Here is a 224,421-nt window from a genome sequence, read left to right as displayed (position 1 = left end):
TCGCTAAAAGTTGAGGAATTAAAGGAAAAATGGGTAGAGGAAAACCGGATTGCCCACCCGGATGACCGCTTGAAGATTTACGGCACGCTTGTGGAAGTGGAAGTTTTGCAAAGAAGGGCCGGACGCGTTTCCTTCCTGGCGACCGTGACGGACCGTGAGAAAACAGCGTGGAGGCTTTCTGCCACCATGCCCGAATTGCCTGCGCTCGCGCAATCCTATATCATCATAGGAGTAAGACAGGATCATCCGGAGCTGGGGGAGATTGTGGAAGTGTTCAAGATGATTCCCCAGTCTGCAGATACGAAAGAGAGGGATCGCTAGGATGAAGCTTGAGTCCATCGGCAAACTGCTGGAAACAGTACGAAAGCGCAATCCGCTGGTGCACAACATCACAAACGTCGTCGTGACCAACTTCACGGCCAACGGCTTGCTCGCCCTCGGCGCGTCACCTGTCATGGCTTACGCCGAGCAGGAAGTCGCTGATATGGCGAAAATCGCAGGGGCACTCGTCCTGAACATGGGAACGTTGAACGAACGCGAAGTAGAAGCGATGCTGATCGCCGGAAGCTCGGCCAACCGCCACCAGGTCCCGTTGCTGTTTGACCCGGTAGGCGCAGGCGCAACCCCGTACCGCACGGAAACCGCGCAAAAAATCGTGCGCGAGCTGGACGTGGCCCTCATTCGCGGAAACGCGGCAGAGATTGCCAACGTCATCGGAGAGGCGTGGGAGATCAAAGGCGTGGACGCAGGCGAGGCGGGCGGAGACGTCGCAACGCTGGCAAAAGCGGCGGCGCAAAAGCTGAAAACGGTCGTGGCGATTACCGGAAAGGTCGACGTCATTGCCGACGGCAGCCGGGTGTACGCCATCCATAACGGCCATCCGATCTTGACCAAAGTGACAGGCACGGGCTGCTTGCTGACTTCCGTGATGGGCGCATTTGCCGCTGTGGAAAAAGACACGCTGTTAGCCGGAGCCGCCGCGCTCGTCACATACGGTGTCGCCGCCCAGCTCGCCGCGCAAAAGACGGCCGACGAAGGGCCGGGCAGCTTCCAGATTCAGTTTTTGAATGCCCTGTCCGCCGTGACCGCCGACGATGTGCACCGCCTGGGGGTTATCGAGCAGGTGGGGCTGTAGGCGAAAAGCGTGTAGGCGTGCAGGCATCTGTCCGTGCGATTTGCGGCAGCCTGTCGTTGTTGGGGGAGAGGGGATTCCTCCTGTTCCAGTTAAAATTTCTTCGTATTTTAAGAAGGAAGCGGATAAGGAGAGAGCTAAGAGAGTGGGTGCGTGACGAACAGGGGGATGCAGTGGGCTTCGTGCGGAGCGGCCGCGTGACGGACAGATGGATGTAAAGGGTTTTCATGCGGAGCGGCCACATGCCGGACAGGCGGAAGTAGCGGCATTCGTGCGGAAGCGGCCACATGCCGGACAGGCGGAAGTAGCGGCATTCGTGCGGAGCCGTCACGCGCGGGACAAGCGGAACTAGCAGGCTTTTGTACAGAGCGGCCCGCTACTCGCAAGCCGCCACTCCGTTGCTTCGCTTTGCCATGCGCGGTTTGCATGGCTTTTTTGTACCGTAAAAAATCCCCTGGTTGCCCAGGGGACGAAAATGATCGTGTCTAAATGGCTAGGATTAGGATAGGTAAGTTAGGGCGTAGCTGTAGTTTCGCAGCGTATAGGATAACAGCTTCTTCTGGTGCTCCGAGAGCGCGAGGAATACAAATTCTACTTGATCATTTTCAAACGGGCGGACATAAAAGCAGGAAATTCCATGACAAATAATTTCTTTCTTTAACGTCAGTGCTGCACTGGCATCGGTTCGTATATGCACTTCCACTTCCTTGTACCCTCCTTGGACATTCACTAGAGTACCAAAAAAAGCCAAAGGAAAAACACGGGAGTTATGGCAGATTCATGTCCAAGGTGTTACCATTTTTTGTATGAAGAATGACAATCGTGACAATTCGCAAAACAGCCTATTTCAAGTCGTCCGGAATGCATTTGGAGCGGGAAAAATAGGCGGAAATCATCGCGGCCACCCTGCCCTTTTCCGTGTTCATGTCGATTTTGTTTTGCAAGCAGCGCAAAAGCTCCTGGTCGCAGCTACAGGAAAAATAGCCGCGCTTTTGATAGCAGCGGTCGTGCTTTTTGCAGCAGCGGTCGATATCGTCAATCGGGGCGCCCGGCCCCGAACAGCCCGGGCCGCACCAGTTTCCGTACAAACAAGGAATCCGACCTGCCCGCCGTCTTCTTCTGCCCACCAGCCATCACTCCGCATCGTCAATGATTATTGGTAGCATATTGGAAAAGCGGGGAAGTTGCTTTAGGCAATTTCCACGAAAATTGACGCAAAAACTTGCGAGGCAGAGCGGAGAGAGGGTGGTGTCATGGCGGTCGCTGCCAGGACGAGAACGCCAGCGGGGAGCCGCTTCGTTTTCACAGATTTGCACGCAGAAAAACTTTTAAAATACTCCTTGAAATCGGCTGCTAGATATGATAGATTAGTTCTTGCCCGAGCGATATGCGAACAGGGCAAGCGGAAAATTTGGATGGATGTCCGAGCGGCCGAAGGAGCACGATTGGAAATCGTGTAGGCGGGGTCGACCCGTCTCGTGGGTTCAAATCCCACTCCATCCGCCATCATGGCCCGTTGGTGAAGCGGTTTAACACAGCAGCCTTTCACGCTGTCATACAGGGGTTCGAATCCCCTACGGGTCACCTAGTTCCCCCACAAAGCGAAGTGGATGCGTTGTAACAACGCCGAGTACTTTGCGGGGCCCCAACAACTGGTTGGAACCCGACTTTTGTCGGGGAAGAGTGGAGGCTTAGCTCAGCCGGGAGAGCATCTGCCTTACAAGCAGAGGGTCGGCGGTTCGATCCCGTCAGCCTCCACCATTTTCATATTTGCGGTCGTGGCGGAATTGGCAGACGCGCTAGATTCAGGTTCTAGTGGTGGCAACACCGTGGAGGTTCAAGTCCTCTCGACCGCACCATATCGTAAACGACAGGTTCCAGTCTGCTTTTGTGGCAGGCAGGGGCCTTTTTTTGTTAGGCGTTCGCGCTCTCTCTGCTGGCGCTGCCATATTCGGCGCGGCCGTTTCGGAATGGCCGAAGCGTACGGCAACACCAACGGCTTAGGCATGGACAAAGTGGCCCGCGAGACTTGTTGATTGTACAAGGCGTCTCGCGGGTTGTTCGTTTCTTCTCCTTGAAGCGGCTCCCCCTGCCGTGCCAGCACCTTGTCCCCAAAAACGTGGCCCCAACAGGTCGCTTGGGCAAGATATGGTATAACTAAACTAAAAAGAAAGAGAACGCAGGAAAGAGGTTGGCATGCATGGACTCGGTTCTTCACGTGTTAAAAGAGTGCAGTCTCCTGGCGTGGGAAAAAGGGAAGCCGTCCCTGGAAGTGGCGTTCTCGTCCCCGACGATGCTCGCCCCGCTGTCAGGGCGAATGCGCATGCAGGATGGCAAGCGGACGGTTTGGCTGGGCCCGGAACAAATCGTGCTTTTGCGTCCGGGCCACTCGGTGACGATCTGCGCCGACAAAAACGAGAGCCCGCCTGTTTGCCGCCTGTCCTTCGAGAGCTATCGGCTGGCGGAGCACGACGATGAACAGCTCGTCTACCGCAACGACCGCAGTTGTTTGCCTGCGAGCGGCTGGGTCAGGAATCGACTGCCGTATCGGGCAAATGTGCTGCTGAACGAGCTTTTGCACGCGTGCCAGCAAGCGTCCGCCCACGGCCAGACGGCAGAGCAAAAGCAGCACCAGCGCTTGTTCAAAGAGCTGATGGAGCTTGCCCTCCAGTACGAAATCACGCCTGAACTGGATTGGGAGCCGTCGATTCAGAAAGCGGTAACCTATATCGAGGAAAACTACCGAAGCCCGATTACCCGCTCCGAGCTGGCGCGGCTGGCCGGATTTCATACGAGCTATTTTTCGACCTTGTTTGCGAAAAAGCTGGGGTGGGGCTATTCCGAATATTTGAATCGCGTGCGGATCGACCGCGCCAAAGAGCATTTGCTGACGTCGGCCATGACGGTCAACGAAATTGCCGCGGAGGTCGGCTATGCAAACGGCGAGTATTTGAGCCGAAAATTCAAGCAACTGACCGGCATGTCCCCAGGCGAGTTCCGCAGTCGGCCGATTCCGAAGCGAATCGCCGCCTTTCAATTCGTGGGCGATTTGCTTGCGCTCGGTGTCACGCCTGTCGCCACTGACGATGAGCTTGTGCGCGGAGCGCTGCTGTTAAAAGAGGAACTGCAAAATGTTCCGACGGTCAACGGCGCATACGACGACGAGCAGCTCGCCAACCTGAAAGCGGATCTCGTCCTGGCTCCGACCTACTTTTATTACACGCCTGGCAGGATGAAGCGACTGCAAAACATCGCCCCGGTGCTGGCGCTGGAATGGGACAAGCTGGACCCGCTCGCGGAGCTTCGGCTGGTCGGCAAGCTGATTGGCAGAGAGCGGGAAGCGGAGCGATGGATCGAGCGCTATCAGGCACAGGTCGAAACCGCGAGAAAACAACTGCAAAAGCTGATCGACAGAGGGGACACGGCCGCCGTCTACGAGCTGCGCCACGATGGCGTCTTCATCTGGAACAAAACGGCGAGAGGGGCGTACAACCTGTACGACGCCCTTGGCTTCCGTCCGCCGGAGAGCGTGCACAGGGACGTGCTCGTGCCTGGACGGCATCTCTGGATTGCAGCAGACAGGCTGCCCGAATACGCCGCAGACCATATGTTTGTCATTGATGCCCGCGATGACCATGGTGCGGGTGTGCATGGCCTGAGCTTGCCAGCCTTCGAAAAGGCTCCCGGACAGGTGTATGCGCTGGAGCTGAACGAATTTTGGAGCAGTGACGGCTTGGCGCTAGAGCGCCAGTTGCACATCCAGACAAATTGCTTGCTCCGCGGCGGCGCAGAGTGAACATTTGTCCAGAAAAAACGGCAACTTTATGAAATAGACGGTGTATGGAAAAGCTTGCTATGATGGGTACGGATTTTATTGATAATGATTATCGTTGTTGGTAAGGTCGTTTCCCATTTTTAGCAAGAAGGAGCTGTACAGGATGAAAAGAAACAAGGTTGGAGCACACAGAGCGCCTGGCATGCTGAGCGCCTTACTATTGGCGATGGCGGTATTGCTTGCGGCTTGCGGTGGAGCCGGAGGGGGCAGCGGGGCCTCGCAGGAAAACGCGACGGCAGTAGAGGGGCAAACAGCGGCAACGGCTGCGACGAGCGGAGAGGCCAAGCCGTCTACCCGTAAAGTAAAGACGGTCAACGGAGAAATTGAAATTCCGGCCGAGCCAAAGCGCATTGTCGCCCAAGGATATTTGGCTACCTTCCTGGCACTCGGGATCAAGCCTGTCGGGGCACCGTTCTGGGATATCGACTCCCCGCATATCAAGGCACAGACAGCGGGCATCGAAGACATCGGCACGATTGACGCCAGCAGTGTGGAGAAAATTTTGGCCCTGAATCCCGACTTGATCGTCACGCTGAGCGACGACCCCACGCTCTATGAGCAGTTGAGCAAAATCGCGCCCACACTCGTTTTCGTCCATACGACATTCAAAGACTCGCGCGAGCAAATCCGCACGTTCGGGGAGATTCTCGGCAAGGAAAAAGAAGCGGAAGCCTGGATTGCCTCTTTCACGAAACGGTAGAGAAAGCAAAGCAGCGCATCAAGGGAGTCGTCGGCGAAAACGCGACGGCTGCGATCATGGGCGGCTTCGACAAGCAACTGGTGGTGTACGCCGACGGCCTTTGGCGGGGAGCCGAAGCCATGTACAAGCATCTTGGGCTGAAGCGACCGCCGCTGGTGCAAAAAAGCGTAGACGAGGGCAAAGAGCATGTGACCATCTCGTTAGAGCAGGTCAACGAATTTTCCGGCGACTACCTTTTTGTGGAGTCGGGCAAGCAGGCGGGACTTGATCCGAGCAATCCGATCTGGAACACGCTGGACGCAGTCAAAAACGGCCGCGTTTACCAGATGGATACCGACTATTTTTGGCCGTACGACCCGATTGCCGTAAAAGCACAAGTCGATCTGATTGCCGACATGCTGGTCGAGGGCAAGCATCAGTTTTGACAGCGGAATATTTCCTCCTGCCATCTGGATACATGCTGAAATCAGCCCTCGAGCCAGCTTACGTGTACGAAGGCGATGAACCTGCCCGGCTGGTTGCGCTCGTAGAGGCGGGAATCGGCATCGCCTTTATCCCTTGCACGGGAAGGAGCTTGCACGAGCAGGTTCACTATTTGCGGGTAGAGGGCTGCAATTTGGCGCGCGAGATCGCTTTGCTCTGGCACAAGAGCCGGTACATTTCCCGCGCTGCCCGGGAGTTTCGCGAGATCGTGGAGGAATACTTTGCGGACGTCACGAGCAATGCGCTGCTGTCCTTTTGCAAACCGGATGCTTTCCGCTTGGAGCGTGGAAAATGACAGGCAGACGGGCGGCCACGACAGCCAGGTCAGAGCCAGTCTGCTGCTGTTTGCCACACAAGAAAGAATACGAAACCCCACCTTTACGAGCGGGCCGCAACATCTGGCGCGGCGTGGTCGCTCCACTCGTAAAGGTGGGTTGTTCTGTCTCGCGTTACGGGGCGAGTTCCAGGTCAGGTGCGGACTGGGCGTTTTCTGCCGAAGACTCGCCGCTGCTCGATTCATCTGCATTGCGGGGAGGGGCAGCGGTGCTGAAAGATTCGGCTTCGGCAAAATTCGTCTGCTCGCTGAGCTGTGCTGTCAGCGCCTTAAACTTTTCTCCCATCTGCTCATCGAGCCTGCCCATCGTCTGTTCCAGTGCGGCCACTTGCTCGCGTTTGGCTGTTGCCGTTTGGCCTGACAAAGCCCGGCTTTCGTCCAGCTTGATCTCCTGATTCAACACCCGGATGCCGCGGTCGATTTTATGTTTCTGGGCAGAAAGCTGTTCGAACTGCTCCAAGTTACCGGACAACGCCATGAAATGCTGCAAGGCAGGTTCTTCGGCAGTCTGGTTGCCAGCGTCAGCGGGTTTTTCAGGAGTCGGCTGTTTGCTGTCTGCATCCTGGACGAACGTCTTCTGCATTTCATCCAGCTTGATTTGGCTGATTTGTTCATCCAGAGCGCGAATTTGCTCATCGAGCGCCTTGATCTGCTCCTGGATGCCCTGGGCTTGCCCGCCCGATTTCAATGCTGACTCATATAATTTGCTTTTGCTCTCTTGCAGCTTTTCCCGTTGGGGCTGCAACGATTGCATCAGGTCATTTGTTTTCGACTGGTTGTTTTTCGCAAAAAGGCTGCGAGCCTGGGAACTGACAGTGACGGAATCGGCTTGTTTTTTTTTGCTGCCTGTCCGCTACTGCCTGATTTTCAGCCCCGTTGCTTAAGCGAAGGGGGCTTTGGGGGTGCAGGGCGTGCGACATGGAAATTTTCACATGGGTTCCTCTTTTCCAATCAGCGGTAATGCTGCTTCTCCTGTTACCATCGGCTATATTTTTCCATTTGTGTATAGGAATTGCGGACAATGGTTAAAGTTTTTTTGAACGGAGAAGGCCGCAAAAAACAGCCTGCCTATCATGAACTAGGGCGAAATTCCGCGAACGGCTCGGAGGAAGCAGGATGTTTTTCTTCTATATAATATACAAAGGACAGCCCGCGCCGTCGCGGACGGACAAGTTTGTGCTTGTCGACCCGAGCCTATACACAACGGCTTTATATGGCGTCACTTTCCATATCCTTGACTTTTTTTTCACATATGTTACAATTACGCTTGTAAAAGAGGTCCGAAAACCACTTTTCAGCAATGCGAACCTGGCAAGCGACAGCTTGCGCAAAAGGGGACAGCATTTGTTTTGCGGGTGTAGTTCAATGGTAGAACTCCAGCCTTCCAAGCTGGTCGCGTGGGTTCGATTCCCATCACCCGCTCCATAGCGTTTGGCGGTGTAGCTCAGATGGTCAGAGCGTTCGGTTCATACCCGAAAGGTCGGGGGTTCGACTCCCTCCGCCGCTACCTGATTGATTCCACACATGGCGGTCGTGGCGAAGGGGTTAACGCACCGGATTGTGGCTCCGGCATTCGTGGGTTCGAGTCCCATCGATCGCCCCATAGTAGAAACAGCAAAAGCCCAGCGAGATTCCTGCACGGATCTGGCTGGGCTTTTTGTATGCGCATTTTCAGGACGAGTTTCTCGCTCGCTACATGTTGCGGTGCAGCATGGCAGTGGTCCGAGCATAGGCACACATGCGATCGACCGCCCCGCCTTCATGCGGCGAAACATGCAGGCGGTGCGAAAAAAGCATACAAGCGCGCGCACGAGAAAGGTTCGCGGCGGGGCGACACAGTTCCTTACGCGGCCAAGAAGCTGCCAGCGGGAGCTTGTTTTTGCCTGCTTACGGAAAAGGATGCGGCTGAAAAAAGTGAATCCGGTTGCCAAACGGGTCTGTCACGCACACCTCGCGCGTTCCCCATGGCGTTTTTTCCAGACCGGGCCGGGCGTATTTATACGACTTGCCGGTAAGCGTCTGGTGCAGCAGCTCGATGTCCTCGACCTGCACGCGGACAGCCGCGCCCGGACAGGCGTCTCCGTGATGTTCGGTTAAGTGCAGCACGCACTCGGGCGACGAGACTTACATGTACAGCGGAAAATGGTCCTCGTAGCGATGCTCCCAATCGACCTGAAATCCGAGAAAATCGACGTAAAACTCCTTCGCTTTTGCTTCGTCAAAAATGCGGAAGACAGGCGTGACGGCAAGAGTCATCTGTTCACAAACCTCCTTAATGCAGTAATCGTGGACAAATGCAGCCCTTCGTGAAAAATCGTCCGCACCAGCACCTGGGCGATGGTGTGCATGCCAGATTCGGTGGCAGGAAATGGTTCCTCCAGCCGCTCCCCATAGGCGGAGCGAATTTGCTGAGGCTGTTCTTCCAGCAAGGCGAGGATGGTTTGCAGGGGAGGGGGAGGAGATTGCCAGTCTGCCGGTTTGGTCCCGTAGCCGAACCATTCGCGGAAGCCGGGCGGAATCGGAGCCTCCTCTTTCGTCAAGTGCTGCAGCCATAAGTATTGATCCAGATAGATGTGTCCCAAGTTCCACAAAATATTGTTGGAAAAGCCCGCCGGGACGATGAGCGCTTCTTCCTCTGACAAGCCGTTTACCGCCTCCAGCACTTCCTTTCGATAATCTTCCAACTGCTGAAAGAGGACAATATGCCGTTTTTCCATACCTCTGTTCCCTCCTGATTTCGCTTCTTCTTACCATTCCATGCCACCGCCGCTTTCTCCTATCCGTGAGAAGGGAAAGGCACAGAAAAAAAGCGTGCCGGGTCCCCGGTGGACCGACACGCTTGATTCAATTACATGCCTTTTTTCTCCAAGACATGGGCGGGCGCGAAAAGCCTGCGCCATTTGATTTGCGGCACGCAGATGGCCGCGAGGATCATCAGAACGCCGCCCCATTGGGAAAGCGTCACGTTTTCTTGGAGGACAAAGCAGGACAAAAGCACGACGGTTGGCAACTCGACGGCACTCAAGATCGTGGCGAGGCCGTTGCCGATGCGGGGGACGCCTACCGCCAGGCAAAAAATCGGGATGACCGAGCCGAATACGGCAACGAGCAAGCCGAGCGGAAGCAGTCCGTCCATCAGCCGTCCATTGAGCAAAAAAGTAGGCGGGTAGACGATGGAGAGCATCACGGCTGCCATGCTGATCGTAATCGCGCTGCGCAAATAAGGATTCATGCCCGGAAGGACGCGCCCGCTGAAGAAAATGACCAGCGCGAACGTTGCCCCCGACAACAGGCCGCAGACCAGACCCGTGATGCTGACGTTTTGCAGCCCGCCTTCGCTAAGACCGCTGGCCAGCACCGTCCCGCCGCCGAGCATGAGCAGCGATACCCATTTTTCTGCTGTCGGCCATTTGCGGTCGACGAGCGATTCGAGCAGGACACCGATCCAGGTGAACTGGAACAACAGCACGATGGCGAGCGAAGCAGACACGCGACTGACAGCCTGATGGTAAAAAATACTGGTGGAAGCCATCATCAGGCTGACTGGCGCCAAAATCAGCAAATATTTCCAACGAAACCGTTCCCGCGAGAAGAACAAGGCCGCAATCGACATAATCAAGCCGCCGAAAATCAGTTGGCTCCCGCTCATTTCAAAAGGAGTGAAGCCAAGGGCGAACGCGTGCTTCATGAACAGGGACAGCACCCCGTAGCTGCATGCGCCGAGCAAGACTAACAAAACAGAACGCCAGTATGTCATAGGTAAAAATTCCTTTCTTATGACTAAACTCGGTTGAATAATGCCTATTGTACACCAGCGTTAAAAATGGTACAATGAAAAATTTGATATCACTTCATTGTGTTACTGAGGTAATCAGATGTCTTGTTACATCGCTGCCATGGTAGCGAATGAAAGTGTCTCGAGCGCTTATATTGGTGATGAATACATAGCCGATTGGCGACAATTCCGTTACACTACTCTATAGGATGGGCACATGGCAAAATCAGTGGAGGAAGAAAAATGAAACAGGGGATACTTTACGCGTTTGCCGCGTATTTTGCATGGGGGATGCTCCCGCTGTACTGGAAGCTGTTCCAGTCGATGGGCGCATGGGAGATTTTGGCGCATCGCATCGTCTGGTCTGTTCTTTTTGTCGCAATCATTATTCAGGTAACGAAACGCTGGCGCGCGATGTGGGGATCGGTATCCGGAGGCAAAATAGCCGCGGCGCTTGCCATCTGCTCCCTGCTCATCAGTGCGAACTGGCTGATCTACATTTGGGCGGTAAACAACAACCAGGTCATGCAAACGAGCCTTGGCTACTATATGAATCCGCTGTTTACGGTGCTGCTCGGCGTGATCTTTTTAAAAGAAAAAATGCATGCCGGACAGTGGGTAGCGCTGATTCTGGCTGCCTGCGGCGTCCTGTTCATCACCGTGCAATACGGCGAGTTTCCGTGGATTGCCCTCTCGCTGGCGCTCACGTTTGCGTTTTACGGCCTGGCGAAAAAGGTGGTGAAGATGGAGGCGATGATCGGGCTTGCGTGGGAGACGCTGTTCGTCGCGCCAATCGCGCTCGGCTATCTGATTATGCTCCAGGCAAACGGGACAGAGACCGTGACGACTTTGGCATGGTGGCAGATGTTGTTGCTGGCGCTGGCCGGAGTCGCGACGGCGATGCCGTTGTACTGGTTTGCGCAAGCCGCGAAGCGCTTGCCGCTCTCGATCGTCGGCTTCATCCAGTACGTCTCGCCGACGATTACGCTGCTTACCGCTGTGTTTTTGTTCGGAGAGCCGTTTACGACGACGCATCTCATCAGCTTTTCGTGCATCTGGTCGGCGCTCGTCATCTTTACCGTAAGCTCGATGCGCAAAAAGCCGGCGACGGTTCCGCTCAAGCCGGAAGTGGCGATCAAAAAGCAAGCGTGAGATTAGAGAAAAAAACTCCTGACCGATTCCGGGACGATGCTCTCGGCGGGTCAGGAGTTTTTGTTTGCGAACCGCTGGCCTTAGCCTTGGTGCTTGCGGCGGTATGCGCCGTGGTTGGTTGGGCCGACGTATTGGTTGAGGGCAAAGGAGTGGCGAATCGCTTCTGTAATAAATTCCTTCGCGACTTCGACGGCTCCGCGCACGGAATTGCCTTTTGCCAGCTCAGCGCAGATCGCAGCAGAGAAGGTGCAGCCTGCTCCGTGCGTGAATGTAGTGTCAAAGCGCTCGGATTCGAGCACTTCAATGTTTTGCCCGTCGTAGAAAACGTCGACAGCATTGCCGCTTTGCAGCTTGGTGCCGCCTTTTACCACGACGTAAGAAGTGCCGAAGTCATGAATGCGTTTTGCCGCTTCTTTCATGTCTTCTACGCTTGTCAGCGCGCCCATTTCGCTGAGGATGCCCGCTTCGAACAAGTTTGGCGTGGCAACCGTCGCACGCGGGAGCAGCACTTCACGCAGGCTGATGGCGATTTCCGGATGGAGCGCTTCAGCGCCTTTACAGATCATCACCGGGTCTACGACGACATTTTTCAATTGGTATTGCTCTATTTTGCGGGCAGCGAGGTCAACCAGCTCGGTGGTGCCAAGCATCCCGGTTTTGACTGCATCGACGCCGATTCCGGCGAGCACCGTTTCGATCTGCTTTTCCAGAATAGCCACATCGATCGGGAACACTTCATGGAACCAGTCATTGTGCGGGTCTTGGGCCACGATAACAGTAAGGGCTGTCATTCCGAAGACGCCAAGCTCCTGAAACGTTTTGAGGTCTGCCTGTTGTCCAGCACCGCCGCTGGTATCGGAGCCTGCAATGGTAAGCGCTTTTTTCATTGTCATTTTGATTATCTCCCTCTTGTGCAGCAGCGAAGTGAATGCAGAGCTTTACTGTCATGCACTGTAATGTCTCCCTCTATATTAAGAGGAAAAAAACAGCGGTGTCAATAATATCCCCAGAAATAAAAAACCGCTTCCCGGGGATGAGAAACGGTTTTCATTATGTAGACCATGTTAGCGGGAGGCAGCGTGGTGAAAAGAAAAGCTGATCGGCGTAGACAGGGAGCGGGAGCGTTTGGTCGCGAGCTGTTTGGCCTGTTTGGCTGCTTCGAACATGCTCGGCGCCTTGATGATTTCTACCCATCTGCGAGTTGCGGTTTCAAATAAAAAGCGATAGATTGTCATCGGTCATCGCCCTTTCGTGTTTTCTTCACACTCATATTGTAGTACGTATTTGGCAGCAGTTGGTTACGCGTTTGTTACATGATTTTGAAAAAGCTGTTGCATTTGTGTGAAGGCGAAATAGTTTTTGTCAAGTCCGTTACGTTTTTCGACTTTTTACGTCTTTAGTATGAGAAAAGAACGAATGAGGTGCTGTAAAGATGGCCAACACAACGGGAGAGCTGACAGTAACCGGAGTCAATCACAGCTACGGAACGGGGAAGATCAAGGTTCCGGTGCTGTTTGATATCAACCTGCACGTCAACCGGGGCGAGTTTGTCGCCTTGTGCGGTTCGTCCGGTTCAGGGAAGTCGACGCTGCTGAATTTGCTCGCTGGTCTGACCAAGCCGGAGGAAGGCAGCGTGATGGTGAGCGGCGAGGAAATCTCCAAGTTTAACGAAAATGAATTGTGCCTGTTTCGCCGCAAGCACATGGGCTTCATTTTCCAGTCGTACAACCTTTTGCCTAACTTGACGGCGCTGGAAAACGTGGAGCTGCCGTTGATCTTCGCGGGCGAAAGCGTCAAGAAGCGGAGGGCGAAAGCAAAAGAGATTTTGCATCGGGTCGGACTGGAAGGACGGATCGACCACCGGCCGAACGAGCTTAGCGGTGGGCAGCAGCAGCGCGTCAGTATTGCGCGGGCGCTCGTCAACCAGCCAGGCATCATTTTGGCTGACGAACCGACGGGGAACCTGGACTCGAAGACCGAACAGGAAATTCTCCATCTCATGAGAGAAATGAACAGGGAAAATGGGACTACGTTCATCATCGTTACCCATGAACAGGAAGTAGCAGAGCAGTCCGACCGCGTCATTTATTTGCAGGACGGCCGGGTTGTACAAAAAAGGACAAGGCCAGCGTAGGCGAGGGGTATGAGGTGAACATATTGTGAAGGTAATGGATTCGTTTCGCATCGTCTGGAGAAACTTGTGGCGGATGAAGCTGCGGACCGCCCTGACATCGGTCGGTGTCATGATCGGCACGGCTGCCATCGTCGCGATGATGGCGCTGAGCTTGGGGCTGAAGGAAAACGCAGTGAAAAGCCTGGAAAACTTCGGGAACTTGACAGAGATGGACGTCGAACCGATGTACTACGACCAGGAAAAGGGCGAGATGATCCCGGACGATCAACGCAAGCGGCTGAATATGGAAGCTGTTCAGGAGCTGAAAAAAATACCGGGCATCGCAGCCGTCATGCCTGTCAAGCGGCTGAATGAGCAGGCGAAGCTGAAGGTAGGCAGGCGCGAAGGCTACGTCGAGCTGGTTGGGGTTGACGTGAATGAGTCGGCCGCCTACCGCAAGAACGATGTAGAAAAAGGGACGTATTTGACAGGTTCTCCCCAGGAGGTCGTCGTCGCTTTTGACGTTCCGCGGGCAATGCGCGATGTGGAAAAAGAAAAGCGGGAGGCGCGCAGGCGCAACGCCGACAACGGCAGACAGTCGGGCATGTCCGCCATGCCTCCCGATATGGGCGGCGGCGGAGAGTCGGCAGCCTTCAACATCGTCGACAAAGCGGCAACACTCATTTTGACGCGGGAATACCGCATCGACGACGAACCGAAATTCGAGAAAAAAGAATTGCGGGTGCGCGTCGTCGGCCAGCTTCAAAAATCGGAAAACTTTCGCTACTCCACAGCGGTCTACGTCCCGCTTGGCGTCGTGAAAGAGCTGAACGATTGGGTGAACCGCGGACGCAGCGACGAAGGCAGCGAAGGCTCGTCGCGCCGCACGCGGGAGCAGGCGACAAAAGACACGTTTGAATTTGACCAGATGACCGTCAAGGTAGAATCGCGGGAGCAGGTAGAGAGCGTCGTCAAGGCGTTGAAGGAAAAAGGCTATGAAGTGTGGTCGCCAGCGCGCGAACTGGAGACGATCAACCAGTTTTTCTTCGTGATCCAGATGGTGCTGGGCGGCATTGCAGCGATCTCCTTGCTCGTTGCCACAATCGGAATCGTCAATACGATGATTATGTCCATTTTGGAGCGAACAAAAGAAATTGGCATTATGAAAGTAATCGGAGCAACCGTATTTAACATTCGCTGGCTGTTTTTGATGGAGTCAGGCTTCATTGGACTGATCGGCGGCCTGGCCGGGCTTGGCATGGCCTGGGGCGCGGTAGAGCTAGTGAACTACTTCGGCGCATCCGGCGGCATTATGGACAGTTTGAACATGGGGTATGGCGGCGGACCGGAAGGCGAACAGAGCAAATTGGCAGTGATTCCGGTCTGGCTGGCGCTGTTTGCCATCGGCTTCTCCTTTATCATCGGGCTGCTCGCGGGCATTTTCCCGGCGATTCGGGCTTCCCGTCTAAGTGCACTTCAAGCGATTCGATCAGAATAAGAAATGTGGGGAACGAAAGATGAACAAGAAAAAATGGATCATACTAGCAGCGATTGTGGTCGTTTTGGGAGGGGGCGGCTACGGTGGCTATGCGTACTACCAGTCGAAAAACACGGCTGCAGAGGAACCGCCTGCCGAACCGCCTTCCTTCCCGACGGCTACAGTAGATGTGGGGGAAGTAAAGAAGACGATTTTCTCTTCCGGTACCATCGAAGCAAAGGCGCGCGAGGAAGTCAGACCGGAGATCAGCGGCAAGGTGCAGAAGCTGTTTGTCAAGGAAGGACAAGCCGTGAAAAAAGGCGACGTGTTGTTTACGGTAGACAGCGTGGACGCCCAACTGGAATTGCAAAAGCAGGAGCTGGCGATCATCCGTGCGCAAAAAGAGCTGAACGAGCTGAAGAACAAAAAAGACAAGATTGTGGCCGACAAAACGGGGAAAGTCAAGGAAGTGCTCGTGAAGGAAGGCGAAACAGTTACCCCCGACACCGTCGTGGCGAAGCTGACCAATACCGACTATTTGAAAATTACAGGGAAGTTCACCGCATACGAAGCCGAGCATTTCCGCGTAGGGCAGCAGGTGAAAGTGTTTATCAGCTCGTCGCTTTACTACGTGGACGGAGTCGTGACGAAGGTAGACCATATCGGTCAAAAGGAAAAAGGAGTCGGCGGCGTGCACGATGTCGACGTCTTGGTCAAAAAACCGGGTGCCCTCTACGTGGGCGATCTGGGCGAGGTGCAGTACACCGATCCAAAAGGCTTGCTGTTCGCCAGCCAAAAAGCGACGCCGTTTGAATTGCCGGATGAGATGGAGATCGTGGCAGGGACGCACGGCAAGATTGGCAAAGTAGAAGTGGAGAAAGACGACGAGATCAAGGCAGGGCAGCTTTTGTTCAAAATGGACCTGACCGAATCCGAGCTGGAAATGAAGGACAAGGAGCTTTCCTTGAAAGAAGCGCTTTTGAATATGGAACAGAAAAAGCGGGAAATCGCCAAAAAGCAAGTGGAAGCGCCAATCAGCGGGGTCATTACGAAGCTGAACGTCAAGGAAGGGGAAGCGCCTGGCTCCGAGCCGGTTGCGGTCATCATGGACACGAGCTCTGTCTACTTCGTCGCGGCTGTGGACGAGATGGACATTCCAGCGATCAAGCTTGGGCAAAGCGTCGATGTGTACTTGACGGCATTCGGCAACAAGCCGTTCAAAGGCAAAGTCACCGAGCTGCCGAAAGAGGGGACAAAAGAGGACAAGTCGGTTCGCTTCGCAGTCAAGGTCGAACTGAGCGACACGGCTGATATGAAGCACGGCATGACAGGGGATTGCGATATTTACGTGGAGCAAAAGGAAAACGTGAAACGACTGCCTTTGAACGCAGTGGAAGTGTTGGAAGCAGGGCTTGGCACGGTGATGGTAAAAGACCCGGCCAGTGGCGAGCCGACGCCAAAAGAAATTGAGATTGGCGTGGAAGGAACCGACTTTATTGAAGTGGTAAAAGGATTGAATGAGGGAGACGAAGTTTTGCTGACGAATCCGGAAGGCATGTAAACTTTGCAGCGTAGACTCCCAGCCAGATAAAGCCAACAGCCCTGCGTATCCGTCCCGGGACGAAGCGTGAGGGCTGTTGGCTTTTTACGCGTGCTTTTCGGACAAGGCAAGCGTTTGGACGAGTTGCGATGTCAAGCTGTGCAACGGATGGGCGACAAACCTGCCTGTCTCGCGGGCAAACCGCTCGGCTGCCGGAGCCATGGAAAGTTGGGCTACGGACAGCGGAACGCCGTGCAGCGTCTGATCGAGGTCGTGCAACGCTGCTGTGAGTTTGGCCAAATAGGCTTCCTGTCTGTTTTCCATGAGCAGGGTAAAAGCGTCCTCGACTACGAGCAACTCGATTGCCGGAACGGCTCCTGCGGTCTGCGCCTGCTTCCGTATCCGGCTCATCGTCGGTTCGACGGTCGCGGGATTGCTGAATACGAGCAAGTGCCTTTCGGTCGTGCGGGACAACTCCTGGATGAAGGGGCCGTCGATCGTGAAGACAGGCGCGGCACATGCCGCTTCAGCTTCGGCTGTGAGATAGGAGGCGTACTGGGTGCAAGTGATGACGATGGCGTCAACGGAACCGTCGTCCATCCCTTTCAACTGTTGGCGAAGCCTGGCGTAAGCCTGTTCTGTAGCCGAGGCGGCAGGGCCGTCGCCTGGCAAAAGCAGATCGGCATCGACGAAGTGAACCAGCTCGACATCGTACATAGCGAAGGCAGCGGACAAGAGCGCGATATTGCTCGGATGGGCGTGCAGGCAAGCTATTTTCTTCACGGGCGCTCTCCGGCGTTTGGTGATGCGTTCGTAGCTTCCTTGTAGGCGATGATGCGGATGCGCTTGTACTCCACGACCCAGTTGCCGTCTTGGAACAGCGTCGGACGGACCAGCTCTGTCACTTCCTCGCAGACGGCTTCGATCTCCTGCGCGGACAGCCCGGTGAAAAAGGGGCTGCAAAAGGAATCGAGCCAATGTCGAAGCCCCCGATCCCCGTCAGGCAGCGTCGTCGGCCTGTCGAAATGCGAAGCGAGCGTCACGCGAAAGCCTTGCTCCTCAAGCAGCGTCGTGTACTCGCCGACAGCGGGAAAATACCACGGAGAGCGTTCGTCTGCCGAAAGATTCCGACGGCTCAAGGCGATGCGCAGCGCCTGGACGACGTGCTCACAATTGCCTTTTCCGCCGAACTCGGCAACGAACCGTCCGCCGGGCGCGAGCGCATGCCAGACAGTGCGAATCACCTCGCGCGGCTTTTTCATCCAGTGCAGCGCAGCGTTGGAAAAGACAGCGTCATACGTTTCCGCGGATTGGTAAGCGTGGGCGTCCGCGACGAAAAAGGCGACTTGCGGGTATTTTTGTCTGGCTGCTGCAATCATGCTGGCCGAAAAGTCAATGCCCGTTACGTTTGCGCCTGCTTGCGCCAACTGTGCGCTCAAATCCCCTGTTCCGCAGCCCAGATCGAGAATGCGCTCTCCCGGCAGCGGCGACAGCCACTCTACAACTCCTTTGCCATAAGCAGAAACAAAATTCATCTTGTCGTCGTACAGCTTCGCGTTCCATTGATTCGTAGTACTCACCTGGCTCACCCCTTTGTTCTTGTTTTACCAGCTTGCGTGGTATAAATCAATCCTATAAAAGTTATGAACTAAATAGGAATTGCCTATATCGAATCCCGATGAAATATTTTCAAGCTACACAGGAGATTGCGCTCTTTTTGTCGAAGAAAGACGAGTGGCAACACGAGCAATGAAAGAAAGGTAGAGGACATTTCGTGAAAAAATGGGTTGTAAAAGCACTTCTTGTGTGTCTGGCAACCGGCACTTTCTTGTCGGGCGTATCGGCTCCGCCAGCCATGGGAGCAGGGGCTACAGCATCGATGAAAAAAAACAGCCAAGTATCCAAGCCCGTTTCGCAGCCTGTTCACAATATGATTATCTTCAATGACTATCAGGTAGCAGGCCAGGACTCCGGCGGATGGAACTGGGTGAAAAACGACGAGTTTATCCTCCCGCCTGAAACCGCTCTTGATATCGATCTTGTGCAAACGACATATGGGAGCGGCACGAATCTCAATCGAAGCGAAGTGTTGCTCGATGGAGTGGAGCTGCCGGAATACCAGGTCGAGCAGCAGTCCTCGCAAAGCACGTTCCGCTGGCAGGTGCCCCGCTTCTCGATTCCTGCCGCCAAATTGTCTCCCGGACCGCACATCCTCACGTTTCTTGTAACCGATGCCAAGGGGCAAAAAAGCACCGTGCACGTGCGCTTTCAAGTAGAGGCGCAAAACTACCCGAGCATCTTCGAAGGGGAGAAGCCGACAGGTGCAGCGATTCCATCGGGTAGCCAGACCGCGATTTTTGGCATGATGGGCTCGACCAGCTTTGCCAGTACGGTTCCGGGAACGTGGAAGCTGATTAACAAAACGACAAATGCGGAGCTCCGATCCGTGCCGGCCAAAATCTTCGCGACAGGCACGCTGCCGACTGGCAATTACGATCTGGTGTTTACGCCCGATGACAGCAGCCTGAGCGCCTGGATGACGCACATTCGGATCGGAATGGCAGAGCTGTACATGGGAACGGATGCGAACGGCCAAAAGCTCGCCCAAGGACAGCAAGTGACTGCTCCGGCGGCCCCAGGCGTCGTGCAACTGTATTCGCCGGTTGCCGGTCGCTGGTCGGTGAACGGAACAGGCCAAACCTTGACCGACTCCCAGCACTTCGAGGTCGTGATTCCGGAAATGATGGCGGGAATGACCATGTCCGTCACCTTTGAGCCGAATCAGGCCGCCAACACCGACGATCTGTGGGGAGGCTCGACAACGGAAGTGAAAATTCAGGTGCCCGGTGCGCCGAACTCCTGCGATTCTGCCAGCGCTACAGCGACGATGGATGTGCTGATGCAGCAAAATGCGCAGTCTTCGTTGATGGTAGAGCGGGAAAACTTGTACTCGTCCGATGTCACCGTGAAGCTCTACCAAAATCCGGTGCACGTCATCTGGCTGGCGACGGCTGCCGAGCACGTGGAGCAGGGCAGTGAAGCTTCGGATGACGAGGGGCCGGGCTTTTGGGCAGTCGATAACGTCGTCGTGGATGAATCCAAGCTGAACTGGGACCATACCGCTTTGCTGCTGTCCAGCTTTAAGCCGGGCCGCTACAAGGTCAACTATTACAGCAAGCGCGAGCCGCGTCAGTCGTGGTGCGGCTACATTCAGGTCGTAGAGGACACCCGTCCGATCCCGTCCGCCCCTGTTTGCGCCAAAAATGAAGCAGGACTGGCACCCTCGCCAGGGCCGATTCTTTTGAAAAACAGTCGCGGCAACGAATATCGCGACGGGCAAACCGTCAGAGTCAGCTCGGCGGCGGAACTGGACAGCTTGAGCGAGCTTCGGCTGACGTCTACGTATGCGAAGCGGATCGGGAACAAAAAGCTGAAAGACGGAAGCGGCAAGGACACGATCACCTACTACATGCCGAATCTCGTCTGGACGTACGGCGAAACGCCAATCGGCACCCGCCAGGAGTACATCGGAGCAACCCTTTCCTCGGCAAACGCGATTCAGGTGTTCTATGAAGGAAAAGAGATTGCAAGCCTGAAGCCGAACACGGACGAGGAATACGTGGACGAGGGCGATGAATCGCTCGATTTGAAAGCGATCATCGCAGACAACGAGAACAAGCCTGGCGTCTACACAGTTAAAGTAACGAACACATTCCGCAATAAAACTTGCTCGGTCGTGCAAAAATACAAGAAATACGACAAAGAGCTGGGTGAATCGGAACGAAATCAAACGATGACCTTAACCGTAGAGGTCAAATAAACAGATGACCCCCTTGCATGTGGCAAGGGGGTTTTTGCAAAGGTGGGGAGCAAGCAAGATGACGGATGAACAGATTGCGATTCTGCAAGCGTTCGGCTTTTGCGTCGAAAACGGACAAGTGAAACATTTGAAGCTGGGAATCGTAACAGACAGTGAGGAATTTGCGCGTTTTTCCCAGGCAGAGGAGCTGCGGGCGCATATCAAATCGCTGCTTCGCAACCAATGCCAATGGAAGCGCGGCAAAGAAACATAGAAGCAATGATCCGGGAGGGATTGCGGCAGATGGAGTCGAGACAGGTTTTGCAGCAGGCATTGGAAGAGGTGGAGGCATGGGAGCGCGACCAGAACGATTTGTGGTTCTGGGAAAAGCTCGGCAGGCTTCCGTTCGTTTTTCTCGATAAAATGACGCCGAATTTCGTCCGGGAAAAGCTGGGGACAGCCGTGGACGAGATGGCCGCGTTTCTGGAAACAGGGGGAACGTATCTCGTTCAGGATACGGCGATTTACAGCAAGTTCGCTCCCCGCTTGAAAAGGGATGGCGCGGGCATTCCGCAGACCGCAGAAGTCGCAGGGGCACCGCTCGTCCTCATGGATGAGATTGCCCGCGAGCTGAAAGAATCGCGCGCGACCTTTGCCACGGTACAGGGCGCAACGACAGGCATCGGCGGCATTTTTACGCTAGCGATTGATATTCCGTTGCTGCTCGGCACGTCGCTGAAAGTGCTGCAAGAAATGGCGCTATGCTACGGCTATCGCCCGGAGGACAAGCGGGAGCGGCTATTCGTGGTCAAATGCCTGCAGTTCGCTTCTTCCGATATCGTCGGCAAAAAGGCGATACTGGCTGAGCTGTCGCGCTTTGACGAGCCTGCTGCGCAAAAAGACGTCATGGCACAATTGCAGGGCTGGCGGGAAGTCGTGGTGACGTACACGGAAAATTTTGGCTGGAAAAAGCTGTTTCAGATGGTGCCGATTGCAGGCATCCTGTTCGGGGCGTACTTGAATCGCTCAACCGTCCAGGATGTCGCCGAAGCGGGGCGAATGCTGTACCGCAAGCGGCGAATCCTGGAGCGATTGCGCGTGGAGCAAAACAAAGAGGAATGATTAGCTCCAGTCCTCTGCCGTGATCGCAAATAGGAGGTGATCTTCCCACACGCCGTTGATTTGCAAATAGCGCAAGGACAACCCTTCGTGGCGAAAGCCGTTTTTCTCCAACACGCGGATGGAGGGAGTATTGCGGGGCATGACAGCGGCCTGTACCCGGTGCAGCCCGGCTTCCTGGAAGGCGTACGCGAGCGCAAGCCGTACGGCCGCAGTGGTGTAGCCTTTGCCGTTGCAGGCTTCATCCATGAAGTAGCCGATGGTCGCGTTTTGCCAGGCGCCGCGCACGACGTTTGACAGAGCGACGCGGCCGATCATTTCGTCCGTGTCGCGCAAAAACACGCCAAAGGCGAAGGCGGTCCCTGCTGCAAAGTCTTGCTCCGCTTGCGCAATTTGCGCCTCCTGACCGCTCAGCGTCAGGAAGGCGGCGGAGCGGAGCGGCTCGAACGGTTGCAGGAAGGCATGATTACGCAGCCGAAGCTTCAGAAGCTCGGCTGCGTCATTTGCTTGCAGTGGTCGCAAGTAGACCGTATGCGTATGTAACGTCATGATATCAATCCTCCTTCTTGAGAAAAGATGGATCGACATTGTATCATGACAGCTCTTGCTTGAAAAGGATTTTTTTGGACAACTTCTTTTCCGGCGCTAGTCTTAGCCGAGCAGCTCGGAGAAGGAAACGCCAAACTGTTTGCAAATCTCTACTTCTTTTGCGTTAGGAGACAGCTCGATTTTCAGACCTTCGAGTGGAGTTTCCGCTCCGCGCTCGCTCGCTTTTTTCAGCAAAATATCTACAGCAGCGCCCACATGCTCGTAAGCGGAGTCGCAGGAACCGAAAGCCGCGACTTTTTTGCCGCTCAAATCAATATCGTCCATCTCTTCGTAAAAGTCCAGGCACTCGTCTGGCAGATCGCCGTCGCCCCATGTATAGGCACCGAGCAAAATGGCATCGTAGTCTTCCAGTTCCTTGGCAGTGGCATCCATGACTTCTTTTATCTCCAGGTCTTTTCCGGTGGAACGAATCCCTTCGGCAATTGCTTCAGCAACTTCCTGCGTGTTTCCTGTCATGCTTGCGTACACCATCAAAATGCGGCTCATAAGAAGTAAACCCTCCAAATAAGATAATGAAAATCATTCTCACACAAATAAAATAATGAAAATGATTCTCGTTGTCAACAGTTATTTTTCTTTCCATAAAGCTGTTGCCACAAGTGATTGATTTTGGTAGAGTAAAATGAAATTATAATATTGGAAGTCTAAATAGAGGTGCGCCGAAGATGAGTACATCTTTTCGTAATCTGCCAGGGGGCGGGAAGAGAGGGAAAGGCTAAAGCGCCGAAGCTGTTGCTGTTCCCCTCGGATAGCAGCGGCTGGGGTGATTCGTGAACAATGAGCATCCTGTCACAAAAGGCAATCGCCTGTTTGTGGAGCGCTATTTACGATTTGCTTGGGCAGTATGGAAAGCAATGAGATAGCGAATGCACTCATTGCTTTTTTTAGTCAGGGGAGCGGTTCGCTCTCGTTGACAGGCACGCTTTTTATTAAAAGGAGGATGTACCAGTGAACATGATGGATGCCAATGAAATTATCGCGTTTATTCAAAAAAGCGAGAAGAAAACACCAGTGAAACTATACGTGAAAGGCAATCTGGAGGGCATTGACTTCGGTGCCAGCTCCAAGACGTTCATTACAGGCACGACTGGCGTTGTGTTTGGCGAATGGAAAGAAATCGAGCCGGTTCTGGCTGCGAACGCGGACAAAATCGAAGACTACGTAGTAGAAAGCGACCGCCGCAATTCGGCGATTCCGTTGCTCGACACAAAAGGAATCCAGGCGCGCATCGAGCCAGGCGCGATTATCCGCGACCAGGTGACGATCGGCAACAACGCAGTCATCATGATGGGCGCTACGATCAACATCGGTGCTGTGATTGGCGAAGGCACGATGATCGACATGAACGTCGTCGTCGGCGGCCGCGGAACGATCGGGAAAAACTGCCATATCGGCGCTGGTTCTGTCATCGCAGGCGTCATCGAGCCGCCTTCCGCGCAGCCAGTCGTAGTGGAAGATGACGTCGTAATCGGTGCCAACGCCGTGGTTCTGGAAGGCGTGCGCGTAGGAAAAGGCGCGGTTGTGGCAGCGGGCGCGGTCGTCATTGAAGACGTGCCGCCATACGTTGTGGTGGCTGGTACACCAGCGCGCGTGATTAAACAGATCGACGACAAAACTCGCTCCAAGACGGAGATCAAGCAGGAGCTACGTCAACTGTAGGGGAGAGAGCTCACATGGACTGGCGTACGCTTGATGAACAATACATCGTCTCTTCCTACAAACGCTTGCCGATCGCGATCGAAAAAGGGGAAGGCAACTACCTGTACGACACAGCGGGCAAAAAGTATTTGGATTTGTTTACGGGGCTGGCCGTCAATGTGCTCGGCCACTCCCATCCGCGGATCGTCCAGGCGCTGCGCGAACAGGGCGAGCGCTTCCTGCACATTTCCAACGTATTTTTGAACCAGCCGGCAATCCGGTTGGCCCAGCGGCTGGTGGAGCAGACGATCCCGGGAAAAGTGTTTTTCACAAATTCCGGTGCGGAAGCGACCGAAGCCGCGATCAAAATGATCCACAAATGGACGAAGGCAGAAGGGGCCGGGCGCGAAGGGATTGTCGTGCTCCGCAACAGCTTTCACGGCAGAACATTGGGCGCGGTGCGGCTGACCAGACAGGCCCATGTGTATCAGGATTTTCCGCAGCCGGACTTTCCGGTGTACGAGCTAGACCCTGAAGATGCGGACGGCTTGCGGGCGATTTGCCGCGACGCGAAGCCGGCCGCTGTCCTGATGGAGCCTGTGCTCGGCTCTGGAGGGGTCGTGCCGCTGTCGGAGCCGTTTTTGCGCGAAGTGGCGGCGATTTGCCAGGAGGAAGGCATGCTGTTTGCCATGGACGAAATCCAGACAGGCATGGGACGCACTGGTAAGCTGTTTGCCTACCAGCACGCAGGCGTGACGCCGGATTTGATCTTGTTTGCCAAAGGCGTAGGCGGAGGGCTTCCGCTCGGTGGCGTGATTGCCGGAACGAAGCTGATGAACCAGTTCAAGCCGGGCGACCACGGGACGACCTTTGCGCCGTCGCCGCTTTCGGCGGCTCTCGGCAACGTGGTGCTGGATGAGCTGCTCGATCCTGCTTTTGCGGCAAGCGTGGACGAAGTGATCGCGTACTTGTGGGCGGGCCTCGAATCGCTGCGCGCGCGTCTCCCGGAACAGTTGCAGGCGCTCCGCGGCAAAGGCATGATGGTCGGCATCCCGCTCAGCGCCGCACCGGAAGAGGTCAGCCGTTTGCAGCAGGCATTGCTTGATCGCGGCATTCTCGTGGACGTGACGCAAAAGACAATCGTGCGTCTGCTGCCGCCGCTCACCTTGACCAAAGAAGACGTCGACCTTTTCCTGGACAGCTTTGCAGCGGAACTCGCTGTGCGGCACGGGGCCAAAGGGGAGGCGTAAACGATGGCGACATCGCTGTTTACCCAGATTCGGCGCGACCTGCACCAAATTCCGGAGCCGGGCTTTGCCGAGGTGAAGACGCAAAAGTATTTGCTCGATTACTTGGAGCGTCTCCCGCAGGAGCGCATGCAGATCAAGACGTGGCGCACCGGGATTTTGGTCCGGATCGCGGGGACGAATCCAAAGCGCACGATCGCCTGGCGCACGGACATGGACGGCTTGCCGATTGCAGAAGAGACGTCGTATCCGTTTCGCTCGCTGCACGAAGGCTACATGCACGCGTGCGGACACGACATGCACATGGCTATCGCGCTCGGGCTTGTGACGCATTTTGTGGAGCAGCCGATTGCAGATGACCTGCTGTTCCTGTTTCAGCCCGCAGAAGAGGGCCCAGGCGGCGCTCAGCCGATGATGGAGAGCGAGGAGTTTGCTTCCTGGCGGCCGGATTGCATTTTTGCGCTGCACATCGCGCCGGAGTATCCCGTCGGCTATATTGCCACCAAGCCGGGCATTTTGTTTGCCAACACGTCCGAGCTGTACATTGATTTGGTCGGAAAAGGCGGGCACGCAGCTTTTCCGCACAAAGCAAACGACATGGTGGTCGCAGGCAGCCATCTCATCACACAGCTCCAGACGATTGTGGCACGTAACGTCGACCCGCTCGATTCCGCTGTCGTGACCATCGGCAAGCTTGAGGGCGGCACCAAGCAAAACATCATTGCGGAAAAGGCGCGGCTGGAAGGGACGATTCGCACGTTCTCGACCGAGTCCATGGCGCTTGTCAAAGCGCGGATTGAAGCGCTCGTCAAAGGCATCGAGGCGGGCTTCGACTGTACGGCGTCCATCGACTACGGAGTAGGGTATTGCCAAGTGTACAACGAGGAAAAGCTGACGACGGCCTTTATGGACTGGGTGCGCGAGCAGGGCGAAGACGTGACGCTGATTGCCTGCAAGGAAGCGATGACCGGAGAAGATTTTGGCTACTTCCTGCAGGAGATTCCGGGCTTTTTGTTCTGGCTGGGCGTCCATACTCCGTACGGGCTGCACCATTCCAAAATCGAGCCGAGCGAGGACGCGATCGAAGTCGCGATCCGCTTGGTCTCCCGATATTTTACGTGGCTGTCGGAACAAAATTAGCGCGAGACAGGCAGCAAAAAAAGAGCGGCGAAGCTGGCCGCTCTTTTTTGTATGCGAAAAAAGGTTTGGTGAGAGATTGGGGATGTTTTTTGTCAAGAGTCCTGCGTATTTTCTTTTCGAGATTGTGTATAAGTCTTTCTTCCTGGATGTCCCGCGCCTGTGGATTCTGTGGATACTGTTGAAAAAACTTGTCTTCGGACCACAACTATTTGCTGTCTTCCACGTATAAAATAGGGAGAAGCAATTCCGGAAAATCAAGCGCTGCCGCGCACACATACAGGAGGATTATGACATGAAAAAAGCATGGTTATCGGCCTTGTTGGCGCTGACTGTAGCGGGAGTTGGGAGTACCGCCGCTTTGGGAGAAGGTGCGTTGCGCGTTTTTTTAGGCACGGAAACGATTTCAAGCGATATGCCTGCTTCCAAGGCCGATTCGGTTGAGGCCTTGGTCAACAAGCTTGGCGGGTTTGTTGATTACGATTCGCGCACGGGCAAGCTGCAGGTAGTCAAGCCTAACGTAAACATCATCGTCATTGAAGGAATTCAGCAGACGCGCAATAAAAATATCGTCTTCAGCAACCCGGTCAAAGGCTACAGCGACAAAAACGTACCGCGCACTTTCAACGTATTCGTCGAGGTAGACGAAGCGCCTGTCGCCAAAGACTTGCGGATGCAGCTCGTCCTGATTGGACCGGACGGCAAGGAAGTGAGCAAAGGCAAAGAGTGGAAGTACTCCACGCAAAATGCGAACAGCTTCTACTTCTCCGAGCCGTTTGTATCGACAAAGCTGGAGGCGTATGGAAATTACAAGGTCCAGGTGCAGATGAAGTCCGAGAAGTTTAATTCCTACGTAGTCGTAGGCGAAAACACGTTTACGGTAGGACGATAAATTAAATGCTCCTGATACGTTCCCACTTGGCTAGGTCACATGGTATAATAGACTGAAAAAACCAATATACATGTTGAAAGCAAGTACATGAAAGAAAGGAACGATGGGAGCAAATGGAGACAAATCCCCCGCGATCGTCCACGGATGTAGAAGGCCCGAGTATCCACATCGCCTGGAAAGATGAGCATTCGATTCAGGCGGAGTGGAGTATGACGAAGGAGTTCGAGCAGGAAGTGGAGAAGAAATTTGCGATACCTTTTGCCGAGCTGCCGTTTGTCCTGCGCCTTTTTGACGTGACTGACCGCAAAGAGATCCGCAATGATGGCACAGACCTTTACACTGATTTTGATATCAACCATCGTTCTTCCGAATGGATTTTGTACGGAGTGACGCAAGGATTGGAATATTGCGTAGACCTGGGCATTCGGATGGTGGACGGAAGGTTCTATTCGCTGTCAAGATCTCAAATGATTTGAATCATCGTGCTCATTTGATCTGGCTTCCGGGCGAAAGCTCGCGCGAAGCTCTCTATGATGCAGTACCTGTTTTTTTCATAAGGAAAGAGCCCCGCTTAGCCCAGGTTCGCCTGTGCTGGAACGGGGCTTTTGTTTTCGCATACGATAACGTTATGGTGCTTCGCGCTGTTTGTCGAGCAGGCGCAGGGCGACAGCGAGGACGGCCCATACAGGCATCGGTTCGTCCAGCTTGCTGAGCCACTCTGGCGAGGTGATAAGCCCCTCGCGAAGCGCGCGTTTGCCCAGATCAAGCTTCCAGGGCGGATACGGTGACGGCTCCTCTGGCGCGAACTGATCGTAGGCCGTCAGGTTGTACGTCTGGATCAGGCGGATCAGCTTGTCGGCGTATTGCGGGTCTGTGGCATAGCCGGCTTTTGACAGAGCCTGGGCAGCCTCCTGCGGTGTGGATGCCGTCAGCACTTTTTTGTAGGTAGGCTTGAGCAGAAACTGGGCGTGATCGTCAATCGACTGCTGATAGCTGTAGTACGCTTTGAACGTAGACTGGCGGGACACGGTCTGCCCATTCTCCACCTCCTTGCTTGTGATGGTGACGGAACCGGCCGGGCCTGTGCCTTTGATCCCGAACAAATTGTACGAGGAGCGGCCTGTAACTGGGTCTTGCGGGACTTTTTGCCCCCATCCCGATTCCAGGATGGCTTGCGCAATGGTGATCGAAGGGAAGATATGGTAATTGAGAAAAGTTTGCCTGGCGGAGCCTGCCACCAGCTCGATGAATGCTTTCGGTTCCATGCGGGCACCTCTCTTCATGGTGAGCATGCTGGTTTTTGCCGCTTTTTTGTGTCGCCCCCGATTCGGGACACAAAAAGGGCCATCCGTACCATTCTTATGCCGGAGCCAGCGAAAAAGCCCACTTGCGGAAGAAAGCCGAACGCGGAGGCAGCCAGTAAGCGACAGCGCGCTTTTTGCCAAGCGGCCACAAAAAAACAGCCGACAACATCGGCTGCTTGCGTTCTTATGGTTTGCGCGGCTGAAAGTACTGGATGCGCTTGTTGAACAGATGGAGCTCCGCCTTGTAATCGCGGGCCAAGTAACGACAGTATTCGTTTGCTTTGTTCTTGTCGCCGTGCGTCGCTGATTCGGGCAGGGCAATCTGGATGTAGTGCTTCTCGGTGCCGTTTTCCTCTTTGCTGCCGACCCCTACGACGATGGACTTGTACATGCTCGGGTCTTTTCCTTTCAGGAGGAACCACGAGTCCTTGCCTTCCGGACGTTCTTCTATGGTATATGGAAAAGCGGCCTCTGCGTAGGACCAGCCGAGCTGCTCCCCTGTTTTCGAGGTCATGTCCATATATCGCGTAAACTTGGCTTTTACGTCGTCAATACTTGCGGATTGGGCAGTTGAGCCATTAACGAAATAGATGTAGGCCGATTGAAGTTTCACGATTGCACCCTCCTAGTACCGGGAATATCTGCGTTTAGTGTAGCATTGCTTCCACACTTTGGCAATGAGACAGTTGGGAAAGGAAAACAATTGCGCGTCTTTTCTGAAAAGTGTAAAATATAAATACTATTTATATAGTCGATAAGTGAACGATAAAGGATCATGGAGGAGTAAACCCATGCAGGAGGCCTCGATTAGACACGTATTTGAAGCATTGAACACGATGCGCGCCATTGACGTAGTGAACAAGGAAGACTGGGAGCGAGCAGCGAAGGAAGCCGAACTGGATTCCTCCGTGCAATTAAACATTCTCTGGATCATTTACTGTTATGAGGGGGTGCGCGTCACGCAAATTGCCGACTGGACTTTCTGGCACCCGTCGTCGATCGTCATCCACATCAAAAAGTTGATGGAGAAAGGAATGGTGACGATTGAAAAGTCTGAGCTGGACGGACGCGTCGTACACGTGTACCCGACCCAGCGAGGCAAGGAAGTTCTGGAGGCAAGCCGAAGAAATGTGCCATCTATTTTCAGATTGACGTATGCGCTGGAGAAAATGGAGGAACGATACAGTACAGCAGTAGTCGAACTGTTCTTCGAATGCCTCTCCTTTGTGGCTCAATCGCTGCACGGAGCGGAGAAGGTAAGGTGGATTCAGGAGGGCGAGGAGCGGGTCATGAACCCCACTCATTTGATTAGTTAGGCGAAATGGGTGGCAAAAAAGCGGATTTTCGCGTATAATGTCAAATAATCCGAATATTTTTGAAAATGTTGCCGGAGTGAAAATCAAGACGAGGAGGGATTGCTGATGGAGCACTACGACCACTTATACGACGTTTCGGAAAACGCCAATGTCCGTTTTCTCGGGTTTATCTCCGAAGGAACGAGACACGACTTCGGCATTGTATTCACGCACAAGTTTTATGGAAAGCCGTTGGTGATCTGTATGCAGACGGGGCAATCTACCCTTCTCAGTTCAGATGATGCGGTAAATCCAGGGTACCTGCAAAGGATTTTCCGACTGGACTCGGAAAGTGAAGCCAAGGCACTCGCTGAATTTTTCCAAGAATACTTGCCTCCCATCCCATTTGAAGAAAATCAGTATTAGCGGGCGAGCAGAAGTTTATCTTCTGCTCGTTTTTTACTGGTTCCCGAAGCTGCCAGACAGCCGGCAGCACGGAGCGCCCTGTTTACGAAGCGGGCTGCGACAGCATAAAATCGGGATAGGGAAGAGGAGGGACGTAGATGAGCGTACATAAATGGTCGGCAAGCGAGCCAAAAGGAGCGGTCGTGCTCGTGCACGGCACCGGAGAGCACCATGGCAGATACGAGCATGTCGCGGCGTTTTTGAATCAACAAGGATGGGACGTCTACGCGGAAGACTTGCCTGGCTGGGGACGCTCCCCGGGGATCAGGGGGCATGTTGATTCGTTTGACGATTATGTGCAGCGGGTGCGGGAGTGGACCGTGGCCGCCCTGGAAGACAGCGCAGGCAAACGGCCCGTTTTTTTGCTGGGCCACAGTCTGGGCGGACTGATCGCTACGCGCTTCGTGCAGCGGGAAAAAGCGGCACACGAGCTGGCGGGGCTGGTTTTGACCTCCCCGTGCTTACAGCTAAAGCTGGAGGTGCCCGCCTGGAAGGCGCAGGCAGCGAGACTGCTGGACCGTTTTTGGCCGACGCTTGCGATTGCAAACGGGATTACGCCTGACATGGTTTCACGGGATGAGGCCGTGCAAGCCGCCTACAAAAACGATCCGCTCAATTATCCGAAAGTCAGCGTGCGCTGGTTTTTGGAACTGCACAAAGCGATGCAGGCGGCCTGGGAGGAGCGGGAACGGCTCACGGTGCCTGTGCTGGTGCTGCAGGCGGGCGACGACTCGCTGGTGGATGCAGACGCTGTGGGGCGCTTTACAGAGGGCATCCAGGGGCAGAAGACGTTTCGCCGCTTTCCGGGCTTGCGCCACGAGGTGCTGAACGAGCCGGAACGCGAGGACGTGCTCAGCCACATGGACAGATGGATGAAAGAGATCGCCCAAAACAAAATGTGACATACTAATAGACAAAAGTTGTGTGCAATTACCGTATTGACTCCAAATGGTGTGGCATATTAATATAAAAGCATGTTGAATTGAAGAATATGTGACATCACATTTCATTTGGAATCACAAATGCGGAGGGGACACAGATGGGAACTATCGTATGTCAGACTTGCGGGACCATCATCGAGCATTTTGAAAGCAACTCAGTGAAAACGCTTTATGGAGTATGCCATTGCGAGTGCAGACCGGAGCAAAGACAGGAAAAAGAATAGCGAAAAACCGTGCAGGCCTTTCTACAAAGGCCTGTTTTTTTTGACAACCTTTTCATCTTGGAGGATAATGGAGAAGTGTGAAAATCGTTGCAAAAGGAGGAATTGTTTCATGAAACGTAAGCCCATGCAGGGTTTGCTGGCCGCCGCATTGCTGGTCACCTCCCTGTGGACCGGGACTCCAGCGTTTGCGAACAGTATCGGACAGGAAATCAAAATAGACGTAAGTCAGCCGGAAGTTTCCAAAGACGGCTTTGACATTTCCAAGGAATATGCGATCTGGAAGATTGCGGGGGAACAAAAGCTCACCTTGTACAATTTGAGCAAGCAGGCCGAGACGAAGATCGGCGACAAAAACTCCGACAAGAAAAACCCGCGGGTCGACGGAAAATACGCGGTCTGGATCGACTCTCGCCACGGCGGAGCAGACGTGTATTTGTACGACATTGCCAAAGACGAGGAAATTCGCTTGACCAGCGGAAAAGCCGCTGCAGCCGATCTGGAGATCTCGGGGAAAAAGGTCGTTTGGTCCGATAAAAGCGATGCGGGAACAGACATTTACATGTACGATATCGCGACAGGCGACACAACGCGCGTTTCCACGAGCGGCAAAGCCAGCGATCCGACCGTCAGCGACAGCTACGTAGCGTGGGAAGACTCCCGCGATGGCAACCCGGACATCTACTACTACGACATCGACAAGCAAAAGGAAGAATTGGCAGCAGGGGGCAAGGCACACCAGATTGAGCCGAGCCTTTTCAGTGACAAAATCGCCTACGTAAACGGACAGCAGGTTTACGTGTACACCATCGGCACGGGAAGAAACAAGCAGTTGACGGATACTTCGACCTCCAAGTCGGGCGTACATATTTACAAAGACACGATCGTCTACCTGGACGATGACGATCTGGCATATCGGGACGCGAGCAAATCTTCCGGCAAAGAAATCGCGAGCAGCGTGTTCGAGTCGGTGCGTCCGCGCATTTTTGAAGATTACGTCATGTACGCAAAGAGAGACAACGACAAAAAGCTGCGCCTCCACATTTATGATCTGGACGAAAGAGCTGACATCGGGCTGGGCGCAACTTCCGGGGAGCCGAGCCAACCGGATGGCTCTGACCGTTACGTAGTGTACGTGACAGAGTCGAAAAAGGCAAACTCCGTCGTCCTGTTCGATACGGAAAAAAGGACGAGCAAGGTCATCAGCAAAAGCAGCGCAGACCCGATTCGTCCGGTTGTGAGCGGCAAGTACGTAGTCTGGTACGATCAGCGGGAAGATGCACTCGTCGCGTACGATATTCGCAAAGGCACGGAAAAGCAGATTACGAACGAAGATGACGACCAGCAGCCGAGTGAAAAACTGTATGAGGTCGACGGCAGCAAGCTGTTCTGGGTCAATGTGGATCGCCGCGCCGACCTTATCATCACCGACCTGGCAACGGGCAAGGAAGAAGAAATTGCCAGCCTGAGAACCGAGCCGTTAAGTGTAGATATTTACGGCAATTACGCTGCCTGGGTGGAAGAAACAGGCTCGAAAAAGGCAGACATTTACTTGTACGACATCGAGGAAAAAGACGAGACGGTAATCCGCAAAAACGTGGAAGTACAATCCGCGCAAATCGGAGACGATTTTGTGGTCTGGAGCGAAAATAGCGGAGGCGCGAAAAACGGTTGGGATTTGTACTACTACAGAATCGATCGTCAACGGACAGAACTGCTGATCCGCTACTCTGAACGCGACCAAAAAAATCCGCAAGCTTCCCGCAATGTGATTCTTTTTGAAGATAACCGCTTGTCTTCCAAAGAAAAAGATTTTTATTATGAGCTGTACGATGTAGAAGACCGCTCTTACAGCGATGTGGAGTGGGACGACAAGGCTGAGATTTCCAGCCCAAGAATCGGCGGCAATCGCATCGTCTGGATCGACGAGCGCGATGGCAAACCTGTCGTCTACACGATGGCATTTGCAAGCCCACGGGATGACGATGCCGTAGAGGAGCCAGGTACAGATCCAAAACCGGACCCTGAGCCGGGCGATTACAGAGAGTACAAATTGGTTGACTTGATGCTCGACGGCACGCTGGCGGAGAAAATGAACAGTACCGATTTTACCAAAATTGTGTTTGTCTTCTTCCAAGGGACAGAGGATGAAATAACAATGCCGCTGATAGAGGCTTTCAACGATAGCAAACGTATGGTTGATTTGTTTAACCAAGCTGGCCTCACCACGATCGACATTCGATTCTATAAGTAAACGAGAACAGGCGATTAGGCACAGTCCTAATCGCCTGTTTTTACTGTTCCCGTCAAATAAGGCTTCGCCAACACCAGCCCAGCCAAAAAGAACAAGACCGCTACGTAGGCAGGAAGCAAATGCACAAAATCGACGTACCCGACCGCGAAGTGAATCCCGATGCCAGCAGCGAAGCCGGGGATGCCCGCGAGAAACAGCGTCCACCATACCCACGCTTCTCCGCGGCGAAAGCCCCAGAGGCTGATGAGCAGCACGGCGAGGCCGTCGGAGACGAGAGCGCCGCCGAAGCCGGCCCGGTCGTGGGCGATCAGCGGAATCAGCCGTTCGTTAAACGCTTGCAGCATCTCGGCGGACACGCAGAGAAAGACCAGATCGGACGGGACGAAGACGCCAGTGATCCCGATCAAGGAAATAATCAGCCCAGCTCCGGTCAAAGCAAAGCCGATGACGACAAACAAAAGCTGTCCCCACAAAGCCATTTTCCACGTGCGGTCGTTGTGCCGCTCGGGAGGGAGCGCAGGCAAGTGTCTTTTCGCTGGTGTGCGCAAAGCGAGCAAAAACATGGGCAGCAGAAGGAGCGCGAGTACGGCATGCATGTAGTCAAAATAGCCGTAGCCAATAAACAGAAAAAAACTGGAAAATCCGACGGCTCCGGAGGCGAGCAGCACAGCGCGCGTCCAGTGAATGTCGTGGCGCAAACCGTGAAAGGAAAGCTGCGCGTAAATGATTCCGATCGAGATCATCGTTCCCGCCAGGCTGATCCGGTCATGCGACATAAAGGAAAGCAACTGGGGGCTGATCTGTGACAATTGCTCCGCAGACATTTGCAAAAAACGCTCGTCGTACGGGAGGATGACAGTGGATACAGCGACCAGCCAGGCCAATGCTCCGCCGACGATCATCCCGAGCCCGAGCAGAAGCCCCCACACCCAGGCGGGTAACCAGCGGATGGCACGTGCCTGCCTCGCTGCAGGAGCAGGAGGCAGTTGTGCCGCTGCGACTTCCGCTGCTGCTTCCGTGCGCTCGCTCTTATTCGCTGGCTCGACAGCCTGACGCGCAGCGCCGGACTGCAAAATCGCTTCATTGATTCGTTTGGGCAAGCCCGGACCGGCGTACACAAGGCCGCTGTGCAGTTGCACAAAGTCGGCGCCAGCTTCCAAAAAGGCCAAAGCGTCAGCAGGCTCGATGATGCCGCCGGAGCCGATCAGCAGGCAGTCTGGCCAAGTTTGCCTCGTCAGCGCAACCGATCGCAAGGCGGCTTCGCGGGATGGCTTGCCTGTCTGGTACAGGGGCACTGGCGAGTCGCTTGAATCGTGTGGAGCGCTTTTCACGCCACCCGCAACCATGATCCCATCCAGTCCTGCGTTACGGGCGATTTGCAGCAGCGAAAGCCACTCTTTTTCCGCTATTCCGGGCGGGAGCGCGAACAGGAGCGGGCGCTCGGTCGCCTGCCGCAGACAGGTCAAATGCTCCTGCCACTGGGCAGCGCTCCACTGCTCATGTCTTTGGCTGGCGCGGTAGTCCAGCGAAAAAAACGAACAGTACGGCTGCAGGCGCAAAATCAGTTGCTCTCTTTCAGCGGTCGCTTCCTTTAGTGCAGCGCCTGGGCGAAATCCCAATCTGGCGCCGAGCGGAATCGCTACAGAGGGGGAGCGGCGCAAGCAGTTTTCGAGAGCGGCGACCCCGGGATTTTCGAACGGGGCGCTGTATGTAACGGAGAGATTCGTCGTCTTGCGCAAAGTCATTCCTGGATCAGACAGCGGCGCAAGCGTAACCGGCCCCAGCTCGATGTAGCCAAAGCCAAAGCGGGATAGCGCTCCAAGCGCTTTTGCTGCGGGATCAAGCCCTGCTCCCAGGCCGACTGGAGTCGGAAAACGCAAACCCCTGACCGTTTTGGACAAAGCGGCAGGCGGCTGCATGTGCCCCATCAGCTCGATAACGGAAGTGCCGCCGGGCAGCTTCGCCAATGTGCCGATGGCAGCGAGCGTGAAGCTGCGTGCGCGCTTTGGCGGCATGAGAAAAAGCAGCGGTTTAAACAACGTCTGGTACGACCAGTCTGGCATTCGCATCATCACCTTCCTGATTTTTCCCATTTCTATCTTAGCTCAAAAGGTTCAGGCAATACATGCCCAAATCATGAAAGAAGCCGTTGCCTTCGAAAAAGAGGCAACGGCTTTGCGCGCAATGAGGGGCTTACCCCGAAATCGCGGTTTGTCTTTTGATGACTTTGATCGTTTTTAACGACTCATCCTCTGGACCTTGGACGGGCAGTCCGACGCGGATGTTTTCCTGGATGTACGCGATGTTCTCCTCAGTGATGACCTCGCCTGGCAGGAAAATCGGAATCCCTGGCGGATACACCATGATGAACTCCGTAGTGACGCGGCCTGCGGCTTCCACGAGCGGGATGGTTTCCGTCTCTGCATAAAAAGCATCGCGCGGCGTCGTGGACAGCACCGGAATGTTCGGCAAGGAAATGGTCGGCTTTTCTTCTGCCTGCACGTGGGCAAACTCCACGGACAGCTCGCGCAGCGCGTTGACGAGCGCGTGAATGGATTCTTCGGTGTCCCCTGCCGTGACAAAACAGAGAATGTTGTACAGGTCGCTCATTTCCACTTCGATGTTGTACTTGTCGCGCAGCCAGTTTTCCACTTCCCAGCCGGTAATGCCCAGATCGCGGACGTGGATCAAAAGCTTGGTCGGGTCCATGGCAAAAGTCGCCGGCTTTCCGAGTATTTCTTTGCCTACGCAGTAAATGCGCGGGATGTCGTTGATGAGGTCGCGGGCCTTGTTCGCCAGCTTCATCGCCTGGTCGGCCAGCATCTTGCCGTTGAGCGCCAGATGTTGGCGGGCCATATCGAGCGAAGCCAGGAAAATGTAAGAGGTCGACGTCGTCGTGAGCATGCTCAGCACCGTTTTGACGCGATCTACATCTACGAGGCCCTCGCGCACGTTCAGGATGGATGTCTGGGTCAGCGAGCCGCCCAGCTTGTGTACGCTCGTCGCTGCCATGTCAGCTCCGGCCTGCATGGCGGAAATCGGCAAGTCCTCATGGAAGTGAATGTGCACGCCATGCGCCTCGTCCACCAGGACCGGAATTTCGTAAGTGTGCGCGGTTCGCACGATCTCGCGCAAGTCTCCGGCAATGCCGAAGTAAGTAGGGTTGATGACGAGCAGAGCCGCAGCGTCAGGGTGGGCTTCCAATGCTTTTTGCACGGATTTCACTGTAATCCCGTGGGAGATGCCCAGACGCTCGTCCATCGCCGGATGAATGAAAATCGGTACCGCTCCGGCGAAAATAATCGCCGACATGACAGATTTATGCACGTTTCTCGGCACGATGATTTTGTCGCCAGGGCTGCACGTCGCCATAATCATCGCCATAATCGCGCCGCTTGTTCCTTGGACGGAGAAAAATGTATGGTCAGCGCCGAACGCTTCGGCTGCCAATTCCTGCGCTTCTTTAATCATCGCCTTCGGATGGTGCAAGTCATCCAGTGGCGCAATGTTAATGAGGTCTATCGAGAGAGCATTCTCCCCGATGAACTCGCGAAATGCCGGATGCATGCCCATACCTTTCTTATGGCCCGGAATGTGAAATTGAATCGGGTTCCGGTTGGCGTGCTCCAACAACCCGCTGAACAAAGGAGTTTTCATTTGTCTCACTACGATCGCCTCACTTTACGAATCAAGAATAAAGGGGAAAAACAAACAAATTGAGTATAGCAAAATAGGGGGGGAAAGCAAGCGAATTTTTATTCATATTCGCGTGTGGCAGCAGGAGTTTTCCCCGCTTGCCGAGAAGCTTAACAAAAACGGGGTGATGGAGATGAAAACAAAAGTAACCGAGCTGTTGCAAATCAAATATCCGGTGGTGCAGGGCGGATTGGCCTATCTAGCATACGCAGAACTGGCCGCCGCTGTGTCAAACGCAGGCGGACTCGGACAAGTCACGGCGATGTCGCTTTCGTCGGCAGAAGCGCTGCGCGAAGAAATTCGCAAGGTGCGCGAGCTGACAGACAAGCCGTTTGGCGTCAATTTCGCGATTGGGCAATACAATCGGCCGTATGAAGAAGCATTGGAGGTCGCCATCGAAGAGAAAGTAGCCGCCATCTCTGTGACCGGAGGCAATCCTGAGCCGCTCCTGCGCCGACTCGACGGCCATCCGATCAAAAAGCTGGTGCTGGTCGCGTCCGTGCGGCAAGCGCAAAAAGCGGAGGCGATCGGGGCAGACGCCGTCATGGCTGTCGGCCAGGAAGGCGGAGGCCATCTGGGCCGGGACGACATCGGGACGTTTGTGCTCATTCCGCGCGTTGTGGATTCCGTCCGCATTCCGGTGCTGGCCAGCGGCGGGATTGGCGATGGACGCGGAATCCTCGCTGCGCTCGCGCTCGGCGCGGAAGGCGTGGAGATGGGCACCCGGTTCATCGCGACCAAGGAGTGCGTCCACGCCCACGAAGCGTACAAGGAAGCTTTGCTGAAAGGAACCGAACAAGATACGGCTGTCATCAAAAGAACGCTGGGAGCGCCGGCGAGGGTTGTGCGCACGCCAGGCTCTGACCGCATTTTGCAAATGGAAAAAGAAGGCGCCGGCTATGAAGAGTTGAAAAGCTTCATCAGCGGCGAAAATAATCGCACCTTCATCTACGAAGGCGACCGCGAGCACGGCTTTGGCTGGGCAGGCCAGGTCATCGGCCTGATTTCGGACATCCCTTCCGTTCAGGAACTGTTCGAGCGGATGTTCCGGGAGGCGGAAAGCGGCGTTCAGCGGCTGAATGCCATTCGCGGCTAAAAGAGAGGCGCTTCCTTTTCCTCTAGGATGCCCCGCACGGTGACGGTATGCCAAAAAACAAAAGAACAGGCAAGCGCTTTTCAAAAGAAAGCGGACCTGTTCTTTTGCATATATCTTTAGCAAATGCCAGGGAGGCGATTAGGAAAGCTTAACGACCGATTGTGTACAGCTTGCTGAGAACGGCAAACGTGTTTTCGAGTTGTCCCAAAAGCGCCTGCGGATCAGCAAGCACCGGATCGTGACGATCAATGGTCAAGCCGCAGAGCAGCTCCGCTTTTTTCACTTGCGCCAGCCTGTCCACCAGCTTTTTCACACCGGCTTTGCCCAGCTCCGCCTGGGAAGTGCTGTCGGGCGCGGTGTGATCGGGCGACCAGTGGAAATAATCGGGCACCAGCGTCATGATTTCGTCGAGATGCTCGCTGAATGATTGACTGATCTGGGCCTTGGCCGGAGCTTCGTAAATGACGGCATACCAGACGAACAGATGCGTTTGCCACAGGCCGATTTGAAAATGCGGATGCTTTTTGTACCCGCGTTTGTCATTGGCCCAGGCGACCCACGTATCTGCTGGCGGGTTTACGGTGCGGCGGGCATGCTTGGCTACGTGGTAAAACATCTCATCGCCGGTTGCGGCCGACAAAATGGGCGCAAAATGGTGGCCAAGCGCTTCAAGCTTGGGGCGAATCACGGTCTTGATTGCGTCCATCCGCTGGTCGAGTCCATCAACGGCAAAAACGTCAAAATCTTCTTGGCGAAAGCCGGAAAACGCAGTCATGGAACAAACACCTCATTTATCATGATCGAACGCCACGTATAAAGAAAAGGGCGAACGTCCTTGTCAAGGGAGCTTGGAATCCTCCATATGATATCATACCACGCAGGAAAAAAATACTTGTCGGGATATGAATAGCAAAACCGAAGCGTGAATAATATGATATACCACTCACTCCCTTACAGCCGAAACGAAATCTGAGTATTCTGTCAACGGGAGGAGCCTGGATGAATCTCGGCATGGAGCTGGAGTATGACAATCTGGCGGTTTGGTTTGATCGCAAGACATTGCACGCGATGGTGCAGGCCCTGGTGGAAGCGGGGGTGAGCGTCACGTGGAAGGAATCTCCCGAGCAGTTTCACCTCCTCGTGAACACCACGGACGGCCTTTCCGACTGGACCATGCAGCGATTAAACGGGTCTTACAAGCTGCAAGTGGCAGGCGTTCCTGTACATGACTCGCGGGTGGCGCTGGTATTGTACCACTTCGTGGAACGAGCAAAGGGGCACGCCATCATCAAGGTCAGGTTGGATGACTGCATCTTGATGAAGCACGTCCAGTACGGAGAAGTCGTCAGAATAGTGGAAATAAAAGGAGCTGAGAAAAAAATGATCTACGAAAAATTCTGCAATGTGACGATGGACCAAGTGATTGCCGCTTTGAAACGGCGTGACTCAGAGGAGCGTATTCCGGTTTTGCGTCTGGAGCTCGATTATGAACTGGCGACGTTGTTTGACGCGATAAAGGCAGAAGATCAGGCCCAAATCAAAAAATCTATGGAAGTATTAAAACAGCTTCGTCGAGAAATGCTGCTTTTGGAAGCGTAGGTAGACTGGAGGATAACCATAGGACGATGAGCTTGACACATAGGCATACGGAATGAAAAAGCGACATCTCACAAAATGAGGGTGTCGCTTTTTTTGGTTGCGCAAATTTTCGCATTTCCCGGTTTGCCAAAGTCTTTATTTGAACGGGCGGCGAAGCGGAGGTACAATAGAGAAGGCTTTGACTGCTTATTGCAACGCATGTACCAGAAAGGAAGAAAATGTTTTGGAACCATTCCTATCCCAAATACCCAATGTCGCGATTTTGCTTCTGGCGATCATCGCGCTGACGCTGATTTTGCTCCTCGTCGTCATCCTGCAATCGGTTCGCATCAGCCGCATGCGCAAGTCGATCAACAGGCTGATGACAGGTACCGGAGGAGCCAATCTGGAGGAAGGCTTGCACAGGTTGCTGGATCAGGTAGATGAAGTCAAAAAACTGCAAGGCGATCAGCAGTTTACGCTCAATCGTCTATCACAGCGTATAGCAGCCCAGTGTGGCAGGGTAGCCATCATTCGCTACAACGCCTTCGGGGATGTCGGCAGCGATCTGAGCTTTTCCTTGGCGATTTTAGATGACGCCGAAAACGGTGTGGTGATTACCAGTATTTTCGGGCGGGAAGAGTCGCGCGTGTACGCCAAGCCGATTGAAGCGGGAGCATCCGCCTACCACTTGTCCGAAGAAGAACAGGCTGCCATCAAAAAGGCAATGACGGCAAATTCCGGCCTCTGACTCGCGGCGAATTCTTTTGAAACCGCAAGCATATGAATGAATCAGGGAGATCATTTCGTCTCTCTGCGTCATATTGCGCATATTCGGTATTTTTGCGTAAATTCATCTGCTTTTTCATCAAGACTTTTGAGGGCTTCTGTTGTATAATAAAGGTGTCAAGGATGGCTTTTTTTCGGAAAAACAAAAAGTAGGTGATCCGCCTTCATTACCCAAATCGACTTTCGATTCGCGGGGCAAGGCCAGGTTCTACAGCGTTCTTTCGTTGACACTTAGCGTATCTCCTCTACATTTGGACACAGTTTGGTCGTAACTGGCCCACGGAAACCAAAAGAATTGAGGAGATATTTATGGCACAGCGTTTAGCAACCAACTACGCCAAGGCCTATTTTACGGTGAATGAAGAGGAGTTGAACCAATTCGTCTCGCTCTTCACCAATGAACACATTTCAGTCGATGTCAAAGTATGCGACAACGGCGACCGCGACGTAATCTTGTCTGACCATAACGGCGAAATTCAACTGAGCTTTTGCCGTGTCGGCAATCGCTACTCTTGCGACAGCTCCTATCTCATTCGGGATCGGCAGTTGGCGAATGCGATGAGAAAAGCGATGAAAACGTTTCGGGGCTATGGAATCGTCCACAGAATTTACGAAGGCTTCACGATGGTGTACCACTACGATCAAGGATCGGTGGTCAGCATCCAGGAGCTGTCGGGGGACGAGGAGACGTCCATCTTTGAAGATACCTCTCTGAACATTGCCAACGAGTTGGAAGCGTTGTTCCAGCAAGAGGGCAGCGAAAGGGAGATTGAGTCCTTGCGTCAGGAAACGGACCGCTGGCTGGATTTGCGTAATTGGGCAAAGGGAGCTGCTCCGGAGAAACTTCCAGCAATCGATACGCGTTTAGTGATGTTGTCGCAGCGTCTGTTTGAACTAGAAGTATAAAAAACGTAAGACAAAACGGGTGCCGAGTGGTGCCCGTTTTTTTCATGGACTTTCTCGAAAAAGGGTATTGTCAAAGTAGGCAAATACATGGTATTGTTGTTTTCGTTGGAAACAGGATTAGGAACCAGGATTCACTTCAAAGGGTGGATAACAAGAGGGAAACCGCCCCCGTTAGTGAATGACGCAGGTCCTAGCGATGTTTAACATTACACTTGCTAGGAAGGGGGAACCGAAAGATGGAATACTCGACTTTCGGAAGACACGTTGCTGTTGACACATGGGGAGTTCAGTTTGACTTGTTGAACGACGCAGAATTTTTGAAAAAGGAAATGATTGAAGCTGCTGAGGCATGCGGAGCTACGGTGCTGAGCGTGCAAGCGAAGCAGTTCTCTCCTCAGGGTGCTACCGTGCTGGTTCTTCTCTCGGAAAGCCACCTGTCCATTCATACTTATCCTGAGCGCGGTTTTGCCGCTCTGGATTGCTACACTTGTGGCGAGACAGTCGATCCGCAAGTTGCCATCGACTACTTGGTATCCGTGCTGAAGCCGGAGAAAACCTACGCGAAGAAACTCGTTCGCGGAACAGGTGAACTGCAAGTGGTTGAGCCAGAAATCAAAGTGGCTGAAGTTGTGAGTAAGTAACAAAACGGAAGAGTATTCAAGAGGTGCGGGAGACATGTCCGCACCTCTTTTACGTGAGCATGCGCTGTCGATCCATCACCGCAACGGCTGCTGGATCGTCGTGCGCATGTCGTGCAGAAGTCTGGTAAATTCGGTCGAGGTGTTCGTTATTTTTTGTTCTACCGAGGTGCCCTCGTGCAAAACCTGGTTGCTGCGGTTTGTCGCTTCTTCGTAAATTTGCGCGTTGATCGCACGCACGCGGTCAAAGACGGCTTGGTCGGACGAGACTTGCATTTGCAAGGTAGGCGACACAGCCCGACAAGCAGAGTGGACTTGCTGCTCGATCACTTTTGCCTGCGGCTCGCCAAGGTTGTCGCGCACGCGAATGCCGATCATGGCGTCCTGGCCGCTTACGACGACAGTAGCGCGATCGACGCCCGGGACATCATCGGCCGCTTTTGTAAGCTGCTCTGCCAGGTCTTGATTGAAGCCGTTTGAGGTGTACCCTTTGAGGTAGTTCTGGGCGTTGATTCCTTGCGTATAGGCGTTAAAATCGTGTCCGATGCTTGAGCGAGTCATCGGTGTCGCTGGATGCGAACTGCTTTGCGTCTGTGCGCCCGTGTCAGGCCCTGCGTTGGAAGACGCGCACCCGACAAGCGTTGCTGCGATCAAGAACAAACCTGTGAAATAGCTTGGCTCGTTTTTCCTCATGGCAGACCACCTCCTGTCTTTAGTATGTCGATTGTGGCGCATGCTAATCAGGAAGTGTTTCCGAGTAAAAAAATGCCCATTGTGCCGTGTTTCGCGACCTGTTAATATGGAAGGTATGCATAACAGAGGAGGTTCACATGAAGCGTCTTGACATACGCAACATTGCCATTATTGCCCACGTTGACCATGGAAAAACAACGTTGGTCGACAAGCTTTTGATCCAATCGGGCACATTCCGCAGCAACCAGCAGGTAGAGGAGAGAATGATGGACTCCAACGACCTGGAGCGGGAACGCGGGATTACGATCCTGGCGAAAACAACGTCCGTGAAATACAAAGAGTTCACCATCAACATTTTGGATACGCCAGGCCACGCCGACTTCGGTGGCGAGGTAGAGCGGATCATGAGCATGGTGGACGGCGTCCTTTTGATTGTTGACGCATTTGAAGGCTGTATGCCACAAACCCGTTTCGTATTGAAAAAAGCGCTCGAAGCAAAAGTTACCCCGATCGTTGTCGTGAACAAGGTAGACCGCGACAATGCACGTCCTCAAGAAGTCATCAACGAAGTGTACGACCTGTTTATCGATCTCGATGCGACGGAAGATCAACTGGAATTCCCGATCGTCTATGCTTCCGGCCTGCAAGGTATCGCCGGAATGGAGCCGGATAAACTGGAAGGCGACCTTCGTCCACTTTTCGACACCATTGTTGAGCACATGCCCGCACCTGATGCCGATGAAAACGCACCACTCCAAATGCAAGTAACGATGCTGGATTATAACGACTTTTTGGGTCGTATCGGGATTGGCCGCATTTATCGCGGAACCATGAATGTAAATGAAATGGTATCGGTCACCACGCGCAACGGCGAAGTGAAAAAAGCGCGGATTCAAAAGCTGTTCGGCTTCTCCGGCTTGCAGCGCGTGGAACAAAAAACGGCGAGAGCAGGGGACATCGTCGCGATCGCAGGGATTGACGATATCAACGTAGGCGAAACCGTTTGCCACGTCGACCACCCGGATGCGTTGCCTCTGTTGAAAATCGACGAGCCGACATTGCAAATGACGTTTTTGGTGAACAACAGCCCGTTTGCAGGCCGCGAAGGGAAACACGTTACTTCCCGCAAGCTGCGCGATCGCCTGATGGCCGAGCTGGAGACAGATGTATCTCTTCGTGTGGAAGAAACAGATTCTCCAGATGCGTTCATTGTATCTGGACGCGGGGAATTGCATCTGTCCATCCTTGTGGAAAACATGCGCCGCGAAGGCTTCGAGCTGGGCGTGTCCAAGCCGGAAGTCATCGTGCGAATGATCGACGGACAAAAAATGGAGCCGGCTGAGTTTCTCGTGATCGACGTGCCGGAAGAATACACCGGGGCTGTCATGGAGACGCTGGGCCAACGCAAGGCCGAGATGGTCAACATGGTCAACAACGGCTTCGGCCAGGTCCGTCTGGAGTTCATCATTCCGTCCCGCGGACTGATCGGCTACCGCACGGAGTTTTTGACGATCACACGCGGCTACGGCATCCTCAACCACTCCTTTGACAGCTATCGTCCGCTTGTCCAGGGCGCTGTGGGTGGACGTCACGCAGGCGTGCTCATTTCCCACGAGACCGGAACCGCAACCACGTACGGCCTGATGTCTGTCGAGGATCGCGGCATCATGTTCATCACGCCGGGTACGGAAGTCTATGAAGGCATGATCGTGGGCGAACACAACCGCGACAACGACTTGACCGTCAACGTGTGCAAAGAGAAGCACGCGACCAACGTCCGCTCCGCAACGAAGGACGAGACGGTGAAAATGAAGACCCCTCGCCTGCTGACACTGGAAGAGGCTCTGGAGTATTTGAACGACGACGAGCTGTGCGAAGTTACGCCACAATCCGTCCGTTTGCGCAAAAAGTATTTGAACAAATCGGATCGCGAGCGCTACGAAAAGCAAAAGCGCTGGGAAGCACAACCGCAAGCGTAAGCTCGCGGCGCGATCGCGGTACAATAAAAGCCGCTTTGTCCCCGATGATGGGCAAAGCGGCTTTTGGTTTGGCAGGGAAGCCGTTTTTTACAGCAAGCGTTCGATGTCAGCGGCCACGTCTTCCGGCTGCACGCGGGCACCGATGCGCTTGACGATACGGCCTTCCTTGTCTACGAGAAACTTGGCGAAGTTCCATTCGATCTCTTCACCCTGGCCTTCGGGAGCGTTGGCTTTCAGGTGCTGGTACAAAGGATGGGCAGTCGGACCGTTCACATCGATTTTGGCAAACAGCGGGAACGTTACGCCGTAGTGGCGATCACAAAATGCCGCGATCTCTTCCTCGCTGCCAGGCTCTTGAGCGGCAAACTGGTTGCACGGAAAGCCGAGAACGGCGAATCCTTTGTCCGCATAGCGCGTGTACAGCTCCTGCAAGCCTTTGTACTGCGGGGTTAGTCCGCACTGGCTGGCGGTATTGACGATCAGCAAAACGCGTCCTTTGTACTCGGCCAGCGTCTGTTCTTCGCCGGAAATCGTCTTGACGGAAATATCGTACAGGCTCATGTTTTTCCCACCTTTTTCTAAGTTTGCGACCCTCTCATCATAGCATGTCCGCGAAAAGGCAGGCTAGCATTGTCGTGCGCCAAGTGCAGGAGCAGTCCGTTTTTGACAGGAAATCCATCACCTGATAAAGTAAAAAGGATACATACGAAAAAACGTTGGAAAAAGGAAAAGATTATGCAAAAGAGCGGGTCTTTCCCGTCGCGGTGAGAGGACACGGCCTTTTGCATTACAGGAGAGATTTGTGATGGACTGGATACACCTTGCTTCAACCTACGTACCGGCAAACCCGGATCAACTGAGCGCCTACGACAGCTTCCGCCTGTGGGCGGACCATAATCGGGCTTGGATTTTGTTTGTGCAATTAATTATCGTTTACTACCTGGGGTTTGCGACGGTAATTCGCATGCCGATCTTGAAAACGTTGCTTTTATACCTTCTCCTGTTCGTCGGGGCGCTGATCTTTGCGATTTTGGACGTCCAGCTTCCTGTGAAGAGCGCGATGCTGGTCGCGATTGTCATTCTGGTCGTCGTCAAGCTGAGAATCAAACCGGAGCGAAAGTGAGGTGGCCCTCGTGAAACGTGATGATGCACTCTTTAACTGGCTGCAGATTCAAGTGGTAGCAGACGCGCGGCCGGACGATCAGTCGGCGCAGGAGACGGCGGCGTTTTTCTTGCAGATGTTGCAGGAGGACCACGCGCTTAGCGAGCTTGCCTATCGGCAGGAAGGCGGCTGGTACGTGCTGACGGCAAAGGAGGAAGCGGCGACGTTCGAGCGCAAATATCCGGCTGAAACGGTCGAGTCCTTGCTGGTCGCGATTGAAAACGAGCCTAAATACAATAGTTAAAAAAAGGGAAAAGACTCTTTCCGGCTCCGACCTGTTCGGCGGCGGAAGAGTCTTTTTTGTCGTGCGCACGGGGGCATTATTAGGCGTTCAGAGTGTCCCGGCGCGCTTTTTTGCTGTCTGGAGCCGCTGTGGGTATTAAGACGTGTTTTCGGCTGCGGTGCAACTTTTGAAAAAAACGCTACGTCTGTATGGTTGCCCACAGAAGACAGGGGATGATTGGCAAAAATAGAGGGGGAGACACCAGTGAAAAAGATCATGACCAAGCCCGTATTGGCGGTCGTCACGGCGGCGGGACTCATCGGCTGCCTGACGCCGATTTTTGCAGATGCCAGCTCCAGCAGCACGCCGGCGACCAAGGTAGTGATGAGCGACGAAGGCAAGCAGGTTACCCGCTACAACCTGAAAGAGCTTGCGAAAAACGACCCGGCTACGCTGAATATGCTGCTGAAAAACCAGGCAGACCATTTGTACCTGATTGTAGATCCGATCCATCTGAATACGAAGCTGCAAACATACATGGAAACGAACAAGTCGGAGTGGGAGCGCATTTATCGCGACTATTACGGCGACATCTGGCTGGAAGTTCGCCGCACAGAGGCGGACGAGGAACTGGTCAGCGTGAGCGCGCAGACCGAAAACGGCAAGGTGTACATCAAAGGCATCGTGACGCCGGAAGTGACCAAAGTAGTCGTGACCAAGCCGAACGGCGACTTCATCGAGGCAGTGCCGACGAGCGAGCATTCGTTTACCGTGAGCTTTGCCGCGCCGGAAACAGATTCCGTCCAATACGTCACCGTACAGGCGTATGCCGGCAGTCTGTTGGCGGACAGTGAAAAAGTTAAGCTCATCCCGCAGGCTGACGAGGAAAAAAGCAGGCTGATCCACGCCTTTTCCGTGTACGACGCCAAAAAAGCCGAATGGCAGGTAAAAGGTGTCGTCAAGCACGGAGCGGACAAGGTCGTCGTCTCCTACAACGGCGTGAAACAGGAGACGAGCTTGAAGAAGCTGTGGGACGGGGTGGACAGCTTCAGCGTGACGGTCAAGGACGTGAAGGCGAAAGCCGCAAGCGGCGAAGCGCTGGTCGAAGTATATGAAGACGGGAAAAAAGTCGACTCCGACACGATCAAAGTCGATGTCGTCAACCCACCGGACAAAGACCCTGGCGCGGCCTATGCCATTGCCGGAACGGCAGTGCACGATTTGAAGAAAAAGTCCGTTCAACTGAAAGGCACCGTCAAGGGCTGGGACGAGAAGCAAAAAGCAAAACTTGTCGTCGTCACCCCGGACGGCAAGAAAAAGGAGATCAAGCCAAACGACAAGGGCGAATACACCGTGACCTTTACCTACAAAAACCGCTCGTTTGCTGCGAAAACCGTCCATCTGGAACTGTACGCGAAAGACAAGCTGGTAAAGCAGGCGGACATCGCGCTGAGCACGAAAATTACCGCCGTGCCGAAGAAGGATGACGATAAGGACGACAAGGATAAAGACAAGCACCACTATCCAAACGGAAAAGCATACGGCTATTGGAAAAACTACGACGGCAAATGGAAAGATGGCGACAAAGATGACCGCGACGATGACCGCGACGACGACGATGACGACGACCGCGGCAAAAGAAGCGGCAAGTAGTCTCGTTTACGGCTGCTTGTAAGTCTGAACATACTCGACCAGCTCGCGGATGTAATCGCCGAGGATAGGGATCGAGAGAAACTGCGTCAAAAGCGAGCCGAGCAGCGCCAGCACGATCGCTGTTCCAATCGTCAAGCCAAGACCCCGGGCAAGCCCTGCGAGGAAATTGATCCAGAGCAGCTTGCGCGGGGCTGTGTAGTTTTGGATCACGTCTGCGAGCCGGATATCCTCCAAAAACATGGCGATTTTGTCCATGCGCTCGTTCAATTTCCTCACTTCCTGCAGCTCGTGGAGGACCTGGTCGATTTTGTGCATAAGCCGGTCTGTAGGCGTAGGTGCCACTTTTTCCAACCTCCTTATCCGGTACGGCTTTGTTTTTTACCAGTGTAGGGAAAAAAACAGGCAGAATCAAGGCGGGGAGGAAACGTTTGCCTAATGGCAGATGCGAGGGGTACAATAGACGTACTACCGTTTACGAGGAGGCATCCGAATGGCTGAAACCGTATCCCAAACCTTGTCGGAAGAACTGTTCGCGCTCCTGCAAAAAGAGCGATTTGTGACGCTCGGCACCGTCGATCACGAGACAGGAGCGCCATCGCTCAGCTCCTTGTCCTGGACATTGGCGGTGAACAGCGGACTCATCCGCTTTGCCGTGGATAACCGCTCGCGCATACTCGCCAATATTGCCAAAGAGCCGCAGGTCGTCCTGCATCTGATCGGGGCAGGCTCCTCTTTTGCGATCAACGGACGCGCCGCAGTGAAAGCCGAGCGGCTGGAGGGCGTTCCGCTGAAGCTGGCGCTGGTGGAGATCGCGATTGACTCCGTCCGAGACGTCATGTTTTACGGCTCGCGCATTTCCGTAGAACCGCAATACGAAAAGACGTACGACAAAAACGCGGCTGCGAAGCTGGACAACCAGGTCATGACTGCGCTGAAAAACGCCTAGTCAAGACGGCCGCACAACAGTGGAAAATCCTGTTGACAAAAAACCGCCGTATCCTTTAGTATTAGGTCATTCAAATTGAATAGCAAAACTTCTTATCCAGAGAGGCGGAGGGACTGGCCCGATGATGCCCGGCAACCAATCACCTGCATGTTCGTTCATGCGGGGAGATAATGGTGCTAATTCCTGCAGAGTTTTTTAACTCTGAAAGATGAGAAGGTCTTGCTTACGGTGACGTAAACAAAGCCTTCTTTCAGAGGAAAGGGGGCTTTTTTCATGCCCCTCGTACATCATTGGAGGGAGAGAGTTACGTATGAGACTGGAAACAAAATTGATTCAAGCAGGCGTAGGCAGAGATGAAAAAACAGGGGCGGTCAGCTTTCCTGTCTACTATGCCACCGCATATCGCCACCCGGCATTGGGGCAGAGCACAGGCTTTGACTATACACGCACGGCCAATCCGACCCGCACGGTTTTGGAAGAAGCCATCGCCGAGGCAGAATCGGGCGATGCGGGCTTTGCCTGCGCATCGGGAATGGCGGCGGTTCATACGGTCATGGGGCTGTTTTCCCAGGGAGATCATCTCATTGTGTCGCTCGATTTGTACGGAGGGACGTATCGCTTGTTTGAGCAGGTGCTTTCCCGCTACGGCCTGTCTTTTACGTACGTAGACTTGCGCGACCTGGAAGCGGTGCAAAACGCGCTGCGAGCCGAGACAAAGGCGATCTTCGTCGAGACGCCGACGAATCCGCTCATGCAGATTACCGATCTTCGCCAAATCGCCGGGCTGGCAAAGCAGCATGGACTTTTGACGATAGTCGACAACACGTTCATGACCCCTTATTGTCAACGCCCGCTGGAGCTTGGCGCAGATATCGTGTTGCACAGTGCGACGAAGTACTTGGGTGGCCACAACGATGTACTGGCCGGACTGATCGTGACAAAAGGCGAGGAGTTGTCGGAAAAAATCCGGTTTTTGCATAATTCCATCGGAGCGGTATTGGGTCCACAAGATAGCTGGCTGTTGGTACGCGGAATGAAGACATTGGCGCTGCGCATGGAAAGACATCAGACAAACGCGCTCGCGGTTGCAAAAAAGCTGCAGGAGCATCCGGCTGTCGCCGAAGTGTTTTACCCAGGGCTGCAAGAACACCCCGGGCATGCCATCCAGGCGAGCCAGGCAAGCGGTTATAGCGGTATGGTTTCATTCCGGGTACGGTCTGCGGAGCAGGTGGGCTTGTTTTTGCAAAATCTGCGCATCGTTTCTTTTGCGGAAAGCCTTGGCGGCGTCGAGTCGTTGTGTACGTATCCGGCGACACAGACCCACGCTGACATTCCGCTGGAAGTACGGGAGTATGTCGGCGTTTGTGACCGATTGCTGAGGCTGTCGGTCGGGATTGAGCATCCGGAAGACTTGATCGCTGATCTGTTTCAGGCTTTGGACGCAAGTCTTGTCGTTGGGGGGGCTGCGCGATGAATTTCGCAACGAAGGTTTTGCATGGCTCTACTTGCATCGATCCGTTCACAGGGGCGTCGTCGGTTCCGATTTACCAGGCTTCCACGTTTCACCAGTTTGATCTCGACCAGCCAGGCACGTATGACTACGCCCGTTCCGGCAATCCGACCAGACACGCGCTGGAGGAAGCGATTGCCGCTCTCGAAGGCGGCGCGCGCGGCTTTGCTTTCTCGTCCGGCATGGCGGCGATCTCCAGCGTGTTCATGCTGTTTTCGGCTGGCGACCATATCGTAGTCGCGGAGGACGTGTACGGCGGCACCTTCCGCTTTTTGACCCGCGTGCTGTCGAGAATGGGCATTTCCGTTACGTTTGTCGATGCGACCCAGACAGAGGCCGTGCGGGAGGCGATTACTCCGGCGACCAAGGGAGTGTATCTGGAAACGCCGTCCAATCCGACGCTGAAAGTGACCGACATCGCGGCGGTGTCAGCCGTTGCGAAGGAGCACGGGCTGCTCGTCATTGTCGACAATACGTTTTTGACGCCGTACTATCAGCGGCCGCTGGAGCTGGGGGCGGACGTCGTCATCCACAGCGCGACCAAGTTTATCGGCGGCCACAGCGACGTGGTTGCCGGGCTGGCAGTGACGCGCGACGCCGCGCTCGGCGAGCAACTGTACCTGATCCAGAACGGCATGGGCGCGATTCTTGGGGTACAGGATTGCTGGCTCGTCATGCGCGGGCTGAAAACGCTCAAGGCACGTCTGGATGTCAGCACAAAGTCGGCAGGGATTCTCGCGGAGTGGCTGTCCACGCACCCTGGCGTGAGCCGCGTTTACTACACGGGCTTGGCTGACCATCCGGGGCATCTCGTCCAGCAACAGCAAGCAAGCGGCCACGGTGCGGTTCTGTCGTTCGATGTAGGGAGCCGTGAGCGAGCCAAGGCGTTGTTTGACCGGGTGAAGCTGCCGATTGTGGCAGTGAGCCTGGGGGCTGTCGAGACGATCTTGTCGTATCCGGTGATGATGTCGCATGCGGCGATGCCCGCAGCGGAGCGGGAAGCGCGCGGCATTACCGATGGCTTGATCCGGTTGTCCGCAGGGTTGGAGGACGTGGACGACTTGCTCGCGGACTTGAAGCAGGCACTGGACGCATTGCCGCCGCTGAGTTCGGTTCAGCCACAACAATCCGTCCAGCCGCAACAAAAAGAGGCATTCTCCCGGGCGTAATTTCCCGAGGCGAATGCCTCTTTTTCTTTACTGAATCGTAAATCTTTCACTAAAACGCGTTCGCTCATCCTTGAAATGGCTTCGAGAGAGTTTTTTTTATGGTGCGCCTGTGCGGTTTACGTTGATCTTGTCGTTTCCTTGCGGTGTCGCGCGGCCGTCTTTGTTGATGCGCTGTTCATTTTCCTGCGAGGGCGTTTCCTCCCGCTGCCTTACGTCGCGCGGCAACTGTGGAATGATGCGGCCGACGATGTCAGCCAACTCCTCGGCGAAGCCCGAGATCGGGTGGCCCCGGCGAATGTCCGCAGCCATTTCCTTCAGGCGCTGGACGATGTCCGGATCGGCTGTCACGATTGCGTTTGCGCCCTGCGGGTCTTCTTTCATCGCTTCGGCAACGGTGTACTTGATGACGCCGACCTCGGGCCGATCGAGATGGGCATCCACATCAATCCCGACGACAGCGATCTTGCCGATGACGACCGCCGTCGCACCGTTAACCTTTTTCACACGGGTAGCCAGTTGCACAAGCCGGTCGGCCGTCGCTTGCGAAGATTGGTTGTAAGCTGGTTCCGGGGCCGTTTGCTGGACGCGCTGGGTATGAGGCACTTGCTGGTTGGGCTGTGGGGCAGCCTGATTGGCTGGCGGCTTGTTGTTCGACATGCATCCAGACAAAAGCAGGCTGGCGCCCAGGCAGCCGATAATCATCCGTTTCATACGCATTCTCCCTTTCCCCGTAATGCCTCCTGAAAGCGGAGGGCAGGTTACCTGTATTTTGTCCTTGCAGCCCCATTTCATTCTGCCAAAGGGCCGTCTATCTCTGTCCGACCGAACATAGACTGTAGTACATCACGTCGCCACAATTGAGCATCCCTCCAAAAATTGCATACCGTATATAAGAAGGGTAATAGGAGGCGAGATTTTGAAGAAAATCTACGTACTGGACACCAACGTACTCCTGCAAGATCCACGGGCGATGTTCTCTTTCGCTGACAACGAAATTGTCATACCCGCTGTGGTGTTGGAAGAAATCGATTCCAAAAAGCGGTACATGGATGAAATTGGCCGCAACGCTCGGTACGTATCGCGGCTCTTTGACAGTTTTCGTGAGCTGGGTCATTTGCACAAAGGCATTACCCTGGAGACAGGCGGGCTATTTCGGGTGGAGCTGAACCATTCCTCGCTTCATCAACTGCAAAAGCAATTTACGGAAATGACCAATGACAACCGCATTTTGGCGGTTGCACTTAATCTGCAGGAGGAGGAGAACCAATCCCCACAGCCCAGACCCGTCATATTGGTGAGCAAGGATGCGCTCATGCGTGTGAAGGCAGATGCCTTGAATATTTCGGCAGAAGATTTTCTCTCCGATCGCGTAGTGGGGGAATTTTCCAGCATCTACACGGGTTATCAGAAAATGCTGGTCGCCTCGGAGATCATCAAGACGTACTACGCGACGAGAAAACTGCACTTGGCCTCCTGTTTCCCTCGCTACCGCTTTTATCCGCATCAGTTTCTCGTACTGAAGGACGAATGCAACCCGTCCATTTCTGCCATCGGAAAAGTGGACCCCGATGGAAAAACGCTGGAAATGCTTGTTTCAGACGACGATCCGATTTGGGGCATCCGGGCCCGAAACGTGCAGCAACGGATGGCAACCGATCTCTTGCTGCGAGATGATATCCCGCTGGTGACCATGACGGGCAAAGCGGGGACAGGAAAGACGTTGCTGGCGCTGGCAGCGGGGCTGCTGCAGATCGAAGACCAGCAAAAGTACAAAAAACTGTTAGTGGCACGACCTATCGTTCCTTTAGGAAAAGACATCGGTTATTTGCCCGGCGAGAAAGAAGAAAAACTGCGGCCGTGGATGCAACCGATTTATGATAATCTGGAATATTTGTTCAACACGAAGCGACCAGGCGATCTCGATAAAATTTTGGCGGGGATGGGCAGTCTGCAAGTCGAGGCGTTGACGTATATTCGCGGTCGTTCCATTCCCGGGCAGTTCATCATTATTGACGAGGCGCAAAACTTGACGAAGCACGAGGTGAAAACGATCCTGACGCGGGTAGGGGACGGCTCGAAAATCGTCCTGATGGGCGACCCGGAACAGATCGACCATCCGTACCTGGACGAAAGCAACAACGGACTGACGTACGTGGTCGAGGTGTTCAAGGATCAGAAGCTGGCCGGGCACATTCGCCTGGAAAAAGGCGAGCGCAGCGTGCTTGCCCAGTTGGCTGCCGATTTGTTGTAAAAAATCGTGTATGAAAACCGACTGGCTGACCATACTATAGTTGTCGAGCCCGACGATTCATGTAAGAAACGGCGAAATGCCTTGCAGGAGGCGAAGATCCGTGGATAACCATGAACAAGCAGTCGACGAAAGTCGTATGGAAATAAGCCGATTCCTTGGGTAACCTATCTCTTTCATGGAGGTTGAAGTGCCAAAGAGAATAACCGGTTAAACCCCATAAGCAATCGGGCTCGACAAAGGACCGCTCCCTATTTGGGAGCGGTTTCGCTTTTTGGCTCAAATCAACGTGCGTTCCACGTCCATAAAAAAACGCGGACAGCCGTGTGGACGGCTCCGCGTTTTGCAGGCAAATGATAAGGGCTAGGCTTTGGCTGCGGCAATCGCCTTGCGCAAGGAAGAGATCATGCCGATGTGCATGCCTTCGTGGAACAGGGTGAAGACCATAATTTCGCCATACGTGTGCATAACACCCTTGTCTCCCAGTTCAAACGGCTTCGGGAGCGGCTCGTTCAGCCGGGATTGGAATTGCTCCTTGATGCGAGCATGCTGCTCCTTCAACTGGGCAGCCAACGTTTCCAGGGAAGGGATGTTTCCCTGCCAGTCTGCCGGTTTTGTCCCTGGGCTAAACATAGCCGCGTAGGACGGAGGACAGTTCATTTTGGCTGGTCCAAGCAGCAAATAATCTTGCGTGAGCAAAATATGGCCGATATTCCAGCGGATGTTGTTTTTAAATCCTTCCGGAACGATGTCAGCCTCCTCCTCAGTCGTCTTGGTCACGCCCTCCAAAAACAGGCCGCGAATCAAATCGTATTGATTCCAAACGAATGAATAATCCTGCATGGCGAAAACCACCTTTCGTCAATTTCCATTCGTCTCCATGTTACCGTAAATCCGTAGCGAGGAAAACAAGCCCGGACAATTTTTTGCAAGTTGTCCTCCTCCCTTCATACATATGTATCAAGGAGGGAGCGCACATGGTCACGTTGGACTCATCCATTGCCTTTTTTGTTTATGTAACCGCTGTTTCCAGCGCAGCGGCAGGTGTGACAGAAGCGTTCAAATCGATCATTCCGTTTTTGTCCACTGACTACGAGCCGAAGGAAGACTGCTGGGAGGACCAAAATGAGGCGGCGCGTCTGATGCACTACAAACGCTTTTTCAACCTGCTCATCTCGGTGTTGGCCGCCGGCGCGATTTTTGGCATGCTCGGCCTGGACCCGGCGCTGATTTTGACCGGAGCGGATTCGGCTTACGTGGAAAATCCATGGCAGGTAGGAACATGGCTGTGGGGCATTATCGCCGTGTTCGGTTCCCCGTTTTTTGCTTCGGTCCTGAAAATTTTGGAGGGATTCAAGCAGTCGGTCAATAACAGCAACCCGCCGAATCGCCCGCGGCAGAAGGTGAGCGGCCCGCGGGAATGACCGGCCACAGCTTGAACAGTGCCTGCCGCGTGCGGTAAGATAGCAAAAGCACATACCGCTAAAGTAGGTGGGCACGATGGCAAAGCGAAATTCATTCGGAATATTGGCATGGTTGGCGCTATTCATCTTCATGCTGACAGCCTGTTCGGGGCAGTCGGAGCCGTCCGGCGTATTCGATCCGGAAAACCAGCGGGAATACGGCGTGGGCGGAATTTACTTGGGCCAAAACATCAAGGAAGCGATGGACATCATCAAGCCGAGCAAAGCCGATTTTATGGACATGGTGTCTCGGGAAAGCTACACGGTGGACAGAATGGCAAAAGGCGAAGGCGGGGCCGTCATGGGCATGCTTTTGCTCGATCGCACGCAACTGCTCGTCAAGGTCAGAAAAGGCGAATTGAGCTCGATCATGCTCGGCGGAGTGGCAAAAGAAGATGCTGCACGGTTCAAAACGTATCGAGGGCTTGCCATGTACGACAGCGGTGAGCAGTTGAAAAAGCTGTACGGCGAAGGCAGCGGGGAAAAGGAAGTCGTGTACGAAGGCAGCAAGTACACGGCCAACTTCGGCCTTGAAGACAACCAGGTGGTCTGGTTCCGGTTTGACAGCAAGTAGCGAGCAAGCAAGGAAGGAAGTCGCTTGGCTGGCGCAGGGAGCGCATGGCCCGCCAGCCCTGGCAAGCCGACAGAAAGAAAGTGAGTTCTCCCAAAGCGGAGAGCTCACTTTCTTTTTGGGCGAAGGCTGCAGTCAGCGCATCGGCTCGGCTACGTTTTGTGCAGCCACTGCACTTGCACCTGATAGGCTTTGGCGATCCCTTCAACAAGCTCGGTCAGGCTGCTGTCGAGCAGGTAGATCGTCTCTTCTTCCTCCGCTTGCGGGATCGTGCCGCTGACGTGCTCCTTCCACTGCTCAGCCGCAGCCCAGCGATCAGCAGGGGTGCCAGACGCTTTGTCTACCGTAAACAGCGCAACCTGGTCTGCATACACAAACATATGGTCATTCGGCGAGACGAAACCGATATCGTCCAAGTGCCCGACCATCGCTTCGGGAGGAAGCAATAGCAGCGAGAAGCCGTCGCCCAGCATCTGCGACTTTTGCAAAATCGCCTCCAGCTTGTCTTTTTCCGTCTCGTTTTCGACGATAAAAAGCAGTTTGTCCCGATCAAAGACATTGACATGGTCCCCGATTTTATGTATGACTTGAGCATAGAAGCCAGGCAATTTCCCGTCTGGGATCGCAAGCTCGATTCCGTACATATGGCGCATGCGCTTCATCCTTTTCTCTAGGCTTTTTTCTTATCGTACCAAAAAAACAGGGAGGTTCCTATGAGCGATCAACAGCTTGCCATCCAATCTTTTGCCTTGGGAGGCTTTCAAACAAACGCCTACGTCCTGACCAACACGGATACAGAAGAGACGATTGTCATTGACCCCGGCATGGAGCCAGCGCGGCTCTTGCAGGCGATTTCCGGCAAAAACGTCGTGGCGATCCTTTTGACACACGCCCACCTCGACCATATCGGCGGACTGAACCAGGTGCGCGCGCTGACAAAAGCGCCCGTGTACATCCATCCGCTGGAACAGGAGTGGCTGACCAATCCCGATCTCAACGGTTCCAGCCGCTGGGGGCTGCCTGAGCCGATCGTGTGCGATCGCGCCGAGCACGAACTGGCTGACGGGCAGACGCTGCAGCTCGCCGGATTTGACATCCAGGTGCTGCACACGCCGGGACATTCGCCAGGAAGCTGTTCGTTTGTGATCGGCAAGCATTGCTTTGGCGGTGATGTACTGTTTGCGCAGAGCATTGGCCGGACCGATTTGCCCGGGGGCGATTACGAGACGCTGATGATTAGCATCCAAGACAAGCTGTTTGAGCTGGATGACGACACGATCGTCTACCCGGGGCACGGCCCGAAGACGACGATTGACTACGAAAAAACGTACAATCCGTTTGTAACGGGCATGCTACGGTAAAGACTGCTCGACTCTTTCTGGAGATGCGAAGAGGATTTTGTCGGATGGCGGCGAAAAAGAAGGGGTTATCTTAACGCCAAAAGGAGCTATTGCGATGAAGCAAGCATGGAGCAAGTGGGTCATCATCACAGCGGTCGGCTGTATGAGCCTGGTCGGGTGCGTCCCGCCGGCAGCCCCGGATCACGAAGCTTCCAAGGCTCCTGTCCAGCATGTGACCCCATCTGAGCCCGCCACGCCGCAGCCGCCACAAGACGAGCCTGCCGCCGACACGGAAGCAAATCCGCCCGCCCCTCCCCCGGAACAGGCGCCTTCGCGTTTTCCGGAACAGCGAATCTCGCTGCTCGCTGTCGGGGACATCATGGTTCACCAGGAGCAAATGGATGCCGTCTGGAACCCTGCGACCAAAACCTATGACTTCAACAAGTTTTTCCCTTATGTCACGCCACTGTTTCAAGAGGCGGACTGGGTGATCGGCAACCTGGAAACGACGATGAGCGGCAGCCAGGCCCGCTATTCGGGATACCCGATGTTCAATTCCCCGGAATCTTTGGCGCAAACGTTGAAGGAAGTAGGTTTTACCGCAGTAACGACTGCGAACAATCACTCGATGGATCGCAAGGAGCAGGGGGTACTGCAGACGATCAAATACTTGGATCAGGCAGGAATTTTGCACACGGGGACGTTTGCCAGCGCCGAGGAACGCAACGAGCCGCTTCTCTTGACCAAGGACGGCTTTACGCTCGCCCTGCTGTCCTATACGTACGGGACGAACGGCATTCCCGTTCCGCCAAAGAAGCCGTACCTCGTGAACCTGATCGCGCCTGAGGTGATGAAGCAAGACATTGCCCGGGCGAAGGAAAAGGGAGCGGACCTGGTCGCCGTGGCGCTGCACTTCGGCGTCGAGTACCAGCGGCTGCCCAATGCGGAGCAAATTCGGACAGCCGAGCTGTGCCTGACGTACGGGGCCGATCTGATTTTGGGCGCTCACCCTCATGTCGTGCAGCCGTACGAGTGGAAGACGGTCACGCGGGAGGACGGTACAGAGCACACAGGACTGATTGCGTATTCGCTTGGCAACTTCGTCTCGGCCCAGCGCTGGGATTACAAGGACGTGGGCGCGATTCTCAAGCTCACCTTGCACAAGGACGAGTCCGGAAAAGCGAGTATTGAACAGGCGGAGCTGCTTCCGACCTACGTTCATTTTTTCCGCAAAAACAACAAGCGTAATTACGTGATTTATCCCGTGAATGAAACGCTGGCAGGGCTTATGCGCGGGGAAAAATATCCGACCCTCACCAAAGAAGCGATCCAGTACATGACCCGTTTGCAAAAGGAGATGTCGGTTCACGTGAATACGGCTGTCTCCGGAAAAAAAGCCAGCTAATGGATAGCTGGCCTTATTTCTTTCCGAAGCCGAACGGCAAGTTCAGCTTCAGTTGCAGCTTCAGTTCTTCGTTTTGCAGGCTGATGCCCTGCACCTGGATGTTGGGCGAGATCAGCTCGGGATAAAAGCCGAGATCGTACGCTTTTTCCATCTCGTCCACGGTCGCTTGCGGCAACGCGAAGCCGTCGAAGTAAAGCTCGCTGATGTGGAATTTCAACTGGGTGGGCGAGACGAGCTCGTAGCTGCCCACCAGACGAAGCTCCATATGGTCGTAGGTGCCTTCGACAATCAGTTTGTTGTCTTCAAAAGAGAAGCGCGACTGCTTGAACAACTCGTCCTTTTGCATCAAAAACTGGTTGAAATCGCTCTGCTTGATCGTCAGCGTATGGTTGAAAAAGCCGTCCGACTGGATGCGATCGGGCGTAGCCAGCTCAGGCACTTGCACCATCACCTTGGCCAGCATGCCGAAAAACGTCTGGAAGGCGGGCAAGCCGCGCTTTTCCCAATCATCAATCAAATGGTCCATCAACGCTTCTACGGCCGTCGGGTCGTCCAGCTTCTGCACGTTTTTCTCTTTTTCCGCCTGGATGGCGAGCATCTCGGCCAGTTGCTGCTCGTATTTTTTGCGCAGATCCTGGAGCAGAGCCAGCCGGTCTTGCTTGTCTGTCTGCATGACAGCAAGCTTTGTGCGCTCGGCATGGTACGCCTGGAGCCGATTCATGTCGTGCTCGTACAGTAGCTGATAAAATTCGAACATCAATAAAAATTGATTGAAATTTTCAGCATTGAGTAAAAGAGTGAGAAGATTGACTCGTTCACCCATGTAGTAAGCCCGTGCCACCTCGCCGGCATGGCGCTGCATCGCTTCGATCACGAGCTTTTGACGCTGCAGGTCGAGGTCGATTTGAGCGATATCCCGGTATGTCCGAGACTCTTCATCCTTGAGCAAGGTGAGGGTTCGCTCCAGCTCTTTCTGAGTGAAATGCTGCTGCAGGATGAGCTGTTCCAGAGGAAGCGCCGTTTCTTCCTGGGCGAACGACGTCAGCGGACATACAAGCAGGAACAAGACGAGCAGAAATTTGCGCATGTTTTCACCTTTTGCTTTCATGATGGAAGTCGCTTACCTTTCCACATTGTATGACTTCTTTTTCGTATTATAGCCTTATCAGGTTGAATTTGGATAGCAGGAGAAGAGACGAATGGATATCATCGCACAGATTCGCCACGAAATCGAAAGCCAGGAGGGACGCGCCATTTCGTTTTCGCGCTTTATGGAGCTGGCTCTCTATCACGACGCCTATGGCTATTATATGTCGGACTTGCCCAAGGTAGGCAAAGATGGCGATTTTTTTACCAGCGCGACGGTACACGCGGTGTTTGGAGAAACATTGGCGGATGCGGTGAGCGAGCTGTGGCGCGCAGCGGGGATAAAGCAGCCCGTGCTCGTCGAAATCGGCGGAGGTACCGGCTCCTTGTGCAGCAGCATGCTGGGACGAATACGCGAGAGTACGCCGGACGTGTACAAACGGTTGAAAGTCGTTCTCATCGAAGCAAGCCCTTATCACCGGAGAAGACAGGAGGAAGCGTTGCGCGAGCATGAGGTGGAAAAGGTGTGGCACGCTTCGCTTGCGGATGCCGCTTGCGGAGAAGCAGTAGAAGGCGTCGTCCTGTCCAACGAATGGCTCGATGCCTTTCCCGTTCACGTGGCCGAGCGGACGAAGACAGGCTGGCAGGAAGTAGCGGTGACTTGCAAAGAGGGGCAATTTTGCGAGGTGCTGCGGGAGCCGACCGCGCCATTGCTCGCTGCTCTGGCTGAAATAGACGCGGCTCTGCCGATTCCGGCAGGCATGCGGATCGAGGTGAACCTGGGGTTGAAACAGGCGGCGCAAGAAGTAGGGCGCCTCTTGGCAAAAGGCTTTGTCGTGACGATTGATTACGGCGATCGCCAGGAAGAGCTGTACCACCCGAGCCGAAAAAAAGGGACGCTGATGTGCTACTACCGCCACCAGGCCCACGACAATCCGTACATCCACGTCGGGGAGCAGGATATTACCGCGCACGTCAACTTTTCCGCCTGGAGCCGCTATGGAGAAGCAGCAGGCTTGCAGGAGGTTTGCTACATGCGCCAGGACAAGTTTTTGCTGCAATGCGGGCTGCTGCACAAAGCGGTTGCGCACCAGGATACGGACCCGTTTACAAGCAAGGCGATGAAGCGCAACCGGGCGATTTTGCAACTGATCGACCCAGCCGGATTGGGCGGCCGCTTCCGGGTCATGGTACAGCAAAAAGGCATGGAGCCGAATGCCGCTGCCTTGCCTGCGTTTTTCCGCCAATAAAAAAGATGCTCGCGATTGAGCATCTTTTTTTCTTACATCATCAGTTGCATGAAAGCGTGTTCTTGTCCGCCTACAGGCATCACGAAGAAGGTGTAGTACGTGAACCCTACAAAAGACAGGAACATGAAGCCGAAGAAAATGTTGATATACACTCGTTCAGTCAGGCTCATGTAGCTCAACGCTACAAAGAATGCAGTAAGACCGAAGAAGATGAGCGACATCGGGTACAGACCGCCCCAGAACGCCATCAGCGCGATTACAATGGTCCAAAAACCGAGAACGCGATACATACGATCCATTTGTTGTCCCCCCTTTTTGCCTAGATCGGTAAGATTTACAAGATTCCTTCCCCATTATATAGGACAGGCGAAGACGTGTAAACGATAAAGCTATGACGGTTTTTTGACGCGCCGAACAAAAAAAAGACGGGCGCGCCCAAGGGAGGACGTTTTCGCTTGCTCAGAACTGGATGACCGTATAGTTGCACGATTTGCAGCCCCGAATCATGGAGTCATCCTCACGTAATTCAATGTTCCCTAAGTACGTTTCGAATATTCCCATCAAAAGAGCGTTGTGCATCTGGCAGACAGCGCTCGGATATTTCTTGGCGGTGTCGGAAAACGTGCAGTTGTTTACGCGAAAACGAAGCTTGCCGTCTTCCAGCTTTTCAATGTCCGGTCTCAATCCCTGAGCCACGACGAGGCGATGGATCAGGTGCAATTTTTCTTCCAACGTAGCCGTTTGCAAATTCAATCCGCTTTGGACAATCGCCCGTTTCGCCATCTCTGTACCAATGCGATGCCCCATATGGATAAGAGCGGCTTCGCCCGCCTCACCGAGCGACAGCAGACTTTCGATCGCGATATCGGCCAGCAACTGATAGTCGCGCGGTGGGAACTGCAGGCTCACCACCTGTTCAGACAGTGAATACAATCGACTGGGACGTCCTCCTTTGCCGCTTTTGTCCGAGACGGCCGTGAGCAGATTCACGTCCTCCAGCTTGGTCAGGTGCAGGCGCGCTACATTCGGGTGAATGGCAAAGTGGTCTGCGACGTCCTGAACCGTGATGGGCTCTTTGCTGTACGCGACAAACTGGTAAATGGAAAAACGGGTGGGGTCTGCCAAAGCACTGGTTAACTTCTGCGCATCTTGGTCCATGCCGGATACCCCTTTCTCAACGTGACAAGCCTTGTTCAACATTTGTTTGAAAAAATTTCACATCCTCATAAGTGTATCCGATTTTGTGTGGCTTGTTAAGGTGGCAGTGTGCTACAACAGCACATCCCCCGATTTCCTGCCTAGTTTTTAGATTAACTACTATTGACATAGTGTTTATTGTAGATTTATAATCCAAACTAAAGAAAGAATTTTTATTAGCTTACTTTTTGCAAGTTAATAGCTCTAAGCAATTAACGAAAGCAGACAGCAGCACCAAGAACATACGCAAATGAATTTGTATAGATGAGACGGAGGGGTAACCGATGGCAGTTGCTGAGCGTACACGAACACAAAAATTGACGTTTTTCACGTATCCGAGCTGCACATCCTGTCGCAAAGCCAAAGCTTGGCTGGCAGAGAATGGCGTCAACTACGAAGAGCGTCACCTGTTCAAAAATCCACCGACAGCCGAAGAGCTGCTCGACATCATTAAAATGACGACAAACGGACTCGACGAAATTTTGTCGACCAGAAGCCAGCGCTTCAAAAACTTGGATGTGGACATCAACGACATGTCTGTAAAAGAGCTGCTGGAGATGCTGAGCGAAGAGCCGCAGCTCCTAAAGCGTCCGATTCTCACCGATGGCGAGAATCTGATCGTCGGCTTCAATTCATCCGCCATGAAAAACTTGTTGTCGTAACCGGAGAGGGAAGGCGTAGGCCTTCTCTTTTTTTTCGTCGTTAAAAAGTTCTAGCGGCACAAGAGCAGCCAAGGCTTCGCCAAAAGACCGGCAAAGCCAAGTTTTCTCGCGCTGATATGATTTTCGCGGGCGACACGGTACAATAAAGCAAATACATTCGAAGAAAAGGATGGAGACTGTTCATGGATACGTTACTGATCCGAAAAGAAGCAGGGATTGCCACGATTACGCTGAACCGTCCGCACGTACATAACGCCATCAGCATGGAGCTGGTCGACGAGCTGCACGAGGTGCTGGCCGATTGCCAGGCCGATCCGCAGGTGAAGGTGCTCGTCATCACGGGCACAGGCAAAAGCTTTGTATCCGGCGGCGACCTGAACCAGTTCATTGCGGCGCGAGGGCGTGCGCAAGCGCATCCGCTGCTCAGCAAAGTGGCGGATCTGCTGTCTTCTATCGACCGATGCACGAAACCGGTCATCGCGATGGTGAACGGTGCGGCGGTAGGCGGCGGTTGCGAATTTGCCGGGGCGTGCCATTTCCGCTTCGCCAGCGAGCAGGCGCTGTTTGGCTTCGTCCAGATCAGCATGCATATTACGACTGGCTGGGGCGGAGGCAGCCGGCTTTTGGACCTGCTCCCTGAGTCAAAGGCACTGGCTCTTTTGCTCGCCGGGGAAAGGCTTTCTGCACAGCAGGCCAAGGCTTACGGCTTCGTCGACGAAGTCTATCCGCACGAGCAGCTTGCGGACGCCGTTTACGCCTTTGCGCAAAAAATAGCGGCGCAGCCGCTTGTCGGGATCGAGGCGTACATGCAACTCGTCCGCTGGAAGCGGGAAGGGCTCGTGCGCGAGGAGCGCATCAGGCGGGAAGTCGATCAGTGCGCACAGCTCTGGGGCAGTCCCGAACACGTGTCCGTCGTGCAAAAGTTCCTCACCAAGCAGTAGTTCTCGCCTATTCGGGTTCTTCTCGTTTAAACATTTATTTGCTTGGACATACTTTTTCTAGTAGAAAGCGATTCTACAAGAGTAGGGAAAAGCATAGGATGAACTACATCATCCTTTTTAAAGGTAACGGGAGGGACTCATATGGTAGCTTCCAGACAAGACGCATGGACCGAAGATGACGATCTCGTGTTGGCGGAAGTCACCTTGCGCCACATACGCGAAGGCGGCACACAGCTTGCCGCATTTGAAGAAGTGGGTCAAAGGTTGGGTAGGACTGCGGCAGCGTGCGGTTTTCGCTGGAATAGTTGCGTGCGCAAACGTTACGATGCAGCAATCTCGATTGCCAAGAGCCAAAGACAGCAACTGAAAAAAATGGGTCGGATACAAGCGCCGGCCGCAGCGGCCGAGACGGATGCGGTTTTGTTGCCGCCAAGGCAGGCGGCGCCTGCTGCTTCGGAGACGCAGGCTGCCAAGCTGGAGGTAGTGGAGGAGGAGCAGATCGAATCCGTGATTCGCATGCTCGTCAACCAGAAAGAAATGGCCCGTCGCTTGCGACAATTGGAACAAGAGTTGGAAGGAAAAGATTTGGAGTTAAAAGAATTGAAAGAAGCGCATGAGCGCGCCAAAAAAGAACTGGAGCAGGTGCAGGGCGTAAACGACGACTACCGCGCCCTCGTCCAGATCATGGACCGGGCTCGCAAGCTTGCCTTTTTGCAGGAAGAAGAATCCGCCAAAGCTATTTTCAAAATGGACGAAAACGGCAATCTGGAGCGCGTGGAAAAATAAATGCAGGGTTTTCGACAGAAAAAAGAAGCGGTGTTCAGTCCGCTTCTTTTTTCTCGTCCGGACGAAGAGCTAGTCTTGCAGCTCCACGTTTTCCGGCAACCAGACGTAAGGGTTTTCGCCACGGTCGCGCATCGGATTGTACTTGACAGGGGTAAAGCCCATTTTCAGCCAAAATTCGTCCGCACGACAGCGGGAATTGGTTTTGATAGGAGCGCCAAAGCTTTTTGCGTGGTTAACCAGAGCTGTCCCGTAATCTTTGCCGCGGTAGTCAGGCAGAACTTCAAGCTTCCACAGCTCGTAGTAATCTTGGGCTGGCTGGAAATAACGATCGTATTTCCCGTCGATTTTATAGAGGCTCATGCGTGCTACCAGAAGATCGTTGTCGTAAATACCATAAAAAGGAGATTCCGAATCGTTCTCCACGATGTTCGCCTCCAGGTCTTCCTTCATCGAAAGCTCCTCCAGGCCAAATTCGCGAAACTTTTGGAATTCCTCCAGTGTCTTGTAGTTGATCTGTAAACGTCTTACTTCAAACATGGTTAGCCACTCCTCTCACAGCTCTTTGCCTTGGCCAGCTTCGGCCACTCTCCTCTATTATACACAAGGATTGGATTTTCCGAAGCGTTTTCTTTGATTCGTCTAGGAATTGACAGGAAGTGATTGCGCTTCCTTGGAAAAAATTAAAATTTCTTGCTAGAACTATGTTCATTCTCATGGCAAAATAGAAGTAAGCAGCACATGAAACAAACCGAGCAAACGATTTGGAAACGCTTTCGATTGAAGCCGGTTTGTCAAAGAGGGGAGCGTTGCCATGCGCAAGGTATTGATCGCAAACCGTGGTGAAATTGCCAGAAGGATCATTCGCACCTGCCGCGAACAAGGAGTCGCGACCGTAGCGGTCTATTCGGATGCCGACCGCGACCTGCCGTTTGTCCGCGAAGCAGATGAGGCCGTCCATATCGGCCCGCCACCAGTGCCGCACAGCTATTTGAACGTGGAGGCAATTATCGCGGCTGCCAAGAGCACGAATGCCGATGCCATTCACCCCGGTTACGGACTGCTTTCGGAAAACGAAGCGTTCGCGAGCCGCGTTTTAGCGGAAGGACTCATCTTCATCGGCCCTTCGCCAAAAGTCATCGGGCAAATGGGCGACAAGCTGACCGCCCGCAAAATCATGCAGGAGGCAGGCGTGCCTGTCGTACCAGGCTGCGAGGAATCGCTTGCGACCGTGGAAGAGGCAGCAGCCAAAGCGACCGAAATCGGATATCCGGTCATGCTGAAGGCCAGTGCAGGCGGCGGTGGGATCGGGATGCAAATATGCCGGGAGGAGTCGCAGTTGCTCCAGGCCTATCAGTCGGCCAAGGGCCGCGCAAAAGCTTATTTCGGCAACGATGCGATGTACGTGGAAAAGTACGTGGAGCGCCCGCGTCACATTGAGGTGCAGATTGCCGCGGACAACGACGGCAACGTCATTCATTTGCTGGAGCGCGAATGCTCGATCCAGCGGCGCCATCAAAAGGTGCTGGAGGAAAGCCCGTCGCCATTCCTCGACCCAGCCACGCGCGCGAAGCTGTGCGAAGCAGCCGTAAAGGCAGCGAAGGCCGTCGGCTACACGGGTCTGGGCACGGTCGAATTTATTGTAGATGAAAACAAAACCTTTTACTTTTTGGAAATGAACACGCGTTTGCAGGTGGAGCATGCCGTGACGGAAGAAATGACCGGCTACGATCTGGTAGCCATGCAGCTTGCCATCGCGGACGGACATCCGCTGCCGATCAGCCAGGACGAAGTGCAGGCAAAGCGCCACGCGATCGAACTGCGCGTCTACGCGGAGGACCCGGTGACGTTTTTGCCATCGCCAGGCACGATCAGCCTGTATCAGTCGCCTGTCATGGAACATGTGCGGATCGACGACGGAGTGGAGTCGGGCACACAGGTCACGCCTTTTTACGATCCGATGATCGCCAAGGTGATTATTTCCGGGCAGACCCGCGCAGAAGCGGTGCAAAGGGCGCAGGAAGCGCTGAACCATTTTCTGATTACTGGTATTAAAACGAACATTCCGTTTTTACAGGAAGTATTGGCAGACGAGCATTTCCAGGCCGGAGATTACACCACCTGGTTTATCACCGAGCGCCAAGAGCGCCAAGCCAAATCCAATCACTAAACAAGGAGAGGGTCATTCATGAAGCAAGTAACCGCAAACATGGCAGGAACAGTCATTTCCGTCCTGGTGCAGCCAGGCGACACAATTAGCGACGGCCAGGACGTCATCGTGCTGGAATCGATGAAAATGGAAGTGCCGGTGCAATCGCTGGAAGCAGGCAAAGTCGTGGAAGTCAAAGCGAACGTCGGGGACTTTGTCAACGATGGCGACGTTATCGTCGTTCTCGAGTAGTATTTTTTTTCTTCCAAACTGAGCGGTCGCTAGGAAAGGAGGCGGGATGAGCGTGAAGGTGCAAATTGTAGAGGTTGGCCCCCGAGACGGGCTGCAAAATGAGAGTGCCATCGTGCCCGCAGAGGCGAAAATCGCCTTGATCCACAAGCTGCTGGATGCGGGACTGGAGAGGATCGAGGCAAGCTCCTTTGTCAACCCGCGCTGGATTCCGCAGTTGGCTGACGCGGAAGAAGTGTTGCGAGGGATTTTGCCTGTCGAAAAAAAAGGTGTGCAGATCAGCGCCCTTGTGCCCAATGTGCGCGGTCTGGAGCGGGCGCGTCAGTGCGGTCTCGATGAAATCGCCCTGTTCATGTCCGCCTCGGAGAGCCACAACCGCAAAAACATTAACAAGAGCATCGCGGAAACTTTTCCCGTGCTGGCGGAAGTGGCGAAGGAGGCGCTCGCTCTCGGGATGCGCGTGCGCGGGTACGTCTCCACCGTTTTCGGTTGTCCGTACGAAGGCGACGTTCCTGTTGACAACAGCCGCAGAGTCACCGATGCGCTGCTGGAGATGGGCGTGTACGAGGTTTCGCTCGGGGACACGATCGGGGTGGCGACGCCGAAGCAGGTACACGAGATTTTTGCGGAACTTGTGAAAGATGTTACGACCGAGCGCTTGGCCGGGCATTTTCACGACACGCGCGGAACGGGTCTGGCGAATGTGGTGGCGGCGCTCGAAGAAGGCATCCGCACGTTTGACAGCTCGATTGGCGGCCTGGGCGGTTGTCCGTACGCTCCCGGCGCGGCAGGCAACATCTCGACGGAAGATCTGGTTTACATGCTGCACGGCATGGGCTATGAAACCGGAGTCGACCTGAACCGACTGACGGAAGCAGGCGCCTACATCCAGGAGCAGCTTGGCCGGGAGCTGTCGTCGAAAGTGCTGAAAGCAAACCTGGCAAAACGCCAGTTGGAGGAGTATACGTAGAGAGGAGGGACTACATGACGATTTCTTACCAAAAAGAGGGCATGGTCGGTGTCGTGACGATTGACAGGCCGGACGTTTTCAACTGCCTGAACCTCGCGACATTGACCGAGCTGAGACAGCTTGTCGCAGAGTTGGCGGGCGATCGCAGCACGCGCGTCGTGGTCGTGACAGGAGCGGGAGACAAGGCGTTTTGCTCGGGCGCGGATTTGAAGGAGCGGCGCGGCATGTCGCCTGAACAGGTCGAGCACTACATCCGGACGATTCGCGACACGTTCAGCGAGCTGGAAAAGCTGCCGAAGCCGGTCATTGCCGCCATCAACGGATTGGCGCTGGGCGGGGGCACAGAGTTGGCGCTCGCCTGCGATCTGCGGATCATGAGCGATCAGGCGCAAATAGGCTTGACGGAGACGTCGCTTGGGATTATTCCGGGAGCGGGCGGGACGCAACGCCTGCCGCGGCTGGTGGGCAAGGGCATTGCCAAAGAGCTGATTTTTACTGCGCGGCGCGTCCAGCCGGACGAGGCGCTGTCGATCGGGCTGGTCAACCGCGTCGTGCCTGCGGAGCAACTGATGGGCGCAGCGCTGGAGATGGCTGCCCAGATTGCGAACAACGCTCCGCTGGCGCTCGCACAGGCGAAGTTCGCGATTGACTGCGGGGGCGAGGTCGAGCTGGGAGCAGGGCTGTTGATTGAGAGCAACGCCTACCAGTTGCTCGTTCCGACCAAAGATCGCCTGGAGGGGCTGGCAGCCTTTGCCGAAAAACGAAAACCGAACTATCGCGGAGAGTGACGAGGGGGAGTAGCCGATGAGCAAACATTTGGAAGAGACGTTGCAGGAAAAGATCGCGCAAATCCAGCAAGGTGGCGATGCCAAGTACCACGAAAAGCTCAAGGAGCAAAACAAGCTGTTTGTCCGCGATCGGCTGAAGCTGTTGTTCGACGATGAATTTATGGTCGAGGACGGGCTGTTCGCCAATGTCATGGCGGGAGATTTGCCGGCAGACGGCGTCGTGACCGCCATCGGAAAAGTAAACGGCCAGACAGTGTGCGTCATGGCCAATGACTCTACGGTCAAGGCTGGCTCCTGGGGTTCGCGGACGGTGGAAAAGATCATCCGCATTCAGGAAACGGCCGAAAAAATGCGCGTGCCGCTGATTTATCTCGTCGACTCGGCCGGGGCGCGGATTACGGATCAACTGGAAATGTTCCCTGGCAGACGGGGAGCGGGCCGGATTTTTTACAACCAGGTGAAGCTGTCCGGAAAAATTCCGCAAGTGTGCATCCTGTTCGGCCCGTCCGCTGCAGGCGGAGCGTACATCCCGGCATTTTGCGACATTGTCATCATGGTCGACAAAAACGCGAGCATGTACCTTGGCTCCCCGCGCATGGCCGAAATGGTGATCGGGGAAAAGGTGAGCCTGGAAGAGCTGGGCGGCGCCCGGATGCACTGCTCGGTGAGCGGCTGCGGCGACGTGCTGGCTGCCAATGAAGAGGAAGCGATTCGGTCGGCGCGCACCTACTTGAGCTTCTTTCCGGCCAACTACACGCAACAGCCTCCGCTGGCAGCGGCTAAAGGCCCTATCGAAACGGCCAAGGACATCTCCAGCATTGTCCCGGAAAATCAAAACGCGCCCTTTAACATGCACGATCTCATTCAATCGTTGGTCGATGCGGATTCGTTTTTCGAGATTAAAAAGCTGTTTGCCCAGGAGCTGATTACAGGTCTTGCCCGTCTGGACGGCAAGCCGATCGGGATTATCGCCAACCAGCCGCGGGTGAAGGGCGGCGTACTGTTCGTCGATTCGGCCGACAAGGCGGCGCGGTTTATTACGCTGTGCGACGCGTTCGGCATCCCGCTCCTGTTCCTGGCCGATGTTCCGGGCTTTATGATCGGCACAGCGGTGGAGCGCGCGGGCATCATCCGCCACGGGGCGAAAATGATTTCGGCGATGGCCGAGGCGACCGTACCGAAAATTTCCGTCATCGTGCGCAAGGCGTACGGAGCAGGACTGTACGCGATGGCCAGCTCGGCGTTCGAGCCGGATGCGTGTATCGCCCTGCCCGGCGCGCAAATCGCGGTAATGGGCCCGGAAGCAGCGGTGAACGCCGTTTACAGCAACAAAATTCAGGCCATCGAAGACCCGGCCGAGCGCCAGGCGTTCATTCAGGAAAAGCGCAAGGAGTACCAGGAGGACATCGATCTGTACCTGTTGGCCTCGAACCTGATCGTCGACGCGATCGTTCCGCCGAGCAGCTTGCGCCAGGACCTGATTGCGCGCTACGAGATTTACAAGGACAAACGGCAAGTGTTCTCCGACCGGAAGCATCCGGTTTATCCAGTGTAGGAGGGAATGGCTGGAGACTGTCGCCTTTGGGCGGCAGTCTTTTTTGGCTGGCGAAAAGGTAAATTCCTCTGCGAGCTGTTTCTTTCGTTCGATGTTGATTTTTGTATTGTAAATCAGGAAGTCAGGCTGCCCAAGGCAAGGAAGCAGATTCAAAAAGCATTGCGAATGGTCGAGCAGGTAGAATGATAGCTCCCAGAAAGGTCCACACGAATGCCCGCACTTCTTCTTTAATTCTTGTCCAATCTTTTTACCTTGCCCTTTCTTTTTCCCCTCCGACATCCCCCTTGGCCCCTGACGAGGAAAGAGACGAAATCCGCGAAAGCTCTTTGGGCTCCCAACCGAGGCGGAGGGGAAAAAGCGAAACACGCTTTTAGCGTCCAACTCTGAGAAGCTCCCTGAATCAACCACTTTTGGACGCGGTTTCGCTTTTTCCCCGCAGCCAGGCAGTCCAGCCCCCCAGCAGGGAGCCCAAGAAGCTACAGCGATTTCGTCTCTTTCCTCGCCGCACCAAAAGTGCCGATGAAGGCCGCTTTTAAAACACAGCACGTACTAAACCCAAAGTTTTCACCTCATCCGGCCATGTAAACGAAAGAATCAACAGAGAATTTTTCGATAATTGCGATCTTTTTTGTTCCAATCAATTGAACAATCTCCTAAACTCTGCTATTCTTATAAAATAAGTATTGATTAATGTAGGTGAACAAATGCAGCCAGTAACTAGCGATTTGCAAGTGGTCGTAGTTGGCGGTGGTTCCGTTGGTTTGCTGTACGCAGCAAGGCTTGCGCTCGCTGGACTGTCCGTGACCGTCGTTACGCGCAGTTCACTTCAGGCGAATCAACTCATGGAACAAGGACTTTCGCTCCAGCGTCTGGACGGCACAAAAACAAAGGTGATGGTACCTGCCCGCCCCATTGAAGCTGGCTTGCCTGCAGGGAACCTGTACCTGCTCGCCGTCAAGCAGCCTGATTTGCCTCCGTTGCTTCCGGCGCTGACCGACTTGAATCCTGCCGCGCGCGTCGTCGCGCTGCAAAACGGGATGGGGCACCAGGAAATGCTCGCAGAAGTGCTTGCGGACGCGCAATGCTTTTTCGCCATTCACACAGAAGGAGCCAGAAGGCATTCCGCGACGGAAGTGGAGCATACCGGGACAGGCACTTTGCGTGTCGGACCATGGCAGGAGAGAAACAGCAGAGATCCCGTGATCGCTTCCTTTGTCGAATGGGCATCGGCTGCGGGGATTACGGCGATCTACGAAAAAGCGATTGAACCGCATGCGTGGAGAAAGCTGCTCGCCAATGCCTTGATAAATCCGCTTACGGCATTGTTTGAAATCCCGAACGGGGCACTCCTCGACAGTTCGCATACACAAGCGCTGATGCGCGATTTGTTTGATGAAGCCGCGCAGGTAGCTGCTTTCGCCGGACAAAAAATTGGGGAAAAAGACTGGCAGGAAATTGTCGTTATTTGCCGAAGTACTTCCCGTAATCTTTCCTCTATGCTGCAAGATGTGATGAAAAATAGGTCTACGGAAGTACAATCAATCAACGGTTATCTTGTCGAATTAGGAAAAAAGTCTGGGATTCCTACTCCGTTGCACGAGACCTTGCTTCGCGTCATTCTTCTAAAATCTGGCATGGGAATAGGGAAGGAGGGGAGGCGACAGTAGATGGCCATGTGGACAACTTTCTGGTCCTATTTTTGGGGGACGCTGACCGTAGTGCCATTCTTAGGATTTCCGCTTGTCTATTTGATTGTGTACATGGTGAAGCGGAACAAAAGATTGGCAGGTCGTTGGGCGGTGAATATCACGAATTTTTTGGTGATTCGTTCCGCTGTTTCCGCGTACGAGCTCATCTGGCCAGAAGCGATGTCAGCCTGGTGGTGGGTTAGCTGCTTTTTCCTGGTGACGATTGTGCTGCTAGGCTGGTTCCAGGTGAAGTTGAAAGGGAAGCTCTCCTTGAAAAAGGTAGGATTTTCCGCTTGGCGGTTGTCGTTTCTCTGGTTTGGACTTGTCTATATAGTGCTGTTTACGACGGGCATAATCAAGACGATGGATGTGGTGTAACGCACTGGCTATACATATCGTATTTATTCCGATAAGAAAGAAGGTTGGAACTATGCGACTTCCCATCGAGAGCATCGGACATAAGATTCGGATGATTCGAAAAGAACGTGGATTTACTTTGGAGATCATGGCAGGAAAAACGGGGCTGAGCAAAGGGCTGCTCAGTCAGGTGGAGCGGGGAATTTCCCAGCCATCGCTGGATTCGCTGTGGAAAATCACAAAGGCGCTGGAATCCCCGATCATTCATTTCTTCGAGGACATCGATCAAAAGCAAGTACACGTGACACGTCTGCAAAAGCGCAGACAACTGGTTTTTCCCGAATCGACAGGCACGTATTCGTTGCTCTCAATGGGAGGGAGCGCCAAGCTGGGCATGCTGGAGGTCCGGCTGATGCCAGGAGAAATGGTCGCGGACAAATTCGTCCAGACCGAAGGCGAGGAATGCTTCACGGTGATCGCCGGAAGCGTGACAGCGAGGTTCAACGATGAAGAGCACGTGCTGGAGACAGGCGACAGCATCTCGTTTGACAGCAGCAAATCGCACACGATTGAAAACAGCGGCGACGTGGAAGCCGTTCTGATCTGGTCTGTCACACCGCCTCAATTTTAAGAAAAAACAGCGCTACACTTTGACAACCCATTTTGGCGGGTTGTCTTGTTTTTTGTGGATGGCTAGCGTGGTATAATTTGCAGTGACCATCGCCCTAAGAAAGGTGAGCTAGCATGAATGTTGAACGCGTTGCGCTTCCATTGGCAAATCGGCTGGCACGAGAGTACCAGCAGCAGAACGAATCTGCTTTGTCCTTATTCGCGCACAATCCCTACCAAGATCAGTCATACCGGGAACGGTTGAAGTGGCTCTCCACGCAAACCTTCGAGCGGAAGCAACTGGCGGAAGGCTTACATAACTTTAATGAAGCAATAGGCACTCACCCCGAAGCGCTGAAAAACATCGAATTACTGAAGCAGCCGGATACATATGTCGTCATCGGCGGCCAGCAGGCAGGAGTCCTCACAGGCCCGCTGTACACGATCAACAAAGCGGTTCATTTGATTCAGGCAGCGCGAAAGCTGTCGGCCGAACTGCAAACAAACGTCGTCCCCGTCTTTTGGATCGCCGGAGAAGACCATGACATTGATGAAATCGATCATGTGTACTGGGCGGCGGATAGCGATACCCGTCTGCACAAGGAACGGCTGAAGCTGCGAAAAAAAGGGCGCATGTCGGCAAGCAAGCTGGCTTTGGAAGAAGAGGTGTGTATGCAGTTCCTGGATGCTTTTTTCCAGGAACAAACTGAGACAGCCGAAACGAAAAACGTGCGGGAATTGCTGACGCAAACAGCCAAAAGCTCGGCTACGGTGGCGGAGTGGTTTGCCCGGCTGATGGCCCAACTGTTCGGAAAGCATGGGCTGATCCTCGTCGAGTCATCGCTGCCGTTCGTACGGGAGCTGGAACGCCCCGTGTTTCAGCAGGTGATCGAACAAAACGAGCAGATGGCCCGCCTGCTCGTGAAGGCAAAAGACCGGATCGCAGCGGCCGGGTATCCGTTGCAGCTTGAAGTTGACGAGCAACAGGCCAACCTGTTCATCTACGAAGGGGAAGACCGGCTGCTATTGTCCCGGCATCTGGATCGCTTTGTCAACAGACGGCAGTCGTACAGTCGCGAGGAATTGCTGCGGCTGGTCCAGGAGCAGCCTGAGCGATTCAGCGCCAATGTCGTCACGCGCGGTCTGATGCAGGAGCATTTGTTTCCGACTGTGGCTTTCATCGGGGGGCCAGGCGAGATCGCCTATTGGGCGTACTATCGCGAAGTTTTCGAGCTGTTCGGGATGCAGATGCCGATTGTTTTGCCGCGCATGTCCATCACCCTCGTGGAAGGCGCTCACCTCCGTCTGCTGGAGAGTCTGGAGCTTACGGTCGAACAGGTGCTGACCGACTTTGCGGGCTGGAAAGCCGAGTGGGAGAAAAAGCAAGGGCCGCATCCGCTGCATGAGCAATTTGCCAGTGCGCGCGAATCAATCCAGGCCATGTACCGTCCGCTCGTGGAAGAGGTGCTGCGTCTGGACCCGGGAATGCGCGGCCTGGCGGAAAAGAACAGTGCGCTGTTGCTTGAGCAGGTGTCCTTTTTGGAGGAACGTTTGATTCGCTCCTTGCAGCAAAAAGAAGATGTCGCCTATAACCGGATCAAGCGGATCGAGACGACGCTTTTGCCCGAGGGCGGCTTGCAGGAACGCAAGCTCTGTTTTTTCCCCTTCGCGAACAAGTACGGGCTGGAACTGGTTGATCGTCTGGTCGAGGCTCCGTTTGCTCACGACGGCACTCATCAACTCTTTTTCGTGTAACAGGCAAAAAACAAAACGGATGAAAACAAAAAGTCGGCTGATCGTCCTAGACGGCCAGTCGGCTTTTTTTCGTGCAATGAAGGCGCTGCGAATCGCTTGATTTTTCTTGCGTGTTTGGAAAATGGAAACAATTTCTACGGCGTATGCCGAAACTTTTCCGACAAAGTTTGCGTCCTACGAATAACGGAATTCCTGTGAAGAAAGGTGGTACTCGGGATGGAGAACAAGTCGCGACTATTCGGGAAAAAAGCCACTGTATGGGCGCTTGTCCTGTCGATGGCCTGGGCAGGCACAGCACTTGGCGAGTCGAATCAGGCCCAGGCCAGGGAGGAAAAGGCCGTCACCGCTTCCGTCTCCTTCCTCGACACAAAAGGACATTGGGCGGCCAAGGAGATTGAGCAGGCAGCCAAAGCCGGGTTGATTCAAGGCTTCCCGGACGGGACGTTTCAACCGGAGAAAACAGTGACACAGGAGCAGTTTCTTTCGTTGATAGAGCGCGTGCTCCCGTCCTACAAAGGGCACGAGCCGGACGCTTTTGTCAAAGAGACGTATGTAGCGAAAGCTTCGGGCCGCTGGTCGGAGCAAACGTATCGCCACCTGGCGGCAGCAGGCATCATGACGACAGGCAAACCGACGGATGGAATGACGCGGCTGGAGGCGGCGCGCCTTCTGTTGGCAGCGCTCGGCCATCAGTCCGAGGGCGAAAAATACCGGGGAACGACGGCGCGGTTTTTCTCCGACCTGTCGCCCAAAAACGAGCATGAGGTCATGACCGTCTATCCGGCGTACAAAATGGGGCTTCTCTCCGGCTATCCGGACGGCACGTTCCGCCCGCAAGAAACGATCAGCAGAGCGCAGGCCGTCGCGATGCTGACCCGACTGGACAGCAAAATGGAAGAGCTGTTCCCGGGCCAGGTGAGCGAGAGCGAGAAAAAGGCGATGACCGATGCCGTAGCGGCGTTTGTCCGCGATGTGATGGACCAGAAAAAGATCAGGCGCTACGACGACCTCGTCGCGTATGTGAGGCAAAACAAGCTGAATGTCAGCGAGTCTTTTTTGCGCGAGCATTTCTCGTTCATGAAATACGAAATTTACGACTTCGTGCGTTTTCCGCAATTCAATGAACTTTTGTACTTCGCCAAAATCGGCACGAACAAGTACAGACTGACCGTCCAATACTACGCGGGCGAACTGGGCGGCAGCGTCGACAAAACTTTTTACCTCTCGTCTGCGGACGGCAAGACGTTCCGGCTGATTGGCAAAGACGAATAGCGGGCAACAAAAAAAGCTGGGTGCTTTGCATCCAGCTTTTTGCGATTTTGAGGAAAACGCGCTACGACTCCCCCTGGCCTTTAAGCAGGCGGATCAGCTTGCGGTTGAAGTCGACGGCAGCTTCTGTGGTCATCCCGTTTTGGAGCAAAAAGGTGGTCGTATAAGCGGTGTCATCGTAATTGAAGCTGTAAAAGGCGTACGTCCCTGAGTCGGTTTCCTTTTGCCCGTACTCGACCGCCATTCCTTCGATGAGCTGTGATTGCGCGTCGGCGAGGAAATTTTTCATCGTGTGGATTTCCATGATGATGACCGGCCTGCCAGCGTATTCACCGTAAAACAGTTCGCGTTGCTGCCTGTTTCGCATCACGGCGCGCTGCTCGTCAGTCAGTGGCAGAAGCTCGCCTTTTTCATCGGTGTACACAATGACGGCGACAGAGGGGCCGGCGATCTGCTGCTGGTTTACGATCGGCGGGTAGCGGATTTCGGCGTATTTGACCGCGAGCTTTTCCGCAGGCGGAACGACAATGTCGACGTGAAGCTGCTCCTCCATGCGCTTTTCCACCTCTTTCGGCAGCGTGACTTCCACTTCCGGTTCCCCGCATCCTGGCAAAAACAGCAGGAGCGTCAAGCTGAACAACCACAAGCGTCTCATGATTCGCCACCTTTCCTTGGCCTGTGTCGCTCTTTTTCCTATATTTTACCATATAACGAGCGCGGGAAGGCGCTTCTGCCTCCAAAAGAAAAAAGCGTGCGGGTACCAGTGACGGTCCGCACGCTTTTTGACGTGACGCTCAAACGGTTTGATTGCGCCCGGCCCCGATGCCGCTTGTGACGACCAACACGCTGACGAGGCAGAGCAGGCTGAGCGGCACGGTCCAGGAGTGCTGCAAATCGTAGAGAAAGCCGACAAAAATCGGGCCGACCGCAGCGAGCAAGTAGCCGACAGACTGGGCCATGCCGGATAGCCGGGCGGCCTGGCGCACGTCTTTGGCCCGAATGACGATAAAGGTGAGGGCGAGACTGATGCAGGCGCCTTGCGAGAGGCCGAGCAGCAACAGGCAGAGGCAGAGCAGAAGCTCGCTTGTGCCGAGCAAAAGCCCGCCGAAGCCGACGAGGGAGAAGAGGCCGACTACAGCCGCGAGCAAACGCTGATTCGTCAAGCGGGAAGCGAGCACAGGGGTGAAAAAGCTCGCAGGCAGGCTGACCGCCTGCACGAGCGACAGCATCCATCCGGCGCTGGTTTGGCTGATGCCGTGCTGCTGCAAGAGCGTAGGCAGCCAGGCGATCGTGCAGTAAAACAGAAACGACTGCAAGCCCATGAACAGCGTGACCTGCCAGGCCAGCAGCGAGCTCCACAGCCCTTGTTTGCTTTTTTCGCCCGTGCTTTTTCCTGGCTGGCTTCCGTCAGCGCGAAGCTGCGGCAGCCAGACGGCGATGGCGAACAGGACCGGGAGCGCCCAGGAGAAGAGCGAGCCTTGCCAACCCCAGCCGCCTGTGCTGGCGAGCGGGATGCTGATGCCGGAAGCGAGCGCGGCACACATCGACATCGTGGTCGTGTACACGCTCGTCATCAACCCGGCTTTTTGCGGGAAGCGCTGCTTGACCAGGCCGGGCAGCAGCACGTTGCAGATGGCGATGCCTGCTCCGATCAGGGCGGTTCCGGCGAACAGTGTGAAGACGAAGCCGGACGAGCGCAGAATCAGCCCGATGAGGACGACGAGCAGTCCGGCAAAGAGCGTGCGCTCCGTGCCAAAGCGGTGCCCGATGCCCGGTGCCAGCGGCGAGAGCAGCGCGAAGGCGAGCAAAGGAACGGTAGTCAGCAGTCCGGACATTCCATTGGACAGGCCGAGGTCGCCTTGGATGGAGCCGACCAGAGGGCCAACAGCCGTCAGCGGAGAGCGCATGGCAAATGTAATCAAAATAATTCCGGCGATGATGAGAAACGGTTTGGGAGTGACAGGCTGCGCTTTGCTTTTCGCTGCTGTCAGGGTGGCAGGGCTCATGCGTCCATCCCTCCTTTCTCGATCAGCTCCGTGAGAGCTGTTTTGCTGGCTTGAATCAGGTTGCTTGCCGCTTCTTCCGCCGCGTCAGGACTTTGTTCGGCAATCGCTTGGACGAGAGCCGTATGTGTGATTGCCTGCTGGTCCAACAGGTCGTGGAAATCCAGCGTGCCGCTGACAGACAGGCGCAAGGATTCGGTCATCTGCTCGTACAGGTCGATCATGACGCTGTTGTGTGTCGCGTGGGCGACCGCGATATGAAACGCCACGTCAGCGGTGATGTACGCTTGCGGATCGTGCCTGAGCGAGAGGGAAGCGTCGAGCTTTTGCCGGATTTGCAGCAAATCGGCATCCGTCCTGCGCATGGCAGCCAGCCGGGCGATTTCGCGCTCCAGTCCGTACCGCACCTCCAAAATTTCCAGCAAGGTCGAGCGCCGCAGCCGTCGCTGCATCGCTGCGCCGAACTCGCTGGACGAGCGGACGTAAGTGCCATCGCCTTGGCGCGCTTCCAGCATGCCTGTGTGGATCAGCGCCTGCACCGCCTCGCGCAGCGTGTTGCGGCTGATGCCGAGCTGCTCCACCAGCTCCGGCTCAGGCGGGATGCGTTCTCCGACCTTCCACGCGCCTGATTCGACCCGCTGCACCAGTTGTTCCGCAATCTGTTTCACGAGCGAAGAGCGGACAGGTTTTTGCAATGTCATAGGATAAACCTCCAAACATCCGACGATTGGGAATGTCGCCATTTTAGCATGGGGAAAGACGACGGGCAAGATTCATGAGCGAGGAAACTGTTTGCAAGCGCAAAAAAAGACAGGTGCGTTTCCCGGGAAGAAGAAACGACCTGTCTTGATGCTACGCGGTCATCCGTTTTTCCATGCGCTTTTGCCAGAGTAGCAGCAAGGCGGCGATCACGAGCGGGTAGAGCGCGGACCAGCCCAGAAATGGATAAAGCGCGACAGTGAAGACGAGCGACGTCCAGGAAGCCAGCCGTCCGAGACGATGGTTGCGCAGCAGCCGGATTCCGGCGAGACACCCGCCGATGTAGGTGGCAAAAAACGTGGCGTTGGGCAGCTCGATCAGCCGGGCCAGGTCAATCACTCCTGCATACAGGACCGTCAGCACCACGCCAAAGCAGAGCGAGAGGAACAACAGCCCGCCGATCGGCGTCCGGTATTTCGCGTGCAGCAGCCCAAACCAGCGGGGCGCGATCTTTTCCTGCGCCAGCGCATAGGCGATCCGCGCCGCCGCGCCGATGTAGGCGTTGGTGGTGGCGATGCAAATAAACAGGGCAGTCACAGCCACGATCCAGCCGCCGACAGGCCCGAGTGACAGTTGAACCATGACGGACAGCGCTGCCGCCGAGATGCCTGCGCCATAGCTGTGAGTGGCGACCGTCATGAACGCGACGGCAAAGTACAGGAGGGCGACGATGCCCGCGCTCCACAATACGCCGCGGATGGCATTTTTCGCCGGATCGACGAACTCCTCGGACAAGTGCGTGACCGCCTCCCAGCCGATAAAGCACCAAAATAACAGCCCTGCCGCTTGCACGACGCTAAGCCAGCCGTTGGGGGCAAACGGAGTGAAGTGAGCGGCGGAAGCGTGCGGCAGCGCAGCGACGACGGCCACGATCAAAATCGAGATAATGAGCGCGACGACGATCGTTTGCACGCGAGCGGCAACGTGCATCCCTAACACGTTCATGATGAGCACCGCGATCAAAATGAGCGCAGCCGCCGCGTAAATTTGCGTGTCGCCCCAGCCGAGCAGCACCGCGAGATAGTTGGCTCCGGTCACGCTGAGGATCGGGGCGCCGATGGGCACAGATAATAGAAAAAACCAGCCGACGATGTTGCCGAAGCGGTCGCCGTAGGCCGTGCGGACAAAGGTGGAGACGCCGCCGGAACTTGGGTAGCGGGCGGACAGCAGTCCCATCGTGAGTGCCATCGGCAAGACGAGAATCGACATGACCAGCCAGGCGAGGATCGAGGCGGGGCCTGCCTTTTCTGCCGCCAGCCCCGGGATGAGCAGCACGCCGGACCCGATGACGGCCCCGATGTACAAGGCGACGATTTGCGGCAGCCGCAGCGTTTTGGCGAGGCCCGCTGTTTGCACAGTTGCTTTTTCCATGAATGTTCCCTCTCTTTATCGTTCGGTTGTTTGTAGAGGTAGTGTAGCATAACATAATCATCGGAGTTATCTATAATATTAGATAATTAAAATCGGTTTTTTCGATGAAAAGGAGGGAGAGGAATTTGGATACGCGCTACTTGCTGACCTTTCGCGAGGTAGCCAAATGCCAGAGCTTTACCCGCGCGGCAGAGGTGCTGGGCTATGCGCAATCCAGCGTGACGACGCAGATTCAAAACCTGGAGGCGGATTTTGGCGTCACGCTGTTTGAGCGGTGGGGGCGAAAAATCAGACTGACCCACGCCGGAGAAGCCCTTCTCGCCTACAGCGAGCAACTGCTGGCGGTGCTGGACGAAGCGAGGGCCAACCTGTCCGAGCAGGCGCAGTTGGCTGGCACCTTGCGCATTGGCACGGTGGAATCGCTCGCCGCTTTTTTTCTCCCGCCTTTTTTGCAAGCATTTCGCACGGAGCACCCGCGCGTGCGCATTTTGTTGAAGCCGGGAATTTGTCACGAACTGCGCCAGGGCGTCAAGGAGGGCCACTACGACTTCGCCTTTGTGCTCGACTGGCTGCAGGATCACCCTGAACTGGTGAACATCAATCTCGGCGAAGAAAAGCTCGTCGTCATCGCCGCGCCCAACCATCCGCTGGCCCGGCTGGAACAGCTCGAAGCGCGCGATTTTGCCGGAGCAAACTGGATTTTTACCGAAGCCGGATGCAGCTACCGCTCGATCATGGAGTCTGTTCTGCGCGACGCCGGAGCGACGATCGAATCGTCGTCCGAGTTCGGCAGTCTGGAAGCGATCAAGCAATGCGTCGCATATGATTTAGGGATTGCGCTCGTTCCTTACATCGCCGTCGCCGAAGAAGCGAAAAACGGTACGCTCACCATCCTGCCTTTTTCCCATCCGGAAGTCCGCGTCTACCGCCAACTGGTCTATCATAAGAAAAAATGGATGCCACAGGCGCTGCTGCGGTTTTTGGAGCTGCTGACGACAAATGCAGGACAGCAGCAGGGCGCAGCAAAAAACGCCATTTCGGCAGCGAAGGCGGATGCGATCTGACAGCAGCGGCGAGGCTCGCTTTCAGCAGCGCAGCCGTTCGCGGGGCGACACCTGCAGCCGTGTGCCGAAAAATTGGCGGGAACAGGAAAAAGAGATGATGGTTGTACTTGCGTATGATATGATAGACAGGGTTGTGTTTATGAGATAAAAGGAGGTCTAACCATACATGAACACCGTTTCTGAAAGCATTGTAAAAGACATGTCGCTTGCACACAGCGGCCATTTGAAAATTGACTGGGTAAAAGAGCACATGCCCGTTCTCAACCGCATCCGCGAGCGCTTTGAAAAAGAGCAGCCATTTGCAGGACTGAAAGTGGCGATCTCCTTGCACCTGGAAGCAAAAACCGCGTACCTGGCAAAAGTCGTGCAAGCCGGTGGCGCTGAAGTAACGATTACAGGCTCCAACCCGCTCTCCACTCAGGACGACATTTGCGCGGCGCTGGTGGAAGACGGCATCCGCGTTTTTGCGAAGTACAATCCAGATCCAGCCGAGTACAAGGAGCACCTGATTAAAACGCTGGAGACGCGCCCTGACCTGATTATCGACGACGGTGGCGACCTGGTGACCATCCTGCACAGCGAGCGCCGCGATCTCTTGTCGCAAGTGCGCGGTGGCGCAGAGGAAACGACAACAGGGATTCTGCGCTTGAAAGCATTGGAAAAAGAAGGCAAGCTGGAGTTCCCGATGGTAGCGGTGAACGACGCTTTCTGCAAATATTTGTTTGACAACCGTTACGGTACAGGCCAATCCGTATGGGATGGCATCAACCGCACAACCAACCTGGTCGTAGCAGGGAAAACCGTTGTCGTAGCCGGCTATGGCTGGTGCGGAAAAGGTGTGGCGATGCGCGCGAAAGGTCTTGGCGCGAAAGTCATCGTGACCGAAATCGACGCGATCAAAGCGGTAGAAGCGTACATGGACGGCTTCGAAGTAATGCCGATGAGCGAAGCGGCGAAGCACGGCGACTACTTCGTGACCGTGACCGGAAACCGCGACGTGATCCGCAAAGAGCATTTTGAAGTGATGAAAGACGGCGCGATCCTGTCCAACGCAGGCCACTTCGATGTCGAAGTAAACAAAGTGGAGCTTGGCGCCCTGTCGACATCCAAGCGAATCGTGCGCAAAGATATTGAAGAATTTGTCATGGCAGACGGTCGAAAACTGTACCTTCTCGCAGAAGGACGCCTCGTAAACCTGGCAGCAGGCGACGGCCACCCGGCAGAGATCATGGACATGACCTTTGCCCTGCAAGCTGTTTCGCTGGCGTATGTCAACGAACAGTACCAAAACATCGGCAAAAAAGTGCTGAACGTACCTTACGAGCTGGATGCAATGGTTGCCCAATACAAATTGGAAGCATTGAACATCGGCATCGACAAATTGACCGACGAGCAAAAAGCATATCTCGATAGCTGGGTCGAATAGTTCGCGAAAACCGTCCTTTCCCGGCAAAAAATTCAACGAAAAAATCCTGCTTACAAATGCAGGATTTTTTTTTATAATAGCAAGTAGGCGACAAAGTGGGGAAAAGTGGGGGAAAGTGGAGCCGAAGGACAGGAAAGTGGGGGACTAGGGCGTGTTCATGGGGGAATACCAGCACAGCATCGATGAAAAAGGCCGCCTGACGATCCCTGCCAAATTCCGTGAAGGACTGGGAGCTTCCTTTGTCATTACCCGCGGACTCGATCAATGCTTGTTCGCCTATCCGATGGAAGAGTGGAAGCAGCTTGAGGAAAAACTGAAGACTCTTCCCTTTACAAAAGCGGATGCACGCGCGTTTACACGGTTTTTCTTTTCCGGCGCAACCGAATGTGAGTGGGACAAGCAGGGAAGGGTAAACATACCGCCCAATCTGCGCGAGCATGCCGGTATGCAAAAGGAATGTGTCATCATTGGCGTATCCAACCGCGTAGAGGTGTGGAGCAAAGAACGTTGGGAAGATTATTTCGCCCAGTCGGAAGGCTCTTTTGGAGAAATTGCTGAGAAACTGGTTGATTTTAATTTGTAGCAGCGAGAAGAACAGGAGTGACGACATTGTCGTTTCATCACGTAACCGTACTGAGGGACGAAGCTGTAGACGGCCTGAACATCCGGCCCGGGGGCACTTATGTGGACTGCACGCTCGGTGGAGCGGGACATAGCAGCCTGATCGCGTCCCGTTTGACCGAGGGCGGCCGCCTGATTGCGATCGATCAGGATGACTGGGCGCACGACAACGCCCGGGAAAGACTGGCCCCCTATATGGACAAGGTAACACTGGTCAAAAGCAATTTTCGCCATCTGAAAGAGATTGTCAAAGATTTGGGGCTTACAGGTGTAGATGGAGTTTTGTTTGATCTGGGGGTGTCTTCCCCGCAGCTCGACGAAGGCGAACGCGGTTTCAGCTACAATGCGGACGCGCCGCTCGACATGAGAATGGATCAGCAAGCGCCGCTTTCGGCCTACGACATCGTCAACGAGTGGGACGAAGAGGAGATTGCCAAGATCATCTGGCTGTACGGAGAAGAGAAATTTTCCCGGCGGATTGCCCGGCAAATTGTACAGCAGCGCAAAAAGCAGCCGATTCGTACAACAGGCGAGCTGGTCGAGCTGATTAAGGAAGGAATCCCGGCAGCAGCGCGGCGCACAGGAGGACATCCTGCGAAGCGGACGTTTCAGGCGATCCGCATTGCCGTCAACGATGAACTGGATGCATTCAAAGAAGCTGTCGCCGATGCCATTGATATTTTGAATCCGGGTGGCCGCGTGAGCGTCATCACGTTCCATTCGCTGGAAGACCGGATTTGCAAGCAGGTGTATCAAGATTATTCCAAGGGCTGCACATGCCCGCCGTCGTTTCCGATCTGCACGTGCGGGAACGAAGCGATTGTCAAAGTCATCACGCGCAAGCCGATTTTGCCGTCGGAAGAGGAGCTTGCGGCCAATCCACGCGCGCGTTCTGCGAAGCTGCGGGTAGCCGAGAAGGTGTAGAGGGAGACAGCAACGAGGAAAAAGGGGTGAGAAAGCGTTGAGCTACTACTACCAAGGGAATCTGGCAATGGAGCTGGAGAAGCAGTCCCGCTCCGTCACCAAGACAACAAAACGAACGATCCGAATCAAACCAACCATTCCGACAGGCGAAAAATTGCTCTATCTCTTGTTTATCTCGTTGACAGTGATCGGCCTGGGGATGGTCGGAGTCAGGTACTCGCAAATCTCCCAGATGAATTACGAAATCCAGAGCACGAAAAAAGAAAACCGTCTGGTAGCCGAGAAAAACGCCACTCTGAAGCTTCAGATCGAGCAGCTCAGCAATCGCGATCGCATCCAGAGAGAAGCAGAGCGACAAGGCATGGTGTACAACGCGAATGCCGTACATACGATTGGTCAGGGGAAAGTAAAGGCGAGTTCGCTTCAACAACAACAGCCAAACCAGCCTTAAAATCAATGTTACTGCGTCAATTGTGCGGTAACATTTTTTTCTTACGCTTGACTGTCCGTGCCGATTCAGGCAGGCGATCATTGACGTGATGGAGTGAGTGGAAATGGAAACGAAACGACTCGTGAATTGGCGCATCCTCATTTGTGCGTTATGCCTGATTTTGATCTTTTCAGGCTTGAGCATTCGGATCTACTGGATTCAAACGGTAGACGCAGCTCGAATCATGGGACAGGCACAGGAGCAATGGGACCGGAATCGGACCCTGCAGCCGACGCGCGGTGCCATCAAAGACCGAAACGGCGAAATTCTCGCCTTCCAAGGCAAGGCATACACCGTGAACGCCAGGCTGAAAGGGCGGGATGAAAAAGATCAGGACGTCGTCAAGGACCCTTACTACACAGCAAACAGTCTGGCCCCCATTCTCAACGCTCCGGTGCCTGAATTGGTGAAGATGCTGACCAAGCCGAACAAGGTGGTGGAGCTGGGCCGCTACGGAAGGAAAATCAGCGAAGAGCAGAAAAAGCGGATTTTGGAGTTGCAATATCCGAAGCTGCCAAGCGGTAAGCAGGTGGAAGAAAATCAGCTTCCGGGGATTTTTCTGAATGAGACGACAAGACGCGTCTACCCGAACAACAGCTTTGCCTCGCACGTGATCGGGTATCTCGATCTGTACGATGAGCCGAAGATGGGGATCGAACTGCAGCTCAACAAGGAGTTGGCCGGAGAAGAAGGGCAGATGCAGTATAAAAGAGACGGAGCTGGCTACCAGCTACCGGATGGAGAAGGCGAATACATCCCGGCAAAAGACGGCTACGATGTCTATCTGACCATCGACAGGCAAATTCAGGATTACGTCGAACAAGCGCTGGATGTGGTGGATCGGCAGTACAAGCCAAAAGGGATGACGGTCATCGTATCCGATCCGCAGACGGGCGAAGTTTTGGCGATGGGCAATCGTTCGCAATTTAATCCCAATACGTACTATAACGGGATTTCGAACTATACGAACCACGCGATCACCTCCATGTTCGAGCCTGGCTCCACGTTCAAGATCATTACGCTGGCCGCCGCGATTGAGGAAGGCTTGTTCAACCCGAATGAGACGTATGACTCCGGGAAGTACACGATCAAGGGACAAGTTCCGATTCGCGACCATAACAACGGGGTGGGCTGGGGCAGAATTTCGTTTCTGGAAGGGGTGCAACGCTCCAGTAACGTGATGTTCGCGAAGCTCGGCTACGAGCGTCTGAAGCTGGAGAAGCTCAGGGCGTACTTCAAAAAGTTCGGGATGGGCTCCCTGACTGAAATCGAGTTGCCCTACGAAAAAGAAGGAACCCTGATTAACTTGGAAAAACCGCAGTCTCCTCGCGACTGGGCAGCGACGACCTTCGGACAAGGGGTGACGGTTACGGCGATCCAGCAAGTGATGGCAGTAGGGGCCATCGCCAACGGCGGCGAGCTGTTGAAGCCGCATATCGTCAAGGAAATGCGCGATCCGCATACAGGAGCGGTCGTGAAGCGCAGCGAGCGCGAAGTCGTGAGAAGGGTCGTCTCGGAGGCGACGGCGAAGAAGACCCGCGACATTTTGGAAACGGTCGTGACCGGCGAGCACGGAACAGGGAAGCTGTACGCCATCGACGGCTACCACGTCGCCGGGAAAACCGGTACCGCGCAAAAGTACGATCCGAACACAGGCAAGATCATGGACGGGCACTACATCGCTTCGTTTATCGGCTTTGCGCCGAAAGACAATCCGCGCCTGCTCGTCTACGTCGTAATTGACGATCCCGATACGAAAGAATGGTACGCGTACTGGGGCAAAATGATGATCGCGCCGACGTTCAAGTCGATCATGGAGCGCAGCCTGCAATACTTGCAGCAGCAGCCAGAGGTGCCTCGTGCAGCAGCCGACAGCGGGAAAGGCAAATCGACCGCTACGGCCGCACAGGAACAGGTGCAAGCGGCTCAGTCTGCTGCAAGCCAGACGCTGCCGAAGTTCGTGGGCATGTCCACGACAGCGGCGCAACTGCGAGCGAAGCAGGACAATTTGACCGTGACAGTACTCGGAACCGGGACCAAGATCGTGGAGCAGTACCCTGCCGCCTACGAACAGGTAGTGCCTGGGAAGCAAATCATTTTGGTATCGGACCGCTTGACGGGCGCGAAAATGCCTGACTTCAAAGGGAAGTCGCTCAGGGAAGTCATGGAATTTGCCTCGCTGCTCGACATTGATGTCCACGCTACGGGCACGGGCTTTGTCGTACAGCAGAGCATTGCGCCGGGCACAGCGTTAAACGGCAAGGAAAAGCTGCAGATCACGCTGCAGTCCGAATCGCAGCCGCCAGCGCCGTCTCCAGCTCAGGACGGAGCGGCGGCATCCGGAACCGCTCCACCGTCAGGAACGGCGCCTCCGGCCGGAACAGGTGCAGCGACCGATCCGGCTGAACAAACGGAACAGCCTGCTGGACAATCGACAGGCCAGCAGGGCGGGGCAGAGTCGAACCAGGGAGCCCCTCCTGCCGGCACAGATGCCAGCCAAACAAGCGCAACCCCATAGTTCTATCCCGTCCCCCCAAGGAATAAGGTAAGGAAGAGACAACCTATTTCCGAGGGGGGACTCGCTTTGCGGGTATCCAATGCTACTGTACGCCGTCGCATTTTCATATCGCTGGTCATCGGCATTGTCCTGTACACGGCGCTCATCACCCGGCTCGGGTATGTGCAATTGATCGAAGGACCGAAGCTTGCCCAGATGGCTGACCAACTGTTGAACCGGGAAATCGACTTCAAGCCGAATCGCGGCCGGATTTTGGATCGGAACGGCAACGAGTTGGTGTCAAACATGACGGTGCCAACGGTAGTCGCCGTCCCCGCGCAAATCAAGGACCCGAAGGAGACGGCCCGGCAGCTCGCGATCATTTTGGAGCAAAAAGAAGAAGACGTTTATCAGGCCATCACCAAAAAACAGATGAGCAACGACAAGATTCCAGGCGGAAAAAAGCTGCCGATCGAAAAAGCGCGGAAAATTCAGGAGTTGAACCTGCCGGGGATTTATTTGGCCGGAGACTCCAAACGCTTTTATCCGAACGGAAGCATGGCTGCGCACATTCTCGGCTTTACCGGAATTGACAATCAGGGCTTGACCGGACTGGAAAAAATTTACGACCCGTTTCTGAAAGGAACCGAGGGGCACATTTCTTTTCCGTCCGATGCCAAAGGGCGCGTCATGCCCGGAGGCTCCGAAGATTACGTCCCTCCGGTGAGCGGGATGGACATGTATTTGACGATCGACAGCGCCATCCAGTCGTTTATCGAGCGGGAGCTGGACCAGGCCGTCGTCGCTTATCAGCCGGACGATGTTCTCGCCATCGCGATGAACCCGAAGACCGGAGAAATTTTGGGGATGGGCAGCCGTCCGACCTTCCAGCCGGACGAGTATCAAAACTATCCGACAGAAGTGTACAACCGCAATTTGCCGATCTGGAAAACGTATGAGCCAGGTTCGACCTTCAAAATCGTCACGCTCGCTGCCGCTTTGAACGAAGGCGTCGTCTCTTTGGAGGAAAGCTTCTACGATCCCGGCTTCATTACCGTGGCAGGCAAGCGGCTGCGCTGCTGGAAGCGGCAAGGGCACGGACAGGAGACGATGCTGGAAGTCGTGGAAAACTCGTGCAACCCCGGCTTTGTAACGATGGGGCAGCGCCTGCAAAAAGAGCGGCTGTTTGAATACATCAAAAAATTTGGCTTCGGACAAAAAACAGGCATCGACCTGATCGGGGAAGAGAACGGGCTGTTGTTCAATCTCAGTCGCGTCGGACCTGTCGAGCTTGGCACGACTTCGTTTGGCCAAGGGGTATCGGTCACGCCGATCCAGCAAATGGCCGCAGTCTCGGCTGCGATCAACGGCGGGAAGCTGATGAAGCCGTTTGTCGCCAAGGAATGGCGGGATAGCGTCACACACGATATTGTAGCGCGGACGCTTCCGACCGAGGTGCGCCAGGTGATTTCAGCGGAAACCTCTGCCAAGGTGCGGTATGCGCTGGAGAGCGTCGTGGCCCAAGGAACAGGAAACAAGGCCTATATTGAAGGCTACCGGGTCGGCGGAAAAACGGGAACCGCGCAAAAGGTCAGAAACGGCCGCTACGTGGACGGGGAGTACATCGTGTCGTTTATCGGCTTCGCCCCTGCGGACGATCCGCAAATCGTCGTCTACTTCGCGGTCGATAATCCGAAGGCGCTGGCTTTTGGCGGACTGATTGCCGCGCCGAGCGTCAAGAGCATTATCGAATCTTCCCTGCAGTATATGAATGTGCCCAAGCGCAAGGACGGCATCGCCAAGGAGATCAACAAGGCATTGGGCGAGCGCGAGCCGATCGAGGTTCCGAACATGGTCGGGCAGACGATGAAGGACGTCGTGCAGACGTATGAGACGCTTCCGCTGGTCGTTTCCGGAAAAGGGACCTACGTCATTCAGCAGTCGCCTGCGCCTGGCGTGAAAATTGACCAGGGCGGAAAAATTCGCATACATCTTGGTGACAAATTGACCAATTAGCTATAAAATGAGATTTCGAAGGCGGAGGGAAGTAGGCTTGTCTACAGTCGCTCTGCCTTTGTTCGTCACAGAAATGGATCGGTTTCCTTTCGTAAAAAAGGGCAAATTTCTGTCTATACTAGTTGGAGAATGGGGTGCCTGTTTCATGTTTCTACGGGATCTGCTCATGCCTTTGTTGCCAGTGAAGGTTTCGGGGGATGACAGTATGGAGATTACGGGTTTGACAGCAGACTCGCGCCAGGTGAAGCCCGGCTACTTGTTTGTGTGTCTGACAGGGTACACCGTGGACGGTCATGCGTTTGCGGCCCAGGCGGTGAAAAATGGCGCCGTCGCCGTGCTATCCGAACAAGATCTGGACGTGCCAGCGACTATTGTCAGGGTGCCGGACACCCGGCGGGCAATGGCTATGCTGGCTGATCGCATTTTCGGATCTCCCACAAGAGAGTTAAAGGTGATTGGGGTTACCGGAACAAACGGGAAGACGACCACCACTCATCTGATCGACAAGATCCTGCGCGACCAGCGCAAGCAAACAGGCTTGATCGGCACGATCCACATGCGGATCGGGGATGTCACGGAAGAAGTGAAAAACACGACGCCCGATGCCGTGGACCTGCAAAGAAGCTTCCGTCGCATGTGCGATGTCCATACAGACTACGCGATTATCGAGGTGTCCTCCCACGCGCTGGAGCAGGGACGCGTGCGCGGCTGCGACATACATACCGCAGTCTTCACCAATTTGACGCAGGACCATCTCGACTACCATAAAACGATGGAAAACTACCGCTATGCCAAGTCGCTGCTGTTTTCCCAGCTCGGGAACCACTACGACCCGAACCGCCTGAAGACAGCCGTGCTGAACGCAGACGACGAGGCGTGGAAGCTGTATGCGACGGTGACCCCTGCGCGCGTCCTTACGTACGGGATCGACCAGCCGGCGGACGTGCGCGCGAAGGACATCGAAATCACGAGCAAGGGAACGTCGTTTACAGCGGAAACCTTTGCAGGCACCATTCGCTTCAACCTGAAGCTGATGGGCAAATTCAATGTGTACAACGCATTGGCCGCTATCGCGGTTACACTGGCAGAAGGCGTGAGCCTCGAAGACATCAAGGCCAGCCTGGAGGCGGTCCTCGGTGTGAACGGGCGATTCGAGTCGGTCGATGCCGGACAGCCGTTCGCCGTTCTGGTCGACTACTCCCATACGCCGGACAGCCTGGAGAACGCCTTGGTGACGGTCAAAGAGTTTGCCAAAGGCAACGTATTTTGCATCGTCGGCTGCGGCGGAGATCGCGATCGCACGAAGCGCCCGATTATGGCGAAGATCGCAACGAAGTATGCGGATATGACCGTCTTAACATCAGATAACCCTCGCTCCGAGGAGCCGCAAGCGATTATCGACGACATGCTGGCTGGCGTGCGCGACGTGGACGCTTCCCGTTACACAGCGGTGACAGACCGCCGCGAAGCGATTCATCATGCCATCTCGCTGGCAAAGGCTGACGACGTCATTTTGATCGCCGGAAAAGGTCATGAGACGTACCAGATTATTAAAGATCAAGTACTGCCCTTCGACGACCGTGAAGTAGCACGGGAAGCGATTGCCCGGTACAACCAAGAATAGAGACAGATGCGACACATTGGCATCGAAAGAAAGGAGGCTCGGGCATGTTCGCTGACAACGTCCTAATCGTCACGATCGTCGCCGCGTTTCTCATTGCCGTACTGATTGGCCCACTGTTTATTCCCTTCCTTCGCCGCCTGAAATTCGGGCAGGCCATTCGCGAGGAAGGACCGCAATCGCACTACAAGAAGGCTGGGACCCCTACCATGGGGGGTACCATCATTCTTTTGGCACTTATCTTTACCGTGTTGAAGTTTGCCAATGCCAACATGGAAATTTACTTCTTGTTACTGGTGACACTCGGCTACGGTCTGATCGGGTTTTTGGACGACTTTATCAAAATCAGAAAAAAACGCAACCTCGGTTTGACCGCCAAAGAGAAGTTTGCCGGTCAGATTTTGCTGGCAATCGGCGCGTATGTTTTGCTGCTCATGATGGGGCACGACACGTCGCTGCATCTGCCCGGAACGCCGTGGAAGCTGGAGCTCGGCTATTTCTACTTCCCGTTCCTGCTTTTTTTGCTCGTCGGCACGACCAACGCCGTGAACATTACAGACGGCCTGGACGGACTTTTGGCAGGGACAGGAGCCATCGCCTTTGGCGCGTACGCGATCATTGCCTGGTTCGGGCAGGACTACGACACGGCGATTTTCAGCGCCGCCGTCGTCGGGGCCGTTCTTGGCTTCCTCGTCTTCAACGCGCATCCGGCCCGCGTGTTCATGGGAGACACAGGCTCGCTCGGTTTGGGGGGAGCGCTTGCGGGAATTGCGATCATGACGAAAACCGAGCTGCTTTTGGCGATTATCGGCGGCGTGTTCGTCGTGGAGACACTGTCCGTCATTTTGCAGGTCGTTTCTTTCAAAACGCGCGGCAAACGGATTTTCCGCATGAGTCCGCTCCATCATCATTTTGAATTGACAGGCTGGTCCGAGTGGCGCGTCGTCGTCACCTTCTGGCTGGTCGGGATGTTTTTTGCCGGATTGGGCGTATATCTTGAGGTGGTGACAATCAGATGATTCGTTATCAAAACCAGCACGTAGTCGTTTTAGGAATGGCGAAAAGCGGTGTGGCAGTGGCAAAACTGCTGCACCGCTTTGGCGCTCATGTCGTGGTCAACGATAAAAAGCCGCGCGAAGAAGCAGGTGGCATCGAGGAACTGGAGGCGCTCGGGATCACCGTCATTTGCGGCCACCATCCGGATGATTTGATTCATCCGGGCGTGGCGCTCGTCGTTAAAAATCCGGGGATTCCGTACGAAGCGCCGCCTGTGCAGCAGGCGCTCGCACTGGAAATTCCTGTCGTGACGGAGGTGGAGCTAGCCTCCCAGATTGCCAAGGCACCGATCATCGGCATTACAGGCTCCAACGGAAAGACAACCACGACGACGCTCGTCGGACAAATCCTCAAGGAAGCGGGCCTGGATGTGCTCGTTGGCGGCAACATCGGCACGGTTTTGTGCGGCCTCGCCGAAGAAGCGGGCCCGGACCAGTGGCTCGTGGCCGAACTGAGCAGCTTCCAGCTCATGGGGACGAGGGAGTTTCGTCCGCACATCGGTGTTTTGCTCAATCTGTATCCTGCTCATCTCGACTACCACCATACGATGGAGGCGTATCTGGACGCGAAGCTGAAAATGTTCGCCAACCAAACAGCAGATGATATCGCGATCCTGCCGTTTGACCAGCCGGAGATTCTCGCCAAATGCGGCGAACTGCCTGCCCGTGTCTACTACTTCAGCAAGACGCAGCAAGTTCCGAGAGGCGCTTTTGTCCAGGATGGCGTGATCCGGTTTACAGATGGACAGGGCCAGTCGGAGGACATCATCGCGGTAGCGGATATGACTGTTCCGCATTTGGACAACGCCCTGGCTGCGATTCTCGTCGCCAAGCTGGCTGGTGCCAATACAAGCGCGATCGTGCAGGTGCTGTCTACTTTTCCTGGCGTGGAGCATCGCATGGAATACGTCGATTCTATTGCCGGGGTCAAATATTACAACGACTCCAAAGCGACCAATCCGGAAGCGGCTTCCCGCGCGCTGCAGGCGTGCCAGGAGCCTGTTGTCTGGATTTGCGGCGGCCTTGACCGGGGCGTCGATTTTCGGGAGCTTTTGCCTGTCATGAAAGGACGGGTCAAAGCGGTCGTCGCGCTCGGGCAGACAGCGCCGATTTTGCTTGCGCGTGCGGAAGAAGCAGGGATTAACGAGCGAATCCATGTCGATACTGTGGAAAAAGCCGTTCTTGCTGCTTCCCGGTTGGCGCAATCAGGAGACGTAGTACTGCTCAGCCCGGCGTGTGCGAGCTGGGATATGTTCCCTTCGTTTGAGGTCAGGGGGAGCATGTTTAAGGACGGCGTGCATAGACTTAAAACAAGCCTAGCATAACGTCCCACGAAAGCCTCATGAATACAGCGCAATACGGGACGGCATGAGAAAGGATGACCTGGCACTATGAGCAAGGTACGCTCTGCCCCCGACTTCGTAATTATTTTTGCAACACTTTTTTTATTGGGAATTGGCATCGTGATGGTGTACAGCGCCAGTGCGATCGTCGCCCAGAAGCCGCCTTTTTCCGACCCGTACTTCTTTGCCAAGCGGCAGCTCATTTTTGCTTTGCTCGGCATTACCTCCATGTACATTACGATGAACATTGACTACTGGGTGTGGAAACAATGGGCCAAGCCGGGCTTTTACATGAGTATCGGCTTGTTGATACTGGTTCTCGTGATCGGGATCGAAGTGAACGGCTCCAAAAGCTGGCTTGGCTTCGGGGCTTTCGGGATTCAGCCTGGCGAATTTGCCAAGCTCGGCGTCGTCGCGTTTTTGGCGCGCTGGCTGTCGGACAACCAAAAACAGATCGTCCTGTTCCGAAAAGGGCTGATGCCTGCCCTGGCGATCCCGATGGTCTGCTTCGGGCTCATCATGCTCCAGCCGGACCTGGGAACCGGCACCGTCCTGATGGGAACGGCGGTTGTGATGATTTTTGCCTCGGGAGGGCGAATCAGCCACTTCGTCGGTCTGGGGATGATTGGCGTCGTCGGCTTTATCGGGCTGGTGTTGTCGGCCCCTTACCGCATCAAGCGGATTACGTCTTTTCTCGATCCATGGTCTGATCCGCTCAATACCGGGTACCAAATCATCCAGTCGCTGTATGCGATTGGCCCAGGCGGCTTGCTCGGCCTCGGTTTGGGACAAAGCAGGCAGAAGCATCTGTACTTGCCGGAGCCGTACAACGACTTCATTTTTTCCATCGTAGCGGAGGAGTTGGGGTTCATCGGCGGCACGCTCATCCTGCTTTTGTTCCTGCTGCTGTTGTGGAGAGGGATGCGCACCGCGATTACGGCGCCAGACCTGTTCGGAAGCCTCCTTGCGCTCGGGATCATCGGCATGATCGCTATTCAGGTCGTCATCAACATCGGCGTCGTCACGGGCATGTTCCCGGTTACCGGGATTACGCTGCCGTTTCTAAGCTACGGAGGATCATCCCTGACCTTGATGCTTACAGGGGTCGGCGTTCTCTTGAACATTTCCCGCTTTTCCCGATCATGAATTTTCAGCAGGAAGCCAGTTTTTTTCCCTGCATAAAAATAAGGGTGTGATTGTATGCGCGTCGTCCTAACAGGCGGTGGCACAGGTGGACATATTTATCCGGCGCTTGCGGTGGCGAGAGAAGTTTCTCGCCAAACACCGCAGGCTGCCTTTTTGTATATCGGCAGTAAAAAAGGGCTGGAGGCGCAGCTTGTACCGCGCACGGAAATTCCGTTCCAGTCTGTCGAGATCAGCGGCTTGAAGCGAAAGCTGTCGCTGGACAACATCAAGACTTTGTGGAAATTCGTTCGCGCGGTGTCCGAGGCGAAAAAAATGCTGCGCGACTTCCGGCCGGATGTCGTCGTCGGCACTGGCGGCTACGTGTGCGGCCCGGTCGTGTACGCGGCGTCCCGTCTGGGCATTCCGACGCTGATTCACGAGCAAAACGTCGTCCCGGGCTTGACCAACAAGTTTTTGTCGCAGTCGGCTACGCGGGTGGCGGTGTCGTTTGCGGAGTCGCTCGCCTATTTTCCCAAGGGCAAAACAGTCTTTACCGGCAACCCGCGCGCGACAGAAGTGATGCACGGCAACGCGCAGGCGGGAAGAAGCTTTCTCGGGGTAGGCTCCGGCAAGCGAATCGTCCTGATCTTTGGCGGCAGTCGCGGCGCACGAGCGATCAATGAAGCGGTGCTAGCTGTCGTCACACAACTGGGCCAATATGCCGATACTCATTTTGTATATGTAACGGGTGACGTTCATTTCGAGAACATCTCCAAACAACTTGCCGCAAAAGGGAAGCTTCCCGAAAACCTTTCCGTGCTTCCTTTCGTCCATAACATGCCGGACGTTTTGGCGGCGACGCATATTTTGGTTGGACGTGCCGGCGCGTCCACGCTGGCCGAAGTGACGGCGCTCGGCGTGCCGTCGATCCTCATCCCTTCTCCGTACGTGACCAACAACCATCAGGAGAAAAATGCGCGCGGCCTGGAACGGGCAGGGGCAGCGCGGGTCATTGTCGAAAAGGAACTGACCGGCGAGCGCCTGCTGGGCGAGGTAGAGAGCCTTTTGCAAAGCCGTGAGCGGTGGGCGCAGATGAAGGAAAGCGCCCTGTCGCTCGGCATGCCGCAGGCAGCGACCGAGATCGTGCGCACGCTGCAGGAAGTCTCCGGAAAAAAATGATCGGATGGGCGATTGTCACGCCGCTCTGGGCGATGGCATAGTATGGAGCAAACACGTGAGAAGACTTAAAGGTCCGACCTAGCAAACGTATCAGGAGGTTCACAAATGAAAAAAATCGCAGATGAGTTGAAGCAAGCAGGAATCGAAAAAGTGTGGACCAATGAACCTCTCGCCAATCATACGACTTGGCGGATCGGGGGTCCTGCTGATTTGTTGATCCAGCCCAAGGACAAAGAATCCTTGCTAAAAGCCTTGCAAATCATCCATCGTCATGAAATTCCTTGGAGTGTTATCGGGCGCGGCTCCAACCTTCTGGTGAGGGACGGAGGGATTCGCGGAGCCGTGCTCAAAGTGGCTGAGGGCTTGAGCCACTGCGAGTTCAGGGGTGAAGAGGTGTGTGTGGGTGCCGGATATTCCATGATCCGCCTGGCGGTGGAGACAGGCAAGATGGGATTGACAGGGATGGAATTCGCAGGAGGGATTCCTGGTACGGTAGGCGGAGCCGTCTATATGAATGCAGGGGCACACGGATCTGATCTTTCACGTATTCTTATTGAAGCCGAAATCCTTTTTGCAAACGGCGAATGTAAGGTGTTGAGTAACGAGGAACTGAGCTTTAGCTATCGGACTTCACTCTTGCAGAGAGAAAAAGGGATCGTGCTGGAGGCCCGTTTCAAGCTGCGCCCTGGTGATCGCAAGCAAATTTCCGCTACGCTTTCTGCCAACAAGGAGCGGCGACGCCAGACACAGCCGTTGCAGATGCCGTGCGCCGGCAGTGTGTTCCGCAATCCGCCGAACGACCACGCAGGACGTCTGATCGAGGCAGCAGGGCTGAAAGGCTATCGAATCGGCGGAGCTCAGGTTTCGGAAAAACACTCCAATTTCATCGTGAATTGCGGAGGAGCCACGGCTACCGACGTCCTCACCTTAATCGAGCATGTACGGAGCACAATTCTTGCGACATACGGAATTGATCTGCATCCGGAAGTTCTGGTGGTGGGCGAGGGGTAACACGGAGGTGAAAGTTTGGAGACTTTTGCGATCGAAGGCGGAAGACCTCTGTCCGGTTCGCTTCGGATCCAAGGAGCTAAGAACGCTGCTCTTCCTATCCTTGCCGCTGCTGTGCTTGCGGAAGGGCAATTCTATATCTACGATGTCCCCCACTTGAAAGATATCAAGGTCATGTTGGAAATATTGACGGCGCTGGGGGCCAACACGAAGCATGTGGACGGTTGCGTCGATCTGGATACAACGTCTGTCTCCGTCCCGCATGTACCAGATGATTTAATGAGCCAGATGCGATCTTCTATTTTTCTCGCCGGGCCGCTTCTGGCCAGGTTGGGTGAAGTCACCATATCGCGTCCCGGCGGCTGCGACATTGGTGAACGCCGAATTGACCTGCATTTGTCCGGTCTTACGGCACTCGGGGCTAAAATAGAAGAATCCGAAGGCTACATTACATTTCGGGCAAAGCAATTGCGCGGGACCAATATCTTTCTTTCCTTCCCCAGCGTGGGTGCGACGGAAAATATCATGATGGCGGCGGTCTTGGCAAAAGGGACGACACGCATCTGCAATGCGGCCCGGGAGCCGGAGATTATCGACCTGCAAAACTTTCTGAACGCCATGGGCGCGCGGATCAGGGGCGCAGGCACCGATACGATCGAGATCAGCGGCGTGCCGCGGCTTCGTTCCGTCAGCTACCGGATCATCCCCGACAGAATTGTCACGGGTACGTACGTGCTGGCGGTCGGAATTGCCCAGGGCCATGTCGAACTGACGAACACGCTGCCTGAGCAGCTCACAGCATTGATTGAGGTTGCCCGTAGCTGCGGTGTTGAAATCAAAACCCGCCATGATATAATGGAAATCAAAAGCAACTCCCGTCCGCGTGCCTACGACCGGATCATCACCTCGCCATACCCAGGGTTTCCGACAGACCTGCAGGCGCAGTTGATGGTGTTTCTGTCACAGGCGAGGGGAACCAGCGTCATCAAGGAAACGATTTTCGAAGGAAGATTCAAACATGTGAATGAATTGGCGCGAATGGGCGCCTCTATATACGTAGATCTCGGCTCTGCCATCATTCGCGGCGTAGGGAAGCTGACCGCCACGAGTGTGGAAGCGACGGATCTGCGAGCAGGAGCTGCTTTGGTCTTGGCAGGGCTTGCTGCAGAAGGCATTACCACGGTGAACCAGATCCATCATATCGATCGCGGGTACGATCGGCTGGAAGAGCAATTGCGCAGGCTGGGAGCCGATATTACGAGGGTGTCGATATGATCGAGGGAAGACAAGCGGCATAGTGCTATGCCGCTTTCCCTGTTTTGTAAAGTTGCAATTATTTGGAAAAAAACCTTTTATTTTCTTTTGTTTTGAGTAATCTTGCGGGCGATGAGCCTAGAATGCATGAGGAAGGATTCGGCCATGGCGGTATTTGAAGAACGCATTCCGCAAGTCAAGCAGCAACGCCCCAGAAGAAAAGGAAACCGCAAGCTAGTTTTTCTCTTGGTGCTGTTTTTTCTTACCGTACTTATCATCGTTTTTATTCGATCACCATACAGCAAAGTGCAGGAAATTCAAGTGATCGGCAATGACATTTACCCAGCGGAGCAAATTGTCCAGCAGTCTGGCCTCGCGCGCGACATGCAATTTCTCAACGTATGGGAGAGCAGCGTGCAGAGCAACCTGCAGCCGCTGGAAGGCATCAAAAGCGTAACGGTCAGCCGCTCGTTCCCGGGAGTCATCCGCCTGCACGTGACAGAGCTGAAGCGGGTCGCTTTCTGGAACGGCCAGGACGGCAGCCGCTATCCGCTGCTCGAAAACGGGAAAGTATTGAAGCAGGTGAATTTTGCCGATCGCGTGGTGGACAGGCCGTTAATCAGCTCCTGGACAGCGCCTGAGCTCCTCCCGAACCTCGCCAAAGCGTTATCCAGACTGACGCCGAACGTGCTCGCAGAGATTTCGGACATAACTCTGACGCCAACGGTGTACGATAAGCAGCGGGTGACCTTGTACATGCGCGACGGAAACGAAGTGCGCAGTGTGGTCTACAAGCTCGACAAAATGTTGAACTGGTATCCGGCAATCGTGGCTGAGCTGCCCGCAGGTACCAAAGGGGTGCTCTCCATGTTTGAGCAGCCGTGGTTTGTTCCATACGGCGCGGCGGGAAGCGATGGCGTGCCGCTTACGGACAACCAGCAGCAAACAGAAAAGCCGCAGTAAAGGAAAAAGGGGAAGCAGACAATGAGTCGTCGCCGCAAGTTTCATTTGTATTTAACTGTTGTGACCTTCTGTACCGGTTTTTTGGTAGCGACCTCGTTTGAGACTACCAAGCTCACGCGCAAAGAGCGGCTGAACGATCAGTTGTTCCAGCAGGAAACGCAATTGAACGATCGGATTTTGTCCGAAAAAGAACAAAACAGGCATCTGGAAAAACAACTGATCGATCTGCAGCGGCAGGTGGGCAAAGTCGAGGAAGCGATGGCGCAGCGAAAATCGGAAGCAGCCGAAACGCTCAGCCAACTGGAAGCCGCGCGGATGCTCTCTGGCGTAGTAGCCGTAGAAGGGCCGGGAATCGTCATCACGATGCAAGACAGCCAAACGGCCGCCAGCAGCTCGGACATCGCCAACTTCATCGTGCATGAGCAGGACGTCCGCCTGGTCGTCAACGAGCTGCGTGCAGCGGGAGCGGAGGCGATCAGCATCAACGGCCAGCGGCTGGTGAGCAACTCTTCCATCCGCTGTGTCGGGCCGACGATTATCGTCAACGGGATCAAGTCAGCGGCTCCCTTTGTGATTTCGGCAATCGGCAATCCGGAGACGATGGAGAGTGCTCTCAATTTGCCGGGGGGAGTACTGCACTCCCTGCAAGATTTTGTTCAAATCGACCTGGCGAAAAAGGACAAGTTGCAACTGCCGGCTTTCGTCGGCGACGCCAAAACGAAACACTCCTAAAAGGGAAAAGGATGCGTTTGCCCCATGTTACAAAAAAGCCGTAAAATCACGTTTATTCTTGCCATTATTAGTGCTATCATAGGTGTGATGTTGGCTGTACAGTTGCGCAGCAGCTTACATCCCGTACATAAGGAGTCTCGCAGCATCGCGGAACTTCGGACCACGCTGCAAAAAGAACTGGAGAAACACAAGAACCTGCTTGCAGATATTTCCAAGTACAATCAGTTGTACTACCAATACGAAACCTCGCTAAGTGAAGACGAGAGCATTTCTGTCATGAAAGAAGAGCTGGAACGAAACCGCCGGTTGGCCGGAATGGTGGAAGTGGAAGGAGAAGGCATTGTGCTGCAAGTCGTCGATGCCCCCATGCCCGAGGAGCCGATTCTGGACGATCACATGCAGGTGCCTGTTGTAGGGGAATACACGATTGACGATGAAGATTTGCGCTGGCTGGTCAATATCCTGTTTGCGAACGGAGCGCAGGCGGTATCCATCAATGAGCACAGGTTGGTTGCCACCTCTGCGATTCGCAATGTCGGGGATGTCATTCAGATCGATACGAGGACGATTAAACCTCCGTATGAAATAAAAGCATTGGGGGAGCCCGAAGTACTGCTGTCCGCCTTGAAGCTGGAAGGGGTCGAAGAGAACTTCCGGCTCGCGAATAAAAAGGTGCTGGCCGAAAAACGGGACAAGCTGATGATTTCTGCAAACAAAGAAACACGCGTCATTCAATTTATGAAACCTGTAAAAGAAAAAGGAGATTCGTAACCATGTGGCTCCCGCTTATCGGACTGATTGTCGGTCTCGCTGTCGGCTTCCTTCTGGATTGGCGCGTGCCCCAGGAGTATAGCAGCTATCTCTCCATCGCCCTCTTGGCTGGATTGGACACGATCTTTGGGGGAATCCGCTCGTTTCTGGAGCGCACCTTCAACGTTCGGATCTTCATGTCCGGATTCTTTTTCAATACGCTGTTTGCAGCCGGCCTTGCTTTCATCGGTGGCTTCCTGGGGATTGATCTTTACCTGGCGGCGATTGTCGCTTTCGGGGTGCGTCTTTTCAATAACCTGGCCGTAATTAGGAGAATTGTTCTATCCCGTTGGATCAATCAGCAGGAATAGCCGTAACAAATGGGAAGAAGGTCATTTTTTTACAAAAATTCTATATGAAAAAAAGGGAATGGTTGTCCTGTGTGGAATAATTTATGCAGGTGTTCTCATTTTATTAGCAAGACAAAAGACGTAGCAGGGGAGGTGTCACAGGTTTGGTAAGTAATGAACTCATCGTCAGCCTAGACATTGGAACATCCAAAGTACGCGTCATGATCGGCGAAATCAACAACGGTTCCATCAACATCATCGGCGTCGGACAATCACATTCTGAAGGCATCAAGAAAGGCGTGATTGTTGACATCGACCAAACCGTGCATGCCATCCGGGAAGCGGTTGACCATGCCGAGCGCATGGTTGGCGTTTCAATCGAAGAAGTGTATGTGGGGATCACTGGAAACCATATCGAGTTGCATGAAACCCAAGGGGTTGTCGCTGTATCCAGCGAAGACCGTGAGATACGAGAAGAAGATATCCAACGCGTCATTCAGGCAGCGAAGGTCGTAGCGATTCCACCGGACCGTGAAATCATTGAGGTAGTTCCAAAGGAGTACATCGTAGACGGGCAAGGTAGTATAAAAGACCCGCGGGGCATGATTGGCGTCCGACTGGAAATGGAAGGTACCATTGTGACCGGATTGAAAACGGTTGTACATAACATTGTTCGCTGTGCTCAACGGACCAATTTGCACGTGGCTGGAATTTTCTTGCAACCGCTTGCGGCTAGCACTGTCGCCCTTTCCAAAGATGACAAAAACATGGGTGTCGTTCTTGTCGACATCGGTGCGGGTTCTACCACGATCGGTGTATTCGAGCAAGGGAAGTTGGCAGCGACCACCGTGATCGGCATCGGTGGCGACCACATTACGAGCGACATTGCATTGGGATTGCGCACACATACGGATGTAGCAGACCGCGTGAAGATAAAAAACGGGTGTGCATTGATCGACGAAGCTTCTGAAGATGTGAAGTTCAAGGTGAACCGGATTGGCAGTGAAGTCGAAAAGCAGTTTACGCAAGTGGATTTGGCCAATATCATTGAGCCGCGCGCTGCAGAAATATTCCAACTGGTCGAGGAGGCCGTCTACAAGCTGGGCTTCCGCGACGAGATTGCAGGTGGCTACGTTCTCACAGGCGGTACCGTAGCGATGCCTGGCATGCTGGAATTGGCAAAAGAAGAATTGGACGCACCTGTTCGCATCGCAATTCCTGATTACATCGGAGTGCGGGATCCTGCCTACACCACAGGGGTAGGTTTGATTCAATATGCCTTGCAGTTGATGGAGCGCCGCAGCGTACGCGTCACCCCCTCATTCAAGGGCACTCAGAAGCAAACCGTTGTGAAGCAGCCGAAAGAAGGCGGCGGTTTAATGGAAAAAGTGAAAAACTGGTTTAGCGAGTTTATTTAGTCGCTTGCCGTAGTTAACACAATGGCGAAAATTGGAACGTTTCGTTCTTCGAAAAACATGGAAGAGAATAACGGGATGTCCCATTCGTTTTGTCAATCGGCTTCTTGGGCCACGAAGTTTTTATGTTGAATTGGGGAGGACTAGCAATATGCTGGAATTTGATATGGACATGGAATCCTTTGCACGAATTAAAGTAATTGGATGCGGCGGCGGCGGAAGCAACGCAGTCAACCGCATGATTGCAGGCGGTGTGAAAGGGGTAGAGTTCATCACCTTGAACACCGATGCCCAGGCGCTCCAATTGTCCAGTGCAGACATCAAACTGCAAATTGGCGAAAAACTGACGCGCGGTCTCGGAGCAGGCGCGAATCCTGAAATCGGAAAAAAAGCAGCGGAAGAAAGCCGCGATATGATTGAAAATGCCCTGCGCGGTGCGGACATGGTGTTCGTTACAGCGGGAATGGGCGGAGGAACGGGTACGGGGGCGGCTCCTGTAGTTGCAGAGATCGCCAAGGAACTGGGCGCTCTCACCGTTGGCGTTGTAACCCGTCCGTTTTCCTTCGAGGGCCGCAAGCGTTCCCAGCACGGTGAAGCCGGAATTGCTGCGCTCAAGGAAAAAGTAGACACGCTGATCGTCATTCCAAACGACCGTTTGCTGGAAATCGTCGATAAAAATACGCCGATGCTGGAAGCATTCCGTGAAGCGGACAACATCCTGCGCCAAGGGGTGCAAGGGATTTCCGACCTGATCGCGGTACCGGGGCTTATCAACCTCGACTTCGCTGACGTGAAAACGATCATGACCGAGCGCGGCTCCGCCCTGATGGGGATCGGCGTAGGCAGCGGGGAAAACCGTGCGGCAGAAGCGGCTCGCCGCGCTATTTCCAGCCCGCTTCTGGAGACGTCCATCGACGGCGCACGCGGTGTCCTGATGAACATCACAGGCGGTACGAATCTGAGCCTGTACGAAGTAAATGAAGCAGCCGACATCGTTTCTTCCGCAGCAGACCCGGATGTCAACATGATTTTCGGTGCGGTCATTAACGAAGACTTGAAAAACGAACTGGTGGTTACGGTGATTGCGACCGGCTTCGAGCAAACGCAGCGCGCGGCAGAAGCGCCTCGTCGCCAGCAACAGCCGATCAGCACGGCCGGCAACCGCCCGACGCCGATTTCCAACGTGAATACGGGTCGTGCGAAGGAAGAAGAGGATGACAAGTCCCTCTTCTCCATGAGCAACCTCGACAACCTCGATATTCCGGCATTTTTGCGCAATCGTCGTCGTAACAAAAAATAGTGTCGCCAAAACGAAAAGCCTTGTTCCCTTACTTGCGGGAACGAGGCTTTTTTGCGTGCGTAGACCAGAAAGTGTTAGACAAAAAATCCAAAAAAACACCGTCAAGAATTGACAGACTTTACATACACATTGATATATACTGCTTTTACTGATAGAAGCCAGTGTACGTAGGCAGCGCAGCACTGGCCGAAAACACACTTGGCAACTCTTGCAGCTCTCGGATTTTCGCCAAGGCGAAACCAGATCGGAGGTGAGAGCAAGTGGTTGTGTATCTTGATATCATTCTACTCCTCAACCTCGCCATTGATACCTTGTTGCTCTGGTTTACGGCGTATTTTCGCAAAGAGCGCGTGGTGTGGTGGAGAATGATCGCGGCCGCCTTGTTCGGGTGCTCGTATCTGGTCTTTTTCTTTTTCCCGGCGTTTTCATCCATGTATCAATGGTCAGTCAAACTGCTCTTTTCCATTCTCATGCTCTGGATTGCATTTGGTAACAGGAGGTTGTTGTCGTTTGCGCAAAACTTAATCATCTTTTACTTTGTCGCTTTTGTCTTTGGAGGCGGGGTATTCGGTCTGCAATATTTTTTGGCCCCGCAAAACGAAATCGTCAACGGATTGGTTGTGACGCACAATGACGGGTTTGGCGTCGGCTTCAAGCCTACGCTCGCGATTGTTGCCGTCGGCTTCACGCTCGTCTTTTTCCTCGGGAAAAAGAGCTACAAGGCGATCCAGGAGCCGCGCAGGATCGAAACGTTTCTCGTCGATGTCGTCGTGACCATAGCCAAGGAGAAAGTCATTTGCCGCGGTTTGGTGGACACAGGCAATCAGCTCCACGAGCCGATTACGCGTCTGCCGGTCATGATTATCGAAAGTCGCATGCTGGCTCATCTGCTTCCGCCGTCGCTTCTCCGACAAACCGATGAAAACGGTGGAGTGTGGGAGAAGCTGGACGGATCCTGGGATGACCTGCCGATCGAATGGCAGTCTCGCGTGCGCCTGATCCCGTATCGGAGCGTGTCGCGGGGAATGGATTTTTTGCTTGCGATCAAGCCGGATCATGTGTTGGTTGTACAGGAAGGGCTTCGTTATGAAACCGAAAAAGTGCTGATCGGGCTGAACCCGATTCCGCTCTCAGCCGACGGGAAGTACCAAGCGATCGTGCATCCTGCCATGATGGAAGCATATACGCAAGAACCTACCTTTATTCTCAAACAGGAGGGCTAATCATGTATGTAAAACTTCGCCTACAACTCCAGTTGACCTGGTACCGTTTCCTGCTGTGGATTGGTGTACGCGCTGAAGAAGTCTATTATATTGGCGGGAGTGAAGCATTGCCTCCACCGTTGACGCGAGAAGAAGAGGAAGTGCTCCTGGGACGCCTGCCATCGGGCGATCCTGCGGTGCGCGGTATGCTGATCGAGCGCAATCTGCGGCTGGTCGTCTACATTGCCCGCAAGTTCGAAAATACGGGGATCAACATTGAGGATTTGGTCAGCATCGGGACGATCGGCTTGATTAAAGCGGTCAACACGTTTGACCCGGAGAAAAACATCAAGCTGGCGACATACGCCTCCCGCTGTATCGAGAACGAGATTTTGATGTATTTGCGCCGCAACAACAAAATTCGCTCCGAGGTGTCTTTTGACGAGCCGCTCAACATCGACTGGGATGGCAACGAGCTGCTGTTGTCGGATGTGCTCGGCACGGAAAACGACACGATCTATAAAAATATCGAGGACCAGGTGGATCGCAAGCTGTTGAAAAAAGCACTGGATAAGCTGTCCGAGCGGGAACGCATCATCATGGAGCTGCGCTTCGGCCTGGCAGGCGAAGAGGAGAAGACACAAAAAGACGTGGCCGATCTGCTCGGAATCTCCCAGTCGTATATTTCCCGTTTGGAAAAGCGAATTATAAAACGGTTGCGAAAAGAATTCAACAAAATGGTCTAGCGCATATTTTCCCAGCCTCAGGGGATACTGTTCCTAAACCGTAACAGATGGTGGTTTTTGCCACCTTCTTGGCGGCTACGCGTCAGTACGCGGCCTTTCAAGACAACCGGGTTAGGGACTTTTTTCTTGCTTCGAGGAGGGAAAGACGTGACGCGCAATAAGGTAGAGATATGCGGGGTAGACACCTCCAAGCTTCCGGTGCTGACAAACAAAGAAATGCGTGATTTGTTTGAGCGCCTGCAAAGCGGTGAACTGGCTGCCCGTGAGAAACTGGTCAACGGCAACCTGCGTCTGGTGTTGAGTGTGATTCAGCGGTTCAACAATCGCGGAGAGTTCGTCGACGATCTGTTTCAAGTAGGCTGCATCGGATTGATGAAAGCGATCGACAACTTTGATCTGGGGCAAAACGTGAAGTTCTCTACGTACGCCGTCCCGATGATTATCGGGGAGATCAGGCGCTATCTGCGCGACAACAACCCGATTCGCGTTTCCCGTTCGCTGCGGGACATCGCCTACAAAGCCCTTCAGGTGCGAGACAACCTGACCAACAAGCATTCGCGAGAGCCCACCATTACCGAGATTTCTCAGGAATTGAACGTCGCCAAGGAGGACGTCGTGTTCGCGCTCGATGCGATTCAGGACCCCGTATCGCTTTTTGAGCCGATCTATCAGGATGGGGGAGATCCCATCTACGTCATGGATCAAATCAGCGATGAAAAGAACAAGGATGTCACATGGGTAGAAGAAATCGCCCTCCGCGAAGGGATGCAACGTCTGGGTGATCGGGAAAAAATGATTTTATCCATGCGCTTTTACGAGGGAAAAACTCAGATGGAAGTAGCAGAGGAAATCGGAATTTCGCAGGCACAAGTTTCCCGGCTGGAGAAGGCAGCCATCGCCCATATGCAAAAGCACGTCCAATCGTAATGAGAAACGACATAGGTCCCGACGGTCTTGTACCGTTGGGTTTTTTTATTCCCGCAGGCGCTCCGCCGCAAAGAGCCGCTCTTGTTTTTTCGGGCCGAGGAGGACATATTCTCCCGCTGGTTCATATACTGAAAGTAACGGAGAAAAGTGGGTGAGGAGAATGGTAAAAATCTCTGACTTCCAGACAAAAGAAGTGGTGAACATCCTGGATGGGAAGCGGCTGGGGACGATATCCGATTTGGAGATTGATCTGCGCCACGGACGCGTGGAAGCGATTGTCGTGCCGGGGCCAGGCAAATTCCTCGGGTTCTTTTCCTCCGGGAATGATTACGTCATTCCGTGGCGCAATATTGTGAAGATCGGGAAAGATGTGGTGCTGGTCCGGATGGAGGAGGCACTCAAGGTAGAAGCCAGAACCTCTGGCGGGGATGAATACAGGGAGTAAAGGGAGAAAGGCGGCAGTTAGCCTTTCTTTTCTTTTCGGCTATGGTATGATAAGCCATATGAGGAAGGTGACAGGATGAGAGAACCGTTTGTCTTGGAAGAGGAAAAATCCATTTTGGCGCTGGCGGACTGGCAAGCGCATTTCCCGGGGCTCGTGGCGGGCTTTACGGTTCGCCTTGGCGGGGAAAGCGAGGAACCGTACGGCTCGTTTAATATGGGACTGCACGTGGGAGACGACCCGGCGCATGTGATCGCGAACCGCAAAAAGCTGGCCGAGCAGGTCGGGATGCCGTTTGAGGCGTGGACATGCGCCGACCAGGTGCACGGCAACCGCGTCTGTCAGGTGACGGCGGGAGGTGCGGGAAAAGAGAGCCTCGGAGACGTCATTGCCGCAACAGACGGGCTGTTCACGCAGCAAAAGGGAGTCTTGCTGACGTCGTTTTACGCTGATTGCGTTCCGCTTTATTTTCTCGACCCGGCATCAGGAGCGATCGGGCTTGCCCACGCGGGCTGGAAAGGGACGGTCGGGCGTATTGCCGAGGAAATGGTGAAGGCGCTGCAAACGCACTATAAGGCGAAGCCGGGGGACATCCGCGTCGCGATTGGGCCATCCATCGGAGGTTGCTGCTACGAGGTGGATGAACGGATCATGACGCAGGTGCGGACGAGTGCGGAAAACTGGAAGACGGCAGTCTCTGCCTCCACAGAAGGGAAGTACATGCTCGATTTGCGGCAGTTAAATACGGAAATTTTGCGGGAAGCGGGGATTTCCCGGGCAAATATGTTGGTGACGGACTGGTGTACAAGCTGCCGGACAGACTTGTTTTTCTCGCATCGAAAAGAAGCCGGACCGGGCAAAATGACAGGACGAATGGCTTCGTATATCGGCTGGAAGGAAACAGAAGGGAGATAGGGCATCGTGAAAATCAAGGAGCAGGAAGTGTTGAAAGAAAGATTGGCGGCGATTGAGACGCGCATTCAGGCGGCTTGCGAGAGGGCGAACCGTCGGCGCGAGGAAGTGAAAATCATCGCTGTGACCAAATACGTCGACGAGCAGGCCATCGGTGATTTGCTGGATGTCGGGATCGAGCATATCGGGGAAAACCGGGTGCAGGATGCCTTGCCGAAATACGAGTTGCACAAAGACAGAGGCATCTGGCATTTTATCGGGCATCTGCAAACGAACAAGGCAAAAGAAGTCGTCGGGCGTTTCCCGTACATTCATTCGCTGGACCGCCTCTCGCTCGCCCAGGAGCTGAATCGCCGAGCCGAGGCGATCGACCAGGTCGTCAACTGCTTTTTGCAGGTCAATATTTCCGGGGAAGAGACAAAATTTGGGCTTAGTCCCAACGATGTATTGGCTTTTTTGCGTGAAACCAGTAATATGAAACATATAAAGATCGTCGGATTAATGACGATGGCGCCTGTTGTCGAAGATCAGGAGGAGGCGCGACCTGTATTTCGCGGACTGTGCGAGTGGAAAGCGCGGATCAATGAATGCGCGTTCCCGCATGCTCACATAGAAGAATTGTCCATGGGCATGTCCAGTGATTTTGAAGTGGCAATTGAAGAGGGAGCTACATATATTCGTCTTGGCTCTGTTTTGGTCAAGCCGGAATAGGGAAGAAACAGACGCGACAACGAGCAGGAGAGGAGGTAGCGTATGGGTGTCATGAACAAATTGATGGGGTTTCTGGGGCTGGATAACGAGGAATACATCGAGGAAACCACGGTAGAAGAGGAACGCGACGAATACGATTCTCACCACAAAAAGCAGCAGCCTGTCAGCCGGGCCAATAACGTAGTGCCGTTCCAAGCGCGGGAAAAGGAGGGAATCCGTTTGATTCTCTGTGAGCCCCGTCATTATAGCGATGCGCAAGACATTGCCGACAACCTTCGTCATCGCAGACCTGTGGTAGTCAATCTGCATCGGGTGGAAAAAGATCAGGCCAAAAGAATTATCGACTTTTTGAGCGGGACGGTTTACGCGCTGAATGGAGACATTCAAAAGGTGGGCGATACGATTTTTGTATGCACCCCGGACCATGTAGATATTCAAGGAACGATCTCCAGCGTTATGGAAGAGTAACGGACTAACACGATAAAAAGGGTGAGCTAATGGCGTACTTGTTTACCATTTTAAATTTTGCTTTTACAGTGTATCAGTACATGATTATTGCCTACATTTTGATGTCATGGGTGCCGCAAATGCGGGCAACTGGCATCGGCCAACTGCTGGAGAGACTGGTAGAGCCTTATCTGGCTCCGTTTCGCCGATTTATTCCCACACTCGGTTTCATTGATATTTCGCCCATCGTCGCTTTGATTGCCCTTCGCTTTGCCCAGTATGGCTTGTTCAGCATTCTGGAAAAACTGCTGTAGGACGAGTGCTATGAGCGTATTCGATCATTTTGCAAAAGAAGAACGTCCCTTTGTGGAACGGGCGCTGGAAATGCTGACGCTGGTAGAGCGTAAGCAGGCCATGCGCCTTACTGATTTTGTGGATCCACGGCAATGGCACATTATGAAAAGCCTTACGTCGCAAGTGCGCGATGTGAAAATTTCCGCGAGCGGCGGCTATGAAGGCGCCGAGCGGGTGCGCGTCCTCATTCATCCGGAGTACATCGAAGTGGAGCCCGAGGACTTCCGGCTTGCCCTGTTGGCAATCAAGGCAGACCAGCGCTTCCACACCCTGGAGCATCGCGATGTGATGGGAGCGCTGCTGCATGCGGGGATGAAGCGGGAAAAGTTCGGCGACATGCTGACGGACGTCGGGACATGCTATGCGATTGTGGCCGAGGAAGTCGCGGATTTTGTCTGCACGCAGGTGACGCAGATTCACCGGACCTCGGTGCAGTTTGAACGCGTGGCGTGGGAGTCGTTTACCCCGCCTGCGACCCGCTTTGCCGAAAAAACGATCACCGTGCCTTCGCCGCGAATTGATGCGGTAATCGGGGAAGTGCACAATATGTCCCGGGCCAAGGCACTGGTGCCGATTCGCGCGGGCAAAGTCAAGGTCAACTGGAAGGTTACGGAAGATCCTTCGACCCAATTGCAGCAAGGCGACATGGTGTCGCTCGCCGGATACGGGCGGTTTAAAATTTTGGAGATAGCCGGCCCGACGCGCAGCGGAAGACTGCGCATGATTGTCGGACTGGTTACATAAAATGAACGAGGGCGCAAAAAAATGTAAAATAAGGCAGGAAACAATGTCGATTCTGTCGAAAACATAAGTACGAATTATCGGGAAAAGTGGGGGGTTCATGTGCCATTAACGCCATTGGATATACACAATAAAGAATTCAGCACAGGCTTTCGCGGCTACAACATTGACGAAGTGAACGAATTTCTCGATCAGGTCATCAAAGACTTTGAACTCCTGATTAAAGAGAAAAAGGAAATGGAAGAACGGATCGCCATTCTCAATGAGCGTGTGGACCACTATAAGAGCCTGGAAGAAAACTTGAGCAAGTCGATTCTCGTCGCCCAGGAGACGGCGGAGGATGTCAAGTCCAATGCCCGCAAGGAAGCGCAACTGATCTTGAAGGAAGCCGAGAAAAACGCGGACCGGATTGTCAACGAAGCCTTGGCGAAGTCTCGCAAAATTGCGATTGAAATCGAAGAATTGAAAAAACGCGCGTCCGTTTACCGCATGCGCTTCCGCACGCTGCTGGAGGCCCAACTGGAAATGCTGGAGCACGGAGCATGGGACGACATCGAGCAGGCGGATTCTGCGGTAGTTGTTGAATAAAACATTGACGTTGTGCCGATGATGGTACTATAATGAAAAACAACTTTTTCGAAAACATTAATCCATATCACGACAAGACGATGAACGGGAAGAGTACGCGGAACAGCACTGTCAAAGAGAGTCGGGAACAGGTGAAAGCCCGACCAGTCGCCTCTGCTGAAAATCACCCGGGAGTTCAAAATCCGAAAGCTTGGCCGCACGTTGTTGAGGCAGGCAAGTAAGTGAGCGCGTCATTCCCGTTACGAATGAACGAGTGGAACGAATCCCGCTGCATGTTTGCCGACGGGTTTGTTCAATCAGGGTGGTACCACGGGAGCCTTCTCTCGTCCCTTTTTTGGGATGAAGGAAGGCTTTTATTTATTTTTAGGAGTGAAGCAGGCTATGGACTACAGCAAAACCTTATCGCTACCGAAAACCGATTTCCCGATGCGCGGCAACTTGCCGACACGCGAGCCGCAAATCCAGGAGAAGTGGGAAGAGCAAAACATTTATCAACAAGTGCTGGCCCGCACGGAAGGACGCCCTTCGTTCGTTTTGCATGATGGCCCTCCTTATGCGAACGGAGACATCCACATCGGGCACGCGCTGAATAAAATTCTCAAGGACTTCATCGTTCGCTACAAGTCCATGGCAGGTTTCTACGCGCCGTACATCCCGGGCTGGGATACGCACGGCTTGCCGATTGAGCAGGCGATTGTCAACGCTCAAGGACTGGATCGCCGCAACATCGAGGTCAACGACTTCCGCAAGCGCTGCGAAGAGTACGCCTGGTCCTACATCGACAAGCAGCGCGATCAGTTCAAGCGACTGGGTGTTCGCGGCGACTGGGAAAATCCGTATGTCACGCTTTTGCCTGAGTACGAAGCCAACCAAATTCGCGTGTTCGGCGAGATGGCGAAAAAAGGCTACATTTACAAAGGACTTCGCTGTGTCTACTGGTCTCCGTCTTCCGAGACGGCACTGGCTGATGCGGAAATCGAATACAAAGACAAGCGTTCTCCTTCCATCTACGTAAGCTTCCAGGTCGTAGATGGCAAAGGCAAGCTGGATACCGAAACAGGCGTTGTCATCTGGACGACCACACCGTGGACGATCCCGGCAAACCTGGCGATCTCGCTTCATCCTGAACTGGAGTACAGCGTCGTCAAAGCCGATGGCCGCAAATTCCTCGTGGCAAACGGTCTGATCGAAGCAGCCAGCAAGGAAATCGGCTGGGAAAACGTAGAAGTTCTCGCCAGCTTCAAAGGACAGGAGCTGGAGGGCGTAGTGACGAAGCATCCGATCTACGACCGTACATCGCCGCTGATTTTGGGCGAGCACGTGACACTGGATGCCGGTACAGGCTGCGTGCATACCGCTCCTGGACACGGGGAAGACGACTTTGCCGTCGGACAAAAATACAATCTCGGCGTGCTTTGCCCGGTTGACCATGAAGGAAAAATGACCAGTGAGGCTCCTGGTTTTGAAGGCCTTTTCTACGAAGATGCCAACAAGGCGGTCACCGAGAAGCTGAAAGAAAACGGAGCGCTCCTGAAGCTCAGCTTCTTTACGCACTCCTACCCGCACGACTGGCGGACGAAAAAGCCGGTGATCTACCGTGCGACAGAGCAATGGTTCGCTTCCATCGACGGCTTCCGCGAGCAAATGCTCGAAGCGATCAAAAACGTGAAATGGATTCCGCATTGGGGAGAAACCCGTCTGGCGAACATGATCGCCGACCGCGGCGACTGGTGCATTTCCCGCCAGCGCGTCTGGGGCGTTCCGATTCCGATTTTTTATTGCAAATCGTGCAATGAGCCGATCATCAACGACACGACGATCAACCACATTGCCGAGCTGTTCCGCAAAGAAGGCTCCGCTGTCTGGTTTGCCCGCGAAGCAAACGAGCTGATTCCGGAAGGGCTTGCTTGCAGCAAGTGCGACTGCAAAGATTTCCGCAAAGAAACAGACATCATGGACGTATGGTTCGACTCCGGTTCTTCCCACCAGGCGGTTCTGCGCGAGCGCGGCCTCGCCTGGCCGGCTGACATGTACCTGGAAGGCTCCGACCAATATCGCGGCTGGTTCAACTCTTCGCTGTCCACAGGCGTTGCCGTCTATGGCACGGCACCGTACAAGGCGGTACTGAGCCACGGCTTTGCTCTCGACGGAGAAGGACGCAAAATGTCCAAGTCGCTCGGCAACGTGGTTGTGCCGCAGCAAGTCATCGACAAGCTGGGCGCCGACATCTTGCGCTTGTGGGTAGCTTCGGTTGACTACCAGGCAGATGTGCGCATTTCCGATGCGATCCTGAACCAGATCGCCGAGGTGTACCGCAAAATCCGCAACACGTTCCGCTTCCTGCTGGGCAACCTCGATGGATTTGACCCGGCGAAAGACCGCGTAGCGTATGAGCAACTGGGCGAGCTGGACCGTTATGTCTTGGCAAAAGCAGCGAAGGTCGTCAAGCGCTCCCGCAAGGCGTATGACGAATACCAGTTCCATACGGTTTTCCATGCGGTGCACAACTTCTGCGTGATCGACCTGTCTGCTTTCTACCTGGACATCTGCAAAGACCGTCTGTACGTCGAAGCGCCTGACAGCGTAAAACGCCGCGCTGCCCAAACGGTCATGTACGATTGCCTGCTCAGCCTGGTGAAGCTGGTAGCGCCGATTTTGCCGCATACCGCCGATGAGGTATGGTCCTTCATCCCGGGCGTGACCGAGCCAAGCGTGCAGTTGACCGACATGCCGGAAGGCGACGAGCAGCACCTGAGCTTCTCTGCCGAAGCGGAAAGCAAATGGGACGCGTTCCTCGCTGTCCGCGACGAGGTGCTCAAAGCGATGGAAGAAGCGCGCCGCAACAAAGTATTCGGCAACTCCGTCGACGCCAAGCTGGCGCTCTATCCGCAAACAGAGGAAGCAGCAAAAGCATTGGCAGCCATGGACGATCTGGCCGACCTGTTCATCGTCGCTCATGTCGACCTGCACGCCCAAGGCGAAGCCGCTCCGGCAGAAGCTGCCCAACTCGAAGGCATCGCGGTTGTCGTCTCCGCGGCTGACGGCCAAAAATGCGAACGCTGCCGCGTCGTGAAGCAGGACGTAGGCGCCCGCGAAGCGCATCCATCTATCTGCGTGCGCTGCGCAGATATCGTGGAGCAGCATTATGCGCATGTAGCTGAATCGTAATTTCAGATGTTTTTTGGAGACCTGTCATTCCTAAAGGGATGGCAGGTTTTTTCGGTCCCATCTATGGTCGAACTATGGTCGAAGATTTTGGTGCAAATTATTAACAAAATTGCAAAATATTAATTTACGATAAAGTAAATGACTATGTCATAATAACCACAAATGGGTTTAGTTGGTAATTTTTTCTGTCAATGGACCGAGGCAGCTTTGTTTCGGTCCGTTTTTCCGTATGATTGGAGGGGGATCCGTATGAAAAAATACTTGGTGTTTCTTCTGGTAATCATCCTTTTGTCAACGGCTTGTCAGACGGTGAATGAAGTACCTGTAAAAAAGGAAACACCGCATTTGGCCGTTATCAAAGAGAGGGGGAAAGCCAATGTCGTCATCTTGAATAAAGACTACAAGGTCGTAGGGGAAAAGAAAATCGGCGAATTTCTGATTGATGGGCAGGTGGATGGGCAGACCTTGTACGCGATTGACTGTGGAATTGAGCCGGCGTTGAAAAACTTGTATGCCATAAACGTCCATGATCTCTCGTATCAAACGCTAACCTTGCCCTACATTCCCCAGAAAATATTTATTCATGATCGGGTGGCCTATATCGCTTCCTCTTCGGTCCAACAAGCTGGCTTTCCGTTTATGCTTGTCGATTTGCAATCTTTTTCGCTGATTGACACGTTTACGGTTCCCGGCGCTGTCAGTTCCTTCATCCCCGAAGCGAATGGAGTCACGATGCATGTCAATGCGGGAGGACCGAACAAATTTGGCCCGTATGCCAAAAAAGTTCGCGTGGGGAAAGGGACAGCCGGAAAATACGAAATACTGGAAACGACAGACATGCCGCAAGAGCTTCCGCCTACCAATGTCATTTCGTATCCGGAAAAAAATATCGCGGTCTATGCGGGATTCGCCAAAGGGCCAAAGCCGAGATGGGTAAAGCAGCCAGAAGCCTATACAAGTAAAATAAAAGTGTTGGACAAAAAGAATGATTCCGTTTTACAGGAAATCGATCTGGAAGAGTCGTTCCCGCAGCAGATTGTGCGCAAGGACGATCTGGCTTTTATCAATCATTATACGGATTTGGATATGAGCGGGGAGATGATTTCCGTCTACGACTTGAAAACAATGAAGCTGATAACCAAGATTCGCTCGGAAACCCCGTCTTCCATTGCCCTGGCTGGCTCCCATCTTCTTGTTGCGAATTTTGTGCCGGGAACGGTAAGCGTGATTGATACGCAGGAGCTAAGGCAAATACAGCAAGTGGCCGTTGGCGAGTGGCCGACAAAAGTGCTGGTTGTTCCAGACTCAAGCAGTCCCATACCGAAAGAATAATGAAACGGCCCTTCACTAACAGGGCTGTTTTTTGCTGCGCGGTTTTTCCGTTGCATAAGCAAACCCATTCGTTCCGACTGATCTTTTCATGATAATTTGCTTACCCAATTTCTCCATAAAAACCCCGCCAAACCAATCTTCAAGTTTTTTAAGCCTCGCCGAACAACTACAAGCCCCTGACGAGGAAAGAGGAGAAATCCGCGAAAGCTCTTTGGGGTCCCGACCGAGGCGGAGTGGAAAAAACGAAACACGCTTTTAAGCGTTCACTTTGAGAAGCTTCTTTGAATCAACCACTTTGGACGCGGTTTCGTTTTTTCCACGGAGCCGGGCAGCAAAGCTTCCTGCAGGGACCCCAAGAAGCTACAGCGATTTCTCCTCTTTCTTCGCCTCCAGGGAAGCAACGATTAAGAAGCTTTTAAAAAAAGAAAACCGAGCGAACACCAAAAGCTGCTATACCTGACAAAACAGCAACGAACAATCCGCAAGCCGAGGTTGACAAGTAAGCTTGACGGAGCCAGGGTCTTGCAGAGCACGAGAACCGAACGAACAAGCCACACCCATACCCTTCCCCAATCACTTCAAACGGTTATTTCCCGCCTGCAAAGCCATACTACCAGTTGAGGAAACCAAACAAAGGTGGTGGCCGACGTGGACCCAAAAATGCTGGCCAGCTTCAGGGAAAAGCTGCTTGCGCAGAAAAAAGAACTCGAAGACCGCGTACAGGATCATTACGGCATGCGAGAGCCGATGACGACCTCCTTGCAGGAATTTTCCATGTACGATAACCATCCGGCCGACATCGGCAGCGAGCTGTTTGAACGGGAAAAAGACCTCGCCCTCGACAGCCTCGACCGCGAGACATTAAAAGAAATCGAACAGGCGCTGACCCGCATGGAAGAAGGGACATACGGGCTGTGCACCGTCTGTGGCGAGCCGATTCCTGCCGAGCGACTCGAAGCCTTGCCCCAGGCGCAGACGTGCAAGGAACACGCGCCTGCGCCCCATGTGAACGAATCCCGGCCGATCGAGGAAGAGTTTTTGCAGCCCCCGTTTGGCCGCACATCGCTCGACGAAAAAGAAGGGCAAAACGGCTTCGACGGGGAAGACGCCTGGCAGATCGTCGAGTCGTGGGGCACATCCAGCACGCCGTTCTCCTTCCAGGACAGCGATAAAGCCGACTATGGCGAAATGTACATCGAAAGCGACGAGCCGGATGGGTACGTCGAAGCCGTAGAAGAAATCGGCTACACCGATATCGACGGCTACCATGGTCCCGACAGCGTGCACTTCATGCGCAGTGCAACATACGAAGACTACATGCACAAAGGCGAAGGAAAAGGCAACTTCCTCTCCTACGACGAGTATGAGTCGCAAAACGAACCGCGCGAGGGGCGCGATGGCGTGGAATGACCGCAGTCTGCTGATCGAACGCGTCGAGACTTATCCGCTGTTGCACCGCTTGACGCAAGCCTACGGGGACGCCAACGGGTACAAGCGCTACCGCAGCACGTACCTCATCCGCATCATCACGCAAGCCGGGATCGATGGCTGGGGCGAAATTGTCGATTGGCTGCCCACCCTGGACCGCGGGTTTCGCGAGCGGATCGTCCCTTTTTTGCTCGGCAAGCATGCGTCCAGCCGGACACAGATCGCAGCGATCGTCAACAAATGGCACCAGCGATCGGCAGCAGGGGTCAGCATGGCGTTGACAGAGATCGTCGCCAAGGCAGCGGGGATGTCGGTCTGCCAGCTATGGGGCGGGGCGCTCCACCGGACCATTCCCGTCTACGCATCCTTTCAGTCGTATGCGGAGCGCGAGGACTGGATGACGCACTCGCTCAACCAGGTGGCAGCCGCTCTCGCAGCAGGATTCACCAGGTTCAAGGTAAAAATCGGCGGCCGCTCCGTTCGAGAAGATCAGGCGCACATTGTTCAGTTGATGGACATGCTCTCGCCGGAGGTACAGGTGGCGCTTGACGCCAACCAAAGCTACGATCTGGCGACCACCAGACAGTGGACGCGCATAATCGAGCGCTATCCGAACTGGCTGTGGCTGGAAGAGCCGATGCCGATGGAGCGCACGGAAGAATACGCCAAGCTGCGTGCCGCATTGCCCATTCCGCTTGCGGGCGGGGAAAACCTGGTCCGCTGTGCGCAGTTTTTGCCGCTATTCAAAGCGGGGGCGCTCGATATCGCACAGCCGGATTTGCTGCACACAGAAGGGATCGAGAGCTACCGGACCCATCTGCAAATGGCGCGGGAATTTGGCTATCGCGTGTCGCCGCATTCGTTTGATGGCGGGCTGGCTCGGCTGTACACGCTGTTCGCGCAAGCATGCTTGCCTGCCTGGAGCAAAATGGACAGCGAACAGATCGAGCCAGTCGAGTGGGATGTCATGGAAAATCCGTTCACACACCTCTTTCCGCTGTACCCAGTCAACGGTGAAGTAGCCATCCCGAGCGGAGTGGGGATCGGCATGGAGCCGAATTGGGAGATTATCAACGCCACGCGCTGGGATGGCAGCGCATATGCGTGAGACGAGGAGTTTCGTATGGCGCAAAATGCGAAAAACCTGATTGGGCTGACAGGGATTCCGTTAGTCATGGTGCTTGGCAACTCGATGCTCATTCCCGTCCTGCCCACGATGAAAAACAAGATGGAGCTGACTTCGCTCCAGACCAGTCTGTTGATTACGGCTTTTTCCATTGCCGCCGGAATCGTGATTCCGCTGGCTGGATACTTGTCTGACCGTTTTGGCCGCAAAATCGTCATCCTGATCTCGCTCGCCCTGTACGGGACGGGCGGGCTGTTGGCGGGGCTTGCGGCACTCTGGCTCGATCAGCCGTACATGCTCATCATGGGCGGGCGCGTCCTGCAAGGGATCGGCGCAGCCGGGACAGCGCCGATTGCCATGGCGCTGGTCGGCGATCTGTTCGAGGGAGCGTCAGAGAGCAAAGCGCTCGGCCTGATGGAGACATCGAACGGGATGGGCAAAGTGCTCAGTCCCATTTTCGGGGCGCTGCTTGCGCTCATTTCCTGGTACATGGTCTTTCTCGCTTTCCCGATCATTTGCGGCGTCGTCCTTGTGCTGTTCCTGTTTTTGACCAAGGAAAAGAAGCAGGAGCGGCAGCCGCTTCCGGTCAAGCAGTATTTGCACAGAATCGCACAGGTGTTTAAGCAGCACGGCAAATGGCTCGTTCCCGCGTTTTTTATCGGCAGCATCTGCCTGTTCACGCTGTTTGGCGTTCTGTTCTACCTGTCTGATCTGCTGGAGGAAAAATACAAGATCGACGGCGTCATCAAAGGCGGATTTTTGGCGATTCCGCTGCTCGTCATGAGCATCGCTGCCTATGTGACAGGGCTGATTATCAAAAAGAAGCTGGGCCTGATGCGCCTGTTTGTGATCGTCGGGATGTTTCTGCTCGCGGCGTCGTACGTTCTCGCCAGCTTTGTAAAAGGCGCCTATGCGCTGATCGGCATTCTCATCATCGGCAGCATCGGTACAGGCATGATTTTGCCTTGCCTGAACTCGATGATTGTAGGAGCGGTGCAAAAAGCGGAGCGGGGCATGATTACGTCTTTGTACAGCGGCGTCCGCTTTATCGGCGTGGCTGTCGGGCCGCCGATTTTCACCTGGCTGCTCGGCATCTCCCGGACGGTCATGTTTTTCTCGATTGCCGGCTTGTCGCTTGTCTTTGCGATTTTGGCCATTTTTTTCTTGAAGCCGAAGCAGGCCGAACAAGGCGGGCAAAACCAGGAGCAGGATGCTGCCAAAGAGCGCGAAACGAAGGCGTGGCGGCAAGTGTCAGAGGTGCTCGGGATCGAGCCGGAGACGCAGCAGGAAAAGCGGCGGGCGCGGGCGATCGAGAAGTACGGCTTCGATGTGAACGACTTGTTTGCACGTATCTTGTCCGGGAAAAAAGAAAAGGAAAAAAACTAAAACAGGCAGCCCTGCGCAGCTCTCCCTCAGGAAAATGGGGATCGAAGCAGCAGCAGGGACGTGCCTGTTTGTTTGTGTGAACAGCTTATGCGCTTATGGTCAGGAGCGGACAGATGGGGCAGCAAACGGATGCAGCAACGCTCTTTCCAGCGTCAGAGGATAGACATCGTCGCGCAAAATGCGGCTGAACTGCCCGTCGCTTTTGATATCACGCGGAATGGTGTCGAAGAGGACGGTTTCCGTCACGTCAGAGCCAGAAGGCGTCGCAGCGTATGTAAGCACTTTTGCGATGTAGATGTCTTTTCGCTGTCCGCCGGCAAGCGTGTACTGGCCGATTCGCTCAATGCCTTCCAGCACAGCTCCCGTCTCTTCGTACACTTCCCGGACGGCAGCGGCGAGACTGCTTTCGCCAGGCTCGATTTTTCCTCCGGGCAGCTCTACGCCCCGGCTGCGGTGGCGGGTAAACAGCAGCTTTCCGTCATAAAAAGGGAGAATGAGCACGTGGCCTGCCGGATGAAGGCGATATTCGTCGGGGTCAAAGGTCAACTGCACAGGCAAACCGAAATCATCTGAAAAAGCGTACAAGAACAGCTCTCCTTTCTACGATCAGAACGGGGTAGATGAGCGATATTGCATGGAAATATGCTTGACTGCTTTCATCGCTTGCCCGACAGCGAGGGACAGGCTGGCATAGGCGGCTCCATTGGTGGCGTCACCCGTGCCGTAAATCCACGAATCGTCCGCGCGCTGAAATTCATCTGTTTTCAAATACCCTTCGCCAAACGTGGCAAGGCCACCCAGCCCTGCGCAGTTGCCATGGACGCCGATGCGCGGCAAAATCCAGTCGACGGCCAGCGTTGGCGGATTTTCAGGCCGTCGCGAGGCCAGCGTCAAGCACAGCCGCTCTCCTTCGTCCTGGTAGCCTGTTACTTCCGTCTCCCACAGCAAAGACAAATTGGGCAGCCCCGCGATTTTGCGCAGCCACTCGGGGCGGGCGCGCAGATGGTTGCTGCGGATCAGCAAGTAGACATGGCGCGCATGCCTGGCGAGATTGACGGCGCTTTCCAGCGCGCGATCCCCTCCGCCGATGACGGCAAGCGCCAGCCCTGCGACCGATGTAGCTTCCGCTGTAGTGGAAAAAGCGGGGGGCAGGACGCGCTTGCAGCCGTTGAGGGCCGGGATCTCATTGGGGGTAACGCCCGTAGCGATAAGCAGATAGTCGACGCGATAGGCAGTCTTGGAGGTCGTCACGATGTGCGCATCGCGGTCAATGGCTAACAGCTCTTCTCCCAGCCGGACATTCAGGTTTTGGATGGTAGGATGCTGGTACAACTCGTCGAGAAGCGAAGCGCCCCGAGGGTACACCCGCGGAGGAAAATCCCAGATTTCATTGTGAATCTGGTGCAATTGCCCTCCGAGCCGATCCGATTTTTCCACCAGCAAGCAAGACAACCCCAATCGTTGGCACCAAATAGCGGCAGACAAACCCGCGATGCCGCCGCCTGCGATCAGCACCTGTACGTGTTCCACTCTCCAGTCCCCCGATCTTTTCTGTTTCCGATTTCCCAATAGTTTTAGACTACCTGTTTCGTTTCCGGAGTGCAAGGACTCACCGCCAAAACGACAAAACAGGTGCGTGGCCTTGGCTGTTACCTACAATTTGACAGCAAAATGTGGTAAAATGGGACATGGTTTTCCAGAATAATAGAAAAATTGAACGGAAATGTTGGCACCATGGGAAAAGGAGTGAACCTGCGTGCAGGCCAAGAACGAAAAACAAGTGGCTCCTGTGAAGATGCCGCGGAAACGAAAAAAACGCGGACAGCGATCCAAGCGGATGTATCTGCTTCTGGCTGCGTGCCTGTTCCTCTGTTTGCTTGCGGTCGGGGCGGGGTATGCCTTGAACCAGGTGGACAAAACATTGGAGGACGTGACGAAAGACCCGTACAAGCTTCCCGATCAGCCAGTCGTGGAGCAGCCGTATGAGGAACAGAAATCCATTTCCTTTGTCATCGTCGGATTGGACACGCGCGCCAACATCGGGATGCTGAACACCGATGTGCTGGTCGTCGCTGTCGCTAACCCTGTCACGAAAAAGGTAACGATGGTGTCGCTGCCCCGTGACACGCGGGTCCAAATTCCTGGCGAGCCAGGCTATCACAAGATTAACGAAGTTTTTTCGATTGGCGAAGGGAAAAAGAAATTGGCGGAGAGCAAAGGACAGCCTGTCACGGAAAATGGCATGACGGTGCTGAAAAAGACGCTGGAGCACATGCTCGGTGTCTCGGTCAATCACTACGTCCAGCTCGACTTCGAAGGCTTTACCGCTGTGGTCGACAAGCTCGGCGGCGTCAAGGTAGACGTGGACCGCGACCTGGTGTACGAGCTGCCCAAGCAGGGCGTCTACCGCAGCTTGAAAAAAGGCACGCAAGTACTGAACGGCGAGCAGGCGCTTGGCTTCGTCAGACACCGGATCGACAGACGCGGCAGCGCCTACAACTCCAGCGACTTCGACCGCAACCGCCGCCAGCAGCAGGTCATTCGCGCTGTCGCGGACAAAATGGTTTCGATGGACGGAATTACCCACTTGACGGAGGTAATGGCGACCGTCGGCAAGCATATCAAAACCGATCTGTCCAAAGACCAGATCAAAGGGCTGGCCATGGACTTTGGCAGCATCTCTTCCGACAATATCGTCTCGTTGGAAAACGGCGCGATCTGGAGCTTTCCGTACTCTCTGTGGCCGAAGGCGAACATGCAGGCGGTCCGCAGCACGCTGCAGAAAGAGCTGGGAGTGGCAGAAGCCAGCGACAAGCTCAGCGATGCGGCGGTAGCGGAAATAGCCAAAGTCGAGATGAAAACAGAGACCAGACCGCAAACTACGAAGCCGTCGACCTCTTCGCAATCGGAAGTAGCGAAGCCGCAGCCGCAGAAGCCGGCGACTCCGGCGCCAAAACCGCAGCCGAAGCCAGAGACGCCAGCAGAGCCGACACCTGTGCCGGGTGGAGAAGCAGGCCAGGACAGCGAGTCGTATCCGAGCGACATGCCGCCTCCTGATATTCTCGCGCCGCCAGCTCCTGCGCCAGATGGCGGGGGCAGTGGGCAAACGTAACGATTTTTTTGCACCCTCCGCAAAGCCGGGCACATATACTGCCAGGGAGCGGAAGCGCTGCCCGCTTTCGGGAAGGGGGCGATGTTCTTTGAAAAATTGGCAGGAGACGATGAAGCAACTGCAAAAGGCATCGCAAAGCCTGGCAAAGCTGAACCTGGACAAAGACCATCCGTGGGGGGCCTTGCGCCAGATGAACCAGATCATGGATGCGAATTTTTGGGAAAACATTGCGGCGCTCAGCCAAAAATCGCCGAACCAGTCGCCGAGCACGGCCGCGAAAGTCGTGCCGACCATCCAAAAAAGCCGGAAAAAGCCAGCAACGGATAGGCCGCTGCGGGTGGTGCAGGTCGAAGAAACCGAGGGCTACCCGCCGACGGATGTGTTCCTGGCGGAGCAGTCCGTGATCGTATGCTGCGAGCTGCCGGGCTTTGCGCGCGACAGCCTGGAGCTTTCGCTTGTCGAACAAAAAGTGCTCGAAATCAAAGGGCTGGTCAAGGAGCCGGACTACAAAGGCTCATGCGTGCAGGCGGAGAGAAGCTACGGTTCGTTTCACCGCAAGATCGAACTGCCTGCTCCGGTGATCGCCAAAGGGATGAGAGCCCAGTACCAGGATGGCTTGCTGGAAATTTATTTGCAGCGCGATGCCGATTACCGCGAACGAAAAACAACATTCAAGGCGAAGCTGTAGAGGAGGGACTTTTCGGCCCTCCTCTTTTCCTTTTCCCGCAACTTGCAAGGGACGGGGGAGCATGTCCGCGCCCAAACAAAAACAGTGCTAATGTAAGCCATTAACACTGTCCGTTCATATATTGCCAACCAGCGGCTGATCGACGATGCTCGGATCGAGCGTATTGGTTGCGTTGGCGCCGTTGATCGTGTTCACGACGTTGCCCGTATTGCCGCCACCGGAACCGGAGAAAGTCTTGGATGCGGTTTTGGGCGAGATGTTCAAGGTGTCCCCGAAGTTGACAGTCCCGGAGTTGCTGTTGATGTTGACCGCTCCGACCACGGAAGGCACGGCTAGCTCCTCCTCTCGCGCTTGGGCTCGTCGCGAAGCAGGTGGCGGATGGTTTTCACGCGAGTCTCCAAGGTCAGGCAGTCGGTTGAGCCGATATGGATCAGCGACGATGCCGCAGTAAACGGTACGTCGACCTTTTTGACGTGAATGCGGGGACAGTCGTGAAACGTATCGAGGCAAATCGGCTCGGCAGGGCAAGGAGCGGGTAACGGCACGGAAAAAACAGCGTAATCGGCAAATTCAAATTCGTGCTGGTAAAAAATCGCTTTTTCCCGTTGGACCGCCAAAATGTTGGAGCGGGCGTTGACTTCCTTCGAGTCCCCGATCTGCAAGACAGAGGAGGAGTCGATGGAAATGCTGTTCAGCTTCTTGACATGGCTCGTTCTGCGGTGCATCAATAGGAACCTCCTCAAGGTGGAGTGAGCGCCGTATCAACCGGAATCGCTCCGAGAATCATCGACTCGGGTGGCGTTTCGTAGGACGAGAGCAGCGTGACCGTTGTCGTGTCGCCGATAAACAGGGAGGCGGACGACGACAGGGCATCGATCGAAACGCTGCGCACGCAAATGTCGCCGTTTATCACTTGGTAGATCATATCAGGGTTCGTTCACCTCGCGCGGGAGATTTTTGACAAAGCCTTCACACGTTTTTTCGATATCGCGCTTGACCTTCTGGACGATTTTTCCCGCCCAGACGTCGATCTGTTCAGGCTCCCATTCATCGGTCTGAAGCTGATTGACATAATAACGGATGCGTTGGTCGATCTGCTTCTTGATATCCTCCAAAATAAAATCGCGATAGTCGTCATTGAGCGGATAACCGCACTCTTCCTCGATTCGTTCCAGCACATGGTAGGCGTCCGCTTTCAGGTAACGGTAAATTTCTTTTTGCACTCGTTCGAACAAAGGTGTGTTCTTTTTCTCCCCGTTTGGCACATCCATGCTCTGGTTAATGGAAAAATCGCCGATGCCGGAATCGTTGCTCTTCGGATTAAGACCGATGTTGAGCGTTCCTTCCAACCGTTCGACTTTCAGCAGATCAAATTTGTATTCGTTTTTGATGACGGAAGGAACCTGCTTTTCCTTTAACTCTTTGACATCCTGTTGCAGCTCTTCTATCATTTGCTTCATTTTTTCCATTTTTTTGTTCTGCGTTTGTATATAGTCATGTAACTGTTGCAAATACTGCATCATTTCGGGACCCATGTACATGACGATCATCCTTCTTCATCAAAAGTAAAGCCGGTTAGAGGGAAGGCGAAACCAAAGGCACAAGCGGAATGAACTCCTCTGACGAAGTCTCGGGCAATGGCCCCGCAGGGGGAGCCGGCTCTGTGAATCCGCCTGTGTTGTACATTTGGGATAACGGTTTAATCATACCTGCACTGCCAATTTGGCAAACCGACGAGTTGGTGATGCCATCAATTTTCAAGTTGTGGATGACGATGTTTTGATGAACGAAAAAGTTCATGAAAAATCCCGTCCCTTTGCCGCCGGATCGCTTGTATCCTCTACAAAGATCGGCAGCTCGTTGCCCGCTGTCTCATTGACGTAGACGACGCTGCGGGGAATCTTGAACGAAAGATTCGTTCCGGAGTTGAACGATCCGCCGCCAGCAAAAGTTTTGGAGTAGCTGACAGGCGAGATTTTGCGGACGTCTCCGACATTGAAGACGCCGCTTATGCTGTTTACGTTGATGACTCCAACAATAGCTGGCAGCTTCGACACATCCCCTCGGAAGAGTCCTTTTTGTATTGTATGTGTGACGGCACTGGGTGTTCATACCTGTTTTTCGCGCTTTTGCGGTTCGCACCGGGCAGCGTGGGCATACGATACATGAGCGACAGGCAGAAGAGTTTTGCAGGGATGGAAAAAGGAGGGGAAACGCGATGAACATGAAGGTCAACAACAAAAAAATCGCCGTGGGAGAAATCAAGATGGGCGGCGTGCAGCAGTCATCGCTCGTGCTGATCGGGGACGCGGACGTCATCAGTTGCTCGTCGGTTTTTGACACGGCAGACGACTCGCTCATTTTCAGCAAAGACGTTCCGATCCGGCCGACCACACCAACGAGACGAGGCGACTGATCGCCTTGTCTAGCTTGCGGACGCGTATTTGCTCTGGTAGTGGCTAAGGGCGAGCAGCGGCCAAATCCAGCGATAGCTGTGATAGGCAAAATAAGTGCCGCCGGGGCGTCCGCCGCCCGTCGGATAAGCGGTGGTCCAGTCTGCCGCCTGGCTTTGCCTGGATAAATAGTCGATGCCGCGTTCAATAGCCGGAGTCGGCTGGGGATGTACGGCGATCAGGGCATCGAGCGCCCATGCCGTTTGCGATGGCGTGCTGGCGCCGAGGGGGACGTACGTTTTTTGCTCGTCGCTGTGGCACGATTCGCCCCAGCCGCCGTCGGCATTTTGCTGTCGCGTCAGCCAGTCGACCGCTTTCTGGACCGCCGGATGAGCGGGGGAGACGCCGACTGCCATCAGCCCGGTGAGCGCCGCCCACGTCCCGTACAAATAGGCGATGCCCCATCTGCCGTACCAGGAGCCGTCTATTTCCTGGCGGGCGAGCAGCCAGCGAACCGCCTTCTGGACAGGCGCGTCGTTCTCTTTGTACCCGGCGTAGCGGCCGAGAAACTCCAATGTTCTTCCGGTCAAATCGGCCGAGGACGGGTCGGTGCTGACCGTGTCTGCGCCTTCGATCGGCAGGCTGGAAATGAGCGGGGAGTCCGTGTTTTTTTCGAAGGCAGGCCAGCCGCCATCGTCGTTTTGCATGGACAACAGCCAATCCAGCCCGCGCTTCCAGGCGGCAGCGGTTGCTTTATCCAGGCGGGACTGGCTGCGCAGAGCGCGCAAGGCCGCTGTCGTGTCGTCGATATCCGGATTCATCGTATTGTAGTCCGAAAAGCCCCAGCCGCCAGGAACCCCTCCCGGATTGCGAATTTTCCAGTCTCCGTACGTATGTTGCTGTTTTTTGAGCAAATAGCGGTTCGCCCGCTGGATGGCAGGGTGGCTTGCGGGCAGGCCGCTTTGCTGCAAGGCGTGCGACAGCAGCGCCGTGTCCCAGACGGCAGAGGTCGCCAGTTGCAAGTGCGCGCCTTCCGCCGTTTGGCAGACCGAATCGCGCAAACCTGACATCGCTTTTGCGATCAGCGGATCACGCAAAGAGTAGCCGCGGGCGAGCAAGGCAAAAATCATGAAAAACGTCGAGGTCGAGTAGTTGTACAGCGTCCCGTCTGCCTCCACGCGCGCGAGGATAAACTGCTCCAATCTGCGCAAGGACAGCTCGTGCAGCAGGCCGGGTAAAAACGGCAAGCGCAACACGTACTCGTGGATAGAGGACAAAAAGCTTTGTCCGTCCCGCGTGAAGCGCTCCAGCAGCCGATGGGGATAGACGCCGGGAGCGATGGAAGGGTTCACATACAAATCGGACAGATCGGGGGTATCCGCCGTCACGTTGACGTATTTGCGGTCAGCGACAATCATCATCGGCGCCAGATGCACACGGGCGTACCCGACAAAATCGAAAAAGCTGATCGGAGAGCTAGGAGGCAAGAGCGCAATTTCTACAGGCACGAGAAAATGAGCGGGCCACTTGTACTGCCCCGCCAAGGCAGCGGCAAACTTCGTCAGCAGGTTCGCCTCGCTCAAGCCGCCTTTGCCGCGAATAAACGCGCGAGCGCGAGCCATCCGCGGCTCCTTTTTTTCATAGCGACGCGAGAGCAGTAGCGCATAGTAGCAATCTACAGTCGTCGAGAGATTTCCCTCGGCCTCGTCCGGGTACAGCTTCCATGCGCCATTTTCTTGCTGAAGGGCGGTGATCCGTGCAGTCAGCCCGTCAATGAGCCGCTCATCATCAATCCCGAGCGTCCGCAATAAGATAATCATGTGGGCGTCTGTCGTCGGAGAGCTTTCCAGACAGAAGCGCCAGGAGCCGTCCTGCTGTTGGCTGCGCAGGACAACAGACTGAATCCGGCTGATTTCTTCGCGTACTTCGCGCAACGAAAACCACCTCCATGTAGAAAACTTGGCTGCGCCAAGCCTTTGGCGCAGCCTTCGTTGCCCTTATACTGGATAAGAATTTTATCCATTCTTATCTGTACAAAAAATGCGTTCGCCAGGCAGGAGGGATCTGTATGGGATGGTCATGGCATGCGAATCCGGCTCTATGGCCGCTCGCACGCGAGCTAGCGAAAGCAAAAGAAGCGAGGCAGGCAGCCAACTCCCTCGCCACAACAGAACAGGACACGATCGCCGAAATCAGGCGCAAGACAGCAGCGAGCAACGCCGACAACCTGGACCGAACGAGCGCCTATTTGACTTTTTTTCACAAGCATCCGGAAGTTCACTGGTCCCTTTTGGCGCACCTCGTATCGCGCAACGCCGGCTGGAGCATGACCGATCTTCGCGGCGAGCTATTGCCGCAGTTGCTTCCCGCAAAAGTACAGCACGACTATTTTGCGTTTTTGGAGCGGGGCAACTGGCTGATTTTTCACGATGCGTACCCTCAATTATTACTGTATGAGGAGAGCCTGAAGCGACAGACCAACCTTTTTCACCTTCTTCCCGAGTTGGAAGTCTCTGTGTTCATGCAGGCTGTCTGGAACCATTTCTGGAAAACAGGCGACAGCAAGCTGCTTTCGATCGGCCTGATTGTGAACGAACAGCATTATTTGCAGACGCACATGATGGGCGACGAAGCCTATCAGACTACTGTGGTGAAGACACTGCCGTTTGCTTTGCAGGAGGTACTGCGGCTCAATCTGATCCTGTTTCCGTACCGGGCGGCGGGCCAGGAGGACGGAGCATTGCGGCTTGCAGGCGAACCTGTTTTTCATTTTGCTTCCTTGGCAGAGCGCATCGAGCTGGGGAAAAGACTGTACAGCCTGCTGTTTTGCGACAACGAGATCAAGGAAGGCGCAATAGCGTGGGCCAGCCACAAGCCGCATACCGGCTCCCGCAAAGACTTTTGGCCGCATCTGTTCCACGATTTGCGCGAGACGGCACCCGGCAAGCCGTACCAGAAAAAACTGGCGAGCTTCCAGCTTTTGCCGGGCGCCCGGCGGTTGTATTCCCCCGCCCTGCGGCAAGCCTGGAAGCCAGTCCGGCACGAGCCGCCGACGGCAGTGGATTGGTACCCGGCCACAAAAGGCGTCGTGCACAAGCTCGTTTTGTCACGGGACCAGCCGGCTTTTTCCCGGGCAGAGGACGCGTACTGCCAGGCGCTGGAAAAAATCGAGCGGGCGGTGCTGGCAAAAGCGAAGCTGCTTGGCTCGTAACAGCGGCGCCTGATAAGCTGTTGCCAATTTTTTCAGCTTCGCTTGCCGAATGTAGTAGAATAGGAAGAGAGATTACACACGTAGGAGAAGAGCAGGCATGAAAGTTGTCATAGCAGAAAAACCGGACCAGGCCATGAAGCTTGCCAGTCCGTTTCCCCATAGAAAACAACAAGGCTTCCTCGAAGTGCACCCCAATCGGTTTTTTCCCAAGGGGGCCTTTTTTACCTGGGCGGTCGGGCACATCTGTGAGCTGGTGCCGCCAGAGGCGTACAACCCGGCGTGGAAAAAATGGTCGATCGCCACGTTGCCGCTCATCCCCGAGTCGTTTCAGCATCAGGTGATGAAGTCAAAGGCAAAGCAGTTTGGCATCATCAAACAGTTGCTGAAACGCGCGGACGTCACGGAAATTATTCACGCGGGCGACGCGGGGCGGGAAGGGGAGCTGATTGTCCGCACCATCGTCGAAATGTGCAAAGTGAAGAAGCCGATGAAGCGGCTGTGGATTTCTTCGCTGACGGAGCGCGCCGTTACCGCAGGGTTTGCCGCTTTGCTCGACGAGACGCAGACGCGCAATCTGTACCACGAGGCGTACAGCCGCTCTTGCGCAGACTGGCTGGTCGGGATGAATGCTTCCCGCGTCTACACGCTGCTGTTGAAGCAGAAAGGGATCAACGACGTGTTTTCCGCAGGCCGGGTGCAGACGCCGACGCTCGCGCTGGTCGTCAAGCGGGAAAAGGAGATCGCCGCCTTCAAGCCCGAGCCGTTCTGGGAGGTCAAGGCGACGTTTGCGATCGGCAAGAAGCGCTACGAAGGCGTCTGGCACAAGGACGACGGGGAATCGCGCATTCTCGACCCGCAGCTCGCGGAGCGAATCGCCGCTTTTTGCCGGGACAAGCCGGCAGAGGTGAGCGAGGTGGAGACGGAGCGCAAAGAATTTTTGCCGCCGTACTTGTTCAACCTCTCCTCGCTGCAGGCCACCGCGAACAAAATGTTCAAGTTCTCGCCGCAAAAGACGCTGGAAATCGCACAAAAGCTGTACGTGAAAGGGATTTTGTCGTACCCGCGCTCCGATTCGTCGTTTGTCACGCAAGAAGAGGCGAAGACGTTTCCCGACATTTTGGCGAAGCTGTCCAAGCAGCCTGAGTACCAGTCGCACTTTCCGCTGTCCAAAGCGTCCATCGCCCAGGACAAGCGGTACGTGAACCAAAAAAAGGTGACCGATCACTATGCGATCATTCCCACCGAGCAGGTGCCGACCGTCTCCAGGCTGAGCGACGAGGAGCGGAAAATATACGACCTGGTCGCCAGACGCCTGATCGCCGCGCACCAGGAGAGCGCGCTGTTCGACTACACGACGGTGACGACGCTCGTCGATGGCCGCGCCGTGTTCATCAGCAAAGGAAAGGTGCAAATTCGCGCAGGCTGGCGCGATGTTTTGTTCGACGAGGAAAAGGACGACAAGGAAGCGGTGCTGCCGCCGCTCGCCAAAGGCGAGACGGGCAAAGTGCACAAGGTAGAGGCCAAGGAGAGCAAGACCCAGCCGCCCAAGCGCTACACGGAAGGCCAGTTGATTACATTGATGAAGACAGCGGGCAAGCATCTCGACAACCAGGAGCTGGAAAAGGTGCTGATGAAAACGGAAGGGCTGGGCACGGAAGCGACCCGCGCCGGGATCATCAACATGCTCAAAGAGCGCAAGTACATCGAGGTGCGCAAAAACCAGGTGTTTGCGACGCAAAAGGGCATGCTGCTCATTGACGTGATCGGCGACAAAATTCTCGCCTCCCCGGAAATGACGGCAAGATGGGAGCAGCGCCTCCAGGAGATCGGGCAGGGAGAAGCCTCCGCACAAGTTTTCATGGAACAAGTGCGCAAGCTCTCGCATAAAATCGTCGAAGATGCCGTCGAGCAGTCGCGCGAGTGGAAACTGGAAGGCTACGACGTCGAGGCGCTGCCCAAATCGAAGCAGGCGACGAAGTTTTCGCTCGGCTCCAAAGTGGCGACCTGCCGGGCATGCGGCGGGGATTTCGTGGACAAGGGCGATTTTTACGGGTGCGCCAACTACAAAAAGTCGCAGTGCACCGTGACCGTATCGAAGACGATCATGAGCAAAAAGATCACGCCCGCTGCCGTGAAAAAGCTGATGGAGACGGGCAAGACGAATCTCATCAAAGGCTTTGCCAAAGGAAAAGAGCGCTTCGACGCCTATTTGCAATGGGACGAAGCGGACAAAAAGGCGAAAATCAGCGTGCCGTCGTTGGCAGAAAAAAGCTCTTGAAAAAGAAATCCGCATCATTTTGAAACTTGCTTGCGTAAGTAACGTAGATACATGTATAAAGGGTGCGGCGAAACTGGGCCGAATTACCCGGCACGTACTGAAGGAGGAACGAACCATGTCCATTTTTAAACGGCTTCGCGATTTGACCATGTCCAACCTGTATGCCCTGATTGAAAAAGCAGAAGATCCGATCAAAATGACCGATCAATATTTGCGCGATATGCAAGACGACCTGAATGAAGCAGAAAAAGCGGTCGCTGCCCAGATCGCCCTGGAGAAAAAGTTCAAGGTGCTGTATGAAGAGCAGGAAGCGCTGGTGAAAAAGCGCGATGAGCAGGCACACGTAGCTGCGCAAGCGAAAAATATCGACTTGGCCCGCCGCGCACTGGAAGAGAAGAAAGCGGCTGAACAAAAAATGGCCGAATACAAGGAAGCTTACGAGAAAAACAAGCTGGCGGCAGACGGACTGCGCGACAAGCTGGCGGAAATGAAAAAACAGATTACCGAGCTGAAAAACAAGCGCGAGACGCTCGTCGCCCGCGTGAATGCGGCGAAAGCCCAGAAGACGATCAACCAGACGATGGCCGGATTCGACAGCAACTCGGCGATGGCGGGCTTAAAGCGCATGGAAGAAAAAGCGCTGCAAATGGAAGCGGAGGCAGAAGCAAGCGGGGAGCTGTACAAAAAGCAAAGCTCGCTCGACGACGAAATCGCGAAACTGTCCAAAGACCAGCAGGTGGAAGACGAGCTGGCCGCGCTGTTGAAAAAATACGAGGGGTAAACCGCTTGGGCGGTGCCCCTTTTTCCTTGAGGAAATCGAAATGACAACGAAAAGGCTTCGTCCAAAACAGGTGGCGAAGCCGAGCTTTCTCAACTCTTTTGGGCTACGGGGGGATCGACGTGGATTTGCAGCAAATACTGGGGATGCTGGTCTGGACGGGTGCTGGATGCATTCTGCTGTTTTTGTTGATGTGGATTGACACGCTGTTCACAAAATACAAGGACATCGCCGAAATCAAAAAAGGCAACGTGGCTGTCACAACCCGCTTTGTGATGAAGCTGTTTGCCCAAGGGTATATTTTGTCGCAGTCAATTCTCAATTCGAACGATCTGTGGATCGCGCTGTTGGTATCTGTGGTCTCATTTATCATCTTGCTGTTGTTGGAGAAAATCGCCGAGCTGTTGTTGAACACCTTTACCGGACTTGACCTGGAGCGCGGAACCCAGCAAGGCATGGTAGGACACGCCATGGTGGCGGGATCGCTGCACGTGGTAGGGGCGCTCATTCTCGGCGCATTGGTCTAGGGAAGGCTAAGGAAGGAGTAGGACCAGATGAGTTTGTTCAAACGCATTCAAAACTTATTTGCCAAGCATGAGCCGCCTGCGCCGGAAAAGAGCATCCTGACAGTAGGACCCGGTGACGTGGTGGAAGTCTCGCTTGTTACCTACCAGGTCACGGGTAAGTCGACCAATGCGAGCCGCAACGCGACGATGCTGACTTTGCAGGATGGAACGACCATCCGCTACTTATACATCGAAGAACGCGAAAAAACGATTTTTCAGCTTTACAGCGTCATCGACGGCCGCCTCGATTCGGTTGACGAGGTGCCGACCACGATTGAAATGGACGATGTGACGTACCATCTGGAGGAGCAGTACAACGGAAGAGTCCAGGTGGTTGGCAAAGCGCCGTTCCATACGTCCGGCGAGCAGTACATCTGGCAGTTTCAATCCGATGGCCGCGAGCTGCTGCGGATCGAATGGCAGGATGGAAGATTCATGCTGTACGAAGGAGAGGCGGTATTGCCAGCGGATGTGCAGGTACTTCGCGGAACGTAAGGAGGGGTGGGCATGCCGAACGATTGGATGAAATGGATCAAGCTTTTGCTGATTCCGGCGGTGCTTCTGCTGTCAATGGCCGGCTGTGGCAGCCCCGCGATTGGCGAGAGCTATCCGCTCGAATCCGTCTCCACAAAAGATAACGGGCAGACGTCGCGCATTTACCGCTCTGAAAACAAGACGGTGCCTGAGGTAGCGAAGGAGCTTGCTGAACAGAAGCAGCCGGACGAGATTTCCAAAGAAGATGCAGAGCACATGTTCCTCATCTATCCTGACGAGCTGTACCATTTGCAGCAAGATCAGGCGAAGCCGTCCGACACGCTGATTGAGGTCGATACGAAGGAGTACGTCCGGGAAAACTACGATTCGTCCTTTTTACAGGGCTACATCCTGGCCAGCGTCCTCGACGACCTGTTCGATGGACATAAAAAAAGCTCGAAAGGCAGCTATCGCGGTTATTCGAGCAAGGACATTTACAAGCCGACAGGCAGCTACCACGTGCCGTCCGAGGCGGAGAAAAAGACTGCGCCGCCGATAAAGAAGGAAGGCACGGGTAGCATTACAAAGCGCAGCGACAGCAAGAAGAAGAGCAGCGCTAAAGTCGGCCAGGACGGCAACCTGTTCAAAAAGCAGGATACGTCGTCTAGCGGGAGCACAGGCAAAATTATTCGCTCGTCCGACAGCAACTCGTCCGTTTCCTCGAAAAAATCCTCGGTTTTTACCAAGCCGAAAAGCAAGTCGCCTCCGCGCACGAAGGTAGGAAGCTCCGGCAGAATTACGAAACGCAGATAAGCGCAAGACCAACCCGCTGACAAGGCGGGTTTTTTTGCGTGCCTGAACAAGCGGCGGCCCTGCCTTAAAAAAATTTCGCTTGTTCCAACAATGTTTTGTAATCAATTTTTCATAAAGCAAAGCATGGAAGCTCTGTTGCGTTTGTAAGATGTAGAGTACACGAAAAACCGGGGAAAGAAAGCGAGGCAGCCTTCGACTTGTGAAAGCGATTTCCAAAGCTGCTTTCTCGACTTTTGTTTGGCAGTGACGAAAACATGATTGTTTATCGACAAAAGAAGAAGGGATGTGCGTCCAACATTCGACAGCCTTTGTTAACAGCTTTCGCTATGATGACATTGTGAATATATAAAGACGACATGCAAGTGGATAGCGGAAGGGAAACTTGGCGGAAAGGAGCGCATCACGATGCTGGAAAAAATTCTCGAATTGCGTGCACAATCCAAATCCATCGCACAAATTGCCAAAGAATGCGGGTTGACCATAGGCCAGGTAAAATATCGTCTGCAAAAAGACAGGGCGAAGGTGGAGCGTGTGTCGTCGGAGAATCGACAGACGCCTTCGCGGCCATCCCGACGAGACGGGGATTGGCAGCTTCCGGCCTTTTACGGGCGGGATATCGTCAAAGTAATGGCGCAAGGTCCGACCGTACTGTTCGTCTACTGGGAAATCACCTGGCCACGAATGAGAATGGTGGCATCGTACTTACGGGCAGATTTTCGCCATATTCAAAAGGGATTGCGCTTGTACGACGTGACGGAGCGCCTGTTCGATGGCCAAAATGCCCATTCTGTCAGAGACATCCTGGTGAACGAGGATGCGCACTCCTGGTACGTGTACGACGTGTTGCCAGGGCGGACGTATATCATGGACTTCGGTTTATTTGAGCATGGCCGCTTTTGTCCGATTTTGCGCTCGGATGTGGTCGTGACTCCGCGAAATACAAAAGCTGCCTGGGGAGAGCCGTTGGTGGAGCCTGCACCCGATCCTTCAACACCTGCCTGGTTTGAGAACTTTTCCTCGTATTCCCTCTATTCGAAAACATCCAAATAAGTGAGGTGTCCACTGTGCATAACGGTTATCTCTCCCTCGTGCTGCACGCCCACATGCCTTACGTACGGCACGGGGACCGGGACGATCGCCTGGAAGAGCGCTGGATGTACGAAGCCATGCTGGAATGCTACATCCCGCTGCTCATGGTATTCGACAAGCTTCTCTCGGACAAAATCGCTTTTCGCATGACGCTTGCCTTGTCTCCTACCTTGCTGTCGATGCTCGACGACGAGCTTATCGTGACGCGGTTTCGCGCGCATCTCGCCAAAACGGTGGAGCTGGCAGGCAAAGAAGTAAAGCGTGCGGCGAACAACCCGCAAGAACAGCGCATCGCCAAAATGTACCTGGAACGGTTTCGCGGGATCGCCTCGTTTTGCAGCAAGCTGGATTACCGGCTCGTCGAAGGCTTCAAGCGGGTCGCCGACAGCGGCTGCCTGGAGTTGATTACATGCGCGGCGACACACGCGTTTCTGCCTTTTGTAGAAACCGAAGAAGCGATTTTGGCGCAGCTTCGGGTAGGGATCGACACCCACGAACGAATCCTGGGCAGGCGCCCGCGCGGAATCTGGCTGCCGGAGTGCGGCTATACGCCAGGGCTGGATCGGCTGCTGAAAGAGGTAGGGCTGCACTACTTTTTCGTCGACTCCCACACGATTGAGCACGCAACGCCCCAACCGAGAAGAGGCGTGCTCGCCCCGCTCGGCACTGGCCATGACGTGGTGGCATTCGCCAGGGATGAAGTTGCTTCCAGCCAGGTGTGGAGCTCCTCCAACGGCTATCCCGGCGACTACGATTACCGGGAATATTACCGGGATATTGGCTTCGACAGGGACATGGACTACATCGAGCCGTACATCCACCCTGCCGGCATCCGCATACATACCGGGTTGAAATACCACCGGATCACGGGACCCCATGGGGAAAAGCAGTTGTATCAGCCGGACTGGGCGCGGGAAAAGGCCGCTTCGCATGCAGGCCACTTCCTGTACCACCGGGAGCGCCAGGTCGAAGCGGCGGCAGCGTGGATGGACCGCAAGCCGCTGGTCGTCGCCACGTACGACGCCGAGCTGTTCGGGCATTGGTGGTACGAGGGGCCGCAGTTTCTGGACTATTTGCTGCGCAAGACCGCGTGCGATTCGCAAACGGTGAAGCTGATTACCCCGTCGGAGTACCTCGCGGAGTACCCCGAGCAAGACCGCGGATTTTTGCCGATGTCGACCTGGGGACGCAACGGCTACGGGGAAGTGTGGCTGAATGAAAAAAACGGCTGGATTTATCGGCATCTGCATCAGGCGGAGCGCGACTTGATTGAGGCCGTGACCGCTTTTTACGAGAACGGCGGGCAGGAGCCAGAGCACGACGAGCTTGCCAGCCGCGCCTTGCGCCAGGCGGCCAGAGAGCTGATGCTGGCACAAAGCAGCGACTGGGCGTTCATCCTGGATGGGCAAACCGTCGTCGAATACGCGGTGCGCCGGACCCACGATCACCTGGCGGGCATGCGCGAGTTGCTCGCGATGCTTCGCGAAAACAGACTGGACATAGAGAAAATTGCCCAGATGGAGACTGCTTTCCCGATTTTTCCCCACATGGATGAGACGTACTATTTGCCTAAACAAACGCATAGAGTGAACGTATCGCGTCAGCTAGTAGCGGCAAGCAAAGGGCCGGAGCCGGCCGGAGTCGTCCTGATGCTGGCCTGGGAATTTCCGCCGCACGTGGTGGGCGGGCTCGGCCGCGCCGTCTACGATCTCGCCCGGCATCTGGTGCGCCAGGGCCTTGAGGTGCACGTGCTGACCCGGGCATCGGATTGGAGCGTGGCGGAGGAAGTCATGGATGGTGTCCACGTACACCGTTTGCCGACGTACATTCCCGCAGAGCAAGAAGACTTTCTGTCATGGGTGTTCCAGCTTAACCTGGCGATGGCAGATGCCACCGAACGCTTGTGGAATAGCGGCGTGCGGCCTGACATCATTCACGCCCATGACTGGCTGGTCGGCTGGGCCGCCATGGAAATCAGGGAGCGCTACTCGCTGCCGCTCATCAGCACGATCCACGCCCTGGAGCACGGGCGGCACCAAGGGATTCACACGCCGTTTCAGGAGCGGATTCACGAGAGCGAGCGAACACTTGCCCACGCTTCGGATCGGGTCATTGTTTGCAGCCACTACATGGCAGAGGAAGTGCGGCGGCTGTTCGGCATCCCCGAGTCGAAGCTGCGCGTCATATACAACGGTGTCGATCTGGCTCCGCCGCCAGCATTCGACAAAGGCAAGCTGCGCGAAGAGCTGTCAATTGGCGACGGGCCCGTCCTCTTTTTTGTCGGGCGTCTGGTGCAGGAAAAAGGAGTCCACCTTCTGCTCGAAGCGATGGCCAGACTGCGCTACGAGTTCGGCCACGCCACGCTGCTCATTGCGGGCAAAGGGCCGATGCAAGGGCAGTGGCAGCGGCGCGCAGAAGAGATGGGCATAGCGGACCGCGTGAAGTTTCTCGGCTTTGTCGACGACGCACGGCGTGACCAACTGTTTTTGCTGGCTGATCTCGCGGTTTTCCCCAGTCTGTATGAGCCATTTGGCATCGTGGCTCTGGAAGCGATGGCGCTGGGAGTGCCGGTTTTGGTGGCCGATACGGGCGGGCTTCGCGAAATCGTCCGGCACGGAGAAAACGGAGCGACGATGTACGCGGGAAATCCGGATTCGCTCACCGATCAGCTTCGCTGGCTTTTACAGGACCCGGAAAAACGGCGTCAGATGGCGCAAACAGCGCAAAACGACGTCTTGCACCATTACAACTGGACGGCTTTGGCGACCCAGACCATAGAGGAGTACCGATCGCTTGGCGTAAACCGTCTGGCGCTATCGGAGAAATAAGCACAAACAGCGCATGCTCGCAACGATGATGAAGGAGGAAGGAAAAAAGATGAAGGCAGTAATTATGGCTGGTGGTAAAGGTACACGTCTACGTCCGTTAACGTCCCATACTCCAAAACCAATGGTGCCACTCTTGAACCGGCCGTGCATGGAGTACACGATCGATCTGTTGAAAAAGCACGGAATTACAGAGATTGCAGTCACGCTCCAGTATCTGCCTGATGTCATCCGCGATACGTTTGGCGATGGTTCGCGCTACGGTGTTTCCCTCGTGTACTTTGAAGAGACGACGCCGCTCGGAACGGCGGGCAGCGTGAAAAACTGCGCCGATTTTCTCGATGAACGGTTTCTCGTCATCAGCGGGGATACGCTCACAGACATTGATCTGACGGCGGCGATTCGCTTTCATGAGCAGAATGACGCCCTGGCTACGCTGATTCTCACCCGTGTGGAGACGCCGCTGGAGTTCGGCGTCGTCATGACGGACGAACGCGGGCGAATCACCCGTTTCCTGGAAAAGCCAAGCTGGGCGGAAGTGTTCAGCGATACGGTCAACACCGGGATGTACGTCTGCGAGCCGGAAGTGCTGTCTTATATAGAAGAAAAAAAAGAAGTCGATTTCAGCAAAGAAATTTTTCCGTACTTTTTACAGGAGCAAAAACCGCTCTACGGCTACGAAGCGAGCGGGTACTGGTCGGATATCGGCTCTCTGGAAGTATATCGCCAGGCACAGTTTGACCTGCTGGACGGCCGTGTCAACCTGGAGATCAAAGCCCAGGAAATTGCCCCGCGCATTTTTCTGGAAAATCACGTCCGTGTCGACTCTTCCGTGCGGCTGGAGGGGCCGGTTTATATAAGTGAAAATGTACACCTGCAGGCGGGAGTGGAGGTCGGGCCTTATACCGTGCTCGGAGACAACACCGTCGTCTCCTCGGGAAGCAAGCTGTCGCGAGCGATCTTCTGGGAGAACAACGTCATCGGGAAAAAGACGGAAATCACCGGGACCACACTCTGCCGCAATGTCCGCATTGCCGATTGCGTGCAGACAGGAGACGGTGCGGTCATCGGCGACAATTGCCTGATCGGCGCGAAATCCGTCGTGAAGGCAGGCGTCAAGATTTGGCCGGACAAGGAAGTGGGAGAAAGCGCGATCGTGACGACTTCTCTCATCTACGGCATGAAGCAGACGAAAAATTTGTTCGGAAACAGCGGGATCAAAGGCATCGGCAATATAGACATCACGCCGGAGTTCGTGACGCGGCTCGCTGCCGCATATGCCTATTTGCAAAAGCCCGGCAGCAAAATCGCGCTGTCTGCGTGCTCGCATCCTTTTGCCCAGTTGCTCAAGCACAGCATCATGACGAGCTTGTGCTCCTCGGGCATTGACACGGTGGATCTCGGCGTTGGCAACTCCCCGCTCATCCGCTACGGCGTCCGCTCGCTCGCGTGCATCGGCGGCATCCATGTATTCATGAATGAAAACGGAGACGAAAAAGAGATCGTCCTCCAGTTCATCGACCAGAAAGGGTTGCCGATCTCGCGCGACATGGAGCGGAAAATCGAAAATGCCTACTGGCAGGAGACGTATGTGCGCAACCTGCACCATTTGGGCGAGCTGCACGTCGAGCATCAGGTCCAGGAAGCTTACTTGCGCGCCTTGGCCGAGCAGCTTGATGTGCCATCCATCCAGCGCCAGCGTTTTCACCTGTTGATCGACAGCGAAACGCGGTTTTTCCCGACTTTTCTCGCCCCGCTGCTTCACGATCTGGGCGTGACGGTCACGTATGGAGCGATCCAGGACGGCATCAGCAAAAAGAAAGCCGATCTCGGCATACGCCTGGACAAAAACGGAGAAGCGTTCGCCTTGTTCACCGAGGAAGGCGCGAAGCTGTCGACGGAGCAACTGCTGGCCTTGCAGCTTTTGGCTTGCAGCGGTCGCCACAAGCGGATCGGCTTGCCAGTCAGCGCGCCAGCCGAGCTGGAGCACCTCGCCCAACTGCTGCAAATCGAGGTCGTGCGGACGAAAGTAGCGCCGCGCGCGATGATGGAGGTAGCGTCCGACGAGCGTTTCCATCCGCTGTTTGACGCGGTGTACAGCCTGATGAGCATTCTGTCCTACCTAGCCCAGGAGGAAAAGCCGCTCAGCGTGCTGCTGGAGCTTCTGCCTGCGTGCCATATGGAGCGCAAAACGGTCTTTTGCCCATGGGGAGCGAAAGGCAAAGTGATGCGCAAAGTGCTGGAGGAAAACAAAGGCAAGCTGCTTGAACTCATGGACGGAATCAAGGTTTACGATACGAACGGCTGGGTGCTGATTTTGCCTGACTCGGAAGATTCGCACGTCAAGGTCATTTCGCAAGGAGCGACGGCAGAAACGGCGGCAACGCTCGCCTCCTCCTACGCCAGACGGATTGCGGAGTATCAATGAGGAAAAAGAGAATCGACAGCCTGAGTACGGGAAGGAAGGATGTGAAGGCATGCCGAGACCGCTCGTCGTCGGGAACGGGAAACTTTTGATTAATTTTGACGACAGGCTGCACATGCGCGATCTTTACTATCCGTATGTAGGCCAACTGAATCATGTCGGCGGACATTTCAGTAAGCTGGGAATCTGGGTACAGGGACGGTTCTCCTGGCTCGATGAGGATGGCTGGAAGCGGCAGCTTGGCTATGACCGGGAGTCGCTGGTGACAGATGTTCATGCCCATCATGAGCATCTGGCCGTCTCCTTGCAGATGGCAGATGGCGTGCACCAGCGCGATCCGATTTATTTGAAAAAAGTGTGCGTCCGCAATCATGCCAACGAGGCGCGGGAGATCCGGCTGTTTTTCAACCACGACTTCAGCCTGAACGAGACGGAGGTCGGGGACACCGCCGTGTACGACCCGATTCTCTCCACTGTCTATCACTACAAACGCAACGTGTACATGATGGCCAACGGCAAAACACCGGAAGGCGGAATCGACCAGTTCAGCGTCGGCATCAAGCGGTTCAACTATGCGGAAGGAACGTGGCGCGACGCGGAAGATGGGCTGCTCGCCGGCAATCCGATCGCGCAAGGCTCTGTGGACAGCACGATTTCGTTTCGCTTGCTGCTGCAGCCGCACGAGGAAAAAACGATGTACTACTGGCTGTGCGTCGGGGATTCGTACGACGCCGTGAGAACGCTGAACCAGTACGTGCTGGACAACGACCCGGATCGGCTGCTGGGCCGGGTAGCCGTGTACTGGCGGCGCTGGGTGAACAAGGAAGAGCGGGATTTCGCCGACCTTCCCCCGGAGGTCGTCCATCTGTACAAGACCAGCTTGCTTCTCGTGCGGACGCAGATCGACCAGAACGGAGCGATTCTCGCCGCGAACGACTCCGACATCCTCCAGTTTAACCGCGACCACTACAGCTACATGTGGCCGCGGGACGGGGCGCTGATCGCAAGCGCCATGGCGAAGGCCGGCTACACGGGAACGGTCGCTCCGTTTTTTACGTTTTGCGCGCAAGCCTTGAACGAAGACGGCTATTTGCAGCACAAATACAACCCGGACGGCTCTGTCGGCTCCAGTTGGCATCCGTACGTCGTAGACGGCGAAGTCCAGCTCCCGATTCAGGAGGATGAGACGGCTTTGGTGCTGTACGCCCTTTGGGAGCAGTACAAGAGCGGCAAGCAGATTGAAGACTGCCAGGCGCTGTATGCGACACTCGTTCGCCCGGCTGCCCGCTTTTTGCTGGAATACGTTCACCCGACCCTGGAGCTGCCGAAGCCGAGCTATGACTTGTGGGAGGAGCGGCGCGGCATCTTCACGTTCACGAGCGCCACGGTGTACGCGGGCTTGATGGCTGCGGCGCGGTTTGCGCAACTGTTCGGCGACGACAGCCGCTACAAGCGCTACGAGGACGGGGCGAAAAGCATTCGCGCCGCTATGGAAAAGCATTTGTACGACCCGGGGATCGGCCGGTTTTTGCGCGGCATTTACTTGCGCCCGGACGGAGGCGTGGAAAAAGACTTTACGGTGGAAAGCAGCCTGTACGCGCTGTTTGCCCTCGAAGTTTTCCCGGTGGACGATCCGCGCGTGCAGCGCACGATGGAGGCTGTGAAAAAGAGCCTGCGGGTCGACACGGAAGTAGGCGGCTTCGCCCGCTACCAGGGCGACTACTACTTCAAAAAGTCGCACGATATTGCCAGAGTGCCGGGAAACCCGTGGATCATCTGCACGCTATGGGTGGCGGATTGGGAGATCGCCAAGGCAAAATCGCTCGAAGAATTGCAAGAGCCGAAAAACAGGCTTCTGTGGGTCGTGCGCCATTCGCTGCAAAGCGGCGTGCTGTCCGAGCAGCTTGACCCGTATTCGGGTGCCCCCGTATCGGTTGCGCCTTTGACCTGGTCTCATGCTACGTTCGTAGCTACTGTTCTGCGTTATTTGGAAAAAGTGAATGAGTTGCGCTAACGAGGGGAGAGATGGAGATGACCGCAATCCGTTTCGGTACGGACGGCTGGCGCGACATCGTGGCGGACGGCTTTACGATGGAAAATGTCCGCATAGTCGCGCAAGCTATCGCCAGCTATACAAAAGAAATCGGCCAACAGGAGCAGCCGATTTTGGTTGGGCACGACACGCGTTTTCTCGGTCGGCGATTCGCCGAGGAAATCGTCAGCGTGCTGGCCGCGAACCAGATACGCTCTTACCTGGTCAACGAGGCGGCCCCTACGCCTGCTGTCGCTTTCGGGGTCAAGCATTTTGCCGCCAGCGGAGCGATCATGGTCACCGCCAGCCACAATCCGCCTGAGTACAACGGCATCAAATACATTCCCGAGTACGCAGGTCCGGCGACGCCGGAAATTACCGCCCGGCTGGAAGCTTGGATCAGCGAGATCGCATCCGCCAAAGAGGTGCCGACGGTTTCTTTGGCAGATGCGACCCGCGACAGGCTGCTGCAAGTGATCGTGCTGCGGCCCCATTACGAGGCGCATCTGCGGCGCATCGTCAACATGGACATTTTGCGCGGGTCGTCCCTGCACGTGGTGGTGGATGCGATGCACGGGGCAGGCAAGGGGTATGTCAGCTCGCTTTTGGTAGAAGCCGGGGTGAAGACGATCGGCATCCGGGAGACGCCGGACGCGGCTTTCGGCGGGGATTTGCCTGAGCCAAATGACAAGCATCTCGGCTTGCTGAAAAAAGAAGTGCTGGAACGCAAGGCGACACTCGGGCTTGCCAATGACGGCGACGCTGACCGCTTCGGCGTCGTGGATCGGTTTGGACAGTACATTCCGCCAAACGATGTGCTCGTCCTGTTGACCTATCACCTGGTGAAAAACCGCAAGCTGACCGGGCGCATCGTGCGCACGGTAGCGACCACGCATTTGCTCGACCATATGGCAGAGCGCTACGGGCTGGAACTGGTGGAGACGCCGGTCGGCTTCAAATACATCGGGGAACAAATGCGCAAGGGAGACGTCCTGATCGGCGGCGAGGAGAGCGGAGGCGCGAGCATTCTCGGCCATATCCCGGAAAAAGACGGGGTGCTGATTAATCTGCTGCTCGCAGAGTTGGTCGCCTATGAAAACAAGGAGATCGACCAGATTTTGCGCGATGTGTACGATCAGTTCGGCGAGCTGTTCCATACGCGCATCGACATGCGGCTTGCGGAAAAAGACAAGTGGATTTCGCAGATGGTGACCACGCCGCCGGAACGGATCGGTCCGTACGCGGTGCAAGGGATCAACCGGATGGACGGGATCAAGCTGCTTTTGGAAGAAGGGCACTGGGTGCTCATCCGTCCTTCGGGCACGGAGCCGCTGGTGCGCATCTACTGCGAAGCGACGAATGCGACTTCGCTTTCCAAGCTGCAAGAAGCGATTCGGGACTGGTTTTCGGAAATCAATGTATGAGCCAATAGCAAGGAAGAGCGGGCACATAGCTGCCTCGTTCTTCTTTTTGCGTTTTCGGCCGCTTGGGAGTTTTTTTGCTTACGGGGTTTTTAAAAAAAATTCATTTTGCTAGAATCAACATAAAGAAGCCGGTATGGAATGAAAGATGGGGACCTATGCGCATTGACCGAGAAGTGTTGCAAGCTTTTTTGAAAGAAGTAAAGATAGAAAGCCAGTCGCCTGACGATCCGGTCGTCGCCCTGCACATCCCCTATCCGTGGGAGTTGGTCGGCACCGGCAACTACGCCGCCGTCTTTGCCCATCCCGATTATCCGCGTGTGGTCATCAAGCTGTACGCCCCAGGCAGACCAGGCTGGGAGCAGGAGATCGAGGTGTACAAAAAGCTCGGGGAGACGCGCTCGTTCCCGATGATGTACGACTATGGCGAAGGCTATCTGGTCATTAAACGAATCAACGGCATTTCTTTGTTTGACTGCGCTCGTTTTGGCATCCCCATCCCGCCTCAGGTGATCGAGGACGTGGAGCGGGCACTGAAGGAAGCGCGCGAAAAGGGGCTGTTTCCGCACGACGTCCACGGCAAAAACGTGCTGATGGACCAGGGGCGGGGGTACCTCATTGACGTCTCGGACTACTACAAGAACGTTCCGGACAGCAAATGGCGGGATTTGCGCAAGGCGTACTACAAGATATACCTTCCGTTTTTGAAGGACCGTGGCTGGAAAATTCCGTTGTGGGTGCTCAACGGGGTGCGCAAAGGGTATCGGCTGTACAAAAAGGCGAGGCGCTTGTTCACGTGAGCGCACTCTGGTAAAATGAGCATTTGACATTGTGTTTTCATGGCTGGTCGAAGCAGATGAAGGAGGACGTTCCATTGTTGTATTTTCTTATTGCGGCTGTGATTATTGGACTGGATCAGTGGACCAAGCACCTTGTAGTGAACCATATGGAGCGGGGAGAATCCATCCCGTTGATCGCGGATGTGTTTCATCTCACCTCGCACCGCAACATGGGGGCCGCGTTCGGCATTTTGCAAAATCAGCGCTGGCTCTTTATTGTCATTACGGTTGCCGTCGTCGTCGGCATCGTGTATTCGCTGATCCGCCTCGGCAAAAAACAGCCGCGCGCTTCTTTCGCATTGTCCCTCGTGTTGGGTGGGGCCATCGGTAATTTTATCGACCGCGCAACGACCGGACAAGTCGTGGACTTTTTGGATTTCACCCTGATTAACTTCCCGATTTTCAACGTCGCGGACATGGCGATTACGATCGGCGTCGGCATTTTGCTGTTGGATGTCTTCCTGGAAGGCAGGAAAAGCGGACGGTAATGCCCGTTTCGGGTGATACGAAACGGGGTACGGACAGTAACTTTGTGAGGAGACAAACATGAACGACACGCAACTATTCGAACGTTATGATTGGAACGTGGAGCCTGAGGACGCAAACGAGCGGATCGACAAGTTCATCACGCTGCAAAATGAAGACTGGTCGCGCTCGCAGGTACAGGCGTGGATCAAGGAAGGTCGCGTAACGGTAAACGGGGAGCCGATCAAGAGCAACTACAAGCTGCAGGCAGAAGATGAGGTTACGCTGCGCGTTCCGCCGCCAAAAGAAATGGCAATCAAGCCGGAGCCGATGCCGCTTGAGATCGTCTACGAGGACAGCGACGTCGTCGTCGTCAACAAGCCGCGCGGACTGGTGGTTCACCCTGCTCCGGGGCATTACAGCGGTACGCTCGTCAACGGACTTTTGGCGCACTGCAAAGATTTGTCCGGCATTAACGGCGTCCTTCGCCCGGGAATCGTGCATCGCATCGACAAGGACACGTCAGGGCTGCTCATGGTAGCGAAAAACGACAAGGCGCATGTCGGCCTGGCTGAACAGTTGAAGGAGCACTCTGTGACGCGCACATACGTCGCGATCGTCCACGGGGTCATTCCGCACGAGATGGGCACGATCGACGCGCCGATCGGACGCGACCCGAAAAATCGCCAGCAGATGGCGGTCGTCTTTGAAAACAGCAAGCCTGCTGTGACGCATTTTATCGTGCTGGAGCGCTTCAAGGAATACACGCTGGTGGAGTTGAAACTGGAGACGGGCCGAACGCACCAAATTCGCGTCCACATGAAATACATCGGCTATCCGCTGGCGGGCGATCCGAAATACGGACCGAAAAACACGCTGGAGATCGACGGACAGGCTCTGCATGCGAAGACGCTCGGCTTTACTCATCCGCGCACGCAGGAGCGGCTGGAGTTCGAGGCGCCCATGCCGAAAGATTTGAGCGATCTCGTAGACTTTCTCAGACAGGCGTAAAAGACGGGAGGAAGGCAAGTGCTGAAAAGACTGGCGCATGTGACGCTGTACGTTCGCGATTGCGAGGAAGCTCTGCAATTTTACACGGAAAAGCTCGGCTTTGAAAAACGGATGGACACGCGCATGGACGACGGCTCGCGCTGGCTGACGGTCGGCCTTCCCGGCCAGGAGCTGGAAATCGTGCTGCATGATCCGACCCACTGGCACCGGGAGGAGATCGCACGGGAGATGCTCGCGGCCGTCGGCAAAAACCCGATGTGGGTGTGGGAGACGGACGATTTTTGGCAGACGTATGAAACGATGCGTCAGCGCGGCGTGAAGTTTGTCAGCGAGCCTGTCGAAGTCGTCTACGGCATGGAAGCGATTTTTGAGGATTTGTACGGCAATCGCTTTTTGCTGCTTGCACCTGCGAGCTTGTGATCGTACATAAAGGCATAAAGGCTTTGGGATTCGAAAACGCTAGAAGAGGGCAGCCGTTTTTTTCTGGCGTTTTTTCAATCGAGTTTGGCGAGGAGGGGATACTCATGAACCGAATATGGCGCAAAGCGGTCTCTGTGGCGGCGATGCTCGGCATGCTGGCGCTTGCGGGTGGACAGTCCATGGCAGCCGAACAGGGGCAGCTCCCGGTCAGAAGCAACAAGGAAGTGACCGTTCCGGCGCAGATCGCTTTTACGAGCAACCAACAGTTGTACTTGCTGGACCTACAGGACAAAAATGGAGCGCCAAAGCCGATTACGAAAGACGGACTGGCGGAAATCGTCGGCTGGTCCGGTGATGGCCAATGGCTTTTGTTCGTGAAATACAAAGGAGCCGACCGTTATTCCGCCCCCGGCTACTTGTGGCTCGTTCGCGCGGATGGCAGCGGAGCGGTTCAGCTCGACGACAGGCCCGTCACGGGAGTGCCGAAATGGTCGCCGAAAAGAAACCAGGTGGCTTATATCGTCAATGCAGGCAGCAGCGAGCAGCCTCGAGGCGTGCTCGTGCTCAAGGAAGTCCGCGACAACGGAGAAGTGGCCGCAGGAGCTGCGACGCCTGCCGCTTTCTTCGACTTCACCTGGATGCCGGACGGAGAAGCGATTTTGACTTCCACAGAGGCGGGGAAAAACCGTCCGATGACGTTCGTCCTGCAAAATCTGGCCGGACAGCCATTGGCTACTTATCCGCTCGCGGAACCGCCCAATGCCGAAGAAGGCATTTACGCCCTGGCAGCCACAGGGATGAACGTATCGCCCGACGGCCAGCTCGTCGCCTACTACGTGCGATACAACGCCGCTTCGCTGTCTGCGGACGGCGTGCCAATCCAGTTGTTCAACCTGAAGCAGCCAGCGAAAAAGCCGATCGAGCTGGGCACAGGTCTGGCTTACCCGCAGTGGCTCTCTTGGACGGCGAACAGCCAGCAGCTCGCCTTCATCGACGGGACGGACCGGATGGCGACGCAAAACAAACATCTGAAGCTGGCAAATCGCGACGGCAAAGTCGTCTCGGCGAGCCCGGCTGACAGCGTGGATACGTATCCGGTCTGGACGGCAAAGCCGCCGTACACGCTGTTTTTTTCCAGAGGAAAAGCGACAAACTATGCGTTTGATCCGAAAAAGGTGATGGTTCCCGGCCAGCGCATCTGGGCGAGGGACGCGAACGGTGCGGAACAGCCTTGGACAAAAGGCGCGGAGCAAACGGCTGATTATTATCCGTCCCCGTCACCGGACGGCAGCAAGCTTTTGTTCCTGCGACTCGATCGGGCCGAGCACGGTTCGCTATTCTATCAGGCAGACGGAAAAGAAAGCGAGCTGGTCAAAGGCATTACAGGCGATATTGGCTACTACGCCAACTACTTGCCGGAATGGATCGCTGTCTATTGGAATAGTTAGATTTCTTTCCATTGCGTTGACACCGGGCTTGTTTCGTGACATAATCCTAATTGACGAATGGAACCTTTAAATCCAGTCCAGTGAGGCTGGCAAGGGCACGGAATGACAAGCAGGCATAGCGCGAGCTGGCCTCTTTGTCCGACGGCTTCTTGTCTCCTGACAAGGAGCCTTTTTTCGTAAAGCCACTGTTCCCGTCGAGGAGGGATCGAGATGATTAACAAAAGTGTCATCATGGATGAAGCGGCCATCCGCCGCGCGCTTACTCGTATCGCTCACGAAATTATCGAGCGAAACAAGGGTGTCGAGGATTGTATCATCGTTGGCATCAAGACCAGAGGGATTTACCTCGCGAAGCGCCTGGTCGAAAGAATCGAGATGATCGAAAACGTCAAAGTACCGGTCGGAGAGCTGGACATTACGTTTTACCGCGATGATCTCCAGCACAAGTCGGAGGATGCGGTGCTGCAAGGTTCGCAGCTTCCGGAGCAGATCACCGGAAAGACCGTCATTCTCGTGGATGACGTCCTCTATACCGGACGGACGGTACGCGCCGCTTTGGATGCGTTGATCGACAGCGGGCGTCCGCGGATGATTCAACTGGCGGTACTCGTTGACCGCGGTCATCGCGAGCTGCCGATTCGCCCGGACTTCGTTGGAAAAAATTTGCCGACGGCACGCACAGAAATCGTCGATGTGCAACTGTCGGAGGTAGACGTGATGGATATCGTGTCCATCCGTCAGCTCATCTAATTGAATGAATCCTCTTTAATAAGCGATCCCGTGAGGTCGACAAGAGGCAGGAATCTTCCCATGCGCATATGGTGAAGCTGGCCTCTTTGTGTCCGCACAAAGAGGCTTTTTGTTTGCCGAAAGAGCGAAAACAACAGCGACGAGAGGGAAGAATAAAGAAACACAGGGGGAAGATAAAGTCATGAGCCAAAAAAACTATGTCGACGTCGATGAAACACCACATATTTCCAAACTGCTGCCACTGTCCATTCAGCACTTGTTCGCGATGTTCGGATCAACCGTTCTGGTGCCGATCCTGACCGGGCTGGATGTCGCTACCGCCCTTTTGACAAGCGGGATCGGGACGCTCTTGTTCCTCTGGATCACCAAAGGGAAAATTCCGAACTACCTCGGCTCGTCCTTCGCCTTCATCGGTCCGATTATCGCAGTGACGGCGTCGCACGGAGTCGGAACGGCCTTGCTCGGCTGCTTCCTGTCAGGGATCGTGTACATCATCGTCGCAGGCATCGTGCAAAAGGCAGGCGTCAAATGGCTGGACAAAGTGCTGCCTCCGGTCGTCATCGCTTCGGTCATCGTCGTCATCGGGCTGAGCCTGGCTGGCGTAGCGGTAGACATGGCGACGAAGGTGACGGTAGACGGCCAGTCGCAAATGTCGCTGACTTCGATTGAAATTTCGCTGGTGACCATGCTGGTGACCATCCTGGCAGCGGTGATGCTGCGCGGTTTCCTTGGCCTGATCCCCATTCTGATCGGAATTATCGTCGGTTATGCGTACTCGCTCGTTCGTCACCCTGAACTGATTGATTTTCAAAAGGTTGTGCAAGCAAAAGTGTTTGCCGCTCCGCCGCTCAAGGTGGGCGAAGTGATGAGTGTCATCAGTGACGGTTCTGCCTGGATCGCGGCGCTCGTCATCGCGCCAGTCGCGTTCGTAACCCTGGCCGAGCATCTGGGCCACCTCTTGGTTACAAGCAAGGTCATGGATCGCGACCTGATGAAAAATCCGGGTCTGCACCGCAGCCTGCTCGGGGACGGGATCGCCACTTCCCTGGCGGCTTTCATCGGCGGACCGCCTGCGACGACATACGGCGAAAACATCGGGGTTCTGGCGATCACCCGCGTTTACAGCAGAGTGGTCATCGGCCTGGCTGCGGTATTCGCCATCCTGTTCGCCTTCAACGGCAAGATCAGCGCTCTCTTGATGACGATTCCGACTCCGGTGCTTGGCGGCGTCTCGATCATCCTGTTCGGGATTATCGCAGCGCAAGGCTTGCGGATGTACGTAGAAAACAAAGTGGATTTTGCCAACAAGCGCAACATGATCGTCGCGGCTGCCATCCTGGTAACGGGAATTGGCGGATACAAAATCAGCTTTGCCGGTGTCGGGTTGCTAAGCGACCTGACCATTGACAATATCGCTTTCTCCACCTTCCTGGGAATCTTCCTGCACCTCATCCTGCCGGGCAAAGAGTCGGCGATGGGGGAAGCGTCCCGCGAAGACGAAAAACAAATTGCCTAAAACGTTCCTCATTCCTTTAAATCCAGTCCCGAGAGGCTGGCAAGGCATAGAACGTCGTTTTGGCTGCCCAGAAATGGCGCCGGATCGGCTTCTTGTCTCGCTTGCCTTGCGACAGGCAACGTGAGCCAAGAAGCTTTTTTCTTTCGATAAAACAGGAAAAAACAGAGTAACCGGAGGGATTTCGATGAACAACCTAGCGCACCTGATTGGCTTGAAAGACTTGTCCAAACAACAGATCGTCCAGCTCCTGGACCGCGCGCATTACTGGGCCGAGAGACCGGGCGAGCAGGCAGACATTCTGCACGGCCGCTTCGTGGCGAATCTGTTTTTTGAAGCCAGCACCAGAACCCGCTTTTCGTTCGAGGTGGCACAAAAAAGACTCGGCGCACATGTGTTGAACTTCATTCCGGAAACCTCCTCAACCGTAAAAGGCGAGACGGTGTACGACACGATCCGCACGTTGGAAGCGATGGGCGTGGAAGCAGCCGTGATCCGCACGAAAAAAGAAGGACTGCTGCAAGAGCTCGCCCAAAGCGTCGACCTGAAGCTGGTCAATGCGGGCGACGGGACAAACGAGCATCCGACCCAATGCCTGCTCGACCTGCTGACCATGAAGCAGCAGTTTGGGATGCTGGAGGGCTTGACGGTAGCGATTATCGGGGACTTGCGCCATAGCCGCGTACTGGGATCGCACCTGCACGCCATGCCGAAGCTCGGGATCAATCTGCTGCTCGCAGGCCCGCCGACGATGATGCCAGCGCAAATTCCGCAAGGCGTCAAAGTCGTCGGCATGGAGGAAGCGGTTCAGACAGCGGACGTCGTCATGATGCTCCGCGTGCAACTGGAGCGCCACACCGAATCGCTCTACATCTCCAAGGAAGAGTATCACAAGGCGTTCGGCCTCACGCTTGAGCGGGCCAAAATGATGAAGCCAGGCGCGGTCATCATGCATCCGGCCCCGGTCAATCGCGGAGTTGAGATTCACACCGATCTGGTAGAATGCGAAACATCCTTGATTCAAAAACAAGTAACCAACGGAGTCGCAGCTAGAATGGCTGTGCTGGAAACTCTGCTGAAAGGGAGCGAAACAAAATGGGAATCATCCTTGGCAACGGCAACGTACTAAATCAGGCGGGGGAACTCACTCCGGTAGAAATATTGGTAGAAGATGGACGGATCGCGGCGATGGGCGAAAAGCTCTCCCGCGACGGCCATGAATGGGTAGATTGCAAAGGCGGAATGATTAGCGCGGGACTGATCGACGTCCACGTCCACTTGCGCGAGCCAGGCTTCGAGCATAAAGAAACGATTGAGACAGGAGCAAAAGCGGCGGTGCGCGGCGGCTTTACCACGATTTCCTGCATGCCGAACACGCGCCCGTCCATCGACAGCGTGGACACGGTGACGTACATCTTGGACAAAGCGCGCGAAGCAGGACTGGCTCGCGTGATTCCGTACGGCGCGATCACCGTGCGCCAACTGGGCAAAGAGCTGACGGACTTCGCAGCCTTGAAAGAAGCGGGAATTTTTGCCCTGACCGATGACGGTGTCGGCGTGCAGTCGACCGCGATGATGAAAAAAGCGATGAAAAAAGCAGCCGAGCTGGGGCTGTCCATCGTGGCTCACTGCGAAGACGATGATCTGCTGATCCCGGGAGCCGCCCTGCACGACGGCGTGGTCGCAGCGCGCCACGGACTGCCTGGCATTCCTTCCGAGTCGGAGTCCATCCACGTCGGACGCGACATTTTGCTGGCGGAGCAGACAGGTGTGCACTACCACGTGTGCCACATCAGTGCCAAAGAATCCGTGCGCCTGGTGCGCGACGGAAAACGCGCCGGCGTCAACGTGACGTGCGAAGTGACGCCGCACCACCTGCTTTTGTGCGACGAGGACATCCCGGACAGCCTCGACACCAACTGGAAAATGAACCCGCCGCTTCGCTCCCGCGAGGATCGCGCGGCGCTGATCGCCGGACTCAAAGACGGCACGATCGACATGATCGCCACAGACCATGCGCCACACACCCAGGAAGAAAAAGCGAACGGCATGGCCCGCGCGCCATTCGGCATCGTCGGTCTGGAGACAGCCTTCCCGCTGCTCTATACGCACCTCGTGCAAACAGGCGAGCTGACTTTGCAAAGACTGGTCGAGCTGCTGACGGTGCAGCCAGCGAAAGCTTTCGGGCTGCCGTACGGACGCCTGGAAGTCGGAGCGGTAGCAGACGTGACCGTCATCGACCTTGCGACAGAAAAAACGATTGATCCGACCACCTTTGCGAGCAAAGGGACCAATACACCGTTTGCCGGATGGGCGTGCAAAGGATGGCCGATCCTCACGCTGGTAGACGGCAAGATCGTACATCAAGAGGCGTAGAGCCACACACGCCAGTGCCCCACGGAGAAGGCGGCTTTACCACGAAAATGAAGGAGGAGCATAGATGCGTGCAAGATTGATTTTGGAAGACGGAACGGAATTTATCGGAACGGCGTTCGGAGCGACGAAGGAATCCTACGGGGAAGTGGTGTTCAACACAGGACTGACGGGCTATCAGGAGGTTTTGTCTGACCCGTCCTACTGCGGACAGATCGTGACCATGACGTACCCGCTGATCGGCAACTACGGGATCAACCGCGACGACTTCGAAGCTGTTCGTCCGTACATTCACGGCTTCGTCGTCCGCGAGCATTGCGATATGCCGAGCAACTGGCGGAATACGAATACGCTGGATGAGCTGCTGAAAACATACGACATCCCGGGGATTGCAGGCGTTGACACGCGGATGCTGACGCGAAAAATCCGCTACCACGGCACGATGAAGGGCATGATTACGACGAGCGAAGCCCCGCTGGCCGAACTGCTCGCAGCCCTGAACAACACTGCCTTGATGACCGACCAAGTATCGCGCGTCTCTACGAAAAGCGTCTTCAGTTGCCCAGGTACAGGCCATCGCGTCGTGCTGGTAGACTTCGGCTCCAAACACGGCATCTTGCGCGAGCTGACCAAGCGCAACTGTGATGTGGTGGTCGTGCCGTACAACGTGACGGCGGAAGAAATTCGCCGCATCCAGCCAGACGGCATCCTGTTGTCCAACGGCCCTGGCGACCCGAAAGACGTGCCGCAAGCGATCGAAATGATTCGCGGCATCCTTGGGGAATACCCGCTGTTCGGCATCTGCCTCGGCCATCAGTTGTTCGCACTCGCCTCTGGCGCCGACACGATGAAAATGAAATTCGGACACCGCGGCGGCAACCATCCGGTAAAAGAGCTGCCGACCGGGCGCACATACATTACATCCCAGAACCACAGCTACGCCGTAAAAGAAGATTCGCTCGCAGGAACCGAGCTGGAAATTACGCATATCGCCCTCAATGACGGAACAGTCGAAGGGCTGCGTAACAGAGCGAAGAACGCCTTCTCCGTCCAGTACCACCCGGAAGCGGCTCCAGGCCCATACGACTCCGGCTACCTGTTCGACCAGTTTCTTGCGATGCTGGAAACCGCTAAGGAGGAAAAAAACTATGCCAAAACACGCTAACCTGAAAAAAATCCTCGTGATCGGGTCTGGTCCTATCGTCATCGGGCAGGCTGCCGAGTTTGACTACGCGGGCACACAGGCTTGCGAAGCGCTGAAAGAAGAGGGGATGGAGGTTGTCCTGATTAACTCCAACCCGGCGACGATCATGACCGATACAAACATGGCGGACAAAGTGTACATCGAGCCGATCACGCCTGAATTTGTAGCACGCGTCATCCGCCAGGAAAAGCCGGACGGACTTTTGCCTACGCTCGGCGGCCAAACGGGCTTGAACATGGCTGTCGCGCTTGCCGAAGCGGGCATTTTGGAGCAGGAAAACGTGAAGCTGCTCGGCACGAAGCTGGAATCGATCAAGCAAGCGGAAGACCGCGAGCTGTTCCGCGCCCTCATGAAGGAGTTGGGCGAGCCTGTGCCGGAATCGGTCATCGTCAGCACGGTAGAGGAAGCCGTTGATTTTGCCAACGAGATCGGCTACCCGATCATCGTGCGGCCAGCCTACACCTTGGGCGGAACGGGCGGCGGCATTTGTGAAGACGAAGAAAGCCTCCGCGAAATTGTCGCGAGCGGCCTGAAATACTCGCCGATTACGCAATGCCTGATCGAGCGAAGCATTGCTGGCATGAAGGAAATCGAGTACGAAGTCATGCGCGATGCCAACGACAACTGCATCGTCGTCTGCAACATGGAAAACATCGACCCGGTCGGCGTGCACACGGGTGACTCCATCGTCGTCGCGCCGAGCCAGACGCTTGCCGACCGCGAGTATCAAATGCTGCGCTCGTCTGCCTTGAACATCATCCGCGCACTCGGCATCGAAGGCGGCTGCAACGTGCAGTACGCGCTCGACCCGCATAGCTTCCAATATTACGTCATCGAGGTAAACCCGCGCGTGAGCCGTTCTTCTGCGCTCGCTTCCAAGGCGACAGGTTACCCGATCGCGAAAATGGCGGCGAAAATCGCGATCGGCTACACACTGGATGAGCTGAAAAACCCGGTAACTGGGCAAACGTACGCCTGCTTCGAGCCGACGCTCGACTACATCGTGAGCAAAATTCCGCGCTGGCCGTTTGACAAGTTCCAGTCTGCCAACCGCAAGCTCGGTACGCAAATGAAAGCGACAGGCGAAGTCATGGCGATCGGACGCACGTTTGAAGAATCGATCATGAAAGCGATCCGTTCCCTGGAGATCGGCACGTACCACATCGAGATCAAAGGAGCAGAGGACATCAGCGAAGAGGAACTGAAGACCCGTCTGGTGCATGCGGATGACGAGCGACTGTTCCTCGTGGCAGAGGCGCTGCGCCGCGGCTGGACCATCGAGGAGCTGCACAGCCTGACGAAGATCGACCTGTTCTTCCTGCACAAGTTCCATAAAATGGTTGCTTTTGAACAGGAGCTGGCAAAAGGTCTGACGGCTGAGAAGCTGTTCGAAGCAAAACGGATGGGCTTCACAGACCGCAAAATCGCCGAACTGTGCGGCGAAACGGAAGAAGCAGTCCGCGCGCTGCGCAAGGAAAAAGGCTATGTCCCTGTGTACAAAATGGTCGATACGTGCGCAGCCGAATTTGAGGCGCAAACGCCGTACTACTACTCCAGCTACGAAGTAGAGGACGAGCGCATCGAAACAGGCAAAAAGCGCGTGGTCGTGCTCGGCTCCGGCCCGATCCGCATCGGCCAAGGGATCGAATTTGACTATGCGACCGTGCACGCTGTCTGGGCTTTGCGCGAAGCAGGCTACGAAGCCGTCATTATCAACAACAACCCAGAAACGGTATCGACAGACTTCAACACTTCGGACCGGCTGTACTTCGAGCCGCTGTACATCGAAGACGTGATGAACATTCTCGATGTGGAAAAACCGGAAGGCGTAATCGTCCAGTTCGGCGGCCAAACCGCCATCAACCTGGCTGACAAGCTGGCGGAACGCGGTATCAACATTCTCGGAACGAGCCTGGAAAACATCGACGCAGCGGAAAACCGCGAGAAGTTCGAAGCGCTCCTGCGCAGCCTCGACATCGCACAACCGCCAGGCAAGACCGTAACCTCCGTGGAGCAAGCAGTGGTAGCAGCGGAAGCGCTCGGCTTCCCGGTACTCGTTCGCCCATCCTACGTGCTCGGCGGACGCGCAATGGAGATCGTCTACAATCAGTCTGAGCTTTTGGAGTACATGGAAAAAGCAGTGAAGGTCAACCCGGATCATCCGGTACTGGTCGACCGCTACATGGTCGGGGTAGAGGCCGAAGTCGATGCGATCTGCGACGGGGAAAACGTCCTGATCCCGGGCATCATGGAGCACATCGAGCGCGCAGGGGTGCACTCCGGCGACTCCATCGCGGTCTATCCGCCGCAATCGCTGTCCCAGGCGATCAAAGACGAGCTGATCGAGATGACGACGAAGCTGGCGCGGGCGCTGCAAATCAAAGGGCTGCTCAACATCCAGTTTGTCATCTACAAAGATCGTCCGTATGTGATCGAGGTTAACCCGCGCTCGTCCCGTACAGTGCCATTCCTGTCCAAAGTGACAGGCATCCCGATGGCGAACATCGCGACCAAAGCGATTCTCGGTCACTCGATTGTCGACCAAGGCTTCACGCCTGGCTACCATCCGGAAGAGTCTGTCGTATCGGTAAAAGTTCCGGTGTTCTCCTTTGCGAAGCTGCGCCGTGTGGATATTACGCTCGGACCGGAAATGAAGTCCACCGGGGAAGTAATGGGACGCGAAAGCACCCTGGCCAAAGCGCTGTACAAAGGCTTGGTCGCCGCAGGCATGAACATCCCGACGCAAGGCACCTTGCTCGTAACGGTCGCCGACAAAGACAAGGAAGAGGCGCTCGCAATCGTGAAACGCTTCCGTCACCTCGGCTTCAAGCTGATGGCGACAGCGGGCACAGCGGATTATCTGGAACAGGCGGGCCTGCCTGTGACGCGTGTTAACAAACTGTCCGAGGGTACGCCGAATTTGCTCGACGTGATCCATACAGGCGAGGCCAACATCGTGCTCAACACGCTGACAAAAGGCAAAACGCCACAGCGCGACGGCTTCCGCATTCGCCGCGAAGCAGTGGAGAACGGCGCGGTTTGCCTGACGTCGCTGGATACGGCTGCGGCCCTGCTGCACGTACTGGAAACGATCACCTTCTCGACAGAAGCGATGCCTGCCCAACGCGCAGGTGCCAAAGTCGCAGCGGTGACTGTATAAACGAAACGGACCCAAGCCATGGCGGCAGGGAGAAAAAGGGGAGAGCAGTGTGCAACAACAACTGACAGATGTGCGGGAGCGTATGATTGTTGCGCTCGACTTTTCCACGATGGATGAAGTGAAAAAATGCCTGGAGCCATTGCAAGGGCATATCCGCTACGTAAAAGTGGGGATGGAGCTGGCCTATGCCGAAGGACCTGCCATCGTTACGTACCTGAAAGAAAAAGGGTTGAAGGTGTTCGTCGACTTGAAGGTGCACGACATCCCGAACACAGCCAAAGGCGCGATGAAAAGCCTTGCCCGTCTCGGAGCGGACATGGTCAACGTCCATGCGGCTGGCGGCGTGACGATGATGGCAGCGGCGAGGGAAGGACTGGAGCAGGGGACAGCGGCTGGCGCTCGTCGTCCTCTCCTGATCGGAGTGACGATGCTGACCTCTACAGGCGTGCAAACGATGAACCACGAGCTGGCGATTCCAGGTTCGGTGGAAGACGTAGTGGTACACTACGCGATGATGACCAAGCAGGCAGGACTGGACGGGGTTGTCGCTTCGCCGCTGGAAGTGCCGATGATTAAAAAGGCGGCGGGCGACTCGTTTGTCACCGTGACACCTGGCATTCGCCCGCTGGGGACAGACCAGGGCGACCAGACGCGGATTACGACTCCGGAACAGGCTTTCCGCCTGGGCAGCGACTATCTCGTGATCGGACGCGCCATCACCGGGGCAAGCGATCCGGCAGGCGTCTGGCAACGCATCGTGGCCGCGATCGAGGCAGACCGTTCGCAACAAGCATTCACGCGGGAAGGGATGGAGAGAAATGACGACGAACACAACGGCTAAACAGATAGCAGCGCACCTTTTGGCAATCGGAGCGGTTCACCTGCGCCCGGAACAGCCCTTTACCTGGACTTCCGGGATCCAATCCCCGATTTATTGCGACAACCGCATTACCATGTCCTACCCGCATGTGCGTCGGGCGATTGCGGCAGCGTTTGCCGCGCTTATCAAGGAGCGCTATCCGGACGCGCAGGTGGTGGCGGGCACTGCTACGGCGGGCATTCCGCACGCGGCCTGGGTCGCTGAGCTGCTCGACCTGCCGATGATTTACGTGCGCGACAAGGCCAAAGGCCACGGCAGACAAAACCAGATCGAGGGTGCGCTGTCCACAGGGCAAAAAGTAGTGGTCATCGAAGACTTGATTTCCACAGGCGGCAGCTCCCTGAAAGCAGCACAGGCGGTTCAGGCAGAAGGCGGCGAAGTGCTTGGCGTAGTGGCGATTTTCAGCTACCAGTTCCCCGATGCCGAAGCTTTGTTTGCCGAGGCAGGCATTCCTTGCACGACGATTTCCCATTACACCGCACTGCTTGAGGCAGCGAAAGAGCAAGGCGTGATTACAGCCGAGCAGGAAACCGTGCTGGGCGAATGGCGCAAATCCCCGCGGACGTTTTTTGAATAATACGCTTATGGGCCAAAAGTTTGTGAAAAGTGGAGACAGTTGAGAAAACTGCTCCACTCTTTTTTTCCTGCTTTTTTTCGCACTGTTGTGGCGTGTGGTTTTTCTTGTGTTGTGGATGAAAAAGGGAAAAGAAAAGCGCGTCCCGGCATCAGGAATGGAGAGAGAAGCGTCTTTGCATTGGCTGACAGGTATTCGTGCTTTGCTCGCTGGCCTCTGGTCTTGAAAGTCCGCCGCTGCTTGCTTTTTTCGGCAAGCGGATTGTGAGTGCGGATCAGCTCAAACGTTTCAACCGGATTTGCACCCCTTCCGCTTCGTAATAAGCAGTGATCCACGGCTCATCGGCTTGCGATGCGGCCAAGTTTTCCGGAAAAAAGATGCCGGGTGTAGCGGCTTTGCCCCTCGCCCGCCAGTATGCGCTGGGCCTGGATGGCCGCGCCTGTCGCCGTCAGATGGGTCTGGCCATTTGGATCGCTGATCTCTACCTGGCGACGTATGCGAACGCCGCGCTGATCGCGTCCCTCGATTTGCACGACGACTTCGTGAGCCGCGCCCTGGCCCGGATTGTACAGGATGCTTTGCCGCACCTTTTGCCCAAGCAGCTTCCATAAGCCGCTGCGCACGAGCGAAACTAGCGCCGCCGTCGACCATTTCTGATCGAAAGCGATGCGGAAGCTGGCGGAGGTGACAGGCGGCGTCTGCACGAGCGTCAGGTGATCGGGAGTGTCCAGCCGATAGCAGTTCGTGCGAAAGCCGTTCGGGAACGTAACGGCAAGCGGCTCCGACATGGGCACGACCGTTCTCGCCGCGCCTTTCGTGTAGATATTGAACGGAATGGTCAAACGGTCCATGTAAGCAGCAGAATCCGACCCGGCCTTATCCTTGGTAGCGTACAGCGCAAAAATGTCGATCGTCACCTCTTGCAGGTCAGCGGAATGCAGTTTGCCGAACAGAGCTGGCGTGCCCCCCATCCAGCCAGAGGCGGAACAACCGGAGATTGAAGCTCGCTGCTGACCAGCCGGTCGATTGCGCGCGTGAATCGCTCGGTCCAGCGCGTAATGTCCACAAGCGGAATGCGGCGCGAGACGGCAGCAAGCAACAGGGCGTCGTCCGGATCGTTGACCGCGTTGACTATCAACGCCAAATCTTCGGGGGCGTGGGCAAGCGGATCTTGCGCTGTCGTGTCCACGAGCAGCGGATGCAGTCGCGGGGAAGCAAAAGGAAGCGGTTTTCCCGGATTTCTGCCGCCCAGCAGCAACAGTAGCTCCTGGTTTTGGCCGTGCAAAATTTTGGCGATTTGGCTGCCGACAGTCCCGAATCCGCCTACAATCAATACTTTTTTCTCCGTTGTCTCACGCATGATAATCTCCTTGGATGAAATGTTCATTTATTTAAGTTTATTAACATAAAGGAGTTAAGAAAAGGGACGCTTTGTCCCTGGGTGTTTGTTTCGATGGCTACCCGTATGGTCGCTATAGTCGCTGTGAAAGGCGCTTGGATCGGTGCCGCAGTGGAGGGAGGAACCGGGAGAAAACGTTCAAGGTGCTTGTGCCTCCAACAAGGAAGTGGAGACTGCCCGCCTGTGGGGAAAGAGAAAACCGCATCCAAAGCCGGGGATTCTGGGGAGTCGTTCAAGGTGGAAGCTTGAAAGCGCGTTTTTTTCCCGCAGGCTCGGTCCGAGTCCAAAAGACCTCGCTTATTTCTCCTGGTTCCTCCACGGGTTGTAGATTTCAACGAATCACGACCAGCCGCAAAAATCAAACGCCTGTCTCACCCAATCGCTCTGCTAACATTCTTCCTCCACAAATTGGACGAGCTGCTTAAACAGGCTGATCGCCTCCGCAATTTCCAGACGGTAGTAAATCTCTGTCCCTTTCTTCTTAGCCTGAAGCAATCCAGCCTGCCGCAAAATTTTCAAATGATGGGAAACTGTCGGTCTGGACATGGGGATATGCTCGGCGATTTGAGAGACGTTCAAACTCTCCTTGTCAATCAGCAGAGCGACAATTTGCTGGCGAACCGGATCTCCTAGCCCTTGGAAATAAGGGCTCAATTGCATGAAAATTTGAATGGCCTTTTCGTTACAGGTTGGATGACTCATAGCCACACTCCGTTAATAAACTTAATCATTTGAACGTAGTATAAAGCTTCTTCCTTTTTTTTGCAACACGAAAAAAAGCTGATTTTTCAAAGGAAAATCGCTCTGTCCCTCTCATGGGATAGATGTAATTGTAAAGAAAAACAGGTAATAGTAAGGGGGGTACAAAAAATTGAAGGAAGGTGCTTTGGTCATGAAGCAATGGTATGGGAGTACAGCCTCCCGAGAAACAAAGGGGAAAATCAGAAAAGTATTCAGTTTATGCGTTTTGGCGCTGGCGCTGCTCTTTTTCATCCCGAACACGGGGCTGGCAGTAGGAAAAGGGGCCCAAGGACCAGACGTCTATGTGATCCAAGGGATGTTGAAATCATTAGGTAGCTATTCGGGTCAAATCAATGGATACTACGACGATGTCACGGTGAGTGGTGTCAAGCATTTTCAGAAAAAGCACGGCTTGCCCGCAACAGGTTCTGTGGACAAGCGCACCATGCAACGGATGGTTTACGCCTATGACCGCGTAGTCTCAAATCCGCATCGCGGAAGCGGCGGCAAAGGCATCGGTGGCGGAGCAGGCCAAGGCGGCGGCAAAGGCATCGGTGGCGGAGCAGGCCAAGGCGGCGGCAAAGGCATCGGTGGCGGAGCAGGTCAAGGCGGCGGCAAAGGCATCGGTGGCGGAGCAGGTCAAGGCGGCGGCAAAGGCATCGGTGGCGGAGCAGGTCAAGGCGGCGGCAAAGGCATCGGTGGCGGAGCAGGTCAAGGTGGCGGAGCAGGTCAAGGTGGCGGAGCGGGCCAAGGCGGCGGAGCAGGCCAAGGCGGCGGAGCGGGCCAAGGTGGCGGAGCGGGCCAAGGTGGCGGAGCGGGCCAAGGCGGCGGAGCGGGCCAAGGTGGCGGAGCGGGCCAAGGTGGCGGAGCAGGCCAAGGTGGCGGTTTCGGCGGTGGTGCTGGTGAAGGCGGCGGAGCAGGCCAAGGTGGCGGAGTCGGCGAAGGAGAAGGTCGCGGCAAAGGCTACGGCGGCGGAGCTGGTGAGGGCGAAGGCCGCGGTAAAGGCATTGGCGGCGAAACTGGCGAAGGAGAAGGCCGCGGCAAAGGCATCGGCGGTGAAGCTGAAGAAGAGGAAGGCGGCAAAGGAACCGGCAACGGCGGCGGCACCGGAGAAGGCGGCAAAGGAAATGGCAACGGCGGCGGCACCGGAGAAGGTGGCAAAGGAAATGGCAACGGCGGCGGCACCGGAGAAGGTGGCAAAGGTAACGGCAACGGTGGCGGCACTGGAGAAGGCGGCAAAGGAAATGGCAATGGAGGCGGTAACGGAAACGGCTCCGGTAATGGAACTGGCAAAGACAACGGCAAAGATGCCGGGGACAATGAAGGAACCGGAAAGGACTAAGCCTGACTTGTCAACCAAAAACGCTTCGTTTCTCTCGCAGAGACGAAGCGTTTTTTTTTGCTTTCCGCCAATTCCAGCGACCCAAATCTTTCGAAAAACAGTTCCAAAGAAACAGCCGTCCGTTTCTTTCGGCCTCTGCTCATTTCCGACTTTCCATATTCTGATTGCAGGACGTTTGCATTATAATAAAGACGTCTACGCTCCTTTTTTTGGATAGGATGAAAGGCTTTTTACCTAGCATGAAAGTCATGCCAACGCAAGCTGCACATACATAAAAACGAAGTAAATGATGGCAGAGGATGAAGTACATGGCGAAAATAGAGATCATAAAAAGCATGCTGAGCGAGGACGAGGAAAATGCCCATGGATGGCTTCTGTTGGGGTTGGAGCATGCGGAGCAGGGGGATCGCACGGCAGCATTGCAGGCTTTTACGAAAGCTCTCACGTATGGAAACGAGAAGATAACAGGCAAAATTGCGGCAGAATTGCATAAGCTGCAACGAGAATCCACGTTTTTTCCAGCGGAAAAAGGGAGCGAGTTTTGGCAACCCTCTACATACGGTTCGACGCCCGCTGTGCGGAATCAGGGGATGGAGACGAGCGATGGGCGTGAAACTGCGAAACACGCGGAGCGATTCGATAGCACGATCCGCTATCACTCGGTTGGCGGCTTGCATCCTATCAAAGCGGCGATTCACGACACGCTTTTCGCTCCCACCGGGCAGTTGGAGCGGCAGGCTGAATTTGTCCGGCAAAAGGGCGTGCTGCTTTACGGCCCACCAGGGTGCGGCAAGTCGTTGCTCGCCAAAGCGACGGCCGGGGAGTACGGCGCTCACTTTCTGCGATTGCCTGCAACACAGAGAGGAGAGGCTGTATTGGACAGGGCTGGTTCCGCTGCGTCTTCTCTCTTATGGCCTGCTGCTTCAAGAGAATCGACGCTTCTCGCTTTTTGGGACGAGCTGGATGGGACGCATTGCCAGCCGGGCGTTTTTTCCAACTATAGCAGCCCCCAGCCTGTTGAAAAGTGGCTTTCGCAGCTAGCAGAGCTGGGGAGCAGGCTGCTCATTTTGGGAGCGACAAATGTGCCATGGGAAATCGACCCCGCTTGGATGCGGGAAAGCGGCTTTGCGCACCTGCTTTTTGTCGGGCCACCTGACCGGGCCGCGCGAGAAGATATTTTTCGCCTGAAGTTGAAAGGCCGCCCCGCTGAGCCGCTTGATTACTCGCAACTGGCGGGATGGACCGAGTTTTATTCGGGAGCGGATATTGAATACGTGGTGGAGCTTGCGACCGAGCAAGTTTTGCATGACGTCTGGACAAAAGGCATCGAAAGACCGATCCAAATGAGCGACCTGCGCGAGTCGATCGCGGCTACTCGACCGACGACAATCGAGTGGCTCAGGACAATCAAGGAGCAGTTGCCAACGATCAACACAGACGGCGATTATGCGGCTGTGGAACAATATCTCGCTATGCATCGGCGCATTTAAACAAGGAGGACCGCATTCACGAAAAGCGAGTGAGGCGGTGCTCCTTTTTTGCGGAATAGAAAGAATATTGACGCAACGTCTGTCTTTCTATAATCTGAGGGTAATCGAGCAGATCCAGCAAATAATGGGGGGAATCGACATGAAGCTGTACGACATATCTCGCCCGCTAACGGCAGCTACGCCGACCTGGCCAGGTGATACCGCTTATCGTTATACCGTAAACTGGCCGAAGGCAGAGAGCGGCTCTGTCAATGTAGGAAAGCTCGTGATGAGCATCCATACGGGGACACATGTAGATGCTCCTTTTCATTTTGACGATGCGGGCAAAAAGACGCTTGAATTGCCGCTCGATCTGTATGTGGGAGCGGCGCGAGTCGTAGATGTGTCGGGACGCGCGAGCATTGGCGCTGACGATTTGGCGGGAGTCGATCTGTCAGGCGTGACGCGTTTGCTGCTGAAAACGTTGTCGTGGTCCGACCCCGAGCAGTTTCCCGCAGAGATATGCTACCTTCGCCCTGATTTGCCGCCGTATTTGGCCGAGAGAGGCATCCGGCTGCTCGGCGTGGATGTGCCTTCTGTCGACCCGCTGGCCAGCAAGGAGCTGCCCGCTCATCACGGCTTGCACCAGCATGGCATCTATATTTTGGAAGGACTTTTGCTGGACGCGATCGAGCCTGGCGACTACGAACTGATTGCCCTGCCGCTCGCCCTGGCCGATGCCGATGGCAGCCCGGTCCGCGCCATCCTCCGCCGCTAAAGCGAAGACAGACGAAAAACCGTCCATACCGGGAAGCGGCATGCACGGTTCTTCTGTGCCTTTATCTCAACTTACGCCCTACGTGATTTGCAAAAGAGGAGAAGTTTTCTCGATGACATCCCAGTTCATGCCGCGCGCCTTCAGCCGCTCCAAAAACGGGATCGGGTCGATCAGCTCGGGCGGGATGCAGCCTGTCATGGTAAGCAGCCCCTCTGCCATCATGTCTACGGCAACGACAGGCGGGATGCCGGTTTGCCAGATCGTTGCCTGAAACTCGTTTTTTTGGAAAACCTCGTCATGATTGGCGATCGTGTAGACGTAAACTTCTTTTCGCTTGTTATCCTTTCTGCCTTTGACGAGCGCGCCGACACTCGAATAGCCGTGAATTTTTCCGGCGAGGTCAACGGGCTTCGGCATGGTCGTGACGACGACGTCGCGCGGGGCGACGCGCACCCCTTTTACTTCAATTTCCTCGTCGCTGTCCAGCCCCAAATAGCGCAATACTTTCAACGTATTGACAAACTCCGGGTGCAGGGCGTACTTGAAGTCGACGTATTTGCAGCCTTTTGCTCGCCCAATCGTCTCGCCGAGCGTGGTTGCTTCTTCATGCTCCACGTTGTAGCAGTCCAGCCAGCCGATCGGCTCTGGAAATTCAAATTCTTCCTTGTTGGCAAAAGGGGTAGGAAAGTACTGCTCGCCTTTGGAGGCGGTCCAGTAGTTCGGCTTCGCGAGGCATTCCTGAATGGCTGTCTGCGGGCTGAAATACGAGCAAAAGCCGTCGTAATCGACGACAGAATTATCTCCGTCCCGAATCAAGATCGCGTCCACTTCATCGAGCGCATCGACGGCGTAACGCGCAGCGATGTTGGAAAAACCGGGATCGCAGCCAAGTCCCATAATCCCCAAAATTCCCGCTTTCCGAAAACGGTCGTTCCAGGAAAGCTGCTTTTGCAGCCATTGCGGACCGCAGGAAGCTGTGTCAATATAGTGCGTTCTTGTGTGCAGACAAGCCTCCATGACAGCGAGGTTGTTTTCTGGCAAGCCAATATGCAATAAAAGGTCAATGTCGCCCAAAATGGATCGTACGCTGGATACGTCACGGGCATCCACGCGTTTTACCTGGATATCGACATCCGTCTCCCGGCGCAGCTCCTGAGCCAGCTCTGCCGCAGGGCCGATGGAGATGTCAGCCAGGACCAGCTTGGTTACAAACCGGGATTTGATAAGCTCACACGCGCTTACTTGTCCGACTCCGCCTACTCCTAAGATTGCGACTCGCATAGAGTCCTCCTCCCTGGTGACAAATCTGCTATCTTCGCATTCGGAACAGCCATTTTTGCAAAAATAACGAAACAGACGAGGGGCGATTCACTCCCGCCATTACATCATCAATGGGCTCGCGGGGACGCAAGCAAAGCATCATGGGAAACCTCCTTTTTAGGTGCTGGGATGTTCACCTGCCATGCAAGATAGCAAGGTGGATAGTACATGTATATGAACCGTTCCTCACGTCCCATGCGCGACAGCGTGCGATCAAAAACAATTCTTTGCAGGTGTTTTGCTTGATAAAGTGGCCGTTTTCTCTAATAATAACGGTGTGTACCTACGATGCATTCAGCATGGCAAGCGTACGGAAGGAAGGAAACGCATATGGAACCGATGAGCTTTGTCCTTTTTGGTGCTACAGGAGATTTGGCGAAACGCAAAATTTTTCCGGCGTTGTTTAATTTATATGTCGATAAAAAGCTGCCTGCTGCCTTTTCCATTGTCGGAGTGGGCAGGAGAGCATGGTCTGATACGGCGTTTATCCAAAGTGTAGAGCAGTCCATCCGGGAGTTTTCCCGTCGCCACGAGATCGACCAGGCGGTGCTTGCACCATTTTTGGCGGCGTTCTCGTATGTGGCAGTCGATGTGACGGATGCTGCGGGATACGCGTCGTTGCTTGAGCGGGTGGAGCAGCGGGAAAAGGAGTTCAACCTCCCGCAAAACCGGATGTTTTATTTGTCGGTGGCGCCCGAGTATTTTGAAGTGATTGCGGCCAACATCCAGGAGAGCGGACTCGGCTCTCCACAGGGCTGGAAGCGCCTGATTATCGAAAAGCCGTTTGGGCGCGACCTGCAATCGGCCGAAGACTTGAATCAGAAGCTGACGAAAGCTTTTACCGAAGAAGAAATTTACCGCATCGATCATTATTTGGGCAAGGCCATGGTGCAAAATCTGGAGGCGCTGGAGTTCGCCAACCCTGTGTTTGCCGCGCTGTGGAACAATCGGCACATCGCAAACGTGCAGATTACAGCCAGCGAGACGGTCGGAGTGGAAGAAAGGGCAGGCTTTTACGAGCAGGCCGGAGCACTCCGCGACATGGTGCAAAACCACATGCTGCAAATGCTGATGATGGTCGCCATGCACATCCCCAAGCGGATTACGGCAACCGATATTCGGGCACAAAAGCGCAAGGTGATGGAGGCAGTGCGGCCGCTGAAAATAGAAGAGGTGGCGCAAAACGTCGTGCGCGCCCAGTACAGTGCCGGGCAAATCGGGGAGACGCCTGTTGTTGGCTACCGGGACGAGCCGGGGGTATCGCCTGCGTCCATGACGGAAACGTATATCGCAGCGCGCGTTTGGATCGACGACCCGTTTTGGAGAGGCGTGCCTTTTTACATTCGCACAGGAAAGCGGCTGAAGGAAAAAGCGACCCGCATCGTCATCGAATTCAAAAACCCTTTGGAGCGGCTGTACCGGGAGCAGCAAGAAAAGACATTGCCCAACCTGCTCATCATCAACGTCCATCCCGAAGAAGGAATCGCCTTGCAGTTGAATAGTAAGAATCCGGCCAATAGCGGAAAAATTGAGCCTGTCACGGTTGACTTCAGCGCAGGCCACCAGGACGTGCCAGAGGCGTACGAACGACTGCTGTTCGATGCGCTGCGCGGCGATTCCACTTACTTCGCCCACTGGAACGAAGTGCGGCTGTCGTGGAAATGGGTGGAGCCGATCCTTGCCGCCTTCGAACGCAATCTCGTTCCGCTCGTCTCGTATGAGGCAGGTTCACACGGTCCGGAGGCCGCGCGTGATTTGCTTCGGGAAGAAGGATTTTCCTGGTGGCTAGATCATGTAGAAGAACGTGAGCTGGAGCCAGTGCATCGGTAGTGTGTGCAGAGGGAGTGTCGGGCGCACGAGCGAAAAGGCTACGTGCCCAACCCGGCCCCTTCGACCAGCCAGCGAAAAACTGCCTGCAAATCCCACGACTTTCGGCCAATCAGCCCAAAAACAAGGGGGAAGCGATTCATGCGATTTGGCGTAATCGGTACCAACTGGATTACAGAAGAGTTCATCCAGGCAGGCCATACGGTAGAGGGCTTTTCCCTGCAAGCTGTTTGCTCGCGAACGCTCGAGCGCGCCAAGGAATTTGCGGCCAAGTTCGCGGCTCCTTTTTTCTACACGAATCCCGCAGAGATGGCGGCGAGCGGACAAATCGACGCCGTCTACATTGCCAGCCCCAATTGCTTTCATGCCGAGCAGGCCATCCTGTGCATGAGCTTGGGGCTGCACGTCTTGTGCGAAAAGCCGCTCGCCTCGAATGCGGACGAAGTAGAGGCGATGCTTGCGGCGGCGAAAAAGCATGATGTTCTGCTCATGGAAGCGGTCAAATCGACCCTCGTGCCGAACTTTTTTACGATTCAGGACCATTTGCCCAAGCTGGGGAAAATTCGCCGCTTCATCGCCAGCAATTGCCAGTATTCCTCCCGCTACGATGCGTATCGCGCGGGCGAGGTGCTGCGGGCTTTTGACCCGGCTTACTCCAACGGAGCCTTGATGGATATCGGGATTTACTGTCTCTATCCGGCAATCGTTCTGTTTGGCAAGCCGGAGCAGGTCAAGGCAGAAGGAGTTGTGCTGGCGTCAGGGGTAGACGGAGAAGGCAGCATTCTTTTGAAGTACGAAGAGATGGACGCCATCCTCAGCTTTTCCAAGATTACCACCTCCTATCAGCCAGCGGAAATCCAGGGGGAGGACGCCACGATGGTGATCGATAAAATCAATCACCTGACGCGCATCGAGATTCGCTACCGAGACGGCAGGATCGAGGATGTGACCAGGCCCCAGACGCCGAAGGCGATGCACTACGAAATCAGGGAGTTTATCCGGCTGGCTTCGGCGGGCGCCAGAGAGTCGGCGACCAATTCACATGCAGCCTCCCGATTGACGATGGAAGTCATGGACGAAGCGAGAAGGCAAATCGGCGTCGTCTTCCCGGCCGATTTGCGGCGCGGAAGCAAGCATCCGGAGACAGGGAAGAACGAACAAAACAGGGAGGCGAAACGCGATGAAAATGTTTGATGTGACCGCACCTATTTTTGAAGGGATGACGGTGTACAAAAACAAGCCGGAAAAGCAGCCGAAGATTTTGTCTGCAACAAACGGCTACGTGACCGAGTCGAGAATCGACATGGATGTGCATTCTGGCACACATGTGGACGCGCCGCTGCACATGGTGAAGGACGGGGAGACGTTTGAAAGCATTTCGCTGGAAAAGCTGGTAGGAAACTGCCGCGTACTCGACCTGACGCATGTGGAAGACAAGATCGGGCGAGCCGAGCTGGAAGGTTACGACATTGCGTCGGGAGAGTTTGTCCTGTTTCAAACGAAAAATTCGTGGGAGGATGCTTTTTCGTTCGAGTTCGTCTATTTGGCACAAGACGGCGCAGCGTATTTGGCGGAAAAAGGCGTGCGCGGTGTCGGCACGGATGCATTGGGGATTGAGCGCAGCCAGGAAGGACACCCAACCCACAAAACGTTGTTTGGCGCAGGCGTGATCGTGATTGAGGGCTTGCGGCTTCGCGAGGTGCCCGCAGGAAAATACTTCATGGTTGCTGCCCCGTTAAAGCTGGTCGGCACAGACGCTGCTCCGGCAAGGGTGCTGTTGTTTGAGGGCTGGCAGGGATGAAGGTAAATAAAGCGTTCGCAGGGGGGAGCTGCGGGTACGGGTTCGGGCACGGATACGTATGCCCAACTGCTTTGCGCGACAGAGGGTCTGGCTTGCTATCCCTTTAAAACGGCCGTGATGTTACCACAGAGCATCTGAAAACCGGATGCTCCAAGAAAAGGCCAGACAGCAAAGGAATGACCGTTCCCAAAATCAAAGGAGGCGAAAAGCATGCCAAGTCGACCAAAGCGCGAGGAATACGGGGAGTATTTTGCCTACTATGTCGAGCAAGTGCCAGAAGGCGAGTTGACAGCCGTACTGGCGAAGCAACTGGCGCAGACCGTCGAGATGTATGCCGGGCTTACCGAGGCGCAAGCGGAGTATCGCTACGCGCCGGGCAAATGGACCGTAAAAGAAGTGTTGGGGCATCTGATCGATACGGAGCGGATTATGAGCTACCGCTTGCTGCGAATTGCCCGGGGAGATCAGACACCGCTCGTCGGATTTGACGAAAATGCGTATGTTGCGCAAGCTTTTTTTCAGAAACGCGACCTGGCCGATTTGCTCGAAGAATATCAGGCTGTTCGGCAGTCGACGCGCGCTCTGTTGCGGGGAGTGGCAGAGGAGGCGTGGACGCGAACAGGGACGGCCAACGGCAACAAACTGTCCGCACGCACTTTGGCCTATGTCATTGCCGGGCATGAGGCCCATCACTGTCGCATATTGCGGGAAAGGTATTCACTGTAGACGGTATGCAAAAGCGAACCGCGTTGATTTGATTCGTCCCTTTCGCTTGTTTATTCTACCATTTTCAGGAAAAGTAGAATAGAATGGTAGTAACGATTTGCAAAATTGCATACGGGGGAACAGGTTCCTTGCGGCGATTCGCTGCTAAGGATAATAGGGAAGCTCGGTGCAAATCCGACACGGTCCCGCCACTGTAAGAGGGGAGTTTCGCGCACACAGGCCACTTGTCCAGCCGCTGGACAGGGAAGGCAGCGCCAGACGATGATCCCGAAGTCAGGAGACCTGCCTGTTTCAACAACACTGATGGACCTACGGGAGATAGGGAGGTGTTAGAGGACTCGCCATACTGGCAAACGGACAAGGATGTCTATTGCTTGCCTGCGCATTTTCTAACGATCGGATCTCGTTTCGATCAGTAGAAAATGCGTTTTTTGTTTTGGGGAGAGGAAATCGGCGCTGATTGACCGTGAGCAACTCAAAGGAGGGAGCAGCATGGTTCAGCTTTTCATCTGTCAATGGTGCGGTTATGTCGAAGAACGAGAGCTGTCGGGGGAAAGCGAGGAAGGGCTGGTCCGTTGCGTTTGCTGCAGTACGGAGGAAGTCGAAAGCGTTTTTGCCAGGTGAAGGCGACCGTACATTCGGAACGGTTGTCCCGTTTTTGGCCGTATCTGAACCGTTTCTGACCGCATCTAGCCTGGTTAAAAACGAAAAAGAATTTTGTTGACGAATGCTTTGGAATTTCTTAGAATAGGCTCAACAGCAAACAAAGTTCTTATCCAGAGAGGTGGAGGGTCTGGCCCGATGAAGCCCGGCAACCGTTGCGTAGAGCGACAAGGTGCCAATTCCTGCGGGGCGTTTTCGTTCCGAAAGATAAGAAGCGGGTACATCGTAGCAGTTATGACGAACCTTCTTCTTAACGAAGAAGGTTTTTTGATGTTTCCGCTCAACAAAGGCTTTCTTTTCCAATAAGCTTTTCGCTTGGCCGCTTTCTCGACGAGAAAGAGCAAAAATTCATAGTTTTCTTTATCCAGAGAGGCGGAGGGACTGGCCCGATGAAGCCCGGCAACCGTTACACAGCTTGTGACAAGGTGCCAATTCCTGCAGGGCGGAAGCGTCCTGGGAGATAAGGAGAAGGATTTCGTTGATGCCAAAACCTTCTTCTTAGCGGGAAGGTTTTTTCTTTTTACGAAAATATTGCTATGAGGTGGTAGAAATGAGCGCAGGTGTAGTCAAGGTAGGGCTGCTTGGATTGGGAACAGTAGGGGGCGGCGTCATCAAGACGATTCGTTCGCAGCAGGAGAAGCTGGCTGCGAGATTGGGCAAGCGAATCGAAATTGTCAAAGCATTGGTCCGCGATTCGGAAAAAGAACGGGCCGTTCAGGTAGATCCCGCGCTTTTGACCACGGATTTTGAGGACGTGTTGAAAAGCGATGTGGACATTGTCGTCGAGGTGATGGGGGGCGTCGAGCCGACGTATGACTACGTCCGTGCCTTGATCGAAAAAGGCTGCCACGTGGTGACGGCGAACAAGGAGCTGCTTGCCAAACGCGGCACAGAGTTGGTCGATCTGGCAAACCGGCATCAGGTCCATCTGGCCTATGAGGCGAGCGTGGCAGGCGGCATCCCGATTTTGAGCGTGCTGCGACAGTTTTTGCGCACGAACGATATTCAAGGAGTGCGCGGCATTCTCAACGGTACGACGAACTTCATCCTGACGAAAATGGAAGCGGAGCAGCTCCCCTATCAGGAAGTGTTGAAGCAAGCGCAGGAGCTGGGGTATGCGGAAGCCGATCCGCGCTCTGACGTGGAAGGATTCGACGCGATGTACAAACTGTACATTCTCGCGCAGCTTGTGTACGGAGAATCGCTGCCGCTTGCAAATGTCGTGCGCAAAGGGATTGCCGATTTGTCTCCTGGTCACATCCGTATCGCAAACGAGCTGGGCTACCGGATCAAGCTGATTGCCCAGGCGCACAAAACAGAGCAAGGAATCCGGCTCTCGGTTCAGCCGACCATGCTGCCTGTCGCTCATCCGCTGGCGCAAATTCAGGATGCTTTCAACGCTGTTCAGCTTTCCGGAAACATCGTAGGCGATCTGCTGTTTACGGGCAGAGGCGCAGGCGAGCTGCCGACGGCAAGCGCCGTTGTCGAGGATTTGGCTTATTTGTTGACGCAGCCGTTTACCCCGCATCCGGCCTGGAAGGAAAAAACGGCCGAAGCGCAGCCGGGTCAATGGCAGGACGAGCGCGTGCTGTGTTATCTCGAAGGCTCGTGTCTCGCTGCGACGCCTGATCGCGTCCTGCATTTCTTGCGCGAGGCGGGCGTGACGGTGACGAAGCTGAAAGTCCAATTCGATCTGGGCGGAGTATTGCGCGCGGGGTTGATCGTAACAGGGATTCGCGAAGAGCACGAGGAAGTGCTGAAAAGCGATTTTGGCCTGTCCGTCCGCTGCTTCCCGCTGCTGGAAACGGCATAACCCGAAAAAGCGGCGCAAAAGAAAAAACGGGCAGGCAGCAAGGACGAATGCCAGATGGATGGCGTCCTACTGCCTGCCGTTTTTGTCCGAATGCTTGGGGGGATCAGGGGCGGAGCCGTTTTGCTGGTTTCCCGGGAAGACGGCTTTTTCCCATTTGGTCATGAAATAGCCCGAGAGCAGAAAAACGCCAATGGCTGCTACGGTAATGATGACTCCTGTCATGCTCTCCCTCCTTTTGCTCGTAAAAGCGGTCTTGCTATGGTTTACGAATAAGGCTTGGAGAGGTTTCAGCCAAAAGAACAGGGATGCGCCCGTTTTTTCATGAGCGGCTTCCGGCTGAAGTGGCGAATAGGACGGGGGTTATACTATGCCATGCCATGCTAACTTCCCCGCACGCGGCCCTCTGCGTCAATCTGGACGTTTTCCGAGAGCGATTCGATTCGCTTGCGCAAAGCGGCTCCATCTGTGGCGTTCATCGGCACGGCTTGTCCCAGTTCGGCGTGGAACGGAAGCATTGTCAGGTCGCAGGCGGCGTTTTTCGTACAGCTTGCTTGCAGCACCATCGTTTCCCACGTTTTCGGCTCGGTCGAGCGCGTGAAAATGAAGTTGCCTAGGCTGTAGGCGATCCATTTGCCGCGATACTGCTCAAAGCCTTGCAGCACGTGCGGATGGCCGCCGACGATCAGGTCAGCGCCTGCGTCGATGTACGCCTTGGCGAGTTCTTTTTGATGATCGACGGGAAAGTCTTCGCGCTCTTTGCCCCAATGGGCGATCACGACGACGAGATCAGCCTGTGCTTTCGCCTGCTCGATGGCTTGGACGGCCAAGGCGGGGTCGTAGGTTCCCGCCAGTCCCGGCCCGTTTTTTTGCGCGAACCAGCTCACTTCCGGTATGACCCGGCTGAATCCGAGCACGGCGAGCCTGATGCCGTTTTTCTCCACAAAAACAGGCGCGAAGGCGCGGGTGGCATCGACTCCGCCCCCGACATAGGCGATCCGGTGTTCCTCCAGCGCGGCGAACGTATCGAGCAAGCCGTCTACGCCCTGATCCATCGAGTGGTTGTTCGCCAGATTGACCGCGTCGATTCCGGCGGCCTGCATGGCGGGCGCAGCCAAAGGGGACGACTTGTAGACGTACGCTTTGTTGTCGGCGGGAGTCCCTCTCGTCGTAAGCGGCGTCTCCAGGTTGGCGATGGTGTAGTCATCCTGCAAAAAAAGCGAGCGCACATGCGTGAACGGGTAGTCGTAGCCTTTTTCTAGCAAAACGTTTTCCACATTTCCTGCCATCATGACGTCCCCGACAAAGCTGAGCCGGACAGTCGGCTCCGGGGCAGCGACCGGCTCTGGTGCGGGAGTGGCTTTGGGAGCCTCGTGCTTGCCGAGCGCAGTGAAGCCGAGATAAGCGCCTGCCCCGAGGACGGCGAGCAAGCTGAAAAGCAGCGTATTTTTCCCTGCCCGAAGCCACTTTGGTTTTGTCTGTCTTCGCCGGGAGCGTCTCCGGCTGTGATTCGTCTCGTTCATGCTTCTCCTTTCTTCGCTAACGAAAAGCTGCTAAATTTTGCTATGATAAAGGTAATTACGAAAAGAGGCGAAAAAAGATGCAATTGTCCTTTGACCATCTGGTTCATTTTGTCCATCGTCCGCCCGCAGAAGCAGCGCGGCTGTTTCGCGAAGCCGGATTTCACGCTGTAACGGGAGGCAGGCACACCCATTGGGGGACATGGAACAGTCTCAGCTATTTTGGCTTGTCGTATGTGGAGTTTTTGGCGGTCGAGGATGCGGCGGTTGCCGGACGATCGGACAATCCGCTCATCGCGCAATTGGTCGCGGAGCACGAGCTTGGCGAAGGGCTTGGGCAAATCGCCTTGCGCACCAGCGAAATGGATCTGTGGGTGGAGCGATTTCGCGCGCTTGGGCTGAAGCTGACAGGGCCAGTAGACGGCAGCCGTACAAGAGACGACGGAAAAACATTACGCTGGCGCATGCTGTTTGCCGAAGACCCGCAGACTGCGCGAAAGCTGCCGTTTTTGATTGAGTGGCAGGAGACAGACGAGGAGCGCCAGGCAGATTTGACGCAGCGCGGGATCATCGCTCCGCATCCGAACGGAGCAGCCGAGCTTCTGGCTGTCGGCTTCGCTGTCGCGAATTTGGACGCGGCTGCTGCGGACTGGACGCGGTGGTTCGGCTTGCAGGGCGGGGAAGTTTTCACGGATGAGCGACTGGGTGCGCGTTGCTTGTCGCTTGCGCTGCCCGGCGGAAGCATCGTCCTGTGTGAACCGACGCAGCCTGGAGCGGCGCAGCAGGCGTTAGCGGCGAGCGGAGAGCGTCCTTTTTTCGCGAAAATCGGCGCGGCGAATGCATTGCCGCTTCCGCACGACATTTGCGGCGGGATTTATCTCACTTGACGGACAGCAAAAGCAAGAAACCGGAAAAAAGGAGGCAAGCCTTTGACTGTACCTAAGCATTCACTGTCTGCTGCAGCGATCATTGTCAACGAGCGCAAGGAAGTGCTGCTGATAAAAGGCCCGAGGCGCGGCTGGGAGATGCCTGGCGGAAAAGTGGAGGAAGGCGAGTCCATCCGGGCGGCAGCCATCCGGGAGACGAAGGAAGAGTGCGGCTTGGACATCGAAATTACGAAGTTTTGCGGCGTGTTTCAAAACGTGAGCAAGTCGATCTGCAATGTGCTGTTTTTAGCGAGGCCGATTGGCGGGAAGCTGATCGCGACGCCCGAGTGTCTGGAAGCCGGGTTTTTCCCGATTGAAGAGGCGCTAACAAAGGTTACGTGGAGCAACTTCCGGCAGCGAATCGAGCTGTGCTTGCAGGAGGAAAAGCACCCGTTTTACGTGGAGTTTTGAAAGAACACGCAGCTTGGGAAAGCGGCGTGGGCGTGCAGAGACGAATCCACGACTCGGCGCAGGAACGAGTGAAAGAAGCTGTCCGAAAGCGGACGGCTTTTTTGTGTAGCCAATATACGTGCAACATAATAACGTAGTCAGAGTTGTCAGGAAATATTTTGTTTCTTTTTAGGGTAATAAATATTACGCTTTGAAGTAATTGAATGGTAAGGAGGGATCGCATGACGGATAACTTGACTCTTAATGTCGCCTTGCTCAGACGCAAGGTTCCCAACCTGACTGCAGCCGCTAAAGAGGCAGGCTTGCGGCCAGCTACGGTGTCCAATTTGTGTACGGGCAAAATTCCTGTCGGCCGGGCAGAGGTTCGCACGTTGGTGAGTCTGGCTGAGCTGGCAGGCTGTCGTCTTGACGATTTGATTATTCGCGGCGGGCAAACGAAAATGCTGGAGACGGGAATCAAGGTGATCGACGTTTTCGCCCCTGTCGTTCGCGGGGGGACGGTCGGGTTGGTGGCAAAGCCAGGGGTGGGACAACTGGTCGTGCTGGCGGAGTTGTTTTTGCGCCTGAAGCAGACAGGCTTTACCCCTGTTTTCTGGCGCCCGGCTCGGGATGTCGTGGGCATGGAAGAGGTCATTTCAGAAGCGGCAGCCGTATGTGATAGCTGCGAAGAGTGCTTTCAAGCCATTTTGCAAGCAGAAGAACACGGCACAGCCGTACTGGCCGCAGATCGGTCTTACGTGTTATTTGGGGAGCTTGGCAAGTTGCGGGGCATGCTGGCAGAAGCGCGAGTAACAGACTTGACCGTATTTCTGATTGATGTGAGCGGCGTGGCCACGGAAGAGATTGTCCCCTATGGTCCGTTGGATACGCTTTGGCAATTTGATTTTGTCTTGTCCAGCAAGCGCTACTATCCGGCGATTGATCCCGTAGCCTCTACCTCGACTTTGCTGGAAGACGCCCATTTCGAAAACCGTCATTTTACAGTCCAGCAAAAAGCCAAGAAACTGTTGCGCAGATACCGCGAGCTGGCACAATGGCTTGAAGCGAGCGAACAGGCTGCCGTTCCCCCGGAGGAAACGGAGACATTCGTGCGGGGCAGGAGACTGGAGCTGTACTTGACGCAGCCTTTTTACATCGCAGAGCCAGTGACCAAGCTTGCGGGAGTGTGGGTCAACGCCACTGATTCATTGGAACATGTGTCGCGTATTGTAGAAGGAAAAACGGATGGGCTTGACCCGCAACTGCTTTTTTACATCGGTGGCTTGCCCGATACAGTGCCTACGGGGGAGATGGGGTAACGTGGAGCAAAACGAGCTGTTTGCCAAAAGAATCGTAATGAGGCCAAGCGACGAGAAGACTTCTCTTGTAGAGGTAAAAAAGGATGTCGTGTACAAGACATCCGATCGCGGCGATCTGAAAATGGACGTGTACTATCCAAAAGGGAGTGAGTGCTCCAAAGGGATGCCTGCTGTCATACTCATCCACGGAGACGGACCGTGGCATTTTTTGCAAACGATCAAGGACAGCGGACAATACGTATCGTGGGGACAGCTTCTTGCTGCGAGTGGCCTGATCGCTGTCACGTTTACCCATCGTTCCACGGAGAGGTTTTCCAAGCTTGATGAGGCTGTCCGGGATGTGGAGGACGCTTTGGCGTACATTCGCGAGAGCGGAGAGCAGCTTGGCATCGCGCGCGAGCGACTCGGGATCTGGGTGTGCTCCGCCGGTGGCCCTGTCGGACTTCCGACTGCGCTGCGGAATAAGGCGGGTGACATTCGCTGTGTCGCCGCATTGTACGCGATTATGGATTTGTGGAGCGCGCGGGCTATGCTTCCTGATCTGGATGAGCAAACTTTGCGGGCTGCATCCGCACGGGCTGCTCTGGAGGAAGCGCCTGCAAACCTTCCGCCGCTTCTGGTAGCGAAAGCAGGGGCAGATCGGGCGGACTTGAACGCGACGATTGATGACTTCGTTTTGACCGCCTCCAAGCAAAATGTTTCTCTCGATTACTACCTCCATCCCGATGGTCGCCATGCTTTCGATCTCTGGGATGACGATTTGCGGAGCAAGCAGATCATTAACCACTCGGTAGCTTTTTTCCAAAATCATTTACTGGAAGCAAACAGCGGTAGCTAAAAACAACGGTTCGCTTACACCCGGGCTTAACGTTACACATCGATCATGACCAGAGTGTAGCACGCTAACGGTGTCATCTTTTTCATCACGCATGGCGTCAAAACCATTTTCATACCAAAAAAGCAACCGCCTCCTCCCCCAAAAGAGGAAGCCGGTTGCTTTTTCGTTTTTCCTACGCCTCATTGCGTGCCAAACGTCTTTTTCGTCAATTGGCGGTACATGTACAGCATCGCGATTCGCCACGGGACGAGCATGCCGAAAGCAAGCAGGAAAAACAGTCCGCCCGTCTGAATCGAGGTGAAGCTGTCGTTTATCACCAGCTTGATAATCACCCGGATGATTAACAGACCGACCAGGATGAAGAAAAAGGCTCGGGAGCGCTTGAGGTAGACGTCTTGGCCGATCACTTCGAAACGCGAAGTCATAATCAACGGAATCGAGAAAAACAACCCCGTGACAAAAGCCGCTACATCGTACATCGGCGGGAGCGCCGCCTCCGGAAAGAAAAACATCGCAAAGCCCGTCGCCATGAAGAAAGGCGGCAAGATAATGCTCTTTGCCGACACAGGCTTTTTTTGCCTGCGCATACGCACAAAGATGAGTGCAGTCGCCATCAGGAGCGGAACCAGAAGGCCGAATGTAGGGGAAGATAATATCTGCATGGAAAAAACGCCTCCAAAGACTTGCCACATATTTTCAACGTTGTTTTTTCTAGTCTAGTGTACACCAAATGGAGGCGCATGGAAAAGCAGGAGACAGGCAAACGGCGCTTTTGCTAGGCGGCCGCCTCGTCGCTTTGACGGACGTCCAGCTTGTGCTTTTTGCTGTAGACGAACGTCAGGATGCCGGACAAGAGCGTCAGCGAGCCGATGAACAGCAAGTAGCCGCTGATCCCGAGCAAATCGAGACCGATTCCGGTAATCCCGAGCGCGAGCAGGAAACAGGTGCGATCCAGCATGCTTTTGAACGAGAAAAACCGTCCTTGCTGGTGGGCGGGCAGCCGCTTCTGAAAGATCGTCGCGATCACCGGGAAAAAGAAGGCGACGACAAAGCCGAACAGGGAAAAAGAGGACAGCACCATCGCCTTATGATCGGCAAACGACATCCCGAATTGCGAGAGGGCAAAGAAAAACAGCATGAGCGTCGAGGCTGCGACCAAGTTTTTGCCGCCGATCCACCGTTTGGCAAGCAGGCCGCCGATTAGGATGCTCGTTCCTTCTACGGCGTAAATCCAGCCCATGAGCTGAGGCGCCTGCTGGAGTTCGCTGAGGTTGAGAATCAACAAATTGATGCCGCCCAAAAACAGCGTAATCAACCCGTTGTTGATAAGCCCGACAAACAGCGCCGGGTCTTTACGGGCAATCGTCAGCACTTCGCGAAACTCCACTTTTTCCTTCAGGTTGCGCGAGGCGACAGGAGGAATGCGCAGGAACAGCGTGACGACGGCGAGAATCGCGTACGCAATCATCGAGCAGACGTACAGCATGGACAGCTCCATGGAGACGACGAGAATGCCCCCGAGGGCCGTTCCGCCGATGCGCGACAGCGTGGAAATGTTCAAGTAGGCGCTGTTCGCTTTCAGCAGTTCATCCTTGGTCAAGATGGCAGGCAGGGAGGCTTGCACGGTCGGGAAGTAAAACGCCGCCGACACTTGCATGACGAGCAGCGAGACAATCATCCACAAAATCGAATCGTACGCGAGTGCGGGAAACATAAACACAGGACTCAAGGTTCGAGCCAGGCTGGCACAGAGCATGATTTTTCCTTTGTCGTACATGTCGATGACGACGCCTGCTTTCGGAGCAAGCAAGATGCTTGCGATCAGGCCGGTCATCAAAATCAGCCCCTTCACGGTTTCGGAAGGGATCAGGCTCTGCATGAACGACAAATTGGCAATAATGGAAATCCACATGCCTGCCCCAGCGACGATCTCTCCTGTCATCAGCAGGAGAAAGGTTCGGTTACGCCACAACATGAGAGCCACTCCAAATCTTTTTTAGTTTTTGACAAAAAAAATGAACCGATCGATTTTTTTCAAAACGGTACCACTCAGTATAGCATCTGCCCAAATATTTGTATATTTATTGTCAATAGATGTATGCTTCCTGGCAATAACGGGCACATTACAGGAACAATGGGCGGCGATTACGCAACAAAGGAGCTTATCGTAAATGGCGCGAAAACGTACGCTGCTTCTCCTGATCGGGTATGGGTTTGCTGCCACGCTCGCCATTTTTTACGGGCTGGTAGAGCGGCACAGCTTGTTTGTCACGTTTGTTTCGTTTCATTTGGCGGTCTGTGTAGCAATCCCGCTGTTGCATGGCTGGTGGGAAAAAAGCTTGCAAGAGCATTGGCGCTTGGCGTGGGGCCGCTTTGAAAAACGAGGGGCGCTTTTCGGGATTGGGCTGGGGCTGCTGTTTTTTACAGGCATCCTGACAGGACTGTGGCTGATTTTACAGGCGGAGGGCACGCCGGACATCGTGCGGGCCGGGCTGGAGTCGTGGGGGTTGAACCGCAACTGGATCGGCTTGTTTGCGCTGTATCTGGTGGTCGTCAACTCGCTTTTGGAGGAATTGTTCTGGCGAGGCTTTGTCCTGCAGCGAATGCTGCGCTCGCTCTCCCGTGTCGTCTCCGTATTGCTCACGAGTTTTTTTTACACGTTGTACCACCTGATTATTACGACGGCCTTGTTCGGCGTGTGGCAAGGCTTGCTGCTTACGACCGCGGTGTATGGCGCGGGCGTCATCTGGGGGTGGATGAAAGGGCTGTTTCCGTCCATCTACCCGACCTGGTTCAGTCATTTGCTGGCGGATTTGGGGTTGGCGCTGGCTGTTGTTTTCTGGATTTATTAGCGTAAAACAGACGAAGGGGGAGATCGCCATGCTGGCGCTGCACGAGGAAGTTACGCTGCGCAAGCGTCTGCTCAGCATCCTGCGGCAAAAAAACGAGCACGTCCAGCTTTACTTCGATACATACGGCTTCACGCCAACGGGACCACTGCTCGCTTATTTGCGCGCGATCAAAGGGTGGGCGAACCTCCGGCGTGCCGATTTGTGGCAGGTGGTGGAAAATGACCCGGAGCGGCAGATCGAGTGGGATGGGGGCGAGTTGATTCGTGCCACGTACGGCTTTGCGCCGAGCCAGACGGCAACCCGGCTCACAGAGGTGGAACCTCCGGCGCGCCTGTATTACGGCACGCACGCAAAGCTGGTGCAGCAAGCGCTCGCCGGGGGACTTTTGCCGATCGCAAGCGAGCACGTCCAGCTTGCTTTTCGGGCAGAAGACATCGGGATGCCGGAGGACACGCTCTGTTTGCTGACCGTTCAGGCGGCTCGGGCGCGGGCAACCGGCATCCGATTTTTCCAAGGGAGCGGAGCATTTTGGTTCAGTGAGGCGATTCCAGCGGCTTTTGTCGCGGAGTGAGCGCATCAGGTTGCGGGATCGGGATCGCTTTGTTTTCCCTGGCGGAGCTGTAGCTGGCGCTCTCGTTCTGCGAGGACGTCGCTGCGGTCGCGCAACCTGTGCTTGTTTAGCAAAAACGGATCATTCATGTCGCTGTCGCGATACTCCGGCTGATTTTGCTTGGCACAGGCCGCTTTGTACGCGGCAATCAGCTCGGCTGCCCGCATCGGCAAGGTGATGCTGCGGTAAGGCAAGCCTTGTTCAATCTCTTCCAGGCGGACTGCCAAGAGGCGCTCCAGGGCCGTGCTGTCCAAGCCGAGGCGCTCCAGCTCCGCGTGATGCTGTTTCACCAGCGCGTGGGCACTTGTGAGCATTTTGCGGGCGCCGTTTACGTTGCCGCGTCGGTGGTGGTACAGCCCGACGGCAATTTGAATCAAGCCGACCCAGACAGACTGGCGCTCCGCGGGTGGAGCGCTTTTCCAATATTCTTCCAAAATCTCGTGACACTCGAAATAGTCGCGTTCGACATGAAACTGAACCAGGTAGTCCAGATACGGCTCAGGATACATGATGGACTTCACCTCGCTCTTTTTTGTAAGAAAAAACGCCTCGACGCTTTGCGGGCAAGCGGCTGTGGCTGTTTGCCGCCAACCACAAGGTCGTGACCGTTATGTTTTCAACGGTTTGTTTATGTACTATTATAAAGCATAGAGTAGAGAAATCGAGGTGGGAAACACGATATGACAAGAGATGAACTGATGGCTGTCTTGGAAAAAAAGCGAATGACCGAAATCATAGAGCTGATTGAGGATGCCGAGCAAGGCGAACTGGAGGAGCTTGAACTGGTGGAAAGCCTGGGGCTGCTGATGGACCAGGAGCTGAACAGGGAAGTTCTTGCCCTTTTGGAGAGCCTTGGCGTTACCATCGTGTATGTGAGCGGTGACGAAGAGGACGAGGAAGACAGCGAAGACGACGAAGACGAGGATTAAGAAGAAACCAACCTAGCTCTTTGCGGCCAGGTTGGTTTTCTTGCTGATTTGCCCCTACTTTTGGGTCCAGACCCGGTTTTTGTTGCGGGTCGCGGGAAACTTTTCGCCTTTGTCCAGCTCGATAATCATCGGGTCCTGCACGCTGGCGCCGGTTTCCCCGATTTCCATGTACACTGCGTTTTTTGGCGACTTGTCGCCTTCACGAAAACGGCTTTGTTCTCCCATAGGGACACCTTCTTTCTCGCAATGTGTGATCTGCCTTAGTATTGCCGTCGCGGGGATGTTCATGCTGGCTGCCTCTATTGACGTTCGATTCAAAATTCATATACGATGGTTTCAACGATGGATGAAGAGGTGAATTCATGCTACGCCTGACCCTGCAAAAGGATTCGAATGTGTCGTACCACGAACAGCTCTACCAACAAATTGCCTCCTCGATTCGCAGCGGAGAAATTCCGCCGAATGAGCAGTTGCCGACGGTCAGGAAGCTAGCGGCACAACTGAAGGTCAATTACAACACGGTTCGCAGCGTTTATCTCCGCTTGCAGCAGGAAGGGATGGTCGATTCGCGTCAAGGGCGCGGGACCATCGTCAGCAATATTGTCAACGATCCTCTACTGACCCGCAATCCCGCGCATCTCGCTTTGCTGGCCAAAGAGACGCTGCACAAAGTAAAGGCCATGGGCTATTCCATGGATGAATTTACCCGTGTCCTCTCGTGTGTCATGCTGGAGATCAACCAGTTTCCTGTCCTGTTTTTGCGTTTCACAGAGCTGGAGCTTGCCGAGTATTTGCGCCTGGTGCAATACCATCTCCCCAGTGTCATGCTGGAGGGGCGGACCTTCGATGATTTTGCCCAGCGAGTCGAACAGGACCCGAGCTTTTTGCAGCAATACAAGGCGATCGTCACTCACCCTTCCGTTAATTTGCGCATGAAGCACCGTTTGCCGCGAGAGGCTCCGCCTGTCGTCAGCCTCGATTTTATACCCGATCCGACTACGGTCATTCCGGCCATGGAGGCGTATCCCCGCCATACAAAAGTCGGGCTGGTCTGTGCGACGATCCGCGGTGCGGCAGGAATGATAAATGACTTGTACAACGCAGGCATCACGCATCTGGATATTCGGACGATCGAAGCGAATCATCCCGACGTGTTCGACCTGATTACGAATTGTGATGTCGTCTACATATCGAAGCCCGGCTATATGGTCAGACCGCATTTGCTGACGCTGCCAAAAGTAAAGGAATACCAGGAAATTCCCGATCACCACGGAATCAATGAACTGCGCAAGATCGTGACGCAATGATTTTTTGCCTGTTATGCCCTTATTTTCTGGCGGTTTGCAGAGCTTTTTCCTTCCTGATATGTACAAAAGCCGCCGGCAGCCTGTCTGCCGGTTGTGCTGTTTTCAGGCAAGACATCCGCTGATTTTGCCGCAAGAATAGACAAGTGTACCATGCCGATGCACCTTCACCTACATACTTTGTAGATGTAACGAACAGGAGGGGGTGAGGTTCATGGGTTGCGGATGCAGAAAGTCTCATTGCAAGTGCTACTACAAGAAGTGCTGCAAGAGGAAATACTACAAAAAACATTGCTACTACAAGCCTTACTACAGAACGGAATGTAAAACTGGTCGTGGAAGCTGCGGTCACCATCACCATCACGGCGAAAGCTGCGGACACGGCGGTTACGGGTCCTCTTGGGGTGGCCACGACAGCAAATATTAATTCATCGAAAAAAAGCGCCTTTTACGGCGCTTTTTTCGTGCTATCCAGTATAAGGGCCACTATGACTGCGTCAATGGTTCGGCGCAGCCAAGTTTTCGAATTTTTTCGCAAGTTTGCGGTGCTGGCATCGTACACTACAGTAGCGAAGGGAATGGGGGAATGCAAATGAACCATCTGGTCGGAAAAGACGAGCGAATGTGGGCCATGATCGCACATTTGTCCGCGCTGATCGGCTTTCTGATCCCATTTGGCAATGTGCTGGGGCCGCTTTTGGTCTGGTTGTTCAAACGCGAAGAGGGCCCCTTTTTTGAGGAGCACGGCAAGGAAGCGCTCAATTTCAGCATCTCGGTCACGATCTACGCAGCCATTTCCAGCATCCTGCTCATTGTCTTCATCGGCGTGATTTTATTGACCGCCCTGTTCTTTTTCTGGATCGTCTTCGTCGTGATTGCCGCCGTTCGGGCCAACGAAGGGAAAACGTACCGCTATCCGCTGACGTTGCGATTTATCAAATGAGTGATTCGCCATCGAGCAGCCGCTCCTTTGGGAACGGCTTTTTTTCGTAATTTTCCCGCAACAGGCAGGGTGAATGGTCATTCATCGCGAAAAACTAGGGAGGACAAAGAATCGGGGCGAAGGGAGTGGGAAGTCATGCTGACTGGCGTTACGGTTGTCGATTTTTCTCGTCATCTGCCTGGGCCGATCTGCACCATGCGACTCGCTGATCTGGGAGCGGAAGTCATCGAGGTGGAGGCGTTTCGCGAAGACGAGCACGCCTCGGCGGTTTTTCCCAGCCCGTCTGCGGCCAGAGAAACGGGAGCGTTTTCCTTGCGTTCGCATCGCAATCACAAGAGCATTTCGCTTAACCTGCGGACAGATGAAGGAAAGGCGCTCGCGTTTGCTCTCGCCAGACAGGCTGACGTCGTGGTGGAAAGCTACCGTCCAGGTGTCATGCGCCACCTCGGGCTTGACTACGATCGCCTGTGGGCCGCTCACCCGGCTGTCATCTACTGCTCGGTCACCGGGTACGGACAGAGCGGGGAGATGCATCAGCTCGGCGGGCACGATCTCAACGTTCAGGCGGTCAGCGGCTTTCTCTCCCTGCTGCGCGATGCTTCCGGCAAGCCAGTCCTGGCAGACATTCCTCTCTCCGATTACGCCCTGGGTCTGTACGCAAGCGAGCAAATTTGCGCGGCGCTGGTGCAGCGGGCGCGAACCGGGCGCGGCGCCTATCTGGACGTGGCCGCCGCCGACTTGCTCGCGGCGTGGGTAGGGCTGCAGGCGATTTTTACGGCTTGCCAGGCTACCGCGAGTACGAATCAGAGCAAAAAGGGGCTGTTGGCGCATCAGGTGTTTGAAACCGCCGACGGGCAGTACGTGGCGCTCGCCGCTGTGGAGGAGCGCTACTGGCTGAGCTTTTGCCGGGCGGTGGGCCGGGCTGACTGGGAGGCGTATCACCGCGGGACGATCGCGGAGCACCCCGAGGTATGGGAGGAGCTGAAAGCCTTGTTTTTATCCCGCACACAGGCGGAGTGGAACGAGCTGGGGAGCGATGTGGATTGCTGTCTGACGGCGGTGGAGGAAATGGAAAACTGGTCGAATATTCGCTATGTGTCCGAGCGGGAAATTGCCTACACGCTTCCTTTTCTGGACAAGCGGGAGCCGACCGGCGCAGCGAAAAGCTCTCGCCCTGGCGCTTCCAACCGCAAAGCTCCTCCGTGGCATGCCGACTGCACGGCAGAGTTGCTCAGGCGAAAGCTGAACATAACGGATGAAGGCTTGCGCAAGCTCAAGCGGCAAGGCGTCATCCCGGAGTCGTCCGTATAGAAAGGAGAAGAGACAACTATGGAGCAAGAAGTCCAAGCAACCCCGCTTTTGGTGAAAAAAGAAGAGGGCGTCTGCACGATCACGCTCAATCGGCCGCGCGTGCTGAACGCGATGACGGTCGAGATGTTTGCGCTGTTGCAAACGTCGATTGCGGAGGCGGCGGATGACCCGGAGGTGGAAGTGCTCATTCTCAGAGGAGCAGGCGGCAATTTTTGCTCCGGCGCTGATTTGACCGTGCTGACGGCGCTAAGCGAAAAAGACGAAGCGGATGAGGCGCTTGCGGTCATTAACGATTTTATTGCGCGGCTGCACCAGATGCCGAAGCCGGTAATTGCCGTCGTGGAAGGGGTGGCGGTCGGAGCGGGGCTCAATCTGGCGCTGCATGCCGATTTTGTCATTGCCACGACAGATGCCGTGCTGCAGGAGCCGTTTGTCCAGATCGGACTGACTACCGACTTTGGCGGCACGTATTTGCTGCCGCAACTGGTAGGAACGGCATGGGCGAAACGACTGGCTCTGCTCGGGGAAAAAATTTCCGGGCAAACAGCCGAGCAGATTGGCTTGATCTATCGTGCGGTTGAGCCAGCGCTCATCGAGCAGGAGGTGGAAGCGCTGGTGGCTGCCGTGCGGCGCTTGCCGCGACAGGCGTATGCCGTTACGAAAGAAGGGCTGGGACGGTGCCAGTTTAACGGGCTGGAGTACGCGCTCGCCTGGGAAAAGCAGCAGCAGCCGTCCTTGATCGCCCATCCTGCGTTTCAATCGCTGGTACGTGCCAAAATGAAACGGACGTAAAAACGCTACAGCGCTACTTCGGCAAAGGGATGTTCAGCTCGTGAATGCGCTGGCCGGATTCCGCGCTTTCCTCGAACAAGGTAAGGACAGGGGCTTTCAGCTTGGCGGCGTCGAGACTCAGGTTGATGGCGAACGTGCCCCATTCGGGTGCCCCTTGGCTGGCTGTGACAAAGCTGTCGGCCAGCGTGTTGCCTTCGTCTGTCACGACAAAGCGCACGGTAGCTTCGAACACGCGGGATTCGCCTTTTACGGCGTATTGGCCGGGTCCTGTTTTCGTTACGGCGATGTTGCGAAACGCTTCGTTCTCGTACTTGCCGCCTTGCTCGCCGGCAGGCTGTTCCGTGGCGCTGCTAGGCAACGGAAGTGCAGCGGCTGGCACACAGACGGAGCCGACCGCGAGAAGTGACACGATCATCAGTTTTTGGGGAAAACGCATGCGATCCCTTCCTTTTCCAGAGTGATGCTACGTTTTTAAGATGGCGTGCCAGCAACTGTTTTATGCTGGAAAAGTCGCTCGCCTCAACAATGGGAACGGGGAAGGGAAGAATATCCGTTGAGCGAGAGTGAATTGTGTGGTAAAGTAGGGATATCAAGATCCTGCGATGTACGTAAGACCGTAAATGTTTCTAACCTTATACGTGTTTTTCGGGAGACGGAAATTTGCGTTGGATGTCAGGCCCACCTCCCTTTTGGGGATGCATGGGAAGGCTGAAGGGCAGAAGGGTCACCCACCTGTGTGAGCGCAGGTTATAGAAACATGAGGTCAACGGCAGAGCGGGGACTTGGCAGCATGCAAAAGCAAAGATTGGCCGATAGCATGAAAAAACCACTTGGAGACTTCCAGGTGGTTTTTCTATGTTTGGGGTGCGGAGCGAGACGACGTGCAGGACGTTGTTCGTCTCAATGGGTCGTTTTGTTTTGCTTGCCGGAACCGTGTCCCTGGCCCTGGCTTTGTCTGCGCCCCGAATCCTGGCCGTCCTGCTGGTCGTTGTTTATGATCGTCAGGCTTTGCTCTAGCGATTGCGAATCTTGGGCGTCCTGCAGAATTTGGTACATTTGCAAAAAGTTCGCTTTTTGACCTTCCGGAATCCCTTTGATGCGGACGGTCAATTCTTGTGGACCGCTTTGCTGTCCTTGCCCCTGTCCGCCTTGGCTGCTCTGCCCGCTTCCTTCGCCGGAGGTTGGCTGCTCGTCAAGAAAACTGAGGAACATGGAGTCGCTGTCCTGAAAATCTTGCCCGCCGCCACTCGATTGCTGCCCGCCGCCGTTCTGTCCACCGCTGCTTTGTCCGCCTTGTCCGCCGTTTTGCTGCTCAAACAATACGCTGAACTCGTTTAGATCAGTCTGGATGATGCCGATGACGTTCATCCTGATCCTCCTTCCAAAATTGAAAATGGGCTGGAATCCTGTTTCTTGCCAAAGGAGCGTGCAACAAGCCCTTCACCACTGCGATGGCAAATGCCGTAAACACCAAGCTCGATCATCAGTAAGGCTGGCCAGGCAGGACACGGCGCGGACCAAAAAGGCGAACACGAACCAAAACAGTCAGTCGTGCAAGCAAACTATGGTTGCGGGGCGAAGCAGGATAAGGAGCAGCAAGCAGCACGAAAGGCAAGCAAGCGGGTCATGCTTGCCTTTGATGCAACCGGAGGTGACGTTTTCGACCGCCAACGCCCGGCGAAACAATGCGTCCGTTTTCGTTAGCGTATGCAGGCTGATTCAAAAACGAGGACACCCATCCATGCTCTTAGTATGAGCTTAGGGAGTTTCGCTATGCGTGGGGGAAGCGTTCGCTTTCAGGCGGCGAACGAGCGCTTCATCCGGGGTGACGTACAACGTGCGCTGCTGCTCGTAAATGACGTAGCCTGGCTTGGCGCCGCTCGGCTTTTTGACGTGCCGAATCAAGGTGTAGTCGACAGGAATCTGGCTGCCTTCTTTGGCGCGGCTGAAATAGGCGGCCAGGTTGGCGGCTTCGAGCAAGGTTTGATCGGAAAACTCGCGGGCGCGGATGACGACGTGGGAGCCGGGAATGTCTTTTGTATGCAGCCACGTTTCATGCGCAAAAGCCAGCTTGTTTGTCAAAAACTCGTTTTGCTTGTTGTTTTTTCCGACCAAAATTTCGGTGCCGTCTGACGAGACGTACCGTTCCAGCTCGGGGCGCGTATCCTTTTTCTTGCGCGGTCCGCGCTTTTTCCGGTCGCGCATGTAGCCTTGCTCGACCAGCTCTTCGCGAATTTCTTCCGCTTCCTTCAGGCTGGCGTGGCCGAGTTGGACCAAAAGGCCGTCCAGGTAAAGAATTTCCGCTTTGGCTTGCTCGATCTGCTCGCTGACGATTTGCAGGCTGTTTTTCGCTTTGTTGTACCGTTTGTAATAGGCCTGCAAATTTTCCGAAGGAGTCTTCAACGGGTCGAGCGGGATGGTGATGGTGCTGCCAGCCTCGTCGTACCAGTTGACGGTGACCAGTTCGGTGTCGCCGCGCTTCATCTGATGCATGTTGGCGGTAATCAGCTCGCCGTACAGACGGAACAAATCGGCGTCGTGCGCCTCCTGTAGCGTTTGCTCCAGTTTCTCGATCTTCTTTTCGTTTTTGTTGCGCTCGGCGGTGACGAAGCGAATCAGGTCGTGGGCGCGTTGCTTGACCGTATCGCGCAGAGCTTTGCCCTCGTAAAATGCCTGCAGGCAGGCTTGCACGGAAGGGTACGGCGTGGCGGTGCCATCGCCGCCATCGGTCAGGTGCGTCAGCTCGACGACGTGAAAATACGCTTTGTCGGGGCGTTCCACAATCGCAGGCGCGTAGTTGTGCGCCTTGACCGCTTCCATGACCGAGGAAAAAGCTTGCCACAGCGTGTCGCGATTGGCCAGCTTTGCCCGGTGGACGATTTCTTTTGCCAAAAGCGGGCTGATGCCCATGTAGCGGTCGACGATTTGCTTGTCCAGCCGCCCGCTGTTCCAATCGATGGAGGAAATGAACGCCTGCTCGGTGACGGTGAGCGGATCGTGTTTGTCCTGGCTCGGCGGGGAGACGTACGGACGTCCAGGGGTGACTTGCCTGTATTGGCTGATCGCCAGCGTCACGTGCATGGCACTGTCGAGAATCGTTCCCGTTGCCGGATCGACGAGAATAATGTTGCTGTGCTTGCCCATGATTTCCATGATAATGCGGCGGAGCGCCGTGTCTCCCAGCTCGTCGCGGGTGCGGATATCCATGTGGATGATCCGCTCCATGCCGATCTGTTCGATCGATTCGATCAGCCCGCCTTCACAATGCTTGCGCAGCAGCATGCAAAACATCGGAGCTTCCAGCGGATTCGTAAACTCTTCGGTCGTAAGGTGAATCCGGGGGTACGTCGGATTGGCAGACAGCAAGAGCTTGACTGTTTCTCCCGGCGTGCGTACTTGCATGACAATATCGCTGTGGTGCGGCTGGTGAATCTTGGAGATGCGACCGCCGACACATTTATGTAACTCCCGCGCGACGGCACGGGTTACTACGCCATCAAATGCCACAATCACTCACCTCAATCGTTAAAAATGCCTGGAACGTAAAAAAAGATGCCAGAAATGGTTGCCAGTCACAGTGTAGCACAAAGCGGGGGAGGGAGGAATCTTGTTGTCGCCCTGCGGCTTCGGTTGACACTGCCAAGAGTTGTCTCCTATAATAAATTAACGATTTTGCGTCTGTGGAAGTGAAAACGATGGTTCGGAGCATGACAGGTTATGGACGGAAAGAGGATAGCAGGGGCGCTGTGCGGTTGACGGTGGAGATTCGCGCCGTCAATCATCGGTATTCCGAGATACAGGTACGCCTGCCAAAAGCTTGGAGCATGCTGGAGGACCAGGTGCGCAAGCTGGTGAGCCGGTACGTCCGCAGAGGTCGTGTCGATGTGACCATTGCGATGGACGGGAAAAGTCAGACGGCTTCCGCTGTCGAGATCGACTGGCAGGTGGCCGAGCAGCTCGTCTCGCTGTCGCGCACGATGGCTGAGCGCTTTTCGTTGCAGGAGCCGCTTGGCGTCAAGGAGCTTTTGCTCTTCCCTGGCGTGTTACATACAAAAGAAATGACAGAAGACAGCGACGAAGCGGCCGAATGGCTGCTGGATCAGGTCAAGGCTGCAGCGATCGATTTGCTCTCCATGAAAGAGGCGGAGGGCAAGCAACTGTACGCTGATTTATCCGGACGGCTCGCACAGATTGAAGCGTGGGTCAAAGAGCTTCAGCAATTGGCTCCTGTGGGAATCGAGGAGTACCAGACCCGTCTTCGCCAGCGATTGAACGAATGGGCCAGCCAGGCTCCTTTTGAATTGGACCTTGCGCGCGTGGCTCAGGAGGTTGCTTTTTTCGCTGACAAGAGCGATATCAGTGAGGAGATTACCCGCCTGGAAAGCCATTGTCTCCAGTTTGCCAAACAGTTGGAAGCAAGCGAAGCGATCGGGCGAAAGCTGGATTTTTTGCTCCAGGAAATGAACCGGGAAGCCAATACTATCGCTTCCAAGGCGAATTATTTGCCCATTTCCCACCTCGCTGTGGAAATCAAGACGGAACTGGAGAAAATGAGAGAGCAAGTACAGAACGTCGAGTAGCATGAAAGGATGGGCTGGGCCGTTATGGCAATCAAGCTAATCAATATCGGATTTGGCAATATTGTGAATGCCAACCGCATTATTTCCATTGTAAGTCCGGAATCTGCTCCGATCAAACGGATCATTCAGGAAGCGCGCGATCGCAACATGCTCGTGGACGCTACCTATGGACGCCGGACGCGTGCTGTGATTATTACAGATAGCGATCACGTCATCTTGTCAGCGGTACAGCCGGAAACAGTGGCGCAGCGCCTCTCGACGAAGGACGACGAATCGGACGAATAAAGTAGGAGTGTAAACAATGAGCATGGTTGATCGCGGTCTCCTTTTGATTCTCTCCGGACCTGCGGGAGTGGGGAAAGGCACGGTATGCAAGGCCCTTCGGGAAAGAATGCCCGAGCTGGTGTATTCCGTATCGGCTACCACACGTTCTCCGCGCCCGGGCGAGGTGGAAGGAGTTAATTACTTTTTCAAGACAAAGGAAGAGTTCCAGCAAATGATTGAGCAGGACGCTCTTCTGGAATGGGCAGAATACGTAGGAAACTTCTACGGCACGCCCCGCCAGTTTGTGGATGAAATGCTGAACGAAGGGCGCGACGTGATCCTGGAGATCGAAGTCCAGGGCGCGCTGCAAGTAAAACAGCGCTTTCCGCAAGGGACGTTCCTGTTCCTGGCCCCGCCTGATCTGAACGAGCTGGAAAACCGGATCGTGGGACGGGGAACGGAGACGGAGGATGTGATCCGCAAGCGGATGGAAGTCGCCCGCGCCGAAATCGAGCTGATGGATCATTACGATTACGTAGTGGTCAACGATGTGATCGAATCAGCCTGCGATCGCATTCAGGCGATTATTACAGCCGAGCACCTGAAAAAAGATCGTCAGGTTCACAAATATCGCAAATGGTTGAAGGAGGTTGAATAGTTTTATGTTGTATCCATCTATCGACGAATTGACCGCAAAAGCGGAAAGCAAGTACATCCTGGTGACCGTAGCTTCCAAGCGCGCCCGCCAATTGCGTGAAAACAGCGAAATGCAGGTAGTCAAACCAAAATCCAAAAAGTTTGTAGGCGTCGCGCTGGAAGAGTTTATCTCCGACGAGCTGGTGCACGAGTTTTTGGACGGACGTAAATAAGAGCTTGCTTTGAAAAAACAACCTGTATGCAGGTTGTTTTTTTGTGGGCATTTGTTTGAAAAATATATTTCAATATTTTTAAGTCGAGTTCCAGCTTGGCGTTTTTTTGGGAAAATTAATCGTATGATAAAATGGAAATAAAACTAAATATATGTTATATTATTCCATGTAAATATTTTCTGAGTGGAGTGGTTAATTGTGAAAAAAGTAGTTTCTTTGGCTGTTGCCGTCTCATTAGCCATACACAAACAATCGATCAAGCAGTGGACGTAGGAGAGCTTCAATTGATTTTCAATACCAAAACTATTATTCCGTAGACAAAAACGGATATTACCTAAACGAAGAAGCAAGTCAGGTAATCCCTGAGAAAACTTATAAGCTGCTAAAAGAAACCTTTGATAAAACTAACGAAATTTTTAAAACAAAACAGATCAATAGAATTGGAAAAAGAGTAAAAGGAGGGGAAATAACAAGTGCTGAAGGTTTTTCAACATATGCTGTAGATGAAGGATACACATACTATGGAAAAGATTCTGATACTTATTACTATGTAGGACCAAACTGGGATGTTGGGAATTGGCTCTACATAAGCGATGATGATACTAGATGGCTCGCGAATGTATTGGTTGGGGTAACTCTTGCGACGACTGTAGCAGGGATCATTTTGTCGCTTTTCCCAGCGACGAAAGGCTTGGGCGTGTCTTCGGCTATTATTGCTGCCATTACGGGTGCGGGCGCAGCGTATATCGCTAATGTCAACAAAGGGTACGGCATCGTAGTAAGGGCATATAGCGGTGGAGTAACCTTAAAAGCACGGAAATATTAAAAACGAGGAAGTGGGTAAAAATTACTGTCTATTATCCTTACCTCATATCGCTTCTGATTGTTGTATCGTGCGGAGTTAGCTACTTTCAAAAAAATTCCAAAATCATGCAACTGAATATCGGTTTATTAGCCTTATATCCATACCTGATCAATCAGGACTATTGGGTCACGAGTTTGGTCCTGCTGCTTATAGCTTATATTGTGGCAATGGTGAAAAGGAAAAATGAATAACGAATCGTCTGATCTTAAAAATATAGAAAAGTTCGTCATAAGGACGAGCTTTTTCTTTTTGATATAGAGATAAACCACTGAAATCATAGCGAACCGTTTTCTAGGTTACTCGTGAAAAGGGGAGGTTTTTTTATCGAAAATGGCAAATAGCGCCCCTGCTCTATGAGACCATCCATCCTAGACGAACGAATTGCGAATGCTAGAAAGTCTTGATATCCCAACATCGAAAAGACTATAGTGTAAATAGCTATAGACCAATGACAACCTGTATGCAGGTTGTTTTTTTCGGATAGGGAAGAAAGGGGAGTTACAGATGGATTCGCTCGCAGAAAAACGAATTGTGCTCGGCGTCTGTGGCGGGATTGCGGCCTACAAGGCGGCTGCGCTCACAAGCAAGCTGACGCAGGCCGGCGCACAGGTGCATGTCATCCTGACGGAAAATGCGATGAAATTCGTTCAGCCAGTGACGTTCCAGGCATTGTCTCATCAGCCTGTCTACACGGATACATTTTCGGAGCCAGACCCGCACGTCATCAGCCACATCGACCTGGCGGACAAGGCCGATCTTGTGCTGATTGCTCCCGCGACGGCCAATGTCATCGGCAAAATCGCAAACGGCATCGCGGACGACATGTTGACGACGACGTTGCTTGCGACGAAAGCTCCGGTGATGATCGCGCCTGCGATGAACGTGAACATGTACGAGCATCCGGCGGTTGCGGCCAATATGGAAAGGCTGGCGTCGTTTGGCTATCGGTTTGTGGAGCCGGGGGTCGGGCTGCTCGCATGTGGCTGGGTTGGCAAAGGGCGTCTGGCCGAGCCGGAGGAAATCGTCGAAGCGGTGCAGAGCTGGTTTAGGCAACAAGCTGCACGAGACACGCAAGCAGCAGCGAAGCAAGACTTGCTGGACAAGCACGTACTCGTCACAGCCGGACCGACCCGGGAAAAAATCGATCCGGTTCGCTACATCACCAACCACGCATCGGGCAAAATGGGCTACGCTATTGCGGAGGCAGCGCGTGACAGAGGGGCGCGCGTGACGTTGATTAGCGGCCCGACCGCGCTGCCGCGGCCAGAGGGCGTCGCGTTCGTCGCCGTCGAATCAGTACAGGAGATGTTCGACGCCGTCATGGAGCATTTGCCACAGAGCGATATCGTCGTGAAGTCGGCTGCTGTGTCCGACTATCGGCCGAAAACAGTGCAGGCGCATAAAATGAAAAAAGGCGACGGCCCCTTCGTGCTGGAGCTGGACAAAGCGCCTGATATTTTAAAAACAATCGGCGAGCGCAAAACGAAGCAGTTTGTCGTCGGGTTTGCTGCCGAGACGCAAGATGTGCTGCTGCATGCGCAGTCGAAGCTGGAACGCAAAAACCTCGATATGATCGTAGCCAACAACGTCCTCCTGGAAGGCGCAGGGATGGGCAGCGATACGAACATCGTCACTCTTTTGACGCGGGACGGCGAGCAATTGGCGCTGGAAAAACTGAGCAAGCGGGCTGTGGCCGACAAGCTGTTTGATGCCGTGCTGTTGAAGCTGCAGCAAAAGCCGCTGTCTGAACTGTCATGATCGCCCAGGTGATTGTGGACGTACCGGTCAATCGAACGAATCGCCCGTTTGACTACAAGGTACCGTCCTGGCTAAGCCCGTTGATCCGCGTGGGCAGCAGGGTCATCGTCCCGTTTGGCCCGCGCAAGCTGCAAGGCTACGTGATCGGGATCGTGGAGCAGGCGGAGGGGGAAATCGCGTCGGCGCGCTTGAAGGACGTCGAGCAGGTGCTGGACGATACGCCTCCGCTCACGCCAGAGTTGCTGGAGCTTGGTGAGTGGATGTCCCGCCAATACTTGTGCCCGTGGGTGACAGCCGTCCAGGCGATGATTCCGGCTGTCTTGAAAGGCAAGTCGGAAAAATGGCTGGTCGCGACAGAGGCGCTGGAGGCAGAAACGTGCGGCAACTCGGGGCTATTGTGGGAACTGGCGCGCAAACGGCAAATGCCGCTCGCAGAGGTGGAAAAGCAGTTTCCCGACGAGTACTTGCTCGTGCCGGGCTGGATATCGAGCGGCTTGTTGGCGACGGAATACCAGGTCACCGACCGGATTACGCGCAAGCAGCAATCGTTTGTGCGCAGCCTGCTGAGCGGGCCTGAGCTGGCAGAAGCAATCCGGTCCTTGCCAGCGCGGGCAGAGCAGATGAAAAGGGCGCTCGAACTGTTCCAGATGCATGAAGGCCAGTCTTTGTCCACCCAGATGCTGCAGGCGGAGTACGGAATCAGCCGTGCGTCGCTGAAGAATCTGGAAAAAAAAGGATTCGTCGCCATCGAGCAGGTGGAAGTGTACCGCGATCCGTATGCCAATCGCCGCTTTTTCGACAAGCCGAAGCCTGACTTTACCCCGCTTCAGCAACAAGTTTTGGCACCAATTTTGCAATCTATAAAAATGGGCACGTACGCCTCGTACTTGCTGCATGGCGTAACAGGCAGCGGCAAGACAGAAGTGTATCTGGAAGCGATCGAACAGACGCTGGCAAAAGGGCGCGAGGCGATTTTTCTCGTGCCGGAAATTTCTTTGACGCCGCAAATGGTGGAGCGGTTCAAGGCGCGGTTTGGCGCCGATGTCGCCGTCCTGCACAGCGCCTTGTCGCAGGGAGAGCGCTACGACGAGTGGCGCAAAATTATTCGCAACCAGGTAAAAGTGGTAGTCGGGGCGCGCTCGGCTATTTTCGCTCCTTTTCGCAATGTCGGCTTGATCGTGATCGACGAAGAGCATGAAAGCTCCTACAAGCAAGAAGAGACGCCGCGATATCACGCGCGGGAAGTCGCCCTCTGGCGAGCGAAAAGAAACGACGCCGTCCTGCTGATGGGGAGCGCGACGCCCGCCTTGGAGACGTACGCCTTGGCTACGCGCGGCAGATACGAGTTGCTGGAAATGCCCGAACGGGTAGGCAATCGCCCGATGCCGCAGGTGCACGTCGTCGATATGCGCGAGGAGCTGCATGCGGAAAATCGCTCCATGTTCAGCCGCAAGCTGCACGAAATGATTGCCGATCGGCTGCAAAAAGGCGAGCAGATGGTCATTTTCCTGAATCGGCGCGGCTTTTCCACGTTTGTCATGTGCCGTTCGTGCGGCTATACGATGCGCTGCATTCATTGCGACATTTCGTTGACCTACCATAAAACGAACCATACGGCGCGCTGCCATTACTGCGGCTACACGATCGCCCAGCCTGCGCACTGCCCGGAATGCCAGAGCGAGCATATCCGCTTTTTCGGCACGGGGACGCAAAAGGTGGAGGCGGAGCTGGCGAAGCTGTTTCCCGGCATCCGCGTGATCCGGATGGACGTGGATACGACGTCGCGCAAAGGCGCGCATGAAGAGTTGCTGAACAAATTCCGCAACGGGCAGGGCGACGTGCTGCTCGGGACGCAAATGATCGCCAAAGGGCTCGATTTTCCGCGAGTGACGCTGGCGGGCATTATCGCAGCGGACAGCTCGCTGCATTTGCCTGATTTTCGCGCGGCGGAAAAGACGTTCCAACTGCTCACGCAGGTCGGAGGACGCGCGGGGCGGCATGAGCTGGCGGGAGATGTCGTCATCCAGACGTACACGCCCGAGCACTACAGCATCGTTCACGCCACGCGGCACGACTATCCGGCATTCTACCGGGATGAAATGCTGCAACGCAGGCGCACAGGGTATCCGCCGTATTTCCGGCTGGTGCTCATCACGTTCAGCCACGAAGATGTGCCTGTCGTCATTCGCGGCGCGCATACGATGGCGGACTTTTTGCGGTCGCGGCTCGCCCAGACGACAATCGTGCTCGGGCCAGTCGCATCGCCTATTGCGCGCGTGAAGGATAGATTTCGCTTTCAGATCATGCTAAAATATCGGGATGAACCGCAACTGTCTGACCTGCTTGCCCAGGCGACGGCGGCATTTGAAGAGTGGAACAAACAGCAGAAAGTATTGATGACGATTGACGTCGATCCGTACGTGCTGCTTTAGGGAGGATATGATTCACATGGCAATTCGCACAATTGTAAAACATCCAGATCCGATTTTGCGTGAAAAGGCAATGAAGGTGACCAAGTTCAACTCCAACCTGCACAAGCTGTTGGACGATATGGCTGACACGATGTACGATGCAGAGGGCGTAGGCTTGGCTGCACCGCAGGTAGGCATCTCCAAGCGCGTGATTGTCATGGATTGCGGCGACGGGCTGATCGAAATCGTCAACCCGGAAATCGTCGACCACAAAGGCGAGCAGTTTGACTATCCGGAAGGCTGCCTGAGCATCCCGGGGCTGCGCGGAGATGTTCGCCGCCACCAATGGATCAAGCTGCGCGGACAGGATCGCTTTGGCAACGAAATCGAGCTGGAGGCCGAAGACCTGTTGTCCCGCTGCGCCCAGCATGAAATCGATCACCTGAATGGCGTGCTGTTCATCGACGTAGCCGACAAGGTCTATCAGGTGAACCCGGAAGAGGAAGGGGAATAACCGATTTGAAAGATGCTCGCATCCTGTTTATGGGTACGCCTGACTTCGCGGTTTCGAGCCTCGACGCGCTCATCGAAGCAGGCTATAACGTGATTGGAGTCGTGACACAACCGGATCGTCCCGTAGGACGCAAGCAAGTGTTGACGCCGCCCCCCGTCAAGGAGGCGGCTTTGCGTCATGGACTTGCTGTTTTGCAGCCGGAAAAAATCAAGGCAGAAGAAGCGCTGGAAGAAGTGCTGGCGCTGTCTCCCGACCTGATCGTGACAGCGGCTTACGGGCAAATTTTGCCCAAGCGGCTCTTGGATGCGCCGCCGTTTGGCTGCATCAATGTGCACGCCTCGCTTTTGCCGAAATATCGCGGCGGTGCGCCGATCCACAAAGCAATCGTCGACGGGGAAGCCGAATCGGGCGTGACGATCATGTACATGGTAGAGGCGCTGGACGCAGGGGACATGCTGTCCAAAGTCGTCGTGCCGATCGAGGAACGCGACACGGTCGGACTTTTGCATGACAAGCTGGCGGTCGCTGGCTCCCGGCTTTTGCTTGAGACGGTGCCTCGGCTGCTGGCAGGGGAGATTCAGCCGGAAGCGCAAGATCACTCGGCTGCGACATTTGCGCCGAATATCAAGCGGGCTGACGAAAAAATTGACTGGACGAAATCCGCCGCGCAAATCTACAACCAGGTACGCGGACTGAACCCATGGCCTGTCGCCTTCACGACATACGAAGGCAAAGTGTGGAAGCTGTGGTGGGTGGAAAAATGGCCCGAAGCTGGCAGCAAAAAAGCGCCGGGAACGATTATCGCCCGCGAGGAAGACGGCCTGGTCGTCGCGTGCGGCAGCGGGGCGGTCAAAATAACCGAATTGCAGCCGGAAGGCAAAAAACGGATGAGCGCTCTCGACTTTTTGCGCGGAGCGGGCAGCAGCATCGAAATCGGCACGAAGGTAGGAGAATAGCCCGTGGCAAAAAAGGGAGCGCGTGATATTGCGCTAGATGTATTGAACAGAGTCGAGGAACACAAATCGTACAGCAATCTGGAGTTGCGAGGCGTTCTGGACCGCGCGCAGCTCAGCGCGGCAGATACGGGGCTGGTGACAGAACTGGTGTACGGCACGATCCAGCGGAAGCTCACGCTCGATCACGTCCTGTCCCACTTTGTCGGGAACAAAAAGCTGCAGACGTGGGTGCGCAACCTGCTGCGGCTCAGCCTGTACCAAATCCGCTTTCTGGACCGTATCCCTGAGCGCGCAGCCGTTCACGAGGCGGTGGAAATGGCGAAGCGCCGAGGTCACCAAGGGATTGCTTCGATGGTCAACGGCGTCCTGCGCAACGTCTTGCGCCAGCCGGATGTGTGGGAGCGTCTGCCAAAAGGTGACCGCGCCACGCAGATCGCAGTAGAGCATTCCCATCCGGAATGGCTCGTTCGGCAATGGCTTACGGTGTACGGCGAAGCGACGACGATCGCGATCTGCGAAGCCAACAACCGCCATCCGCACAGCTCCATTCGCGTCAATTCGCTGAAAACAAGCGCGAGCGAATTGCTGGACAAGCTCGCGGCAGAAGAAACGGCGGCGAGGCAGTCGGCGCTCAGCCCGCAAGCGATTTTGGTAGAGGGTGGGCACGCGGCCGGCTCGCGCCTGTTTCGCGAAGGCTACTTTACGATTCAAGACGAAAGTTCCATGCTGGTAGCGCCTGCGCTTGCCGCCAAGCCAGGCATGCGCGTCCTCGACGCCTGCGCGGCTCCCGGCGGGAAAACGACGCATATCGCGGAGCTGATGGAAAATCGCGGGCACATCGTCGCGTGCGACCTTCACCCGCACAAGCGCGACCTGATTGCGCAAACGGCAAAGAGGCTCGGCATCTCCATCATCGAGCCGATCACGAGCGATGCGCTCGATTTGCCAGACAGAGGCTTGGGGACGTTCGACCGGATTTTGCTCGACGCGCCGTGCTCGGGCTTCGGCGTCATCCGGCGCAAGCCAGACTTGAAATGGAACAAAACGCCAGAGGATGTTCGCGCGATTGCCCAGTTGCAGTACGAACTGCTCAAGGCGCTGGCGCCGATGCTTGCGGCAGATGGCGTTCTCGTGTACAGCACGTGCACGATTGAGCCAAAAGAAAACCAGGAGATCGTCCAGCGCTTCATCAAGGAGCACCCGGAGTTTGTCCTGGACGAGACGCTTGCGCACGACTTGCCAGAGGCCGCTCGGGCGCATGTGGACGAGACAGGGGCATGCGTGCAGATTTTGCCGCATCATTTTGAGAGTGATGGCTTCTTTATCGCGCGTCTGAAACGAAAAAGATAGCAAGAGAGGGGTGGCGCGCCAACTGCGAAAAATGCCACTCCTTTGCCTTTGTTTGCGCTTCTGCAGATTGGTTTACACTAGGAAAAGGGATGCATTTCTGAAATGGATGCCAAAACCGTTTGAAGCGCGACGCGAGGCGAGGTACAATGATAGAATGACGATTTGTGCAAGCAATGATTTTGAGGATGTGGAAAAGAAATGCCATTCACGACATTTACAGGCGAAAAGCCGCTTATTTACAGCTTGACTCAAGACGAACTGAAAGAATGGCTCATCAGCGCAGGTGACAAAGCTTTTCGCGCCCAGCAAATTTTTGACTGGCTGTACGTAAAGCGTGTGACTTCCTTTGATGAGATGAGCAATCTTTCCAAAGACCTGCGGCAAAAGCTCGCCGAGACGTTCCGCCTGGATTCTTTGAAAGAAATTACGCATCAGCAATCGACGGACGGAACGATCAAGTTTTTGTTCCAGCTCGTGGATGGTCACGCCATCGAAACGGTCATCATGCGCCACAGCTACGGAAACAGCATCTGTGTCACGACGCAGGTCGGCTGCCGGATCGGCTGCACGTTTTGCGCCTCCACGCTCGGCGGGCTGAAGCGCAACCTCGATGCGGGCGAGATCGTTTCCCAGGTGCTGATGGCCCAGCGCAAGCTCGATGCAGAGGGCGAGCGCGTCAGCCACGTCGTGGTGATGGGGATTGGCGAGCCGTTTGAAAACTTCGAGAGTCTGATGGCCTTTTTGTCGATCATCAACGACAACCGGGGATTGAACATCGGCGCCCGCCATATTACCGTCTCCACCAGCGGAATCGTGCCGAAAATTTACGAGTTTGCCGAGCGCGGCGGACAAGTGAACCTGGCGATTTCCCTGCACGCGCCCAATACGGAGCTGCGCAGCAAGCTGATGCCGATCAACCGCGGCTTTCCGCTTGACAAGCTGATGGAAGCGTGTCGTCATTATATTAACAAGACAGGTCGTCGGATCAGCTTCGAGTACGGTCTGTTCGGCGGGAAAAACGATCAGCCCGAGCACGCCGAGGAACTGGCCGACCTGATCGGAGACATGCTCTGCCACGTCAATCTGATTCCGGTCAACTACGTGCCCGAGCGCGATTACGTGCGTACACCACGCAACGAAATTTTTCAGTTCAAACGCATTTTGGAGGAAAAGGGAATCAATGTGACCATCAGACGTGAACAAGGCAGTGATATCGCCGCTGCCTGCGGTCAACTGAGGGCACAACACGCTAAAGAAACCGTGGGGTGAAGCCATGGAAATCGCGATGAAATCCCATGTTGGCCGCGTCCGTCAGATCAATGAGGACTACTATGCCTGTGTTGCCGATCTGAACGGACGCGTGCTGGCCATTGTTGCAGACGGTATGGGCGGCCATCAGGCTGGGGACATTGCCAGCCGCCTTGCTGTTGAGCGAATAGTAAAAGAACTGCGCCACCTGGATGGGCAACTCGACGCAGAAGACGCGCGCGAGCAACTGATGAATGCCGTTCTGCTTGCCAACAGGGAAGTCTACGATTACGCTGTGAACCATCCAGAGTGCAGCGGAATGGGGACGACCGTTGTGGCGGCGCTGTTGGGAGAATCTTCCGTTATCACCGCCCATATTGGCGACAGCCGTCTGTATTTTTACAATGCAGACGGGCTGGTGATGAAGACAGAGGACCATTCTCTGGTGAACGAACTCTTGAAAAGCGGACAAATCACCGAGGAAGAAGCATCGGTCCATCCGCATCGAAACGTGATTATGCGTTCGCTCGGCACGGAGCCGGATGTGTTGATTGATTTGGGACAGTTCGAGTGGTCGGAGGGCGATGTCGTCCTCATCTGCTCGGATGGTCTCACGAACAAGGTAGGCCATGCCTCTCTGGAAAATTGGTTACAGAAACAGATATCGCTGCAAGCAAAAGTGGACGGTCTGGTGCAGGAAGCGCTGGATGCCGGTGGGGAAGACAACATTACGCTGGTTGCTGTCCAAAAAAAGCTTGATGTCGGTCAGAAAGAGGGGTGAGAGAGATGGAAGGTCAACGACTGGGAGGACGGTATCAATTGGAATCCCGCGTCGGCGGAGGCGGTATGGCGATCGTATACAAAGCCAGGGATTTGATCCTGAATCGTCCGGTGGCCGTCAAAGTGCTGCGCTCGCAGTTTGGTACGGACGAAGACTTTGTCAATCGGTTTCGGCGTGAAGCGCAGGCGGTGGCAAGCTTGTCTCACCCCAATGTGGTCGGGGTGTACGATGTAGGCCAGGAAGGCGACACGCACTACATGGTGATGGAGTACATAGAAGGCTGCACGCTCAAGGAAGTCATTATCCAGCGTGGGGCATTGCCCGTAGAGGAGGCAGTGCGCATCGCCGAGCAAATTTGCGATGCACTCGATCACGCGCATCAAAACCAGATCATTCACAGAGACATCAAGCCGCACAATATCATGATCGGAAAAAATGGCAGAGTGAAGGTGACGGACTTCGGTATCGCGCGCGCCGTTACTTCTGCTACGATTACCCATACGAACGCCATGCTTGGCTCTGTCCATTATTTTTCGCCGGAACAGGCGCGTGGCGGGATTACGGGAGAAAAGTCCGATATTTACTCGCTCGGGATCGTGCTGTATGAGATGGTGACCGGGGAGCTGCCGTTTTCCGGCGATTCGCCGATATCGGTGGCGCTCAAGCATTTGCAGGAGCCGTTGCCCGAGCCGCGTCAGGTAAACCCGAACATTCCGCAAAGCGTGGAAAACGTCATCTTGAAGGCGCTGGTCAAAGATCCGTTTCTTAGGTACGCATCCGCGCGGGAAATGCTTGAAGATTTGGAGACGTGCCTGTTTCCGGAACGGTTGAACGAAGAAAAGCTAACCTTCCCGGTGGATGAGGAGATGACGCGCGTCGTTCCGATTATTACACCGGAGATGATGGAAGGGCACACGAGCGGCCGAACAGGAGTCGGACAGCGCAGCCGCCATGAGCCGTCCGAAGAAGACGAGGATGATAAGCCGCCGAAAAAATGGTGGGTCAAGGCTCTTTTCTGGGTCGGTGGCATTGGACTGTTTTTCGTGCTTGCGTTCTTCGGTTTCAACTTCTTGTTGAACGTGTTCCCTTCCATTCCTGAGGTGCCTGTTCCGTATGTGGAAGGAATCCAAGTGGAACTCGCCGAGGACAAAATCAAGGAAAAAAATCTCGTACCGCAGATTGTAGAAGAAGCAAGCGATACGATCGAAAAAGGCATGGTCATCCGTCAGGACCCGGCCCCGCCGATGAGGCTGAAGGAAAAGGCCGTCGTCACCTTGTACGTCAGCAAAGGCCAGGAACTGATCGACATGCCGAATCTGGTCACGCTGCCGCGGGCAACGGCGGAGGAAACGTTGAAAAAGAACGGCTTCAAGCTGGAAATGGTCACGTTCGTCGAGGAAGAGGACGACAAGGCCGAAGTGGGAACCGTCATCAAGCAGTCGCCGGAAGCGAATGAAAAGGTGTATCCGGGCAAGACGAGTGTGAAGGTGACGATCAGCAAAGGCAAAGCGTTTGTCCGCATGCCGGATGTGCGGGGAAAATCGGTGGAAGCGGCCCAAGTGGAACTGTTCAAAAAAGGGCTTGGTGTCGGAGAAATCAAGGAAGTGCCAACGTACACCACCGACAAGGCGGGCGAAGTGCTGAGTACGCATCCGTACGACCCGGGCATGCAGGTCCAAAAAGGCGTAGCCGTACCGCTGACCGTCAGCAACGGACAGTATCCGCAGGATGCCAAGTCTGCTGTAGCGACGGTGTACGTGGAAGTCGTACCGGGCGAGACCGTGGAAGTCAAGATCGAAGTGACAGACGCGCGCGGCGAAGCAAAAGTATTCCAGCAAGAAACAATCGCGGAAAACAAAGAATACGACGTGCCGGTCGTTCTCTCGCCGCAAAAAGACGCAGTTGTCCGAGCAACAGTCAAAAGGCAGAACGACACCGAATTCAGGGATTATCAAACCATTCCGATCTCGTATAACAGCTTGCCGTAGGATAGTGGAGGGACATGAATGCCAGAAGGACGGATTGTGAAAGCGCTGAGCGGCTTTTACTATGTAGCCGATGAGGGGCGCATCTACAGTTGCCGTGCAAGAGGGCTGTTCAAGAAAAAAGACGCCAAGGTGAACCCGCTCGTGGGCGACTGGGTCGTCTACGATGCGATCAATGAAGAAGAAGGCTATGTCATGGAGGTGGGCGAAAGGACCAATGAGCTGGTCCGCCCGCCCATTTCCAATGTAGATCAGGCTGTTCTCGTCTTTTCCATGTACAAGCCGATGTTTAGCTCGCTGCTTTTGGACAAGTTTTTGGCTCATACCGAGCACGTCGGGATCGATTCCGTCATTGTGCTGTCCAAAGCCGATCAGGTGTCGCAGGAAGAAGTGGACGCCATCGTGCGCCAATACGAGGCCATCGGCTATCAGGTGATTCCGACCTCGACGGTAGACGAGCGCGGCCTAGAGGAAGTGCGCTCCATTTTGCACGACCGGATTACCGTTTTCGCCGGGCAGTCAGGAGTGGGAAAATCATCGCTGATTAACACGCTGTTCCCTGGCGTCAGCCTGCAGACAGGCGATGTCAGCCAAAAGCTGGGACGCGGCAAGCATACAACCCGTCACGTCGAGCTGATCCCGCTTCCAGGCGGCGGCTATGTGGCCGACACGCCAGGCTTCAGTTCGCTGGAGTTCATCGACTTTACCGAGCTGGATCTGGCCGAGTCGTTCCGTGACTTTGCTGCCCTCAGCGCGGATTGCAAATTCCGCGGCTGTCTGCACGTAAGCGAGCCGTCATGTGCCGTCCAGGCGGCGCTGGCGGCAGGCGAGCTGAGCGAGGATCGCTACGAACACTACAAACAGTTCCGCGAAGAGCTGAAAGAATATCAACGGAGGAACAAACCATGGTAAAAATCGCACCTTCTATCCTGTCAGCGGATTTTGCCCGTCTGGGCGAGGAGATTCTCGATGTCGAGCGCGGGGGAGCAGACTGGATTCACGTGGATGTGATGGATGGACATTTTGTGCCGAACATCACGATCGGGCCATTGATCGTCGAGGCAATCCGTCCCGTGACCAAGCTGCCGCTGGACGTGCATCTGATGATTGAAGAGCCGGACCGCTACATCCCGCAGTTTGCCAAAAGCGGTGCGGACTGGATCACGGTTCATCAGGAAGCGTGCCGCCACCTGCACAGAACGCTCTACCTGATTAAAGAACAAGGCGTGAAGGCTGGTGTTGTGCTCAATCCGGCCACCCCGATTGCGACTATCGAGCCTGTGCTGCCTGATCTGGACATGGTGCTTTTGATGACCGTCAACCCTGGTTTTGGCGGGCAAAAATTCATCCACAACGTTGTGCCGAAAATCAAGGCGCTGCGCGACCTGCTGAACGAGCGCGGGCTGGGCCATGTCGAGATCGAGATCGACGGCGGCGTCAATGCCGAAACAGCGCGCCTGTGCGAAGAGGCGGGAGCGACTGTACTCGTCGCAGGCAGCGCGGTGTTCAACCAGCCTGATCGCGCAAAAGCGATTTCAGCGATTCGCGGATAAACGAAAACGGTGAACTGAACAGGAAAAAGCCATCTGCAACAAAACGGCGCAGATGGCTTTTTGGCGTGCGAAAAAAATGGAGCGGCCGAGCAAAACGCCGTGTCCGCAGCGGGGCTTTTGCCGATGCGGCAAACACAGCATCCGGCATCCGGTTTTTGGCTGGCAAGCAGTCGCCTGTCGCGGAATTTTCCGCAATCCTAGTGGCGCTTTTCTACTGAAAACAGGCAATCATCTGCTAGGGACGATCAGAAGTCACATACGTACCGGCGATCAGGTCGTGAATCGCGCGCTTGTCTTTGCGCACACAGACCATGATGAGGCTCACTAGGGCTCCCAGCCCGAACGTAATGCCATAGACGAGCATCATGCCGACGAGCACGCGCAGCAGCATCGTGCCGATCCCGACAGACTCGCCGTCCACGCGGGCGATGCGCACGCCGACAATTCTTTTGCCGACCGTATAGCCGGACCAAAATACCGGAACGAGCAGGCTGTATAGCGTGGAGATCAGATTGGTCGCGAGATTTCCTTCCGTTTGGCCTGTAATCCAATAGCTGATGATAGCCAGAGGCACACCGATAATCAGTCCGTCCAGCAGGGACGCTCCGAGACGCCGCCAAAACCCGACGGGATTGCTTGGCAATGGTGCAGCGTTTTCCATACGTACCCTTCCTTTCTTTTCCGAGGCTAGGGAATATATATGTTTGGTCAGTTGAAAGTATTTCATGAAAAAACGCCAGCGATTCCTCGGCGATCAAGCGGGAGAAAAGCTTTTTTACAGGGTGGTCAACAGGCGGAGCAAAACTGCCATGCGGCCGGGGATGGCATCGACGACGACGTGCTCGTGGGAGGCGTGGGCGCCGTCACCGACAGGGCCGAGTCCGTCGAGTGTCGGACATCCGGCATCTGCGGCAAAATTGCCGTCACTGGTTCCGCCGACACCGCACTCCGTCAGCTCGAAGCCTTCCAGGCGCGCTTGCTCCTGGGCAAGCGAAAACAGCTTCGCGGTACCGTCGGTCCGCTCCATCGGCGGCTTGGCAATGCCGCCCGCAAGCTTCAGCTCTGCGCCAGCGAGCACAGGGGAGAGCTCGTTCATCAGCCGGGTAATCCGCTCGGCTTCGTCGCGGCTTTGAACGCGGACGTCGATGTCCGCCGTCGCCCAGTCCGGAACGACGTTGGAGACGCTGCCTCCCTTGATCGTGCCGACAGACAGGGTCGTTCCTTTGGCGTAGTCTGTAAACGACTGAATCGCCAGGACGTGATGGGCCAACTCCTCGATGGCATTCACCCCAAGGGCGTGATCGTTGCCAGCATGAGCAGCGCGTCCGGTTGCGGTCAGGAAAAATTCCCCGCCGCCTTTGCGGCTCGTTTTCAAGGAACCGTCTCCGGCTGCCGGTTCCAGCACCAGCGTGTATTTGCTTCGCGCCGCTTCCTGTCTAATCAGTTGCTCGGAGGAGACACTGCCGATCTCCTCGTCCGTATTCCAGAAATAGACCAGCTTTTTCCGGAGCGGGAGCTTGTGCGAGATGATCGCGCGCAGGGCGAAGTAGGCGAAAACGATCCCGGCTTTCATGTCGTACGTGCCCGGTCCGTACAGGCGGCCGTCTTCCTCCCGCCACGGCTCCTTCGCAAGCGTGCCGATCTCCTTCACCGTGTCAAAATGTCCCAGCACGAGAATTTGCTCGTCGCCCTCGCCGTATTCGATGCGGAGTTGGTCGCCGTACGTTTCCTGCGGCAGACGCTCGATCCGGCAGCCCAGCTCGCGGAAACGCTCGGCGATCAGCAGGCCGAGCCGATCAACCGCCTGCTTGTTGTGGGTCGGGCTTTCCATCTCCACGTAGGTGCGCAGCTCGGCCACGATTTCCGGGAGCTGCTCGCGAAAATAAGACGTCCAGTTGGTCATCATCGTCTTCCTCCTTTATGTACGAGCTTTTCATATGCACTATAAAGCTTCGCGCCCCTTTTCGCCAGAGAAAAATCCGACGGGCCGTCACGATATCCTTAAGAAGTCGGGCATACTAGGCAGAGCAGGAAGCACGGCAAACAAAAGGAGGAAAGTGATTTGTGTGTAAAATTCTGTATTTTGCATAATTAACAGATGGTGAAAAAATGATTGAAATTGTTTAGTTATTGATTAAAATAGTCATTATCCTGCATAAATATAAGTTGTTGTGCAAAATATTCTAGGCAAGCATGGCTGCTTTTGCAGTAAATCATTTCAACCGGGGGTACACAATGAAAAAACGGACATCGATTCTTTCTCTTGCATTATCGTCTCTGCTGGCTGCGGCGATGATCGCAGGCTGCGGCACGGGCAACCAGCCACAAGCGGGCGCAGGCCAGGAGCAACCGGCAGGCCAAGGAGGACAAGCTGGCGAGAAAAAGACGCTCATCATGGCGACGTCTGCGGACTACAAGCCGTATGAATACCACGACCTGACCAGCGGCAAGGACGAGATCGTCGGGTTTGACATCGACATCGCCAAATACATCGGCAAAGAACTGGGCTATGAAATCCAGATTACCGACATGAACTTCGACGGACTGGTTCCGGCGCTGCAAACGAATCGTGCCGATTTCGTCATGGCGGGCATGACGCCAACGGATGAGCGCAAAAAAAATGCGGATTTCTCCGAGATCTACTATGAAGCGAAAAATACGATCGTCTCCAAGAAGGATAGCAACATCACCAAGCCAGATCAGCTCGCGGGTAAAAAGATCGCCGTACAGCTTGGCTCTATCCAGGAAGAGGCGGCGCAAGAGCTGGCGAAAACCGTACAAGGCTTGCAAGTGACTTCCTTGAACAAGCTGGGCGAGATCGTGGAAGAAGTAAAAACCGGCCGCGTCGACGCTGCCATCATCGAGGACCACGTGGCCAAAAGCTTCGTAGAGAGCAACCCTGGCTTGCAGTTCACCACGATTGAATCGAAAGAAACGAACGGCTCTGCCATCGCTTTTCCAAAAGGCTCTCCACACGTAGCGAAGTTTAACGAGGTTATCAAAAAAATGCAGGAAAACGGAGAAATGGACAAGCTGATCCAAAAATGGTTCGCTCAATAATCTCTGAACGCAAAGCTTTTTACAACTACGCAACGTAGCAAGAGGTGAGAGAGGGCATGAATTTGGATTTTGCGCAAATCGTGCCCTATATCCCTTTCATTTTGCAGGGGATAAAGGGCACGCTGCTTGTTACATTGATTTCCGTCGTTTTAGGCTTCATCTGGGGCTCGATCCTCGCACTCATCAAAATTTCTAAATTCGGGCCGCTGAATTGGCTCGCTGTCGCCTACACGTCCGTCTTTCGCGGAACGCCGCTGATTTTGCAGCTCACGTTCGTCTACTTCGCGACTCCGCAGCTCACCGGCTACAACATTTCGCAGTTGGAAGCAGCCGTCCTGACGTTTACCCTGAACTCGGGGGCGTACATTTCGGAGACGATTCGCGGCGGAATTATGGCTGTGGACAAAGGACAGTGGGAAGCGGCCAAGGCGCTCGGCATCCCGTATCGCCGCATGATGCTCGACATCATTTTGCCGCAGGGCGTGAAAAACATTTTGCCTGCGCTCGTGAACGAGACGATCGCGCTTCTGAAGGAGTCGGCGCTCGTTTCCACGATCGGTCTGTCCGACATCATGCAAAATGCGAACGTGGTAAAAGGGGCCATCTTCCGCTACTTTGAACCATACCTGATCGCCGGCTTCCTGTACTATGTCATGGTCATGATCCTGACATGGGTAGCGCGCGTAGTGGAACGGAGGATGAGACGCAGTGATTAAAATCGACAACATTACGAAGTCGTTCGGGCAACTGAACGTCTTGAAAGGCATCTCCACCGAAATCGGCAAAGGCGAGGTCGTGGCGATCATCGGGCCGTCCGGATCGGGAAAATCGACGCTGCTGCGCTGCATAAACCTGCTGGAAGTCCCTACCAGCGGCAAAATCGCGATCAACGGTCAGGAAATTACCGACCCAAAGGCAAACGTCATGGCGATCCGCCAGCAGATCGGGATGGTGTTCCAGCATTTTCACCTGTTCCCGCACATGACCGTGCTGAACAACCTGACCTACGCGCCAATCAAGGTAAAAGGCATGGCGAAAAGCGAGGCGGAGAAAAAGGCGCGGGAGCTGCTTGCGCGTGTCGGTTTGGCCGACAAAGCCGACGTCTTCCCGTCGCGATTGTCCGGCGGGCAGAAGCAGCGCGTCGCCATCGCCCGCTCGCTGGTCATGGAGCCGCAAATCATGCTGTTTGACGAGCCGACGTCCGCGCTTGATCCGGAGATGGTCAAAGAGGTGCTGGAGGTTATGAAAGGGTTGGCCCACACCGGGATGACCATGGCGATCGTGACGCATGAGATGCGTTTTGCGGAAGAAGTGTCCGACCGCATCCTGTTTCTGGACGACGGCCGACTGTTGGAGGATGCGCCGCCAAAAGAGTTTTTCCAAAATCCGAAAAGCGAACGGGCCAAGCAGTTTCTGGAAAAGGTCCGTTGAGCAAAGGAAGCCGCGGGAGCTTGTGCCTGCGGCTTTTCTCTTTGACAGGCGTTGGGACTTGGGCTAGAATCAGAGACAGCTTCGGTGGCTGTTGCTCTTTTATTATGAAAATTCATGAGGAATGACAAGGAGTGAAGGAGATTGGATCGTCAACGATTGGTCATCTTGCTGGAGATGGCGATGATGGCGGCGCTCGCGGTTGTGTTCAGCCAGATCAAGGTGTTTGAAATGCCGCAGGGCGGCTCCGTCTCGCTGGTCATGGTTCCGATTGCCTTGATCGCGGTTCGCCGCGGCTTGCTGGCGGGCGTCGTTACGGGGATGGTAGTAGGACTGCTTCAGCTCTTGTTCGGCAGTACCTTGGTCAATCCGGTACAAGTGTTGCTCGATTATCCGCTGGCGTTTGCCGCATTGGGACTGACCGGGCTTGTCCGCCTGTCCGGCCGGGAAGGAAAGAAGCAGCGGATCTTCGCGCTGTGGAGCGGCTTGCTGATCGGGGGGCTGGGTCGCTTGGTTTGCCATTTTACGTCGGGGGTCATCTGGTTTGGCGAGTACGCGCCAGAAGGCACGCCTGTCGCGCTGTATTCCTTTGTCTACAATATCACCTACCTGCTTCCCGAAATGATTATCGCGGGCGTCGTCCTGTCGGTGGTGCTGGGCAGCGCCTCGCAGCTTTTGTTTCCGGCGCGCGACCGTTTGGCGTAGTGGGACCTGCATAAAAGACAGATTGTTTTCATAATGTATTCAGGCAGCAATTGCGTTGCCTGAATTTTTCTTTTCGCCGTCATCTGTTCTACCTGTGTTTGCAGCGGACATCGACATTTTCGCGTGGCAGGATACATGTTTATCCGACAGCAGAATATGATGTAATATGCACGTTTGGGAGAACACCTAAAGGAGGTGCAGCAAGAAATGGGATTGCGCTCCTATCGCCTGCGACAGGGGGGCGCCTTGCGACGTGTTCTCGGGGTTGCGTTGGCTGTCGGGGGAATCACCATTTTCCTGTACATGGCACCTCCGTGGGTTTGGTATAGCCTGTTGGCGGCGGCACTCATGGGGGCGGGCTGGTATTTGTATCGTGGGAAGTAATTTCGGTGAGGAGGGGTAGCATGCGATTTTACACCATCAAGTTGCCGAAGTTCCTGGGTGGCATGATTCGCGGCATCATCGAGGCATTCAACAAGAAAAAATGAAGACGCGGCCTCCTTCATGAAAAGACGGAAAAGGAACGTCGGAGAAATGCAAAAAAGCACCTCGAGGGTGCTTTTTTTCGCGTAGCTTGTCAAAACTACACGCGAGTGACGAGACCGGATTTCAGTGCTCGAGTGCTTACATAAACGCGCTTCGGTTTTCCGTTAACGAGAATGCGCACTTTTTGTACGTTGACACCCCAGGTGCGGCGAGTTGCGCGCATGGAGTGGGAGCGAGCGTTTCCAGCTTTTGCAGATTTACCTGTTACAAAGCAGCGACGTGCCATTACGATCCACCTCCCTTGTTGCATCTAAACGGGATTTCCTTGATGGGAAATACAAATACTCGACTATATTAGCACACCATTGCTGTCAATTGCAATACTTGACATGATGATTTGCCCCGTCTTTCTGCTAGGGTTGGTAGGTTCGACAAAACGCTTCATTTCTCCCATATGTTAGTGTAGAATTGAGGGAAGCATGGGTACGCTTACCTATGGAGGTCAAGCTGTTTAACAGAGGAGGAGTCCTTGCATGACAGTGGAAATGAGTACATCGCTAGGAAAGATCGATGTTACAGAAGACGTGATCGCACGAATTGCCGGAGGCGCAGCCATGGAAGTATTCGGGCTGGTGGGTATGGCTTCCCGCAAGGCGTTGAAGGATGGAATTGCTGAGCTTCTTGGCCGCGACAACCTGAGCAAAGGCGTCGTTGTGCACAATACGAACGGCGAAGTGGTTTTGGACATGCATATTATCGTCAGCTATGGCGTGAAAATTTCCGAGGTCGCCGGCAACGTGCAACGCCGCGTGAGATATACCTTGGAACAAACGGTAGGCATTGATGTCACTGCCGTCAACATCTTCGTACAGGGAGTTCGTACAGACAGAGATTCGTAAGGAGGAACAACAGTTGGTACATACGCATCTAGATGGCGTGCTGTTTAGCCGGATGGTTTACCTGGGGGCGAACCTATTATCCGCCAACGTCAGAGTAGTAGATGGCTTGAACGTCTTTCCTGTGCCGGATGGCGATACGGGGACAAACATGAATTTGACTTTCTCTTCCGGTGTGGACGAGCTAAGGCGCAAGGAATCTCCCCGAGTCGCGGACAGTGCTGCTGCTCTGGCCAAAGGGCTTTTGATGGGAGCGCGGGGAAACTCCGGTGTGATTTTATCCCAGTTGTTCCGCGGCTTTAGCAAAGCAGTCAATGGAAAAGACGAGGTGAATGCCCGTCAGTTCGCCGACGCCTTGAAGTCCGGTGTGGACGCTGCCTATCAGGCAGTGATGAAGCCGGTGGAAGGCACGATTTTGACTGTAGCCCGCGAAGCGGCGGAGATGGCTGTGCGTGCAGCGCGCACGTCGGATGACATTGTCTCTGTAATGGAAAAAACGTACGAGCAGGCGCAAGCTACACTCTTGCGCACGCCAGAAATGCTGCCTGTACTGAAAGAAGTAGGCGTCGTCGATTCAGGCGGACAGGGGCTTCTGTTTATTTACGAAGGCTTCCTGCGCGCCTTGCGCGGCGAGGAACAGATCGAAAGCGAAGAACACGCCAAGCCGTCCGTGAGCCCGGAAGAGCTGGACAAGCTGATTTCCGAGCAGCACAATGCGCAAGTCCACATGAAGACCGAGGACATCAAGCACGGCTACTGTACGGAATTTATGGTGCATGTGGCGCACAGCACGGAGCCGCACAAAAAGCCGTTTTCCGAGGTGCTGTTCCGCGGCCATCTCGATACGATGGGCGACTCGCTTTTGGTCGTTTCTGACGATGAGATCGTCAAAGTACATATACATGCAGAGCATCCGGGCAGCGTCTTGCAATACGCCCAGCAGTTCGGCAGCCTGCACCGGATTAAAATCGAAAACATGCGCGAGCAGCATGCGAACATTCTCAAAGCGGAAGAGGGCAAAAGGGAAGCGCAGGCAGCGGCAGTGGCCCTGCCGGCGGACGAGCAGCTTCCGTACGGACTGATCGCAGTTGCCGCTGGCGAAGGCATCGCGAAAATTTTGCGCAGCATGGGCGTGCACGTCGTGATCGAGGGCGGCCAGACGATGAACCCGAGCACGGAAGATTTCATGAAGGCCATCGCCGGGCTGCATGCGCAACATATCATCATCCTGCCAAACAACAGCAATATTATCATGGCGGCGCAGCAGGCAGCCGAGCTGGCGGAAGTTCCCATCTCGGTCGTGCCGACGAAGAGCATCCCGCAGGGGCTGGCCGCTTTGCTCGCATTCCATGCGGATGCCGAGCCTGCCGTGAACGCTTCGGCGATGGCAAAAGCGATCACCCAGGTGAAGACGGGAATGGTGACGCATGCCGTTCGCGATACGCAGATGGGCGACGTCGCGATCAAGGAAGGCGATTTCATCGGCATGGCCGAAAAAGAAATCGTCACGGCTGGACCGGAATTGCTGGAGTGCGCGAAGACGCTGCTGCTCGGCATGGCGGACGAGGACACCGAGATCATCACGATGTTCCTCGGCGAAGGTGCGACAGAGGAGCAGGCGGACGCGTTGCAGGAAGCTGTAGCGGACGCATACCCGGATGCGGAAGTGGAGATTCAGTTCGGCGGACAGCCGCTGTATCCGTTTATTTTTTCCGTGGAGTAATGAGGAGAGGAGCACGCAAGAATGCCAGTTGTGATTCTTACCGACAGCGCGTCCGATATTGATGCGTCTGTCAGGCAGTCGCTCGGGATTGTGGCTGTTCCGCTGAAGGTCATGTTTGGGGCGGAGACGTATCTGGACGGAGTGACGATCTCTTCCTCCGCGTTTTTTGACAAGCTGAAGCAGTCGCATGCCTTGCCGACGACTTCCCAGCCGTCTCCGCTGGAGTTTGCCGAAGCGTACAAGGCGATCTACGAGCAGTACGGAAGCGACGTGCAAATCATCGCCATCCTGTTGTCCGGTTCTCTGTCCGGCACGTATCAGTCGGCGATGATCGCCAAATCCATGCTCGATGAGAACATGGACATTACCGTGATCGACTCGCGCAAAGCTTCTTTTGTCCACGGAATGATTTGCGTGGAAGCGGCGAAGGACGCGAAGGCCGGGAAGGGCAAAGAGCAGATTCTCGATGCGATCGACCGCTATCTGGACGAGGTGCAGGTTTACTTCATCGTCGACACGCTGGAATTTTTGCAAAAAGGCGGGCGGATTGGCCGCGCCTCGGCTGTCATCGGCTCGCTGCTCAACATCAAGCCGATCCTGACGCTGGACCCGGCGGGATACGTCGCGGCTTTTGACAAAGTCAGAGGCACGAAAAAAGCGCTCAACCGCGTCCTGGAAGCGTTGCAGGAGTACGCGCAGGGCCAGCCTGTAAAAGTCGCCATCCTCCACAGCAGCGCCCACGAGCAGGCGGCTGAGCTGTTGGAGCGGGTGAAAAACGAGTTTCAAGTGACCGAATCGCACCTGGAGCAGATCGGTCCGGTGATCGGCACGCATACAGGGCCAGGGCTGTTGGGTGTCGTGATGGTCAAGCAGTAGGCACGAAAGTCCATGCGAATCATATGCGAGAAAGCCTCCCGAACGACGGGAGGCTTTTTGCGCGACAAAAGCAGCAACGCGTACGGACGAAACAGCGGAGAGCGGGATTCGCCGCCTGGCTACACGCCGTGATGCAAAACGAGCAAGCGCCCGCGCCTTGTTTATTCATTATAAACAAACCCGACGAGAATCAGCACGGCGAAAAGCGCCCCGGCCACTATGCGCAGCATGTCGAAGTAAAATTCGGACGGCTCGTCCTGACTGGTGCCGTGCTTGCTCACATACTCCCAGATCGCGCGCGGATAGAGGGCCAGAAAGCCGACAAACAATAGAAACAGGACATAAAAAAGAATTTCGATCACAGCCACACCAATTCCCCCTATAGGAATAGGTACGGTATGGGGCGGAAATGGTTTCAAAAAGAGGGACGACCGCAACAGAGGCGGCCAAACATACGCTACACTTTCCCATGTGGCGCTTTGACAGCCTGTAGGATACAATGAGAGTGAATCTTGTTGAACCCCTTTGTCATTCAGGAGGAGAACCGGTTGAAGTACAAAAGCGTATTTGATATCATCGGCCCGATCATGGTTGGACCATCCAGCTCCCATACGGCTGGCGCTGCCCGGATTGGCCGGGTGGCTCGCAAGCTGTTCGGGCGGCAGCCAAAGCGGGCAGACATTACTTTTTACGGCTCATTCGCGAAAACGTATCAGGGGCATGGCTCCGACGTGGCGACGGTTGCAGGGATTCTCGACTTCGATACGTCTGATTTGCGCCTGAAAAATTCGCTCTTGATTGCAGAAAAAGCAGGAATGGAAGTGGTCTTGACCACTTCGGACGTTTTGACAGAGCATCCGAACACCGCGCGGATCAAGCTGTCCGACGATCAGCACCAGATTGAACTGGTCGGCGTGTCGATTGGCGGCGGCAAGATCGAGGTGCTGGAGTTAAACGGATTTTCGTTTCAACTGGGCTTCGACACGCCGACGCTCCTCGTTTTGCATGAAGACCGTTTCGGGATGATCGCCGCCGTGGCCAAAGTGCTGACCCAGCACCGGATCAATGTCGGGTTCATGGAAGTGTCCAGACACGAGCGCGGCTCGCGGGCCTTGATGGCGATTGAGACGGACTCGACGGTATCCACGGAAGTGCTGGAGGAAATTCGTCAGATCCCCCATATTTTTGACGTTTCCCTGCTCTCGCTCTAGCGAGTATTTCAAGCCAGAACGCGCAAAAAGCAGGATCAGAGGAGTGAATCAACCAGATGTTTCGTAACGTAGCTGAACTGGTAGAATTGGCCGAATCCCAGGGCAAAAAAATCTCCCAGGTGATGATTGAAGCGGAAATGGAAGTGTCCCAGCGGACGAAAGACGCGATTATGCAAGATATGTACGCCAATCTTGACGTGATGGAAAAAGCCGTGCATCGCGGGCTTACCGAAGACATTCGCTCCCATAGCGGACTGACGGGCGGCGATGCGAAAAAGCTGCAAGACTATATGAAGAACAAGCCTTTCCTGTCCGGCCCGACGCTGCTCAACGCCGTTTCGATGTCGGTTGCGGTCAACGAAGTAAACGCGGCGATGGGAACGATCGTGGCGACGCCGACAGCAGGTGCCTGTGGGATTGTGCCGGGAACGCTGTTTGCTGTCTCGGACAAGCTGAAGCCGACGCGCGAGCAGATGGTCAACTACTTGTTCACCGCAGGCGCGATTGGCTATTGCATCGCCAATAACGCGTTCATCTCCGGCGCTGCGGGCGGCTGCCAGGCAGAGGTCGGCTCGGCGACAGCGATGGCGGCGGCCGCGATTGTCGAGATGGCGGGCGGTACCCCGGAGGAATCGGCGCAGGCAGTCGCGATTGCGCTGAAAAATATGCTCGGTCTGGTCTGTGACCCCGTAGCCGGACTGGTGGAAGTGCCGTGTGTCAAACGAAATGCGATGGGAGCCGCGATTGCGACAGTCGCAGCCGACATGGCGCTGGCGGGCATCAAGAGCGTGATCCCGACAGACGAAGTGATTGACGCGATGTATCGGATTGGCTGCTCCATGCCGACTGCGCTCAAGGAAACGGCGCAGGGCGGACTGGCGGCTACCCAGACGGGCCGTATGATCGAAGCGAAAGTATTCGGCGTACGGCTGGAGAAGTAAATGGCCGGGGTGTATCAGTCGCCTGTCTCCCTTTTGCACGGGGTAGGGGAGGAACGGGCGAAGGCATTTGCGGGACTCGGAATTCACAGCATCGGCGACTTGCTGGAGTACTTTCCTTCCCGCTATGAAGACTACCGCGTGCGCGATTTGACAGAAGTAAAAGACGGAGAGAGGGTCACGCTGGCGGGCACGGTGTACGGCGAACCCTCTGTTCGTTTTTATGGAAAACGAAAATCGCGCCTCTCCGTCAAAATGGTCATGGATCGCGTAGTGGTGACGGCGGTCTGGTTCAACCAGACGTTTGTGAAAAGCAGGCTATCGCCCGGCAAGGAAATTCTCGTGACCGGAAAATGGGACAAGCACAAGCTCCAGATTACGGTCAGCGAGATGACCGAGGTCGATTCGGAGCGGGCGACCAAACGCGGCGAGCTGGCTCCGGTCTATCCGCTTGGCGGCGATATGACGCACACGCTGCTGCGCAAGTCGATCCAGCAGGCGCTGCGGCAATACGGCAAGGACATTCCGGAAATTTTGCCGCCGGATATCGTGGAACGCTACCGGCTGATGCCGCGCGTGGCGGCGTTTCATTCGATTCACTTTCCGGAAAACGCCGAGGACGGGCGGCAGGCGCGGCGCCGGATCATGTTCGAGGAACTGTTTTTATTTCAGTTGAAAATCCAGACGCTGCGCCGCATCAATCGGCAGCAGTCGGAAGGCGTGGCCCTCGCCATTCCGATGGACGAGGTGCGGCAGTTTGTCAAAGGGCTGCCGTTTCCGCTGACCGATGCGCAAAAGCGGGTCGTCAAGGAAATACTGGACGACATGCGCGCCCCGCATGCGATGAATCGGCTGTTGCAGGGAGACGTCGGCTCAGGGAAAACCGTGGTGGCTGCGATTGCGCTTTTGGCTGCCGTGAAGGCTGGCTATCAGGGAGCATTGATGGTGCCGACCGAGATTCTCGCCGAGCAGCATGTGCAGTCGCTGACGAAGCTGTTGGCGGACTACGGCATCGAGGTCGCCTTGCTGTCCGGTTCCTTGACGGCCAAGCGCAGACGGGAGGTCATCGGCTCGCTGCAAATGGGGCTGATCGACGTCGTCGTGGGGACGCACGCGCTCATTCAGGAGGACGTGTTCTTTTCGCGGCTGGGACTGGTGATTACAGACGAGCAGCACCGCTTCGGCGTCGAGCAGCGGCGCATTTTGCGCAACAAGGGACTCACTCCCGACGTCCTGTTCATGACCGCCACGCCGATTCCCCGCACGTTGGCGATTACGGCGTTTGGCGATATGGACGTCTCGACGATCGACCAGATGCCGGCAGGCCGCAAGCCGATTGAGACGACGTGGAAAAAGCACGACCAGTTCCCGGCTGTCCTCGAGCAAATGCGCAACGAGCTGCGCAAAGGGCGGCAGGCGTACGTCATTTGCCCGCTCATCGAAGAATCGGAAAAGCTCGACGTGCAAAACGCGATTGATGTTCACGCGCAGCTTTCCCACGTCTTCCCGGAGTTCGGCGTCGGGCTCATGCACGGCCGCCTGCCTGCGAAGGAAAAAGATGCGGTGATGCAAGCTTTTCTCGCCGGGGAGCACGCCGCTCTCGTCTCGACGACGGTGGTCGAGGTCGGCGTCAACGTGCCGAACGCTACCTACATGGTCATTTACGACGCGGAGCGGTTCGGGCTTGCCCAGTTGCACCAGTTGCGCGGGCGGGTCGGGCGCGGCTCGGAGCAGTCGTACTGCGTCCTGATTGCCGATCCGAAGTCCGAGATCGGCAAAGAGCGGATGCGCGTCATGTGCGAGACGACGGACGGCTTCGAGCTGTCGCAGCGCGATTTGGAATTGCGCGGACCGGGTGACTTTTTCGGCACGAAGCAGAGCGGCTTGCCCGAGTTCAAAGTCGCTGACCTGTTGTCCGACTACAAGGCGCTGGAGGTTGCCAGACAGGAGACGGCGCGGCTGGTGGCCGACGACTCGTTTTGGCGAGACCCGGCGTACCAGTGGTTGCGCGACTATTTGCAGCGCGAAGGCGTACTTGATGGCATCGTGTTCGATTAAGGCAGCATAGAGAGGGACCTCTTGCCGCACCTGTGTGTGCGAAGGAGGTCTTTTCGCTTTTTTGTGCAAAACGGCCCTCGAAAAAACGTGACGAAACGACAGCGAAAAACGTCTTTCTTCTATGAGGATGGAAAAAATTACTGGGGAGAGAGGCGAGTTTTGTGTTTTTGCGAAATCTTCGAGGAATGAGCATCGCGTTGGGCTTCTCTTTGCTTGTCATGTCAGGCTGCAGCACCGCCGCAGCCGCTTCGGGAGAAAAACAAACAGGCGCAGGGCAGGCCGTGCGCGCTGCGTCCGGTCAGATTGCACCAGCGAGCGCGTCGACGAAGGCAGCGAGTGACTGGAAGCAGCCGGAGCGGCCTTTTGACTATGCGGCCATGAAAGAAGACGTGGTCATTCAGCTGAACGAGGAGCCGCGCCTGCAGTCGCCACTGCGTACAGTCGTCGGCGCTGCTCCGCAAGCGTACACGCTGTTTTTCCGCGAGGAGATGGACCGGGGAAGCGTAGAGGCGGCGATTCGCAAGCATGCGAAGGAAGAAGCGGCGAGAGAGGGCCTCGGCTTCATCGAGCCAGCGTTCGCTTTTCATTGGGCGAGCAACCGCCAACTGCAAGTTCTGGTGACGCTTCCGGAACAGGAGACAAAGGAGCGGGACTGGACGGAATACGTGCTTAGCGCGGCCGGAGCCAAGTCGGCAAAAGGCGCGGTCGTCGGCGATTCCAACGCCTTTCACGCCGTCGTGCTGCCGCCTGCGCAAATTTGGCGCGTTTCCGTAGACGGCAAAGTGCGCGAAAAGCTGACTGACTTTTCCGTCATGACCAATATGGAGCTGCTCGACCGCGAGCAACGGTACGTGCTGCAGAGCCGCTTTACGAAGTATTGCGAGTGCGACGCCCGCTATCCGATGCTCTACTCGATTTACGATACGAAAACAAAGCAGCGGACTCCGTATCCGGTCGAGCTGACAGACAACTACCGCGGAGAGGGCGTATTTTTTGCCGATCGGCGCGGGTTCTTTTACGCCCAGCCGGAGCAAGGAACAACCGTTCCGAACAGCGACAGCGTCACCCGTGTCCAGGTACAAGGGTATGTGCACGGAGCCAGCTTTAGCCACGATCAGAAGCAGTTGCTGATGGCGGTGGGGCGAGTGGACCAGAAAAAAGACCTGGATCTGGTCGTGTACGACTTGGGAAAAGGAACAGAGAAGCGGATTGCCGGGGCGATCAAAGGCTGGATTCCGACGAGCGAGTTCAACGGGGAAGTGCTGCCTGTCTCCTTCCATGACGACGGCCGCTACGCCACGTTTGCCATGAGAAGCGAGGAAGCGGGCTTTGTGGAGATTCGCCAGCGCTACGACTGGAAGAGCGGCAAGGTCATCGACTGGCATCCCCCGGTTCCGGCTGATTTCTGGTCCGGGTATGTCCAGTCGACAGACGGGGAGTACCAAATGTACTGGAATGCAGGGCTGTTCAAGGGCAACGTGCAGTTGATGGACATGCGCGGCCAGGGCCTGTGGCTGCCTGGCACGCACCGCTATTTGTTTACCGAATGGGAAAAAGCCGCGCAGGAAACCGACTTGAAGCAGTCGCTGTACTTGTTTGACGCCGATACGAAGCAGCAGTCTGTGCTCGTGTCGGGCCTTCCTGCGGGGCTTTCCCTCCTGGGAGCGAGCGCGGACGGCAAATGGCTGTACGTGATGACGGATCGGACGTTGGCTTTCTAGCTTGTGACGGCTGGCCAGACCTGACGCTAGGCTTCGTACTCGTCGGCCAGCATGGATAAAACAACCAGCGATTCGTAAGTGTCCCCTGTTTTCAGGCAGTCGCGCAAGATTCCTTCTTCGCGGAAGCCTTCGGACAGGTAGAGCGCGCGGGCTACGCCGTTTGTTTCCTTGACGTCCAGCCACAGCCGATGGGCTTTTTGTTCGCGAAAAGCCCACTCTTTAATCTGGCGCAGGACACGACGGCCGTAGCCGTGCCTTTTTACTGCCATCGTAATGCGCAAGAGCTCAATCGAATGGTGCGGACTGGCCAGCCCGGCGATGATGACGTAGCCGACGGGGTGGCCTGTTTCTGTTTTCTCGGCGATCATGTGCAAGATGTCGGGATCATCCAAAGCCTCGCGGTGGCGCTCTTCCGGCCACGGAAGGATGAACGGGGCATTTTCTGGCGCTTGCTCCACGTCGCAGACGAACGGGAGGTCTGTCGGTACAGTCAGTCGCAGGCGGACGGTCATGCGGGTCACCTCTTCTTTTTTGCTAACATTTGGCTGCCATCAACGCATTTCCGTCGGGATCTTTGAAGGTGAACCAGTGCCCGTGCTGGATGGGGCTGGTCAGCTCCACGCCAAGCTCCTCCAGGAAGCGATAAGCGGCGTCGATGTCGCGGACAGCGACGAAAATGCCTCCGATTTCGGAGTGCAAGGGAGAAGCGGTCATGGGCAACAATCCCTTTCGGTGCGGTATGGTATGCTTGTTAGGAATGCCAGCCGAAGCGAGCCTGCATAATCGGGCACGAAATGTCGGATGGCTTCGTTTGGCGTCTGCTATTCTGTGGTGGTGAGGGAGGTCGTTTTCATGGATTTGCTGCAAAAGCTGAATGAAGCTTTGGACTACATCGAGGAACATCTCGCTGGCGAGATCGACTTCAAGGAAGTCGCCCGGGTGGCGTGCTGCTCGGAATACCACTTCAAAAGAATGTTCTCGTCCTTGGCGGGCATTCCGCTCTCGGAGTACATCCGGCGCAGGCGCATTACACTCGCGGCTTTCGACCTGAAAGACAGCAAGCTGAAGGTGATCGACATCGCCGTCAAGTACGGGTACAACTCGCCTGACTCGTTCGCTCGCGCCTTTGCCCAGATGCACGGGGTGACGCCCAGCGAAGCGAGAGCCAGCGGGCAGTCCTTGAAAGCCTATCCGCGAATGACCTTTCATCTATCCATCAAAGGAGGCAGTGCCATGAATTACCGCATGGAAGAAAAAGAGGCATTTCGCATCGTCGGCTTGAAGAAAAGGGTTCCGCTGATCTACAACGGGGTGAATCCCGAGATTGCCGCCATGTGGGCGTCACTCGACGCCGAGAAGATCCGCCTGCTCAAGTCGCTTTCCAATGTAGAGCCGCTCGGGATGTTGAGCGCATCCACGAACTTTTCCGACGGCCGCCTGGACAACGGCGAGCTGGACCATTACATCGGAGTGGCGACTACGCTGGACTGCCCGGAGAGCCTGGCGAAGCTGGAAGTCCCGGCCTCTACGTGGGCCGTCTTCGAAGCCGTAGGGCCTTTTCCGGATACGCTGCAGGACGTCTGGGGGCGCATCTACTCCGAGTGGTTTTTGTCTTCCGGCTACGAGCTGGCCGAAGGGCCGGAGATGCTGTGGAATGCTGACAAAGACACGACATCGCCGACGTTTCGCAGTGAAATCTGGATTCCGGTTGTCAAAAAATAACATATCATATGGGATTCGCACACGCTCGGCCAAACACCTGCCAGCGTGTGCTTGTCTTTGCAGAAATAATTACCATGTTTTTTTTCGGAGGGACAGGTATAAAAACGAACATACGTTTGCTATAATAAGAACAAAGTTCATATAGGAACACAAGTTCTTGTTCAGGGGATGATGGTGATGCCTAATGCGGGCAAACGGATTGTTTTTTTGATCGATATGCAAAGCTTTTATGCCAGCATTGAAAAAGCGGCGAATCCGGCGCTGCGCAATCAGCCGATCGTGGTCGCCGGCGATCCGCAGCGGCGCAGTGGAGTGGTGCTGGCCGCGTGTCCGATTGCGAAATCATACGGAGTGATAACGGCAGAAGCGCTGTGGCAAGCGCAACAAAAATGTCGACAGCTCGTGGTAGTGCGCCCGCGCATGGAGCACTACCTTCAGGTGTCGATGCAGATCACGCGCATCTTCCAGTCGTTTACCGATCAGGTGGAGCCGTACTCGGTCGACGAGCAGTTTCTCGATGTGACAGGCAGCGTCCACTTGTTTGGCGATCCGCTGGAGCTGGCTGCCCAGATTCGGCAGCGCGTCTGGCTGGAGACGGGAGTCAACTGCCGGGTCGGAATTGGAGAGAATAAGGTCCTCGCGAAAATGGCCTGTGACAACTTCGCCAAAAAGCAGGAAAGCGGGATATTTTGGCTCAAGCGGGCAGAGCTGGCCGACACGCTGTGGCGGCTGCCCATCGAAAAACTGTTCGGGGTAGGCTCGCGCATGAAGCGCCATTTTCACCGGATGGGCGTCTATCAGATCGGCCAGCTCGCTGCGCTCAGCCCCGCCGTGCTCATCCGCCACTGGGGCGTGAATGGCGAGGTGCTGTGGCGCACAGCGCACGGCCTGGACGACTCGCCGGTTTCGTTGAACGAATACGGGACACAAAAAGGGATCGGCCACCATATGACGTTGCCGCGCGATTACCATACGGCAAAAGAAATCAAGGTCGTGCTGTTGGAATTGTGCGAGGAAGTGTGCCGACGGGCGCGGCAAAAAGAACGGATGGGCTCGGTGCTCTCCATCGGCTGTCGCGGCGCGAATCTGGCGGCTGGCGAAGGTTTTGGCCGCCAGATGAAGCTTGCGGAAGCGACGAATGACGCCATGGCGCTGTACGAAGCGGCTTGTCGCCTGTTTGAGCGGCACTGGACAGGGGGGCCTGTGCGCAGCATTGGCGTCACGCTAGGGCAGCTCGTGCCTGATAATATCGTGCAACTGAATTTGTTTACAGACACGCACAAGCGCCGCTCGCTTGCCCAGGCGATGGACGACATTCGGGCGCGCTTTGGCCAGGATGCGATTTTGCGAGCGGCCTCAGCCTTGGAGGCGGGGCAGGCCAAGGAGCGTGCCCGCAAGATCGGAGGGCATTACAAGTGACAGAGCCGATGCCGTCAGGAGAAGCGAGGGAGCAAGAGCTGGTGCGTCAATATATTTTGTTTGGCATCCTGTTTCACGCGGTGATGGCGGATGCGGGGCAGATGGGAGTTGTACCGCTGAAGCTGTCTTATCAGGACGTGTTCCAGGAGCTCTCCCGCTGGGCAGAGCGTAAGCATCAGCAATTGCGCCGTCATTTGCGGCAACTCGGATGCACGATTGTCAGCGCCCGCCGCGAGGATTATGCGTACGTGGTTCATTACCGGCAGCGCGGGTACTTGCGGGAAGCGAGCTATATCATTGAGGTGTTGCGCGCCGAGTGCCAGGAGCTTGTCGGCGCATGGGTACGAGATCATCACCAAGGAGAGAAGCGAGCATGAGAGAGACACGCGTATCCAAAAAGGAAAATTTGTTCGTCTCGAGCCGGTTTGTGTTGCCGGAGCATCGGGAAATGTACGTGCGCATGAAGGAAGAGGAGCGCCGCTACGTGCCGCCCGAGCTGGACCAGGAGCAACTGGGAGCGCTAAGCGAGCTGGTGTGGCAGGCGTTCCAGACAAAGAGCGTTTTGACGTTGACGTACTATGACGGGCAGGCGCCGCGCCGCTTGTCGGCACAGGTCGTGCACATCGATCAGGCAGCGCGGCGATTGAAGCTGCGGGCCGGCTCCGAGATGCACTGGCTTTCGTTTGCCCGCTTGCTGCATGCGGAGCTGGCAGCGCCTTTCTAAAACTAACCATTCATGCGCGACTGTCTGGCCGGGCACCCTGTGGGTAAAAGACAAAGGAGTGGCGTGAACGTTGAGTTGGGCAAGGAACATTACATGGGCAGCCGCGTTTGCCATGCTGGCGGGCTGCACACTTCCGCAGGAACAGGCGGACCCGGCACGTGACCCTGTCGCGCCCGCGCGTGTGCAGCAGGAGAAGCTGTTCGACCTGTCGCCGCAGCAAGCACCGCGACCAGCCAAAATGATGCTGGATGTCCCGATTATTAGCCAGAAGCCGGAGCTGCACAACGGCTGTGAAGTAACGAGCCTGGCGATGCTGCTGCGGCATGCCGGACAAAACGTCGACAAACGGGTGCTGGCCGAGCAAGTGCCCAAAGATCCTGAGCCGTTGGTGAAGGAACAAGGGGACATCAAGGAATGGGGAGATCCGAACATCGGGTTTGTCGGCGACATGACAGGGGTGCGCAAAGGCTTCGCCGTTTACAACAAGCCGCTGGAAAAGCTGCTGCGCCGCTACATGGGCGAGCGGACGGTCAATTTGACCGGGGCATCCTACCAGGCGCTTTTGGACCAGGTGGCAGCGGGGCGTCCGGTCGTGATCTGGGCGACCGGAGATTTTCAACTGCCTACCGAGTGGGAGAGCTGGTACAAGGACGGGAAAAAAGTGGTAGCTCCTTTTGACGAGCACGCTGTCTTGCTGGTGGGCTATGACGAGACTTACGCGTACGTCAACGATCCGCTTACGGGAGCAAAGCAGCAGAAGGTCGCGCACAAGGCTTTGGAGTCGAGCTGGACAGCGCTGGGCAAACAGGCGATCAGCTATCAATGAAGCAAAAAAGGGCTCTTGGCAAAAAGGCAAGCCGCAAAAAACAGCGTGCCGCGCTGAAACGGTGTGTGTGAAGAAGATGCGGGATTCCTGAAACGAAAAGCGGTCAAAAACAACCGTTTTTCGTCTTTTTTTGGCCGAAACGCTTTTTGCCAGAACGGACTGTTTCCCTGTATTGTTAGGATATCTTTTTTGAAGCAGATATCTGATGGATAGGACAAAGGAGATTTTACATGCTAGCACAAGAAATGGGTGTCATGTTCACCAAGCATGCCGATCAAATTACTTCCAAACGTTGGGGGGATTTTATTCAGCAGTTGGAGGAAAAAGGCTTGTACGTGCTTATCGAGACGGACACGATCGGACGGGTAATGAGCCCTTTGGGCGGATTGATGCCCATGCCCTGTAAGAGCGAAACGCTCCACATTGTGACAGCGGATGAGCTGGAACAGCGCGGTTTGCCGCTCGGTCACCACATCGTGACCAAGCCAAAAGAAAAAACAACGACTGCGTAATTGTAAAGCGAACGGACGA

Annotated in this window: 224 protein-coding genes, 7 tRNA genes, 1 other RNA gene, 3 pseudogenes, 5 riboswitches and 1 other annotated feature (1 of these 241 only partly in view); of the genes and pseudogenes, 178 read left to right on the top strand and 57 right to left on the bottom strand. The window is 55.0% G+C overall.

The annotated features are described in order from the left end of the window. The 3 genes from AC27IT_RS10995 to AC27IT_RS10985 all read left to right on the top strand — a co-directional run. A protein-coding gene (locus tag AC27IT_RS10995) for a hypothetical protein (protein WP_005829085.1) crosses the window boundary here: on the top strand, positions 1 to 321 show its 3' portion. The gene continues 186 nt to the left of window position 1, outside the view; the window shows 321 of its 507 coding nt (coding positions 187–507); its start codon lies off the left edge, out of view; it ends in the stop codon at positions 319 to 321. Position 322: 1 nt separating this feature from the next. Beyond that, on the top strand, positions 323 to 1,135 hold the full coding sequence (thiM, locus tag AC27IT_RS10990; RefSeq protein ID WP_340673318.1) for a hydroxyethylthiazole kinase: 813 nt from the start codon (positions 323 to 325) through the stop codon (positions 1,133 to 1,135). 205 nt (positions 1,136 to 1,340) lie between these two features. Further along, complete coding sequence (locus AC27IT_RS10985; RefSeq protein WP_340673317.1) at positions 1,341 to 1,484, top strand: hypothetical protein; 144 nt, start codon at positions 1,341 to 1,343, stop codon at positions 1,482 to 1,484. 490 nt (positions 1,485 to 1,974) lie between these two features. Here AC27IT_RS10985 and AC27IT_RS10980 read toward each other — a convergent pair whose 3' ends face one another. Further along, positions 1,975 to 2,259: a phospholipase A2 family protein gene (locus tag AC27IT_RS10980; RefSeq protein ID WP_007784666.1), complete on the bottom strand. Its 285-nt coding sequence runs from the start codon at positions 2,257 to 2,259 to the stop codon at positions 1,975 to 1,977. 286 nt (positions 2,260 to 2,545) lie between these two features. Between AC27IT_RS10980 and AC27IT_RS10975 the strand changes: the two genes are divergently transcribed. The 8 genes and pseudogenes from AC27IT_RS10975 to AC27IT_RS10940 form a co-directional block, all read left to right on the top strand. After that, positions 2,546 to 2,638, top strand: a tRNA-Ser gene (locus AC27IT_RS10975). Positions 2,639 to 2,642: 4 nt separating this feature from the next. Beyond that, a tRNA-Glu gene (locus tag AC27IT_RS10970) sits at positions 2,643 to 2,716 on the top strand. 101 nt (positions 2,717 to 2,817) lie between these two features. Continuing rightward, a tRNA-Val gene (locus tag AC27IT_RS10965) sits at positions 2,818 to 2,893 on the top strand. An 11-nt stretch (positions 2,894 to 2,904) separates the two neighbouring features. Further along, positions 2,905 to 2,991: transfer RNA gene (locus AC27IT_RS10960), tRNA-Leu, on the top strand. Between the two features lie 341 nt (positions 2,992 to 3,332). Then, positions 3,333 to 4,928 carry a helix-turn-helix domain-containing protein gene (locus AC27IT_RS10955; protein WP_487091786.1) on the top strand — a complete coding sequence of 532 codons (1,596 nt, stop codon included), beginning with the start codon at positions 3,333 to 3,335 and terminating at the stop codon, positions 4,926 to 4,928. A 142-nt stretch (positions 4,929 to 5,070) separates the two neighbouring features. Further along, positions 5,071 to 5,667 carry an ABC transporter substrate-binding protein gene (locus tag AC27IT_RS10950; protein WP_241752771.1) on the top strand — a complete coding sequence of 199 codons (597 nt, stop codon included), beginning with the start codon at positions 5,071 to 5,073 and terminating at the stop codon, positions 5,665 to 5,667. Beyond that, the gene (locus AC27IT_RS10945; protein ID WP_327944890.1) at positions 5,571 to 6,092 is read left to right on the top strand and encodes an ABC transporter substrate-binding protein; all 522 of its coding nucleotides are present in this window, start codon (positions 5,571 to 5,573) and stop codon (positions 6,090 to 6,092) included. The genes AC27IT_RS10950 and AC27IT_RS10945 overlap by 97 nt, the downstream gene beginning before the upstream one ends. Beyond that, a pseudogene (locus AC27IT_RS10940) lies at positions 6,065 to 6,445 on the top strand (LysR family transcriptional regulator substrate-binding protein); the annotation flags it as partial. The gene AC27IT_RS10945 and the pseudogene AC27IT_RS10940, both read left to right, overlap by 28 nt. Before the next feature lie 154 nt (positions 6,446 to 6,599). On the opposite strand, the gene AC27IT_RS10935 reads toward AC27IT_RS10940, so the two are convergent. Then, entirely contained in the window at positions 6,600 to 7,172 is a 573-nt protein-coding gene (locus tag AC27IT_RS10935; RefSeq protein WP_487091785.1) for a hypothetical protein, read from the bottom strand. A 663-nt stretch (positions 7,173 to 7,835) separates the two neighbouring features. Between AC27IT_RS10935 and AC27IT_RS10930 the strand changes: the two genes are divergently transcribed. From AC27IT_RS10930 to AC27IT_RS10920, 3 genes are all read left to right on the top strand, one after another. Continuing rightward, positions 7,836 to 7,909: transfer RNA gene (locus tag AC27IT_RS10930), tRNA-Gly, on the top strand. Positions 7,910 to 7,917: 8 nt separating this feature from the next. Continuing rightward, a tRNA-Met gene (locus AC27IT_RS10925) sits at positions 7,918 to 7,991 on the top strand. A 20-nt stretch (positions 7,992 to 8,011) separates the two neighbouring features. Continuing rightward, positions 8,012 to 8,087, top strand: a tRNA-His gene (locus AC27IT_RS10920). Between the two features lie 284 nt (positions 8,088 to 8,371). Here AC27IT_RS10920 and AC27IT_RS10915 read toward each other — a convergent pair. The 3 genes and pseudogenes from AC27IT_RS10915 to AC27IT_RS10905 all read right to left on the bottom strand — a co-directional run bounded on the left by AC27IT_RS10915 (position 8,372) and on the right by AC27IT_RS10905 (position 10,241). Then, positions 8,372 to 8,740, bottom strand: a pseudogene (locus AC27IT_RS10915) (glyoxalase superfamily protein). Then, positions 8,737 to 9,201 (bottom strand): DinB family protein, encoded by a 465-nt coding sequence (locus tag AC27IT_RS10910; RefSeq protein WP_005832830.1) that lies wholly within the window; start codon positions 9,199 to 9,201, stop codon positions 8,737 to 8,739. The pseudogene AC27IT_RS10915 and the gene AC27IT_RS10910 overlap by 4 nt, the downstream one beginning before the upstream one ends. Positions 9,202 to 9,332: 131 nt before the next feature. After that, a complete protein-coding gene (locus AC27IT_RS10905; protein WP_197186686.1) occupies positions 9,333 to 10,241 on the bottom strand; it encodes an EamA family transporter in 909 nt (302 codons plus the stop codon). Positions 10,242 to 10,502: 261 nt separating this feature from the next. Here AC27IT_RS10905 and rarD point away from each other — a divergent pair, with 261 nt between their 5' ends. Further along, entirely contained in the window at positions 10,503 to 11,411 is a 909-nt protein-coding gene (gene rarD, locus AC27IT_RS10900; protein WP_005832826.1) for an EamA family transporter RarD, read from the top strand. A gap of 80 nt (positions 11,412 to 11,491) precedes the next feature. Here rarD and pdxK read toward each other — a convergent pair whose 3' ends face one another. Together pdxK and AC27IT_RS10890 are read right to left on the bottom strand one after the other, a co-directional pair. Next, on the bottom strand, positions 11,492 to 12,304 hold the full coding sequence (gene pdxK, locus AC27IT_RS10895) for a pyridoxine/pyridoxal/pyridoxamine kinase (protein ID WP_005832824.1): 813 nt from the start codon (positions 12,302 to 12,304) through the stop codon (positions 11,492 to 11,494). Between the two features lie 171 nt (positions 12,305 to 12,475). After that, a complete protein-coding gene (locus AC27IT_RS10890; protein ID WP_005832822.1) occupies positions 12,476 to 12,646 on the bottom strand; it encodes a hypothetical protein in 171 nt (56 codons plus the stop codon). 197 nt (positions 12,647 to 12,843) lie between these two features. On the opposite strand from AC27IT_RS10890, the gene AC27IT_RS10885 reads away from it, so the two are divergent. Genes AC27IT_RS10885 through AC27IT_RS10875 form a run of 3 tightly spaced genes read left to right on the top strand, consistent with a single transcriptional unit; the run spans position 12,844 to position 16,562 of the window. Beyond that, on the top strand, positions 12,844 to 13,545 hold the full coding sequence (locus AC27IT_RS10885) for an ABC transporter ATP-binding protein (RefSeq protein ID WP_005832820.1): 702 nt from the start codon (positions 12,844 to 12,846) through the stop codon (positions 13,543 to 13,545). Positions 13,546 to 13,570: 25 nt separating this feature from the next. Continuing rightward, positions 13,571 to 15,022 (top strand): ABC transporter permease, encoded by a 1,452-nt coding sequence (locus AC27IT_RS10880; RefSeq protein ID WP_007784106.1) that lies wholly within the window; start codon positions 13,571 to 13,573, stop codon positions 15,020 to 15,022. A 19-nt stretch (positions 15,023 to 15,041) separates the two neighbouring features. Further along, positions 15,042 to 16,562 (top strand): HlyD family secretion protein, encoded by a 1,521-nt coding sequence (locus tag AC27IT_RS10875; RefSeq protein WP_005832817.1) that lies wholly within the window; start codon positions 15,042 to 15,044, stop codon positions 16,560 to 16,562. A gap of 84 nt (positions 16,563 to 16,646) precedes the next feature. Here AC27IT_RS10875 and AC27IT_RS10870 read toward each other — a convergent pair whose 3' ends face one another. Both AC27IT_RS10870 and AC27IT_RS10865 read right to left on the bottom strand, forming a co-directional pair. Beyond that, positions 16,647 to 17,324: a hypothetical protein gene (locus AC27IT_RS10870; RefSeq protein WP_007784110.1), complete on the bottom strand. Its 678-nt coding sequence runs from the start codon at positions 17,322 to 17,324 to the stop codon at positions 16,647 to 16,649. Beyond that, on the bottom strand, positions 17,321 to 18,121 hold the full coding sequence (locus AC27IT_RS10865; RefSeq protein WP_283857967.1) for a class I SAM-dependent methyltransferase: 801 nt from the start codon (positions 18,119 to 18,121) through the stop codon (positions 17,321 to 17,323). Before AC27IT_RS10865 ends, AC27IT_RS10870 begins: the two co-directional genes overlap by 4 nt. 299 nt (positions 18,122 to 18,420) lie before the next feature. On the opposite strand from AC27IT_RS10865, the gene AC27IT_RS10860 reads away from it, so the two are divergent. Genes AC27IT_RS10860 through AC27IT_RS10850 form a run of 3 tightly spaced genes read left to right on the top strand, consistent with a single transcriptional unit; the run spans position 18,421 to position 21,462 of the window. Beyond that, positions 18,421 to 20,361 carry a hypothetical protein gene (locus AC27IT_RS10860; protein ID WP_283857966.1) on the top strand — a complete coding sequence of 647 codons (1,941 nt, stop codon included), beginning with the start codon at positions 18,421 to 18,423 and terminating at the stop codon, positions 20,359 to 20,361. 58 nt (positions 20,362 to 20,419) lie between these two features. Further along, positions 20,420 to 20,614 carry a hypothetical protein gene (locus AC27IT_RS10855; protein ID WP_005832807.1) on the top strand — a complete coding sequence of 65 codons (195 nt, stop codon included), beginning with the start codon at positions 20,420 to 20,422 and terminating at the stop codon, positions 20,612 to 20,614. Positions 20,615 to 20,643: 29 nt separating this feature from the next. Continuing rightward, a complete protein-coding gene (locus tag AC27IT_RS10850; protein WP_283857965.1) occupies positions 20,644 to 21,462 on the top strand; it encodes an EcsC family protein in 819 nt (272 codons plus the stop codon). Here the strand turns inward: AC27IT_RS10850 and AC27IT_RS10845 are convergent, their stop codons facing one another. Both AC27IT_RS10845 and AC27IT_RS10840 read right to left on the bottom strand, forming a co-directional pair. Continuing rightward, positions 21,463 to 22,008, bottom strand: coding sequence for a GNAT family N-acetyltransferase (locus AC27IT_RS10845; protein WP_005832803.1), 546 nt, complete (start codon positions 22,006 to 22,008; stop codon positions 21,463 to 21,465). A 102-nt stretch (positions 22,009 to 22,110) separates the two neighbouring features. Next, positions 22,111 to 22,554, bottom strand: coding sequence for a flavodoxin (locus AC27IT_RS10840; protein ID WP_005832801.1), 444 nt, complete (start codon positions 22,552 to 22,554; stop codon positions 22,111 to 22,113). A gap of 155 nt (positions 22,555 to 22,709) precedes the next feature. Further along, positions 22,710 to 22,899, top strand: a riboswitch (Lysine riboswitch). Between the two features lie 117 nt (positions 22,900 to 23,016). Here AC27IT_RS10840 and dapD point away from each other — a divergent pair. The 5 genes from dapD to AC27IT_RS10815 all read left to right on the top strand — a co-directional run bounded on the left by dapD (position 23,017) and on the right by AC27IT_RS10815 (position 27,458). Beyond that, entirely contained in the window at positions 23,017 to 23,727 is a 711-nt protein-coding gene (gene dapD, locus AC27IT_RS10835; protein ID WP_005832798.1) for a 2,3,4,5-tetrahydropyridine-2,6-dicarboxylate N-acetyltransferase, read from the top strand. A 14-nt stretch (positions 23,728 to 23,741) separates the two neighbouring features. Further along, positions 23,742 to 24,956, top strand: a complete 1,215-nt coding sequence (locus AC27IT_RS10830; RefSeq protein WP_007784118.1) for an aspartate aminotransferase family protein — start codon at positions 23,742 to 23,744, stop codon at positions 24,954 to 24,956. 3 nt (positions 24,957 to 24,959) lie between these two features. Continuing rightward, complete coding sequence (locus tag AC27IT_RS10825; protein ID WP_025846348.1) at positions 24,960 to 26,093, top strand: N-acetyldiaminopimelate deacetylase; 1,134 nt, start codon at positions 24,960 to 24,962, stop codon at positions 26,091 to 26,093. 292 nt (positions 26,094 to 26,385) lie between these two features. Next, complete coding sequence (locus AC27IT_RS10820) at positions 26,386 to 26,982, top strand: hypothetical protein (RefSeq protein ID WP_005832793.1); 597 nt, start codon at positions 26,386 to 26,388, stop codon at positions 26,980 to 26,982. A gap of 113 nt (positions 26,983 to 27,095) precedes the next feature. Then, on the top strand, positions 27,096 to 27,458 hold the full coding sequence (locus AC27IT_RS10815; RefSeq protein ID WP_007784123.1) for a DUF4912 domain-containing protein: 363 nt from the start codon (positions 27,096 to 27,098) through the stop codon (positions 27,456 to 27,458). Positions 27,459 to 27,608: 150 nt separating this feature from the next. On the opposite strand, the gene AC27IT_RS10810 is transcribed toward AC27IT_RS10815, so the two are convergent. Together AC27IT_RS10810 and AC27IT_RS10805 are read right to left on the bottom strand one after the other, a co-directional pair. After that, positions 27,609 to 28,247 (bottom strand): glycoside hydrolase family 73 protein, encoded by a 639-nt coding sequence (locus AC27IT_RS10810; RefSeq protein WP_238500899.1) that lies wholly within the window; start codon positions 28,245 to 28,247, stop codon positions 27,609 to 27,611. Between the two features lie 223 nt (positions 28,248 to 28,470). Continuing rightward, entirely contained in the window at positions 28,471 to 28,899 is a 429-nt protein-coding gene (locus tag AC27IT_RS10805) for a DUF1885 family protein (RefSeq protein WP_005832788.1), read from the bottom strand. A gap of 178 nt (positions 28,900 to 29,077) precedes the next feature. Between AC27IT_RS10805 and AC27IT_RS10800 the strand changes: the two genes are divergently transcribed. The 5 genes from AC27IT_RS10800 (at position 29,078) to AC27IT_RS10780 (ending at position 33,462) form a co-directional block, all read left to right on the top strand. Next, positions 29,078 to 29,602, top strand: coding sequence for a MarR family winged helix-turn-helix transcriptional regulator (locus AC27IT_RS10800; protein WP_025846343.1), 525 nt, complete (start codon positions 29,078 to 29,080; stop codon positions 29,600 to 29,602). 105 nt (positions 29,603 to 29,707) lie between these two features. Further along, complete coding sequence (locus tag AC27IT_RS10795; RefSeq protein WP_005832784.1) at positions 29,708 to 30,007, top strand: DUF3055 domain-containing protein; 300 nt, start codon at positions 29,708 to 29,710, stop codon at positions 30,005 to 30,007. A 137-nt stretch (positions 30,008 to 30,144) separates the two neighbouring features. Continuing rightward, positions 30,145 to 30,948 (top strand): alpha/beta hydrolase, encoded by an 804-nt coding sequence (locus AC27IT_RS10790; protein WP_005832783.1) that lies wholly within the window; start codon positions 30,145 to 30,147, stop codon positions 30,946 to 30,948. Positions 30,949 to 31,085: 137 nt separating this feature from the next. Continuing rightward, positions 31,086 to 31,211, top strand: a complete 126-nt coding sequence (locus AC27IT_RS10785) for a GapA-binding peptide SR1P (RefSeq protein ID WP_005832781.1) — start codon at positions 31,086 to 31,088, stop codon at positions 31,209 to 31,211. A 109-nt stretch (positions 31,212 to 31,320) separates the two neighbouring features. Beyond that, on the top strand, positions 31,321 to 33,462 hold the full coding sequence (locus AC27IT_RS10780) for a hypothetical protein (RefSeq protein ID WP_283857963.1): 2,142 nt from the start codon (positions 31,321 to 31,323) through the stop codon (positions 33,460 to 33,462). Positions 33,463 to 33,488: 26 nt separating this feature from the next. On the opposite strand, the gene AC27IT_RS10775 is transcribed toward AC27IT_RS10780, so the two are convergent. Then, positions 33,489 to 35,525 carry a dihydroorotate dehydrogenase gene (locus AC27IT_RS10775; protein ID WP_283857962.1) on the bottom strand — a complete coding sequence of 679 codons (2,037 nt, stop codon included), beginning with the start codon at positions 35,523 to 35,525 and terminating at the stop codon, positions 33,489 to 33,491. A gap of 130 nt (positions 35,526 to 35,655) precedes the next feature. Next, positions 35,656 to 37,128: an aminotransferase class I/II-fold pyridoxal phosphate-dependent enzyme gene (locus tag AC27IT_RS10770; RefSeq protein ID WP_487091784.1), complete on the bottom strand. Its 1,473-nt coding sequence runs from the start codon at positions 37,126 to 37,128 to the stop codon at positions 35,656 to 35,658. Positions 37,129 to 37,291: 163 nt separating this feature from the next. Between AC27IT_RS10770 and AC27IT_RS10765 the strand changes: the two genes are divergently transcribed. Further along, positions 37,292 to 38,254, top strand: a complete 963-nt coding sequence (locus tag AC27IT_RS10765; protein WP_005832773.1) for an NAD(P)H-dependent flavin oxidoreductase — start codon at positions 37,292 to 37,294, stop codon at positions 38,252 to 38,254. Between the two features lie 148 nt (positions 38,255 to 38,402). Here the strand turns inward: AC27IT_RS10765 and AC27IT_RS10760 are convergent, their stop codons facing one another. Then, entirely contained in the window at positions 38,403 to 39,029 is a 627-nt protein-coding gene (locus AC27IT_RS10760) for a YktB family protein (protein ID WP_005832771.1), read from the bottom strand. 224 nt (positions 39,030 to 39,253) lie between these two features. Here AC27IT_RS10760 and AC27IT_RS10755 point away from each other — a divergent pair, with 224 nt between their 5' ends. The 4 genes from AC27IT_RS10755 to speD all read left to right on the top strand — a co-directional run bounded on the left by AC27IT_RS10755 (position 39,254) and on the right by speD (position 42,168). After that, complete coding sequence (locus AC27IT_RS10755) at positions 39,254 to 39,853, top strand: hypothetical protein (protein WP_007784134.1); 600 nt, start codon at positions 39,254 to 39,256, stop codon at positions 39,851 to 39,853. Between the two features lie 223 nt (positions 39,854 to 40,076). After that, on the top strand, positions 40,077 to 40,583 hold the full coding sequence (locus tag AC27IT_RS10750; protein ID WP_005832768.1) for a DUF4446 family protein: 507 nt from the start codon (positions 40,077 to 40,079) through the stop codon (positions 40,581 to 40,583). A 347-nt stretch (positions 40,584 to 40,930) separates the two neighbouring features. Further along, positions 40,931 to 41,527: a hypothetical protein gene (locus AC27IT_RS10745; RefSeq protein WP_005832766.1), complete on the top strand. Its 597-nt coding sequence runs from the start codon at positions 40,931 to 40,933 to the stop codon at positions 41,525 to 41,527. Positions 41,528 to 41,763: 236 nt separating this feature from the next. Next, positions 41,764 to 42,168 (top strand): adenosylmethionine decarboxylase, encoded by a 405-nt coding sequence (gene speD / locus AC27IT_RS10740; RefSeq protein ID WP_005832764.1) that lies wholly within the window; start codon positions 41,764 to 41,766, stop codon positions 42,166 to 42,168. 75 nt (positions 42,169 to 42,243) lie between these two features. Here the strand turns inward: speD and AC27IT_RS10735 are convergent, their stop codons facing one another. Further along, positions 42,244 to 42,858, bottom strand: a complete 615-nt coding sequence (locus tag AC27IT_RS10735) for a YhcN/YlaJ family sporulation lipoprotein (RefSeq protein ID WP_007784138.1) — start codon at positions 42,856 to 42,858, stop codon at positions 42,244 to 42,246. Positions 42,859 to 42,995: 137 nt separating this feature from the next. Here AC27IT_RS10735 and typA point away from each other — a divergent pair, with 137 nt between their 5' ends. Then, positions 42,996 to 44,837, top strand: coding sequence for a translational GTPase TypA (typA, locus tag AC27IT_RS10730; protein ID WP_005832760.1), 1,842 nt, complete (start codon positions 42,996 to 42,998; stop codon positions 44,835 to 44,837). An 87-nt stretch (positions 44,838 to 44,924) separates the two neighbouring features. On the opposite strand, the gene AC27IT_RS10725 is transcribed toward typA, so the two are convergent. Continuing rightward, a complete protein-coding gene (locus tag AC27IT_RS10725; RefSeq protein ID WP_005832758.1) occupies positions 44,925 to 45,398 on the bottom strand; it encodes a glutathione peroxidase in 474 nt (157 codons plus the stop codon). A 244-nt stretch (positions 45,399 to 45,642) separates the two neighbouring features. Between AC27IT_RS10725 and AC27IT_RS10720 the strand changes: the two genes are divergently transcribed. From AC27IT_RS10720 to AC27IT_RS10710, 3 genes are all read left to right on the top strand, one after another. Continuing rightward, positions 45,643 to 45,960 (top strand): YlaH-like family protein, encoded by a 318-nt coding sequence (locus tag AC27IT_RS10720; RefSeq protein ID WP_005832756.1) that lies wholly within the window; start codon positions 45,643 to 45,645, stop codon positions 45,958 to 45,960. Between the two features lie 10 nt (positions 45,961 to 45,970). After that, the gene (locus AC27IT_RS10715; protein WP_005832754.1) at positions 45,971 to 46,243 is read left to right on the top strand and encodes a hypothetical protein; all 273 of its coding nucleotides are present in this window, start codon (positions 45,971 to 45,973) and stop codon (positions 46,241 to 46,243) included. Between the two features lie 243 nt (positions 46,244 to 46,486). Next, positions 46,487 to 47,875, top strand: coding sequence for a hypothetical protein (locus AC27IT_RS10710; RefSeq protein WP_327944861.1), 1,389 nt, complete (start codon positions 46,487 to 46,489; stop codon positions 47,873 to 47,875). A 6-nt stretch (positions 47,876 to 47,881) separates the two neighbouring features. Here AC27IT_RS10710 and AC27IT_RS10705 read toward each other — a convergent pair whose 3' ends face one another. Beyond that, positions 47,882 to 48,190 carry a DUF5665 domain-containing protein gene (locus AC27IT_RS10705; protein ID WP_035317338.1) on the bottom strand — a complete coding sequence of 103 codons (309 nt, stop codon included), beginning with the start codon at positions 48,188 to 48,190 and terminating at the stop codon, positions 47,882 to 47,884. 175 nt (positions 48,191 to 48,365) lie between these two features. Between AC27IT_RS10705 and AC27IT_RS10700 the strand changes: the two genes are divergently transcribed. From AC27IT_RS10700 to AC27IT_RS10690, 3 genes are all read left to right on the top strand, one after another. Continuing rightward, complete coding sequence (locus AC27IT_RS10700; RefSeq protein ID WP_003843022.1) at positions 48,366 to 48,821, top strand: pyridoxamine 5'-phosphate oxidase family protein; 456 nt, start codon at positions 48,366 to 48,368, stop codon at positions 48,819 to 48,821. 89 nt (positions 48,822 to 48,910) lie between these two features. Next, positions 48,911 to 49,036: riboswitch (SAM riboswitch) on the top strand. Between the two features lie 95 nt (positions 49,037 to 49,131). Further along, positions 49,132 to 50,295, top strand: a complete 1,164-nt coding sequence (locus AC27IT_RS10695; protein ID WP_005832746.1) for an aminotransferase class I/II-fold pyridoxal phosphate-dependent enzyme — start codon at positions 49,132 to 49,134, stop codon at positions 50,293 to 50,295. Further along, on the top strand, positions 50,292 to 51,500 hold the full coding sequence (locus tag AC27IT_RS10690; protein ID WP_283857960.1) for a trans-sulfuration enzyme family protein: 1,209 nt from the start codon (positions 50,292 to 50,294) through the stop codon (positions 51,498 to 51,500). The genes AC27IT_RS10695 and AC27IT_RS10690 overlap by 4 nt, the downstream gene beginning before the upstream one ends. A gap of 96 nt (positions 51,501 to 51,596) precedes the next feature. Here AC27IT_RS10690 and AC27IT_RS10685 read toward each other — a convergent pair whose 3' ends face one another. Beyond that, the gene (locus tag AC27IT_RS10685; protein WP_005832742.1) at positions 51,597 to 52,217 is read right to left on the bottom strand and encodes a YhcN/YlaJ family sporulation lipoprotein; all 621 of its coding nucleotides are present in this window, start codon (positions 52,215 to 52,217) and stop codon (positions 51,597 to 51,599) included. A gap of 199 nt (positions 52,218 to 52,416) precedes the next feature. Here AC27IT_RS10685 and AC27IT_RS10680 point away from each other — a divergent pair, with 199 nt between their 5' ends. Next, positions 52,417 to 53,751 carry a PhoH family protein gene (locus AC27IT_RS10680; RefSeq protein ID WP_007784152.1) on the top strand — a complete coding sequence of 445 codons (1,335 nt, stop codon included), beginning with the start codon at positions 52,417 to 52,419 and terminating at the stop codon, positions 53,749 to 53,751. A gap of 360 nt (positions 53,752 to 54,111) precedes the next feature. Here the strand turns inward: AC27IT_RS10680 and AC27IT_RS10675 are convergent, their stop codons facing one another. Continuing rightward, positions 54,112 to 54,591 (bottom strand): DinB family protein, encoded by a 480-nt coding sequence (locus AC27IT_RS10675; RefSeq protein ID WP_310669842.1) that lies wholly within the window; start codon positions 54,589 to 54,591, stop codon positions 54,112 to 54,114. A gap of 134 nt (positions 54,592 to 54,725) precedes the next feature. On the opposite strand from AC27IT_RS10675, the gene AC27IT_RS10670 reads away from it, so the two are divergent. Together AC27IT_RS10670 and AC27IT_RS10665 are read left to right on the top strand one after the other, a co-directional pair. Next, positions 54,726 to 55,172, top strand: a complete 447-nt coding sequence (locus AC27IT_RS10670) for a hypothetical protein (protein ID WP_005832734.1) — start codon at positions 54,726 to 54,728, stop codon at positions 55,170 to 55,172. Positions 55,173 to 55,248: 76 nt separating this feature from the next. Further along, positions 55,249 to 55,785 (top strand): hypothetical protein, encoded by a 537-nt coding sequence (locus AC27IT_RS10665; protein WP_327944860.1) that lies wholly within the window; start codon positions 55,249 to 55,251, stop codon positions 55,783 to 55,785. Positions 55,786 to 55,934: 149 nt separating this feature from the next. Here AC27IT_RS10665 and AC27IT_RS10660 read toward each other — a convergent pair whose 3' ends face one another. Continuing rightward, positions 55,935 to 56,435, bottom strand: coding sequence for a hypothetical protein (locus AC27IT_RS10660; protein ID WP_327944859.1), 501 nt, complete (start codon positions 56,433 to 56,435; stop codon positions 55,935 to 55,937). A gap of 60 nt (positions 56,436 to 56,495) precedes the next feature. On the opposite strand from AC27IT_RS10660, the gene AC27IT_RS10655 reads away from it, so the two are divergent. Then, a complete protein-coding gene (locus AC27IT_RS10655; RefSeq protein WP_007784159.1) occupies positions 56,496 to 57,143 on the top strand; it encodes an MBL fold metallo-hydrolase in 648 nt (215 codons plus the stop codon). Between the two features lie 94 nt (positions 57,144 to 57,237). Continuing rightward, positions 57,238 to 58,527, top strand: a complete 1,290-nt coding sequence (locus tag AC27IT_RS10650; RefSeq protein WP_487091783.1) for a CapA family protein — start codon at positions 57,238 to 57,240, stop codon at positions 58,525 to 58,527. A gap of 13 nt (positions 58,528 to 58,540) precedes the next feature. Here the strand turns inward: AC27IT_RS10650 and AC27IT_RS10645 are convergent, their stop codons facing one another. After that, positions 58,541 to 59,614 carry a hypothetical protein gene (locus AC27IT_RS10645; RefSeq protein WP_487091782.1) on the bottom strand — a complete coding sequence of 358 codons (1,074 nt, stop codon included), beginning with the start codon at positions 59,612 to 59,614 and terminating at the stop codon, positions 58,541 to 58,543. Positions 59,615 to 59,726: 112 nt separating this feature from the next. On the opposite strand from AC27IT_RS10645, the gene AC27IT_RS10640 reads away from it, so the two are divergent. After that, on the top strand, positions 59,727 to 60,863 hold the full coding sequence (locus tag AC27IT_RS10640) for a class I SAM-dependent methyltransferase (RefSeq protein WP_327944857.1): 1,137 nt from the start codon (positions 59,727 to 59,729) through the stop codon (positions 60,861 to 60,863). Positions 60,864 to 60,895: 32 nt separating this feature from the next. On the opposite strand, the gene AC27IT_RS10635 is transcribed toward AC27IT_RS10640, so the two are convergent. Together AC27IT_RS10635 and AC27IT_RS10630 are read right to left on the bottom strand one after the other, a co-directional pair. Beyond that, complete coding sequence (locus AC27IT_RS10635) at positions 60,896 to 61,162, bottom strand: DUF2626 domain-containing protein (protein ID WP_005832721.1); 267 nt, start codon at positions 61,160 to 61,162, stop codon at positions 60,896 to 60,898. A gap of 160 nt (positions 61,163 to 61,322) precedes the next feature. After that, entirely contained in the window at positions 61,323 to 62,021 is a 699-nt protein-coding gene (locus AC27IT_RS10630; RefSeq protein ID WP_007784168.1) for a helix-turn-helix transcriptional regulator, read from the bottom strand. 323 nt (positions 62,022 to 62,344) lie between these two features. Here AC27IT_RS10630 and AC27IT_RS10625 point away from each other — a divergent pair, with 323 nt between their 5' ends. The 3 genes from AC27IT_RS10625 (at position 62,345) to AC27IT_RS10615 (ending at position 64,449) form a co-directional block, all read left to right on the top strand. Further along, the gene (locus AC27IT_RS10625; protein ID WP_005832718.1) at positions 62,345 to 62,722 is read left to right on the top strand and encodes a Spx/MgsR family RNA polymerase-binding regulatory protein; all 378 of its coding nucleotides are present in this window, start codon (positions 62,345 to 62,347) and stop codon (positions 62,720 to 62,722) included. A 182-nt stretch (positions 62,723 to 62,904) separates the two neighbouring features. Then, the gene (locus tag AC27IT_RS10620; RefSeq protein ID WP_025845094.1) at positions 62,905 to 63,663 is read left to right on the top strand and encodes an enoyl-CoA hydratase/isomerase family protein; all 759 of its coding nucleotides are present in this window, start codon (positions 62,905 to 62,907) and stop codon (positions 63,661 to 63,663) included. 141 nt (positions 63,664 to 63,804) lie between these two features. Then, entirely contained in the window at positions 63,805 to 64,449 is a 645-nt protein-coding gene (locus tag AC27IT_RS10615) for an RsfA family transcriptional regulator (protein ID WP_005832715.1), read from the top strand. A 69-nt stretch (positions 64,450 to 64,518) separates the two neighbouring features. On the opposite strand, the gene AC27IT_RS10610 is transcribed toward AC27IT_RS10615, so the two are convergent. After that, the gene (locus tag AC27IT_RS10610; protein ID WP_005832713.1) at positions 64,519 to 64,986 is read right to left on the bottom strand and encodes an N-acetyltransferase; all 468 of its coding nucleotides are present in this window, start codon (positions 64,984 to 64,986) and stop codon (positions 64,519 to 64,521) included. A gap of 274 nt (positions 64,987 to 65,260) precedes the next feature. Between AC27IT_RS10610 and AC27IT_RS10605 the strand changes: the two genes are divergently transcribed. From AC27IT_RS10605 to AC27IT_RS10560, 10 genes are all read left to right on the top strand, one after another. Beyond that, entirely contained in the window at positions 65,261 to 66,616 is a 1,356-nt protein-coding gene (locus tag AC27IT_RS10605) for an acetyl-CoA carboxylase biotin carboxylase subunit (RefSeq protein WP_025845092.1), read from the top strand. Positions 66,617 to 66,634: 18 nt separating this feature from the next. Then, positions 66,635 to 66,847 (top strand): biotin/lipoyl-containing protein, encoded by a 213-nt coding sequence (locus AC27IT_RS10600; protein ID WP_005832711.1) that lies wholly within the window; start codon positions 66,635 to 66,637, stop codon positions 66,845 to 66,847. 52 nt (positions 66,848 to 66,899) lie between these two features. Beyond that, positions 66,900 to 67,814, top strand: a complete 915-nt coding sequence (locus AC27IT_RS10595) for a hydroxymethylglutaryl-CoA lyase (protein WP_025845090.1) — start codon at positions 66,900 to 66,902, stop codon at positions 67,812 to 67,814. Positions 67,815 to 67,828: 14 nt separating this feature from the next. Next, on the top strand, positions 67,829 to 68,602 hold the full coding sequence (locus AC27IT_RS10590; protein WP_025845088.1) for an enoyl-CoA hydratase-related protein: 774 nt from the start codon (positions 67,829 to 67,831) through the stop codon (positions 68,600 to 68,602). A gap of 16 nt (positions 68,603 to 68,618) precedes the next feature. Beyond that, the gene (locus AC27IT_RS10585) at positions 68,619 to 70,157 is read left to right on the top strand and encodes an acyl-CoA carboxylase subunit beta (RefSeq protein WP_005832704.1); all 1,539 of its coding nucleotides are present in this window, start codon (positions 68,619 to 68,621) and stop codon (positions 70,155 to 70,157) included. A 704-nt stretch (positions 70,158 to 70,861) separates the two neighbouring features. Beyond that, positions 70,862 to 71,824, top strand: a complete 963-nt coding sequence (locus AC27IT_RS10580) for a ketopantoate reductase family protein (protein ID WP_007784179.1) — start codon at positions 70,862 to 70,864, stop codon at positions 71,822 to 71,824. After that, on the top strand, positions 71,825 to 72,223 hold the full coding sequence (locus AC27IT_RS10575; protein WP_005833013.1) for a DUF3397 family protein: 399 nt from the start codon (positions 71,825 to 71,827) through the stop codon (positions 72,221 to 72,223). Between the two features lie 52 nt (positions 72,224 to 72,275). Further along, a complete protein-coding gene (locus tag AC27IT_RS10570; RefSeq protein ID WP_005833012.1) occupies positions 72,276 to 72,833 on the top strand; it encodes a helix-turn-helix domain-containing protein in 558 nt (185 codons plus the stop codon). 113 nt (positions 72,834 to 72,946) lie between these two features. Next, positions 72,947 to 74,566 carry a bacillithiol biosynthesis cysteine-adding enzyme BshC gene (gene bshC / locus AC27IT_RS10565; RefSeq protein WP_005833010.1) on the top strand — a complete coding sequence of 540 codons (1,620 nt, stop codon included), beginning with the start codon at positions 72,947 to 72,949 and terminating at the stop codon, positions 74,564 to 74,566. Between the two features lie 216 nt (positions 74,567 to 74,782). Next, complete coding sequence (locus tag AC27IT_RS10560; RefSeq protein WP_025845075.1) at positions 74,783 to 75,838, top strand: S-layer homology domain-containing protein; 1,056 nt, start codon at positions 74,783 to 74,785, stop codon at positions 75,836 to 75,838. 61 nt (positions 75,839 to 75,899) lie between these two features. Here AC27IT_RS10560 and AC27IT_RS10555 read toward each other — a convergent pair whose 3' ends face one another. The 4 genes from AC27IT_RS10555 to AC27IT_RS10540 all read right to left on the bottom strand — a co-directional run bounded on the left by AC27IT_RS10555 (position 75,900) and on the right by AC27IT_RS10540 (position 79,968). Then, positions 75,900 to 76,490: a hypothetical protein gene (locus AC27IT_RS10555; protein WP_487091781.1), complete on the bottom strand. Its 591-nt coding sequence runs from the start codon at positions 76,488 to 76,490 to the stop codon at positions 75,900 to 75,902. Between the two features lie 139 nt (positions 76,491 to 76,629). Next, the gene (locus tag AC27IT_RS10550; protein WP_487091780.1) at positions 76,630 to 77,841 is read right to left on the bottom strand and encodes a CynX/NimT family MFS transporter; all 1,212 of its coding nucleotides are present in this window, start codon (positions 77,839 to 77,841) and stop codon (positions 76,630 to 76,632) included. Further along, the gene (locus AC27IT_RS10545; RefSeq protein WP_431809904.1) at positions 77,838 to 78,539 is read right to left on the bottom strand and encodes a FadR/GntR family transcriptional regulator; all 702 of its coding nucleotides are present in this window, start codon (positions 78,537 to 78,539) and stop codon (positions 77,838 to 77,840) included. Before AC27IT_RS10545 ends, AC27IT_RS10550 begins: the two co-directional genes overlap by 4 nt. A 151-nt stretch (positions 78,540 to 78,690) precedes the next feature. Continuing rightward, positions 78,691 to 79,968, bottom strand: a complete 1,278-nt coding sequence (locus AC27IT_RS10540; RefSeq protein WP_429777041.1) for an APC family permease — start codon at positions 79,966 to 79,968, stop codon at positions 78,691 to 78,693. A 125-nt stretch (positions 79,969 to 80,093) separates the two neighbouring features. Between AC27IT_RS10540 and AC27IT_RS10535 the strand changes: the two genes are divergently transcribed. From AC27IT_RS10535 to AC27IT_RS10365, 35 genes are all read left to right on the top strand, one after another. Beyond that, positions 80,094 to 81,032 carry a LysR family transcriptional regulator gene (locus AC27IT_RS10535; protein ID WP_429777040.1) on the top strand — a complete coding sequence of 313 codons (939 nt, stop codon included), beginning with the start codon at positions 80,094 to 80,096 and terminating at the stop codon, positions 81,030 to 81,032. Positions 81,033 to 81,198: 166 nt separating this feature from the next. Next, entirely contained in the window at positions 81,199 to 82,458 is a 1,260-nt protein-coding gene (locus tag AC27IT_RS10530) for an adenosylhomocysteinase (protein ID WP_005832998.1), read from the top strand. A gap of 151 nt (positions 82,459 to 82,609) precedes the next feature. Further along, the gene (gene mraZ / locus AC27IT_RS10525; RefSeq protein ID WP_025845067.1) at positions 82,610 to 83,041 is read left to right on the top strand and encodes a division/cell wall cluster transcriptional repressor MraZ; all 432 of its coding nucleotides are present in this window, start codon (positions 82,610 to 82,612) and stop codon (positions 83,039 to 83,041) included. Positions 83,042 to 83,058: 17 nt separating this feature from the next. After that, positions 83,059 to 84,003, top strand: coding sequence for a 16S rRNA (cytosine(1402)-N(4))-methyltransferase RsmH (gene rsmH, locus AC27IT_RS10520; RefSeq protein WP_487091779.1), 945 nt, complete (start codon positions 83,059 to 83,061; stop codon positions 84,001 to 84,003). A 37-nt stretch (positions 84,004 to 84,040) separates the two neighbouring features. Beyond that, positions 84,041 to 84,454: a cell division protein FtsL gene (ftsL, locus tag AC27IT_RS10515; protein ID WP_005832993.1), complete on the top strand. Its 414-nt coding sequence runs from the start codon at positions 84,041 to 84,043 to the stop codon at positions 84,452 to 84,454. Between the two features lie 103 nt (positions 84,455 to 84,557). Continuing rightward, positions 84,558 to 87,011, top strand: coding sequence for a penicillin-binding protein (locus AC27IT_RS10510; RefSeq protein WP_487091778.1), 2,454 nt, complete (start codon positions 84,558 to 84,560; stop codon positions 87,009 to 87,011). 66 nt (positions 87,012 to 87,077) lie between these two features. Continuing rightward, positions 87,078 to 89,006, top strand: a complete 1,929-nt coding sequence (locus AC27IT_RS10505) for a stage V sporulation protein D (protein WP_007784200.1) — start codon at positions 87,078 to 87,080, stop codon at positions 89,004 to 89,006. Between the two features lie 145 nt (positions 89,007 to 89,151). Next, entirely contained in the window at positions 89,152 to 90,630 is a 1,479-nt protein-coding gene (locus AC27IT_RS10500; RefSeq protein ID WP_487091777.1) for a UDP-N-acetylmuramoyl-L-alanyl-D-glutamate--2,6-diaminopimelate ligase, read from the top strand. 44 nt (positions 90,631 to 90,674) lie between these two features. After that, positions 90,675 to 91,646 (top strand): phospho-N-acetylmuramoyl-pentapeptide-transferase, encoded by a 972-nt coding sequence (mraY, locus tag AC27IT_RS10495; protein WP_005832983.1) that lies wholly within the window; start codon positions 90,675 to 90,677, stop codon positions 91,644 to 91,646. After that, positions 91,643 to 93,007 carry a UDP-N-acetylmuramoyl-L-alanine--D-glutamate ligase gene (gene murD / locus AC27IT_RS10490; RefSeq protein ID WP_025845059.1) on the top strand — a complete coding sequence of 455 codons (1,365 nt, stop codon included), beginning with the start codon at positions 91,643 to 91,645 and terminating at the stop codon, positions 93,005 to 93,007. The genes mraY and murD overlap by 4 nt, the downstream gene beginning before the upstream one ends. Positions 93,008 to 93,073: 66 nt before the next feature. Then, positions 93,074 to 94,171 carry a stage V sporulation protein E gene (gene spoVE, locus AC27IT_RS10485; RefSeq protein WP_283857951.1) on the top strand — a complete coding sequence of 366 codons (1,098 nt, stop codon included), beginning with the start codon at positions 93,074 to 93,076 and terminating at the stop codon, positions 94,169 to 94,171. A 54-nt stretch (positions 94,172 to 94,225) separates the two neighbouring features. Continuing rightward, positions 94,226 to 95,329, top strand: a complete 1,104-nt coding sequence (gene murG / locus AC27IT_RS10480; RefSeq protein ID WP_327944854.1) for an undecaprenyldiphospho-muramoylpentapeptide beta-N-acetylglucosaminyltransferase — start codon at positions 94,226 to 94,228, stop codon at positions 95,327 to 95,329. A 105-nt stretch (positions 95,330 to 95,434) separates the two neighbouring features. After that, positions 95,435 to 96,340, top strand: a complete 906-nt coding sequence (murB, locus tag AC27IT_RS10475) for a UDP-N-acetylmuramate dehydrogenase (RefSeq protein ID WP_025845053.1) — start codon at positions 95,435 to 95,437, stop codon at positions 96,338 to 96,340. A gap of 15 nt (positions 96,341 to 96,355) precedes the next feature. Next, positions 96,356 to 97,612, top strand: a complete 1,257-nt coding sequence (gene murA / locus AC27IT_RS10470) for a UDP-N-acetylglucosamine 1-carboxyvinyltransferase (protein ID WP_025845050.1) — start codon at positions 96,356 to 96,358, stop codon at positions 97,610 to 97,612. Between the two features lie 144 nt (positions 97,613 to 97,756). Further along, complete coding sequence (locus AC27IT_RS10465; RefSeq protein ID WP_005832973.1) at positions 97,757 to 98,554, top strand: cell division protein FtsQ/DivIB; 798 nt, start codon at positions 97,757 to 97,759, stop codon at positions 98,552 to 98,554. 21 nt (positions 98,555 to 98,575) lie between these two features. Continuing rightward, entirely contained in the window at positions 98,576 to 99,286 is a 711-nt protein-coding gene (locus AC27IT_RS10460; protein ID WP_005832971.1) for a DUF881 domain-containing protein, read from the top strand. A 24-nt stretch (positions 99,287 to 99,310) separates the two neighbouring features. Then, a complete protein-coding gene (locus AC27IT_RS10455; RefSeq protein ID WP_005832969.1) occupies positions 99,311 to 100,057 on the top strand; it encodes a DUF881 domain-containing protein in 747 nt (248 codons plus the stop codon). A gap of 2 nt (positions 100,058 to 100,059) precedes the next feature. After that, on the top strand, positions 100,060 to 100,407 hold the full coding sequence (locus AC27IT_RS10450) for a small basic family protein (protein WP_005832967.1): 348 nt from the start codon (positions 100,060 to 100,062) through the stop codon (positions 100,405 to 100,407). Between the two features lie 143 nt (positions 100,408 to 100,550). After that, on the top strand, positions 100,551 to 101,804 hold the full coding sequence (gene ftsA, locus AC27IT_RS10445; RefSeq protein WP_283857950.1) for a cell division protein FtsA: 1,254 nt from the start codon (positions 100,551 to 100,553) through the stop codon (positions 101,802 to 101,804). Positions 101,805 to 101,952: 148 nt separating this feature from the next. Then, positions 101,953 to 103,101 (top strand): cell division protein FtsZ, encoded by a 1,149-nt coding sequence (gene ftsZ, locus AC27IT_RS10440; protein ID WP_025845043.1) that lies wholly within the window; start codon positions 101,953 to 101,955, stop codon positions 103,099 to 103,101. 260 nt (positions 103,102 to 103,361) lie between these two features. Beyond that, positions 103,362 to 104,324 carry a sigma-E processing peptidase SpoIIGA gene (gene spoIIGA / locus AC27IT_RS10435; protein WP_005832960.1) on the top strand — a complete coding sequence of 321 codons (963 nt, stop codon included), beginning with the start codon at positions 103,362 to 103,364 and terminating at the stop codon, positions 104,322 to 104,324. A 2-nt stretch (positions 104,325 to 104,326) separates the two neighbouring features. Then, positions 104,327 to 105,049, top strand: coding sequence for an RNA polymerase sporulation sigma factor SigE (sigE, locus tag AC27IT_RS10430; RefSeq protein ID WP_005832959.1), 723 nt, complete (start codon positions 104,327 to 104,329; stop codon positions 105,047 to 105,049). A 147-nt stretch (positions 105,050 to 105,196) separates the two neighbouring features. Further along, positions 105,197 to 105,976 (top strand): RNA polymerase sporulation sigma factor SigG, encoded by a 780-nt coding sequence (gene sigG, locus AC27IT_RS10425; protein ID WP_005832957.1) that lies wholly within the window; start codon positions 105,197 to 105,199, stop codon positions 105,974 to 105,976. A gap of 160 nt (positions 105,977 to 106,136) precedes the next feature. Beyond that, positions 106,137 to 106,421: a YlmC/YmxH family sporulation protein gene (locus AC27IT_RS10420; RefSeq protein ID WP_005832955.1), complete on the top strand. Its 285-nt coding sequence runs from the start codon at positions 106,137 to 106,139 to the stop codon at positions 106,419 to 106,421. Between the two features lie 75 nt (positions 106,422 to 106,496). Beyond that, entirely contained in the window at positions 106,497 to 107,333 is an 837-nt protein-coding gene (gene pgeF, locus AC27IT_RS10415) for a peptidoglycan editing factor PgeF (protein ID WP_197186675.1), read from the top strand. Between the two features lie 6 nt (positions 107,334 to 107,339). Next, on the top strand, positions 107,340 to 108,041 hold the full coding sequence (locus AC27IT_RS10410) for a YggS family pyridoxal phosphate-dependent enzyme (protein WP_005832951.1): 702 nt from the start codon (positions 107,340 to 107,342) through the stop codon (positions 108,039 to 108,041). A 42-nt stretch (positions 108,042 to 108,083) separates the two neighbouring features. Beyond that, positions 108,084 to 108,509 (top strand): cell division protein SepF, encoded by a 426-nt coding sequence (locus AC27IT_RS10405; RefSeq protein WP_005832949.1) that lies wholly within the window; start codon positions 108,084 to 108,086, stop codon positions 108,507 to 108,509. A 29-nt stretch (positions 108,510 to 108,538) separates the two neighbouring features. Beyond that, positions 108,539 to 108,802, top strand: a complete 264-nt coding sequence (locus tag AC27IT_RS10400) for a YggT family protein (protein WP_005832947.1) — start codon at positions 108,539 to 108,541, stop codon at positions 108,800 to 108,802. 10 nt (positions 108,803 to 108,812) lie between these two features. Beyond that, a complete protein-coding gene (locus AC27IT_RS10395) occupies positions 108,813 to 109,586 on the top strand; it encodes a YlmH family RNA-binding protein (RefSeq protein WP_007784233.1) in 774 nt (257 codons plus the stop codon). A gap of 99 nt (positions 109,587 to 109,685) precedes the next feature. Continuing rightward, positions 109,686 to 110,171: a DivIVA domain-containing protein gene (locus tag AC27IT_RS10390; RefSeq protein ID WP_007784235.1), complete on the top strand. Its 486-nt coding sequence runs from the start codon at positions 109,686 to 109,688 to the stop codon at positions 110,169 to 110,171. Positions 110,172 to 110,242: 71 nt separating this feature from the next. After that, positions 110,243 to 110,505, top strand: a binding site (T-box leader). A 47-nt stretch (positions 110,506 to 110,552) separates the two neighbouring features. After that, positions 110,553 to 113,339 (top strand): isoleucine--tRNA ligase, encoded by a 2,787-nt coding sequence (gene ileS, locus AC27IT_RS10385; RefSeq protein WP_283857948.1) that lies wholly within the window; start codon positions 110,553 to 110,555, stop codon positions 113,337 to 113,339. A 249-nt stretch (positions 113,340 to 113,588) separates the two neighbouring features. Further along, positions 113,589 to 114,671, top strand: a complete 1,083-nt coding sequence (locus AC27IT_RS10380) for a YncE family protein (RefSeq protein ID WP_487091776.1) — start codon at positions 113,589 to 113,591, stop codon at positions 114,669 to 114,671. A 648-nt stretch (positions 114,672 to 115,319) separates the two neighbouring features. Next, the gene (locus AC27IT_RS10375) at positions 115,320 to 116,081 is read left to right on the top strand and encodes a TraR/DksA C4-type zinc finger protein (RefSeq protein ID WP_290426293.1); all 762 of its coding nucleotides are present in this window, start codon (positions 115,320 to 115,322) and stop codon (positions 116,079 to 116,081) included. Then, a complete protein-coding gene (locus AC27IT_RS10370) occupies positions 116,068 to 117,207 on the top strand; it encodes a mandelate racemase/muconate lactonizing enzyme family protein (protein ID WP_005833433.1) in 1,140 nt (379 codons plus the stop codon). The genes AC27IT_RS10375 and AC27IT_RS10370 overlap by 14 nt, the downstream gene beginning before the upstream one ends. A gap of 15 nt (positions 117,208 to 117,222) precedes the next feature. Then, positions 117,223 to 118,611, top strand: a complete 1,389-nt coding sequence (locus tag AC27IT_RS10365; RefSeq protein WP_005833431.1) for an MFS transporter — start codon at positions 117,223 to 117,225, stop codon at positions 118,609 to 118,611. Positions 118,612 to 118,710: 99 nt separating this feature from the next. Here AC27IT_RS10365 and AC27IT_RS10360 read toward each other — a convergent pair whose 3' ends face one another. Both AC27IT_RS10360 and AC27IT_RS10355 read right to left on the bottom strand, forming a co-directional pair. Continuing rightward, entirely contained in the window at positions 118,711 to 119,196 is a 486-nt protein-coding gene (locus tag AC27IT_RS10360) for an NUDIX domain-containing protein (RefSeq protein ID WP_005833429.1), read from the bottom strand. A gap of 21 nt (positions 119,197 to 119,217) precedes the next feature. Then, a complete protein-coding gene (locus AC27IT_RS10355) occupies positions 119,218 to 120,141 on the bottom strand; it encodes an NAD(P)/FAD-dependent oxidoreductase (protein WP_025845025.1) in 924 nt (307 codons plus the stop codon). 226 nt (positions 120,142 to 120,367) lie between these two features. On the opposite strand from AC27IT_RS10355, the gene AC27IT_RS10350 reads away from it, so the two are divergent. Both AC27IT_RS10350 and AC27IT_RS10345 read left to right on the top strand, forming a co-directional pair. Next, positions 120,368 to 121,723, top strand: a complete 1,356-nt coding sequence (locus AC27IT_RS10350) for an LCP family protein (protein ID WP_487091775.1) — start codon at positions 120,368 to 120,370, stop codon at positions 121,721 to 121,723. Positions 121,724 to 121,811: 88 nt separating this feature from the next. Next, positions 121,812 to 122,411: an Hsp20/alpha crystallin family protein gene (locus AC27IT_RS10345; protein WP_026557378.1), complete on the top strand. Its 600-nt coding sequence runs from the start codon at positions 121,812 to 121,814 to the stop codon at positions 122,409 to 122,411. Between the two features lie 114 nt (positions 122,412 to 122,525). On the opposite strand, the gene AC27IT_RS10340 is transcribed toward AC27IT_RS10345, so the two are convergent. The 6 genes from AC27IT_RS10340 to AC27IT_RS10315 are packed head-to-tail and all read right to left on the bottom strand — an operon-like array spanning position 122,526 to position 124,468. Beyond that, positions 122,526 to 122,741, bottom strand: a complete 216-nt coding sequence (locus tag AC27IT_RS10340) for a spore germination protein (protein WP_005833423.1) — start codon at positions 122,739 to 122,741, stop codon at positions 122,526 to 122,528. Between the two features lie 2 nt (positions 122,742 to 122,743). Beyond that, positions 122,744 to 123,136, bottom strand: coding sequence for a spore germination protein GerPE (locus AC27IT_RS10335; RefSeq protein ID WP_005833421.1), 393 nt, complete (start codon positions 123,134 to 123,136; stop codon positions 122,744 to 122,746). Positions 123,137 to 123,150: 14 nt separating this feature from the next. After that, on the bottom strand, positions 123,151 to 123,336 hold the full coding sequence (locus AC27IT_RS10330) for a hypothetical protein (RefSeq protein WP_005833419.1): 186 nt from the start codon (positions 123,334 to 123,336) through the stop codon (positions 123,151 to 123,153). 1 nt (position 123,337) lies between these two features. Beyond that, a complete protein-coding gene (gene gerPC / locus AC27IT_RS10325; protein ID WP_005833417.1) occupies positions 123,338 to 123,952 on the bottom strand; it encodes a spore germination protein GerPC in 615 nt (204 codons plus the stop codon). Positions 123,953 to 123,986: 34 nt separating this feature from the next. Continuing rightward, entirely contained in the window at positions 123,987 to 124,211 is a 225-nt protein-coding gene (locus tag AC27IT_RS10320) for a spore germination protein GerPB (protein WP_005833415.1), read from the bottom strand. After that, on the bottom strand, positions 124,208 to 124,468 hold the full coding sequence (locus tag AC27IT_RS10315) for a spore germination protein (RefSeq protein WP_005833413.1): 261 nt from the start codon (positions 124,466 to 124,468) through the stop codon (positions 124,208 to 124,210). Before AC27IT_RS10315 ends, AC27IT_RS10320 begins: the two co-directional genes overlap by 4 nt. 161 nt (positions 124,469 to 124,629) lie before the next feature. On the opposite strand from AC27IT_RS10315, the gene AC27IT_RS10310 reads away from it, so the two are divergent. Further along, positions 124,630 to 124,827 (top strand): hypothetical protein, encoded by a 198-nt coding sequence (locus tag AC27IT_RS10310; protein ID WP_005833411.1) that lies wholly within the window; start codon positions 124,630 to 124,632, stop codon positions 124,825 to 124,827. A gap of 9 nt (positions 124,828 to 124,836) precedes the next feature. Here the strand turns inward: AC27IT_RS10310 and shc are convergent, their stop codons facing one another. Next, a complete protein-coding gene (gene shc, locus AC27IT_RS10305) occupies positions 124,837 to 126,738 on the bottom strand; it encodes a squalene--hopene cyclase (RefSeq protein ID WP_487091774.1) in 1,902 nt (633 codons plus the stop codon). A gap of 134 nt (positions 126,739 to 126,872) precedes the next feature. On the opposite strand from shc, the gene AC27IT_RS10300 reads away from it, so the two are divergent. From AC27IT_RS10300 to pyrE, 24 genes are all read left to right on the top strand, one after another. After that, positions 126,873 to 128,015, top strand: a complete 1,143-nt coding sequence (locus tag AC27IT_RS10300; RefSeq protein ID WP_487091773.1) for a DUF2515 family protein — start codon at positions 126,873 to 126,875, stop codon at positions 128,013 to 128,015. Positions 128,016 to 128,112: 97 nt separating this feature from the next. Beyond that, positions 128,113 to 130,293 (top strand): DNA topoisomerase III, encoded by a 2,181-nt coding sequence (locus AC27IT_RS10295; protein WP_007784264.1) that lies wholly within the window; start codon positions 128,113 to 128,115, stop codon positions 130,291 to 130,293. 115 nt (positions 130,294 to 130,408) lie between these two features. Then, the gene (locus AC27IT_RS10290; protein ID WP_005833405.1) at positions 130,409 to 131,074 is read left to right on the top strand and encodes a PspA/IM30 family protein; all 666 of its coding nucleotides are present in this window, start codon (positions 130,409 to 130,411) and stop codon (positions 131,072 to 131,074) included. A 119-nt stretch (positions 131,075 to 131,193) separates the two neighbouring features. Beyond that, complete coding sequence (locus tag AC27IT_RS10285) at positions 131,194 to 131,598, top strand: DUF350 domain-containing protein (RefSeq protein WP_487091772.1); 405 nt, start codon at positions 131,194 to 131,196, stop codon at positions 131,596 to 131,598. A 27-nt stretch (positions 131,599 to 131,625) separates the two neighbouring features. After that, on the top strand, positions 131,626 to 132,132 hold the full coding sequence (locus tag AC27IT_RS10280) for a DUF4178 domain-containing protein (RefSeq protein ID WP_005833401.1): 507 nt from the start codon (positions 131,626 to 131,628) through the stop codon (positions 132,130 to 132,132). Between the two features lie 12 nt (positions 132,133 to 132,144). Beyond that, the gene (locus AC27IT_RS10275; protein WP_487091771.1) at positions 132,145 to 132,924 is read left to right on the top strand and encodes a DUF4247 domain-containing protein; all 780 of its coding nucleotides are present in this window, start codon (positions 132,145 to 132,147) and stop codon (positions 132,922 to 132,924) included. 405 nt (positions 132,925 to 133,329) lie between these two features. Next, positions 133,330 to 133,974 (top strand): DUF4912 domain-containing protein, encoded by a 645-nt coding sequence (locus AC27IT_RS10270; protein ID WP_007784272.1) that lies wholly within the window; start codon positions 133,330 to 133,332, stop codon positions 133,972 to 133,974. A gap of 14 nt (positions 133,975 to 133,988) precedes the next feature. Next, on the top strand, positions 133,989 to 136,841 hold the full coding sequence (locus AC27IT_RS10265) for a 1,4-alpha-glucan branching protein domain-containing protein (protein ID WP_290426288.1): 2,853 nt from the start codon (positions 133,989 to 133,991) through the stop codon (positions 136,839 to 136,841). Positions 136,842 to 136,890: 49 nt separating this feature from the next. Then, positions 136,891 to 139,266 (top strand): sugar phosphate nucleotidyltransferase, encoded by a 2,376-nt coding sequence (locus tag AC27IT_RS10260; RefSeq protein ID WP_026557374.1) that lies wholly within the window; start codon positions 136,891 to 136,893, stop codon positions 139,264 to 139,266. Positions 139,267 to 139,315: 49 nt separating this feature from the next. Then, positions 139,316 to 141,277 (top strand): glycoside hydrolase family 15 protein, encoded by a 1,962-nt coding sequence (locus AC27IT_RS10255; RefSeq protein WP_487091770.1) that lies wholly within the window; start codon positions 139,316 to 139,318, stop codon positions 141,275 to 141,277. 11 nt (positions 141,278 to 141,288) lie between these two features. Continuing rightward, on the top strand, positions 141,289 to 142,719 hold the full coding sequence (locus tag AC27IT_RS10250; RefSeq protein ID WP_283857937.1) for a phosphoglucomutase/phosphomannomutase family protein: 1,431 nt from the start codon (positions 141,289 to 141,291) through the stop codon (positions 142,717 to 142,719). A gap of 155 nt (positions 142,720 to 142,874) precedes the next feature. Beyond that, positions 142,875 to 143,516 (top strand): serine/threonine-protein kinase, encoded by a 642-nt coding sequence (locus tag AC27IT_RS10245; protein ID WP_005833387.1) that lies wholly within the window; start codon positions 142,875 to 142,877, stop codon positions 143,514 to 143,516. A gap of 74 nt (positions 143,517 to 143,590) precedes the next feature. Next, the gene (gene lspA / locus AC27IT_RS10240) at positions 143,591 to 144,043 is read left to right on the top strand and encodes a signal peptidase II (protein WP_005833386.1); all 453 of its coding nucleotides are present in this window, start codon (positions 143,591 to 143,593) and stop codon (positions 144,041 to 144,043) included. 58 nt (positions 144,044 to 144,101) lie between these two features. After that, positions 144,102 to 145,031, top strand: a complete 930-nt coding sequence (locus tag AC27IT_RS10235; protein WP_005833384.1) for an RluA family pseudouridine synthase — start codon at positions 144,102 to 144,104, stop codon at positions 145,029 to 145,031. A gap of 18 nt (positions 145,032 to 145,049) precedes the next feature. Next, the gene (locus AC27IT_RS10230) at positions 145,050 to 145,451 is read left to right on the top strand and encodes a VOC family protein (protein ID WP_005833383.1); all 402 of its coding nucleotides are present in this window, start codon (positions 145,050 to 145,052) and stop codon (positions 145,449 to 145,451) included. A gap of 104 nt (positions 145,452 to 145,555) precedes the next feature. Beyond that, the gene (locus AC27IT_RS10225; protein WP_487091769.1) at positions 145,556 to 146,899 is read left to right on the top strand and encodes a TolB family protein; all 1,344 of its coding nucleotides are present in this window, start codon (positions 145,556 to 145,558) and stop codon (positions 146,897 to 146,899) included. Positions 146,900 to 147,109: 210 nt separating this feature from the next. Beyond that, complete coding sequence (gene pyrR, locus AC27IT_RS10220) at positions 147,110 to 147,649, top strand: bifunctional pyr operon transcriptional regulator/uracil phosphoribosyltransferase PyrR (protein WP_005833379.1); 540 nt, start codon at positions 147,110 to 147,112, stop codon at positions 147,647 to 147,649. Positions 147,650 to 147,830: 181 nt separating this feature from the next. Continuing rightward, the gene (locus AC27IT_RS10215) at positions 147,831 to 149,165 is read left to right on the top strand and encodes a solute carrier family 23 protein (protein ID WP_005833377.1); all 1,335 of its coding nucleotides are present in this window, start codon (positions 147,831 to 147,833) and stop codon (positions 149,163 to 149,165) included. Positions 149,166 to 149,349: 184 nt separating this feature from the next. After that, positions 149,350 to 150,291, top strand: a complete 942-nt coding sequence (locus AC27IT_RS10210) for an aspartate carbamoyltransferase catalytic subunit (RefSeq protein ID WP_007784290.1) — start codon at positions 149,350 to 149,352, stop codon at positions 150,289 to 150,291. Further along, a complete protein-coding gene (locus AC27IT_RS10205; RefSeq protein WP_025844991.1) occupies positions 150,258 to 151,538 on the top strand; it encodes a dihydroorotase in 1,281 nt (426 codons plus the stop codon). Before AC27IT_RS10210 ends, AC27IT_RS10205 begins: the two co-directional genes overlap by 34 nt. Positions 151,539 to 151,602: 64 nt before the next feature. Further along, positions 151,603 to 152,700 (top strand): carbamoyl phosphate synthase small subunit, encoded by a 1,098-nt coding sequence (locus AC27IT_RS10200; protein WP_005833371.1) that lies wholly within the window; start codon positions 151,603 to 151,605, stop codon positions 152,698 to 152,700. Continuing rightward, positions 152,684 to 155,899, top strand: a complete 3,216-nt coding sequence (gene carB / locus AC27IT_RS10195) for a carbamoyl-phosphate synthase large subunit (protein WP_025844989.1) — start codon at positions 152,684 to 152,686, stop codon at positions 155,897 to 155,899. The genes AC27IT_RS10200 and carB overlap by 17 nt, the downstream gene beginning before the upstream one ends. A 49-nt stretch (positions 155,900 to 155,948) precedes the next feature. Continuing rightward, positions 155,949 to 156,740, top strand: coding sequence for an orotidine-5'-phosphate decarboxylase (gene pyrF / locus AC27IT_RS10190; RefSeq protein ID WP_487091768.1), 792 nt, complete (start codon positions 155,949 to 155,951; stop codon positions 156,738 to 156,740). Then, complete coding sequence (gene pyrE, locus AC27IT_RS10185) at positions 156,718 to 157,356, top strand: orotate phosphoribosyltransferase (protein WP_487091767.1); 639 nt, start codon at positions 156,718 to 156,720, stop codon at positions 157,354 to 157,356. Before pyrF ends, pyrE begins: the two co-directional genes overlap by 23 nt. A gap of 271 nt (positions 157,357 to 157,627) precedes the next feature. Here pyrE and AC27IT_RS10180 read toward each other — a convergent pair. Together AC27IT_RS10180 and AC27IT_RS10175 are read right to left on the bottom strand one after the other, a co-directional pair. Next, a pseudogene (locus AC27IT_RS10180) lies at positions 157,628 to 158,713 on the bottom strand (saccharopine dehydrogenase family protein). Positions 158,714 to 159,139: 426 nt separating this feature from the next. Next, the gene (locus tag AC27IT_RS10175) at positions 159,140 to 159,454 is read right to left on the bottom strand and encodes an ArsR/SmtB family transcription factor (protein ID WP_007784302.1); all 315 of its coding nucleotides are present in this window, start codon (positions 159,452 to 159,454) and stop codon (positions 159,140 to 159,142) included. 190 nt (positions 159,455 to 159,644) lie between these two features. Here AC27IT_RS10175 and AC27IT_RS10170 point away from each other — a divergent pair, with 190 nt between their 5' ends. The 3 genes from AC27IT_RS10170 to kynB all read left to right on the top strand — a co-directional run bounded on the left by AC27IT_RS10170 (position 159,645) and on the right by kynB (position 163,082). Next, positions 159,645 to 160,835 (top strand): peptidoglycan-binding domain-containing protein, encoded by a 1,191-nt coding sequence (locus tag AC27IT_RS10170; RefSeq protein WP_035422832.1) that lies wholly within the window; start codon positions 159,645 to 159,647, stop codon positions 160,833 to 160,835. A 308-nt stretch (positions 160,836 to 161,143) separates the two neighbouring features. Continuing rightward, positions 161,144 to 162,325 (top strand): ATP-binding protein, encoded by a 1,182-nt coding sequence (locus tag AC27IT_RS10165; protein WP_005829716.1) that lies wholly within the window; start codon positions 161,144 to 161,146, stop codon positions 162,323 to 162,325. A 139-nt stretch (positions 162,326 to 162,464) separates the two neighbouring features. Further along, a complete protein-coding gene (kynB, locus tag AC27IT_RS10160) occupies positions 162,465 to 163,082 on the top strand; it encodes an arylformamidase (protein ID WP_005829717.1) in 618 nt (205 codons plus the stop codon). Between the two features lie 78 nt (positions 163,083 to 163,160). On the opposite strand, the gene AC27IT_RS10155 is transcribed toward kynB, so the two are convergent. Further along, complete coding sequence (locus tag AC27IT_RS10155) at positions 163,161 to 164,363, bottom strand: saccharopine dehydrogenase family protein (RefSeq protein WP_025844971.1); 1,203 nt, start codon at positions 164,361 to 164,363, stop codon at positions 163,161 to 163,163. Positions 164,364 to 164,732: 369 nt separating this feature from the next. Here AC27IT_RS10155 and zwf point away from each other — a divergent pair, with 369 nt between their 5' ends. The 5 genes from zwf (at position 164,733) to AC27IT_RS10130 (ending at position 171,232) form a co-directional block, all read left to right on the top strand. After that, a complete protein-coding gene (zwf, locus tag AC27IT_RS10150; RefSeq protein ID WP_007786311.1) occupies positions 164,733 to 166,232 on the top strand; it encodes a glucose-6-phosphate dehydrogenase in 1,500 nt (499 codons plus the stop codon). Positions 166,233 to 166,370: 138 nt separating this feature from the next. After that, complete coding sequence (locus AC27IT_RS10145; RefSeq protein ID WP_005829723.1) at positions 166,371 to 167,423, top strand: Gfo/Idh/MocA family protein; 1,053 nt, start codon at positions 166,371 to 166,373, stop codon at positions 167,421 to 167,423. After that, on the top strand, positions 167,410 to 168,030 hold the full coding sequence (locus AC27IT_RS10140; protein WP_005829724.1) for a cyclase family protein: 621 nt from the start codon (positions 167,410 to 167,412) through the stop codon (positions 168,028 to 168,030). The genes AC27IT_RS10145 and AC27IT_RS10140 overlap by 14 nt, the downstream gene beginning before the upstream one ends. A 210-nt stretch (positions 168,031 to 168,240) precedes the next feature. Beyond that, on the top strand, positions 168,241 to 168,756 hold the full coding sequence (locus AC27IT_RS10135) for a DinB family protein (protein ID WP_025844967.1): 516 nt from the start codon (positions 168,241 to 168,243) through the stop codon (positions 168,754 to 168,756). A gap of 104 nt (positions 168,757 to 168,860) precedes the next feature. Then, positions 168,861 to 169,060, top strand: a riboswitch (cobalamin riboswitch). A 465-nt stretch (positions 169,061 to 169,525) separates the two neighbouring features. Further along, positions 169,526 to 169,633, top strand: a riboswitch (SAM riboswitch). A 143-nt stretch (positions 169,634 to 169,776) separates the two neighbouring features. Then, a riboswitch (SAM riboswitch) is annotated at positions 169,777 to 169,886 on the top strand. 83 nt (positions 169,887 to 169,969) lie between these two features. Then, entirely contained in the window at positions 169,970 to 171,232 is a 1,263-nt protein-coding gene (locus AC27IT_RS10130; RefSeq protein ID WP_007786304.1) for a homoserine dehydrogenase, read from the top strand. 66 nt (positions 171,233 to 171,298) lie between these two features. On the opposite strand, the gene AC27IT_RS10125 is transcribed toward AC27IT_RS10130, so the two are convergent. Both AC27IT_RS10125 and AC27IT_RS10120 read right to left on the bottom strand, forming a co-directional pair. Then, on the bottom strand, positions 171,299 to 171,454 hold the full coding sequence (locus AC27IT_RS10125; protein ID WP_155808574.1) for a hypothetical protein: 156 nt from the start codon (positions 171,452 to 171,454) through the stop codon (positions 171,299 to 171,301). A 158-nt stretch (positions 171,455 to 171,612) separates the two neighbouring features. Continuing rightward, positions 171,613 to 172,752 carry a CapA family protein gene (locus AC27IT_RS10120; protein ID WP_005829732.1) on the bottom strand — a complete coding sequence of 380 codons (1,140 nt, stop codon included), beginning with the start codon at positions 172,750 to 172,752 and terminating at the stop codon, positions 171,613 to 171,615. Between the two features lie 77 nt (positions 172,753 to 172,829). Between AC27IT_RS10120 and AC27IT_RS10115 the strand changes: the two genes are divergently transcribed. From AC27IT_RS10115 to AC27IT_RS10100, 4 genes are all read left to right on the top strand, one after another. Then, a complete protein-coding gene (locus AC27IT_RS10115) occupies positions 172,830 to 173,636 on the top strand; it encodes a VOC family protein (protein WP_005829734.1) in 807 nt (268 codons plus the stop codon). 42 nt (positions 173,637 to 173,678) lie between these two features. Continuing rightward, entirely contained in the window at positions 173,679 to 174,086 is a 408-nt protein-coding gene (locus tag AC27IT_RS10110; protein ID WP_025844961.1) for an NUDIX hydrolase, read from the top strand. A gap of 221 nt (positions 174,087 to 174,307) precedes the next feature. Continuing rightward, positions 174,308 to 175,384: a P-loop NTPase family protein gene (locus AC27IT_RS10105; protein ID WP_283857928.1), complete on the top strand. Its 1,077-nt coding sequence runs from the start codon at positions 174,308 to 174,310 to the stop codon at positions 175,382 to 175,384. A 1-nt stretch (position 175,385) separates the two neighbouring features. Then, on the top strand, positions 175,386 to 176,222 hold the full coding sequence (locus AC27IT_RS10100; RefSeq protein WP_005829740.1) for an alpha/beta hydrolase: 837 nt from the start codon (positions 175,386 to 175,388) through the stop codon (positions 176,220 to 176,222). 179 nt (positions 176,223 to 176,401) lie between these two features. On the opposite strand, the gene AC27IT_RS10095 is transcribed toward AC27IT_RS10100, so the two are convergent. Next, positions 176,402 to 176,884 carry a CcdC family protein gene (locus AC27IT_RS10095; RefSeq protein WP_005829742.1) on the bottom strand — a complete coding sequence of 161 codons (483 nt, stop codon included), beginning with the start codon at positions 176,882 to 176,884 and terminating at the stop codon, positions 176,402 to 176,404. A gap of 113 nt (positions 176,885 to 176,997) precedes the next feature. After that, positions 176,998 to 178,197: an MFS transporter gene (locus AC27IT_RS10090; RefSeq protein WP_005829744.1), complete on the bottom strand. Its 1,200-nt coding sequence runs from the start codon at positions 178,195 to 178,197 to the stop codon at positions 176,998 to 177,000. Between the two features lie 196 nt (positions 178,198 to 178,393). Between AC27IT_RS10090 and AC27IT_RS10085 the strand changes: the two genes are divergently transcribed. After that, entirely contained in the window at positions 178,394 to 179,074 is a 681-nt protein-coding gene (locus AC27IT_RS10085) for a CPBP family intramembrane glutamic endopeptidase (RefSeq protein WP_025844662.1), read from the top strand. Between the two features lie 28 nt (positions 179,075 to 179,102). Next, positions 179,103 to 179,645, top strand: coding sequence for an RNA 2'-phosphotransferase (locus AC27IT_RS10080; protein WP_005829748.1), 543 nt, complete (start codon positions 179,103 to 179,105; stop codon positions 179,643 to 179,645). Between the two features lie 5 nt (positions 179,646 to 179,650). On the opposite strand, the gene AC27IT_RS10075 is transcribed toward AC27IT_RS10080, so the two are convergent. Further along, positions 179,651 to 180,193, bottom strand: coding sequence for a DUF309 domain-containing protein (locus tag AC27IT_RS10075; RefSeq protein WP_025844655.1), 543 nt, complete (start codon positions 180,191 to 180,193; stop codon positions 179,651 to 179,653). A gap of 171 nt (positions 180,194 to 180,364) precedes the next feature. Here AC27IT_RS10075 and AC27IT_RS10070 point away from each other — a divergent pair, with 171 nt between their 5' ends. Next, a complete protein-coding gene (locus AC27IT_RS10070) occupies positions 180,365 to 180,613 on the top strand; it encodes a hypothetical protein (protein ID WP_025844653.1) in 249 nt (82 codons plus the stop codon). Positions 180,614 to 180,667: 54 nt separating this feature from the next. Here AC27IT_RS10070 and AC27IT_RS10065 read toward each other — a convergent pair whose 3' ends face one another. Then, entirely contained in the window at positions 180,668 to 180,838 is a 171-nt protein-coding gene (locus tag AC27IT_RS10065; RefSeq protein ID WP_005829753.1) for a YjzC family protein, read from the bottom strand. 137 nt (positions 180,839 to 180,975) lie between these two features. On the opposite strand from AC27IT_RS10065, the gene AC27IT_RS10060 reads away from it, so the two are divergent. The 4 genes from AC27IT_RS10060 to AC27IT_RS10045 all read left to right on the top strand — a co-directional run bounded on the left by AC27IT_RS10060 (position 180,976) and on the right by AC27IT_RS10045 (position 184,963). Next, positions 180,976 to 181,920: a GntR family transcriptional regulator gene (locus AC27IT_RS10060; RefSeq protein WP_197186652.1), complete on the top strand. Its 945-nt coding sequence runs from the start codon at positions 180,976 to 180,978 to the stop codon at positions 181,918 to 181,920. Between the two features lie 589 nt (positions 181,921 to 182,509). Further along, positions 182,510 to 182,860, top strand: coding sequence for a DUF4870 domain-containing protein (locus tag AC27IT_RS10055; RefSeq protein ID WP_005829756.1), 351 nt, complete (start codon positions 182,510 to 182,512; stop codon positions 182,858 to 182,860). 135 nt (positions 182,861 to 182,995) lie between these two features. Next, entirely contained in the window at positions 182,996 to 184,171 is a 1,176-nt protein-coding gene (locus tag AC27IT_RS10050) for a CaiB/BaiF CoA transferase family protein (RefSeq protein WP_487091766.1), read from the top strand. Between the two features lie 18 nt (positions 184,172 to 184,189). Further along, on the top strand, positions 184,190 to 184,963 hold the full coding sequence (locus AC27IT_RS10045; protein ID WP_429777021.1) for an enoyl-CoA hydratase/isomerase family protein: 774 nt from the start codon (positions 184,190 to 184,192) through the stop codon (positions 184,961 to 184,963). Positions 184,964 to 184,976: 13 nt separating this feature from the next. On the opposite strand, the gene AC27IT_RS10040 is transcribed toward AC27IT_RS10045, so the two are convergent. Then, positions 184,977 to 185,399, bottom strand: coding sequence for a Gmad2 immunoglobulin-like domain-containing protein (locus AC27IT_RS10040; RefSeq protein WP_487091765.1), 423 nt, complete (start codon positions 185,397 to 185,399; stop codon positions 184,977 to 184,979). 155 nt (positions 185,400 to 185,554) lie between these two features. Here AC27IT_RS10040 and ssrS point away from each other — a divergent pair. After that, a non-coding RNA gene (gene ssrS / locus AC27IT_RS10035) (6S RNA) lies at positions 185,555 to 185,748 on the top strand. A 115-nt stretch (positions 185,749 to 185,863) separates the two neighbouring features. Here the strand turns inward: ssrS and AC27IT_RS10030 are convergent. After that, positions 185,864 to 186,331: a hypothetical protein gene (locus tag AC27IT_RS10030; RefSeq protein ID WP_025844644.1), complete on the bottom strand. Its 468-nt coding sequence runs from the start codon at positions 186,329 to 186,331 to the stop codon at positions 185,864 to 185,866. Between the two features lie 390 nt (positions 186,332 to 186,721). Further along, positions 186,722 to 188,470, bottom strand: coding sequence for an Rqc2 family fibronectin-binding protein (locus AC27IT_RS10025; protein WP_005831058.1), 1,749 nt, complete (start codon positions 188,468 to 188,470; stop codon positions 186,722 to 186,724). A 188-nt stretch (positions 188,471 to 188,658) separates the two neighbouring features. Between AC27IT_RS10025 and AC27IT_RS10020 the strand changes: the two genes are divergently transcribed. The 15 genes from AC27IT_RS10020 (at position 188,659) to AC27IT_RS09950 (ending at position 204,315) form a co-directional block, all read left to right on the top strand. Next, positions 188,659 to 189,543 carry a YicC/YloC family endoribonuclease gene (locus tag AC27IT_RS10020; RefSeq protein ID WP_025844642.1) on the top strand — a complete coding sequence of 295 codons (885 nt, stop codon included), beginning with the start codon at positions 188,659 to 188,661 and terminating at the stop codon, positions 189,541 to 189,543. 24 nt (positions 189,544 to 189,567) lie between these two features. After that, positions 189,568 to 189,828, top strand: coding sequence for an extracellular matrix/biofilm regulator RemA (gene remA, locus AC27IT_RS10015; protein WP_005831055.1), 261 nt, complete (start codon positions 189,568 to 189,570; stop codon positions 189,826 to 189,828). A 16-nt stretch (positions 189,829 to 189,844) separates the two neighbouring features. After that, positions 189,845 to 190,465, top strand: a complete 621-nt coding sequence (gene gmk / locus AC27IT_RS10010) for a guanylate kinase (protein ID WP_007779210.1) — start codon at positions 189,845 to 189,847, stop codon at positions 190,463 to 190,465. Between the two features lie 4 nt (positions 190,466 to 190,469). After that, on the top strand, positions 190,470 to 190,676 hold the full coding sequence (gene rpoZ / locus AC27IT_RS10005; protein ID WP_005831051.1) for a DNA-directed RNA polymerase subunit omega: 207 nt from the start codon (positions 190,470 to 190,472) through the stop codon (positions 190,674 to 190,676). 1,369 nt (positions 190,677 to 192,045) lie between these two features. After that, positions 192,046 to 193,299, top strand: coding sequence for a bifunctional phosphopantothenoylcysteine decarboxylase/phosphopantothenate--cysteine ligase CoaBC (gene coaBC / locus AC27IT_RS10000; RefSeq protein WP_429777020.1), 1,254 nt, complete (start codon positions 192,046 to 192,048; stop codon positions 193,297 to 193,299). Continuing rightward, entirely contained in the window at positions 193,296 to 195,731 is a 2,436-nt protein-coding gene (gene priA, locus AC27IT_RS09995) for a primosomal protein N' (RefSeq protein WP_327953460.1), read from the top strand. Before coaBC ends, priA begins: the two co-directional genes overlap by 4 nt. 16 nt (positions 195,732 to 195,747) lie before the next feature. Next, positions 195,748 to 196,224 carry a peptide deformylase gene (def, locus tag AC27IT_RS09990; protein WP_005831045.1) on the top strand — a complete coding sequence of 159 codons (477 nt, stop codon included), beginning with the start codon at positions 195,748 to 195,750 and terminating at the stop codon, positions 196,222 to 196,224. A gap of 5 nt (positions 196,225 to 196,229) precedes the next feature. Beyond that, on the top strand, positions 196,230 to 197,180 hold the full coding sequence (fmt, locus tag AC27IT_RS09985; protein WP_007779202.1) for a methionyl-tRNA formyltransferase: 951 nt from the start codon (positions 196,230 to 196,232) through the stop codon (positions 197,178 to 197,180). A gap of 3 nt (positions 197,181 to 197,183) precedes the next feature. Further along, positions 197,184 to 198,530, top strand: a complete 1,347-nt coding sequence (rsmB, locus tag AC27IT_RS09980; RefSeq protein ID WP_487091764.1) for a 16S rRNA (cytosine(967)-C(5))-methyltransferase RsmB — start codon at positions 197,184 to 197,186, stop codon at positions 198,528 to 198,530. A 198-nt stretch (positions 198,531 to 198,728) separates the two neighbouring features. After that, complete coding sequence (gene rlmN, locus AC27IT_RS09975) at positions 198,729 to 199,799, top strand: dual-specificity RNA methyltransferase RlmN (protein ID WP_005831039.1); 1,071 nt, start codon at positions 198,729 to 198,731, stop codon at positions 199,797 to 199,799. A 4-nt stretch (positions 199,800 to 199,803) separates the two neighbouring features. Continuing rightward, complete coding sequence (locus tag AC27IT_RS09970) at positions 199,804 to 200,559, top strand: Stp1/IreP family PP2C-type Ser/Thr phosphatase (protein ID WP_005831036.1); 756 nt, start codon at positions 199,804 to 199,806, stop codon at positions 200,557 to 200,559. 5 nt (positions 200,560 to 200,564) lie between these two features. Then, positions 200,565 to 202,547, top strand: coding sequence for a Stk1 family PASTA domain-containing Ser/Thr kinase (gene pknB / locus AC27IT_RS09965; RefSeq protein WP_026557359.1), 1,983 nt, complete (start codon positions 200,565 to 200,567; stop codon positions 202,545 to 202,547). Positions 202,548 to 202,565: 18 nt separating this feature from the next. Next, positions 202,566 to 203,456 (top strand): ribosome small subunit-dependent GTPase A, encoded by an 891-nt coding sequence (rsgA, locus tag AC27IT_RS09960; RefSeq protein ID WP_007779188.1) that lies wholly within the window; start codon positions 202,566 to 202,568, stop codon positions 203,454 to 203,456. Further along, positions 203,450 to 204,097, top strand: a complete 648-nt coding sequence (gene rpe, locus AC27IT_RS09955; RefSeq protein WP_025844629.1) for a ribulose-phosphate 3-epimerase — start codon at positions 203,450 to 203,452, stop codon at positions 204,095 to 204,097. Before rsgA ends, rpe begins: the two co-directional genes overlap by 7 nt. Before the next feature lie 65 nt (positions 204,098 to 204,162). After that, entirely contained in the window at positions 204,163 to 204,315 is a 153-nt protein-coding gene (locus tag AC27IT_RS09950; protein WP_155808565.1) for a hypothetical protein, read from the top strand. Between the two features lie 17 nt (positions 204,316 to 204,332). Here the strand turns inward: AC27IT_RS09950 and AC27IT_RS09945 are convergent, their stop codons facing one another. Further along, positions 204,333 to 204,758 (bottom strand): RDD family protein, encoded by a 426-nt coding sequence (locus AC27IT_RS09945; protein WP_005831029.1) that lies wholly within the window; start codon positions 204,756 to 204,758, stop codon positions 204,333 to 204,335. 114 nt (positions 204,759 to 204,872) lie between these two features. Continuing rightward, the gene (locus tag AC27IT_RS09940; protein WP_283857920.1) at positions 204,873 to 206,003 is read right to left on the bottom strand and encodes a M20 family metallopeptidase; all 1,131 of its coding nucleotides are present in this window, start codon (positions 206,001 to 206,003) and stop codon (positions 204,873 to 204,875) included. A 329-nt stretch (positions 206,004 to 206,332) separates the two neighbouring features. Here AC27IT_RS09940 and AC27IT_RS09935 point away from each other — a divergent pair, with 329 nt between their 5' ends. From AC27IT_RS09935 to spoVM, 6 genes are all read left to right on the top strand, one after another. Next, the gene (locus tag AC27IT_RS09935) at positions 206,333 to 207,157 is read left to right on the top strand and encodes a transporter substrate-binding domain-containing protein (RefSeq protein WP_005831027.1); all 825 of its coding nucleotides are present in this window, start codon (positions 206,333 to 206,335) and stop codon (positions 207,155 to 207,157) included. A gap of 56 nt (positions 207,158 to 207,213) precedes the next feature. Beyond that, positions 207,214 to 207,873, top strand: coding sequence for an amino acid ABC transporter permease (locus tag AC27IT_RS09930; RefSeq protein WP_005831026.1), 660 nt, complete (start codon positions 207,214 to 207,216; stop codon positions 207,871 to 207,873). Then, positions 207,866 to 208,588 carry an amino acid ABC transporter ATP-binding protein gene (locus AC27IT_RS09925; RefSeq protein ID WP_005831025.1) on the top strand — a complete coding sequence of 241 codons (723 nt, stop codon included), beginning with the start codon at positions 207,866 to 207,868 and terminating at the stop codon, positions 208,586 to 208,588. The genes AC27IT_RS09930 and AC27IT_RS09925 overlap by 8 nt, the downstream gene beginning before the upstream one ends. Before the next feature lie 141 nt (positions 208,589 to 208,729). Then, a complete protein-coding gene (gene thiT, locus AC27IT_RS09920) occupies positions 208,730 to 209,290 on the top strand; it encodes an energy-coupled thiamine transporter ThiT (protein ID WP_007779172.1) in 561 nt (186 codons plus the stop codon). Between the two features lie 246 nt (positions 209,291 to 209,536). Continuing rightward, entirely contained in the window at positions 209,537 to 209,674 is a 138-nt protein-coding gene (locus tag AC27IT_RS09915; RefSeq protein ID WP_162129876.1) for a hypothetical protein, read from the top strand. Between the two features lie 20 nt (positions 209,675 to 209,694). Then, positions 209,695 to 209,778, top strand: a complete 84-nt coding sequence (spoVM, locus tag AC27IT_RS09910; RefSeq protein ID WP_005831022.1) for a stage V sporulation protein SpoVM — start codon at positions 209,695 to 209,697, stop codon at positions 209,776 to 209,778. A 95-nt stretch (positions 209,779 to 209,873) separates the two neighbouring features. Here spoVM and rpmB read toward each other — a convergent pair whose 3' ends face one another. After that, the gene (gene rpmB / locus AC27IT_RS09905; RefSeq protein WP_005831020.1) at positions 209,874 to 210,062 is read right to left on the bottom strand and encodes a 50S ribosomal protein L28; all 189 of its coding nucleotides are present in this window, start codon (positions 210,060 to 210,062) and stop codon (positions 209,874 to 209,876) included. A gap of 247 nt (positions 210,063 to 210,309) precedes the next feature. Here rpmB and AC27IT_RS09900 point away from each other — a divergent pair, with 247 nt between their 5' ends. From AC27IT_RS09900 to AC27IT_RS09890, 3 genes are read left to right on the top strand one after another with little or no spacing between them, the layout of a single operon-like run. Further along, the gene (locus AC27IT_RS09900; protein ID WP_005831018.1) at positions 210,310 to 210,675 is read left to right on the top strand and encodes an Asp23/Gls24 family envelope stress response protein; all 366 of its coding nucleotides are present in this window, start codon (positions 210,310 to 210,312) and stop codon (positions 210,673 to 210,675) included. Between the two features lie 13 nt (positions 210,676 to 210,688). Then, entirely contained in the window at positions 210,689 to 212,395 is a 1,707-nt protein-coding gene (locus AC27IT_RS09895) for a DAK2 domain-containing protein (protein WP_487091763.1), read from the top strand. A gap of 21 nt (positions 212,396 to 212,416) precedes the next feature. Further along, entirely contained in the window at positions 212,417 to 213,271 is an 855-nt protein-coding gene (locus AC27IT_RS09890) for a DegV family protein (protein ID WP_005831016.1), read from the top strand. 161 nt (positions 213,272 to 213,432) lie between these two features. Here AC27IT_RS09890 and AC27IT_RS09885 read toward each other — a convergent pair whose 3' ends face one another. Further along, a complete protein-coding gene (locus AC27IT_RS09885; RefSeq protein ID WP_025844614.1) occupies positions 213,433 to 213,639 on the bottom strand; it encodes a DUF6199 family natural product biosynthesis protein in 207 nt (68 codons plus the stop codon). 180 nt (positions 213,640 to 213,819) lie between these two features. Between AC27IT_RS09885 and sdaAB the strand changes: the two genes are divergently transcribed. The 4 genes from sdaAB (at position 213,820) to AC27IT_RS09865 (ending at position 219,199) form a co-directional block, all read left to right on the top strand. After that, positions 213,820 to 214,482 (top strand): L-serine ammonia-lyase, iron-sulfur-dependent subunit beta, encoded by a 663-nt coding sequence (sdaAB, locus tag AC27IT_RS09880; RefSeq protein ID WP_283857916.1) that lies wholly within the window; start codon positions 213,820 to 213,822, stop codon positions 214,480 to 214,482. Between the two features lie 56 nt (positions 214,483 to 214,538). Beyond that, complete coding sequence (gene sdaAA, locus AC27IT_RS09875) at positions 214,539 to 215,423, top strand: L-serine ammonia-lyase, iron-sulfur-dependent, subunit alpha (protein ID WP_005835912.1); 885 nt, start codon at positions 214,539 to 214,541, stop codon at positions 215,421 to 215,423. Continuing rightward, a complete protein-coding gene (gene recG, locus AC27IT_RS09870; RefSeq protein ID WP_487091762.1) occupies positions 215,424 to 217,478 on the top strand; it encodes an ATP-dependent DNA helicase RecG in 2,055 nt (684 codons plus the stop codon). It begins immediately after the preceding gene. A gap of 185 nt (positions 217,479 to 217,663) precedes the next feature. Then, the gene (locus AC27IT_RS09865; protein WP_487091761.1) at positions 217,664 to 219,199 is read left to right on the top strand and encodes a hypothetical protein; all 1,536 of its coding nucleotides are present in this window, start codon (positions 217,664 to 217,666) and stop codon (positions 219,197 to 219,199) included. A gap of 26 nt (positions 219,200 to 219,225) precedes the next feature. Here AC27IT_RS09865 and AC27IT_RS09860 read toward each other — a convergent pair whose 3' ends face one another. Together AC27IT_RS09860 and AC27IT_RS09855 are read right to left on the bottom strand one after the other, a co-directional pair. Then, complete coding sequence (locus AC27IT_RS09860; RefSeq protein WP_007779148.1) at positions 219,226 to 219,711, bottom strand: GNAT family N-acetyltransferase; 486 nt, start codon at positions 219,709 to 219,711, stop codon at positions 219,226 to 219,228. 22 nt (positions 219,712 to 219,733) lie between these two features. After that, positions 219,734 to 220,102 carry a VOC family protein gene (locus AC27IT_RS09855; protein ID WP_327919936.1) on the bottom strand — a complete coding sequence of 123 codons (369 nt, stop codon included), beginning with the start codon at positions 220,100 to 220,102 and terminating at the stop codon, positions 219,734 to 219,736. Between AC27IT_RS09855 and AC27IT_RS09850 the strand changes: the two genes are divergently transcribed. The 6 genes from AC27IT_RS09850 to AC27IT_RS09825 all read left to right on the top strand — a co-directional run bounded on the left by AC27IT_RS09850 (position 220,052) and on the right by AC27IT_RS09825 (position 224,402). After that, positions 220,052 to 220,921 (top strand): AraC family transcriptional regulator, encoded by an 870-nt coding sequence (locus AC27IT_RS09850; protein ID WP_025846253.1) that lies wholly within the window; start codon positions 220,052 to 220,054, stop codon positions 220,919 to 220,921. The genes AC27IT_RS09855 and AC27IT_RS09850 overlap by 51 nt on opposite strands. 177 nt (positions 220,922 to 221,098) lie before the next feature. Further along, positions 221,099 to 222,340: a DNA polymerase IV gene (locus AC27IT_RS09845; RefSeq protein WP_005835925.1), complete on the top strand. Its 1,242-nt coding sequence runs from the start codon at positions 221,099 to 221,101 to the stop codon at positions 222,338 to 222,340. Then, on the top strand, positions 222,337 to 222,717 hold the full coding sequence (locus tag AC27IT_RS09840) for a YhjD family protein (protein ID WP_005835926.1): 381 nt from the start codon (positions 222,337 to 222,339) through the stop codon (positions 222,715 to 222,717). Before AC27IT_RS09845 ends, AC27IT_RS09840 begins: the two co-directional genes overlap by 4 nt. After that, complete coding sequence (locus AC27IT_RS09835) at positions 222,714 to 223,064, top strand: YolD-like family protein (RefSeq protein WP_005835928.1); 351 nt, start codon at positions 222,714 to 222,716, stop codon at positions 223,062 to 223,064. The genes AC27IT_RS09840 and AC27IT_RS09835 overlap by 4 nt, the downstream gene beginning before the upstream one ends. A 70-nt stretch (positions 223,065 to 223,134) precedes the next feature. Beyond that, positions 223,135 to 223,890 (top strand): C39 family peptidase, encoded by a 756-nt coding sequence (locus tag AC27IT_RS09830; RefSeq protein ID WP_007779137.1) that lies wholly within the window; start codon positions 223,135 to 223,137, stop codon positions 223,888 to 223,890. Between the two features lie 230 nt (positions 223,891 to 224,120). After that, positions 224,121 to 224,402, top strand: a complete 282-nt coding sequence (locus AC27IT_RS09825; protein ID WP_005835932.1) for a hypothetical protein — start codon at positions 224,121 to 224,123, stop codon at positions 224,400 to 224,402. Positions 224,403 to 224,421: the final 19 nt, after the last annotated feature.

This window comes from Brevibacillus sp. YAE8, from assembly GCF_057543335.1.
This window is presented reverse-complemented; position numbering and strand designations above follow the sequence as displayed.

What these genes read in the sequence shown, in the direction of transcription:
- thiM (WP_340673318.1), top strand. Translation starts at nt 323, where the DNA reads ATGAAGCTTGAGTCCATCGGCAAACTGCTGGAAACAGTACGAAAGCGC.
- AC27IT_RS10985 (WP_340673317.1), top strand. Translation starts at nt 1,341, where the DNA reads ATGGATGTAAAGGGTTTTCATGCGGAGCGGCCACATGCCGGACAGGCG.
- AC27IT_RS10955 (WP_487091786.1), top strand. Translation starts at nt 3,333, where the DNA reads ATGGACTCGGTTCTTCACGTGTTAAAAGAGTGCAGTCTCCTGGCGTGG.
- AC27IT_RS10950 (WP_241752771.1), top strand. Translation starts at nt 5,071, where the DNA reads ATGAAAAGAAACAAGGTTGGAGCACACAGAGCGCCTGGCATGCTGAGC.
- AC27IT_RS10910 (WP_005832830.1), bottom strand. Translation starts at nt 9,201, where the DNA reads ATGGAAAAACGGCATATTGTCCTCTTTCAGCAGTTGGAAGATTATCGA.
- AC27IT_RS10905 (WP_197186686.1), bottom strand. Translation starts at nt 10,241, where the DNA reads ATGACATACTGGCGTTCTGTTTTGTTAGTCTTGCTCGGCGCATGCAGC.
- rarD (WP_005832826.1), top strand. Translation starts at nt 10,503, where the DNA reads ATGAAACAGGGGATACTTTACGCGTTTGCCGCGTATTTTGCATGGGGG.
- pdxK (WP_005832824.1), bottom strand. Translation starts at nt 12,304, where the DNA reads ATGACAATGAAAAAAGCGCTTACCATTGCAGGCTCCGATACCAGCGGC.
- AC27IT_RS10890 (WP_005832822.1), bottom strand. Translation starts at nt 12,646, where the DNA reads ATGACAATCTATCGCTTTTTATTTGAAACCGCAACTCGCAGATGGGTA.
- AC27IT_RS10885 (WP_005832820.1), top strand. Translation starts at nt 12,844, where the DNA reads ATGGCCAACACAACGGGAGAGCTGACAGTAACCGGAGTCAATCACAGC.
- AC27IT_RS10875 (WP_005832817.1), top strand. Translation starts at nt 15,042, where the DNA reads ATGAACAAGAAAAAATGGATCATACTAGCAGCGATTGTGGTCGTTTTG.
- AC27IT_RS10860 (WP_283857966.1), top strand. Translation starts at nt 18,421, where the DNA reads ATGAAAAAAAACAGCCAAGTATCCAAGCCCGTTTCGCAGCCTGTTCAC.
- AC27IT_RS10855 (WP_005832807.1), top strand. Translation starts at nt 20,420, where the DNA reads ATGACGGATGAACAGATTGCGATTCTGCAAGCGTTCGGCTTTTGCGTC.
- AC27IT_RS10850 (WP_283857965.1), top strand. Translation starts at nt 20,644, where the DNA reads ATGGAGTCGAGACAGGTTTTGCAGCAGGCATTGGAAGAGGTGGAGGCA.
- AC27IT_RS10845 (WP_005832803.1), bottom strand. Translation starts at nt 22,008, where the DNA reads ATGACGTTACATACGCATACGGTCTACTTGCGACCACTGCAAGCAAAT.
- AC27IT_RS10840 (WP_005832801.1), bottom strand. Translation starts at nt 22,554, where the DNA reads ATGAGCCGCATTTTGATGGTGTACGCAAGCATGACAGGAAACACGCAG.
- AC27IT_RS10830 (WP_007784118.1), top strand. Translation starts at nt 23,742, where the DNA reads ATGGACTGGCGTACGCTTGATGAACAATACATCGTCTCTTCCTACAAA.
- AC27IT_RS10825 (WP_025846348.1), top strand. Translation starts at nt 24,960, where the DNA reads ATGGCGACATCGCTGTTTACCCAGATTCGGCGCGACCTGCACCAAATT.
- AC27IT_RS10820 (WP_005832793.1), top strand. Translation starts at nt 26,386, where the DNA reads ATGAAAAAAGCATGGTTATCGGCCTTGTTGGCGCTGACTGTAGCGGGA.
- AC27IT_RS10815 (WP_007784123.1), top strand. Translation starts at nt 27,096, where the DNA reads ATGGAGACAAATCCCCCGCGATCGTCCACGGATGTAGAAGGCCCGAGT.
- AC27IT_RS10810 (WP_238500899.1), bottom strand. Translation starts at nt 28,247, where the DNA reads ATGGAACCGAAAGCATTCATCGAGCTGGTGGCAGGCTCCGCCAGGCAA.
- AC27IT_RS10800 (WP_025846343.1), top strand. Translation starts at nt 29,078, where the DNA reads ATGCAGGAGGCCTCGATTAGACACGTATTTGAAGCATTGAACACGATG.
- AC27IT_RS10795 (WP_005832784.1), top strand. Translation starts at nt 29,708, where the DNA reads ATGGAGCACTACGACCACTTATACGACGTTTCGGAAAACGCCAATGTC.
- AC27IT_RS10790 (WP_005832783.1), top strand. Translation starts at nt 30,145, where the DNA reads ATGAGCGTACATAAATGGTCGGCAAGCGAGCCAAAAGGAGCGGTCGTG.
- AC27IT_RS10785 (WP_005832781.1), top strand. Translation starts at nt 31,086, where the DNA reads ATGGGAACTATCGTATGTCAGACTTGCGGGACCATCATCGAGCATTTT.
- AC27IT_RS10780 (WP_283857963.1), top strand. Translation starts at nt 31,321, where the DNA reads ATGAAACGTAAGCCCATGCAGGGTTTGCTGGCCGCCGCATTGCTGGTC.
- AC27IT_RS10775 (WP_283857962.1), bottom strand. Translation starts at nt 35,525, where the DNA reads ATGCCAGACTGGTCGTACCAGACGTTGTTTAAACCGCTGCTTTTTCTC.
- AC27IT_RS10765 (WP_005832773.1), top strand. Translation starts at nt 37,292, where the DNA reads ATGAAAACAAAAGTAACCGAGCTGTTGCAAATCAAATATCCGGTGGTG.
- AC27IT_RS10760 (WP_005832771.1), bottom strand. Translation starts at nt 39,029, where the DNA reads ATGACTGCGTTTTCCGGCTTTCGCCAAGAAGATTTTGACGTTTTTGCC.
- AC27IT_RS10755 (WP_007784134.1), top strand. Translation starts at nt 39,254, where the DNA reads ATGAATCTCGGCATGGAGCTGGAGTATGACAATCTGGCGGTTTGGTTT.
- AC27IT_RS10745 (WP_005832766.1), top strand. Translation starts at nt 40,931, where the DNA reads ATGGCACAGCGTTTAGCAACCAACTACGCCAAGGCCTATTTTACGGTG.
- speD (WP_005832764.1), top strand. Translation starts at nt 41,764, where the DNA reads ATGGAATACTCGACTTTCGGAAGACACGTTGCTGTTGACACATGGGGA.
- AC27IT_RS10735 (WP_007784138.1), bottom strand. Translation starts at nt 42,858, where the DNA reads ATGAGGAAAAACGAGCCAAGCTATTTCACAGGTTTGTTCTTGATCGCA.
- typA (WP_005832760.1), top strand. Translation starts at nt 42,996, where the DNA reads ATGAAGCGTCTTGACATACGCAACATTGCCATTATTGCCCACGTTGAC.
- AC27IT_RS10725 (WP_005832758.1), bottom strand. Translation starts at nt 45,398, where the DNA reads ATGAGCCTGTACGATATTTCCGTCAAGACGATTTCCGGCGAAGAACAG.
- AC27IT_RS10720 (WP_005832756.1), top strand. Translation starts at nt 45,643, where the DNA reads ATGGACTGGATACACCTTGCTTCAACCTACGTACCGGCAAACCCGGAT.
- AC27IT_RS10705 (WP_035317338.1), bottom strand. Translation starts at nt 48,190, where the DNA reads ATGCACAAAATCGACCAGGTCCTCCACGAGCTGCAGGAAGTGAGGAAA.
- AC27IT_RS10700 (WP_003843022.1), top strand. Translation starts at nt 48,366, where the DNA reads ATGGCTGAAACCGTATCCCAAACCTTGTCGGAAGAACTGTTCGCGCTC.
- AC27IT_RS10695 (WP_005832746.1), top strand. Translation starts at nt 49,132, where the DNA reads ATGAGACTGGAAACAAAATTGATTCAAGCAGGCGTAGGCAGAGATGAA.
- AC27IT_RS10690 (WP_283857960.1), top strand. Translation starts at nt 50,292, where the DNA reads ATGAATTTCGCAACGAAGGTTTTGCATGGCTCTACTTGCATCGATCCG.
- AC27IT_RS10685 (WP_005832742.1), bottom strand. Translation starts at nt 52,217, where the DNA reads ATGCGTATGAAACGGATGATTATCGGCTGCCTGGGCGCCAGCCTGCTT.
- AC27IT_RS10675 (WP_310669842.1), bottom strand. Translation starts at nt 54,591, where the DNA reads ATGCAGGATTATTCATTCGTTTGGAATCAATACGATTTGATTCGCGGC.
- AC27IT_RS10670 (WP_005832734.1), top strand. Translation starts at nt 54,726, where the DNA reads ATGGTCACGTTGGACTCATCCATTGCCTTTTTTGTTTATGTAACCGCT.
- AC27IT_RS10665 (WP_327944860.1), top strand. Translation starts at nt 55,249, where the DNA reads ATGGCAAAGCGAAATTCATTCGGAATATTGGCATGGTTGGCGCTATTC.
- AC27IT_RS10660 (WP_327944859.1), bottom strand. Translation starts at nt 56,435, where the DNA reads ATGCGCCATATGTACGGAATCGAGCTTGCGATCCCAGACGGGAAATTG.
- AC27IT_RS10655 (WP_007784159.1), top strand. Translation starts at nt 56,496, where the DNA reads ATGAGCGATCAACAGCTTGCCATCCAATCTTTTGCCTTGGGAGGCTTT.
- AC27IT_RS10650 (WP_487091783.1), top strand. Translation starts at nt 57,238, where the DNA reads ATGAAGCAAGCATGGAGCAAGTGGGTCATCATCACAGCGGTCGGCTGT.
- AC27IT_RS10645 (WP_487091782.1), bottom strand. Translation starts at nt 59,614, where the DNA reads ATGCGCAAATTTCTGCTCGTCTTGTTCCTGCTTGTATGTCCGCTGACG.
- AC27IT_RS10640 (WP_327944857.1), top strand. Translation starts at nt 59,727, where the DNA reads ATGGATATCATCGCACAGATTCGCCACGAAATCGAAAGCCAGGAGGGA.
- AC27IT_RS10635 (WP_005832721.1), bottom strand. Translation starts at nt 61,162, where the DNA reads ATGGATCGTATGTATCGCGTTCTCGGTTTTTGGACCATTGTAATCGCG.
- AC27IT_RS10630 (WP_007784168.1), bottom strand. Translation starts at nt 62,021, where the DNA reads ATGGACCAAGATGCGCAGAAGTTAACCAGTGCTTTGGCAGACCCCACC.
- AC27IT_RS10625 (WP_005832718.1), top strand. Translation starts at nt 62,345, where the DNA reads ATGGCAGTTGCTGAGCGTACACGAACACAAAAATTGACGTTTTTCACG.
- AC27IT_RS10620 (WP_025845094.1), top strand. Translation starts at nt 62,905, where the DNA reads ATGGATACGTTACTGATCCGAAAAGAAGCAGGGATTGCCACGATTACG.
- AC27IT_RS10615 (WP_005832715.1), top strand. Translation starts at nt 63,805, where the DNA reads ATGGTAGCTTCCAGACAAGACGCATGGACCGAAGATGACGATCTCGTG.
- AC27IT_RS10610 (WP_005832713.1), bottom strand. Translation starts at nt 64,986, where the DNA reads ATGTTTGAAGTAAGACGTTTACAGATCAACTACAAGACACTGGAGGAA.
- AC27IT_RS10605 (WP_025845092.1), top strand. Translation starts at nt 65,261, where the DNA reads ATGCGCAAGGTATTGATCGCAAACCGTGGTGAAATTGCCAGAAGGATC.
- AC27IT_RS10600 (WP_005832711.1), top strand. Translation starts at nt 66,635, where the DNA reads ATGAAGCAAGTAACCGCAAACATGGCAGGAACAGTCATTTCCGTCCTG.
- AC27IT_RS10590 (WP_025845088.1), top strand. Translation starts at nt 67,829, where the DNA reads ATGACGATTTCTTACCAAAAAGAGGGCATGGTCGGTGTCGTGACGATT.
- AC27IT_RS10585 (WP_005832704.1), top strand. Translation starts at nt 68,619, where the DNA reads ATGAGCAAACATTTGGAAGAGACGTTGCAGGAAAAGATCGCGCAAATC.
- AC27IT_RS10580 (WP_007784179.1), top strand. Translation starts at nt 70,862, where the DNA reads ATGCAGCCAGTAACTAGCGATTTGCAAGTGGTCGTAGTTGGCGGTGGT.
- AC27IT_RS10575 (WP_005833013.1), top strand. Translation starts at nt 71,825, where the DNA reads ATGGCCATGTGGACAACTTTCTGGTCCTATTTTTGGGGGACGCTGACC.
- AC27IT_RS10570 (WP_005833012.1), top strand. Translation starts at nt 72,276, where the DNA reads ATGCGACTTCCCATCGAGAGCATCGGACATAAGATTCGGATGATTCGA.
- bshC (WP_005833010.1), top strand. Translation starts at nt 72,947, where the DNA reads ATGAATGTTGAACGCGTTGCGCTTCCATTGGCAAATCGGCTGGCACGA.
- AC27IT_RS10560 (WP_025845075.1), top strand. Translation starts at nt 74,783, where the DNA reads ATGGAGAACAAGTCGCGACTATTCGGGAAAAAAGCCACTGTATGGGCG.
- AC27IT_RS10555 (WP_487091781.1), bottom strand. Translation starts at nt 76,490, where the DNA reads ATGAGACGCTTGTGGTTGTTCAGCTTGACGCTCCTGCTGTTTTTGCCA.
- AC27IT_RS10550 (WP_487091780.1), bottom strand. Translation starts at nt 77,841, where the DNA reads ATGAGCCCTGCCACCCTGACAGCAGCGAAAAGCAAAGCGCAGCCTGTC.
- AC27IT_RS10545 (WP_431809904.1), bottom strand. Translation starts at nt 78,539, where the DNA reads ATGACATTGCAAAAACCTGTCCGCTCTTCGCTCGTGAAACAGATTGCG.
- AC27IT_RS10540 (WP_429777041.1), bottom strand. Translation starts at nt 79,968, where the DNA reads ATGGAAAAAGCAACTGTGCAAACAGCGGGCCTCGCCAAAACGCTGCGG.
- AC27IT_RS10530 (WP_005832998.1), top strand. Translation starts at nt 81,199, where the DNA reads ATGAACACCGTTTCTGAAAGCATTGTAAAAGACATGTCGCTTGCACAC.
- AC27IT_RS10510 (WP_487091778.1), top strand. Translation starts at nt 84,558, where the DNA reads ATGGAAACGAAACGACTCGTGAATTGGCGCATCCTCATTTGTGCGTTA.
- AC27IT_RS10500 (WP_487091777.1), top strand. Translation starts at nt 89,152, where the DNA reads ATGTTTCTACGGGATCTGCTCATGCCTTTGTTGCCAGTGAAGGTTTCG.
- mraY (WP_005832983.1), top strand. Translation starts at nt 90,675, where the DNA reads ATGTTCGCTGACAACGTCCTAATCGTCACGATCGTCGCCGCGTTTCTC.
- murD (WP_025845059.1), top strand. Translation starts at nt 91,643, where the DNA reads ATGATTCGTTATCAAAACCAGCACGTAGTCGTTTTAGGAATGGCGAAA.
- spoVE (WP_283857951.1), top strand. Translation starts at nt 93,074, where the DNA reads ATGAGCAAGGTACGCTCTGCCCCCGACTTCGTAATTATTTTTGCAACA.
- murG (WP_327944854.1), top strand. Translation starts at nt 94,226, where the DNA reads ATGCGCGTCGTCCTAACAGGCGGTGGCACAGGTGGACATATTTATCCG.
- murB (WP_025845053.1), top strand. Translation starts at nt 95,435, where the DNA reads ATGAAAAAAATCGCAGATGAGTTGAAGCAAGCAGGAATCGAAAAAGTG.
- AC27IT_RS10465 (WP_005832973.1), top strand. Translation starts at nt 97,757, where the DNA reads ATGGCGGTATTTGAAGAACGCATTCCGCAAGTCAAGCAGCAACGCCCC.
- AC27IT_RS10460 (WP_005832971.1), top strand. Translation starts at nt 98,576, where the DNA reads ATGAGTCGTCGCCGCAAGTTTCATTTGTATTTAACTGTTGTGACCTTC.
- AC27IT_RS10455 (WP_005832969.1), top strand. Translation starts at nt 99,311, where the DNA reads ATGTTACAAAAAAGCCGTAAAATCACGTTTATTCTTGCCATTATTAGT.
- AC27IT_RS10450 (WP_005832967.1), top strand. Translation starts at nt 100,060, where the DNA reads ATGTGGCTCCCGCTTATCGGACTGATTGTCGGTCTCGCTGTCGGCTTC.
- ftsZ (WP_025845043.1), top strand. Translation starts at nt 101,953, where the DNA reads ATGCTGGAATTTGATATGGACATGGAATCCTTTGCACGAATTAAAGTA.
- sigE (WP_005832959.1), top strand. Translation starts at nt 104,327, where the DNA reads ATGTATGTAAAACTTCGCCTACAACTCCAGTTGACCTGGTACCGTTTC.
- AC27IT_RS10420 (WP_005832955.1), top strand. Translation starts at nt 106,137, where the DNA reads ATGGTAAAAATCTCTGACTTCCAGACAAAAGAAGTGGTGAACATCCTG.
- pgeF (WP_197186675.1), top strand. Translation starts at nt 106,497, where the DNA reads ATGAGAGAACCGTTTGTCTTGGAAGAGGAAAAATCCATTTTGGCGCTG.
- AC27IT_RS10405 (WP_005832949.1), top strand. Translation starts at nt 108,084, where the DNA reads ATGGGTGTCATGAACAAATTGATGGGGTTTCTGGGGCTGGATAACGAG.
- AC27IT_RS10400 (WP_005832947.1), top strand. Translation starts at nt 108,539, where the DNA reads ATGGCGTACTTGTTTACCATTTTAAATTTTGCTTTTACAGTGTATCAG.
- AC27IT_RS10395 (WP_007784233.1), top strand. Translation starts at nt 108,813, where the DNA reads ATGAGCGTATTCGATCATTTTGCAAAAGAAGAACGTCCCTTTGTGGAA.
- ileS (WP_283857948.1), top strand. Translation starts at nt 110,553, where the DNA reads ATGGACTACAGCAAAACCTTATCGCTACCGAAAACCGATTTCCCGATG.
- AC27IT_RS10380 (WP_487091776.1), top strand. Translation starts at nt 113,589, where the DNA reads ATGAAAAAATACTTGGTGTTTCTTCTGGTAATCATCCTTTTGTCAACG.
- AC27IT_RS10370 (WP_005833433.1), top strand. Translation starts at nt 116,068, where the DNA reads ATGGCGTGGAATGACCGCAGTCTGCTGATCGAACGCGTCGAGACTTAT.
- AC27IT_RS10365 (WP_005833431.1), top strand. Translation starts at nt 117,223, where the DNA reads ATGGCGCAAAATGCGAAAAACCTGATTGGGCTGACAGGGATTCCGTTA.
- AC27IT_RS10335 (WP_005833421.1), bottom strand. Translation starts at nt 123,136, where the DNA reads ATGCACCGCAGAACGAGCCATGTCAAGAAGCTGAACAGCATTTCCATC.
- AC27IT_RS10330 (WP_005833419.1), bottom strand. Translation starts at nt 123,336, where the DNA reads ATGATCTACCAAGTGATAAACGGCGACATTTGCGTGCGCAGCGTTTCG.
- gerPC (WP_005833417.1), bottom strand. Translation starts at nt 123,952, where the DNA reads ATGTACATGGGTCCCGAAATGATGCAGTATTTGCAACAGTTACATGAC.
- AC27IT_RS10320 (WP_005833415.1), bottom strand. Translation starts at nt 124,211, where the DNA reads ATGAACTTTTTCGTTCATCAAAACATCGTCATCCACAACTTGAAAATT.
- AC27IT_RS10310 (WP_005833411.1), top strand. Translation starts at nt 124,630, where the DNA reads ATGAACATGAAGGTCAACAACAAAAAAATCGCCGTGGGAGAAATCAAG.
- AC27IT_RS10300 (WP_487091773.1), top strand. Translation starts at nt 126,873, where the DNA reads ATGGGATGGTCATGGCATGCGAATCCGGCTCTATGGCCGCTCGCACGC.
- AC27IT_RS10295 (WP_007784264.1), top strand. Translation starts at nt 128,113, where the DNA reads ATGAAAGTTGTCATAGCAGAAAAACCGGACCAGGCCATGAAGCTTGCC.
- AC27IT_RS10290 (WP_005833405.1), top strand. Translation starts at nt 130,409, where the DNA reads ATGTCCATTTTTAAACGGCTTCGCGATTTGACCATGTCCAACCTGTAT.
- AC27IT_RS10280 (WP_005833401.1), top strand. Translation starts at nt 131,626, where the DNA reads ATGAGTTTGTTCAAACGCATTCAAAACTTATTTGCCAAGCATGAGCCG.
- AC27IT_RS10275 (WP_487091771.1), top strand. Translation starts at nt 132,145, where the DNA reads ATGCCGAACGATTGGATGAAATGGATCAAGCTTTTGCTGATTCCGGCG.
- AC27IT_RS10270 (WP_007784272.1), top strand. Translation starts at nt 133,330, where the DNA reads ATGCTGGAAAAAATTCTCGAATTGCGTGCACAATCCAAATCCATCGCA.
- AC27IT_RS10260 (WP_026557374.1), top strand. Translation starts at nt 136,891, where the DNA reads ATGAAGGCAGTAATTATGGCTGGTGGTAAAGGTACACGTCTACGTCCG.
- AC27IT_RS10255 (WP_487091770.1), top strand. Translation starts at nt 139,316, where the DNA reads ATGCCGAGACCGCTCGTCGTCGGGAACGGGAAACTTTTGATTAATTTT.
- AC27IT_RS10250 (WP_283857937.1), top strand. Translation starts at nt 141,289, where the DNA reads ATGGAGATGACCGCAATCCGTTTCGGTACGGACGGCTGGCGCGACATC.
- AC27IT_RS10245 (WP_005833387.1), top strand. Translation starts at nt 142,875, where the DNA reads ATGCGCATTGACCGAGAAGTGTTGCAAGCTTTTTTGAAAGAAGTAAAG.
- AC27IT_RS10235 (WP_005833384.1), top strand. Translation starts at nt 144,102, where the DNA reads ATGAACGACACGCAACTATTCGAACGTTATGATTGGAACGTGGAGCCT.
- AC27IT_RS10225 (WP_487091769.1), top strand. Translation starts at nt 145,556, where the DNA reads ATGAACCGAATATGGCGCAAAGCGGTCTCTGTGGCGGCGATGCTCGGC.
- pyrR (WP_005833379.1), top strand. Translation starts at nt 147,110, where the DNA reads ATGATTAACAAAAGTGTCATCATGGATGAAGCGGCCATCCGCCGCGCG.
- AC27IT_RS10215 (WP_005833377.1), top strand. Translation starts at nt 147,831, where the DNA reads ATGAGCCAAAAAAACTATGTCGACGTCGATGAAACACCACATATTTCC.
- AC27IT_RS10210 (WP_007784290.1), top strand. Translation starts at nt 149,350, where the DNA reads ATGAACAACCTAGCGCACCTGATTGGCTTGAAAGACTTGTCCAAACAA.
- AC27IT_RS10205 (WP_025844991.1), top strand. Translation starts at nt 150,258, where the DNA reads ATGGGAATCATCCTTGGCAACGGCAACGTACTAAATCAGGCGGGGGAA.
- AC27IT_RS10200 (WP_005833371.1), top strand. Translation starts at nt 151,603, where the DNA reads ATGCGTGCAAGATTGATTTTGGAAGACGGAACGGAATTTATCGGAACG.
- carB (WP_025844989.1), top strand. Translation starts at nt 152,684, where the DNA reads ATGCCAAAACACGCTAACCTGAAAAAAATCCTCGTGATCGGGTCTGGT.
- pyrE (WP_487091767.1), top strand. Translation starts at nt 156,718, where the DNA reads ATGACGACGAACACAACGGCTAAACAGATAGCAGCGCACCTTTTGGCA.
- AC27IT_RS10175 (WP_007784302.1), bottom strand. Translation starts at nt 159,454, where the DNA reads ATGAGTCATCCAACCTGTAACGAAAAGGCCATTCAAATTTTCATGCAA.
- AC27IT_RS10170 (WP_035422832.1), top strand. Translation starts at nt 159,645, where the DNA reads ATGAAGCAATGGTATGGGAGTACAGCCTCCCGAGAAACAAAGGGGAAA.
- AC27IT_RS10165 (WP_005829716.1), top strand. Translation starts at nt 161,144, where the DNA reads ATGGCGAAAATAGAGATCATAAAAAGCATGCTGAGCGAGGACGAGGAA.
- kynB (WP_005829717.1), top strand. Translation starts at nt 162,465, where the DNA reads ATGAAGCTGTACGACATATCTCGCCCGCTAACGGCAGCTACGCCGACC.
- AC27IT_RS10155 (WP_025844971.1), bottom strand. Translation starts at nt 164,363, where the DNA reads ATGCGAGTCGCAATCTTAGGAGTAGGCGGAGTCGGACAAGTAAGCGCG.
- zwf (WP_007786311.1), top strand. Translation starts at nt 164,733, where the DNA reads ATGGAACCGATGAGCTTTGTCCTTTTTGGTGCTACAGGAGATTTGGCG.
- AC27IT_RS10145 (WP_005829723.1), top strand. Translation starts at nt 166,371, where the DNA reads ATGCGATTTGGCGTAATCGGTACCAACTGGATTACAGAAGAGTTCATC.
- AC27IT_RS10140 (WP_005829724.1), top strand. Translation starts at nt 167,410, where the DNA reads ATGAAAATGTTTGATGTGACCGCACCTATTTTTGAAGGGATGACGGTG.
- AC27IT_RS10135 (WP_025844967.1), top strand. Translation starts at nt 168,241, where the DNA reads ATGCCAAGTCGACCAAAGCGCGAGGAATACGGGGAGTATTTTGCCTAC.
- AC27IT_RS10130 (WP_007786304.1), top strand. Translation starts at nt 169,970, where the DNA reads ATGAGCGCAGGTGTAGTCAAGGTAGGGCTGCTTGGATTGGGAACAGTA.
- AC27IT_RS10125 (WP_155808574.1), bottom strand. Translation starts at nt 171,454, where the DNA reads ATGACAGGAGTCATCATTACCGTAGCAGCCATTGGCGTTTTTCTGCTC.
- AC27IT_RS10120 (WP_005829732.1), bottom strand. Translation starts at nt 172,752, where the DNA reads ATGAACGAGACGAATCACAGCCGGAGACGCTCCCGGCGAAGACAGACA.
- AC27IT_RS10115 (WP_005829734.1), top strand. Translation starts at nt 172,830, where the DNA reads ATGCAATTGTCCTTTGACCATCTGGTTCATTTTGTCCATCGTCCGCCC.
- AC27IT_RS10105 (WP_283857928.1), top strand. Translation starts at nt 174,308, where the DNA reads ATGACGGATAACTTGACTCTTAATGTCGCCTTGCTCAGACGCAAGGTT.
- AC27IT_RS10095 (WP_005829742.1), bottom strand. Translation starts at nt 176,884, where the DNA reads ATGCAGATATTATCTTCCCCTACATTCGGCCTTCTGGTTCCGCTCCTG.
- AC27IT_RS10090 (WP_005829744.1), bottom strand. Translation starts at nt 178,197, where the DNA reads ATGTTGTGGCGTAACCGAACCTTTCTCCTGCTGATGACAGGAGAGATC.
- AC27IT_RS10085 (WP_025844662.1), top strand. Translation starts at nt 178,394, where the DNA reads ATGGCGCGAAAACGTACGCTGCTTCTCCTGATCGGGTATGGGTTTGCT.
- AC27IT_RS10080 (WP_005829748.1), top strand. Translation starts at nt 179,103, where the DNA reads ATGCTGGCGCTGCACGAGGAAGTTACGCTGCGCAAGCGTCTGCTCAGC.
- AC27IT_RS10075 (WP_025844655.1), bottom strand. Translation starts at nt 180,193, where the DNA reads ATGTATCCTGAGCCGTATCTGGACTACCTGGTTCAGTTTCATGTCGAA.
- AC27IT_RS10070 (WP_025844653.1), top strand. Translation starts at nt 180,365, where the DNA reads ATGACAAGAGATGAACTGATGGCTGTCTTGGAAAAAAAGCGAATGACC.
- AC27IT_RS10065 (WP_005829753.1), bottom strand. Translation starts at nt 180,838, where the DNA reads ATGGGAGAACAAAGCCGTTTTCGTGAAGGCGACAAGTCGCCAAAAAAC.
- AC27IT_RS10060 (WP_197186652.1), top strand. Translation starts at nt 180,976, where the DNA reads ATGCTACGCCTGACCCTGCAAAAGGATTCGAATGTGTCGTACCACGAA.
- AC27IT_RS10055 (WP_005829756.1), top strand. Translation starts at nt 182,510, where the DNA reads ATGAACCATCTGGTCGGAAAAGACGAGCGAATGTGGGCCATGATCGCA.
- AC27IT_RS10050 (WP_487091766.1), top strand. Translation starts at nt 182,996, where the DNA reads ATGCTGACTGGCGTTACGGTTGTCGATTTTTCTCGTCATCTGCCTGGG.
- AC27IT_RS10045 (WP_429777021.1), top strand. Translation starts at nt 184,190, where the DNA reads ATGGAGCAAGAAGTCCAAGCAACCCCGCTTTTGGTGAAAAAAGAAGAG.
- AC27IT_RS10040 (WP_487091765.1), bottom strand. Translation starts at nt 185,399, where the DNA reads ATGCGTTTTCCCCAAAAACTGATGATCGTGTCACTTCTCGCGGTCGGC.
- AC27IT_RS10030 (WP_025844644.1), bottom strand. Translation starts at nt 186,331, where the DNA reads ATGAACGTCATCGGCATCATCCAGACTGATCTAAACGAGTTCAGCGTA.
- AC27IT_RS10020 (WP_025844642.1), top strand. Translation starts at nt 188,659, where the DNA reads ATGGTTCGGAGCATGACAGGTTATGGACGGAAAGAGGATAGCAGGGGC.
- remA (WP_005831055.1), top strand. Translation starts at nt 189,568, where the DNA reads ATGGCAATCAAGCTAATCAATATCGGATTTGGCAATATTGTGAATGCC.
- gmk (WP_007779210.1), top strand. Translation starts at nt 189,845, where the DNA reads ATGAGCATGGTTGATCGCGGTCTCCTTTTGATTCTCTCCGGACCTGCG.
- rpoZ (WP_005831051.1), top strand. Translation starts at nt 190,470, where the DNA reads ATGTTGTATCCATCTATCGACGAATTGACCGCAAAAGCGGAAAGCAAG.
- coaBC (WP_429777020.1), top strand. Translation starts at nt 192,046, where the DNA reads ATGGATTCGCTCGCAGAAAAACGAATTGTGCTCGGCGTCTGTGGCGGG.
- priA (WP_327953460.1), top strand. Translation starts at nt 193,296, where the DNA reads ATGATCGCCCAGGTGATTGTGGACGTACCGGTCAATCGAACGAATCGC.
- def (WP_005831045.1), top strand. Translation starts at nt 195,748, where the DNA reads ATGGCAATTCGCACAATTGTAAAACATCCAGATCCGATTTTGCGTGAA.
- rlmN (WP_005831039.1), top strand. Translation starts at nt 198,729, where the DNA reads ATGCCATTCACGACATTTACAGGCGAAAAGCCGCTTATTTACAGCTTG.
- AC27IT_RS09970 (WP_005831036.1), top strand. Translation starts at nt 199,804, where the DNA reads ATGGAAATCGCGATGAAATCCCATGTTGGCCGCGTCCGTCAGATCAAT.
- pknB (WP_026557359.1), top strand. Translation starts at nt 200,565, where the DNA reads ATGGAAGGTCAACGACTGGGAGGACGGTATCAATTGGAATCCCGCGTC.
- rsgA (WP_007779188.1), top strand. Translation starts at nt 202,566, where the DNA reads ATGCCAGAAGGACGGATTGTGAAAGCGCTGAGCGGCTTTTACTATGTA.
- rpe (WP_025844629.1), top strand. Translation starts at nt 203,450, where the DNA reads ATGGTAAAAATCGCACCTTCTATCCTGTCAGCGGATTTTGCCCGTCTG.
- AC27IT_RS09945 (WP_005831029.1), bottom strand. Translation starts at nt 204,758, where the DNA reads ATGGAAAACGCTGCACCATTGCCAAGCAATCCCGTCGGGTTTTGGCGG.
- AC27IT_RS09940 (WP_283857920.1), bottom strand. Translation starts at nt 206,003, where the DNA reads ATGATGACCAACTGGACGTCTTATTTTCGCGAGCAGCTCCCGGAAATC.
- AC27IT_RS09935 (WP_005831027.1), top strand. Translation starts at nt 206,333, where the DNA reads ATGAAAAAACGGACATCGATTCTTTCTCTTGCATTATCGTCTCTGCTG.
- AC27IT_RS09930 (WP_005831026.1), top strand. Translation starts at nt 207,214, where the DNA reads ATGAATTTGGATTTTGCGCAAATCGTGCCCTATATCCCTTTCATTTTG.
- spoVM (WP_005831022.1), top strand. Translation starts at nt 209,695, where the DNA reads ATGCGATTTTACACCATCAAGTTGCCGAAGTTCCTGGGTGGCATGATT.
- rpmB (WP_005831020.1), bottom strand. Translation starts at nt 210,062, where the DNA reads ATGGCACGTCGCTGCTTTGTAACAGGTAAATCTGCAAAAGCTGGAAAC.
- AC27IT_RS09900 (WP_005831018.1), top strand. Translation starts at nt 210,310, where the DNA reads ATGACAGTGGAAATGAGTACATCGCTAGGAAAGATCGATGTTACAGAA.
- AC27IT_RS09890 (WP_005831016.1), top strand. Translation starts at nt 212,417, where the DNA reads ATGCCAGTTGTGATTCTTACCGACAGCGCGTCCGATATTGATGCGTCT.
- sdaAA (WP_005835912.1), top strand. Translation starts at nt 214,539, where the DNA reads ATGTTTCGTAACGTAGCTGAACTGGTAGAATTGGCCGAATCCCAGGGC.
- recG (WP_487091762.1), top strand. Translation starts at nt 215,424, where the DNA reads ATGGCCGGGGTGTATCAGTCGCCTGTCTCCCTTTTGCACGGGGTAGGG.
- AC27IT_RS09865 (WP_487091761.1), top strand. Translation starts at nt 217,664, where the DNA reads ATGAGCATCGCGTTGGGCTTCTCTTTGCTTGTCATGTCAGGCTGCAGC.
- AC27IT_RS09860 (WP_007779148.1), bottom strand. Translation starts at nt 219,711, where the DNA reads ATGACCGTCCGCCTGCGACTGACTGTACCGACAGACCTCCCGTTCGTC.
- AC27IT_RS09850 (WP_025846253.1), top strand. Translation starts at nt 220,052, where the DNA reads ATGGATTTGCTGCAAAAGCTGAATGAAGCTTTGGACTACATCGAGGAA.
- AC27IT_RS09855 (WP_327919936.1), bottom strand. Translation starts at nt 220,102, where the DNA reads ATGTTCCTCGATGTAGTCCAAAGCTTCATTCAGCTTTTGCAGCAAATC.
- AC27IT_RS09845 (WP_005835925.1), top strand. Translation starts at nt 221,099, where the DNA reads ATGCCTAATGCGGGCAAACGGATTGTTTTTTTGATCGATATGCAAAGC.
- AC27IT_RS09835 (WP_005835928.1), top strand. Translation starts at nt 222,714, where the DNA reads ATGAGAGAGACACGCGTATCCAAAAAGGAAAATTTGTTCGTCTCGAGC.
- AC27IT_RS09825 (WP_005835932.1), top strand. Translation starts at nt 224,121, where the DNA reads ATGCTAGCACAAGAAATGGGTGTCATGTTCACCAAGCATGCCGATCAA.